This is a genomic window from Chryseobacterium sp. T20 (assembly GCF_047345655.1).
In the GTDB taxonomy this organism is placed as follows: Bacteria; Bacteroidota; Bacteroidia; order Flavobacteriales; family Weeksellaceae; genus Chryseobacterium.
In genome coordinates this window covers 173,014-403,699 of sequence record NZ_JBLFDU010000004.1, presented here as the reverse complement: position 1 = coordinate 403,699, position 230,686 = coordinate 173,014, and the positions used below count along the sequence as shown (strand labels likewise).

Genomic DNA, 230,686 nt, shown 5'->3' with positions numbered 1-230,686 from the left:
TAAAGTGTTATATTGTGGCCTCAACCAAAATTATAACATATGAAAAAAACTGTATTCCTACTGGCAATATTTTTTGCCTTAAACTCGTGCTCCAGAGAAGATCTTCAGAACGAAAATGTAAAAACCGAAATGTCCCAGAAAGATCCGTTGACTGCAAAACAAATCAACGAAAGGATCAATCAGGCTATTAAAACGGACGGTACTTTCAATTGGAAGAATGAATCCGATCATTTCGTATGGAGTGCTATTTTCCGTGGAAATAAAATGGTATCGATTGGTTTTGGAACTTCTAAAGATGATTTCGACAGAAGTAAATCTCCAAACAGCAACGATATTGAAAAGGAAGTTCTTTCTGTAATCAAAAAATATGAAGGAAAAGACGAAAGAAATTTCCTTCTTCTTTCAGATCAATATCTTAATCAGATGGATGTTGTGATAGAAAATGAGGAAACTGTTTCCGCTCTCCGACAAATGAAAAATATCCGATATGTAGAACCGGCGGACTATCATTATTTTGAATTTGAAGCTCAATATAATGCAGCGGCAAAATCTTCAGGAAGTGGTTCTTCAGGATGTGGGTTCTCATCATCTACTTTAAGTACTGCAGACTATACTTCAACGACACCAAGTGCAAAAATACCTTGGGCTTTTGCTAAGCACAATATTCCTGATGCATGGAGCTACAGTACTGGAGCAGGTGTTACCATAGGACTTATTGATACAGGAGTTTCACCAGAACAGACTTTACTGGGAGGAAGTTTTAACAATGGTGCTTCTTCAGGAAGAACGATCAGCAAATACGGCGTGTATAATTCAGACGGATCCGGAGATCAGTGTGGGCACGGAACCAAAATGGCTTCTGTAATGGCCGCTCCGAGAAATAATGCAGGATTACCTGTAGGAGTAGCTTATAATGCCAATCTTATTGCCTACAGAGCTGCAGAAAATGTTGTTCTTGAAACTTCCAGTGAACAGACAGCTGTAAAAACGGCTTTCACAGAATTGGGTAACAATACCAGTGTAAAAATCATTTCTATGTCGATGGGACATATCTTCTCAGTCGGAAAAATTGAAGATGGTGTCAAATATGCTTATTCTAAAGGAAAACTGATCTTCTGTGCCGGAGGTACTTCAACCAGTTTTACGAGTTTTGTCGGAGTAATTTTCCCTGCATCAATGTCAGAAACTCAGGCGATAACAGGAGTAAAAGAAAATACTTCCAATCAGAAATGTGATGTCTGCCACTCGGGAAGTCAGATTGATTTTACTTTCCAGATGGAGAGACCTTCAGGGAATACTGTTCCTGTATTGAGCTATTACAATGGTCAGGCAGATTATGTAGGTGGTTCTTCAGTGGCTACAGCGGCTACAGCAGGAATTGCAGCATTGGTTTGGGCTAAAAATCCATCATGGACAAGAGATCAGGTACTGAATAAAATGAGACAGTCTGCTACCTACTATCCCAATGTAAATTCAAGCTACGGCTATGGAAATATTAATGTTCTAAAAGCAGTACAATAATATAATGACCTTATAAAAATAAAAGGAAATATCTCAGCTGAGGTATTTCCTTTTTTATTTTAATATAGATTATCCTATCCTTACACTTGTCATACTCAATGACCCGCCAATAAGCTCGTCATTGAATAAATTAAGCTCTTCAGACTGATCTTTCAGACCCAAAGTATACAATAAAGGAAGATAATGATCAGGCGTAGGAACGGCATATTGTAAGAAAGTCCCTTGTTTCTGATAATCAATAATATTTTGAAAGTTACCGTCAAGAAGCCAATTGTTGGTTTTTTCACGGGCTTCCACTGCCCAGTCCCAGCCGGCTCCCACTGTATTTATATTTTTCCAGTCGATGAGGCGGAGGTTATGAACAATATTTCCACTTCCGATAATAAGAATACCTTTTTCACGAAGTTTGTTCAGTCTTTTGGCAAGATCATAGTGATACTGTGGAGGTTTTGTATGATCAATGCTCAGCTGAATCACCGGAATATCCGCATCAGGATACATATGTTTGATAACTGACCATGCACCATGATCCAGTCCCCAGCTGTGGTCTTCTTCCACATCTACGGGAAGAAGTAATTCAGCAGTTTCTCTGGCAAGTTCAGGACTTCCGGGAGCAGGATACTGCACATCAAAAAGTGCTTTTGGAAAACCATAAAAATCGTGGATGGTTTTCGGCATATCCAGGGCGGTTACAAAAGTTCCGTCTGTATACCAGTGAGCAGAAATACAAAGAATTGCATTAGGTTTTGGAATTTCTGTAGCTGCTTTCCGGAATCCCTGTACAAATTGATTCTCTTCAATGGCATTCATTGGTGAACCATGTCCAAGAAATAAAACAGGCATTCTCTGTGTGTTGTTAAAACCGTTGCTTATATTTTGAAGATCGTTGAGGTTCATAAATATTGAAGATTATAAAAAAATAAAAGGTTCAAGGCTTTTAGACAAATCCCCGAACCTTTTATCATATATATTAATTTACTATGCCTGTTTTACAAACTGTAATTCACCAGCTACTTTTACATCATCACTCACCATTACACCTCCTGCTTCAAGAGCGGCATTCCAGTTTAATCCGAAATCTTTTCTGCTGATCTTTCCTTCAAAAGAGAAACCTGCTTTTGTATTTCCCCATGGATCTACGTTGATTCCTCCGAAGTCTACATCAAGCGTTACAGGTTTTGTAATTCCATTGATGGTAAGATTTCCAACGATAGAGTTGTTTAATGCCTGAGATTCAAAAGTGATGGTAGGATGTACTTCAGCATTGAAGAATTCTGCAGACTTTAAGTGGTTATCTCTGTCTGTATTGTTTGTAAATACAGAATCCGTTTGGATAGTAGCTGTAGTTTTTGCATTTGCAAAGAATTCGTCTTCAGATTCAATTTCAGCAGTGAAAGTTCTGAAGCTTCCTTTTACGTTAGAGATCATCATGTGTTTTACTTTAAAAGTAATTTCACTATGCGTAGGGTCTAAAATCCATTTTGTTGCCATTGTATTTTGTATTTTTTGTTTGTTATTAATGATGCAAATTTAGGACAGCATACCTATACAAGTCATTGATATAGGATAAGAAATGAGATTTTTTTGTCAATCGTCAATTTTGCTTCGCAAGTGAATGGTGAATCTATTCTAAAATCAAATTGACAAGCGTAGCGGATTGACTGTTCACAATTCACCTATCCTAATTCCTTTTAAAAATTCTACTATTAAGTTAAGAAATAATTCCTTTGAATGCATGAATTCCATTTTATGAATGTTTTAATTTAACATTTCTTAACGAATGGTTTTTATTTCTTATTTTTGTAGGATTCAATTTTATACAATGAAATTACATAAATTTTCTTTATTGATGCTGGTTTTAGGCAGTTCAGCATTTGCCCAGAACCAGAAGTTTACCATGGCGGAGGCTGTAAATGGAATGAGAACCAACCTTGCTGTGAAAAATATCTCCCAGTTTTCATGGGCTGCAGACGGAAAATCTTATATCCAGGCCGTGAAAGGCGGTTATCTGATTACAGATTTGAAGACCAACAAACAGGATACTCTGATCTCATTGAGCCAACTGAACAGAAATCTTTCCAATGATAAGTTTAAAGCTGTTCCACCTATCAAATTTACAGGGAATTCCAATGGGTATTTTACGACTGGTGGTAAAATGTCATGGATTGAGAAATCAGGAAGCGACTGGAAAGTAAAAAGTACAGCTACCATTGACCAGGATGCTGCGAACGTGAAAATGTTTGGCGACGGTCAGACTTTTGCCTTCACAACAAAGAATAATTTATTTGTCAACAGAAACGGGAAAACCATTGCTGTAACCAACGAAACGAATGAGAATATCATCAGCGGACAGGCGGTTCACAGAAATGAATTCGGAATTGATACCGGAATTTTCCCGGCTCCAAACTCTGAGAGTGTAGCTTTCTATAAAATGGATCAGAGCATGATTGCAGATTACCCGATCATCGATTGGTCTGTAACTCCGGCTGTAAATCACAATATTAAATATCCAATGGCTGGTCAGACTTCTCACCAGGTGACATTAGGGGTGTTCAATATCAAAACTCAAGCTACTACTTTCTTAAAAGTGGAGGGCGAAAAAGACCAATATCTAACAGCTGTTACCTGGAGTCCGGATTCAAAATACATCTTTGTAGGTGTACTGAACAGAGGCCAGAATCATATGAAAATGAATCAATATGATGCTGCGACAGGAGAATTGGTGAAAACTTTATTTGAAGAAACAGACAGTAAATATGTTGAGCCACAGCATCCACTTACTTTCTTCCCGAACTCTAATACAGACTTCATCTGGCAGAGCCAGAGAACAGGATACAATCACCTGTTCCATTACAGCCTTGAAAAAGGACTGGTATCTCAAATCACAAAAGGTGACTGGCTGGTAACCGATATTTTAGGATTCAATGAAAAGAAAAAGGAAATCTATTTTACTTCAACAAAAGAGACTCCTTTAGAAAGACATTTGTATAAAATTAACTGGACTAATTTTAAGATGCAAAGGCTGGACAGTGGAGAAGGGATGCACATTGGAACTTTGAGCAGTGACGGAAACTATCTGTATGATGCTTACAGTAATGCCAATTCACCAAGAATTGCCAACATTATCAATACAGCGAATTTAAAAACTACCAATATCCTTACTTCTGAAAATCCATTAAAGAATTATCAGAGACCGGAAATTAAAAATGTAGAGTTAAAAGCAGATGACGGAACTCCTTTGTATGGAAAAATCATTCTTCCAACTAACTTTGATCCAAATAAAAAATACCCAACCATTGTTTATCTGTACAATGGACCACACCTACAGTTGATCACAAATACTTTCCCTGCTTCAGGAAATCTTTGGTATGAATATATGGCCCAGAACGGTTATATTATTTTTACGATGGACGGAAGAGGTTCTTCTAACCGAGGAATGAAGTTTGAGCAGGCTGTATTCAGAAACCTGGGAACTACAGAAATGAATGACCAGATGAAAGGAGTAGACTACTTAAAGTCGCTTCCTTATGTAGATGGAGAAAAAATGGGAATCCATGGATGGAGCTTCGGAGGATTTATGACAACTAGTTTTATGCTTCGTAAACCGGATGTATTCAAAGTGGGTGTAGCAGGAGGACCTGTAATCGACTGGAGCATGTACGAAATCATGTACGGAGAAAGATATATGGATACTCCGCAGGAAAATCCACAGGGGTATGCAACTGCTAATCTTCTGGATAAAGTTCAGAATCTGAAAGGAAAATTATTGATGATCCACGGAGCTCAGGATGATGTAGTCGTATGGCAGCATTCTATTAAATTCATCAAATCAGCTGTGGATAACGGAGTTCAGTTAGATTACTTTACGTATCCGGGACATCCGCATAATGTGATCGGGAAAGACAGAGTTCACCTGATGCAGAAGATCACAGATTATTTTGATCAAAACCTTAAAAAATAAAAAAGAAGATGTATCACAATTAAATGATGCGGGTTGGGAATCGTATATACGAAAACCTTTTATGTATTTATTAAGGTACATAAAATTCTATAAAAAAAAGGCCGTTCTCACGAGTTGTGAGACGGCCTCTTTTGTTATTAATTTTTCTTAGATTTTCTTATACGTCAGAGACATGTTGGCTCCGTTGTTAACAAATGAGATTGTTCTTTTAGTTCCATCAAAATAATCAACTTTAAAACGAGTTGTATCTTTTCCAATGGTAATGTTCAGGATCTGTCCATTATTGTCCTTCATTAATTCCCATTTACCTTTGCTGGTACTTTTTCCAACTGTAGCTTCAAAACCGAAATCTTGGCTGAAGGTTTGAAATATCTTGTCACTGCCAAAAATAGATTTTATGTCTTGTGGCTGGTTATTAACAACAGTTTCTACAAGTTGCCATTTTCCTACTAATTCTTTTGCTGTTTGAGCTTTAAATATGCCTGCTAAAGAAAGGCATACCATTACAATGTACTTTTTCATTATTTGAATTTTTAATTACATGACAAATGTACAAATAAATCCCATGTATTTTGTTGTTAAATTACTGATAATGAATAATTTAAATGATTAAAATTGATTAGTATGAATTAATTTTAAATGTTTTAAAAAAGATGAAATTATTTTTTAAAAAACATTATATTTTGTTGATTAATTATATTGTTGTCCAGAGTTTCTTTTACCTCACTTTATAGAATCTCATGGATGGATCTTAACAAACATCAATGTTTTTGATTTTTCATAGTGGTATTTTTGTACTACTAAAATCAACAATATGGAATTAGGAATAGGAATGTTTGGGGATTTGGCTTTAGACCAGTCTACCGGAAAATATAGAGATGCAGGAATTAAGATCCGTGAGATACTGGATCAGGTAAAATTAATGGATGAGGTAGGGATTGATGTCTTTGCGATGGGAGAGCATCACCGTCCGGATTATGCTGTTTCCTCCCCGGAGATCGTTTTGGCAGCAGCAGCAAGTATTACAAAAAATATAAAACTGGCCAGTGGAGTGACTGTTTTAAGTTCTTCAGAGCCGGTAAAAGTATATGAAGATTTTTCAACGCTGGATTTAATTTCAGACGGAAGAGCAGAAATATTTGTGGGACGCGGAAGTTTCATAGAATCATTTCCATTGTATGGTTATTCATTGAATGACTACGAACAGTTATTTGACGAAAAATTAGAATTATTACTGAAAATCAATTCTGAGGAAAACGTTAGCTGGTCAGGAAAACTTCGTGCTCCGATGCAGAATCAAACGGTGTATCCAAGAGCAAAAAATGACGGAAAGCTTTCAATCTGGAGAGCAGTTGGTGGAACTCCTCAATCTGTTGTGAGTGCAGCACAGCTTGGAATGCCTTTAGTGGTAGCCATCATTGGAGGAATGCCAATTCAGTTTAGAAATCTCATTGAATTCTATAAACAGGAATACCAAAAAGCAGGACATGATGTTTCGAAAATGCAGATTGCGGTTCACTCCCATACTTTTGTGAGTGATGACCAAAAAGTGGTAGATGGGTATTTCCATAATTATAAATCTCAGATGGATAGGATAGGAGCTTCCAGAGGATGGGCGCCTTACACAAAAGCACAGTATGATGGAGGAAGAAGCAAAGACGGTGCGTTATTCATCGGCAGTCCGGCTGAAGTAGCAGAAAAGATTGCTTATATGAAGGAGATTTTCGGAATTACAAGATTTATCGGGCACATGGATGTGGGAGATCCTGCCCATGATGTGATGATGAAGTCTATTGAATTATTTGGAAAAGAAGTAAAACCTGTCATTAAAGACTTATAAAATAAAAGAGACTGTCTCAGAAGTGTCATTCTGACGAAGGAAGAATCTCATAGATAACCAAATACATGAGATTCTTCACTACATTTCATTCGGAATGACAAAAGCCAAATTGTTTGACTTTTGAGATAGCCTCTTTCTATAGAAATCACAAAAATTATATTTTCTGATAATAGGCAATTGCTACCTGAGGATGAAAAGGAAGCATAAATGTTTCCCAGCCATTTTCCAGATCTGTTTCATTGCTCAGAAGGTATTTACCATCAATAATATCAATCAGTAGAAGCTCAGGTGAGAAAAAAGTAAGGCCTATTTTATGCTTGGAAGGATCTTCGAGATGAGAAGAAATCAGATCCAATTTAAAATTTTCAAATGGGAAGAATGTATTTCCTAAAACATCCGGAAGACTTCTGACTACTCCACCCAATTGTGCAACGTAGTTACTGGCCGCACCGCTTAACAAAAAAGGAATTTGTTTTGCATTCGGGTTTTTCTGAAGCAGTTCCCAATAATTCTTTACGGGATTTTCTTTCTCATCAAAAACCTGATGCTGAATTTTATATTCAAAATAAGTATCATCAAATACATAGCGATCCCAAATCATTTCAGAACTTTGATCGATAACAATACGGAAAGCGAGTTTTATTTTTTTCATCGTTTCATCATTTTACACTTCCATAAAAAGAATCAGGGCATTTTCACTTAAAGCTTCAAATTCCAGTTCTTCCAGTTCCCAAAGCAGAATAGCATCCCGGTTTTCCATCAGTCTGTTTTGAAATTCAAATGCACCGTTGATAACCATTCCGAAAATAGATTTCTCCGTATCTTTTAATGCATAATATCCTTCAGCGCGGCCATGATAAAGTCCGATAAAGTTAGGCTGCTGTAATACCTTAGAAATAGTAAAAGCATTGTTTTTTAGGGTGAAATCCAATACATTTTTGGTGTAGTTCTGAATGTTTTCTTGTTTTTTAAATTCAAAAATTAAAAGATCTGTCCGGTCATGATACACCATATTTTTGATAACAATATCTTTTCCTGCCTGAGTATTCAGCGTAAGAGACATTCCTGCTGAAATCGTTTCGTAAAAATCATTGATAATAATTTCCCCGTACAAAGGCAGTATGAGAAGAGTTCTTTCTTCTTCAAAACTGAGTCTTAATTCTCCTTCAATATCCAGAACCACCTCTTTGACATTATACAGAGTATAAGTTCTGTCTTTATCGTTAAGAATCTCAGTAACGGTATTTTTTTCATTTTCCTGCCAGATTCTGAAATCATTTTTGAAAATTTTTGAAGGGGCTTGAACTAACATAAGGAGAGAATTTAATATTCCCACGAGACACAGATCTATACATTGCTTTTGAGGATGAGAAACAAACAATTCATATTGAGATCAGACCTGTGCTTTGTGGAAATGGGATAATAACTAATATTTAAAGAACTTTTCAGAGTTTATGCCGATACTTTTATCGTATGAGTAAGGGCGAAACCACCACTTACACTTCCTGAAATAGCAGACATTTCATTAGAGGTTCCGTCACTGAACACATTATCATTGGCATTGTAGGTGTAGCCGCTCATTCCTTTGTATCCGGTACTTGCTGCTACCTGTACCACCGCATTGTCACTTCCCTCAGGAAATGCAATCTGAGTCACCAATAAAGACTGTCCTGCAGAATTATAGACATGAACGTGGATATGAGTAGCCCTTCCATTATACCAACCCGGAAAAATGGATGTGAATTTTACCTGACCATTCGCATCTGTAGTCTGTCTTCCTCTTAAAAAATGAACCGTAGTGTAGTTAGTAGGCTGCATTCCAGTTCCTCCATATTCAGAGTAGTTTCCATCTTTATCGCAATGCCAGATATCCACAAAAGCGCCCTGTAAAACTGCACAGCTGGTATTTACATTCTGTATCGTGATGGTAATGGAAAAAGGAACTCCGGTTCTGTCGCTCACAATATTACTCTGAACTAAGCTTGATGGAGATTTTGTAGGAAACGGCCCTTCGGTTTCAGTATTGGTAACCGAACATCCTGTAGAACCTGATCCTGCTGAGGTACCAGAAGATGAATCCGTAATATCATCATCATTTCCGCAATGGATTAAAAGAGGAGCGGCAACAGCTGTTACTCCGGCTAATCCAAGACTTTTCAGAAAGCCTTTTCTATTCATTGTTTTCATAATACAGGGGTTTTAAGATTATACTTTAGGCTGGAAGTATGAAGATGGGAGAGGGAAGTTTTGAATGCGTAATAATATCCGGAACTTCGCTCACAGCTTTCAGCCTTTTCTTATTCCAAAAGTATTTTCAAAAAACGGTGCAGGAAAATTTATGAGGTAAACGAATAAAATGTGTCGGTAAATCTGTGTTTTTTAAGAATTATTAAGAGTTTGGATGGAAGTTTGAAGAGGAAATTCGGAGGTATTATGCTATTAAAGACATTCAAAACTTCCATCCTCCCGCTTCCATCAGAATTTAACCAATCACTTATTCACAATCTTCATCACAAGATCTTTGTAGGTTTCTCCGATAGGAATGATGAAATCTCCAATGTGAATATTGCGGTTGACAATGGTTTTAATATTCTGTATGGGAACGATATAAGAACGATGGACTCTTACAAAATCCTTTTCGGAGAGTTTTTCCAGAATGTTCTTCATGGAAGAACGTGCGGTAATCGTTGAGTGATTGATTAAATGAATCTGGATATAATCATCAAGCCCTTCAATCAACAGAATATCATTGAAGTTGATCTTATGGAGTTTGTAATCGGCACGTATGGAAAGGTATTTTATATCATCAGTCTCTACATTGGTTTTAACTTTCTCAACGGCTGCTTTGAATCTTTCAAATGAAAATGGTTTTAAAAGATAATCAACTGCATTGATACTGAAAGCATCTACGGCATATTCCGAGTAAGCTGTGGTAAAGATAACTTTCGTGTTCTGGGAAATGTTTTTATAAAAATCCATTCCGTTTTTGGAAGGCATTTCTATGTCCAGAAAGATGAGGTCTACAGGAAATTTATTCAGATATTTCTGGGCATCACTTTGAGTATTGAAGACCTTTTCAAGAGAGAGGGTTTCAATTTTTCCGGCGTAATTCTCAATGATTTTCAAGGCGAGAATTTCATCGTCAAGAGCAATGGCTTTTATCATAAGCTTACAGTAAATTAATTTTTAAATCCACTTCAAAAATCTTTCCATCATTGGTCATATTCAATGAATGTTTTCCAGGGTATGCCTGTTGTAAATGTTCAAGAGTATTTTTTAATCCGATTTTCAAACTCTCTTCATCCGTAATATTCCGGTTCACAATATTATTAAAAACATGAAAATGAAATTGTTCTTCCTCAATCATGATGTTGATCGCTATTTTAGAGGTTTCTTCAGCATTAAAGCCATATTTAAAAGCATTTTCAATAAAATTGACCAAAATAAAAGGAGCTATTTGCAAATCCTTTGTCTCTCCGGTTTCTGTATAGGAAAAATCCAGGCTGTTGTCAGTCCGGATCAACTGAAGAGCTATATAATCTTTTACATATTCAATTTCTTTGCTGAGCTTTACCAGATCTTTACTGCTTTCCTGAACTACGTAGCGCATTACATTAGAGAGTTTCAGAATACTGTTGGGAGCATCATCAGACTTGAATAAAGTCAGTGAGTAAATTGAATTGAGAATATTGAACAGAAAATGGGGCTGTAACTGATATTTTAAGCTTAATAATTCTGCTTTGGCTTTAGAACGTTCCAGTTCCTTTTTCTCGATATTTTTAAAAATAAAAAGAGAAGATAAAAAAGAGAATAGAAAGGGAAGAAGTGATGAAAAAATCATCTGGACATAATAATTATTTCTGTTCTGGAAGTTGCCCTGTGGAAATCTTTCTCCCATTGGCGGTGGCATATCTCCATTGGGATTTAATGGAGGTGGCTGCATCTGCATAGGAAAATTCCGGGCCGAAATTCTGCTTTCTTCAGTAAGATAATTAGGAATAAAAATCATGAGTCCGAAACAGATCAAAAGGCAGATTATAAAAGGAATATATTTCTTTTTACTGTAGAATTTGGGAAGGAAAACATTCAGGTTTAAGTAGAAAAAGATGACAACCAATACAAAGCGGATAAACTCTCTCTGGAACGGGGAAACCTTAAATACGGATAATGTTCCGTCAAAATCAGGAGAAGAAACCACCGGAACTGTTAAGAGTAATAGAATAAGGATAATATGTTGCCCGATTTTTTTCACACAGTATAATTATTTAAGACTAAACATGCCTTGTAAAAAACATGAATTAAGATTCTTTTTCATTCAAATGTAATGAAATGAGGCATAAAAAAATACACTTAAGCAGAAAATCAAAAAATTTCATAGCTTAAGTGTACTTTCAAGGAAAGAAGTTTACAATTGAAAACTGCTTATACAATCTCGATCAGACTTCCTCTTTCTTCGTCTTTAATAATATTGAGTGCTGTAGGAATTTTCTCTTTCAGTTCTTCCACGTGCGAAATAATTCCCACGATTCTGTTTTCTTTCATCAGATTGGTGAGCGTTTCAAATACGATATTCACCGATTCCGTATCCTGAGTTCCGAAACCTTCATCAATAAAGAAGAAATTCTTATCTGCCTGTGCGTTGGCCTGAACACTTTCTGCCAGAGCCAGAGCGAGACTCAATGATACCTGAAAGGCCTGCCCTCCGGAAAGCGTTTTGACACTTCTGCTTTTTCCTTCGTTGAGGTAATCGATGATTTCAAAATCGTTATTTTCATTGAGTTGAAGGCTCAGTTGATTTCTGGTCATGCGGTGAAAACGTACATTGGCATGATCACAAAGCTGTCTCAGATAAATAGACGAAACATATTGTACAAAACCTGCTCCTTTGAACAGATTCATCATGATCTTCAGATTTTCGGAACGTTTCTGAAGCTTTGTGAGTTCTTTCAGAAGTTCCTCTTTTTTCACAAACTCTTTTTCCAGTCGGTCTATTTCAGCGGTTTTTGTGACTACAGAATCACTGATCTGTTTTTGTTCGGTTTGTGCTTCCTTAAATTGCTTTTCGGTCAGAGAAAACTGTTCATTGTCGAATGAAAATCCTTTCAGTTTTAATTCAAGCTCTCCAATGAATTTCTTTAAAGCTTCAAATTCAACTTTGAAATGCTGGACTTTAGCTCTCACCAGTTGAACATCAATTTCCTGAAGTAAAATATGCTCAACCTCTTTGAACTCTGTGAATTTTTGATCTGATAATGCCTTTACAATAGCCTCTTCATTCCCGGAAATTTCCTTTTCAAGTTCTGTAATCTGTTTTTCAGACTGGCTGACAATGGCTTTTTGCTCTGCCAGTTTTGGAGAAAGAATTTTTTCCTGTTCCAATGCCTTCTGGTAATTTTCTTCAGTTTCCTTGTTGGATTGTACCAGCTTTTGATAAATTTCTTCAATCTCAGATTTTTCCTTTTGGACATACAGATTCCAGTCCAGGATTTTAAGACCGGAACGGCTGATATTGATCTGTTCCTGTTTCGAAACTTCTTCTAAACGGAAGGCTTCCAGAGCGCTCTTGTATTTTTCCAGAGTTTTGGTTTCCCTGTCAAGATTGTCTCTTTCCAAAGCTATATTCCGTTCAGTTTCTTCAATCTTTTTTTCTAAAGTGAATGAATCTGAACGTTTTTTCTCAAACTCTTCTTCCTGATCAGGAGAGAATGTTTTCCATGTAAAATTCAGAATATGATTTTCAAGATCTTTTTGGATCTGAAGAACGATTTTCTGTTCCGAAAGAAGCTGTTCCTCAAAGATTTTTTTACGGTCCAGAATTTTGTCAATTTCTGATTCCTGCTTTTGAAGACCAATTGTTTCCTGTTCCACAGAAGTTATTTTCTCCTGAATTTCCTTCAACTCAGCATTCACATCATGAAATTCCACAATATGCGGATGCTCTTTAGATCCACAAAGAGGGCAGTTTTCACCGTCATGAAGCTCACTGGCAAAACGGGAAAGCTCTTTTTGTATTTTGAGATGATCCAGTTTCTGGGAAAGTTCTTTTTTTTGAGTTTCTAAGGTTTCTTTTCTGATTCTGAAATCTTCTTTATAATTTTCGTTGTAAGCAAAAGGCTTCAATTCTTCTGCAATTTCTCCGATCTGCTTTTGATGTTTCCCAATCTTTTCAGTTTGTTCCTGCAGTGATTTTTTTAGATTCTTGTGTTGAATAAACCAGTTGCCCACTTCAGAAAGCAGGGCAGAGTCAAGTTTCTGTTCCTTTAAGCTTTTAATCTGTACAGAAAGTTCATCAATGGTCTTTTGAATTTTCTCTTTATGAAAATCTACTTCTTTTACTTTTTCTGAACCTTTCTGAGTTCTTTCATTCAGAATTTTGATCTCCTGAGAAAACGTCAGAATCTGAATGATAAGATTCAAATCGTTTTCCTGAACTCTGGATTGCTCTAATGCTTTAAACTGCGGCTCAAGAGACGTAAGCTGTTCTTTTATGATGGTAAAAGCCTTTTCAGTTTCCTGTTGGCTTTTGATCTGCTGTTCTTTCTCATTCCGCTTGTCTGAAATCTCTTTTGAAAGCTTATTTTTCTCAATAATCAATGGGTTGAAGAGCCTGAAAATACGGTCGTATAATTCTGTCTGTGCTTCCAGAGCATCCATTTGAGGCTTTTCTTCTGAGAGTTTATTGAATTTTTCTTTATTCTGTTGTAAACTGTCAAAGTCACTTTTTAAGTTTTTCAACTGTTGATAGGATTGGGAAACCTTTTCCAGTTTTTCATTTGATTCTGAGAGCTTTTTCTGTTCCTCGGCAAGCTGCTCTTTTTGAATCTGGATTTTCTCTTCGTTGATTTCTTCAAAACCTTTCAATTGCCCTTCCAGCTGATCCAGTTCAGATCTGTTCCTTACATTAAGTGCAGAAACATTGTTCTGGAGGTCAAATTTTTGAAGATTGAAGATCTCCTTCATCATATTCGTTCTCTCTGCAGCGCCCAATTCAAGGAATTCTTTGAACTGTCCCTGCGGAATAATGATGGTTCTTTTGAAGTTGGAATAGCTCAACCCAATAATAGCTTCTGCATTCGAGTGATCTAAAGGAATCCATTTTCCATTGATGTTCTCATAAAAAGTAACAGCATTAGGTTTTACCTCTTCGAATTTTTTGGAATTTCGCTTAAAATCACGGGTAGCACGGAACAATTTATTCTCATAATTTACAAAATCAAATTCTATATAAGAGCTGTTTGATTTTAAGTTCATCATGTTATAAGCCCTTTTATCACGCATGTTCAAACGCTCCGTTTCTCCATATAAAGCAAAAGAAATAGCTTCTAAAACTGATGATTTTCCGGAACCTACCGCTCCGAAAATACCAAACAGTCCGGCTTCGGTAAGATTTCTGAAATCAATCGTCTGGCGCTCCTGGTATGAGTAAAGTCCTTCGATAGTTAATTGAACAGGGATCATGGCTTATGCATTTAAAATTTCGTTAAACAAATTCATCAGTTCTTCATTGGCTTCCTGCCCGCCATTTTTAGATTTAAAATAATCTTTAAATAAAACATCAATATCCTGACTCAAATTGATTTCATGGTTTTGATCTTCTGACAATTCCAGATTTTTTACTTTGGGGATAAGGTGAACAATACCGTTGTGGGACTGATAGATTAATCTTCTTTCATCTGCCGTTAAAAAAGTCTCACTTTCCAGCGTAAGTTCTATAAATGTATTGGGATTTTCACCCAGCCACTGAACAGCATCATCAATGGAGGTAAATGTTTTTCGGACTAAAGCTCTGCCACTTTTCAAGAGCTTCTTCTCGTAGGAAACGGCTTTTTCCGGCTCTGCATCAATAATGGAAACATATTTCGTCTGTCCCGCTTCACTGAAACTGTAGCAAAGGGGAGAGGATGAATAAATAACAGGTTTTTCTTTCGTTCCGATATTCTGAAAACCATGAAGGTGACCGAGTGCTGTATACTGAATCTGCTCAGGAATACTATCTGAAAAAATCAGATCTGCATTCCCTATCTTAATTGGTTTTTCTCCTTCAGGTTCTTCCAGAATTTCTGCACCTCTTTTATTCATATACAAATGAGCCGTCAGAAGATTCACTCCGGAATCATCACAAAACTGATCCGCAAGGTTTTTCCAGGTCTGAGAAAGGACTTTGTTGATTTCTTCCTCTTTATTTTCACCAAAATATTCCTTTAATCGGATCTCATTTGCGAAAGGCGTGTGAAGAATTCTTACAGGAAAATCTATTCCATCAATTTTCAGCTCGATAAAACCTTCTTTTGAGCGGGTAATGTTAAAATATTCTGTACCAAAAGGTGCTATCTCTGCTTTAGGATGGCCTATTAAAATAATCCCGCATTCCCTTGCCAGAGGATCGGGAGCATTAATTAAACTGGGAGAATCGTGATTGCCGGAAATAGCAATCACAGGGCGTTTACCATTTAATGATAAACGTTTTAATGTTTTATAAAAAAGTTCAGCAGCCTCTACACTTGGATTAAAATTATCGAATAAATCTCCGGCAATGAGAACTAAATCAACGTTTTGCTCGTCGGCCATCTGAACAATTTCATTCATAACCAAAACCTGTTCTTCCAGTCTAGAAAAACGGTCGAGACGTTTACCCAAATGCCAGTCGGCAGTGTGGAGGATTTTCATAATGTAAATTTGAGAATTAAAAAGGGTATATGCAGCGTAATTTTCAACTTGTTTCGCAGAGAATTATTTTGCAGATATTACAATGTAAAGATAGAGAATACTTAAATTTTAAAAATAAGGTTTCCCTTAATTTCAGATAAAAGCAATTTATAAGTTATCATCAGCTTCCCTTGCTTTGAAATCTTCCCGGATTTGTTTTAAACGTGCTTTCCTTTCCGCTTCAGCATTTTGGATTTTACGTTTTTTCTGATCAATTTTCTTTTTATTTTTTTTCCTGTTCGCTTCGTTGTTTTTGCTCATATTTTTTATGGGTAAGAAATAGCTTCTTCAAAAATAAGAAACAAAAAGGGAAGAAGAGGTGTAGATTTTCGTATAAACTTATAATCAATTAATTTTGCAAAAAAAAGATGGAACAGCAATCCAAAGATCCTCTGCACGGAAAAAGACTGGATGCTATCCTTGAAGAACTGGTAGAATACTATCAAGGTTTTGAAAGGCTGGGCGAACAGATCAATATAAAATGTTTTACAGATAACCCAAGCATCAACTCTTCCCTGAAGTTTCTGCGAAAAACACCGTGGGCCAGAACAAAGGTGGAGAGCCTGTACCTTTTTATGCTGAGACAGAAAAAGAGAGATGAAAGTAGAAAAAAATAAAGGCTGTAAAAAGAAGATCTCCTTTTCTTTATGCCTTTCATAGCTTCCTTCTTCCAACCTCCAATCTCCAGGCTCACTGAATCATTTCAAAAACATTATATTTGTATTATTAATCGTGAAACAAAATCACGAAAAAAAGAAAAAATATGACAATCGAAAACAATCACGTTGTAGCTGTAAAGTATATACTTCATACTATCGAACCAGATGGAAGTAAGATTCTTGTAGAAGAAACAACAACAGAAAATCCGCTTACATTTTTGTATGGTGTGGGAATGATGATTCCTAAATTTGAACAGAATATCCTAGGTTTGAAAGCTGGAGATACAGCTGCTTTTACAATTCAGCCTGAAGAAGCTTACGGTGAAAGACAACCGGATGCTATTGCACAATTACCAGTGGAAATGTTCAAAGAATCAGGACTTCCACCAGTAGGAGCTATTCTACCTTTATCTGATAATCAAGGGAATAACTTCCAGGCTTTTGTAGTAGAAATTACTCCGGAAGTTGTAGTGGCAGACCTTAACCACCCAATGGCGGGGAAAGTTTTAGATTTCCAGGTGGAAGTTTTAAACACTCGTCCAGCAACAGAAGAAGAGTTGGCACATGGTCACGCTCACGGAGTTGACGGAAACGAAGCTCACTAAAAAATAAAAAAATGTCCGGGTTATTCCGGATATTTTTTAGAGATAAAAAATGAGCCATAGAATTATCTGTGGCTCATTTTTATTTATAAGATTACAATAGGTATTGAATGCTTGGCATTCCCCTCCACCGGAGGGGTGGCGAAAATTCAAAGAATTTTTGACGGGGTGGTTCTATACGCAAAGCAGTACCCCACAATATATTTCTTCAACAGCTTTACTAATCCAAAAATTCCCCAGAAACATAATACCAGCGTTCATGCATTTTCTGAAAAACAGAAAACTCATGATGAACTTGTGGATGCCCATCCTGATCCGTATAATAAGCCTTAAATTCTACATGATTTAAAGTCGGAGTACGGATGATTTCCAGTTTTGTCCATTGATTGATTTCTCCCCATTCCTGAAGATCTTTCTTATTATGGTATTTTCTTTTTCCCGGAAGGGTAGTCTCCATCAGATATTCTCCATTCGGAATGGCGAAAGCAGAAAACCTTGAGCGCATCAGTGCTTCAGCGGTAGGAGCATGTTTTTCTCCGGTATGATAAGGTTTGCAGCACTCTTCGTAGGATTTTCCTGAACAGCATGGACAGTTCATATATCGTATTTTAAATTTTGAATGCAAAAATAATGAATCTCATTAGAAAGGACTTCTGCCTATTTGAATTTTATAATGGAATTAATATGTTGAATTATTATATATTCAATAGAAACGGGCTTTAGCCCGTTCAAAATAAATAAACAAAAATCCCCCGGCTTCAGCCAAAACATAGAGAATTTTATTTATCTCAAATATGTATAAAAAAAGAAGCACTCTAATTAAAGAATGCTTCCCTTGATTTATTTAATAAACCCTCTGTTTCTCAATAAAGGTTTGATATCCGGATCGTGTCCTGTGAAGTCTCTGAATGCTTGGTTCAGGTCTACAGAATTTCCTACGGAAAGAATATATTTTCTGAAACGGTCACCATTTTCTCTGGTTAAACCACCATTTTTACTGATCCATTCCCATGCATCGTTATCCAATGTTTCAGACCATAAATAAGCATAGTATCCTGCAGAATATCCACCTCCCCAGATGTGAGCAAAATAAGGAGTGTGATATCTTGGCGGAACTGTTGCCAAATTGAATCCATGGCTGGCTAAAGATTGCTTTTCAAAATCCAGAACAGGAATAAACTGGCTGTCATTGCTTACTGTATGCCAATCCATATCAAGTTCAGCAGCAGAAACCAATTCTGTAGTCATATAACCCTGATTGAATGTAGCTGCCTTTTTGATCTTATCTACCAAAGCCTGTGGAATAGGCTGTTTTGTTTCATAATGTACAGCGTAATTTTTCAGAACAACTGGATCTAAAGCCCAGTGCTCATTGATCTGAGATGGGAATTCTACGAAGTCTCTCGGTACATTCGTTCCTGAAAGTGAAGGATATTTCTGGCTGGCAAACATTCCGTGAATAGAGTGACCAAATTCATGGAAGATGGTTGAAACATCGTCATAGCTAATTAATGAAGGTTTCCCCGGGGCCGGTTTCTGATAATTGTAGCAGTTAACGATTACAGGTTTTGTTCCTAATAAATAAGATTGCTCAACGAAATTACTCATCCATGCTCCACCATTTTTAGAATCTCTGGTATAAAAATCCAGATAGTAGATGGCGATAGATTTTCCATCATGATCAAAAACTTCATAGGTTACTACATCAGGATGGTAAACCGGAAGATCTGTTCTTTTTTTGAAAGTCAGTCCGTAGAATTTTTCAGCAGCGAAGAAAACTCCTTTTTCAAGAACAGTTGTGATTTCAAAATAAGGTTTTATTTCACTTTCATCAAGGTCGAACTTAGCTTTTCTTACCTGTTCCGCATAGAAATTCCAGTCCCAAGGTTCTACTTTGAAACCTCCTTTCTGCTGATCAATAAGATCCTGAATATCTTTTGCTTCACGTCTTGCTGTTTCCACTGCCGGAGTAGCAATCTGGTTCATCAGTTTAGTAGCCGCTTCAGGCGTTTTTGCCATCTGATCCTGAAGTTTCCATTCTGCAAAATTTTTCTTACCTAAAATCTGTGCTTTCTTTAATCTTAGTTTAGCAAGTTGCTCGATGGTAGATCTCGTATCGTTGGCATCTCCTTTCTCAGCTCTGGTCCAAGAAGCTTTGAAAAGCTTCTCTCTGGTAGCTCTGTTTTTTAAATTCTGAAGAAGAGGCTGTTGGGTTGTATTTTGTAAAGCCAGAAGATATTTTCCTGGTTGTCCTGCCGTTTTGGCATCAGCTGCAGCTGCAGCAATTTCATCTGCAGAAAGTCCGTCAAGTTCTTTCGCGTCAGAGAAAAATACACCTCCCTGCTTTCTTGCTTCCAGTAATTTGTTGGCATATTGAGTAGAAAGAGAAGCCAGCTCCTGATTGAGCTGCTTTAATTTTTCTTTATCAGCTGCAGAAAGGTTAGCTCCTGCAATTTCAAAATTCTGCTTATAATATTGTAAAAGTCTTTTGCTTTCAGAATCCAGACCATCTTCTTTGATGGATTGTATTCTTTTAAAAAGATTTTCATTCAGGTACAGTTTGTCAGAATGTGCAGCAAAAATAGATGCATATTCTTCATCCAAAGCCTGCAAAGTAGGGTTCGTATTTGCGCTGGTAAGGTTTGAGAATACAATTTGTGCTCTTCTCAGTACTTCACCACTTTTTTCCAATGCAACGATGGTATTTTCAAAAGTAGGGGCAGCCGGATTGTTGGCAATTTTTATAATTTCAGCTTCATGTTGCTTTAAACCATAATTAAAAGCAGGTTTGAAGTGTTCATTTTTGATTTTGTCAAACTCCGGAGCTTCGTACTGAAGCTTGCTCTTCTTCATAAAAGGATTTGAAGATAAAGAGGGATCAGGTGCAGGTAGCTCCTGTTGAATATCGGTCTGTTTCATTGTAGTACAAGATTGATTGAACGCCAAGGCAGAAATTAATAATACCGATGAAATATTCTTCATAAATATAGTTGTTATTAAAGCATAAAGATATTAAAAACTTGCATCATAGAATGTATTTTGGCGAACGTATTTATGTAACCCATTTTGTAAGGGTTTTACAATGAACCAGTGCAGTCCCTTTGAATTTGGAAATACCTTTTCTGAAAAATCAGTATTGCATACAATTGCAGTATTTTCAAATGTAATGTAATATTTTTTATAAATTAGTTGTCATTTAATTAAAGAAACCAACAAAAATAATTAACAAAAGGAATAAGCATGAAAACAAGGACTTTATTTATTTTTTCAGCCTTAGCGGCATTAGCCTCATGTAATGATAAACATGAGAACCGAAACAGAGACCGAGAAGGAGACCGAAGTAATTGGGTAGAGAAAGTAGTGAGCAAAGAAAGTGGCCCGATGCAGCATAAAGAATTTAACGGAGATTTTGATGAAATTCAGGTTTCACAAGCCATTGAAGCAGAAGTTATAAAATCTGAAACCGAGAAAGTTGAAATCTCAGCCCCACAAAGTATCATTGATGAAATTCTGGTAGAAAATGATGGTGGAAAACTGCACATTCATTATAAGCCGGGGATCAGAGTAATGAACATCAGCAAAGTGACAGCTAAAATTTATACAAAAGATTTTAATAAGCTTGTTGCGGATTCAGCTGCGAGAATCATTGTAAAAGATAAATTTACTCAGGAAAAAACAGATATCGAAGCATCAAGTGCAGGAAGCATTTCCGGAGATCTTGAAGCTAATGATATGGATATCAATGTAAGCAGCAGCAGCAGTTTCGATGGGAAAATATGGGCCGTAAACCTTGATATTGAATCTTCATCAGGATCAACTCTGGACCTTTCCGGTAAAGCAAAAAAGGTAGACGTAAGTGCTTCTTCAGGCAGTAGCGTTTCTGCAAAAGGAGTTATTGCTGATGATGTAGAAGCAGACGCTTCCAGTGGAGCAAGTGTTCACATAAGTGCTGTTTCCAGTGTGAAAGCAGGTGCTTCATCCGGTGGAAGTGTGGATATCTCGAAAAAAGGAGAGCTTAAGAGTGTGATAAAAGACGAAAGCAGTGGTGGAAGCGTAAACATCCAATAAACTAATCCTGGGATTCTTCCTCATCCTCTTCATCGGTGGATGAGGAACCTTCCCAGTTTTTATTATCAAAATTAAGATTATCGTAAGCTAATAATTCCTCCTCACGCTGGAGGATTTCTTTTGTGGTAAACAGGGTAATATCATCATTTTCCTTCATTTTTGCCAGCTTCCGTACAGATGCTTTATCAATGGCCATAAACCTTTGACCAAGACGTCTTGCAGCATATTTCCTCATTCCGGTTTCATGAAGTACATCCACAGCCATATCCACGGCTGTTCCTAGTGTTTCACGGTAAATATGATTGACGCCATTGTTCAGATAATCATAGGCATCAATCCTGTTTTTTGCTCTTACGAAAATTTTGACGTTAGGATAATGTTCACGGACAAGCTCTGCTATAAACTTATTATCATCCGGATCATCAAGGCATAAAACCAGAATTTCAGCATCTTCAATTCCTGCCGCTCTTAAAATAGGAATCCTCGTTGCGTCACCATAATATACTTTAAAACCATAGCTTCTGAGCAGTTTTACACGGTCAGAATCACGATCCAAAACGGTAGCAGGTATTTTATTGGCTTTTAAAAGACGTCCCACAGTACTTCCAAAATGCCCAAAACCTACAATGATGATTTTCTTTTGAGTAACGTTGCTGTCAAGAATATTATAATCGTGTTCCTCTTCAGGAATTTCTTTAATAAATTTTGGCGTAATCAATTTGTCATTGATGATCAGAAGAATAGGGGTGATACACATGGTGATTGCCGTAACAGCCATCATCTGTGCATTCATTTCAGGACCTAAAAGATAAAGATCTGATGCATAATTGAGCAGTACAAATGCAAATTCTCCTACCTGAGAAAGGGCAAAGGCATAAAAAAGACTTTGGGGAGTATCTATCCTGAAAAATTTTCCAATAGTATATAAAACCACAAATTTTACAGCCAGTACCGCAAAAACAGTACTGAAGATAAATAAGGGATCCTTCTGAATAATATTAAAATTAATGGTAGAGCCTACACTTACGAAGAAAACAGCTAAAAGCAGCCCTTTAAAAGGATCGATCTGCGCTTCCAACTCATGACGGAATTCACTGTTGGCAAGCATGACTCCAGCCAGGAAAGCTCCTAATGCAGGAGAAAGGCCAATCACAACCATCAGCTCCGAAACTCCAATAACCAGAAATAGCGAAGAAGCTGTCAATAGTTCTGACATTCCCGATTTTGAAACATAGCGCAGGAAAGGAACAAAGACATATCGACCCAATAAAATAAGCAATGCTACTCCGAAAATAACCGTTCCGGCCTGAAGCCATTCCGGGAGTTTCTGGATCAGAATCTGAATTTCATTATCATGATGCTTGGCTTTATAATTGGCTAGAATAGGCAATATGGCCAGAATAGGAATCACTGAAATATCCTGAAACAGAAGAGTAGAAAATGAAGCCTCTCCGGCGGTGGTCTTAAGATTATTTTTTTCCTGTAAAGTCTGCAGAACAATGGCGGTAGAAGATAGGGCAAAACACATGGCAATAGCAATTGCTTTGTCTACTCTCCAGCCAACGGTTGTGAATACCAGAAAAAGCAGAAGAATGGTAAGAGCCATCTGAGATAATCCCAGCCCCATTATTTTCTTTCGCATTTCCCAGAACTTTCGGGGTTCGAGCTCCAGACCTACCAAAAACAAAAGCATGATGACTCCAAACTCACTGGCATGCATAATGTCATTGACATTGTTTCCTGTAAGTTTAAGGGCATAAGGACCTATGATAATTCCTCCTAAAATATAACCGATGACAGAACTCAATCCAAATTTCCTGGCCAATGGAACCATGATAATGGCTACACCGAGGAAAATTAATGTGTTCATCGCTAAGCTGGATTCCATATGCTATTGATTGAGTAGTTCTGTAAATTCTTTTTTATGTAAAATAATTTCTTTTTTAGAGAGCTTGTTGGCTTCGTATACGATTTTGATATGCTTAATATCTGCTTTAAAAACCTTTAATGAAACAATAAGCCCGCTGATGAGTTCATCTATGGTATATTGATAAGTGCCGGTTTTGCTGAAAGATCTTTCTTTTCCACCTGTGGTTACCAGAATATAGACTTCTTTTCCTTCCAGAGGATTATGTTCACCTTCTTTCAGCCAGTCTCTGTCGAAAACTTCATCAATCCATAATCTGAGAAGTGGTGGCATTCCGAACCATATCAGTGGGAACTGGAACACAAAACGTTCGTAATTTTTAAGACGCTTTCTTTCGCGGAAAGCAGCGATATGAAAGTCAGGATATTCTTCGTAAAGATCTCTTAGGGTATAATGCTGGTGGCGAACGTAGAAATTGATGAGCTCTACATTCGAATTGGAGTGCTCCAGATAAGGGTGTGCAAATACTACCAGCGTCTTCTTCATAATCCTGTTTTCAGTAAATATAAGAAAAAAATATTGAAAAAACGGTAGTTTTTATGAGGTTTTATTAATTTTTTAATATCTAAAAATCAATTTAACATTAAGAAAAGTTAAAGAATTGTGGTTATTTTAGGTTTTTAAATAAAAAAATCAGATCGTGATGATCTGATTTCTATATAAATTTTCAATTGAATTGTTAATTTACCAACCTCCGGATGCGCCACCGCCTCCAAAACTTCCACCACCGCCGAAGCCTCCGAATCCGCCGCCACCTCCGCCGGAACTTCCTCCACCAAAGCCACCTCCACCGAAGCTGCCAGGGAATGGGAAGAAACCGCCAGGATAATTTCTGCGCCCTCTTCTGGTGATGATCACATCATCATCGTCATCATTATTTCCACCACGTCCGCCACCTCTGTTTCCAAAAAGAATAGCAATGATGATGAAAATAATAAAAGCAATGATAAGAACTTTAAAGGCACTTCCATTACCGGAAGGAGCTGTTGTGGCTACAGGTTTGAATTTTCCTTCAACAGCCTCCATAATAGCTGAGGTTCCACCATTGATGCCTTCATACCAAAGTCCTTTCTTGAAATTTGGAGTGACGATGTAATCTAAGATCTGTCCTGCTACTGAAGCGGTAAGATATTGTTCTACAGCGCGCCCCTGCTGGATAGACATGGTCCTGTCTTCTGTGGCAATCAGGAAAACCACTCCGTTATCAACACCCTTTTTTCCAATTTTCCATTTCTCACCGAACATGGTTGCCAGAAAATTCACATCTTCTCCTTTGGTAGAGCGGATGATGACTACTTCAATTTCCGTTGAGGTAGAATCTGCAAACTTGATCAGTTTATTATTAAGCGCATCTTTTTCCTGTTGAGAAAGCAATCCTGCTTCATCAAAAACAGGATAGAGCACTGCAGGCTTTTCGGGAACAGTGTATTGTGCTGATACAAAAGTGTAAAAGCAGAGTAGTAAAAATGAAAATACTATTTTAAGAGAACGTAATTTCATTTGGGAGTTGGTTTGGGTTTTCTCCTTCTACAGGAAAATGTTTTTTGAGTTCAAGTCCTGTTTCCAGGATGGCACTTTTCAGCGCCTGATAATAATTTCCTTTGGCAAATTCAGCGGTAATATAATCGTGAAGATGATCCCAGTACGACTGTTTTACTTTTTCATGAATTCCGATATCTCCAATGATGGTAAGATATTTTTGTTCGAAATTGACATGGAAGAGCACTGCATTTCTGTCAGCCGTTTTATCCATGTCCAGTTTTTTGAAAACATCAAATGCAGTTCTGGCATCACGGTTTTCCGTGTTGGAATCAATATGCACTCTGATCTCTCCCGTAGAATGATCTTCCGCAGACTGAATCGCTTCCACAAGGGAAGCGATCTGTTGATTTGTTAGGAAGTTACCCATTATTATTTGAATACTTCAGGGGCTTTCTGAGCACCTGCATCAGCTTTGAAATAAGGTTTTTCTTTGAAGTTGGTGAAATTCGCCAGAATATTATTCGGGAAAGTCTTGATGGAAGTGTTGTAATCCTTCGCAGCATCGTTATAGTATACCGTTTCCGTTCTGATACTGTTTTCGATAGCAGTGTATTCTCTTTGGAAGTTGATATACTGCTGGTCTGCTTTTAAGTTAGGATAAGACTCTACTACAGCCATCAATCTGCTTAATGCACCCGATAATTCTCCTTGTGCTGCCTGGAATTTTGCCAGATCAGCTTCGGTCATATTCGTAGGATCAATATTGATGGAAGTTGCTTTGGAACGAGCTTCCACAACTTGTGTTAAAGTTTCCTGCTCAAATTTTGAATACGATTTTACGGTTCTTTCCAGGTTAGGAATAAGGTTCGCTCTTTTCTGATATACAGTCTCTACATTAGACCATTTTGCGTTCACGGTCTGTTCTTTGTTGACAAAGCTGTTATATCCGCTTTTTCCCCAGAAGAATAGAATAGCAACAATAATAAGAAGGGCAATACCAATGGTTCCTGCACCCAGACATCCTTTATTTTTCATAGTTTATTTTTTTAAATTTTTTGTGCTAACCAAATATACAAATTATGTGCTAATTTTGTAAAAAATTATTTGAATGACAACAATAGTGGTGGCAATGGGAGAGAAAAACGAAATTGGTTTTGAAAACCAGTTGCTTTGGCATCTTCCCAAAGATTTGAAACATTTTAAAGATATTACTTCCGGGCATCCGATTATTATGGGGAGAAAGACCTATGAAAGTATTGGAAAAGCTCTTCCGAACCGTACCAACATTGTTGTGTCAAGAAAAAAAGACTGGTTTGAGGAAGGAATTCTTATTGTAGGAAGCATCAAGGAAGCATTGAAATTTGCTAAAAAGATTGATGAAGAAGTTTTTGTTATCGGTGGCGGAAATATCTATGAGCAGACTATGGATGTTGTGGACAGATTGGAAGTTACTTTGGTGAAAGCAGACCTTCAGGCTGATACATACTTTCCGAAAATAGATCCTAAAATCTGGAAAATGACCAACGAAATCTGCCATGAGAAAGATGAAAAGAACGGCTATGATTTCTGTTTCCAGACGTTTGAAAAAATTAAAAAAGAAGATTAGATGTCAATAGTTAATTTTGCTTCGCAAAGTGAATCGTGAATTTTCTTACAGATATAAAAATTAACAAGCGCAGCGAATTGACCATTCACAATTGACTTTTTGAACTTTAAGCTCTAAATTTATTATCTTTGCACTTCTAAAATTTAATAATGAATAAATACATAAAAATTGCAGTAGCAGCAGTTCTTATCCTGTTAGGACTTTATATGATGATTTTCACAAGAAATCTTGGATGGGGTATTGTTGTTTTTCTTCTAGCTGCATTTCCTATCTTACTCTTCTTTAAAAACGAGTACATCCTATTGGCATTCTGGCAATTGAGAAAACAAAATATGGAAAAAGCCGGAGAATGGTTATCCAAAATAACAGATTATAAAGGACAGCTTCATAAAACTCAATATGGATATTTCCACTATTTATCAGGACTGACACAAGCTCAGGATCACCCTGCTAAAGTAGAACCATTCATGAAGAAAGCGTTGGAGTACGGTTTGAATATGAAACACGACAGAGCTATGGCTACTTTAAATCTTGCAGCAGCAGCTATTTCTAAAGGAAGAAAGCAGGAAGGTCAGAAGTTGCTGGAAGAAGCAAAAAGACTTGACAGCGCAGGAATGATGACGGATCAGATCAAAATGATGAAAGATCAGTTGAAAATGCCAACCATGCAGAAGCACATGCATAACCCGAATATGAGAAACAGAGGAAAATTCTTCTAGTTAAACTAATATATAATATAAAAGTCCTGAATTTTTCAGGACTTTTTTTATTCTTGGAATTAAAAGTTTCTTTTGAGCAAATAAATACTTTTAAATATTGTTGTCCGATTAAATTAAAGAATAATTAACAGGTCGCTCCTCCGGAGCTATGATTTTAAAACAAATACATTCTATTAACAGTTAGCTCCCATTGGAACTGGATTTGATCCCGTTGGAATCTACTGTTAGCAATTATTTAAACTTTTTATCGGGCAGTAATGACTTTTAAATTACATTTCCGAATTATTATGGTCATAGCCATAAAACTTGGGCATCTGCCAGTGGTATTTTACGGCAAGCGTCCGTATGGCAACAATAAGTAGAATGGTAAGAATCTGTACAAAAGTATAAGATAGTACAGAATATTTGGTCATCAACAGAAAAACCGCTCCGCCTACGATACATGCTGTGGCATAAATTTCCTTTCTGAAAATTAATGGAATTCTATTGAGTAATATATCCCGGATAATCCCTCCGAAACAGCCTGTAATAGTTCCCAATGCAATACAGATCATAGGATGAATACCTGCATTTAATCCTTTCTGAACTCCGATAATGGTAAATAATCCAAGCCCGAAGCTGTCGAAGATAAATAAAGTGACTTTAAAATTCTTTTCAAGAGATTTGAATATCATGGAAAAAATACTGGTCACCAGAATCAGCGTACACATCAGAATATCATGCATCCAGAATACAGGGATATCCAGCAACAGATCTCTCACAGTTCCTCCTCCTACAGAAGTTACAAATGCAATAATAAGCACTCCGAACGGATCAAGCCGTTTCTGCATCGCTGCAAAACTTCCGGACATGGAAAAGGCAATCGTCCCAAGGACTTCTATCGCAAAATTGAACTGTTCGTGCATATATTATGAATGATAAATGATAATTGATGAATGATTTTTTTTGCTTAAGCAAATTCTTGGCCATTGTATCAATTATCATTTATCGCTTATCAAATATTGTTTAGTTTATCTTTCCACTCTCACAGAGTCCGGAACCATCAGTTCATATTCGCCGCCGTGAGTGATAATTTCCCTTACAATGCTGCTACTGATGAATGATTTTCCTGAGGAAGTCAGTAAAAATACGGTTTCCAGTTTTTTGTGGGCTAACGTTCTGTTGGTATGGGCAATTGCTTTTTCGAATTCAAAATCTGCCGGGTTTCTCAATCCTCGGATAATGTACTGAGCATTTTTTTCAAAACAGTAATCTACCGTTAGGCCTTCGAATGAATCTACTTCCACATTGGGGAATTCTGCCACTGAATTTTGAATGAATTCCATTCTTTTTTCAAGAGGGAACATATATTTCTTTTGAGAATTCTGTCCGATTGCAATAATTAATTTATCAAATAGCGGAGCCGCTCTTTCTATAATGTCGTAATGTCCCAAGGTAATAGGATCAAATGATCCTGGGAAAACAGCAATTTTCATATTCTAGTTGTTTTCGTTTGATTTTTCGTAAAACAGCCTTAGATTTTCAAGATTGAGGCTGCAGTTGTTATTTAGAACCTGATTGGAAGATAGATTTAGAATCAAATCATTTCTTCCTATAATTTTTGAATTTTTGTAAACTTTGTCAATGGGATGAAACTTAATCTTACTTTCAAAAACTCCATTTTCATTTTTCTTTATAATTCCTGAAAACAAGATTTTGTTGTCAGGAGAGCTGATTTCGAAATAATTGGGAACTGTTTCATTATCAATGATAACATCATGTTTTTTAATGTAATTGAAACACTTCTGATCATCAAGGTAAACAGCATCACCACCAAATTTGACGCTTTTGGGTTCAAGCGAATTCTTAGGCAGTTGTAATTCAAGAGTTTTGTAGTTCTGTGCCAATGCTAAAGAAGAAACAAATAATGAAATAGTAAGAAGCTTCATCATTAGATTACTTATTAAGTGCTTTTTCTACTTCATTTCCACAAAGATCCATAATGGAGATTCCATAATGTCTTGCCTGCTGTGGGAGAATACTTGCAGGAGAGAATCCTGGGTTGGTATTCATTTCAAGCATATAAGGAATCCCGTCCATCAAAATAAATTCACTTCTTGAAAAACCACTCATGCCTAATGAATTGTAAGCTCTTTTGGCGATTTCCTCCACTCTTTTAGTGGTTTCTTTGTCAATTCTTGCAGGGGTAATTTCTTCAGAAGCTCCTTCATATTTTGCTTCATAATCAAAGAACTCATTGGTAGGAACAATTTCTGTAATTCCTAGAACAATAGTTTCTCCTTTAAAATCAATAACTCCCACAGAAACTTCCATACCGTCCAGGAAACTTTCAATCAGGATTTCATTATCTTCTTTGAAGGCAATTTCAGTAGCAGCAATCAGTTCAGACTTTTCTTTTACTTTGGAAATTCCCAGCGAAGATCCGGATTGGTTAGGTTTTACAAATAATGGAAGATTAAGTTCTGATACAATTTCATCCACATTGATGTCTTCCCCTTTTCTTAAATAAATACTTTTAGCAGACGGAATTCCGTATTTTGATAATACGGCAAGAGTATCTTTTTTATTGAAAGTAAGAGCACTCTGGTAAAAATCACATCCTGTATATTTTTGGCCAATGGCATCCCAGTATGCCTGAAGAATTCCATTTTCTCCCGGAGTTCCGTGGATGATATTGAAACAAGCATCAAATTTTAAAGTTTCCCCATTATCTAAAGTCACAGAAAAATCTCCTCTGTTGATGGCATATTTTTTATCATTTTCACCTAAAAAATACCATTCATCTTTAAGGACTACTACTTTATATACGTCATAGAGATTTCTGTCTAAAGAATCATAAATCAATTGTCCGCTTTTTAAAGAAACGACGTATTCATCAGAATAGCCTCCCATCACTACGGCAACACTTTTTTTATTCATAACCATATAGTATCAATTAAGGCAAATTTAATCATTTTATGCAATGCAATATGGGAAATCCTCAAATTTTAAAATCAAAAATGAAATGTGTTAAATAAAAAGTCCATTCTAAAATTATTAGCTATATTTGCGGTTATAATTAAAGTATTTTTAAGTATGCTTAAATCACTTTTCAATTGGAAAGTTTTACTGAATTTAGTAGTAGCCATCGGTGTTTTCGTAGGGCTTGTATGGCTTACATTTCGCTGGTTGGAATACCATACTAACCACGGTCAGGAAATTCCTGTTCCCAATATTGTAAATAAATCGGTGCATGATGCCGTAAAAATATTAGATGATACAGGACTGGAATATGAAGTAGACAGTGCCAATTACGACCCGAAATACAGACCATTCCAGGTATTGCAGGTATATCCTGCGCCAGGTTCCCGTGTAAAAGACGGAAGAACCGTAACGCTTAAAGTAAATCCGAGAACATGGGCTCCTATTGCGGTTCCGAATGTGATCAATAAATATTCAGGGCTAGCATTCCAGAGATTGGATCAGGTAGGTCTTAAAATCGGTGATACAATTTATGAGCCTAGTATTCAGAAAGATGCCCTTTTAAGAATATTATATAAAGGAAATGCAGTGAACCCAGGTACCCGTTTACCAAGATTCTCTACAATTGATGTTGTGGTAGGATCGGGACCCATGAGAAATATTTCTATTCCTAATGTTGTAGGACTTACGGTAAAAGAAGCAAGAGTTGTAATTGCCAAGAGTATGTTTGAAGTAGGATTGGTAGAGCATGAAGATGGAAGTAAAGATGAATCCGATATTATCTATTATCAGGATCCTGCTTCCGGAGATGTTCGTGACCAGGGAATGCAGATTGACCTTTGGGCAAGTAAGAAAACTCCGGCAGAATTAAGAGCAAAAGTTGATCAGCTGAATTCTATCTATCGTATGAAAGTGGATACTTCACTTCCTCCGGTACGATATGAAGAAGTGCATAGCGAGCCAAGCTATGATGCTCCGGTAGTACCAGCTCCTGCTCCAAAAAGAGAAACTCCAAAGCCGGAAGTTCCGAAGACAGAGACTCCTAAAACTCAGACTACAGCAGCTAAACCAGCTGCTGCAACTGTTGAAAAACCTAAAACATCTGCAGGAAACGGTACTCATACAGCTGGAAGTACAACCAAACCTGCAGCAGCAACAACACAACAGCCTGCTCAAAAGCCAAAAGCTAAGAAGGTTGTCGTAGAATAAGATCAGATTAATATCAAAAATACAGGCTTCAACTATAAAATGTTGAAGCCTTTTGTGTAAAAAATATAAAACAATGTCAGAAGATAACGACGATTTTTTAGATGAAGAATTATTAGATTCCAACAGTATCGAAAACATCGATATTGACGAGGAAAATAAAGGTTTGTATGAACATCTTAATATCACTGTTGACAGCAAGCAGGAACCGTTAAGAATTGATAAGTTCCTTTTAATATACAGACAGAATTCTTCAAGGAATAAAATTTCACAGACCTGCAGAGCCGGAAATGTTATAGTAAACGGAATAGCAGTGAAACAGAATTACCGTGTAAAACCGGGAGATCAGATCTCTGTACTGCTTACCCATCCTCCAAGAGAGAATGTTATTATTCCGCAGGATATTCCTGTGAATATCATTTATGAAGATGATGATCTTGTAGTAGTGGATAAGGAAGCAGGAATGGTGGTACACCCAGGATTTGGAAACTGGGACGGAACATTGGTGAATGCACTGGCTTTCCATTTTGAAAAGAACGGTGAGAAATCTGATCTTGACAGAGTAGGGCTTGTTCACAGAATTGATAAAGATACCTCCGGACTATTGGTGATTGCCAAGAATGAATATGCATTAAGCTTCCTGGCAAAACAATTCTTTAACCGAACTACGAAAAGGCTGTATTGGGCTTTTGTGTGGGGAAATATGCAGGATGAAGAGGGTACAATCAGAGGTCATATCGGAAGACATCCTAAAAACAGAATGCAGATGTCTGTTTATGAAGATGGCAGCCAGGGGAAACACGCAGTGACCCATTATAAAGTGCTGGAAAGATTCAAATATATGACCTGGGTGGAATGTAAGCTTGAAACGGGAAGAACGCATCAGATCAGGGCGCATTTCAGACATATCGGGCATACTTTGTTTAATGATGAAAGATATGAAGGACATACGCCTTTAAGAGGGGTAAATCTTCCAAAATACAAGCAATTTATTAAAAATGTTTTTGAAATTTTGCCAAGACATGCCCTTCATGCACATACCCTTGGATTTATACACCCAACAACAAAAAAGGAATTATATTTTGAGAGCCCAATGCCCAAAGATATGGCGGATGCTGTAAAAAAATGGAGAAATTATTTGGAAAACTAAAAATATATTGAGATTTTTTTTATATTTGTTGAATTGAAATCAAGATTTGTTATGAGAAAACTATATGCTATCGTATGTTTAGCTCTTTTGTCAAATGCATACAAAGCACAAGAATCACTACCATACTATCAGCAATATCTTTTGGATGGTGAGTTCCTGTTCAACCCAGCTCAATACGGAAAAACAGATTACGTACAGCTCAACGCCAATTATCAACAACAATTTTCAAAATTCAGTAATTCTCCCAATGTTCAGTCAATCGGGATGAATGCGAATATCTTTGATAGAGTAGGTGCTGGTATTTCCGTGTTCAGAGATAGTAACGGACCGATCTCTGCGGGTGGTATCACGGCTGGTGCTTCATATTTTATTCCGCTAAGTAGTGAAGGAGACAGAAAAGACCAATTCTCTTTCGGTACAAGTGTTAACTTCTATAACATGAATTTTGATTATTCAAAAATCAATACTGAAGAAGGAGGTGACCCATTATTAAGAGGTGAAGAAAGTAACATCTTTATGGTGTATGCCAACTTCGGTTTAGCTGCTACCTATAGAGGTTTATTCGGGGGTGTTTCCGTGAATGATATCGCATTAAGTAATGATGCTTCTATCGTAAACAACTACGAACCTTCTCCAATTAAATTCTTCTTAAACTTAGGATACAACTGGAACATTGCTGACAACATTACATTAGCACCTTCAGCATTGATCAACCTTAACACGAACTCAACAAGAATGATCGACTGGAACTTGATGGCGACATTCTCTAATGATATCAACGCATTCTCTTTCGGGGTAAGCTACAGAACGGTTCAGAACAGATTTGACAATCAGAACCTGAGTATCTCTCCAATTGTAAAAGTAAGATTCAACAAATTCATGATCGGAGCTACTTATAACCTTGGATTGTCTGACATCCAGAGCTATGGAGGAAACAGCTTCATGATTGGTCTGGGGTATAACTTCGACAACTTCATTAATGCTAGAGGATTTAGATACTAATTAATTTAATTTAAATAAATTTGAGCTCTGAAATTTTTCAGAGCTTTTTTTATGATATATATTCACATTCCGTTCTGTAAACAAAAATGCAGTTATTGTAACTTTCATTTTTCAACATCCCTGAATTTTAAGGATGAAATGCTTTGCGCCATGAAAACTGAAATACTATTGAGAAAAGATGAGTTACAGAATAAAAATCTGAAATCCCTGTATTTTGGAGGCGGAACTCCTTCTATTCTCTCGGTGGATGAGATCAATTCTTTAATAGATGATGTTCTGAAATATTTCAGTTTTGAAAAAGATATAGAAGTCACTCTGGAGGCCAATCCCGATGATCTGGATAAAAATTTTTTAAAACAGCTGGCGGGAACATCGGTGAACAGACTGTCCATTGGTACCCAAAGTTTTTTTGAAGAAGATCTGAAACTGATGAACAGAGCTCACAGTGCTTCTGAAGCAGAAAGTTCCATCAAACGGGCGCAGGACTTCGGTTTTGAAAACCTGAGTATTGACCTGATCTACGGTTCGCCCACTTCCAATCTTGAAATCTGGAAAGAAAACCTGAATAAGACAATTGCTTTAGAAGTTCCTCATATTTCATCTTATGCATTGACTGTTGAGCCCAAAACAGCGTTGGAAAACTGGATTTCAAAAGGGAAAATAAAAAGTCCCAAAGAAGAAGAGCAAAACAAAGAATTCTATTATCTGTCCGACTTTTTAAAAGATAATGGTTTTGAACATTATGAAGTGTCTAATTTTGCAAAACCTGGTTTCTACTCACGACACAATTCTGCTTACTGGAAATACAATGAATATCTTGGAATAGGACCATCAGCACATTCCTATAACGGATTTGATGTCCGAAGCTGGAACGTAGCCAATAATCAGCAGTACATCAAAAAACTGAATGATAAACTTCTTGCCAAAGAGGAAGAAATTCTTTCCCAGGAAGATCAGTTTAATGAAATGATTATGATTGGTTTACGTACCATTTGGGGTGTTGATCTGGAAAGTTTAAAAAGTAAATTTTCAGAGAGAATGCTGGAGCATTTTCAGAGAGAGAGCAAGTCCAAAATAGAGGAAGGTATTTTAATCATTGAGAACGACCATTTAAAAATTCCTGAAAAACATTGGTTTATGGCAGACGGAATTGCTTCGGATTTGTTTATTGTATAATAGCCGGATGTATACAGTATGCCATAAAATTCACTATTTTTGTATAAAATTTCAACTCATTTGAAAACGAAAAAACAAGATTATTCACATCTTTCACCAAGCCAGCCTATCGGAATTTTCGACAGCGGGGTAGGAGGTCTTACCGTTGCCAAAGAAATCAAAAGACTTCTTCCTAACGAAGATCTGATCTATTTTGGAGATACAAAGCATCTTCCATACGGAGAAAAATCCAAAGATGCTATTATTGAATACTCTACAAAGATTACCAATTTTCTGTTGGAGCAGAATTGTAAAGCGATTGTTATTGCCTGTAATACAGCAACGGCAAATGCTTTGAATGAGGTTATGCAGTCGGTTGCAGGAAAAGTTCCTGTCATAGATGTCATTAATCCTGTTGCCGAAAAAGTTTCTTACGAAATCCATAATAATGTAGGAGTAATTGCTACCAAAGCAACTGTTAATTCAGGGCTTTATAAAAAGAGCATCCGAAAACATAATAAATGGATCAAAGTAGACGAATTGGCAACCCCATTATTGGTTCCTGCCATTGAAGAAGGGTTTAAAAATCATCCGATTACTCATGCTATTATTTATAATTATTTAAGTAATAATAAATTAAAGAACATCGAAACGTTGATTCTTGGCTGTACTCATTATCCTCTTTTAATTGATGAAATCAAGCAGTACTACGGAAACAGAGTGCGTGTAATAGACTCTCCGAATATTGTAGCCAATCATCTGAAGATTATTCTGGATAAGTATAACCTTTTAAATGAACACAATTCAAAACCGAATTATCATTTCTATCTTTCGGATATTACCAAAAATTTTGAGAAAATCTCAAAGAAGTTCTTCGGAAAAACTATCGACTTAGAATTGAAAGTACTATAAATAAAAAGTCTGCCTCTCTATTGAAGCAGACTTTTTTATTTATTAAATTTTGTCATTACGAAATCAAGTTTTTAAAGCACAAAAATTTATTTTCGATAAGGTTATATGCTTTATTTAGTTCCCACAGATTTCACAAATTCCACGGATAATAATGCTTTTAAAATTAAAAGGTGACTAAAAATCTGTGTTCTCTGTGGGGAAATAATGTTCAATTTCATTCGTGTTTGTTGTGAAAGAGATCGTGAATTTGTGTTTAAATTTACGCCTCCACAATTACTTTTTCAGCATCCAGTCTTTTCTTAGGATTAAATTTAGGCTGGTTTGCATCTGTTTCATCTCTTTCCCCGATGGCTACAGCAAATAAAGTTTCATATTTTTCATTATTCAGAACTGCATCATATCCTTCAGGTTCAATTCCTTCCATTGGGGTAGAATCTATTCCCATTGCTGCACAAGCAGATAAAAGAACTCCTAATGATAAATATACCTGATGGCCAAGCCATGATTTTATAGCATCTTCTCCTTTGGGTTTTACCATAGTTCGGTAATAATTAACAGCACCTTCAGGAAGGTTTTCTTCAATTTGCTTTTCAAAGTTTTCTATGTTTTTGATCACTTGAAAAATAATTACATGACTACTATCGAGTACTTTTTCTTTATTAAAATAAGATTTGTCACCCAATTGCTTTTTCAGTTCCGGATCATTCACGAAAATAAAATTCCATGGCTGGCTGTTAATGGAGGAAGGACTTAAATTTAAAATCTCCTGAAGCGTTGCAATTTGTTCTTCACTGATTTTTCCCTGTGGGTTATACTTTTTTACAGTATACCTGTTTTTCATTTGGTCTAAAAAGTTCATAATTTTATACTATCATTTTTATAGTTACAAAAGTAATTTAAGTTTCTTAACTTTGCAATAACGGTAAAAAATGATAGTATAAAAATGTATACAATAGATAATAAATCGTATCCCTGCTGTACCAGTGTGACAATGAAATTTATAGGAGGGAAGTGGAAAGCAGTAATTTTACACCATCTTATTGGTGGAGCTAAGCGTTATAACGAGATAAGAAAATCCATTCCTACCATTACGGAAAGAACGTTGAGTTTACAGCTAAAACAATTGGAAGAAGACGGAATTGTGGACAGAAAAGTTTTTACGGAAAAACCTCCTTTAGTGGTAGAATACGAATTGACAGACTTTGGAAAGACCCTTTTACCCGTGTTAGAAGCGATAACAAAATGGGGAGAAGAATCTCCCGTAATATCAAAAAAAATAATCAGGAATTAAAGTTCCTGATTATCTTCTTTATTGGGCTCAAAAAAACTGAAACTTACGTTTCCGTATTTTCGGGTATCTATTAAATTGGGATGGTCGAGTTTCATACGACTTTGGTGCTCCACAATAAGAACTCCGTTTTCCTTCAGGTATTTATTGTTTAAAACAAGAGAAATCAACTCGTGGTATTTTTTCTCTTCCATTTCAAAAGGAGCATCAGAGAAGACAATCTCGAAAGATTTTTTATTTCTGAATTTTTTTAGCCAGTCAAAAACATCTCCTCTCTGTACATTGATCTGAAGGGCCATGTCAAGCTCAGATGCCGTGGTGTTTATAAATGCGGTATGCTTTGGATTCAATTCCACAGACGTTACATTCTGACATCCTCTGGAAGCAAATTCAAAGGTGATAGAGCCAATTCCTGCAAAAAGATCAAGCACAGAAATCGACTGCATATCGTATTTGTTTTCCAGAATGCTGAATAAAGCCTCTTTCGCAAAATCGGTGGTAGGTCTTACTTCAAAGTTTTTAGGAGCTGCAATTTTTTTGGCTTTCCATTTGCCTGATATTATTCTGAACATATTTTTGTTAGGGTTTGGATAATAGATTTTAGGTGCTGGGTAATATGTTTGGGTTCTGATCCCTATTACCTGCGGCCTGCAACCTAGTTAAGTATAAAATTCTTGTTGGGAATATTGTCAAAAACAATTTTCAGGTTTTTAACAAATTTCTGAAGTTCGGAAATAAACGTTTCATTTTCCGTAGTTTCTCCATAAGCATAAAAGCTGGTTTCATTGATTCCGAAACCGATTTTGCTCAATGTAAACATAATGAAGTAAAGGAAATCTACTTCAGAATTGACATCAAGATTATTATAAAGAATGATTTTTTTATTATCAATCGCAAAAAACTCACATTGATTGTGATACAGATTGATGTGAATTTCCTTACTCGTTTTATTATTGATTGAACTTAGAAACTTTTCCCCGGAGAAATTAAAATGAACCGGTATGGCCAGCTCTTTTATTTTCTTATAGTAGTTTTTCGGGAAAGTATAATAAAACTGAATATTGAATTTTTTGTTGATAGAAAGCATCAGCTCTTCCTTCTCTCTGTCGGTAGGAGCGTTGAAAGCAATCAAGTCAAATCCTGCATCATGCTCGGAAAAACCTTCCGGCATCAGGGTAAAATGATTCAATGCTGAAATCACGTGGATTTCGTCATAGCGCTGCTTTATAAGAACTTCATCCAGCTTTTGGTCAATAAGATTGGCCGGTGTCTCTTCAGTAACGAAATAAGACTTTTCCTCCAGAATGTTTTTGTTTTTAACAATCTGGCAGATCAATCCGTCTTTGGTAAAAAGTAAATTAAGTACGTTCATATTTCAATTCCTGCAAATTTAGTGAAATTCTACCATTACCGCACCCGATTGATGGTGAAGTATTTCCTTATTATAAAAATCAATATTGACCTGGCTTTCCAATACATCCCGAACCATCCTCTGTAAAGTCCCGTCACCAATGCCGTGAACAATTTCCAGTCTCTTCAGGTTGTTCTTTCGGCAAAACTCAATCACTTCAATCAGTTTTTCCTTTTGAATAAACAATCTTTCAAAACTGTCATAATCATTGGGATTCTTTACCAAATTATGAAAATGCAGGTCTAAAACCAAATGATTTTTCTGATGTTTTTTAGAAATGATTTTTTTAGGTTCCGCTTTTCTTACGACTCTGATATTTTCATAAAGATCAGCATCTTTAGGAACCAGTTTTTCTTTTGGGTATTGATGAGTAAAACCATATTCATCTTTAAAAACGACAATATTTCCTTTCACGGAAGTAATTACTCCGCTTAAATCTTCATCTACTACCGAAACCTTATCGCCGATCTTCATAATTTAAAAAACTGTCTGAATCCAATATTTCTGCAAAGGTAGAAAGTAAAAGGTATAGAAAACAAACTCCTTTACGCTCAAACTCTCCAACACTCAAACCCTCTCACTCATTAAGCTCTTAGTCCCAGTTCAATGACCTCCAGATCTTTGATTTCCTCACCGTCTACCACAAAGCGCATTATAGTTCTTACTTTATGCCAGCCCTGTTTACCACAAGCTCCAGGATTCAGATGAAGAAGGCTGTTTTTCTCATCATACATCGCTTTTAAAATATGGGAATGACCTGAAATAAATAATTTCGGAGCTTTTTCTGCAATTTCTTTTTTCGTAAGTGGAGTATATTTTCCCGGATAACCTCCGATATGAATCATGAGAACTTCCAGTTTTTCACAAAAAAAACGGTTCACTTCCGGAAACTCAGCCTGAATTTTAGCATCATCAATGTTTCCGTAAACACCCTTCAATGGTTTTATTTTTTCCAGCTGTTCAATCACATCCAGACTTCCGAAATCTCCACAATGCCATACTTCATCAGCCTGAGAAGCATATTCCAGAATTCTGTCATCAATATAAGAATGAGAGTCGGAGAGAAGAAGAACTTTTGTCATTATCTAAGGGTTCTTTCAGTAATATTTTCGTTGTATTTATCTTTGAAAATGGCTACACGATCAGGATTAAGTTCTCCTTCCTGATTGATTACTCTTTCTTTCAATAACCATTTCACCAGCTTTTCCATTCCTTTTTTAGAATTCATAAAATTGGCAATTTTACCGATATCAGTAGATTCTACCTTTACTTTCTCTGTCAGAAAATTCAGGATAAAATAATCATCACTTACATAGCTTGGCGTTTCATTATCCATATATCGGTAAAGAAGAACTTCATCATCATTTTTCATAGAGAAAAAAGAATATTGTGCCACATTGATTTTTTCAGCCTTCAGGATCTGCTTCCCATCCAGTAAAACTTTATCATCTTTGATAGTTACATCCTGAGAAAAATATAAATTACAGCTTATCATCAATAAGAAGAAAGCCAATATTTTGTTTACTGCCATTTTAATTTTTTTAAGACTGCAAATATAAAGAAGCTTTTATCAATTCACAGGAGAACCTAATCAGTAATATTTTTTGTTTTCCTGATAGAATCCAGTTTCTTTTCAATATCTGCACTGAAAACCTTTTTCAGTTTCAGTTGATTCTCTGTAAGCTTTGAAATAACAAAAGTACCGGTCATATTGGTATTAGAAGGGAAAACTAAAGTTACTGTAGAATCTGAAGCTTTTTTCCAGTTCCCGATATAACGGTCCGGTTTTTCACTTTTTTTAGTGACAGGTTCTTCCAGAGCATCATATCTTAAGGTAGATTTAATCAGATTTCCTGTGATTTTTCCATTTTTCTGAAATCTGATGCCTTCTCTTCTTGCCTCAAAACCATCCTGTTTTTCATAGGTATAAATATAGGTATCCATTTTACTGAGATTCCAGGTCTGTAAAAGTAAAGGGTTTGAAGTTCTGTCCTGGGCTTTGATACCACTGATAGCGAAAAGAGAGAAAATACAGATACAAATAGGCTTTTTCATGAATACTGCTGATTTATCGTAAAGTTTTAGCACTGCTAAAATTAGCATGCGTAATATTTAGTAAATTTGGGAAAATTAAAATAAACAATGAAACAGAAACTTTCTTTTTTCATTTTTCTTTTGACCGTAGGATTGGCGAATGCGCAGGTGGAAGAAAAAAAACTGGATGAACTGATCCAAAATACCCTGAAAACCTTTGATGTACCGGGAATGTCGGTAGGAATTGTGAAAGATGGTAAAATGATCTATTCCAAAGGGTTTGGAGTACGTTCTCTTACAACAAAGCAGCCGATGGATGACAATACGCTGGTAGGGATTGCTTCCAACTCAAAAGGCTTTACCTGTACGGCATTAGCCATCTTAGCAGATGAAGGAAAACTGAACTGGGATGATAAAGTTTCAAAATATATTCCTGAATTTCAAATGTATGATCCCTACGTTTCCCAAAATGTAACAATCAAGGATCTTATTACCCACAGAGCAGGATTAGGACTTGGACAGGGAGATCTGATGTTTTTTCCGGAAGGAGGAAGCCTAACTGTTAATGATATTGTACATAATGTGAGATATCTGAAACCTGAAAATCCTTTCAGAACAAAATTAGATTATAACAACATCATGTTTATCGTTGCCGGCGAAGTCATTCACAGAGTTTCCGGATTAAGCTGGGCAGAATTTATTGAGCAAAGAATTATGAAACCTGTAGGCATGACTTCAAGTTTCGGAAGCTACAACAGAGCAAAAGCTACAACAAACAAAATTGACGCACACGCTCCGGTAGACGGAAAAGCAATTGCTGTTCCTCACGATTGGAACGAGACAGGTAATGCAGCTGGAGGAATCATGAGTAATATCAAAGATATGACAACCTGGGCAGAATGCCTATTGAATAATTTCACCACAAAAGATGGTAAAAAACTGGTTTCGGATAAGAATGTACAACAGCTATGGAGTCTGCAGATTCCAGATAGAGTGGCCGCAAAAAATCCATATGATACAAGTTTTTACGGATATGGTTTAGGATGGTTTCTAAGTGATGTTAAAGGACACAAACAAGTACAGCACACCGGAGGATTGATTGGAACGGTTACCCAATTTACTTTAATTCCTGATATGAAGTTGGGAATTGTAGTTTTGACCAACCAACAGTCTGGAGCCGCTTTCAATACTATTACGAATACCGTGAAAGATTCTTATCTTGGGGTAGCAGACAGAAACTGGCTGAAAACCTATGGCGAAAGAATGTCTAAAATGGAAGCAGAATTCAATAAACAGAAGAAAGATGCTTTTGCAAAATCTGAAGCCTTCAAAAAAGAAAAATCTCTTCAGCCTAAAGCAGAACAGTTTACAGGAACATATAACGATGTTTGGTTTGGTGATGTAGACATTGCCCAGCAAGGAAATACCTACAGAATTTCATGTAAAAACTCTCCAAGATTAAAAGGAGAATTACTTCCCTATTCTAACAATTCTTTCATCATTAAATGGGATGACAGAAGTTATGATGCGGATGCCTACATTATTTTCAGCTATGACGAAAACGGTAAAGCAGAATCTGCAAAATTGAAAGCGATCTCTGATGTGACGGATTTCAGTTTTGATTTTGATGATCTGGATTTGAAGAAGAAATAAAATCGAAATCACATAAGATATTTCATAGAGAACGGGCTTTGGTCCGTTCTTTTTTGTTTGTTAACTACGAATGCCACTAATTTATTCACAGATACCACTCATTTTAATGATCATTGAAAATTAGAACTGATATAATTCAATAGGAACGGGCTAAAGGTCGTTTTTTCATGTTTACAACGATAATGGCTTTAGCCAAAACTAACCACCCCGTCAAAAATTCTTTGAATTTTCGCCACCCCTCCGGTGGAGGGGAATAGGCAGTCGGTAAAAGAAATATTGGTTTATTGTACAAGATTCAGATCCTGATTTGCTAAAGTAAGCTCTGTGTTAAGATGTTGCTTTTCAAAGAAATTTTTTAACTCAAGAAGTCTTTTCTTATGGTCGTAATGGATGCTTGAATTCAGTTTTCTTTGGCATAACGAACAGGCTCTGGCAAAATGATAATCAGTTTCAGTTAAGGAATTGGTTCCATTCATCACGCAATTAGCATTCAGACAATGGCTGATTCCAAACATGTGACCGATTTCATGTGAACTGATTTTTACTAGTCTTAAAAGGCTTTCATTGAAATTTGACTCGGTTAAATGACCACCTGCAAATCTATACATCGAAGTTACTCCTACACCATCCTGATAAGAAGCAAGTCCGAAAACAAAGTTCCATTCCGGTTTTGGGAAAAGATCTTTTTCGGTAATTCCCATCAGTACGACAGCGTCTTTTGGTTTTCTTTTGATCAGAATGCTGTCCAGCACATATCCTGCAAGAATCTGTTCATTCCCTTCTTTTGAAATTCTTTTGACATTGCTGGGAAAAATACTGTTTGATAAAACAGGAAGTACCTTTGTCTCCAGCTGATAATAGTTTTTCAAATATTGTTGAGTAAGTGCTATTTCTTTTTTCTGAAGTTCATCAAATTTCCCGATGGGTTGAAGATAAATGGTATTTTTCCCAGGTTCTGGTTTTATCTTTTTTAATTTCTGAAAATCTTCAAATGTCTGGAAATGTTCATCGTGATTGTACCGCCAGCTTCCGGGTTTTGGAGAAGAGGAAAGTTTGATGTCATTCAGTGCAATAGATTCATAGTAATTTTTCTTCTGTTTCTGGCAAGAGAAAAGAAGCGTAATTATTGTGACATAAAAAAATAGAAAAGTGAAATTATATTTTCCCTGGTTCATAAAAGAAAAGAAGTTTCTTTTTAGCACCGTCGAATTCTGCCCAGGATTCACAGTCTACTTCAAAACCGGCAACTCCGCAAGTGGGAAAATGGAAAATATCCTCAGAAATGGAATTGGCAAAATTGGAAATTCCATTATTGTGAGAGAAGAAAGCAACTGAATTCAGGTTGTCATCCAGATCATAAATTACAGATTCAAAGCTTCTTTCCGAAGGGTTATATAGTTTTTCATCAGTAGAACAGTTCAGCTGATAGGCCTGATTAAAGATTTTACAGGTATTCAGTGCACGAACCGCAGGGCTCGATACAAAATGGTCTATAGAAATATTATTGCTTTTCAGGAATCTGGACATGTGCATAGCATCCTCCAAACCTTTGTCTGCCAAAGGTCTGTCAAAGTCCTCCGTTTCCTCCGGCCAGTCGCTTTTTGCATGTCTAACGAGGATGAGTTTCTTCATATAATTGTTTTTTGGAAGATTAAAATTATAAAAAAAATAATGGAATAAAACATGATTTATATAAAAAAACTGCGTTATGAATAAAATCAGTAAATTTTACTAAATTTGCAAACTTATGGGACAAATCCTTGCAATAGACTACGGAAAGGCTCGTTGTGGTATCGCTGCAACCGATGATATGCAGATTATAGCCAGTGGGCTGGAGACTGTAGAGAACCGTTCTTTAATGGAATTTTTGAAAAAATATTTCAATGAAAACAAGGTAGATGAAGTGGTAGTTGGGCTTCCCATAGATTTGAAAGGAAATGTTTCAGAAGTGGAAACCGATATTTTAAAATTCATAGAAGAATTTAAAAAAGAATTTTCGGATATTGCAGTTCACCGTTTTGATGAAAGGTTTACCTCCAAAATGGCTTCATTTTTTATTTCCCAAAGTGGAAAAAACAAGAAAAAGAGGCAGGAAAAAGGATTAATAGATAAAGTAAGTGCAACAATCATATTGCAGAATTTTTTAGAACAAAGATTAAGATGATATTACCGATAAGAGCTTTTGGGGATCCTGTTTTGAGAAAAGTAGGAAAAGATATAGACAAAGATTATCCCGAATTACAGGAACTGATAGATAACATGTTCGAAACCATGTACAGCGCAAATGGCATAGGTCTTGCAGCGCCACAGATTGGTTTGGATATCCGTCTGTTTGTAATAGATGTGACGCCTCTTGCAGAAGATGAGGATTATGAAGATATTAAAGATGAGTTGGCAGAGTTCAAAAAAGTTTTCATCAATGCCCAAATTCTTGAAGAATCAGGGGAAGAATGGAAGTTCAATGAGGGTTGTCTTTCCATCCCGGATGTAAGAGAAGATGTGAAAAGAAAAGGAACAATCGTTATTGAATATTATGACGAAAATTTTGTAAAACATACAGAAACTTTTTCCGATATTAGAGCCCGCGTAATTCAGCATGAATATGACCACATTGAAGGAGTTCTGTTTACCGACCACCTGAGCGCTCTGAAGAAGAAACTCGTAAAAGGTAAGCTGACTAAAATCTCTCAGGGTGACGTGAGTATCGGTTACAAAATGAGATTTCCAAAATAATTAAATAAGGATTAAAACGAATAATAAAAAGCAAAAAGCTAGTGCTGATTGCAGAATTTACAAAAAATAAAATTATGCTGTTAGAAAAAATAATTTCAATTTCTGGAAAACCAGGACTTTTCAAATTAGTTTCTCAATTAAGAAACGGATTCATCATTGAAGATGTTACCAACAGGAAAAAAGTAAGCATTGGAAACTCAAGCCAGGTAAGTTTATTGGACAATATTGCCATGTTTACATTTGAGAAAGAAGTTCCTTTGTTTGAAGTATTTGAAAATATTGCTAAAAACAACGACTATAAGGAAACAATTTCTCACAAATCTTCTGATGCAGATTTGAAAGATTTTATGCTTGAATCACTTCCTAACTATGATACAGAAAGAGTATATTCTTCTGACATCAAGAAATTGGCTCAGTGGTACAACATCCTTCATAAAGCAGGATATATCACTCCGGATAGCTTTGTAAAAGCAGAGCCTGAAACTTTGGAAGGTGAACCAGCTGAAGAAGTAAGCATTGAAAAAGAAGCTAAAAAAGCTCCAAAAGCAGAAAAACCAGCTGCTCCAAAAGTAAAAGCTACTTCCGCTGCAAAATCAGCTCCTAAGAGTACACACAGAAAACAAGGATAATTCATTTTTGAATTAAAAATACAAAACCTTGTCTGGAATTTCCGGACAAGGTTTTTTGTTTTTTCAGACAAAAGATAATTGCGTGCTAATATTCCAAACCTAACAGGTTTCGAAAACCTCTTAGGTTTACATATCGAATCTATCCGAATTCTGCACTCCGCAACTTTTACTTCCAACGTTTGTAATGATGTCCGAATATCCCTTACATTTGTATGAGATTGAATTTTCAAACTATGAATACGAAACAAGAGAAACTGGAGGCCTTTGGAAGATTACTGGATATTATGGATGATTTACGTGAAAAATGTCCGTGGGATCAGAAACAGACATTACAATCACTTCGCCATCTTACCCTTGAAGAAACCTACGAGCTTTCAGATGCTATTTTACAGGAAGATTTACAGGAAGTAAAAAAAGAATTAGGTGATGTTCTGCTTCATCTGGTTTTTTATGCTAAAATAGGTTCTGAAAAAGAAAGTTTTGATATTGCAGATGTTATCAATTCCTTGAATGAAAAGTTGATTTTCCGTCATCCTCATATCTATGGAGATGTTGAAGTGAAAGATGAAGAAGAAGTGAAACAGAACTGGGAAAAATTAAAATTAAAAGAAGGAAACAAATCTATTTTGGGTGGAGTTCCGAAAAGCCTGCCAAGTTTGGTAAAAGCTTATAGAATCCAGGATAAGGTGAAAGGAATAGGTTTTGAGTTTCATGATGCAGAAGATGCATGGAAAAAAGTAGATGAAGAGATTCAGGAGTTCCATGCGGAGACTGATTTGGATAAAAAAGAACAGGAGTTGGGGGATGTTTTCTTCTCACTTATCAATTATGCAAGAATTTCAGGAATCAATCCGGATTCTGCGTTGGAAAGAACCAATCTTAAGTTTATTTCAAGATTTCAAAAGATGGAAGGACTTGCTGAAGATCAGGATTTAAAACTGGCAGATATGTCTCTGGAAGAAATGGATGTTCTTTGGGAAAAGGCAAAAAAACTTTCATAGTTGCCGATTGGAACAATTAATGCTTCTTATATTCAGTTAAAAAAATAAAAAATAAATATGTTACGCTTTCTTATTTTACCCGCCTTGCTTTTATTGAGCTGCAATCCAAAAGCTCAGAATTCTCCCACTAACGAAGATGAATTGAAAGTTCAGTTTACCTTACCTAAAAAGTTGAAGGAAGTTTCCGGAATTACTTTATCAAAGGATAAGAAAACAATCTGGGCAATAGAAGACAGAGGAAATAAAAATGCAATATACGGGCTGAGTGATAAAGGCGATATGCTGGCAAAAATACCGGTAGAAAATGCTGAAAATACAGACTGGGAAGATATTATATCTGATCCTCAGGGAAATATTTATATCGGAGATTTTGGAAATAATGACAATAACAGGCAGGATCTGGCGATTTTAAAGACAGATTTAAAAGATACCAAACAAATTGTTACAAAGGTTGTTCAGACTACAAAATTTCATTATCAGGGACAGACAGAGTTTCCTCCTAAAAAATCAAATCTACTGTATGACTGTGAAGGTTTTGTGGAAATGGACGGAAATTTTTACTTATTCACCAAAAACAGAAGCAAAGGTTTTGACGGAACTTTCCTTGTATTCCAGGTACCCAATAAAGAAGGTGATTTTGAAGCAAAGTTAATAGGGACCTTAAAACTTGATGGAGGGTATAATGATGCAGCTATTACTTCTGCCAGCATCAACAGTACAAAAGATAAAATTGTATTGCTTACCCATAAAAATGTTCACGTTCTTACCGGATTTACATCAGACAATTTCAGTACTGCAAAAATCCAGAAAATCCCTTTGAATCATAATTCCCAAAAAGAAGCTCTGGTATTCTTTGATGATAAAACATTAATGATAGCTGATGAGAAAGGGAAAAATGAAGGGGGAAATGTATATACTTTTTCTTTAAATTAAATTGTATATTTTTATAAAAAATAAACTAACCAACCATGAAAAAATTACTTTACCTTTCACTTGGATTAAGTCTGTTTTCGTGCAGCAGCAGTGATGATACTATAGAAGATACTCCATCTCCTATTGAACATATGGAAAAAGCTTATGTATATTGTACAGATGGGATTGGAGCAGGACCTTCTCCTCAAGACTATTATGAATTTACTTACGAAAACGGAAATTTGACAAAAGTTAAAGGGAGGTTCTATCCAGTTTTTATGCAAATGTTTGACAGGTTTTTTTCTGAACCAATTACTAAATTAATTTATAGTGATAATACTGTGAGAGTAAGGGAGTTTGAGCTAGGGGGTATTCCGGGATATGATGAATATCGTTATACGATGAATAATAACAGGCCTGTAAAACAAGAAAGTTATCATGTGAAAAATGGAACTGCCCGTTCTGCTGTAACTGATACCAAAACTTACACTTATGAGCAGGATAAATTAAAAAATGTTCATTGGAAATTAGCGGGATCCGGAGACTATGAATATATTACAACATATTATTATGATAACAATAATAACCTTACTAAGTCTGAATACTTAGAAAGAATAAAAGGGGTAGATAATAAGATGACGACTTCTATATATTCAGATTTTGATACGGCTTCAAATCCATTTAAAAAACTTTTTCTGATCAATAATACTTTTTTTGAAAAAAGCTTATCCGTTAATAATTTCAGGAAAAAAGAAACTACTGTTGTAAACTTAATTGATAATATTCCTCCCAAAACATCAACAAAAATATGGAACTATAAATATGATGTTAACGGGCAAGTGCTATTATACTTCCCAGTACCATAAATGAATAAATAAAACCCCACAGAGAAATCTGTGGGGTTTTGAATATATGAATGTTAATGAAGTGATTGACGTTTGTATTGTTTACGGAGTCAGATACGAAATATGAATATTTCCGCTGGATAATCTGAAATTCTGAGTATAGCGGCAGCGTATCCTAAAGGTTTCTCCTGTATTGAAAAAGTTAATGGAGGAAAGGTTATGATTCAATCCCGTTGTACGTTCTCCATGGCCCGTAGATATGCCTGCTAGCGTTGTGAGTGTAGGGGAAACTTTTTGTATGTATGAATTAGCTGTTCCTGCAGTTTGTCCTGATGGATTTAAATTAAGATCATAGGTAGCATAAGGAACTATATTGTAAAATCCGGGTTTTACTACGGTGAAAAGCCCCGTTGTAGAATTATACGTTAAATAAGCAGTATCGATCTTATTACTCACATTAAAAACATAGGTTTGTGAATAACTTTCATGAGTGTTAACTGGTGTAGAATGCGTACCTGTATAACTTCCACTGGCCGGGCTGATGTCTGTTTTGTTTCCCACATAAACCACCTTTAGAAAGTTTTCTGACTCAATTGTTTTCCAAACCGGCGCATTACCTGCTCCGTTGGACATTAAAACTTCACCTTTATTTCCTGAATTTCCCTTTGTTCTATCATCTCCCCCCACATTAAGATCTTTAACTACCTGAAGTGAACCGTTGACATGCAATGTATGTTGGGGAGTTGGTGTTTTAATCCCTATCTGTGCATTTAACTGAATGAACATGACAAATAATGCCATATACAATAGTTTTTTTTTCATCATTTGTTGATTTTTTGTTGCCACAAATATAAAATGTTTTTAAAATGTCTATTTTTTAAGGAATTGATAATCATATTGAACTATGTCTGGTTTTGACTTATATAGCTGAAAATATGGCCTTTATTTAAAAGCCATATTTATTTTATCAGTAAAAAATGTGAGTTGAAAATTTGAATTATTAAATTTTATTAAAATTGAAATTTTTTCAAATTTTTAATTTTAAATAGTTTAATATGTTGTTAAACAGTATTTTATATTGGATTGTAGTACTCATTTTAAAAATGAGAATTAATTTTTTTTAATGGACAGATTAAAATTTCATTCCTACTCCGGCAGAAATTCTTCCTCCGTCTGAGCCATAGAAATAATTCAATCTTGCAGACATCATTTCCACAATACTCAGCCATACCCCGGCACCGGCAGACTGATGCCATTTTCTGGAGTTTTCATTGTCATTCCATACACGGCCGATATCATATCCGATAAGAATTCCCATGTTCGCAGGAACAATATTATTTCTTACCCGTCCGAAATCCCATCGGATTTCCGAGTTATTGGTAAAATATGATCTTCCTGAGAATCTTTCATTTCTGAAGGCCCTCATGCCATTATTGCCTCCAATAGCTGCAGCCTGGTAGAATTCAAAATTATTATTATTGATCCACATCACATTGCTGGAATTGGCGAATACAAATGTTCCTTTTTTATCAATTCTATGGTCAATGGCAAGCTTTCCTTTTACGGTTACGAAATTCTTATTAAAATCAGAAAGCGTTGCTTTCCAGTCTGCATTCAACATAAATTCCAGTCCAAGAGTAGGAAAGGCTGCATTATCTGCATTTTTATAGCCAAAAGTATAATTGGCTCCCACAAACTGTTGGCTGTTAAATACTCCAGGTCTGACATCCGGTGACTGATTGATGAAACGGTCAGCTTTTCTCTGTACTTTATTATCTTCAAAAGTCAGTTGAAACTGGTGGCTGAGGTTCATCCAGCTCTTTTGAGAGATGGAGGGAGCAAAGTTGAATTTAGATATTCTGGCTCTGTTGTACTCTCTTTCCGTATCCTCTCTGTCATATTCACTTTCATTGGAAAGTCCAAAAAAGTTTTGAGAGAACCTCGGAGTCGTATAAAATGCATCAAGGTTGATATCCCAACCTGAGATTGCCTTTTTAAATACTCCTTTGTACGTAAGGCTAAATCCTGCAGTTGCCGTATAAAAATTAGCTTTTAAGCTATGTCTTTGAGTAAATGGATCGCGGATAAAATTATTCACCGTATAATTAGCTAAAACTCCTACAATGACACCGTCATCCGGGTTATAATCCAGGTTTGGATATCCTGCTACAGAATTGTATTTAGGGTGCTTATAATTATAACTGTTGATATCATAATCATCCGTAATATTCTTCGTTGCATTGCCATCATTATAAGTGTTTTTCTGAGATTTAAAATCATAAATCTTCACTTTTCTTCCATCTGCAACGTTATACGTATCATGATTATAGCCGCCAATCAGTCTGATATTCATTTTAGGGCTTCCGCTTCCTGTTACTACATAAGTATCATCATCTTCCAGCCCATAGATCCATAATTCTTTTGTTTTTGAATCATGATAGGTTTTTTCAAAAACCAGTTCATTCTGATCCTTATTCTTACCCAGATAATATTGCTGTACCATTACGGAATGTCCGTTTTTGGTGATAACAAACTTATCAGGATTTACTGTTCCTGCCAAAGGAACTTTTTTCAATAGTACATCATAGTACTGTGCGGCATAGCTTTGCAGCTTTGTTTTTCTTATTTTCAGTTTTCTCTGGATTTCAGCAATCGTTTCATCCTGCACCTCTTTTGGGAGATTATGGAAAGCATCATCAATATCCGCATCCGTAAGATGTTCCTGAATATATTTTGCCTGGGTTTCCCACTCATTCTGGTCTGAGCCTTTTAAGAACACAAGATCCATTGGGTAAGGTTCCATGGCAAGCCATTTTACACTGCTGATATCTTCTGTAAAGGTTTTCATGTGGCGGATGGCCGGAACATTCATAATAATTCTGAAAGCTGCTCCATCATATTTACTGAAAGCCTGATCTCTGTCTTTTGGAATGGGTTTATAGATCACTTTATCACCCTCTTCATATTGCGCCCATTTCCATTGATCTGAGTGTCTGTCCCAGTCACCGATAAGCATATCAAATAACCTTGCTCTGATATAAGATTCTCTGTCAACAGAATATTTATTACTCTTGCTGAGGTTTTTTAATACATCATCGGTAGAAACAATATCTTTTGCATTATCGAGATATGCCAGTGTTTTCGGATCTGAAGAAAAACGTTCTTCAATCATATACATTTCATCTCCATAATTCTCATTATACGTTCCCAAAGCTTTTTGTTTAGGAATATAATACAGTTTTGGATTACTGTGGAAAATGCCCAGTTTTTCAGACATATTTCCAATCGTAAATGGAGTAAATGGATGATTGGTGGTATAAAAATCAAGTAAGAATTTTTCAGGATAAGTATCCGCAAGTTCTTCTCCCAATGTACTTTTCTGGAAAGCCATATTATTTAAGAAACGGATTGCACTTTTTTTCACGCCCCGCATCACGAATTCCTGTCCGTCTGCAGACTTCAATCGCAAACTGTTGGACTGGTTTCCTCCACCTTCTCTGAAAGGAATATATCCACCATTCAATTCAGAAAGATTAGCTGTTGGAGCTTCAATGGGAATTCCGTAATATCTTCTGTAATGATCTCCCCAAAGCCAACGGTAAAACTTTCTTTTTTCGGTAAGCGGTACCGGATAAATGGTTGAAGAGAATGTTGCAGGAAAAGAATTGGGGAAGTTATTGACAAACACATCCGGTTTGGAAATCACGGAAATATGAGTCAGTTTTTGAAGCTGAGCATCTTTAGTTGAAAAATACTCCACATCTGTACTTTCATCTTTTCTGAAATTTAAAACCGCAAAACCACTGCCTCCGTAGGAAAAGTCTGTTTTTTCTACAATGGTAGAAGGATCTGTTTTAGAACCTGCACCACTGATGATCTGTCTTAAGTTTCCATCTTCGTGATATTGCAGATTATGGTCATGGCCGGATACGAAAATAATATTTTCCTTATCCTGAACAATACTTTTCAGTCGGTTGGCCAGATCTGCATAATGTTGATTATTGATATCTTCAGGACTGGCTCCTGAGGAACTTCTTAATATATTGATTACACTTGCCACCACAGGTACAGGAACTTTACTCTTTAAAGGAAAGAGATGAGATTTTGCAGAATTAAAACCTGCATGTGTTCCACTACTGATGATGGGATGGTGTAGGGCAACAATTATTTTTTTACCCTGATTTTTAATGATAAGATCTTTAAACTCTGTGAAAAAATCTTCACGGGTTTTGATATTACAGTTTTTGTTGATTCCAGGATAATTGTCCCAGTTGGCGATCACCCATTCCGAATCGATAGCAATAAGTTTGATATCTTTAGAAATGTTGATGTCATCAATAGGGCAGCCGTTCTTAGGAAGGAAAGCTTTTTTATCATCAAGATATTTTTTAACGAGTCCTTCCTGGGTATTCAATCCTTCCAGTCCACTGTACCAGTCATGATTTCCCGGAATTACAAGGGTTTTCCCTTTGAAATTTTTGGTAATGGAGAGTTGGTTTTCCAGTTTCTGCTTTGCTGTGACATAATCTTTATCTGTTTCTTTGGGCATCCCATTGGGGTAGATGTTATCGCCCAGAAAGATCAGCATAGAGTTACTGTCGGCAGAATCCAACTTACTTTTCAGTAAATTCAGTGTTTTTTGTGCCTGAGGTTCATCTGAGTTTCCAGCATCTCCAATCAGAAAGAGTTTAAAATCATTTTCAGATTTTATTTCGGAATCTTTTACTTCAAATAAGTTTTTGCCCTTTTGCACGTTATAGGTAGCACAGGAATAAAGGACTCCTGCGGACATTACCGTTCGAAGAACAATAGAAGTATTTTTTAGATGAGTTTTAAAGGATAAATTCATAAATTTACATTAACAAAATTTCAGGGATGAGCATTTTACAAAAAGCTAAAAATTATGTTGAAATCTTATTCAAAGATAAGTTATCTTCGGTATATTTTTATCATAATTTTATCCATACTGCCTATACAGTTAATAAGGCTGAGGAAATCATGAAAAACACTCCTGTTTCTGAAGAGGATCAGGAGAAGGTACTCGTTGCATTATGGTTTCATGATACAGGGTATATAGAATGTGCGCTGAACCATGAGGAAAGGAGTGTAGAGGTGATGAAAGCCTTTCTACACCAGGAAAACTATCCGGAAGAATATATTGCAGCCGTTGAAAAACTAATTCTGGCAACGAAAATACAGTACGAACCTCAGAATTTACTGGAAAAAATTGTAAAGGATGCAGACTTCAGCCATTTTGCGGGACATGATTACAGTGATATTTCCGATGCTTTGAGAAAAGAATGGGAACTTACCAATGTTCGATGTTTCTCCAACGAAGAATGGAATGCCGGAAATCTGGACATGCTGAAAAATAAGCACACTTTTTATACAGATTACGCCAAAGAAAACTGGGAACCGTTGAAAAAGAAAAATATTAAAAAAATCGAGAAGAAGCTGGAAAAAGAAGAAGAGAAAAAAGAAAGTAAAAAGGAGGTTTCAGAAGGCAAAAAAGAAAAAGAAAAATCAGATCGAAGTGTGGATACTTTATTCAGAGTAACGCTGAATAATCATACAAGATTAAGTGATATTGCAGACAGTAAAGCCAATATTCTTTTATCTGTAAATGCTATTATTATTTCGGTTTGTCTTTCTGTGTTGGTTCCAAAGCTGGATGCTCCAAAAAATTCACATTTAATTCTTCCAAGTTTCATATTATTGTTATCAAGCGTATTGACGATCATATTTGCGATTCTGTCCACAAAACCGAATGTCACAAAATCAACTTTTACTTCTGAGGATATTGCCAACAGAAAAGTAAACTTGTTATTCTTTGGGAACTTTCAGCAGATGTTGTTTGATGATTATAACAATGCCATGAAAGACCTTATTAAAGACAGAGATTATATCTACGATTCTATGGTGAAAGATCTGTATTACCTGGGAAAAGTTCTTAACAGGAAATATAAGCTTTTATCCATTACCTATAAGATCTTTATGGCTGGAATTATTATTTCCGTTTTATCTTTCGGAGTGGCTTTTCTTAGTCTTTAATTAAAAATATAGACACAAATGATTGTCAGACAGCGTACCAATTGGCTGAAAATGTTATTTATATGGAGAGGATCCGTATTAAAGAAAATTGTTGTTCAGCTTTCCATTATCACGCTGTTTTCCCTGGCTATCTATTTTTTCAAAGGGAGAATTTTTGATTATAAAGTGCATCTTAATCCTACCATTTTTACATTGATAGGACTGGCACTTGCCATATTTATGGGTTTTTGTAACTCTGCAAGCTATGACCGTTTTTGGGAAGGAAGGAAACTTTGGGGATTACTTGTCATTGAGACCAGATCTCTCACAAGACAGATCTTATCCTTAGTAAATGATTCTTCTTCTGAAGCTAAAGAGGAAAAAGAGAGAATTATCAAACTGATCTCTGCATTTTCCTGGTCACTGAACTTTCAGTTGAGAGATAAATCCGGGACAGAGCATCTTGAAAGACTGCTTTCGCCCGAACAACTGGAACAGGTGAAGAATAAGAAATTCATTCCCAATATTATTTTAGGTTTTATTGCAGATTGGCTCAACGAACAGAATAAAAAAGGAAATATAGATACCATTGTTATGACTTCCATGGATCATCAGCTGAGCCAGTTTTCTAATATTTCCGGTGGGTGTGAGAGAATTTACAATACACCATTACCCTTTGCTTATAGTGTTTTGCTGCATCGCACCGTTTATCTATATTGTTTCTGGCTTCCATTTGGATTGGTAGATTCTTTGGGATGGATGATGCCTTTGATCGTTTTGTTGATCAGCTATACTTTTATTGCTCTTGATGCTATAATTCAGGAGATTGGAGAACCTTTTGGTGAAGAGGAAAATGACCTTGCCCTGAACAGCATCTGCCGTACGATTGAGTTTTCTATTTTTGAGCAGGCAGGAATTCCGCAAGGGGAGTTGAAGAAGCCGGATACGTATTTTGTGGATTAAAATAGACCATCAATTGGTTGATTGCTGATGAAGAAAATTATTTTGATGCTGATGTTATTATCTTTCCTTTTTGGTTGTGGATCAAGGAAGGTTTCATTAGTTCATTATATATCGACACTAGAGCATATAAAAATACTTCCACCTACACCAGAAGAAAGAAAAGCAATTGATTCATTAAAATCTGTGGCTTTGACAGCATTGGAAAAATGTCAGAAAGAAAATGGTAATTGTATTGATGATATAGAAAAATTTGGACCTACTGGAGCCACTTTTAAAGGAGGAGTAAATAATTTCCGTAAAATTTTATTTGAGAATTTTAAGATTCATTCGAATACCAAAAAAGGAGAAAACAGAATTTGTATCACCATAGGAAAACAGAATACGATTGAAAAAGTTGATTTTCTAAGCTATACAGATGATGCTTCCAGGAAAGAAATTGAACGTTTATTTCAATTAAAAGAACTCAATAACTGGTATTCTGCTAAAGTAAATAGATATACAGTAAAGCAAGAGTTTGAAATCAGTATTTTTATTGAAGAGAAACGATAAGTAATCATCCGGGATGTATATTCCGGATTTTTCTATTCCTCAGGAAGTGTAAAGGAAACTCTCAATGCCAGTAATCCCGTAATCCCCTGAAGATCCTCTACTCTTAAGAATTCGATATCATTTTGTAAAACGCCTTTTTTCTGGAGTTTTGAAATATAGTCAAGGTATTCTTTCTGGTTTTCCATTCCAAAATAGACGATGGTGATCTTTCCGGGAGCAGTGATGCGTTCTGAAGAATCTTTTACGTGGGCTTTATCCAGACGTTTTTTGATAATCTCGTAATAAGAATTGTAGGCTCCGTCTACATCAAAGCGTTTCTCATCCATTCTGAAACGGATGTCTATTTTTTCATTGTATACAAAGATCAGTGAAGCTATATCAAGTGGTACCGGAAGATACTTTTTGAACGACTGAAATTCAAGTTCCATTTTACAGATGGTTTTCAACTGCCAGTATCTCAGTTTGTGAACTACTTTCGAAGTATAGTGCAGCTCAGGAGCGATGGTAGAACCACTGTACAGATTGTGTTCCACACCGTCTGACTTAAATCTTTCATAATAATGTGGGAAAATTTCCTGAGCTTTTACCTGACTTTCATCCAGCATATCTGCCAGTTTTCGGTTGACCAGAGTGATAGAATCATCAAGGTTCTTTCTGTGATGATAGAACAGATCTGTAGAAGTAAAGATGTGTGAAAAATAGTCTTTGATTTTCGTTTTTATTTCTCTCGAAGTTCTTACTTCCAGTTTTCCTTGTAAAAAAGGATGAATTTCTTCCCTTAATAACCTCTGGAAACGCTGTTCCGTATCCGCTTTGATTTCATTGTTGATCTCATTTTCAAAAACATCCAGCGCCAGTACAAATTTTTCTGAATCGGAATTGGTGAGTACCAAAACCTCATTCAGCCATTCAATTTGTTGGTTAAGATCCTGCAGCATCAGATTAAAACGTTTTTCAGAAGAAGAACGGATATCTGAAACCCCAAACAAAGGAGTCAGATTTTTAAATGCAATCTGCTTTAAAGTATATATTTTCCTTCCAAGTGATGCTGTAAAATATTTCTCAGCTTCATTTCTGAATTTCCAGACCACACTGTCGTGGATGGTCGTATATTCACGCTGAATAATGGCTTCAATCTGATAGTTTTTCTCAAAGTAGAATCTGTTCAGAGAGAAAAGAACCATATCGGTAAAAAACTCCAGTTTTTTAAGCTTTAAACCATTGAAGCTTCCGGCAATAGGAGAGGTGAATTCCATGATAGCAAGGAGCTCACCATCTTTCATGATAGGAATTACCATGAAGCTGTTCACATTATTATCCTTTAAAATACTGAAGGAAGGAAGCAGCTTGACATTTTCTTCCAGGTTATTTACATTGGAAACAACTACAGGCTTTGAATTATGATTTAAATTATTAAAAGTACTCTTACGGGTTTCTTCATCAAAGGCATTGATCCAGAAATCCAGGATATGGTTGGTAAGAAGACTCTCATAAATAGGGAGCTTATCCAGCTTCTGTTCCTTTTTGTTGAATGTCATCAGCCCGAAACTCAATTCTGGAACATCAAAGTAAGATTTGAAAATTTCCGTAAGATTTTCGTTGGGATTCATATTTTCCGGATCAATTTCAATCATGCTTGATTTCAAATCGGAAAGGGCTACCTCAGAGGTACAGTCTACCAGGGAAATAATGGTAAATCCTTTCAATATCCAGGATTGAGATGGGAAATATTTCTTCCAAAGCTTAAAGTCATCAAGATTTTCCAGCAGCATATCCAGAACGTCATCAGATGGAATTTTGGCATCTTCTGTAGGCGTAATTTCTGTAAAATCTGAATTGACCGTAATTTTATAATGTTTCATAATTCCCTGCTTATTGGGAATATCATAATAAAACGGAATGGTACTTTTAATATCTTTTTTGAAGTAGCTCTGAAGAATCAGACAGCAACAGAATACATAAAATTCATTATCTGAAATATTCCTGAGTTCTATTTCGAAGTCTTTTCCTGCGTCTTTCAGAATATCTTTAAACCTTTCGGTATAGTTGAAAGTAATATTGGAAAGCGGAATACTTGCCGCCTTTATTTCGTTTTTGGTAAGACCCGTTGGGAAAAGATCAGCAAGAAGTAGTCTGATGAGGTCTTCATGTTTTTCAAGAAGGGTCGTGTCCTGAAATCCTTCTCTAAGATCTTTAAAATTTCTGGTGCTCTCTAGTAAAGACTCAGCATAATTGACCCTGTATTCCAGTCTGTCATTATATCGGATATGCTCCAGAACATCCAAATATTTTTTGAATGATATATAAACCTGAAAGGGAGAGTCTTTTTTATAGAGATTAGCCAAGAGCTGAATAATTTAAAGTAAAGTTATGAAAAAAGGAGAATATTGATAGTGTGGAATTTTATTTTATTGTACATAATTTGCAGGTGCTTTGGGAAACTCTGCAAGGTATTTTATAATTCCTTACTATTTTTTATATAGAAAGATTATAGATTTGCTGATAAACAAAAATTGTAACTTTTTGGGTAAGATATTAATTATTTAAATAGGATAATAAAAAAGCACAACTGAGAAGTTGTGCTTTTTATATTGTAGAGTTCTGATTTTACAATCCGAACATTCTTGCAAACATATCCGGGAATATACCAAGGATAACGATCAGGACAATAACAACTACTCCAATGATGTTGTAAGTAAGAGTTACTTTCTCTGATGATTTGAATGTTGATTCTTTAAAGAAGAACATCGCAATGATCAGTCTTAAATAGTAAGCAATAGACAGGGCAGAACCTAATACCGCTACCAATACTAAGAAAGCTGCACCGTTCATAGCCTGGGAGAATAAAGCAAATTTCCCCATGAAACCAGCTGTTAACGGAACTCCTGCCATTGAAAGCATAGAGATCGTTGCTGCTGTTGCCAATAAAGGTTCAGTTTTTGCCAATCCTTTGAAGGCTCCGAAAGAAGTTTCTCTCTTTAATTTCTCTACCCAGATCAGACACATGAAAACTCCTACTGTAGATAAAGAATAAGCAAACAGATAGAAGGCAAGGTTATACGTAGAAAGGCTTGTCATTCCGAAGAATACCAATCCGATATATCCTGCGTGAGATACTGAAGAGTATGCCAACATTCTTTTTGCATTCGTCTGAGCAAGACCCATAACGTTTGCCAAAAGTAATGTAATGATTAAGAATACGCCTAAAACATTAATCCACTCGTGAGTTACCCCAGCGAAACCAAGCGTCATCAATCTGAATAGAGCAAAGAATCCAGAGATCTTTACTACACTCGCCATGAAAGCTGTGATCAATGAAGGAGAACCTGCATATACATCAGGACTCCACATGTGGAAAGGTGCTAAAGCTACTTTGAACGCCAATGCACAAAGAATCAGTAATACTCCTAAGATGAACATTACATTCCCTGAATTAGCTACTCCAAAATCATGAATCTTGTAAAGATCAAAACTTCCTGCACTTCCGTAGATGAACGCAATCCCGAACAGTAAGAAACCTGTTGCGAATGCACCCATAAGGAAATATTTAATAGAAGCTTCGTTGGATCTAAGATCAGTTTTGTTAGCTCCAGCCATTACATATAATGGAATAGAAAGGATCTCAACTCCTAAGAACATCGTCACCAGGTTCTGGTATCCGAAAAGGATGATCCCTCCACATAATGCGAATAGCATCAATGCATATAATTCTGACTGGTGGCTTCTGTGGTTACTGAAAGCAAAACCGCCCAGGAAGAATAACAATAAAGTTGTTACGATTGATATTTTAGTGAATAATGCGGTATTGTCACTGTACTCATACATATGCTTGTAATGGTCGAAAAACGAACATTCCGGCATAAAACTTACGTACAATGCGATGATTAATCCCAAAATCCCAATGTATCTTGCGAATTTTCCTTGTTCAAAAACTCCTGAAAATAACGCAATAACTGCCGTTAGGAAAACAATAATTAAAACACTCATTTCTTAAAATATCAAATTAACTTACCATTGATTGGTAGATAAACTTCACCGAACTACTCACCATGTCGATTACCGGTTGTGGGAAAATACCTAGTAAAATCACAAAAACCGCTAAACTTGCCAATACAGAAAATTCTACCCCTGATAAATCTTTTGCTGTACTTAAAACGGCTTCATCTCCTTCTCCAAACATTGCTTTTCCGTAGAATCTCAATAAATACACTGCACAAAGAATTACCGTAAGACCAGCAATTACTGCTGCTGTTCCGTTAAAATCATAAACCGATTTCAACAAAATAAATTCCCCGATGAATCCATTGGTTAATGGAACTCCCATTGAACCTAATATAATGATCAAGAATAATACAGCAAACTTAGGTGCTACTTTAGCTAAACCACCCATTTGTCTGATGTCTCTTGATTTAAATCTTTTATATAAAATATCACAACAGTAGAATAATCCTACTACGTTGATACCGTGAGCAAATGTCTGTACCAAAGCTCCTTCAGCTCCTTCTACATTGAAAGTTCCTCTTAAAGTAACTACTGCAGAAGCAAAGATCCCCGCTACCATCAACCCTACGTGAGAGAAAGAAGAATACGCAATGATTCTCTTCATATCCGTTTGGATAATAGCGATCAACGCACCGTGAACAATTCCTACAATAGCAAGAATAATTACGATTTGTCCTGAAATTCCGGCAATCGGAAGTGGAGTGATTGGAAGTAAATAACGCATTACACCGTATACTGCCATCTTCAGCATGATCCCTGATAATAACATGGATCCCTGAGTAGGAGAGTAGGTATAGGTGTCAGGCTGCCAGGTATGGAAAGGGAATACCGGTAATTTTACTGCAAAAGCAAAGAAAATAAACCAGAATACCACAGTCTGCTGTACTTCATTCAGCTGAGCATTATATAAATCTGTTAAAGCGAATGATGCAGAGTGGTTGTACACATAGATCAATCCGGCTAACATAAATAATGATCCAACGAATGTATATACGAAGAATTTCGTAGTGAACTCGAACCTTTTATTCTCTTGTCCCCAAAGTCCGGCAATGAACCAAATTGGAATCAAAGTTACTTCCCAGAAAATGTAGAATAACAATCCGTCTAAAGAAGTGAACACTCCTACAAGACCAAACTGCATCAACAGAATCAGTCCGTAGAATGTATTTCTGTAGTTTACATTTTCATTGAAAGATGATAAAATAATGATTGGAGCCAGAATGTTGGTCAATAATAAAAGAAGCATGCTCATCCCATCGATACCGAAGTGAAGAGAACTCTTCATAAATTGTGACCATGGATAATTGATCTCGTGCTGCAATACGCTGTCTACTGTCGGAGTAAAATCAAAATCCGATAGTATATAGAACGTAAGAAGCATTTGTACCAATGCAATTCCAAGCGCCAAATATTTGCTGGAATTATTCTTCCAGGCAAAAACTAATCCCGAACCTACTAGAGGTAATAGTAATAATGTTAATAACAAACAAGACATTATTATTGTAATAAAAAGTTAACAATTAATATAATTCCCACAGCTAAAGACATGATAAGGATATATGTCTCTACATTTCCGTTCTGTACACGCTTCATAGCTTTTCCGCTGTCTTCAGCACCATCACCTACAAAGTTTACAAAACGGTCTAAGATACCCTTATCAAACATTTTTCCTCCGCGTCCTAATCCTTCAACAGTTTTTACAATCAATGCATTGTAAAGTTCGTCAACGTATAATTTCTTAGCAGAAAGCTTTTCCCATCCGGTATAGTTTTCCTCTGCAACAGCCATCTTTTTCTTACTTACATAAGTATTTCTAACGATGAACCATACAGTGAAGAACATTAATACTGTAGCTGCTAATAAGATCATTTCAGTATTGAAAGGTACTCCTGAAAGAGTAGCTTCCATCTGGCTGTAGCTTTGTTCTGTAAGAACTGGCTTTAACCATTCCATCAGTTTAGCATAGTGGCCGTGACCGATGAAGTGTGGCAGGTTGATAAAACCTCCGATTACAGAAAGAATAGCCAATACGATCAATGGTAATGTCATATTAGACGGGCTTTCATGTAAGTGGTGTTTTTGTTCTTCTGTACCTCTGAATTCTCCGTGGAATGTCAGGTAGTATAGTCTGAACATATAAGTTGCAGTCATTGGCGCTAAAACAAATAAGATTACCCAGTAGATAGGGTTTTTAGCGAAAGCTGCTACTAAAATTTCGTCTTTAGAGATCATCCCTGATAATAAAGGGAAACCTGAGATGGCTAATGTTCCGATAAGGAATGTAGCGTGCGTAAGAGGAATATATTTTTTAAGACCTCCCATGAAACGCATATCCTGCTCGTTGCTCATCGCGTGGATTACAGAACCAGCACCTAAGAATAATAAAGCTTTGAAGAAAGCGTGTGTCATTACGTGGAACATTGCTGTTGTATAGGCACCAAGACCTAAAGCGATGAACATAAATCCAAGCTGTGAAACTGTAGAGTATGCCAATACTTTTTTGATGTCGTTCTGACGAAGTGCATAGAATCCTGCCAAAGCAGCCGTTAAGAATCCGATGAATAAAATTCCTCCCTGTACTGTAGGTGCTAAAGTAAATAAGAAGTTAGATCTTACTACTAAGTAAATACCTGCAGTTACCATCGTTGCCGCGTGGATCAACGCTGATACAGGAGTTGGTCCCGCCATCGCATCCGGTAACCATGTATATAATGGAACCTGAGCAGATTTACCGGTAGCACCGATGAATAAACTCGCTGTGATAAAGATAATCACTGTTCCGTCTAATTCAAATTTTGAAGCGTTTTCTGCTACAGAAAGATAATCTACAGCATTAGTCTGAGAAGCGATCATGAAAATACCGATCAATAACGCAAGGTCACCAATTCTGTTCATGATGAAAGCTTTTCTTGCTGCTTTACCGTATTCTTCGTTAGTATACCAGAATCCGATTAACAGGTAAGAACAAAGACCTACACCTTCCCATCCGATAAACAGGATAAGGTAGTTGCTTCCCATTACTAAAAGTAACATCGAGAAGATGAAAAGATTCAGGTAAGTAAAAAACTTATAGAATCCTTTATCATGACTCATATATCCGATAGAGTATAAGTGGATCAGTGAACCGATACCCGTAATGATCATTACCATCATTAAAGAAAGCTGATCAATCTGGAATCCAAAATTGATTTGAACTCCGTTTACTCTAAACCATTCAAAAGCTTTTACAATAACAGGCTGGCTTTCAGAATTGAAATTCATGAAAATACTTACCGCAATACAGAATGATCCGAAAACCATAGCTGTAGCCAAAGATCCTACCAATATTTTTGGAAGGTTTTTTCCGAATAGCCCGTTAATAAGAAACCCTAAAAGTGGTAAAAGTACTATTGCATATACTAGATTCTCCATTCTTATCCTCTTAATTTATTAAATATACTCACATCTACAGAACGGGTGTTTCTATATAGCATCGCAATAATTGCCAGACCTACTGCTACTTCAGCAGCAGCTACCACCATAATGAAGAAAACTAAAAGTTGTCCGTCGCCGTTGCCTTTATACGCTGAAAAAGCTGCCAATAAAAGGTTTACAGAATTCAGCATAAGCTCTACACAGCCCAGAATCACAATAGCATTTTTTCTAAGCAATACTCCCATTACTCCCAAACAGAACAATACTGATGAAAGAATGATGAAGTAGTCCAAAGGGATGCTTTGTATAAATGTATTTACTTCTCCCATAATTTTATAAATCTTTTTTACCGATTAATACCGCGCCTACAATACCTGCCAGAATTAGGATGGAAGCAAGCTCAAACGGTAAAACATATTCATTAAACAAAAGTCTACCCAGATTTTTGGTAAGACCCACACCTCTGTCTACATTTTCAACAACAATGTGATTGTCTTTTACTCCTCTGAAAACTCCTAATACACCTACCAAAAGAAGACCTGCTGTAAAAACTCCAACAAATTTTAAAGTATTGTTCTTCTTACTTTCGTCTTGCTTATTAAGGTTAAGCATCATTAAGATATAAAGGAAAAGTACCATGATAGCACCTGCGTACACTATAATCTGGATGATTGCCAGGAACTGTGCATTGAGAAGAATGTACATTCCGGCAATTGAAAACATCGTAACAATTAATGACAAAATAGCATAAAGAGGATTTCTTGCAAATACAAAGTAAACAGCACTTGCCACTGCTAAAAACGCCACCAAGAAAAATAAAAACTGATCCATTATTTTACCGCATTTTTTTGTTTCTCGGATTGTCTTGTCGTGATATCAATCCTTTCATTTATTTTTTCAACTAATTTATCTTTTCCGTAAATGAAAGAACCTCTATTGGTTTCTACGTCTACCAATCTGTCTGTAAGATAGATGGCAGATTTAGGACAAGCTTCTTCACACATACCACAGAAAATACATCTTAGCATATTGATTTCATATACTGAAGCGTATTTCTCTTCTCTGTAAAGACCTCTTTCCTCTTTAGTTCTTTCAGCAGCAGTCATCGTAATGGCTTCTGCAGGACAAGCTACCGCACAAAGTCCACAAGCTGTACATCTTTCTCTGCCTTCTTCGTCTCTTTTCAAAACGTGCTGACCTCTCCAGATGGTGGTTCTTGGTTTCTGTACTTCCGGATACGAATATACTGCGGGAGCACCCTTTATCACGGTTCTTACAGCATGCTTAAATGTAATCCCCATCCCTGTAAAGATGGCAGGAAGGTAGATTTTTTCAGCAAGGGTCATTTCTTTATTGGAAACAACTTTTGATCTGTTTGTAAGTTTCATTTAATTATAGATATTAGATGTTAGACATTAGATTTTAGACTAATCTTGTCTGTTATCTTAATTATTTAATATTGATGATTGAATATGATACGCTAAAGATAAAACTTTGATTTCATTATCAAATTTTCAAATCAGCTCATTTTCAAATTTCTTAGTTTGCAAATGCTAAAATTACAGCTCCTGTAATTAATAGGTTTACCAATGCCATTGGAATTAATGTTTTCCATCCTAAGTGCATTAACTGGTCATATCTGAATCTTGGAAGTGTCCATCTGATCCACATGAAGATCAGAATTCCGATTACTGTTTTTGTAAGGAATGCTACAACGCTCAAGATTCCTGCAGCATTTTCACCCCAGTTCTGAGTTACCCATTCAATACCAGGATAGTTATACCCTCCGAAGAAAAGAACGACCATGAAAGCATTGGAAATAAACATGTTCACATATTCTCCGAACATATATAACCCTAACTTCATGGAAGAGTATTCTGTAGAGTATCCTGTTACCAATTCAGATTCACACTCAGGTAAATCGAACGGGTGTCTGTTGGTTTCTGCCAAAGCAGCTACAAAGAAAACAAGGAATGCAATAGGCTGGTAGAAAATGTTCCAGTTCAATCCTGAAACCCAAGGAATAACTCCCCATAATTTTCCGGTAGTCTGACTTTCAGTGATTTCTTTTAAATCCAAACTTCCTGACATCATAATGATAGAAAGAAGTGCTAATCCCATCGCCAATTCATAAGAAATCATCTGAGAAGAAGCACGGATAGCACCTAATAATGAATATTTGTTGTTCGAAGCCCAACCTCCGATCATAATTCCGTAAACCCCGATAGAAGCCATACCGATGATGAAAAGTACACCAACATCGATGTTTGCTACCTGAAGATCAAAAGAAGTACCTGCAATATTTAAACTTTTACCCCAAGGAATCACAGCTCCTGTAATCAATGAAATAAACATTACCAAAGCTGGACCCAATACGAAAAGAAATCTTTCTGCATTGGCAGGCGTAAAGTCTTCTTTAAAGAAGAATTTTCCACCGTCAGCAAGAGGCTGCAGCAATCCGAAAGGTCCGGCTCTGTTAGGACCAATTCTATCCTGCATGATAGAGGCTACTTTTCTTTCTGCCCAGGTAGAGTAGGCTGCAATCGTAAGTGATAGCAGGAAAAGTGCTAGTACAAGTATAAGTTTAAATGTAAGTAAATCCATTTTTATTTTTATAGATGTTAAAGGTTAGAAGATGGGAGCTGGAAGATGGAAGTTATAGCAATCACATCAACAGAGACTCTCATTTTCAAATTACCTCATTTTCAAATTTTATTTTTCGTCTTTTTCACTGATTTCTTTAGCCATCGGATTGTCTAAAACTCTTAGCTCATCTTTAGGCTTTTCGTAGTGGTTCAATGAAATTACAGAATGTCTGTCGATATGTCTAGGACCTTCGATGTTCCAGTCTGATAAAGCTTTTCTTTCGAAACGGCATGTATCGCAGATGAATTCTTCTACTTCACCCCACTGGTCTTTTCTTGCAGTTACTCTTACAATTTCGTCTCCTTTAAACCATACAACAGCTTTTCCGGAACACTTATCACATTTACAAGTTGCGTTCATCGGTTTTGTAAACCAAACTCTGCTTGCAAAACGAGCTGTTCTGTCTGTTAATGCTCCTACAGGACAAACGTCGATAACGTTTCCGATGAAGTCATTGTCTAAAGCTTTATTTAAATACGTTGAAATTTCAGCGTGATCTCCTCTGAAAAGGATCCCGTGTTCTCTTGTTTCTGTAAGCTGGTTAGCTGTCAGTACGCATCTTGCGCAAAGAATACAACGGTTCATATTTAATTTGATGTTCGGTCCAAGATCATCAGCTTCGTAAGTATTTCTTTCGAATTCTGTTCTTGTGTTTTCCACACCATGCTCATATCCTAAGTCCTGAAGATGACATTCTCCTGCCTGGTCGCAGATAGGGCAGTCCAGCGGGTGGTTTACCAATAGGAATTCGGTAACCGCTTTTCTTCCTTCCTGAGCTTTCTCAGAAGTAAGATTTTTTACTTCCATCCCGTCCATTACATTAGTTCTGCAGCTTGCTACTAATTTTGGCATAGGACGTGGGTCTGCTTCAGATCCTTTAGAAACTTCTACCAGACAAGTTCTACATCTTCCTCCACTGGTTTCCAACTTGCTGTAGTAGCACATTGCAGGAGGTACAGATTTACCACCGATTTGTCTTGCAGCTTCCAGAATAGAAGTACCAGGCAAAACTTCAGTAGTCTGTCCGTCTATAGTTATTTTGAATTTTTTAACTTCTTCGCTCATATGATATGCTTTAAGCTTTATGCGTTAAGCAATAGGCTTTGTTATTTATATTTCTTTGTATTAAATGTATATCCAATTCCTCCCAGAATCTGTCCGAAAACAAAATCCTGACGTGCTTTGTCCGGCTTATTATTCAACGTGGTTTTAATGTCCCACATATTGATATATCCTGCTTTTCCTTCTAATCTCAGCATCCAGTTTTTCCAGAATACTAAGTTAAGACTGGATCTGATATCGGTTCCCATACCTGCAACGTGAAAACGGTCACTTCTTTCATTACCAAAAAGTTTTACATTACTTTTCGGAAACATAAATCCGATTCCGGCTCCATAAGACCATACTAAATCTATATTTTTCTTATGAACAAGATTTTTGTATTTCTCAAGACCTAAGTTTTCATAATTAAGTCCGTCTGTATGTTCGAAAGTAAGGAACTTCTCATCTGCAAGGTTAACCTGCCCGTTTTGAACCATTGCTGCATATTCAGGATCTGAAATATGTCCTTTGAAACCAACAGTCTGGTTCTGATCCATTACATATTTCATATGGTCTATCCCTAATACCAAAGCTAAATTGTCTTTAATGAAATATCCTATTCTGAAATTATACTGTGTTACAGTAAACCAGCTTGGATCAAAATAGACAATTCCGAATTTTGTAGGTCTGTCCTGTGCAGTTACGTTATTCAATTGAAAATCGTATCCGTTTCCGGTAAAATGAATGTCAGAATTACTATAAGCGGCTCTGTTCCATCCATAAAATACGAAAACCTGACCCTTTTTGCTTAGTGGTAAAGGCTTTTCCTTTTTCTCAGCTTTAATCTGCTCTTTCTCACTCACTAAATATGACAAATCCTCTTCAACGGATCTGTTATAATTTACAGTATCACTCTTCTTGTTCTGTGCAAATACAAGATTCGACATCATTAAGCCGACAACCAATAATTTTTTCATCTTACCTACGCATTCTTTTCAACAGCCGGGATAGGATCTGCATAATGTGCCAATCCATAGTTTTGTGTCTGAGACAATTCAGGGTTTTTCACGTGCCACTCAAATTCATCTCTGAAGTGACGGATCGCTGCTGCAACCGGCCAAGCTGCTGCATCACCCAACGGACAAATCGTATTTCCTTCGATTTTTCTCTGGATATCCCAAAGTAGGTCGATATCTTCCATTTTTCCTTCTCCTTTCTCGATTTTCTTTAAAATCTTGTACATCCATCCCGTTCCTTCACGGCAAGGAGTACATTGTCCGCAACTTTCGTGGTTGTAGAATCTTGCCAATGTCATGGTGTGATCTACAATACACTGGTCTTCATCCAAAACGATGAAACCTCCTGAACCCATCATCGTTCCGGTAGCAAAACCACCGTCTGCCAATGATTCATAGTTCATATATCTTGGCTCTCCGTTCACGGTTCTCAACAATAAGTTAGCCGGAACAATCGGAACAGAACTTCCTCCAGGAATACAAGCCTTTAATTTTTTACCATCTTTAATACCACCACAATATTCATCAGAGTAGATGAATTCTTCCACAGTGATCGTCATATCGATTTCGTATACCCCTGGTTTGTTGATGTTTCCACAAGCCGAAATCAATTTCGTTCCTGTAGATCTTCCAACTCCGATTTTAGCATACTCAGCACCTGTAATATCAATGATTGGAACTACTGCTGCAATAGATTCAACGTTGTTTACCACCGTTGGTCTTTCCCAAAGACCTTTTACAGCCGGGAATGGTGGTTTTAATCTTGGGTTACCTCTTTTTCCTTCAAGGGATTCAAGCAATGCAGTTTCTTCACCGCAGATGTATGCTCCACCACCTCTCTGTACATAGATTTCAAGATCGAAACCAGTTCCTAAAATATTTTTACCTAAAAATCCTGCTGCTTTAGCTTCTTCAATAGCTTCTTCAAGGATATCAGGAATCCACGAATATTCTCCACGGATGTAGATATAAGAAGTATTGGAACCTAAACAGTAAGAAGAAATTAGCATTCCCTCGATCAATAAATGAGGAAGGAACTCCATCAGATATCTGTCCTTGAATGTTCCAGGTTCAGATTCATCCGCATTCACAACAAGGTGTCTTGGAACACCTTCAGGCTTGGCCAGAAAGCTCCATTTCATTCCTGTTGGGAATCCAGCTCCACCACGACCTCTTAATCCTGAAGCTTTTACTTCTTCAAGAATTTCGTCAGGAGTCATTTTCAAGGCTTTTTCAGCGGCTGTGTAACCTCCCTGTTTACGGTAAGTTTCAAAGTAGCGAATACCTTCTATATGTGCGTCTTTAAGTAAAAGTTTTTTACTCATTGTTTATTATGCTTTTCGCTATTGGCTTTTGGCTTCTAGCTTTTTATAATTATTAAAAAAAATAACTGAATAATTTAAAATCTAAAATGTAGAATTTAAAATTTCTATTAGTCTAAAGCAACTTGTCCCTGTCTGCAAAGATCAAGGATTTCATCTACTTTTTCTATCGTTAAATTTTCATGAAAGAATTTTCCTAGCTGCATCATAGGTGCATATCCGCATGCTCCAAGACATTCAGCAGGCTTTAAAGTGAACATACCGTCTTCAGTAGTTTCCCCATCCTTAATGTTCAGTTTGGTTCTGATATGATCCAGAATTTTTTCGCTTCCACAAACCATACAAGGCCCTGTTCTGCAAACTTCCAATACATATTTACCTACCGGCTTCATATTAAACATGGTATAGAAAGTAGCCACTTCATATACTTCGATCGGTTGGATACTTAGTAGTCCGGCAACATAATCCATCACAGGAACATCTAACCATCCTCCGAATTCTTTCTGTGCCAAGTGAAGTACAGGAAGAAGAGCAGATTTCTGTCTTCCTTCAGGATATCTTGCGATAATTTTGTGTACCTGTGCTAAACTTTCCGGTTTAAAAGCTATTGTTTCGCTCATTTTTTTAAATGTATTATTGTACAGTGTACAATGTACTAATGACTTATTTATTTGATCATTGTAAAATCATGAATACATTTTACAATGGTACTTTTTACAATGTTATGCGTCTAATTCTCCCGCAATAATATTCATACTACACATCGTTACAATGGCATCTGAAATTACAGAACCTGTAATCATTTCAGGGTAGGCCTGATAGTAGATGAAGCATGGTCTTCTGAAGTGAAGTCTGTAAGGGCTTCTTCCTCCGTCACTCACAAGATAGAAACCTAATTCTCCGTTTCCACCTTCTACAGCATGATAAACTTCTCCTTTCGGTACATCAGTTTCTCCCATTACAATTTTGAAATGGTAGATCAATGCTTCCATTTTCTGATATACATCTGCCTTTTCAGGAAGATAGAAATCAGGAACATCCGCATGGAATGGTCCTTCCGGAAGATTTTCGTATGCTTGTTTGATAATTTTGATTGATTCCCAGATTTCCTGTTGACGAACCATGAAACGGTCGTAAGTATCTCCTGAAGTTCCTACAGGAATAATGAAGTCGAAATCTTCGTATGAGGAATAAGGTTGTGCAACTCTTACATCATAATCTACACCTGCTGCACGTAAGTTTGGACCTGTGAAACCGTAGCTTAATGCTCTTTCAGCAGAAATAGCTCCTGTACCGATGGTTCTGTCCATGAAAATTCTGTTTCTTTCTAATAGAGTACAGAATTCTTTGAATCTTGGTGGGAAAGTTTTTAAGAAGTCTTTCAACAACTCATGAAACTTAGGAGTGAAATCTCTTTCAAAACCTCCGATTCTTCCCATATTGGTTGTCATTCTGGCTCCGCAGATTTGCTCATACATATCATAAATACGTTCTCTTTCGATGAACATGTAAGTAAGACCTGTAATGGCTCCTGAATCCATTCCGGTTACCCCGTTACAGATCAGGTGGTCACCGATTCTGGCTAGCTCCATCAAGATAACACGCATATAGTCTACACGTTTTGGAACTTCCACGCCAATCAGCTTCTCTACTGTCATGTGCCAACCTAAGTTATTGATGGGTGCAGAACAGTAATTCATACGGTCTGTAAGGGTAGTGATCTGAGAATAGTTTCTTCTTTCAGAAATTTTCTCAAATGCTCTGTGGATATATCCTACTGTTTGCTCTGCGTGAAGGATTCTTTCTCCGTCCATCGTTAAGATATTCTGGAAAATCCCGTGCGTAGCAGGGTGGGTAGGTCCTAGATTCAGGGTATATAATTGTCCGTCAATCTGTTCCTTACTCTCGTACTGGTTTAGTATATTAGATAATGAGTTATCTTTCATAATTTAAATGCTTTAGGCGATAGGCTATAGGCTTTAAGCTAAATGCTTACTGCTTACTGCTTATTGCATTATATTTTTATCTTCCGAACATGCTATCGTTCTTGTCGGTTCTTGTACCGTCTTCAAGGCGATATTCCTTCAACATTGGGTGGTATCCAAGATCTTCCATATTTAAAATAGGTCTAAGATCCGGGTGTCCTTTAAATTTAATCCCATAGAAATCATACGTTTCTCTTTCCATCCAGTTGGCTCCTGCATAGAGCTCTACAAGAGAGTCTACTTCAATATTTTCTCTGGACATAAAGATTTTCAGACGTAATCTGAAATTGGCCATCATATTATGCAAGTGGTAAACAACACCAATTTCCTTTTCAGGGAATTCAGGATAATGAATACCACAGATATCCGTAAGGAAATTAAATTCCAGTGATGAATCTTTCAGATAGTGAATGATTTTCTTAATATCTTCTTTCTTCACTTCAATCGTCAGCATTCCATAAGGTTCTGAGCTTGAAATGACAGATTCCGGAAATTCTCTTGTGATGGCTTCTAATACAAATTCGTTTGTCATTTCCGTTTAGTTGCTTATGTTGTAAGAATCTAATAATTTCTGATATTCAGGCATATCTCTTCTTCTGATGCTTTCGCTTTCTGCAAGAGCCTGTACCTGCATTACGCCTTCAATGATCTGTTCAGGTCTTGGAGGACATCCAGGAACGTAAACGTCTACCGGAATAATTTTATCAATTCCCTGAAGTACAGAATACGTATCAAAAATACCACCGCTGGAAGCACAAGCTCCAACTGCTACCACCCATTTCGGCTCAGCCATCTGAGTGTAAACTTCTTTCAGGACTGGTCCTAATTTCTTTGATATAGTTCCGCAAACCATCAGCATATCTGCTTGTCTTGGAGAGAAAGAGTTTCTTTCCATACCAAATCTTGAAGCATCATAAGTCGGGTTCAGGGTAGCCATAAACTCGATACCACAACAAGAGGTTGCAAAGGGTAACGGCCAAAGTGAAAACTTTCTTGCCATCCCGATTACACTGCTCAGTTTTGTTGCGAAAAACCCTTCTCCTTCATAGCCTTCGGGAGCAGGTGCATCTGTTCTTATTACTGGTTTTTTATCTGACATTTTCTTTTGTTGATATTTAAAGATTAAAACGTTTATAAAATTTAATCATCTCTGTTTTTCAATGATTAAATTATTCAATCTTTTAATGTTAAAATTTATTTATCCCAATCCAGTGCGCCTCGCTTCCAGACATAGAAAAACGCTACGAAGAAGATCGCAACGAATGTAAGCACGGCAAGGAAACCTTCCATACCGAATTCTCTGAAGTTGACAGCGTAAGGATAAAAGAATACGATTTCAATATCGAATAGTACGAACAATACCGCAGTCAGGAAGTACTTGATAGAAAACGGTGTTCTTGCGTTTCCTTCAACAGGAACCCCACATTCCCAGCTTTGGTTTTTTACAGAGTTTCCTTTTTTCTGCTGTGGACCTAAGAAATGTGCTCCAAGCAAAGAAACAGCTACAAATCCTACTGCTACACCAGCCTGGATAAGGATTGGAATATAACTTTCAGGTAAATTCATTTTTGCATTATTATCTCAATTTGCAAATTTAGCGAATAAACAAGAAAGCATGAAATTTATCAGCTTAAAAGTCGGATTAAAATGAGCTAAATCGGTAATTTAGAATCAATAAAAATTAGCTTTTTATGATTATTTTTTTGTGGTGTTTTTCCCCTTTTTTTGTAGTAACTCTGGGAAAATGATATCCCATCATGTACATTGCAGATATTTTGAATTTATTTATTTGGGAATAAAAACAAGCGATTAAAGCCCTTGTTGGGCTATGTTTATCACTTATTTTTTCATTTTTTTCAAAAGAGTGTAAGCCATAAAGGAAATATATCCAAAAAGAATACTGGCAAAAAGAATATTAATTATCGTATTGGTTTTGTCATCGGGTGACTGAAAAAAGATGTTATAACCGATAAATCCGGCAATTAAAATGGCAAATATAATCAGCTGTGGTTTCATAAAGTTTAAAGTTTGGGTGGTGAGTTTACGTTATACGAAATGCAGTATCAATTATTTGAGTTCCATTGAATACGTTCTTCTTCTTTTGTGATTCACCGGATTGTAATCCTGCCACAATAGCTGAATACTTTTGTTTTCTTCCAGTTCCGGGTTGGTTTCAAGGTATTTAACACCTTTCTTTCTGAATATGTCCCAGATTTCTTTGAAAATAATAGAAGTTACTCCTCTTCTCTGATAATCCGGATGAATTCCGATCAGGTAGAAGTTCGCTCTGTCATTTTTCTTTCCTGCCTGTAAGAAATGCCACCAGCCAAAAGGAAGCAGTTTTCCACCGGACTTCTGCAGGGCTTTGGAATAAGAAGGCATTGTAATAGCGAAAGAGACCAGATTATTGTGCTCATCAGCAATACAAACAATGAAATCTTTATCAATAAGTTTGAAATATTTCTCTTTGTAGGTTTTACGCTGTTCGTCCGAAATTGGAGTATAAGTAGAAAGATGTTTGTAAGTCTCATCCAAAAGATCAAACATAGGATCTACATACTGAATAATCTCTTCTTTGTTTTTGAATTTTAAAACTTTCAGCTTGTACTTTTCAGAAATAAGCTGATTGAATTTATGAATTTTGTCCGGTAACGTTTCAGGGAAGATGATTTCAAACTCTACCCATTCCTTTTCCTTAGTCAATCCCAGGTTCTCAAGATGTCTTGGATAGTACTCGTTATTGTAAATTCCAATCATAGTTGCCAGCTGGTCAAAACCTTTGATCAGCATTCCTGCTTTGTCAAGATTGGTAAAGCCCATTGGGCCTTCAATTTTGTCAATATTTTTTTCTTTGGCATAATCAACCGCTTTTTGAATTAATGCCTTTGAAACTTCAGCATCATCAATAAAGTCGATCCATCCAAAACGTACTTTTTTAATGCCTAACTCTCTCTCTTCTTTGTGATTGATTAAAACTGCAATTCTTCCTACAATCTTATCATTCTTATAAGCCAGATACTGTTTGGCTTCTGAATATTGAAGCGCAGGATTTTCATCAGCATTCCAAATGTTGATTTCGTCATTGATAAAGGACGGAACATAGTAGGGATTGTTTTTATACAAATCCATTGGAAACCTTACGAATTGCTTGAGCTGACCCGCTGTTTTTACTTCAATAATTGAAACTGTAGACATGTTTTTTGAGAGGAATTAAAGGACAAATATAAATAATAATATCTTATACTTTGGCACAGTTTTTATATGATTATGGGTAAAATTAAACACAAAATTTATATAAAATGGTGGGTTATTATATCATTATTGGTATTTCGATGTTGGTGAGCTGGTGGGTTTCGTCCAGATTGAAATCGAAATTTGAATATTATTCCAATGTACACCTTCGAAATGGCCTTTCAGGGAAAGAAGTAGCGGAAAAGATGTTGAGAGACAACGGGATAAATGATGTTCAGGTCATATCAGTACCCGGACAGTTGACGGACCACTATAATCCGGCAGATAAAACAGTCAACCTTTCTGAAGGTGTTTATATGCAGAGAAACGCAGCGGCAGCGGCAGTAGCAGCTCACGAATGCGGACATGCAGTACAGCATGCGGTAGGATATTCTATGTTGAATTTACGTTCAAAACTGGTTCCTATTGTGAATATAAGTTCCAATCTGATGCAGTTTGTCCTTATTGCGGGTATCGCGGTAATGGCTGCGTCCAGAACAATTGAGAATCCAAATGGAAACACTACAGTGCTGGCAATTGGAGTAGCAATGTTTGCGATGACAACACTTTTTGCTTTTGTAACGCTCCCAGTGGAATACGATGCGAGTAACAGAGCGATGAAGTGGCTTAAAGATACAGGAACGGTAACTGCAGAAGAATTTGTTGGAGTACAGGATAGTTTGAAATGGGCTGCAAGAACTTATGTGGTAGCCGCATTAGGTTCTCTGGCACAACTTCTTTACTGGGGATCTTTGCTTCTTGGTGGAAGAAGGGATTAATTATTAAATTCAAATGAAACATATTGCATCTCAGAAAGCTTTTCTGAGATGCTTTCTTTTTGTGCCAGTTTCAGGGATGCAGTGAGAATACAGTTTTCATTCGCATCGAAGTTCAAAACTTTAGCATCAAATTTAGAAAGTAGGGTGAAAATAGTATTCTGCTGATTGAAGTTAAATTGAATCTCTACTTCTGTTTCTAATTCTCTGGTGATAATACTGGCTTCCTCCAATGTTATCTTTGCTGATTCTTTATAAGTTTTTACAAGTCCGGAAACTCCAAGTTTGGTTCCTCCGTAATAACGGACAACAATGACAAGAACATTCGTGATTTCATTAGCCAAAAGCTGGTTGTAAATAGGCAATCCTGCGCTTCCCGACGGTTCACCATCATCATTGGCGCGATAGTTTTCACCATTCAATCCCATTCTGAAAGCATAGCAGTGATGAGTAGCTTTCGGATGTTCTTCTCTTATCTTTTCCAGCGCACTCTTTAATTCTTTTTCATTGGTTACCGGGTAAGCAAATCCGATAAACTTGCTTCCTTTTTCCTTTAAAAGTGTATTTTCTATGGGCTTTTCTATGGTTTTGTATTCAAACGTCATCAGAGTTGCTGCTTTGTTCTGCAAAAATATTAAATAAATCCTAGTAGTTAATGAAAGAAGCCGCCAGATTTCTGACAGCTTCCCAATTTTATGTATTGCAACTTTTATTATTTCTATCCGCAATAATCCAGCGGAAGTAAGCAAATGTAGTTTGTAGGGCCACAAAAGTCTGTAGGACAGAAATCTCTACATCTTGTAAGGTCTCCATTAGGCAAAGTACAGTTTACAAAAGCTCCGCCTTGAATTGATTTTAAACCGATTCTTGATACTTTTTTCAAATTTTTCATGATATAGTTTTTTGTTTTACATTCAAATTTAACAAGGGAACGTTCCATCCGCCCAAGGTGGTGGACAACTCATACTGGAAGGTGTTGCACAGCAATGCTGTAATGAAGGAGGATAGAATGAACAGCACTCAGGAGCAATTCCTCCGTTTACTTTTTTTAAACTCTGTCTCGAAACTTTCTTTAAATTTTTCATAGTAATTTTAATTTTGTAAGACTAATGTAAATAAATTATTTCATTTGACGGTGATAAAAAAGTGTTATTTTGCTTTAAAAAATGAAACGGTATTATCTCTGAAATTTTCAATTGTAGAAGGGATTTGATCGAATTCCGGGGCTTTTGTTCCATTTTCTAATATCAAATTCTCATTTTTAATTACCATGGCTTCGTCCCAAAGATTAGCATTGATAAACTGCTGCAGGGTAAAACGGCCACCTTCAATAATAACAGATTGTATTTGTTCTTTATACAATGCCTCCATGAGTTCTGGCAGGAAATTATCTTTATTGATTTTAATAAATTGAATATGTCCTTCAGTACCTTCTTTTACGGAATTTAAAACTAATGTTCTTGCTTCATTGTTATAAATATTGAAGCTGGCAGGAACTTTTAAGTCAAAATCAATCAGAATTCTGACAGGATTTACGCCTTCAGCATTTCTTACGGTAAGACTTGGGTTGTCATTCAAAGCAGTTTGAGTTCCTACTAAAATGGCATGCTCGTCAGCTCTTAACTGATGAACAAACTGGTTCACTAATGTATTGGAAACGGCTGTCGGTTTAAAATCCTTATCCAGGAATCCATCACCGGATTCTGCCCATTTTAAAATGATATATGGTCTTTTCTTTTCGTGATAAGTGAAAAATCTTTTGTTCAGTTCAATACATTCTTTTTCAAGAATTCCTGATACGGCTTCAATTCCAGCATCCTGAATGATTTTCTTTCCTTTGCCATTCACTTTATCATGAGAATCCATAGCACCAATCACCACTTTTTTAAATCCTAGCTCTTTAATCTTTAAAGCACATGGCGGAGTTTTTCCATAATGTGCACAGGGTTCCAGAGATACATAGATTGTAGATTGCGGAATAAGATCTTTATTCTTAACGGAATTAATGGCATTGATCTCCGCATGGGGTTCTCCTGCTTTGTGATGATATCCTTCACCAATGATCTCTCCGTTGTGTACGATCACACTTCCAACAAGAGGGTTAGGGTAGGTGTTGCCAAGAGCTTTTTGAGCCAGCTCGATACATCTTTTAATATAAAATTCGTTGTTGTTCATATTTATAAAAAGAAAAAGCGAAGACAAATTGCTTTGCTCCGCCTTTATTTATTTTGTTATGTATTAATCTCCGCTGATAATGCTGTGAAGATTTTGTTTTAACGTTTCAAGATGAGCTTTTTTCTCATCAATCGTGTTATAAGTGTCTTTTAAAAGAGGGTTTTCTCTGGACGGTTTGTTGAAGAAAGAAAGGTTGTTTTCCAGTTTAACGATTTCTGCCTCAAGATCAGAGATTTGATTTTTGATCTTTCTTGCTTTGTCGGTAAGCTGGTTTTCAGATAAACCTTCTTCTTTCAGTTCAAGTTCGTTGATCTTATTTATTTTCAATTTCTCTCTCAATGTTTTGTTGAATTCAGAGTTGATTGAAATTTTATCTCTCGGAACTTTACCAATATTATTCCATGAAGTTTTGATCTGCTCGATTCTTTCAATGCTTCCTTCTTCATTGGAAACCTCTTTCAGTTCATCAAGAAGTGCTTTCTTGTTCTTGTAGTTTTCTTTCCAGTTGTCTGTAGAGGTGTTACTCTTCTCTCTGTAATTGTTGAAGAATGCATTACAGGCGTCACGGAATTCATCCCAGATTTTATTGGTCATGCTCTTTGGAACGTGGCCGATTTTTTTCCAGTCTTCCTGAAGTTTTTTGAATAACGGAACAGCAATATCCCATTCCTCATTATTCATATTGTCCTGTGCAGTCTGGATCAGTTTTAATTTTTCTTCAAGATTCGCCTGTTGAGAACCTTTCAACGATTTATAATAGTTATTTTTCGTTGTATTGAAACCTCTTAGAGTTGTTTTGAAATCATTCCAGTTTTGGTTGGAAAGTTTTCTTGGAACACTTCCTGTCTTTAAAAATTCAGAACGTAGATCTTCCACTCTTTTAATGGCATTCTGCCAGTAGTTATGGTTAGGAGTTTCTGAAGGCTCAGACAGTTTCTTGATTTCCGCAATAATCTGATTCTTCTTTTCAAGATTTTCACTCTGTTCTTTTTCAATAGAAGCAGAGAGTTCAGATTTTCTTTCGTGAATTTTGTTCGAAATCTCTTTGAATTCTTCCCACGTTTTCTCACGGAACTCTTCAGCGACAGGCTCGGCTTCTTCCTTCCATAGTTTATGAAGATACTGAAGTTCATTTAGAGCTTTCTGGATAACGGGTTCATTTTCCAGCTCTTTAGCACGGGCAATGATATGTTCTCTCTTTTCCAGGTTGTGGCTGTATTCCTGCTCCAAAAATTCTTTATTAAGATCCAGCATCTGATAAAACTGATTCAGGTGGTGGAAATAATTATTGTTAAGAATTTTGAATTCAGACTTTGCAACCTGTCCTGCTTTTGACCAGTCTTCTTTAATCTCACGGATAGATTTGAAAAGATTAATTCCCGGTTCAGAGCTGGTGTATAGATTTTTAAGTCTTTCGATAATGCTTTGACGGTGATCAAGGTTTTTCTTTTGCTCTTCTTCCTGTCCTTTCTGGAAGGTATCATGTTTTTCCTTGAAAATATTAACCAACGCAGAATACTTAGCCTGAGAAGGGTGTTCGTAGCTGAAATTTTCAGCTGCATTTCCGGCTTCTATATATTCATGCTTTTTATCCTCCACTTCATCATGGATGTAATGACTTGCTTTCTCTTTCAGCTGGTTGAATCTTTTGAAGTTCTCACCGGCGTTGGGAGTGTTGATGATTTTTTCCATTTCCTTTAAAGCATCAGCAAGAGAAATTTCTTCTTCATGTTCATCCAGGTGCTCTGCATCATCTTCATGTTGGTTTGCATCATGAGAAACTGTGTTTTCTGATGGGTCCTGAGATACTTCGTTAGGATTTTTCTTTTCTTCGTTTTCAGAAAGATTGTTTTCTGTAGTCATAGCAAATCTTTTATGTGAGTGGCGTTAATATCCTTTAAATATAGCTTTAAGGCCAATTAAAGTACTAATTTATGTTATTTTTTTTGAAAATTCCAAATTTCCCAAGCTTTTTCTGCTTGCTGTTCAAGCATATAGTACCCATTCACTGTTTTTGCTCCTTTTTCTGAGGCATTGATGATGAATTGGGTGTAGTTGGGGTTGTAAATCAGATCAATAACCAGATGATCTGAAGAAAGCCCGTCAAAAGGAAAGTTCAGACAATCTTTCACATTCGGGAAAGTGCCTACTGGTGTACATTGAATGATGATTTTATGTTCGGCAACAGTTTCCTGATCAAGATTTTCATAATTGATTTCTGTACTCCTTGAAATCGTTACAGAAGGAATATTATGTTTGTCCAATGCATATTTGACTGCTTTTGCTGCCCCTCCGTTTCCTAAGATCAATGCTTTATCCTGTGAAGGTTTTTTGTGTAAAAGAAGCGTCTTTTCAAAACCGAACGCATCTGTATTGTAGCCGGTTTTTTTGCCATCCTGAATAAGAACGCAATTGACAGCACCTATTTTCTCAGCTTCATCACTTAGTTCATCGAGATAATCGATTATTTTTTCTTTATAAGGGATGGTCACATTGAATCCTAACAGGTCCGGGGAAGCAAAAAGGTTTTCTACTTCATTGATTTCATTCAGATCAAAAATATCGTAGGAGAAATTCTTCAGCATGAGCTTTTGGAACTTGTTTTCGAAGAATTTTTTAGAAAAAGAATAAGAAATATTTCGTCCTATCAATCCTAATTTTTTATTGGAATCCATACATCAAAAATAAAAAAAAGACCGGATAAATCCGGCCTTGGTTTGAAATATTTTTTAATAATTAATCTACGATAAATTTAGTAGAGAAATTATCTGTTTTAAGGATATAAGTTCCTTTTACCATACCTTTAAGGTTAATTTTGTTTGAATGTCTGAAAGGATTTGCAATCGTTTCAATTAATTTACCTGAAAGATCATAGATCTCAGCTTTTGAAATTTTGCTAAGGTTTTCTCCTTTTACAAATAATTCATTATTTCTTACCGGATTAGGGTAGATGGTAATCACTGATTTATCTTTTTGGTTTTCAGCAGTAGCTAACGTAGTTCCGAAACAGGTCCAGCTAAGATCATCCAGAGCCACTCTGTTGGAAGTAGAAGAATTTGTCAGTTTAATCACTGCACTTCCGCTTACATTTATATTGCTGATGGTAGTGGTAGTAACAACATTACTGTAAGGAATAGTTCCTACATTAACATCGTTTACAAAAACATTGAAATATCCTGCGCTTCCGGAGAATTTCAATTGAGTTGTTAAAGTTAAGCTTTGAACTCCCCCTGAAAATGAAGAACTTGTTAAAGTACCATTTCTAATGGTGATCGCTTTATTATTGATGGTTTGGTCAACTCTTGCATCTGTTGCAGTCCAGGAAATTCCGTTGTTGGTCCAGGTTGCTGTCAGATAAGTATTGGCAGCACCGCTGATCATTTCGAAATTTTCAGTTCCACAGCTTCCTCCTCCGGCAGGTACATCAAGAGTTGTTTCTGTAGCTGTTGTACTTTGTGGAGAAGAGTTTGCGAAAGCATCTTTAGCGATGATGTAGAATGTATATTGAGTCAAAGGTGATAATCCGGAAACTATAGTAGATGTTGTTGTACCTGAAACAGTAGCTTTTAAGGTTCCGTTGGCATAAATCTCATACGAAGTTACTCCCACATTATCCGTAGCAGCTGTCCAGCTTAAAGCAATAGAGTTTGAAGTTGGGTTGCTGGCAACAAGGTTAGTTGCTGCTGTAGGGGCTTGGTTATCAATAACCGGCGCTCCCCATATCTGAGTAACATATTCAGGGTGATCAATGAAAGGGTTTCTGTTTCCCTGGTAGGTATAAGAAGTATTGTTTCTTGCAATTTCTTCAGCAGACACAGGGTCCATTGCATTCCATGCTAGATATTGATTAAGTGCCCAAGGCTGTAGTCCCGGGAATGCTGTGTTACCAAGCATGTCTCCAGTAGTGAAATTAGGAAGTTTATCCTCATATCTTGTCACAAAATAAAGAATCATTCTGGCAATGTCTCCTTTGAAAGCATCAATGGGTTCAAATACCGTACCTGCATATCCTGCTGATACAGAATTTCCTAATTTTGATCCGTTTTTAGAAGTAAAAGAAGAATTTCCTACGATTCCATAAGGGTAGTTGGATCTCATTCCGTTCACTTTTCCATCGGTAGCTCGGATAAAATGAATATCAGCAACCATAGGAGAAGCGCTGTTGAACAGACTCTGAGGAATCACGTGCTCTCTGTTGTAGCAGTCACCTTCATTAGAATATCCGGCAGATCCGCACTGACTGGTTCCTAGGGTGAAATTATACTGATCCGGTCCATTTGGATTTTCAGAATAAATATCCAGAATAGTTCCATCATTTTCATAGAAATAATCACGGTCTGTGGTAGCATACCCTGTCCATAGGCCACCATAACCATTGTCTATGTGTCCATTACTGATAATGGTTTTAAGAGCTGTTTTAAGAGCTGCACCAGTTAAGGTCGGCGATTGGTTATAATATCCTGCCGGAGCCTGTGCCAAAGCGCTTATAAATGTCACGCTTAAAAGAAAAAAAGATAAAAGTTGTTTCATTTTTTAAAATTGGGGCGTAAAGGTACGAAAAAATGAAACCGAAGTATATTAATTGTATGTAATATATAAACTTGAAATGTTAGCCTTTAGTAATATATTCTTTACTGATTTTTGAAAAGAACCATGAAATAGTAATTCCAAATAAGGAAGCTGTAAGGGCTACAATAAGATAATTTTTTCCTACAATTTTTACCGGGAATGGCAGAACCTCATTGGCTCTGAAGAATTCTGTATAAAGCTGGAAGTAGCAAAGTGCTGTTCCAAGAATTAATCCGGTAATCACTCCGGAAACAACGATCAGGAGTCCGGTGTAGAAATAGGTCATTCTTAAATGGCTTAAAGGGAAGCCGAGTGATATCAATGATTTTGCCTGTTCTTTTTTATCAAGCTGAAGGATGATAATCGCTCCCGCAAGATTAAAGGTCGTAATAAAGATAACCAATGCAAAGATCAGATAAATAAAAAGCTTTTCAGTGTTGATCATTTTCCAGAAAGCGGCATTTTCCTCTTCCTTGGTTTTGATCTCAATATTTTTTCCGAGAGAAGAAAGCAGGCTTTGTTTTACAGCATCTGCATTTTCCGGATTTTTCAGTTTAATAACAATCTGATAAGCGGACTTTTTAGGAAGAGTAAGTAATTCTTCTGTAAGCTCAATAGGAGAAACAATATAATTGTCCAGCTGGTCTTTTCCCGGGAAAACACCTGTTACCAGAATATCTCTTTTATTATAGATGTCTTCTTCCTTACTGATAATCCCCGTTCCCGGTTTGGGCATAAAGACGGTTGCATAATGATTGGAAGAATCCACAGGAATTGAAAGCCTGTTATCCAGACTGTTTTCCATCAATACCTCATTCGAGTATTTGAAGCTTGGATAAGTTCCGTAGAACACTTCTTTATTAATAGGATTTACCTTAACATAAGCAGAATCTACCCCTCTTAAGTAAGCAATATCACCCTTTCCGTTGAAACTGATGTATACTTTTTCTTCAATAACGCGGGAAAAACTGCTGATTTCCTTATTGTTGCTCAAAACTTTACTGACGTTATCCAGATTTTTGATGGTTTTTCCGGAGGTGCTTTTTAACGTAAGATCAGCGTGAAGATTGGAAATAAGATCTTTGTTCAGGTCTTCAAGTCCTGAAAAAACAGAAATAATGACGAACATTGCAGCCACAGCAACCGTCATGGCACCTACAGCCAGCCACGTAATGAACGTAACGGCAGTACTTCCCTTTTTGGCCAAAAGGTATCTGGATGCTATGTAAAATGCAATATTCTTCAAGATCTATAAAACAGGATTGTCGCCTTCGCCTCTTAATTCTCTTTCCAGTCTTTCAACATCATCAAGAGCGGTATCCAGGTAAAAGTTAAGTTGTGGAATAATACGCACCTGTTTTGCCATTTTCTGGCCAATGAAGTTTCTGTATTGAGGTTTGTTTTCTTCAATCTCCTTCATCACAGCGGTACGGAATTCCTGTGGGAAAATGCTTAAATAAATCTTAGCAATTCCTAAGTCAGCAGTTACTTTTACATCTGAAACAGATACCAATATGCTCTGTTTGCTTTCTGAAGCCTGTTTGCGGAAAAGCTCTGCGAAGTCTTCCTGAATGATCTGTGCTACTTTTCTTTGTCTGTTACTTTCCATAATTTCTGCAAATTTAGTACTTTTGTTTGAATTGATACTTTGAAATTCAACTACAGTATCAAATTTACGATTTAATTATATTGATTAGTATTTATGAAACTAGAACATATTGGTATTGCTGTAAAGTCTTTAGGAGGTTCTGATGAACTTTTTGCCAAATTATTAGGAAAAGAATCCTATAAAAAAGAAACAGTGGAAAGAGAAGGAGTAGTAACTTCTTTCTATGAAACGGGAGAAAGTAAAATTGAGCTTTTAGAAGCCAGTAATCCTGAAAGTCCGATCTCAAAATTTATTGATAAAAAGGGAGAAGGCATCCATCATCTGGCATTTGGCGTTGAAAATATCGTGGAAGAAGTGAAAAGACTGAAAAAAGAAGGATTTCAGTTTATCTCCGAAGAACCGAAAGAAGGTGCTGATAACAAATTAGTTGTATTCCTTCATCCCAAGTCTACAAACGGTGTGCTGGTAGAACTTTGCCAAGAAAAGCAATAAAAAATTTTGTAGTGAAAGAAATTTTACTATTTTTGCAAACACAAAATTTAACCAAGTTTTGAGGTCCTATAGCTCAGTTGGTTAGAGCACCTGACTCATAATCAGGTGGTCCCTGGTTCGAGCCCAGGTGGGACCACAATAAAAATCAAGCACTTACAAAAATGTAGGTGCTTTTTTATTTCCAGAAACTATATACTGAAATACAGGCTCAGGTTTAAATGATAATGCCATTGTATTAATACAAGGCTATAAAAAAGCAGGACAATACTGCCCTGCATATAGATTTTTATTAAATGGCTTTATTATTCTTTTTCAATAGGATTATTGTTAAGCTTGTAAGATTCTTTTATTTCCTTCCCTTGTTTCTCAATAAAGTCTTTTACCTTCATATCAGTTCCAGGCATTGTCATACTTAATAATTGAGGAGTTAGCTCATTTCTCATGGCAGCTAAAGGATCCTGTTTGTAATTTTCAAATGTCTTTGTAAATTTTACTTTTTCTACTATTTTCACATTACCATTGGTGAACTTTTTAACAAGTGAATCTTCACTGTTATCTTTCGCTTTTTTATTTCCTTTTAAGGTAAATGAATAATTGTGTTGATCATCTTCTATTTTTACAATTAATCCAGGTAAACCATTAAATTTATACGGGCCATCATTAAAAGGAAGATCAGGACAAAACCAGGCAACCCATTTTCTTCCCGCAAAATTTACTATAGCTTTTTGGGCATTATATTCGCCGATTTTTTGCTTTTCTTTCTGAATTTTCCAGTCAAAATTTATTTTTTCCTGATAACCAAAGGTAAGAGGAGTCAATCCATTCATAATATCTTCAGTATATTGAACTTCCATGTCAGGATATTTTTTTGTTACAGAATAGGTAAATCTGACATTCGGAGGTGCTGACTGATTTTCGTAAATGCCTGTTTTTTGCATTTTTTTAAATACTTCATTGGAGATTGAATCTGAGACAATTAATTGATAGTCTTTAAAGATCGATTGATCTTTTTTAATATCTAAAACCATCATTGCAGTTTCATTTCTTGTAGAATCTTTTTTAGGTTTATATTGTACTTCATAGAAAAAACGATTGATCTCCTGAGCTTTGGTTTTGATAGTAATTAAAAAGAATAATGGTAGTATCAATAAGTATTTCATAGGTTGATTTTTAAAAGTTGTATCTGTATTTTGCAAAAATTTTATACCAAAAATCCGTGAAGTGAGTAGGTAAAAAAGAGAAAAAAGAAATAATTCTCCAGGGAGAAGTAAAGTGGGCAAATATTTCAAATATTGCCTTTGACCGTACCCAGACTTCATTATCATTCACAAAATAGATGGTCTGAAGATCTATAAACTTAATTCCTTTATCACGAAGAATTTTTCTTGCTTCTTTGCTTCTTACGGAAATGATTTCCAGTGTTTTAACATTAGATTGGCTCCATTTGGAAAACCTTGTACAAAACTTACATTCAGAATCATAAATAATAACTTTCATTTTGTGAATTTTTAAATAGATTGCAAGTCTGGCTGCTTTTTGATGTTTTTATATTGTGATAAAATGAATAACGAAGAAAATGACCCTGCCAACAGCCCTGTAAATATCATAACTCCACTTTGAAGAATAAATGGAATTTTTTTCATGTAATCAATATTTTTTGAGGTTACCGCATATTGTCTGGATATCATCTGCAATGTTTCAGCATATTTTAAAGACAATGTTTTATCAATTAAAGCATACACGAAAACATCGATCAAAAAAATCATGATAGCACTAAGAATGAACGTACAAATCACATAATAAAAATTGGCGATATGATTTACCTGTTTTACCTTCTTATATTTCTTTAATGACAGAAACAGAATAATTGCAGCGATCATAAAAGCAATAAACAATGAAAGAATAGGGAAAAAAGCAACTGCAGTCATACTAAAATTATCATAAGAAAGAGAGTATGCAATGCCATAAATACATCCTGTAAAGGATAAAGCGATCACTATTGAAGTAATAAAAATATACTCCAATGAAATAAGGTTATTGTCCATAGAAATTAGTTTTTAAATGCTAAATGTTGATGTAAGAGACCCAATCTTTCTGAATATCTTCTGTAAGATGTGTCCGTATTAAATGGTATTCTTCTGAAAGGTAAATTTTAGCGAATTTCCCATTTTGTAAATGTCCGATATAATCACAACAATTTGTAAGAGTTTCCATAATATGAGAGCTTATCAAAACGATCTTATTTCTTTTTTTGAGCTCATCAATGATAAAATAAAACTTTTCGACACTTTCAAAATCGAGTCCGTTAAATGGTTCATCAAATAAGTATATGGGTCTGTCAATTAAAATATTACAAAGGATTGCAAGTTTCTTCTTGGTTCCTAATGAAAGTTTTTCAACAATAGCGTCTGTTGGAATATTAAAGAAATTTGTCAACCTTGTTATCTTTTCATCCTCGTTATCATGAATAAACAGGTTTAAAATATCGTTAACCGACAGATAAGGATAAAAGTAATTTTCAGATTCCAAATACGAAATATCTCTTTTATCTATAGGTTGGTCTTGTAATACTATTTTTCCATGGTATTTTGTATTTTGAAAAATAGATTCAAATAAAGTTGTTTTTCCCGCACCATTCCTTCCAAGAACACCGAATATGCTTCCTTCATTTATATTTAAACTTAGGTTATCCAAAATTTTTTTGGAGTTATAATTCAAGGTGATATTTTGTATACTAAACATACTTTGCAATTTTCTTTAAGGCTGATTTTCTATTGTTTATAATGTAAATTATTGCTGGAATTAGTAGCCCAATTATAAGTGTAAATTTGAAAAATTCTGCGTCATTGATATGAGTTACCTTTATTTTTTCATTATAATTTACATACTTATTAATAATAATAACATAATTTGAAAGAAAAAGATAAAGAGTGAAATAAATTATATAATCTTTTTGTAGGGGATTTAAAAATGCAAAGTTGATTATAGCAGGAATTGAGATCATCAAGCAAATCAGAAAAGAGTATATGATTTTTTTTTCTAATCTGAATTTTGAGAATTGCAGAATGAGAATTTCTTTATTTTCCTGGAGTGAATAGACATGCAAAAGAATATGTAACCAACATAACCCTAATATTATTAAAGTTGCGGGATGATATCCTAAGAAAACTGAAAGTAATACAAAGGAAAAGAAAATTATAATATTCTTTCGTATATAGGCTTTCCACTCTAATAATGCATTAGGAATTTTATTGATAAACCCTGGGTTTGCAACATATTTTTTAAGCTTTAATAAAGGTAAAATGAAGCATATAAAAACATTTCCCAAAAAGACAAAGTTATTTTCTTTGAAAACGAAAAATAAATTTATAAATATCCAAATTATCAAATATTCTAATGCAAGGCTTATATAGAATTGCTTTCCTAAAATATTTTTTAAAAAATTAATATCCTTTCGCGTAAAATGAATGATAAATAAAACAGTTGATGAAATTAATGTATAATAGCCATTATGATTCGTTTTAAAAAAAAGTAAAAATAAAAGCATTATACTTACTAAAACACCAATATCCATACTTTGGTTTGACGCTTTAAGTAATAATTTTAATCTCAGTTTCAGATATCTCTTAAGCATATTCTTTACTAAATATTTTTTTTTTGAATAGCGATACAATTTTTTGAAAATATACTCCAGCCTTTTTCCATTCTTCATCACTTATGAAAAAGCCATAACACATCATAAATAGGATTTCAAAATCATGGATCATCATAAAAATGTATATTCCCAGATGGATCATTATTCCAAGAGCAAAGACAACGTATTTGCCGGTTTTATGCCATGCAAGAAAAGGAAATGCTAACTCCCACATTAAAGTAACATAGGTAGAAAGTGTCACAAAAATCCCATTTTTTGCTAGTATATTATTCATTTCTGTTCCCTTAAATCTTTCTAATTGTAATGTATAATAAGTGGCAACACCACTGAACCATACTTTAGCATTAAGTTTGAATATGGCAGAAACGAAATAAATCAAAGATAAATGAATTTTTATAGATAAAACGGATATTTGATTGACAAAATAGCTGATACTGTCTTTTTTCTGCCCGGTACTGTTATTTAATGTGAAATATCGGTAACAATCTGTAAAAATCATGTACAGTAAAAGAAATTTCAATAAATTATCACCACCATTTAATATAAAAGGATATGCTCTTTGAACAATTTCTACGGAAATATATAACAATAAGGGAGTGAAATACCTGAAAATTCCAAAGGCAAATAAAATACTTAGCAACATTATAACACTAAGAATAATATTAATATTTTGAAAAATAGAGGATTGCTGAATTCCAAATAACTGAAATATTGGATTGACAGGTGCTGCTTTCAAAAATGTAGCATCAGTGATGAGATCTTTATTAAAAAATAATTGTAAATATTTTTTAAACACGTGTATTGATATCAATATCCTGAAAACCGAAAGATATATATAGTGATTTGAATGGAATAGTTTTTTCATTTTAAAAAGGATAAGGATTGAAAGCAATTACTTTAGATTCTACATTGGGCTTTTTACTTTCTCTATTAGCAAACTTTTTAATTTCCTCAGAATTTATGTTTATTGTTACATATTTTACTGACTTTAACTTCTCTGCAGACATTTTATCTTTTCCAACAATCTTCGCATAGTCTTTTAACAGAAGAAAACCTTGAACTTGTTCAGGAACTTCATTGAGTCTCTGTACTGCCAGAAGATTGGCATTGTGAAGATTTAGCTCGGGTTGTGTGGTGTTTATTTCAGTTCTTTCTTTCACTATTGTATTAACGATACCTTCGATAGATCCATAAATTGTATAGTCTACCATTTCGGCTCTACCATTAAATGGTCTTGTATTTCGTTTTGATTCTATAATGGAAGAATAGACTTCGAAAGCAGCAATTTCATTTTTATTCTCATCCAGATAGGTAAAATAAAGTTTGTAGTTAAATTGCGGCGGAGGGGCAAAAAAACTCCATTTTTGAGCAAAAAAAGTAGAAAATAGTTTCATTTCTTTTTGATACTCAATCTTTATAAAATTATTGGGTGAATTGTATAAAAATGTAAAAAGCCAATAAATTGATACACAAGTAACGATAAATATTTTAATTGCTTTTTTCATAACTGTCAGGAAAAAAAATGGCTCATTAATACAATGAGCCATTAAATCATTATTAGTCTAAGTTCTGGATGTTTGCTGAAACATCATCTGTTGCGTGAAGACCATCTACTAGAGCTGAAACAACCATTACAGCAAGAAGAACGGTTCCGGCAACAGCAGATACACTTGAACCTGGAGGAAGCGCCTGGCGTGAAGTGTTAGAAGACTGTACTTGATCCCCATATGCGATACCTTGTGCTTTAACTACATTAGGTACTAAAAAATTTAATGCAAATACGAATGCCATTCCTCCTGCGAAAACTGAGTTTCTGATTTTTTTGTTCATGATAATTTTGTTTTTTTTATGATAATTAATTTTGTCATATAATCCCTGACATGGGTTTTTTGCTGATCAGGCTTATTTCATTTTTATATTGCGCAGATATAAAAAGGTTAAGATTATTTGTGTTTCTAACCAAGGCAAAGATGCGTGTGCTTTTTCGATGATACAAGAAAAGTATAGTGGGATTTATAAATTTTGGGTGAAGATCCTTATGGATTTATAAATTTAAACAAGAATTGTATGTTGTGTAAATTATTGTTTTTTAGCTTGTTGTGTTTTCAATAGTATCCTGTATAAGAATTTATAGGATACTATTGGAAAGTGTTTTTTTATTGGGAATAATATCAGGAAACTGAGGGGAAAGAATAGGGTATTTTGAAAAATTCTTTATAAGAATGATTCATAAGCAAGCGTTTTATAATATCTCAAGAGATAATCATAAATAACCATTTCAAATAATCTTTGTTGAGAAACAAAGATTCTGTTGATATTCATATGGAAAATACTCTGAAATAAGAATTGCAGAGGCATTTCTAAAGATTGATTTTCATGTTTACGAAGAATGTTTTGTAGTGCAGTGTTCTTTTCTTCAATAGTATGAATAATAAAGTTCCTTTCTTCCAAAAACTCTTTAGAATTAATAAAGTCTACAAATTTAGGTTTAAACTCTCGGTATTTTTTGTCAAGCTGGCTATTGAGTTTTTTATCTGCATTAAATTCCTGTTTAAAAGTATGATTAAAATATTTGATCCACTCCAGCTTTTCTTGGATGGAAAGATTAAGTTTATTCAATATCTCATCTATATAAAACAAGCTAACTATGATCTTTTCCTCATCATCATAATGTAAACACTCCAACGTGAACTCACTATTTTTGTGAAATAGGGTTTCTACTTCTTCCATGGTATTCTTTCCGTACCTTTCAATTTCCCGGTTATAGGTGTCGACCATAATGGTAAAGATCTCTCCACTATCTATATATGGCTGAAAAATATTTTGAGCAGTGTTAAGAATTTCATGGTAATAATGAGGATCATTTAATTTTAATCTTATTCTCAAATGGGATTTAGGATCATAATACCGTATAAAAAACCATTCGGAAATATAGCCGTTCTTCTGAAATAGCTCTATTAAAGGATGTATGGCTTCTTCAAGGATAATATCAGAAGTTTTTATACCTGTATATATTTTCAAGTATAACCAATTACTTCCGGGGATAAAAGTTCGTTGCATTATTAAATATCTTACTTATTTTTCTCTTCTACGGCTTTATACACTGGAAAAATAAACTCCCGTCTGAAATGATCGTTTTCATTGTATAAAAATTCTTCTATAATGATTGATTTTTGACTTTTAACAGTTTCAATAAAAAGTTTTGCCATGTCATAATTTTCAAGAGCCATGGTTAAAGTATTGTCAAATTTGGACCATTGAATCCAAGTCGGAATCTTTCTTTTGTTTCTCCAGTTTTTTAGTTCCTGTAAAAAATCTTTTTTGTTCAATTTTAATTGATCTAACAAAAAAATATCTTTTTCTGTAATCTTCCACCGCGCTTTGGAAAGAATGATATTACGATATTCTACCCTTGGCAAAAATGTATAAATATATTCTAAATCGCCCCAGTTAAAATAAAGTCCGGATCTGATATTCTGTGTATGTAAATCTGATAAGAAATGATAGACCGGTAATGTATTGGTATAATAATTATGAGCGTTTGTGAGATAAGGAATAACCCTCTTATTTAGTTTTTTTGAACGTAAAATAATCTCATCATTTTTTAAAGAAATATATAGATCATCTGTAGATATCTGATTTTCTTGAGGCAATAAAGATTGAGCTAAATAAGGAATTTCATACGCTCTCAAAGTAGGTCTTCTTATTATATTTCCTATTCTTGCTTCAGGTAAGTGAATGATTTCAGCTAAGATCACGTCAGAGTTGAGTTCTTTTTCCTTTTCAGTAATGTTTTTGATAAGATTCTGTACTTTTGATTTTTCAGAACAGAATCGCCCCAAAAGAGTACCGGCACTAGTTCCTGTGCTTGCATTTAAGAATATTTTTTCCTGATTATTTTCAGAAATGATTTCTGCCATGATAGACGTGGTATCAGGCATATTATCCCAATTTTCCTGGAAATCTTCAAAATCCGTATCTGTTAGTTCTATACTATATTGATTATCTAACAGAGCTTCCTGTAACTTTTCATTAAGTATTATCTGGATCGGAGTAAACTCAATATTTTTATTTTGTTTTTCCTGTGAAATAGGAAGTATTAAATCTTCTATATAAGGATGAATGCCTTTTGAAGATGTATTTTGCTTATATCCTATGCCTATTTCAGTATCTAAGACATACAGCAGAGGCATTTCCTGAGTGTCAAACTTTTCGACAAAAGCTTTTTTAAATCTGGAAAATTGATTTTCCTTTTGTGTTAAAGTGACTTTATTCAGAAAACTTATTCCGGTTTTTAATTCTTTTTTCCAACTTGGGGATAAGTAAAAATGAGAGCTATTATAGAGATCCGTCTGAAAGAGATATTTTTGTTCATACTCCATTGTGAACGATTGTATCAGATCTCTGATTTCATCGTATAATATAGTAGGATTACCAATATTTAAATCCAGTTTCTCCAAGTTATTCTTTAAAGAAACTAAAATATCAGTTTCATTTTTTATTTCTAATCTGTTTAGAACAGTAATAATAGTATTTAAAAAATCAGTTCCTGATACATTCGGTTCAAGCTCGCTTACCAGTACCTGATTATCAATCAATTCTTCTACAAATTCTCTTGCATCATCTTCTGTTATCTCTTCATTAAGCAGGATATGAGAAATTTCACTAATGGTTTTACCTTGTTTTGAAAAATTTATTATTTGCTGTAACTCTGCAGATATTGGAGCCGAGGAAATAATGTATTCTCTTTTTCCTCCTGTATATTGATATTCTATATATCGAATTCTATTGCCTATTTTATAGATGCTGTTATTAGTAAAAAATAAAAGCTTATTCTTTACTATGGGTAGTTGTGTAAAGTATTGTGCAAGAGAAACAAGAAAATGCATATCCAATCTGGTATCCCGTACTAATTGATCAGTAGGTAGTTGGTATCCTGTTGTGTTGTCGGAAAATTTTGATGCTTCTAAAGAAAATTCTCCTAACCCTATACCAGAAAATAAGCCGAATGGAGTACAACGGGTACTCATTCGGCTATAATATTTTAGAAGGGTATTTTTGAGTTTATGAAACTCTTTGGATGATAATGGTTTTTCTGAGCTGAGCCATTTGTCAAACTCTTCATATAAATGAGATGAGGCAAGATAGATAGCCTCCCTAAAAACAGGATTGTTAAAAATCTCTTTTAATTTTCCATCTGAAATTTCATCTTGACTAAGTTGTTCCTGAAAGCTCTTTAGTGAGAATAAAGGGGTTCGTACTATATACTCATTAAAAAAATGATAAGGGAAGCGTGACATCTACTTTTTTATTTGTTCTTTTGGTTGGTAGTCGGGATGGCCTAATTGCCAAAATGCAAAAGTAAATATATCATCAATATTAGTATATCTTTGATCTACTGCAACATTATTTCCATGACCTCCTTCAAAATCTATTTTTAATAACTGAGGATTGGAAGAAGCATCATTAAACATTAGTTTAGCAGCATATTTTACGGGTTCCCAGACTATAACCCGCTGGTCGTTTATTCCTCCGGTTATAAACGTAGCAGGATACTTTTCTCCTTTTTTAATATGCTGATAGGCATCCATTTCCAGCAAACTTTTGAATTCTTTTGGATCGTTAACCGTTCCGAATTCTTTAGGCTGGCCATTAGGGGTTATTTCATCTCTTAACGGATTCATTACTCCTACTTCAGCAATAACTACTTTAAAGAGGTCAGGTCTCTCCGTCATGGCTCTCCCTACAGTAATTCCTCCGGCACTGGCGCCCCAAATCGCTACTTTTTCCTGAGAGGTATATTTTTCTTTTATCAGATATTCTGTACAATCTATTAGATCCCTCCAGGTATTGGGTTTAGTTTCTTTATATCCTCCTAAGCGCCATTCTTCTCCTTTTTCTCCTCCTCCTCTTACATGAGCTATTGCAACTATACCACCTTGTTGAACCCATAATAAATAAGTGGGTGAAAAATAGGGATTATTAGAAATACCATAAGAACCATAGCTGTTAATAAGAGTCATATTCTTACCATCTTTTTTGATGTTTTTATTATATAGTAAGGATACCGGGATTTCTTGTCCATCTCTTGATTTTACGATGATTTCATTAACAATAATATCCTGAAATTCGGGATATTTAGTAATAGGGGTAAGATTTTCTGGCTTGAAAGAATTGGTCTTTAGGTCATATTTAAATCTTTGCTCATCATTGGCCCAACCGGAGCAAGTTATCCAGATATCAGAATGATTTTCTCCTTTTCTCCTTAAATTAATATCTCCGGATGGATAGGGAAGTTCAATAGAATGATTTTGTCCGTTTTTATATAAGTACAGCTTAGCTTCTACTCCGTTTTTTGTAGTGGTATAATAAATACCATCTTTTGTGATTGTGTAGCTTTTAATGATTTCGTCCTTTTTTTCAGGAATTAAAACTTCACCATTCTTAAAGTCAGGATTGAGAATATTAGTTTTACATAGCTTATTGAGAGAAGTATTGTAACCTGATATAAAGAATATTTTATCTTTTTGAAAAGTTAAACTTTTAGCTTTATCGTCCGAATTGGAAAATAATCTCCAATTTTTTTTACCTGATAATAAATCCTGCTTACGAATGATAAATGTTTTTCTATAAGACTGGAAATCAACCAACATACCAATATAGTATTGATCATCAGCGCTAAAGTCTAAAATGATTGGAAATTGATCTTCGGTAATATGTAAATCAGGATTGTTTTTAGCAGAAAAAACGTCAACCGATTTATTAGGATCAGTTCCAATTTTATAGAATACAGTTTTTGTATTTTTATAAAAGTTTTGAGATGTGGGGTCAGTTGTAGAAAACTCTACATAGATAAACCCTGTATTATCATCTGTCCATTTTATTCCATCGAAAGTAGCGGGTGCAGAGTTGGTAATAATCTCCGGATGTACATATTTCGTTTTTACATCCAGGATAATTATTTCTGATAATTCTTTTCCTTTTTCAGACATGGAAACAGCTATTTTACTGCCATCCGAAGATGGACTTATATAATTGATAACAAAAGAATGACTTCCGTTATTCTCTTTATACATAGCAGGATCATATAGCAATACTTCTTTGCCTAAAAAGCCTTCCTTATAATATAATTTGGCAATCTTTTCATCACCATTTTTCTTTAAATAGAAATATTTGTCATTATCGGTAATTTCAAAATCTGATATAGAGTACCCCTGCCTTCTGTCAAATTCTAACCTTTTTTCAACATAATAGTTTTTTTTAGGAATTTGATTTAATATAGAATTGGTATAATTGGTTTGAGACTGCATCCAATTTATAGTTCCAGCATTTTGAAGATCCTCAAGGTTTCTATATTCATCTATTATTTTAGTTCCAAAATAATTTTCTGTAACAGGTTTTGAAGGTGCTAAATTGTTTTTTTGAGCCTTTACGGGAAGTACATATAAAATAGCAATAATGACAAATATTAATTTTTTCATATTTATTTAAGGCTTTATTGTATGTTTAATGGGAGTGTTTGGATCCACTTCGCCATTTTCATCAAAAGACGCCTGATTACCATTCCCTCCATATCCTCCATGAATTCTCTTTAAATCATTAATCTTCATAATCTGTACTTTTTTTAAAGACAATTTCTTTTGCGCGTTGTTTTCTTTTTTCATGATTGTTATTGTTTTGTTTTATAAAAATTAATGGTACAAAGAAAGCAATATTTCTTTGACCTGCTGAAAATATATCTATAGATTTATAAATACACGTTTGTAAAATCTCAATAAAATAATAATGATCAATTAGTTAAAATCAAAATACAGATTATGCATTTTCTTGAAAAAATGAATATTTTTGTACGGTATAGAAAAATTAATGAAAAAGATATTCCTGCTTTTATTTGCATTCTTTTGTAGTCTTTTTTTTGCTCAAAACAAAATTGATAGTTTAAAATTATTGAATTATGAGGAGTTAAAAAATAAATTTAATGTTTATGATGAATCTAATAAAAAGTTAGAAGCAAAAGTTATTTCTCAATATTACTTAGCAAAAGCGAAAAAAGAAAAAAATATCCTTGAAATTGCAGAAGGGTATAATCTTATGCACTCAACTGAGGACTTCCCCGGGGCTTTAAAGTATATTGATAGTCTGGCTATGATTACAAAAAATGTGAAAGGAGATATATATCCAGCCAGAACATTTATTATAAAAGGAAATTTATACTATAAATATGACAATTTAAAAGCTGCTCTTGATAACTATATTTTAGGCTTAGAATATTCTAAAAAGCAAAAGAATTTGAAGCAAATAGCTTATGCCAATATGAATATTGCCTATTTAAATAGCTATATGGGGAAAAATAAAGAGGCAGCAAAAACATTTAGATATTATTTATTGAATTCCCACGATATAACAGATGAATATCAGCATGATCAGATGCGGGTAAGTCTTGCGTACTGCTATATTAAAATAAACAAAATTGATTCTGCCAGGTTTTTTATTCAGGAAGGATTGAATTCTCCCTTTGTACAAAAGAATAAATATAATAGGAATCAGTATTTATATTTATCCGGACAGCTGAATCTTAAAACCAAAAATTATCAAGTTGCTATTGCTGAGCTAACAAAGGCCTATACTTATTTTTCAAGTATTAATGATAATAATCAAAATTTTGTATTATACAGTCTGGGAAAATGTTATGAAGAATTGAATAACAAACAAGAGACGATAAAATATTTTACTCAGATAGATTCCAATGTAAAAAAAACGGAGATTACTTTTCCAGAGTTAGGAGATGTATATACTTTTCTAATAGATTATTATAGGGAAAGCGGTGATAAAGAAAAGCAACTCTATTATATTGACCGTTTTCTAAAAGTTGATAAAAAGCTTGATGAACAATTTCGATACTTATCAACGGAGCTGCACCAGAAATATGATACACCCAATCTTTTACAAGAAAAAGAAGTTATAATAAATGAATTAAAAAATAAAAAAACATTTTTGTATGCTTCTGTTAGTATTTTAACCTTAATATTACTCTTGCTTACCTATTTTTATTACAAAACTAAGAAAGCTGAGAAAGAACATCGAAAAATTGCTCAGGACTTAATTCATTTGATTGAAAAAAGAAATCTTGAAGCAGCTCAAAATAAAAATGATAGACCAGTAGAAATATATGAACCGGTAAAAGTGGAAAGTGAGACCAAAACAATTAAAACTGTTCCCGAAGATGTTGCTCAATCTATTTTAAAGGATCTGGACAATTTCGAAAACAAACTTCATTTTTTGAAAAACGGGATTACATTAACAAGTCTTGCGAAAAATATAAAAACCAATACTGCTTATTTGTCGGAAATCATTAATAACCATAAAGATAAAAATTTCACAACTTATCTTAATGATTTGCGTATTGATTATGCTTTAGATCAGCTTGTAAAAGATAAAAAATTTCGTTCTTATAAATTACCGGCTATTGCTGAAGAAATAGGTTATAATAACGTTCAGGCATTTTCGATTGCTTTTAAGAAAAAGACAGGAACTACTCCGTCTATTTATATTAAAGAGATAGAAAAATCAATTTTGAATTAAAACAAAACAAATAGTGTTTTAGTATAGAATATATTTTCTGCGTAATTCGAATAATTTCATATTTATCAAATACTTACTTAAGAATTAAAACCGGTAATTTATACCTGTCAAACTGACTTATAATGGTAAGCAAACGATTATGATCCACTGGAGTTGCCCAGCCGGTCAATCTATTTTGAAGCCCCAGATCATTTTGATCTAACGAAATTTCGCTTTCAAAGACTAATGTATTATTTGAATAGATAAATATTTTACTTTGTATTGTTGAAACATCTGCATTATTATAGTTGAAATCACATTCAAGCAGATCATGTATCAAAGCTGTATTGTCAGACTTTAGAACTTTCCAGTTCGGAATTGTGGGGCTTACATTTTTTCGGTCTTCCGGGGTTAAAATTATATATGCAACCATATTCTGAGAACTTTTCAGTTCCGGAATATCTTTTAATTTAAATATCTGATCAGGTTTAAAGTTAATGGGTTTAGGATCTTCTATATCACTCAATGAGATGATCAGCGGGCTATAGAAAAAATATCCTGTCATTAAGAGGAATATTGAAAGAATGATTTTTTTAGTCATATAGTTTAATCATCATTATTAGTGTAGTGAATGTAATAAAAAGCAGCACAACTTTTTAAAAATATTTATACCAATTTTCATTCTTATTTTCTTAAAAAGAGACATTTTGCAAAGGTTGAATTTCTTATGCATAACATTAAACATTTGTTTAAAAAATCATAAAATACATTTAAAATTCAGTTAACAACCTTCTTCCTCAGATACTGTTGCTTTGCAAAAAAAGTAATGATGGAAAACAACCACCAATTCAACAGAAGAAGATTTCTTAAAAATTCACTATTGGCAGCCGGAGGAATTTTTCTTGCTCCTCTCATTGAAAGCTGCAGTGATGATTTTACTGAAAATGGAAATGCTCCCGATAATCTCCAAAACGGAGGTTTCGAATCCGGGGTAGCAAGTTTTGATCCCAGCGCAACAGGAATTATTATCTGGACCCGATATTCAAAAGGGACTGATGCCGAGATTACATGGGAAATCAGTAAAAACAGCAACTTTTCAGAAGTGGTAAGAAGAGGGCAGGCGAATGCCACAGTTGTCAATGATTTTACTATAGCAGTAGATGTTCAGAATATCTCTTCCAACACAAAATATTACTATAGATTCTATAACGGTAAAACTAAGGAGGTCAGCGTGACAGGAGAAACCCTTACTTTACCTTCAAAATTAGATGCTGTAAGTGAAGTGAAAATGGCAGTGGTATCTTGTTCCAACTTTCCTGCCGGACTTTTCAATGTATACGGTGCGATTGCAAAATCTGAAGCTGATGTTGTGGTACACCTTGGGGACTATATTTATGAATATGCTCCGGGAGAATATGGGACAAATCCTTACACCAACCAGTTGGGAAGAGCACACCAGCCAGCGAAGGAAATTCTTAACCTCAGCGATTACAGAGAACGATACAGGCAGTACAGAGGAGATAAGAATCTTCAGCTTCTTCATCAGAAAAAACCGTTCATCTGTGTTTGGGATGACCATGAATTTGCTAATGATACCTATAAATCCGGAGCAGAAAACCATCAGCCTAACGAAGGAGATTTTCAGGCAAGAAAAATGGCGGCTTTTCAAGCTTACAGCGAATATATCCCTCTTAAAACGGGGAAAGATATGAGAATTTACAGAAGTTTCAACTTCGGAAATATCGTTTCCCTTTATATGATGGATACAAGGGTAATCGCAAGAGATAAGCAAATGGAATATTCCGATTATCTTGATAGCACCGGGAATTTTAATCAGATACAGTTTAAAACAGATTTTTTAAGTACAAACAGAAAACTGATCGGTAATGAGCAGATGGCATGGCTGGGCTCTCAGATCAATAGCGATACAGCAAAATGGAAAGTGCTTGGACAGCAGATTTTAATGACCAAAATGATGGTCCCTGCAGAACTTCTTATGCTGTTGAATCAAATTCTGGCAGAAATTAAACAACATGGAAGCGCACAGCCAGCAACGATGCAGGCCCTTCAGAATACCATCACACAACTGATTATTCTTAAAACAAGACACCAGCAGCAGGATCCTACTTTGACACCTCAGGAAATTGCAAGAATCACAACTACTTTACCCTACAATCTGGACGCATGGGATGGATATTTCATGGAAAGAGAGCAGCTGTATTCCCTTCTTGCAGGGAAAAATGTAGTGGTGTTAGCGGGAGATACCCACAATGCATGGTTAGGAAAACTGAACGATGCACAAGGGAAGTTTATCGGAACAGAATTGGCTTGCAGCTCCGTTTCTTCTCCTGGCTTGGAAGGATATCTGGGAATTACTTCAGATCCTGCAAAAGCGATAGAGCTGGCCCAGGCATTTTCATTACTTATTGACGATCTGGATTATGCCAATCTTTATAAAAGAGGATATCTGCATGTGAAATTTACCACTGGAAGTTCAGTCGCAGAATGGAGATTTGTAGATAACGTCATCTCTGACACTTATAATGTAAGTACAGAAAAAACCTATACCATTTTATAGTTTCAATAATCATATCTTATTTTCAATTAAGTCAAAAGAGTCACGGTGTACTACGGTGGCTCTTTTGTATTATAGTTTGGAAGTTGGAAGCAGGAGGAGGGAAGTTATTGAGATCATAACAAAGGCTACTCTCAAAAACCTATCATCTTTTTAAGGGAAAATTTCATTGAGTTTGTGGTAACTACAGAAATTATCAGACTAACAGTAGCCTCCAGCCTCCCTCTTTCATCCTCCATCTTTACCAGAGGTTATTTACTTTTTTCGTATCTTGAACAGATGCAAGAGGATGTAAGAAAAGATTTTTTGCCATTAGTTTCTAAAACATGGTGGTTCATGACCTGGCTGACCAGGACTTTTGGGATACTTTTATTGTTGGTGGCGTTTCTGATCATAGTAGGATTGCCTGTTGTGATGAGTGATAAACTGGTCATATTTGTTATTGTAGCCATACTATACTATCCGGCACTTGCTTTCGGTTTATACCGTTTTTTTCTTTACCAGAGGAGAATCAGAAAAAGAATCGTCAGAAAGATAGAGGTTGATGATAAGGGAATTCACTACGAGAGAGCAGATGGAACAATAGATAAAATTTTGTACAATAACCTTGAAAAATATTCCTTTTCTGATGAATATGATGTGAGTATCAGCCCAAGGCACAAAACTTATATATTGAAAGTAAATGACAATGGCTCGGTAGTAGAAGTTGATTTTAATGGAATGGATGCAGGCTACCGTACTTATATTGGAAATTTGAGAGCTTTACGAAGAAGATATATCCAGGGAATTGTGCATTTTCGACCAGATTTGCGCATAAATCCTTTGGTGTATGATGTCTATTATATTAATCCTGTTGATTTTACTTTCGATCATAAAAAATTTTGGTCAGAATTTGGGAAGGTTTTTGCAATAATGATCCTATTCTGTTTAGTATTAGGAACCATCATGATCGGATTGGTTAAATGGCTTTTTTAAGAATCTCTCATGGATTAATGAAGAATGTAAATTTCATATCCTTTTCAATTTATTTTTACATCTCAAAATCTTATGCTTATATTTATTTTATATTAAGGTTTGCTGGTCAATGAAATAGAGTGTATTTCGCTAGAAACGATGGCTGAATTTAAAATTAAATGAATGAAAAGTTTAAAAAAACAGCTCGGGCAGTTTCCCGACGAAAAAAGAAAAGAATACTTCAGTACACTTCCCAATTATCTCAACGGAAGATTTCAGAATATATTAACAACCCCAGCACTGTTAGAAGGAGAAAGCATGACTAAATTACTTCTTCAAAGCTTGTGCAAAGTAGAAAATACATCACCAAAAACGGCACTCCCGTTTGTAGTGACGGATCTTAAGAATCTTCAGCCGGATGAAAATGTATTGGTATGGTTCGGGCACAGCTCCTATTTCATACAGGTGGATGGAAAGAAATTTCTTATAGATCCCGTTTTCAGTGGAAATGCTTCCCCAATGCCAGGTTCTATAAAAGCTTTTCAGGGAGCAGATTATTACAAACCGGAACATATGCCGGATATAGATTTCCTGCTTATTTCCCATGACCATTGGGATCATCTTGATTATAAAACCGTTCAGGAATTAAAAGATAAGGTCGGTAAAGTTATCTGTGGCCTGGGAACCGGACAACACTTCGAATATTGGGGCTGGAACTTTGATACCATTATTGAAAAAAACTGGTGGGAAAGTATAGACATTGCAGAAGGCTTCAGAGTTACACTCACGCCAGCAAGACATTTTTCCGGCAGATTGCTGAACCGTAATATCTCACTCTGGACTTCCTTTGTTTTAAAAACACCTACGAAAAATCTGTTTTTAGGCGGTGATAGCGGTTATGGAAATCATTTTACAGAAATTGGAGAAAAATATGGACCATTTGATTTAGCTGTAATGGAAACCGGGCAGTATAATGAAAAGTGGCCTTACATTCATACATTGCCGGACCAACTGATAACAGAAATAAAAGAACTGAAGGCCAAAAGCTTTATCCCGGTACACAATTCTAAATTTAAACTGGCTCAGCATACCTGGTACGAACCTTTAGAACTGGCTTCAAAACATGCAGAAGAAAATAATATTCCAATAACTCTTCCGATGATGGGAGAAAAAGTAAATCTGGATCAGCTGGGATCCGTAAACTGGACAAAATGGTGGGAAGAATACAGGTAAATCAATTACAAATAATACATTCCTTTTAATTTTAAAATATAAAAAAACCTGCCTATCACTGAGCAGGTTTTTCCTTCTTATCAAAAAAATAATCACTACAAAGGCTCTTTATGGCTGACCTTGGAATGAATAATATCGTAAAATACAGTTGGGTTAGCTGCATCAGGGGTAATTCTGTAAGTAAAAGTAGTTTCATTCAGAACCAGAATATCCACAACACGGGTAAAGGTAGGAGTAGTAAGCGTTCTCTTTTTCCCATCCGGAGAAATAGACCATGTTCCTTCAGATCTTAATACATCGTTCAAACCGAAAATTTTAAAAGTTCCGTTGGCTTTGAAGTAAGAATATCCTACAAATCCGGCTACACTGGCATCATTTAATGCAACATTATTTCCGCTTTTATCCTTAGCGCCAGTCGTTTCCCATGGAGTAGAAGCCAGAGTAAGCTGCCCGTTCGTTGGCTCAGCATGAGATGTTTTGGTATGGATGATATCATAGTAAACTGACTGATCACTGGAGTTTGGGCGAATTCTGTAAGTGAATTCATTTTTGTTCAAAACAAGAATTTCAACATCACGGGTGAAAATAGTTGTTCCATCCGGGTTTAATGCAGCAATAGTTCTTGTCTTTCCCTGAGCATCTACAGACCATGTTCCCATAGATCTTAAAACGTCAGTCAGATTATAAATCGCAAACTTTCCATCTGCTTTGAAATAAGCAAAACCTACATATCCTGACACGCTGGCATCAGTAAGGGCTACATTATTTCCACTTTTATCTTTGGCTCCTGTAGTTTCCCATGGAGTAGAAGACAATACCTGTGAGGGAGTCTGCTGTTCAATACTTATTTCATTGTCATCACTTGAGCATGAAACAAAAGATGCTGATAACAGTATAGCAGCAGACAGAAAACATAATTTTTTCAGTGTATTCATAAGGGTATTTTTTAAGTCTTTGCAAACTTATTTCTAATAAATATCAATGTGTTGTACGAAATATCTCTTTTGTTGTAGAAAACATAACAGATCCCCATTCAGAATGAGAAAAATGATATCATTGACAAATTTAACAATCAAAGGTGTGAAATTCCCCTCCCTTGGAGGGGTGTCAAAAATTCAAAGAATTTTTGACGGGGTGGTTTCTAACATCCACCAAAAACTCTATTTTTGAGTATGATTAACAGAAACCGTGGAAAAAATACAGGTGATGATACCTTATTTGGCTCAGAAAAACAGATCTCCAAACTGAGACTAGCTGTTGAAGACATGCAGTATCTGTTGAGCAGAGGGTATCCGGAAAAAGCGGCTTCAGATCTGGTAGGCAACAGGTATAGGCTGAAAACCCGTCAGATACAAGCTCTTCGGGGAGCATCAGCATCCATTCAACAGCTTCATAACAGGCAGTTAAAGCATGTTGATGCTTCAGATTTAAAAGATAAAACGGTATATCTTGATGGTTTTAATGTTTTGATTCTGTTGGAAAGTCTGCTTTCCGAAGCTTATATTTTTGAAGGATTGGATGACTGTATCCGTGATCTTTCAGGAGTCCATGGAACTTATAAAAGAGTGAATCAAACCTTAAGAGCAGTAGAACTGGTAGCTTCTTTTTACCGGAAAAATCAGATTCATCAATTGATATGGATCTTTGATCAGCCGGTTTCCAATAGTGGAAGAATCAAACAGATTATTCTGGAATTTGCCAAAGAACATCATCTCAACTGGGAGGCAGATCTGCAATACAATCCCGATAAATTCCTGGCTGAAAGTTCAGCCATCGTTATTTCCTCAGATGCCTGGATTCTGGATCACTGTAAAGAATGGTTTAATCTGATCGGATATTTGATTACAGAAGAAAATCTTCCTGTTAATCTGATCAAAATGAAGTAAAATATGAATCTGTTCGAACCCTATATTGCCCTGTTTTCTGAAACATGGAAAGATCAATACAGAACGCTTTTAGTAAAAGAACATCTGGAAGATCTGGAGAAAAATATTGACCGATTTAAAGAAGAAATTTTAGATTGGGAATTTCCCTATTTTAATGAAGAAATAAAGATCAACAGACGAGAAAGCTTTGAAAAATTCATGAAGATTCTTGATAATAATGATTCAGATGAGGTAAAAGTTCAACTTCTGGAAGAAATTCCTTTTGAACATTGGCTGAATGTTTTGGGACAAAGACTCACCTCTGCCAGCATCCGTGATGAAAATGCTATTCCACCTTTGAAAGCAACGTTGATCAATGCCTGTAAAGAACCATTCAACAATGAAATTACCATTGCACAAAGAGCCTGGGAAAAACATATTGGAAGAATGGATGATGATTTCTGGGGAGAAATAAAAGGAAATAACCAACAGAAGCAGGAAAAAGTAATGGCAAAAATCAATGACATCCTTGATCATAAAACCTGGTGGAATGTTTTCTTCCATTACAAACATGAACTTGTTTTTGAAGTTCGGGAAAAAGAAGGCCATGGAATCCGCTGGAGCCACGGAGGTACAAAGCTGATCGGTTTTCTCGAAAAATTTATCAACGAATAAGTTATCCACAAACATCTGCGCCATCTGTGAAATCCGTGGGAAAATAAAAACGCTCGCAGATTTTTTAAGACTTGAAGCTATTTTGTCTTTTTACTTTTCTTTTTTTTTACTTTCTTTTTTACTGCGTAAAAACATTGCGCACCATGCTTCTAGTTTTGCAGACATAAAACAGAAGCTATGAATCAATCAGAACAAAAATTTTCAAACAGAATTTTGCTAGCTTCCATTTTATATTTAGAAATGAACATCGAATAAAAAGTAAAAAACAAATGAACACTTACATTGATATTGGCATTAATCTGACCAATAAACAGTTCTACAATGAACACGAAGAAATTATCAACCGCGCTTTGGATGAGGGCGTTGAACATATGATTCTCACCGGAACCAGCATACGTGGAAGCAAAGAATCTGCGGAAATTGCAGAAGAATATCCCGAAATTTTATTTTCAACAGCGGGAATTCATCCCCATGATGCCAAATCTTTTAATGGACAAAGCATTAGTGAACTCAGGAAATTGTTAAAGCAGGATCATGTGATTTCAGTAGGAGAGTGCGGCCTTGACTTTGACCGTGATTTTTCTCCCAGACCTATTCAGGAAAAATGTTATCGGGCACAACTTGAGCTCGCCATAGAAGTGAATAAACCCCTTTTTCTTCATGAAAGATCCGCATTTAAAAGATTTAATGACATTACAGATGACTATCTTTCAAAGTTACCTGAAGCCGTTGTACACTGCTTTACCGGAACATTGAATGAAGCAAAAACTTATCTGGATAAAGGATTTTATTTAGGATTTACAGGCGCTATCAGTGATGAAAAAAGATTTAAACATCTCGAAGACGTTATAAAATATACACCTCTTGACCGGATGATGATTGAAACAGACGCCCCTTTTATGCTTCCGAAAAATATGCCGAGAATACAGAACAGACGAAATGAACCTTCATTCTTACCTTATGTAGCACAGACCATTGCCCATCTGAAGAAGATCAGTATTTCTGAAGTGGCAGACGAGACCACAGAAACCGCCAGAAATTTTTTCAGACTATAAAAAAGAGCTCTACTAATAAAGTAAAGCTCTTTTTTTATAATGAATTTAGTTCTTACAAACTCTTTATAGCCGATTCTAGAGCCAGTTCCATCATTGGATTCAAAGCTGTTTCTCTTTCATCAGCAGAGATTTTTTCGTGGGTAGGAATAATATCCGTTACCGTAAGAATAGTCGCTGCATTTTTTCCTAAATGCTGAGCATTGGCAAATAAACCAAAAGCTTCCATTTCTACTGCAGGACAGTTGTATTTGGTAGCAATTTCCGGAGTGTTAGGATCTTTTCTGTAGAAAATATCACTACTGTGGATATTGATGGCTTTAGCATTTAATGATAGATCTTTTGCCGTTTCATTAATGGTGTTAAAGATATTTCCCTGGTGAGAAAGGATTTCTTCTTCAATTCCCCATGCATATTTAGCGTAAGTACTTTCGCTGGCAGCTTTGTCAATATTTAAAATATCAAAAAGTTGAAGATCTGTATTGTAAGCACCACAAGTCCCGATTCTGATGATTGTATCTACTTCATATTCTGTAAACAACTCAAAAGAATAGATTCCAATACTTGGGAAACCCATTCCACTAGCTCCTACCGTGATTTCTTTACCCTTATAAAGTCCTGTATAATAAAAAATACCTCTGGTTTTGCTTACCAGTTTAGCATTTTCTAAATAATTTTCAGCAATATACTGTGCACGAAGCGGATCCCCCGGCTGCAATACTACTTTAGCAATTTCTCCTTTTTTTGCACTGATGTGAATACTCATAATGTTTTTTTGAATGGGACAAAGATAGCAAATATGTAAATAGTGAACAGATACTCCGGTAGCTTATCATTTTTATCTACTGCATTTCGGAGGTATTGATGAGCCCTGCATTCTTCCTGAACTGTGTGGGAGGAACGTTTTTAATTTTCTTAAAAACCCGGTTGTAATAAGGAATATCACTGAACCCTGAAGCAATACAGATTTCAGCAACAGATAATTTTGTCTTCAATAACATTTGACACGAAGATTCTATTTTAAATTCTGTGAGATAGGTAAAAAAAGATTTTCCTGTCATTTTTTTGAAAAAAACACAGAAGGATGATTTTTGCATTCCTACAGACCTTGAAATTTCTTCCAGAGTAATGTTCCGCTGAAAATTATTTAAGATAAATAGATATATTTCCTGCAGTTTCTTTTCTTTTTTGTTTTCAGAAACGGGCCTTCCAACCACTTGCATTTCTTTACAGTAAGAAACTAGCTCTAATAGTTTGATAAAAGACGAAAGCCTCTCAATACCGTTCTGATGAATCATAGAAGCCATTAAAGTCTGGAGCTTTTCCAACAGTTCATTTTTAAAAGAAACTGCATTTTCATTACTTTGAAGTTCGGAAATACTATGCAACAGTTCGGGGAAAATATTTTTACAGCTTTCTAAAAAATCGTTTTCAAAAACAATCGTGATATTTTCAATGTTACCTTCACTGTCATGCACAGATTCATCAAAAGACCAGCAATGTGGAATGTTGGGAGGAATAAGAATGATTTCACCCTTTGAAAAGTTTTCCACAATATCACCAATAATTCTTACTCCGCTTCCGGTAATAATATAAGACAATTCCCAGGTTTCCTGCTGATGGAGCGGAACCTGCTGATTCCATTTGATATGAATATGATCAAAATGAAACGTATGGGTTCTTGCTTTTGGATAATATTTTAAATTTTGCTTCATTTAAAGAATAAAAATCATAATAATGTAAATATAAGACAATGATTGGAAAATATAGAACAAACTTTTTGATGGCAGACCCTCTATTTTTGCATCAAATCTTATTTAAAATATGAATCAGACCTTATCCGTTTCTCAATCGAAACCCCATTATGAAATTCTTGACGGCCTCCGTGGAGTAGCTGCTATCATGGTTGTATTTTTCCATGTTTTTGAAACATTTTCCAATGGAGATCATACAAAGCAGATTATTAATCATGGCTATCTGGCAGTAGATTTTTTCTTTATGCTTTCCGGATATGTGATCAGTTACGCATATGATAACCGGTGGGGTAAGATGACTCTGAAAGATTTTTTTATCCGCCGTCTTGTGAGATTGCAGCCGATGATCATCATAGGCTCTTTGGTAGGAGCGGTTTTATTCTATTTCCAACACTCGGCGGGATTGGGCTGGGGTGGAATTTCCACAACTCCGGTTTGGAAAGTCGTACTGGTGATGTTGATCGGGATGACGGTTATTCCCGTGGGTAAAAGTCTTGATATCAGAGGTTGGAATGAAATGCATCCTTTGAACGGTCCCTCGTGGTCGCTGTTTTTTGAATATATTGCCAATATTGCATATGCTTTGGTTTTAAGAAAAGTTTCCAAAATCGTATTGGGAATTCTGGTATTGATTTCTGCAGGGTTTACCATTCATTACGCATTTACCAATCCCAATGGTGATATCATCGGAGGTTGGTCTATAGACGATGTCACACAATTGAAAATAGGATTTACAAGGCTGGCTTTCCCTTTTCTGATGGGAATATTTTTAGCGAGAGCCGTATCATTAAAATTTACAAAAAATGCCTTTTTTACAACAAGTATTTTACTGGTCATTTTATTTGCATTTCCACGTCTGGGAGGAACTTCCGCACATTGGCAGAATGCTTTCTATGAATGCTTCGTCCTGATGATCATGTTTCCGGTGGTTATTCTACTGGGAGCAGGAGGAAAAGTTACAAATGAAAAAGCGAACCGTTTCTGCAAGTTTTTAGGAGATATTTCATATCCGATATATATTACCCATTTCCCATTGGTGTATGTTTACATGGCCTGGATTGTAAATGGAAAACATACCTTAGAAGAACTACTATCATGGATTTTAGGATTGATAACCGTATTGGCTTCGGTAGTTTTAGCATACTGTTCTATGAAATTCTACGATATTCCTGTAAGAGAATGGCTGAACAAAAAATTAAATTCAAATAAATAAAAAAGAAATGAAAATCGAACATATTGCCATCTGGGTGAAAGATCTTGAAAAATCCAGAGCATTTTATCAGAAATATTTCGGAGCGGTTTCCAATGAAAAATACCATAATCCTGTTAAAAATTTTCAATCTTATTTTTTAAGTTTTGAAAATGGCTGCCGTCTTGAAATCATGACCAGACCGGATATCAAAGAAAGCGAAAACTCTTATGAATCCCAGCAGTATGGAATTATTCATCTTGCATTTTCTGTAGACAATAAACAAAAAGTAGACGAACTTACAGAAATACTGAGAAAAGATGGATATAAAGTGGCTGGAGAACCACGTACAACTGGAGACGGATATTATGAAAGCGTGATCCTTGATCCTGAAAATAATATCATTGAAATTGTATCACAGTAAGTCATTGCGAGGAGCTTTAGTGACGAAGCAATCTTTTAGTATAGTAATGAATACGTAATTTCAAACCTTATAGGTTTTTAAAACCTATAAGGTTTAGATGGTAAGATCTACCTTGCTGAAAATCTTTGATTTTCTTGCGCCTTAAAAACAGCATAATAGATTTCAGCTTAGCGCCTTTGCGCTTTCCAACCATATAATTCCCTTAAAGAATCCATATTTAACAACAATCTTCCCCACAAAAATTTTATTCTCAACGAAATAATTTTATTTTTGTTAGATCATGGAAACCAAGTCACCGTTTTTAGACACGATCTTTTTGCTTCGTAAAGAAGAATGTATTACTCTTTTTTCAAGCCTGCAGAAAATTTCCCCTCAGGAAGAGGCGGATGCAGGAGATTATTTTGAAACAGAATTCGAAAAAGAACGACTTGAGTTTTTGTCAGATCAATGGATCTGTAACAAAGAAGCAGCTGTTTGGGCCGCCAAAATTCTCTACCATAGCGCACAGCTTTATCTGATCAGAGAAAATACAGAAAAAAATATTGACAATCTTATTCCCCAATTCAAAGGAACACGGGATATTCCTTCTATCTTATCCGCAGATTTATCACTGAGATTTTTACCACAGGTTGTGGTTGCTTTAAATACAGTTGATCCTGAAGATCCACTGATTGTCCTACTTGAAAATATTCTGATACAGTTTCACTATTCCGGAATAGGGTATGATCTTGATCTGAGGAACGTGAACTGGACAGAAGAACTGAAAGACAATACATACAGAAAACTCTATCTGGAAAGAATTGTTGAAAAAAGAGATTATAAACTAGCGGAAATTCCGTTTATTAATAAACTACTAATAGCCGAATTCGGAATGCACAAAGATGCATTCTGGCGAGAACTAAAAACTATAACCGAAGACCATAATGAAAACGTATGAGAAAGTATTTGAATTTTTAACTGACCCTACAAAAGAAACATTCCTGAAATGTCGTGAACTGGTGATCAATAATCCGGAATATGATCCCTATTCCGAAGATATTGAAAACATGCAGGATTTACTGAATGAAGGGAAATTTGAGGAAGTTATACAATACGTCAATGTCAATATTTTGCTGAGTCCCAGAGCGCATATCTGTAAATATTTTGCTTACAAAGAGCTGGGTGATGAAAAAGGAAAGAATATTGAAATGACCATAGCACAGCTTATCTTTGAATGCCTTGAAAAAACAGGAGACGGAACCCAAGATTTTCCTTATATGATCACAAGAATTTCTGACGAAAGAGATCTTATTAGACATCACCTCAATAAACAGGATGTTTCACAAAGTCTGGTCAAGGATGGAGATAAAATCATGGATGCCCTTACACTGGATGACGGAACGCAGCTGTATTTCGATATCAAAGTGCCTTATCAGAGACTGGCTTTTTCATTCAATAAAAGAAATGAACAGGCAGAAAATAAAGAAGAAGAGAAAAACCCGAAGAAAAAGTGGTGGAAATTTTAATTTTTAAAATCAATGAACCAGAATATAAATCAGCTTAATACAGTCCTTAACTACGTAAAAGATACTTTTGTAGGTAAAAATGATGTCGTAGATCTGTTGGGAATATGCCTGTTGGCAAGAGAAAATGCATTTTTATACGGACCTCCGGGTACAGCAAAATCTGCTATTGTCAGAACATTGGCCAAAACAGTGAAAGACGGAAAGAATTTCGAATATTTGTTAACCCGTTTTACAGAACCGAACGAAATTTTTGGACCTTTTGATATCAGAAAACTGAAAGAAGGTGAACTTTTGACCAATACAGAAGGAATGATGCCCGAAGCTTCCTTGGTTTTCCTGGATGAGATTTTCAATGCGAACTCAGCTATTTTGAATTCCCTTCTGACGGCACTCAACGAAAAAATATTTAAAAGGGGAAAAGAAACCAAACACCTTCCTGCACTGATGTTTGTAGGAGCAAGTAACGTTCTTCCGGAAGATGAAGCATTGAATGCATTATTTGACCGTTTTCTGGTAAGAATTAATGTAGACTACGTCAACCCCGAACTCTTACAACAGGTACTTTTGGCCGGAAGAAAACTGGAAAACGAAGAAGAAACGGAAGTTCCGGAAATTCATGCTGATGAGATCAGAGAATTACAAAAACTGTGTAGAACCATAGATCTTAAACCCATTTATGAAGTCTATCTGAACACAATCATGAGCCTCAGAAATACAGGAATTGCCATTTCAGACCGTAGAGCGGTGAAACTTCAGAATCTGATTGCTGCAAGTGCTCTGATCTGCGGAAGAAAAGAAGCCGTACTTTCTGATCTGTGGGTGTTGAAACATATCTGGGATACCGAAGAACAGATTGAAATTCTGGAAGGAATTATCAACAGGACGATTGAGAAAGATGATCATCCGGATTCCCATCCACAGGCCATGCAGAACAAAACTCCCAATCCTGAAGAAGTCATGAAAGACGTAAAAATTCTTGTGGAAAAATGGAATGAAGGAACATTGAGTTTTGAAGAACAGAATGTAATAAAAGATAAACTGAGATATCTGCAGACCCGTTGTGACTGGATCAGAAATCCGGAACAGAAGCAGTATATCCAGCAAGAAATTGAAAGCTTATGGCAGAAGATTCTTCAAAGCGTTTAAAAGAATTCTGGGCGGAAATTCCCCGTACTGATGAAGATTTTCTGGGCTCAATCAGAGACTGGAAGAATGTTCAGATTGCTGTAGATGATGATACTGTCTGGCTGAAAGGTTTTACCGATGAACAAGCAGAAGCTTCAGAAATACAACAATTGCCCGATTTTATTTTATATGAACTTCGTGATGGACTTTTATTCAGAAAAGAGGCTTTGGTTCCCAGTAAAAAAATGAGAACAGCTTTGCTTTGGATTCCCATAGACAAAGCATTACAGCTTAGTCTTCCACCTTCAAACCAAAACTATTTTGGGATTCATGAACAGGTTCAGATCCATCTAAAAGAAAGCAATGAAGAGCACCCGGTAACTGCTTTACTGTGTAATATTGCTGATATTAAAGACCGTATTGTAGCATTGCCCAGATTTAAACTTGAAAAAATACAATGGACTTTACTGGGAGATCAAGCACTGTTTGTAGGAGTTCCTTTACTCAGCTTTCCCGGAAAAACCTATTGGATCAAAGACAGACATTTACTGCCAGCCGGTCTGGATTTTGAATTTAAAAATGTAAGTCCACTGTTGCAGCAGAAATATAATAAAGAGCAGGAAGGATGGCTGTTATGGGATGAAAATGGAAATAATCTTTTGATTAAAGAGACCGATTTCCGCGCTTTGTCCGTAAGCTCATTCCGCCTTACCGAAAAATCAAGAGAATGGAATTAAAAACGTATTTCCAGTCCTACGAAAATTACTTTTGGGAATGGAAAACAGATGAAGATGTTCCCGGAGATTCCGGTTATCATGATCATAATCTCCTCTCGGTCCCGGGAGTGGGAGCCATTGCTTACAGACCTTATGTAATGGAGATTTTGAATTATCTTCAGCCCGTGGGATGGCCTCCGTTCGGGGCATTGCTTATGGTTTTATATGCAATGCAGGATGGCTATACAGATTTTGCCGGTCCATTAAGACGTACAGCAGAGTTTTATAGCGGAGAGGATTTTGAATTCAGAGTGGAAAAACAAATTGAATTTCTTGAAAAAATAAAATCACTTCCCAAAGCTTATAAACAAAGGCAGAACAGAATTGTACTGCTGCAGACTCTTTTTGAAAACGGACACAACAGATTGTCTCCAAGCCTTTCTGATGGTTTCCTAAGATTCTATTATAAAAGACCGCATGAACTTGCTTCCAGTGCAGAAAAACATGACGAAGGTTCATCAGCTTTAAACAAAGATTTAAGTGCTTTGAACCTGAACGAAAAATTTCCTACGGTACAATCCATCATTGATTCCATGAAAGGATTGGTTCATGAGCCGGAACTGGATGATGAGGTGGTAGAAGAAGAAACAACTGCAGATTCCAATAAAAATTTTATCAAAGAATTAATTGAAGAACCAAAGACTTTTCAGATAGGAAGCCTGATCAAAAGAATCTGGAGTGGCCTTAAAATTCCAATGCGTCATCTTTCTCCAGGTGAACAGCCTATTGGAGGCATTTCTGATATGACGAATAAAGGCGATTTTCACAGAATGCTTCTTTCCGAATTTGCCAATGAAGATGATATCTTTATAAATCGTGTGGCCAATAATGAGGTACTTTATATTCAAAGAGAGATTCCACCGGAAGAAAATATTTTTGAAAGAATTATACTGATTGATACTTCCCTTAGAAACTGGGGAACACCGAAAGTATTGGCTTATGCCTCTGCAATAGCCGTTATTAAACATCCCAAAGCCCATTCTGAATGTAAAGTTCTTGCTTTAGGGCAGGCGGCAATTCCGATTTCGCTTAATAAAGTAGAAGAAGTGGTGGAAAACCTTAACCAGGTAAGTCCGGTTCTGGAAGTTTCGGAAGCCCTGGAGAAGTTTTTTAATGAACACCATTCAGAAAAAGATATTGAAGTTTTCTTCATTACCCATCAGGATAATATGGCTGATGAGGAAATTCAGCGGGTTGTCCATCAGAATAGGGATAAATTAAAGTTCTTGGTAACAACGGCTTCAGATGGTGAAATCAATTTCTACAAACATCATAAAGGAGCAAGAAAGCATATTCAGAAAATAAAACTTCCACTGCAGGAGCTGTGGGCCAATCCGCCGCAACAAAAACAATCTGCTCAAAACTTCAACGGAAAGAAAACTGATCTTCCGAAAAACTATCCGATTCTATTTCCAACACCTGTTAATAAGATCGCTAAGTTCTTATATGAAGGGGAATTTTTCATTTTGAGTTCAAAAAAGGAATTACTGAAAACTTACCTTTCCGATAATTATTATGACAGACATTCTTACGATTATTATAAAACATATCATGGCTGTGAAGTTTTGTTTGATAAAATTTCCATAAAACCTAAAGGACAGTTTGCCTTAGCAAAAAACAGACAGCAGCACTTTATTCTGTGTCAGTATCATCCTGAACAGAAACTCATTTTAAAACTTAATCTTAATACCGGAGAATATTCTGACCAGAATCTTACAGGGATGAACATTCCGGAGTCTTACAGATTGATTTATTTTGGACGGAATTTCTATCTCCATCATCCGGATCATGCTACCCATTACAAAATCAATATTGATGGGAATATTGCTGTAGAGCCTATTACCGGAAAGGATAAAGAGTTTGAAAAAAATAATATAAAAGCCGAAGCCGAAGTCGCCAAGTTGAAAGGAAGTGGATTGAAGGTGATCAATAATTTCAATAAAATAGGAATCAACAAGTATGAAAACCTCGTTGTTTCCGGAAATGAATTATACAGTGCCTCCGAGAACACCCTTGATTTTTCCAAAAACAAATTTGATATCAAAATTTTTGCAGAACAGAATAAAAATAAATTTACATTCCCTGACGGAAGTGAAATTATTACCGATTCTAGGGGAATGCTAACCTTCCGAAGCAGTAATAAGAGTATAGAAGAATTTTTTATTCCATCTACATTGGGTGGTTTTCTCTCGTTGGCTACCTATACGGAATTCGGAGGATCAGAATATTATCTTCCGGAACACGCCTTGTTGAAAGTAAAAACAATGGATGATATGTGTGACAGGTTTTTAAAACCGTTTATAGAACAGATTTTGGATTATGGAGCTTAGAATAAAACCTTTCCCGAAAAATAATTATCCCAAAAAAGGACTTCTAATCAAAGGTTCTTCCCCTGTGGTATGGCTTCAGGAAATGGAAATGCTTGGGATCAATTTAAGTCAGGTACAATCTTTTGCAATTCCGGCAGACAGTCCCAATGTGCTGTACGGTTGTTTTCTCATTTTTAATGATCATGCTCCGCATGAAATAGGCAGGAATGCTTATTTTCAAAGTGTGGATGAAAGGCTTTTCATCCCTGAAAATACAACCTTTTATCCCAAAATAAATCCTGAAGACTGGGCACAGCTTGATTCTCGTTTTCTGATTATACATCCCGAATTCGGATTGGTAAAGCTCGCTGAAGAAATCGACTGGATTTCATTAATTCAACAGCCGGAAACCATAAATGAAACCATCAGAAAGCCTCTGAATGGGGTTTCAATTCCGCAGAAAATAGAAAGCTACACGGTGGAAATGGATGATGAAAAAGTAATGGAAGCATTACAGCCCAAACAAACCGAAGAAGAATGGATGAACGACCTGCCGTTTGATCTTAAAAAAGTAATGGCCGGAAATAAAAAAGAGATAGAAAAATACTTAAAATATATTGAAAAATACCCCGAAAGAGCAGTAGATTTAGGTGTTTCCCTGGATGTAATGGGAACTTCAAGAGGTGATGGATTTGGTAAATTTACCTGGCTGGAAGGATTATTTGGTGGTGCCGGAGGCAAAAAGGAGAGTGCAGGAACCAGAAATTTTCGCAGAGTATTTTGGGCGGTTATTATTGCAGCGATTGTTTTAAAGATTGCATTACCTTCAGATAAAAATAGGTCGGAGCAGGAAGAAAATACTCCTTCTTCAGGAAAGATAGAAAAAAATGCAGTAAAAGCACCTTCTGATATGATTGCTTTCCAGTCCGGAACATCGGAAATTGATCTTAAGATAGATTCAATATATCACCAGCAGAGAAAAGGATTATCCAAAGAACTTATTCATGCAGGAATCATTGAATCCAAAACAAAAGAAGACAAAGAAAATTATAAAAAAGGTGGCGGAAGAGACGTAAGCGAAATAGGAAGAGATATCGAAAAGCTCGTTCATAATGAAAAACAGAGCAGAGATTCCCTCAAAACCATTTACACCCAAAAAATTACAAAACATCTAGAACAAAAAACTGAAAAACTGAAACGTAAAATTTCAGATTCTCTAAAGCAATACACCAAAGGAAAACCGGTGAATGGAGATGTCGTTAAATATCTTCTGAAAAAAAGAAAAGCTTTAATGGCAGATTCCTTGGGGAAACTTTATGGGACGTTGGATATCGTAGACCCTGCTTCTGCTTCCATAGATAAATCGAAAGTAAAAGGAGTGGGTTCAGAAGGAACCCCTTTAGAAAAAGAAGCTCCTGTTTCAGATATCCTGTATATGGTAATCCTGATGATTGCCGGAGTAGGATTATACTCATTCCTGTTTAAAAATAAATCTTTGAATCTTGGAGGAGATTATGTGCCTGCCTGGGTAAAGTTTGTTTTAATTGCCATTCTTGTAGCCATGCTTGTATATTTATTTTATCCGTTGGTCAAAATGTTTGGATACAACTGGTTTGTATGGGTTCTGGTAATTTGCGTGCTGTTACTCCTTTACCGTCTGTTTAGAGAAGATAAAACCATTTTAAACTCCGATGATGATGAATAGACAGAAATTTATAGACAAATTTATGGCAGCATTTGTGCTGCTGGCCATGTTCAAGGTTGTCGGAATTGTAGCCCAATTATTCCATGAAAGTTTCTGGAGTGTACTGGGAACATTGGGTATTTTCTTAATTGTAGCTTTCATTATTCTTCTTGTGATCACTTCTTTAAAAGATAAGGAGCAAAACAACAGGAATTCATCAGGAAGAAAAGGTAGCGGAAGTAGCAGTTTCTATCTGGAAAACTCACTCTTTGACAGAATCAGGAGCAAATATGAAGAACTTGCCGAAAAATACATCGCTGAAAAAGACTATAAAAAAGCAGCAAGAGTTTATATGAATCTTCTGCAGGATAACTACAGGGGAGCAAAAACCCTGGAAAATGGAGGATTCTACAATGAAGCAGCTGTTGTATACCTTAAAAAACTCAACAATAAATCCGATGCTGCAGCCTGCTATGAAAAAGCGAAACAACATAAGAAAGCCATTGATCTTTACAAAGAAATGGAGCAGAAAGAAAAAGTAGGAGATCTTTATAAAGAAATCAACGATCTTAGAAACGCCCATTATTATTATCAGATAGTAGCAGATGATTATGTGAAAAACAGCCAGATGGTAAAAGCTTCTTTAGTGTACCGCAAAAAGATGGAAAAAACAGAAGATGCTCAGGAAGTATTGTTAAAAGGATGGGAAGAAGATAAAGACGCTTTCAATTGTTTGAATAATTACTTTGCCAATATCTTTGACATCAAAAAACTGGAATCGGAAATTCTGAATTTATACGAAAAAACTCCAGCCCATAAAAAGATTACTTATCTGGATGCTATGAAATATGAATTTAAAAAATCTCAGGAGCTGCATGCTGTAACAAGAAATATAGCCTATGAAATCATTGCTGAAAAAGTAACTACCCGTTCTGAAATTGTTAATGAACTGAAATTTTTCAATCCCAGTGATGAAGTGATTCTGAAAGATATTTCAAGATTCAAAACAGGAAGAAATAAAATGTTTAGAAATTAAATATTTAAAGATTGAATAATTTAAAAATTAAATAAAACGTTTGCTTCATCAAATCAATTTTTAATTGATTCTTCTTAGCTCCCTAAAATAAGAAACTCCTGAAATAAAACTTTGCGTTGAAGATAGCATGGCAATTCTGTTTTGTTGGAAAATCGCAAAGGCGCTAAAATTAATGTTAATGACGTTTTTAAAACGCAAGAAAATAGTAGGAGATCTGCAATACATTTTCTCGCAGATTGTTCAGATTATGCAGATTTTTATCATTAAGATCTGCTTGATTTGCAAAATCAGCGAGAGTTTAAAAATAAATAAAATCCTTACACCTTATAACAATTTTCTTGAGCCTTTGCGTGCTGAAAACCTTCCCCAAATTGTGAATATTATAAAATAATACCAAAAAAGATTTATCTTTGCACCAGAAAATTATGACAATACAAAGAGCACATATCAATGCAGAACTATGCGAAAGTCCTTCTAACAAAGGATTATTCGGACGTGATGAGGTGATATGGAATGAGGCGAAATGTGCTGACTTTGGAAATTATTTACTATAAACTTGTAAAAAATTAATCAAAATACAACAGAAACGCCTCGGAAAACCGAGGCGTTTTTTGTTTTTTAGGTCAGAAATTATTTAGAATGAAAAAAAATAACCATAAACATGAAAAATTTTTAATAAACAATGAAACTTTAATACGATAAAATAGAGTGATAAGCAACCCGGTGAGAGACAGTCATTTAGGTAATTAAGATATCTGCAAAATATTGCGGACAGAAATTCTCTACTCTAAAAACAACATGTAATTAATTGATTATCAATATTTTAATTTGAAAATTTATTTGCAGGTTTAAAAAAATCATATTTACTTTGCAACCGAAAATTGAAAGCAACAGGTTTTCAGGATTCAATTAAAAATAATTTAGAAACAAACAAAAATAAAATGAAACAGTTACACAACATATTCAATCGATATTCAAGACTATTCGGACAGGAGCCGACAGGTGTGGCGTGTATTCTTGAAAGTGGAATTGTGGATAAAAGGTGCTTATATACGTGGGTCATTTAATGATCTCTTACGTTAAAATATATGAAGCGCCTCCCGAAAAGAGGCGCTTTTTTTTATGGTTTCTTTAGCTTATTTGGTAAAGCGCCGGTCTGTGGAACCGGAGAACAGGGTTCGATCCCCGGAGATACCCAAAGCAGAAAATCTCATGGCTCAATTGGATAGAGCATCGGTTTACGACACCGAAGGTTGAAGGTTCGAGTCCTTCTGAGATTACAAAAAACGTGAATTGTAAAATTGATAAGCAAATTGATTATTGATGATTCACAAAACCAAAACAATCTCATAGCTCAAATGGTTAGAGCACCGGTCTTTTAAACCGGGGGTTGAAAGTTCAAATCTTTCTGGGATTACAAAAAGCGGTTCCGTAGCTCAACTGGATAGAGCATGGGTTTTCTAAACCCAGGGTTAGAGGTTCGAGTCCTCTCGGAATCACAAAAAAGGTTCATGGAAACTTTCCCATCCGGCTGTCTCCCGGAAAAGAAACAGAAGTGAACCCCAAAGCTGGAAAGATAACGGTGGTTGTTTACCCGTCTTGGACGCGGGAGGTCGCAAGTTCGAATCTTGCTTTCCAGACAATTGGTTCCATTAGCATAGAGGTAAGTGCATTCGGCTTTCTACCGAACGACAAGGGTTCGATTCCCTTATGGAATACAAATGATTTCGTAGCTCAAGTGGTTAGAGTGTCGGTCTGATACACCGAAGGTTGAAGGTTCGAGTCCTTCCGGAATTACAATGATTTTGTAGCTCAATGGTAGAGCACCGGTCTGTTAAACCGGAAGTTGAAAGTTCGAGTCTTTCCAGAATCGCAGGTAACTAATTGTTAATTGTTTCAGGAGAAAAAGAAAAAGTTTGTCGAGAGCAGAAGATCTTTACGCCAAACACGAAAAATACAGACAGGCTTTTCTTCTCTCCGGATAAATTAGAAATTAAAAGATATCATTTATAAATTTTTAGGTAAAATAAAGTTTGTCAAGCGCAGAAGTTCTTATATCAAACAAATGAAGACAGACTTTATTTTTTAATCTGATGGTTCGCCGAAGTGGAAGAGTCGGGGCGGTCTGCAAAACCGTTGTGTAAACTGAGTGGGTTTGAATCCCATAACCATCTCAATGTAAAAGCTATAGGAGATATAAGAATCTTTTATCACCTATAGCAAAGAATATCCTTTATTAATAAAAGAAAAAGGCTGTCGAGCGCAGAAGATCTTTACTCAAACATTCAATATAAAGACAGACCTTTTCTTTTTAAAAGGAAAAATGAGGAATTACTTATTACTCATAAAAATCCGGAAGTACGCCGAAGTTGGAGAGTCGGGGCAGACTGTAAATCTGTTGCTTCATTGCTGAGTAGGTTCGAATCCTACTACTTCCACCAACCGCTGATAATGTAATGGCAGCATGCAGGAAATGTACTCTTGTTGTTTAGGTTCGATTCCTGGTCAGTGGCTCAATGCTCTATTCGTCTAACGGTGAGGACGCCTGCCTTTCGAGCAGAAAACAAGGGTTCGATTCCCTTATAGAGTACTGGATGTGAATAGCTGGTCAATATTGAATTGATAATAATACCATGAAAGTTCAGATTTTTTTAAAAAATTGGCCAGTTACCATTCACACAAAAAATGAAGAAAAGAGAAAAAAGGACTGTCGAGAGCAGAAGATCTTTAGTCAATAAAAACAGACAGCCTTTTACTTTTTTAAACCAAAATACAATTAGGAAAAGAGAAAGGTTTGTCAAGCGCAGAAGATCTTTACAAACACTAACAGGCATAGTTTATCAACAGACAGAGCTTTCTCAAACCTAGCATGACATAAGTAATAAGCAATGAGCAATGAGCAATGAGTAATAATAAAAGAAAAAATATTACTCATTACCGATTACTCATTACTTATAAATTACGCCTCTCTATTCCAATTGGCAGAGAAAACGGCTTTAAACCCCGTAAAGTCCCAGTTCGAATCTGGGGAGAGGTACAGAATATGAGTAATAAGTAATGAGCAATGAGCAATGAGTAATAATGAAAAAAGAAAATATTACTAATTACCAATTACTCATTACTTATAAAAAACCTGCGGGAATGGTGGAATGGTAGACACTCTTGATTTAGGATCAAGCTTTTGGGGGTTCGAATCCCTCTTCCCGTACCAAAATATAAGCAATAAATAATGAGCAATGAGTAATAATGCCAGTCATAGATTTTCATATTACTCATTACTTATAAAATCCGGAAGAGTGGTGTAGAAGGTCTGCACGTTAGTCTGAAAAACTAAAGGTACAGGTTCAATTCCTGTCTGTTCCGCAAAAACATGAATGATAAGTAATGAGCAATCATTGATACCTGACTGATTTCTGATATTGCTCATTACCAATTACTTATTACTCATGAAATTGATTCATAGTGTAATTGGCAGCACACAAGATTTTGATTCTTGGAGTTTAGGTTCGAGTCCTAATGAATCAACAGCATTTACTCTGATAGTGTAATGGCAGCATCTCAGTCTCCAAAACTGATGGTATCGGTTCGAGTCCGGTTCGGAGTGCAAAAAATGAATAGTCAATTTTACTTGGCAAATGAATCTTTAAAAATTGACCGTAAAACGAATTGACAGTTCACAATTCACAAATTAATTTAAAACAAAATTTAAAACATGTAGAAAAAATGGAAACGCAACAACAAACATGGCAGAATATGAATGGAAAAATTTTCCAACACTCTATCACACAGCTGGTAGAAGAAGCCATCCTCCGCGAACAGGCCAATGGACACCGTCTGAAAGTATGTGTGGGATCAGACTCTCATGTATACGGAGATGCCATCAACTATGCTACAGCAGTAGTATTTATTCGTGAGGGAAAAGGAGCGTTTACCTTTATCAGAAAAGAAAGAGAAATACAGAGTATCAGTATCAAGGAGCGAATGCTGAATGAGGTCAACAAATCCGTTGAAATTGCATACGCGATCTGCTCTGTGTTGGATGCTTATGGTGTGGAAATGGAGGTACACGCAGACATTAATACCGATCCGGATTTTAAATCCAATGTAGCATTAAAAGATGCCATGGGATATATTCTCGGAATGGGATATGTGTTTAAAGCAAAACCTTTTGCTTTCGCCAGTTCCAACTGTGCTGATATGATGGTGTAATAAAGCTGGAAGCAGGATGACAGAAGCAGGAAGTTGTTTAATGATATGAAAATGAACTTCTTTCATCCGGTTTCCAACTTCCATTCAAAAATTAATAAAAGAAACTTAAAAAACAAGTAACCATGTATTTTCTAATTCAGGCTAATGTGTATTTAGATCCGGATCATTATAAAATTTTTGATGCATTGGAAGAATTGAATATTGATTATGAAGTCATTAATATTCCTCCTACCGCAGAAAAAATAGATTTTAAAACAGATAGGAAAGATGTTTTTGTATATGGTTCGGTGACGATTGCAAGATTGGCAAAACAAAATATAAACTGGTTTCCGGGTTCTTTTTACGGAGGAAATCATCTGTATGAAGTTTATTCAAAATATTATGGTGAAAACCTTCTCAATTACAATGTTTCTGTTCATACAATTTCCGGACAGTTGAATTGGAAAAAAGATGAAATAAAATTCATTAAACCATACAGTGAAGCAAAAATTTTTACAGGAAAAGTTTTCACGGAAACAGAATGGGAAGATTTTGTATTTGAAGCTTTGGAATCTCAAAATAATAGAATTAATGAAGATTCATTGGTACAAGTTTCTGAAGCGAAACGAACAATAAAAGAAGCAAGACTCTGGATTGTTGGAGGACAGATTATTGATGGAGGTTATTATAAGTTTAATGATAATGCTCCTTTTGAAGAAAAGGTTTCAGAAGATGGATTAAGTTTCGCTAATGAAATGATCAAACTTTTTAATCTTGAAGAAGCTTTTGTAATGGATATTTGTTTGACAAATAAAGGTTGGAAAATTGTTGAAATAAATTGTATCAACAGTTCCGGATTTTATCCAAACACCAATGTGAAAAGCGTGATTAAAGCATTGAACATTTATTTTTCCCATTAAATAATTAACTCATGGAAAAAACAAAAAGATTACTATTTCTGGATGATATAAGATACCCGATTGAGGCTTATCATTATACAAAACAGGACATTTTCCTCAGAAGCGATTGGCATATTGTTCGGAATTACAAGCAGTTTGTCAACAGGATTTTGGAAAAAGGACTTCCGGAAATGATCTCTTTTGACCATGATCTGGCAGATGAGCATTATTTGAAACAGGATTCTCAGGAATTTGTTGAAAAAACAGGATACGACTGTGCCAAATGGCTGATAGAATATTGCATGGATAATTATCTGGACCTTCCAGAATTCTATTGTCACTCTATGAATCCGGTAGGAAAGGAAAATATTCTAAGCCTTTTAAAAAATTTTAGAAACGATTAAAAACTAAAACAAAATGATTTTCAAAACATATAACGCTATAGAAAATGCTTACCAGGCCCGCGTGATCGAACAGATCAGGATGCAGGGTTTTGGGGATGAGGTTTTCATCGTACAGGAAAAAGTTCACGGAGCTAATTTCTCTTTCTTTACCGACGGAAAGGAAATTAAAATCGCGAAGAGAACTGCTTTCATCGAAAAAGATGAGAAATTTTTCAATGCCCATCAGATGTTGGAACGCTACAGAAAAAATGTAATAGAAGTGTTTCAAAAAGTGAAAACCATTTACCCGGATGTAGAAACTGTAGTGATCTATGGTGAATTGTTCGGTGGTGGATACAAACATAAAGAAGTAGAACCCGTAAAAGATGCAGTGAAAGTACAGAAAGGTATTGAATATGCACCTTACAACGAATTTTACGCTTTTGATATTAAACTGAATGGGATTACCTATTTGGATACAGAAGTGGTCAATCAGATTTTTGAAGAGACAGGATTTTTCTATGCAAAAATTTTGTTTCAGGGAAGTCTTGAGGAAGCTTTGAAATTCCCTAATGTTTTCAATTCAAAAATTCCGACTTGGCTGGGATTACCCGAATTGGAAGACAATAGGTGTGAAGGAACCATCGTAAAAACTTTGAAAACCAAATACTTTGGAAATGGTGCCCGAATTATTCTGAAAAATAAGAATGAAAAATGGGTAGAAAAGTCCAAAATGGTTAAAAAAGAGGGTAAAACTGTTCAAAAACAGATTCACTTCAGCGAAAAAGCTCAGGAGATCTGGGAAGAAATCCAAAAATATGCTACAGCCAACAGATTGAATAATGTGGTAAGCAAAATCGGCGAATTCGAACCTAAAATGATAGGTAAGGTAATTGGTCTTTTTTCACAGGATATTTTAGAGGATTTCCAGAAAGACTTCCCGGCAGCTTTTGCCACTATTGAAAAAGAAGAGCAGAAAAGGATCAACAAAAAGTTGAATTCTTTAGTCATTGATTTTATAAAAGAAGAGTTGATGACTCTTAAAGTATAGTTTCGGTAAAAAATTACCGAAACTTTTTTATGTATAATAAGTAACCATAAAAGTCAGAAGAACGAAAACACTTCATTGTATTTAAGAGAAATAGAACTCATGAATGTGTGACAATTCCCATCCTTTGGAGGGGTGGCGAAAATTCAAAGAATTTTTGACGGGGTGGTTTTAAAAAGAAAAAACAATTAAAAAATGAAACTCAATATATTTTTTACAGCAGACCATCATTTTGGTCACGAGAATATTATAAAGTTTTCAGAGAGACCCTTTGAATCACTGGACCATATGAATGAAGAACTCATTAAAAGATGGAACGAAAAAATTGAGCCCGGTGATACGGTCTACCATTTAGGAGACATGAGTTTAGGAAAACCGGATTTTACAAAAGAAATTTTAGATCGCTTACATGGCAATATTCATCTGATCAAGGGCAATCATGAAGGAGCTGCTTTAACGTATCCCAAACGATTTGCTTCCATCAGAGATTACCACGAACTGAGAATTGACGAACCGGATCAAAGTAATGGCAAACAGAAAATCATTCTTTTCCATTACGCCATGCGTACCTGGAATGGTTCACATCGCGGAGTCTGGCAATTATACGGTCATTCACACGGAACCTTACCGGATGATGAAATGGCACTCAGTTTTGACGTTGGGGTAGACTGCCACAATTTTTATCCGGTTTCCTACGAGGAAGTCAAAGAAATAATGAAGAGGAAAAAATGGACGCCTCCATTTGCTCCCAGAAATTAACAATTAACGATGAAAATGAAGCTTGAGGATATGAGAAGTATAAACCTAACTAACTTCTAACCTCTGGCTTCTAATTTCTAAAAAAATCATGAAAACAACCAATGAGATGATAATCATCGATCTGGAAGCTACATGTTGGGAAAACGACAGAATTCCCATTGGGCAACAGGTCGATATTATAGAAATAGGAATTTGCAAATTAAACTTAACATCAAAAGCAATTTCCCAAAAACAAAGCATTTATGTAATTCCGGAACGTTCAGAAATCAACAGATTCTGTACACAATTGACCGGAATTACCCCGCAACTGATAGAAGAAAAAGGAATTTATTTTGAAGAAGCCTGTGAATTAATCAGGGATCAATACCATTCTGCACCGCTTACCTGGGCAGGATATGGAAACTTCGACGGAGAGCAGATCATAGAACAATGTGACTGGCTCGGGATAACCAATCCTTTTTCAGAAAACTATATGAATGTGATGCATGAATTTAAAAGACATTTTAAACTACACAAACAAATAGGACTTAAAAGAGCCCTGAACTATCTGAATATGGATTTTGAAGGAACCCATCACAGCGGAGCAGACGATGCTTACAACACAGCCAGAATTTTAAGTAAGATTCTGTAAATAATCAATAGGCTGGAAGACTGATGATGGAGGCTGGAAGTAAATGAGACACTGTTCAAATTTCCCTCTTCCCGCATCCCTCTTCCAATCTTTAACAATTAAATTTTAAACAAGTGAAAACAACAGATAATATATTAATAGTAGACCTCGAAGCAACGTGTTGGGAAAACCGACCGCCAAGAGGTCAGGAAAGTGAGATCATCGAAATCGGTGTATGTATTATGAATGCAAAAACGGGTAAGATCTCTAAAAATGAAGGGATTTTAGTAAAACCCCAGTATTCAAAAGTAAGTCCGTTCTGTACGGAGTTGACTACTATTACCCAAAATATGCTGGATCATGAAGGAATCATGCTGGATGATGCTTTCGATATCCTGAGAGCAGAATATGATTCGGAAGAACTGACATGGGCGAGCTACGGAAACTACGATCTGAATATGCTTCAAAACCAGGCAAGAAGATTCTACACAGATTATCCAATGAGTGATGACCACATCAATGTGAAGACATTATTTGGTGAAATTCATCCTACGATCAGGAAAAGTGTCGGAATGAACAGAGCTTTAGGTGAATTGGGTATGACTTTAGAAGGTACTCACCACAGAGGAGTAGATGACGCCAAAAACATTGCAAAGATTCTGCATTGGTGCCTGAATAATTATTAAATCTTCTATAATATAATAGGAACAGATATAATGAAGACTGTCTCAAATGTTGAGGCAGCCTTTTTTTTATTTTGTTAAATCAGATATCTTGTTACTAATAAAACTGTAAAGCTCAATAGGAATAGAATGTCCCATCCCTTCAATAAGAAGCCATTCAGCACGCGGAATAGAATCTGCAATATCTTTTCCGCAATCAGGATGAAAGATCAGATCGTCTGTTCCATGAATGATCAGAGTAGGGGCCGTTATTTTTTTCAGAACTTCAGGGTTAAATTGAAAGGAACCCATCGCTAAAAGCTGCCGGATGATTCCGTTTTTGGTTCTGGAACGTATAAGTTCCTCTTCAAGCAAAGCTTTTTCCTGATTTGAATCAAAAACATATCCCGAACCTGAAATTTTTTTTGCAAAATGGATCTTTTCCCTCAAATACTCTTCTTTCTGAAGAACAGGATCAGCAGACACCTGTGTCATCATAGCCATCACTTCCGGATCAGGTTTAGGAAGAGACGGATTCATAGAGGTTGACATGATGATCGTCAATGATGAAACTCTTTCTGGATAATAGGAACCTAAAAGCTGTGCAATAATTCCTCCCATGGAACGTCCTGCAATATGAACTTTTTCAATATTTAAATGATTAAGAAGACCAATAACATCATTTGCCATATCCATTAAAGAATAAGGAATCCCTTCTTTACTGAGATTCCCGAAAATCTCTTCAATGCTTTTACCAGCAGGAATTTCTCTTTTTGCATTAAAAACAGAACCTCCCGAATCTCTGTTATCAAACCGAATCACCCTGAATCCTTTTTCAACCAGAAGATTACAAAATGTAATATCCCAACGGATCATCTGACTTCCTAATCCGGGAATTAATACAATGGTATCAGAATTTTTTTCGCCAAATACCTCATAGCATAATTCCACATCATTCATTTTGACTGTTTTCATTTAATCCTTTGTGTATTTAATAATACTTCTTCCAATGGTAAAAGCCTTGAGTCTTCTACTGCAGCCATTCTATGTCCCATAATTTTCATATAAGCTTCATTTTTTTCGAAACCGAAAAAATCATTAACACTTTTTTGTCTGATTAAGAGACACATATCCCAATATTCACTTTCAGGACCTATCAGAAACTGGTCTCCTTTCCCAATAAATAAAATTTCTCCGCCGCTTTCCTTTAAATAAGGTTCAGTTTCCCTGATGTATGTAAGATAGGCATCCCAGCTGCTTGTTTTCTCGTTAGGTTTCAAATCCGGATACTCTGAATAATCTGGTTCCTTCTTTAATCTGATGAGATTAAGATTAATAATGGCTCCTTGTATATTTTTAGTAAATAGATGTTTTCCAGCCTCAAAAGTAGGAAACAGATATTTTTTTGACATCACTTTAATATAATTCTGTAGTTAGTTGGGAAATATAAGACTGTTCAGCCTTTTGAATCTCTTTACGATAGTTGATAAATTCGTTGTTCTGATCCGGAACAACGACGACAAACTCAAAAGTAAAAGAATCATTTCCCAATTCAGTCCATTCTTTCTGTAATTGTGGATGGGTAAATAATCCTCCGTTTAAAAGAAATTTCATCTTATTCACCAGTGCTTCCAGATGTAAAGAAGCCTGAACATATTTTTTCCCGTTTGAAATGTTAGTAACAGCAAGTACTCCCATTGTTGTTGTATAGTCTTTTGCCTTTTCTCTTAGCTGTTTCTTTAATGCATTTTTCATATTTTCATTATTGTATATTTCCTCCTAAATCAAATAAAAGCTCATTGACCATGCGTAGAGATTTACCTTTTTTGGATGAAAGAATTTCTTTAGTACTATTTTCTGCGCTTAGTTTAGCTTCTTCAAATATCTTTTTACCGTTAGGAGTGATGACCACGTAACTTACGCGGGCATCTCTTTCGTTGCTTTCTCTGGCTACCAGTCCGATTTTTTCCAATGGATTCAATAAGCGGGTAACTCCTGATGCGGTAAGTCCTATTTTTTCGGCAAGATCTATTCTTCTCATTTTGCTCTCAGAGGAAGAATAGAGCACATAAAGAATAACAAAGTCATTGAATCCCAGACCATGAACGCTCAGAGAATCAAATTTTCTGGCAATTACAGACTGTAGTTTATTGATGTTTATTAAGAATAATAATTCTGTGCTTATCATTGAAAAGTATTTGAGTTGTCAAGTATTTTATTTTGCAAATATATAAAATTTAGAGAATTACAATCCTGTTTTTATTATTTTAAAAAAAATTAACGTATTGGTAAGCTAACATGATTTGTTATATAGTATCTTAAATTCTGGAATTAAGACACCAAATGTTGTGTAAATATCATGATATAATGCTTTTAACCACTTTTTTATTAATATATCTTTAAACAGGGAATTGTTTTTGTGTTACCAAAGGCTTTGATAGCGATTGTTTTAATTAACTTAATATTTGTTAAAAAAATCACTTTTATGGGATAATTTACTGTCTGTCAGTCATTTTTTTTTATTTTAGCCGATAAGAATGAGTTTATGCTTATTGATAAAGGTTTTCAGGTGAAAAATTTAAACTATTGACGTATTGTAAAACAGGAAACGAGTACAAATAACAGAATTCCGGATATGATAAGACACCTGTTGACATGGTCTGTGAATTCTTTGATGGTTACATTCCTGATAATACTTCTTTTTTAAATACTTCATTCAATTTTATCAAAGTGTTTATGATAATAATCTGATGAGAATTTTATATATGGTATTCTGTTTTTCAGACTCTGATTTTACAGGAAGAAAATAGTAAAACTCATTAAGTGTTGTATATCAGTGTTTTATTTAAATAGATATTGTGTTTCCGAATGTTGGGATGAAACAGAATGCGCTTCCCGGAGGAGGCTTTGTTTATTCCTGTTTTTGGGACTGTTTAATACTGTCAAACGCTCTGTGGTACGGCTTTTGAAGCCTTATAAACAGGATGTTTTTGAATAATTTTAAAGAAATGAAGTGGGGACAATAATCGGTAAAAAGTCAAGTTTTGAATGGAATCAGATAAAAGGATTTATCCACAAAATTCCAAAACTTATCAGTCTGATTACCAGTTGTAATGTTGCTTCCGGAAAACTGCTGATGCCCATTCTTTCAACAGTTGAAAAAGACAGTTTTGAATGCTGAAAAGTTCTTTGGGCTTTATCATGAACTGTTAAAACGAAATCAGTCTGGGATGAGAAAAAATCTTGTCAGACAACCTGAAGAATGGAAAAAAATGAATAACCTGAAACAAATTTATACATCAAATTAAAGCACCATGAAAGAAAGACTTTATGAGATCCTTAATGAGGAAAAAATACATGAGATTATTCCCTTTCTAAAAGAGCTTAGTATTGAAGAAAGGAAAACACTGGTACCGTCTATCAAGAAAATGGACCGTGAGATCAGTAAAATTGTAATGACTAAAAACTCCTACCATACGGCAGGATCTGTGAATCAGCACTCCATTATAGATATTGCTTCATTTGTCTGCATGGACAAAAAGAATTTCGGTAAAAACTATTGGAGTCTTTTCCGCAATGTAGAACAGACTGATCAGATACTGGAATGGGGATGCCCGGATTGGTTTTCAGACTTTATCAACGAATCAGTTGAAGCTGAATTTACAGCATTTAATTATAAAGATATTTTAGGATGGACAGAAAAAGGATATGTACAGCCCAAACCAGAATTGTTGGGACATCATCTGAGCAATTATCCGGCTGATCTTGACCGCCATCCTGAAACACTCAATACTCATTTTTGGTATTTGTGTGAATTCCCTTCCAAATCTTTGCCTTTCCGCAAAGAATGGTTTCCTATTGTTCAAAAACTTATTACAGATAAGAAAATTGAAAGAAAAAGATTTCTGAAAGAGTGCCTTCTGGCTGCCAACAGGAATTTTAATAAAAATGTCACGGGTTGGTTTATGGATGCGTTTACCTCATTAAAACCAACGGAAGAAGAATTATCTGATCTACAGGATGAACTACTTGCAGGGCTCGTTTCTTCACAGTCAAAAGCTGTGAATACAATATTATCCCACTTGAAAAAGATTGTAGGAACTTCAGAATTTAAGAATGAAGAATTTTCACATTATCTTCCGAATCTATTAAGCTCTGAGGTAAAAACAGTAGTGGTTTCCAGTCTGGGACTTACTGAAAAAATATTCCAGAGAAAGAAAATGGATCCGGATATGCTTGGAATGGCTTTAAGTACAGCATTTGTCAGTAAAGATGATGAGATACAATCAAAAGCTGCCAAGATCATCCTTAAATACATTCCGGCTTCAGAAAATATGATAGTGGCGCTTTCTCATTATTCAGATAATATATTAACCAATGTACGTCCTCTTTTGGTAAAATATATTGAAGAGAAACAGCCTGAACTGGAAGCAATAGCTTCAGAAAAACTATTGCTGACTTCAGATGAAAATGCGGTGCAGGTACTTCAGAACTTTGAAGATCTTATGTTCTATCTGCCTTTAGCAATGGACGATCCGTATAGCTACCATTGTGATATTGCTTTGACTGGATTTATAAGGTTTGCAGGAGATGTAGATGAAGAATCTGTAAAACTGATGGAACCTGTGTTTTTGAAAGCCTGTAAGACCATTGCAAAATGGGAAGTTCCTTATCTGAATGTTTTACTATGCAATGCAATCATCAATTATGGGCTAGCTTTAATGGAAAAATATCCGATTCAGCTAAAGAATCTGGAAAAAATATACCAGAAAACCAAAGAAGAGGAAGCTACGAGAGAGTCTTACTCCAATTATCAGAAAAAATTGGGACCTATAGAAGATGTAGGAGCAGATTGTCCGGCAAGACAGGCATTTAAGGAAATTGCCATCTATGCCATTGAAAAAATAAAATCCGGAGACAAACTCCCTTTGTTGTTTCCTATCACCCATGCACCATGCTGGATTTCTCCTGTAACGCTGGTTGAGAGATTGGAGAATTACCAGAATAATAATGCAGAGCCTCATTATCTGGATATTCAGCTAGCCCTGCAACGTTGTGCTTTAGATGATACTTCAAAAGCTATTGCAGAAGTAGAGAAAAGATTAAAAGGTGAATATAAAGAATTACTGCTTTTCTTCTTTGGAAAAAATGCAAAGCCGGAAGGTAAGTTTATACACCCTTCGTGGTGGATGACAGCTGGAATTACCCGTTCACCGGAAACTGTTTTTGAGGAATTTAAAAATTTCGGATATGATAATATTCCTGCAGAATTCTTTTCAGGGGATTATCAATGGAAAACCATTGACAATAAGAAAAACTCATATTATCCGGTAGAGCTGAACATTACGATTCCAAAATATCATCTTGAAAAAAGAAAAGAACCTTTGTTCATGGAATATTTTGTTGCTGAGCAGAAAGAGCTTAACGAAATTCCTGCACTGATGCTTTGCTTCCCCAATACACCTGCAAACGCGCTGGCGAAGGTAATTAAATACTGCCTTTTCTATTCAGGAATTGCAGAAGTTTTTGAAAGAAGTCTTGTTCTGAATACTGCAAATACGCTGTATCAGATTAAAAAACCTCTCGATGAAATTGGATATCTTTTTCTGGGGACTATTTTCCTGGACAGTGATAAAACCATTCGCGGAACAGCTGCTGAAATCTGGCTTGAACATGTTTCTGGTCAGATGATGGATAATGCAAGACTTGGAAGAGTGATTGGTCTGCACGAAAAATTAGAATGGGCACCGGTGAAAAGATTTACTGATCTGATGCAACACCATATGCTCAATGTAAGTAAAAATCATAATGCGGCTCTTGAAGAGTTGATTTTCAATATTTTACTTCAAATGGAAGAGCCAGTTACCAATCTGAAAAGAATTCTGGAAATCTATCATGAAGTATTGGCTTTGAACCATTCATCAGTACATCAGGAAGTCGTTGAAAAATTAAACAGCTGGAAAGAAAACTCGAGTCTTAAAAAAATATGTAATCTTCTTCTGAAAAAATAGAACATGGAAGATACGCTTATTTATAACTATTCAGGAGCATCCTCTTTAGTCAGGAGAGGTGCACTTGAAGAGTTATTTCTTGCTAAATACAGTGAGATTGACAAAAATACCAATGTTCCCTGCTTTTTCTGGGGAAATGTAGGACAGCCCTTTATTTTAGCCCGATGTCTGATTGCACTTTCCAACATTGTGAAATCCAGTTTTAACCTGTCGCCTTTTCAGATGGCACTTCTTAAAGATCCTATAGTGACAGCAGGAAATGAAAGATTAAGGTTTGAAGGTTTTTCTCATTGCGCAGGAGTGTATGCAAGAGTAGATGTGTTGCCTGAGGGATTGGATGGAGAGTTTCTTGAAAACGGAACAACGAATGTGGATTTCAATCAGCCTATGATAACAGCTTTGGGAAGCATCCGTCCGAATGAAAAAATTATGCTTTCTGTAGGACAAAAAGAAGTAGGACTATACAAGGGGGAAAGCAAAATAATAGAAAGAAAAGTACCATTGCCAGCTAAATGGATCAAAGGACTGGGAACTGTTCAGGTGTATTTATCAGAATCCGAAAAGCGTCATACTTTCAATAAAATCCAGACACAGCAATTGTTCAGAGGAATGCCAAAAGGAGTGGTGAAGTCAGATTATTATTTAATTGTGAGAGGAAATAAACCCATTTTTTCTCCGGTAAAATCTGCAGATTCTGTTTGTATAGGAGGACTTCACAGACTGCGCCTATTAGAACCTCTTCTTCCTTATATTGATGGTTTGCAGGTTTTCGCACATACTAATATGCAGTCTACCACATGGCAACTCAATATGGGAAATATCCGGTTCAGTTTTTCTTTATCGAGAGAATGCTGGAGAGGCTTTTCAGGTGAAGGTGCAGTGTTGGATAGCCTGATTTCAGATGTTCCTGATGAGTGGATTGATGCGTTGGATAAATATGCCTATGCCAATCAGACTTTTAATCCTGGCAGAATTGCCTCGGAAGAGAATATCAGTTTTGAAAAAGTTGAAAAGAGTACTGGCAGACTCGCTGCAATGGGATTGCTTGGTTACGATCTTAATGACAGAGAGTTTTTCTATCGTAGACTTCCTTTTAAATTAAGCCGTATTATCGGGCTTAATCCCCGCATAAAAAACGCGGAAAAATTGATTGAAGACGGAAAAGTAGAAATCTTAAATAGTAATAAAGAAAGAACAGAAGCCAGAGTAAAAGGAACTGGTATATATCATACAGTAATTATTCAGGAAGAAAAAGAACGCTGTACTTGTGAGTGGTTCAGTAAATATCAGGGGGAAAGAGGTCCCTGTAAACATGTATTAGCAGTGAAAAAACTGGTTAATGTTTAAATACTGCCAATGCTCATCTTATCATTTTGTTGATCAATACAGAGGTGCAACATCTTGCGCCTCTGTATTGTATGAGTGTCTTATTAATGATCAGTCTGCTTCATCCATTCCTCATAGCTCAGCACTCCCAGTTCCGGTCTGCCTTCACCCTCCAGAATAGAAATAAACTCAAGCTGGTTTCCATCTGGGTCATTAAAATAAATAGCCAATGCAGGCATCCATGCAAATACCATAGGCTCTACAGTTCCGTTTTTCAGAAAATTGTAAGGTTTTAAATTCTTTTTTTTAAGAAACTCCACAGAATAATTCAAAATATCCTCCTTACTGCTGGAAAAAGCAAAATGTCTGGTCTGAAGATTCTCCTTCTGCTCCCAAAGCCCCAGCATAAACTCTTTTCCTTCTCCCGCCCATAAAAAAGCAATAGGTCTGGTTTCATCTCTATGAGCGAGCTTCAGTCCTAATATATCTGTGTAAAATTGTATTGCATTTTCCAGATTGCTCACCTGAACATGAGTCTCATATATTCCTTTAATCATAGCTTAATTTTAATAAGAACAAAGCTAGAAAACTCTCATCTGGAAACGCTCTATATGCGATTTCTTTAATGAAAATGAATGATAGAAGGATTTTATAATGATGAATTATAAATTATAAATGATGAATTTGATTGTATTGCCACAGAATCTGTGCTAATCTGTGTATTCTGTGGTTAAAATAAATTCTATAAATCAATATTATTCAATAGAGGTGGGCTTTAGCCCGCCTTCTCAATATAACACCTTTCATTCGGCTTCAGCCAAAACTTAAAATCAGTGTAATCCTGTATAATCTGCGAGAATCATTTAAAAAAAAATCGAAGAAAAATTTTCTACGCAAAAAGGTTGCGTAATTCTGTTTTTACTTTGCATCAGAAATCAGAGAGGAAGTATCAATCCTTCCCATGTTTAACAAGAAAAACAGTAACCATGAAATTTAATTTTTTAAAAAAAGAAAATAAAGTAGTACAGAACTACGAAGGTGCAAAAGCATATGCCATGACGCCTGCAGAAGAATTGTATAGTGCTGTTGTTACAACAGGGCTGTCAGATGCCAACTATGAAAAAGGAAATGACAGATTGGCGAGAATCCAGTCTCTGATCAAAAAAAATGATCCTGAATTTGTGGCAAAGCTGGCCGTATATGCAAGAAAAGATATGTATCTGAGATCTATCCCATTGGTTTTGACAACTGAATTGGCAAAGCAGACTTCGGGTACAGACCTTGTAAGTAAAACAGTAGATGGAATCGTTCAGAGAGCAGATGAAATCACAGAATTGCTGGCATACTACCAGCTTGCCAATCAAAGAACAGATACCAAGAAACTGAATAAACTGTCCAAACAGATTCAGAAAGGTCTGGTAAAATCATTCAATAAGTTTGATGAATACCAGTTTGCAAAATACAACAGAAAAGCAGAAGTGACGCTGAAAGATGCATTATTCCTGGTTCATCCGAAAGCTAAAGATGAAAATCAGCAGGCAGTTTTCAACAAAATTGCGAACAATACGCTGGAAACGCCTTATACATGGGAAGTAGAGCTTTCCGTTTTGGGTCAGACAAAATTTGCAAATGATGCAGAAAGAAAACTGGCTGTCAAAAATAAATGGGAAGAACTGATCTTCAGCAGCAAACTGGGCTATATGGCCACTATGAGAAACCTGAGGAATATCCTGGAAGCTAAAGTATCGTCTGATGCGATGAACAAAGTGTGCAGATATCTTTCCGATGAAAGAGCCGTAACCAATTCAAAGCAGCTCCCATTCCGATTCCTGGCGGCTTACAGAGAATTAAAAAACTTTGATTCTCCTTATCTGTCCTCAGTATTGGAAGCATTGGAAAATGCTGTTGTGGTGAGTGCCAGAAACATCAAAGGTTTTGGTTTTGAGACATCAGTGGTGATCGCTGCCGACGTGTCAGGTTCTATGCAGAAAGCAGTTTCCAGCAAAAGTAAAATTTTACTGTATGATATCGGTTTGCTGATGTCTATGATCCTCCAGTCACAGTGTAAAAATGTGGTGACAGGTATCTTCGGTGACCGTTGGCTGAGAGTTCCCATGCCGAAAAACGGTATTTTAAGGAATGTAGATGCATTCTACAAACGTGAAGGTGAGGTAGGATATTCCACCAATGGTTACCTGGTAATTGAAGATCTCATCAAAAGAAGAGAGCAGGTAGATAAAGTAATGCTGTTCACCGATACTCAGATGTGGGATAGCACAGGAAACAGAAACTCCTTTGAAGACGTGTGGAAAAAATACAGAGCCATCGCACCTCATGCAAAGCTGTATATTTTTGACCTTGCAGGTTATGGTACGCAGCCGCTTGATATCAGGAAGGATGATGTACACCTTATTGCAGGTTGGTCAGACAAAATTTTCGATGTATTGAATGCTTTGGAAGACAAAAAATCTGCAGTGAAAATGATTCAAAAAGTAGTGCTGTAACAGGCACTGCTTTTAAAATATAGAAAAAACAATCAATATATTCAGGAGCTTAATCCCGCTTTCCACTTTATCTTTTTCGCCAAAGCTTTCATCAAGCCCTTCAGAAAAAGGATGCCGTTGTAATCGGGGCTATAAATTAAACAATATACTATGAAACTCATTAATACCATTGAAATTAGTCCTTTACGATATTCCAAAGAAGAATTCGAATTGCCGGAAATTTCAGATTATCCCGATCCCGAAGAATGGTTTGCCAAATGGGAAGAAGTAGTTTCTCAGCTGAATTTTAATTTTGAGGCTATTGAGAAAGGATCTTGCCTGGTGGATATTGAAACCATCGATGATGAAAATCTTAAGATGATTGTAGAAGCCAAAATAGAAGATATGGAATCAGACGAATCTGAAGAAGATATTGGTATCATGGCCTTTGACGGCGGAATTGTATTAAAAATAGAAGATAAAATACTGATACAACCTAGCTGTTGTAGTGATATAAGTAATATTGAAGATTGGGAAAATATTTTTAAGACACCAACTTCAGAATGGAGAATGCTTTGGATAGGACATCCGTGGGTGTTTTACAAAAGAGAAAATGGAAAAGTCTTTTTCTCAGAATATACAGAATCCAATGTTGAAGATGTTGAAAATATAAAAATTGTTGCAGAAGTAGAAGAATCCGAACTTAAAACTGAGTTGGAAAAAGTAATCATGCAACAAGTCAATTTAAAAAGCAGAATATTATCTGTTTTAAAAACGATGAATTATAAATATTCCGAGAAAATTTCAAAACAATTGGCTGGAATTAAATAATGACATAGGAAACGGAGGCGTTAAGAAAATAAGCTATACGAACGTTAAGAAAATTCTACTGTTTGAAGCGCGAGACAGAAAGTGAAATGAAAAAGTAACATTAGATTCGCGCAAGTTTTAGAATTTTTAGAGAGTTTAGGTTATTTTTAGCCGGAGTTTCCAGGTCTTGAACTTTTGGTTCTTTTGCTTCAAGGTAAAACGAACGAATATGTAAATGAAAAATAAAACTGCTTAAAAAACAATGGGAAATCTATTTTACAGAATTGAAAAGGATCTTAAAGAAGGCAGAAAGAAAAAAGCATGCGACAGATTAAGAAATATGATCAATCAGTTTCCTAATGATCTTTCCCTAAGAAAAAAATTAGGACAGATTTATTTTGAAGCAGGATTTCTTGATGAAGCAGGTAAGTTCTGGATTTTGTCCACACCGGAGAATAATGAAATGGAAAATGCTGTAGAGATTTATAGAAAGTCTTTAAGCAATTCAGGAAATGCTATTTTAAAAGATATTATTTTCAGGGGAGATAAAAATCTGCTTGATGAATATGCATTGAAAGTAATCACTGAACTTGAACAACATAGTCTTAAAATCACAAAACATATTCCAGTTTTCAAAGCCAAAACAAGAGAGAAAGAAAACTATTCAGAAAACAAAACAGGCTTTTTAAGTAAAATCGGAATTTGTTTAATCGTAGGATTTATTATATCACTTCCTCTGTTAGGTATTTTTAAACTTTTTGAAATGATTTCATCATTATTTTCTTAATAAATTTAAACTACGTAAAAAGATTGCGTACATACAATATAATTTTGCAGTGTTAATAATACTGGTGCCGTTAGAAAGACCTCCTTCGTTATCATATTGGTTCGACTCCATAACAGATCATGAAAATGATCTTGTATAAGTCTTTTCGAATCTAGCCTCTTTTATTTAAATCACATCAATGAAAAAATAATAATAAAAGGTTGAAATTTCCATCAATGACAACTATGGAAATATGACATAGGAAATGGAGGTGTTAAGAAAATAAGCTATACGAACGTTAAGAAAATTCTACTGTTTGAAGCGCGACACAAAAAGTGAAACGAAAAAGTAACATTAGATTCGCGCAAGTTTTAGAATTTTTAGAGAGTGTAGGTTATTTTTAGCCGGAGTTTCCAGGTCTTGAACTTTTGGTTCTTTTGCTTCAAGGCAAAACGAACGAATATGTAAATAAAAAATTATACTACGTAAAAAGATTGCGTACCTACAATATAATTTTGCAGTGTTAATAATATTGGTGCCGTTAGAAAGACCTCCTTCGATTCCAAACTGACAGAGTCTTTCGCCAGATTGCCCGGTAGCTAACCAATGCCGTTAATAAGAGTTTCATCGTCAACTTTCAATTGAATATCAATTACTCTTATGATTCATTGCTTGGTTTTTAATAAAAAAACAACTGCATAAAAAGAATGCGCAATAACAATATAATTTTGTAAAAAGAAAACTAATAACCGTGAATAATTATAAACCAGATCTAAAAGAAGCATTGTATTGAGGTTAATACTCAATACTTATGAAAAAAGCTAAAACGTTAAGGCAAAAATTCGGATTCAATGAATATGGATTAATCGACTTTCCAAAGAAAATTTCAGGCGTACGGATCTCAAGATTGATGTACGGAAATGATATGGGTTGTTCATATTGTTTTCCACACGGTTTTGAAGTGGTGAATGCAAGGTATACAAAGTTCCAGCGAAACTGGAAGAAATACAGAAAGAAACAATGGAAAAATTAAAATCAGGTGTCGTTTTGGAATCATACTTCGAGTTCCCCGTCAGATGTAGGTTCAATTCCTGCCATTCCTGTTGTAAACGGAATGTAGCTCAAATGGCAGAGTAGATGGTATAGAAAAGATTCCGCCGCTTTTACCCTGATACTATAAAAGAGTGCCGTAGAGAAGGCTTACTTCGGTATAATATTGGTTCGACTCCATAACAGATCATGAAAATGATCTTGTAAAAGTCTTTTCGAATCTAGCCTCTTTTATTTAAATCACATCAATGATAACTATGGAAATATGACATAAGAAATGGAGGCGTTAAGAAAATAAGCTATACGAACGTTAAGAAAATTCTACTGTTTGAAGCGCGAGACAGAAAGTGAAACGAAAAAGTAACATTAGATTCGCGCAAGTTTTAGAATTTTTAGAGAATGTAGGTTATTTTTAGCCGTAGTTTCCAGGTCTTGAATTTTTGGTTCTTTTGCTTCAAGGCAAAACGAACAAATAGGTAAATAAAAAATAATCTACGTAAAAAGATTGCGTACCTACAATATAATTTTGCAGTGTTAATATTACTGGTGCCGTTAGAAAGACCTCCTTCGATTCCAAACTGACAGAGTCTTTCACCAGATTGCCCGGTAGCTAACCAATGCCGTTGATAAGAGTTTCATCGTCAACTTTCAATTGAACATCAATTACTCTTATGATTCATTGCTTGGTTTTTAATAAAAAAACAACTGCGTAAAAAGAATGCGCAATAAGAATATAATTTTGTAAAAAGAAAACTAATAACTATGAATAATTAAAATCAAGTGTCGTCTTAGAATCATACTTCGAGATTGAGTAAACATTGGGTCGCAGGTTCGAATCCTGCCTTCTCCCTCGAAAAGGAGAGGTAGCTCAGCAGGTAGAGCAAATGCACGGAAGATTCTGAAAAATATTACCTTGATTTGTAAAAGAGTGCCATAGAAAAGGCCTACTTCGGTTTAATTTGGTTCGACTCCAGAAGGTCATGAAAGTGATCTTGTACAAGTCTTTTCGAATCTAGCCTCTTTTTTATTTTAAAAACAAACAAGTGCCGTAGAAAAATGTTACTTCGCTCATCACGACGGGGTCACGGGTTCGAATCCCGTCTCTTCCACAACAAAAAAACACGGTCAATATAGGAAGAGTAGCTCAGTTGGTTAGAGCACGACTACATTATTCATTTTTTGCCTTGTCTTATCATAAAAGAAACCGCAAGTTCGACATTGAAAGATCTTTGTGTCATTATTTAGACTAAAGCACCTTATTTCAAGGTGCTTTAGTCTAAATAATTATTTGACATTCCAGCGTTATTCCTTACTAGGTCCATTTCCTGTTTTGTCATTTCTCTATGAAGAAGTCCACCTACATTACTTACAGCATTATCCTTAGCATTTTGTCTTGCATTTGAAAATTTTTCGTAGGTTGTGGGAGCATCATTTTTAAGAGGTATAATTTCCCGCTTTTCTTTTTTCAAATAAAATAATTCAAAAGAATAGGTTTGTTTTTGATCTTCTAAGTAAATAACAAGTCCTGGAAGACCTTTGAAAGTATAAGGACCTTCTGATATTGGAATATCCAGGGTATACCATACAGTAAGTTTCCTCATTCCATATTTACCAATAGCTTTTTTACAATTATACCCATTTATTTTTTTTGTTTCATTTAATAAATTCCATTCAACTTTATTAGTTGGTTCAAATGAAAACAAATTTTTAAATACTTTATCATAAACCTTTAGCTTGCCATTTCTTAATAATACTTCTTGAGGTATATTTACTCGTGGAACTTTTGAAAAATCAATACTAAGATTCCCTGAAGTAATATTGTTCATACTATTTTTTACAATGGCTTCTTTTAGTGAATCACTTTTTGCCTTTTGATCACTTTTAAAAAGAGAAACATTGTCCCCAATGAAAAGTGTCATTATTTCTTCTCTCTCACTCGATTTATTTGTTGAATCTTTGAGAAATTTAACATGATATTTACAAATCAAGTTAGAATAAAGAACAGTATTCTTGTCTTGTGAAAAAACAAAAATACTGTTCATTAAAATTATTATTGAAAATATTTTTAACATTAAAGCTTAAATTTTAACCACAAAAATATTCATCCAATAAGGCCATATTATCCATTAAGCACTGTTCTCCCCAACTTGTACAATAAGAGTCTTGAATAGGAAGTCCGCAAGATGTATGGTATGTAACGGTTCCACACCATTCAACTGCTTTTTGATCATTTTTTTCTTTAGCATTCAAAACGCTTTCTTTAGCACTTACAAGACCAGCAGCTCCAAAGGCTGCTAATAAAATTAATTTTTTCATCATTGTATAATTTTTTAAATTGTTTTTTGTGATTGCAATCTTATGACAAGTATACCAATTAATTTTTATTCACAATTATGGATGTCTGTATTTGCTAAAACTTTGTTATTGTGTAGAATACGAGCTAAGTAAAACAGAGATTTAGCTTCATAATATTCTTTAATTTGCTTTAAGCGCTTTTTCAATTGAGGAATAAATATTCCGAAATTAGTTCGGGAATAGATAAAAAAGCTCCTTTTTTAGAATTTAAAAATTATTTTGATACTCTGTTTTAGCATCAAACGAAACATATGTTTTTTCTGAGTAGAATCTCCCTAATAATTTCCCCGCATTTCCATTGACGAATTTAATAGGTAGTTTTTCTTGTTGATTTTCAGAAACGATTCCAATCTTATTTAAAATCATCATCATATAAATGGATTATAAAAATGAAGGAATAGCGAAGCCGGTCACTCCGGCAAACGTTTAGCCCGGTTTTTTCCTTACTATTACCTTTAAAAAAATGCCGGTAGATTACTTACCGGCATTTTTTGTTGTATTTTCAAGCTCTTCTTCAAACATTCCTTTCCATTTTGAAAGCGTTGTTCTGCTTATTTTATATTTTCGTGACATATAGCTCGTAGAATGACCATGTTTTTTTTGATACTGAAGCAGTTTTAACATAGTCTGCCTGTCATAGGTTTTGAGCTTTTGATTTTCTCTGGATTGCTTGAACAGTTTTTCATTGAACTTAAGAACATCTTCACTCGTATGAAGCTTTTCAAGAAGGTCTTTAACTTTTGGATCTTTAAGCTTTTCGGGATATTCCATCCTCAGCATATCCTGGTAAATTTTTTTGTAATTAGGGCGCATTTTTATCTGTTTATCCGTTTGCGTTATCACTCTTCTGAAGCCATCTGTGGAGAGTGCTTTTCGGAATAGAATATTCTTTAATGACTTCACTTTGAGTCATTTCACCGGAAAGAATTCTTTTCATAATAAAATCTTTGATTTCCTGTGTATAAATATTTTTTCTGAAATAAGGTGTTTTTTCGGACTTCTGTTGGTTTTTGTTAACGGCCGATGGAGGTGCATATAAAATCAAATGTGAACTGTAAAGTCTGAAAAAATCATATTCCAGCAATTTGCTCCATCTTAAAAGAAGATCCGTATCCATTGATCTGCTGTCATACATCATTTCGACAGCCTCTTCATCTTTACTTAAAAATTTACATATCCTCTCTACTGTAATTTCATTTTCATCAACTCTTTCTTTAATAAATTTCTCAATATGGATTTCTTTATATAACATTTTTACTAAATATTGTTCTTTTGTTTAAACTTATATATAAAAAAACGAGAATAGGTGATATATATTATCTTACTTGGTAGGAAATAATTCACAGAAATTTGAAATTGATAAAGAATAGAAATTATGATTAAGAATATTAAAATAGTTTTCATAAGACGATTTATCTTATAAAATAGATTTGAATTTTGCCAAATATCTTAAAAACAGGTGGGTAGGGATCACCTTAATGTACTTGGATTATATTCTTTATTTTCAATGGTTTTCTCTTCTTCTCTTTCAAACTTCTTTTCCTGCCATTTGTGTGAAATAATATATAACCTATTAAGGTTTTATACAATTCTAAGAGTTGAAGCTGTGGATAGGTTGATAAACAGCTTTTTACTCGTTGAATTTTTAATTAGTACCAAATAATTGCTTATTCGCTTTCAAATGTAGACAAAAATAAGAAGTAAAAACAATCATAAATATAAAAATTACACCTTATGTATTTATTTTAATTAAAATTAACATATTATAAGAACTGATGTGTGAATTATTCAAATTAACAGACTTGTTCATGGGAAAATCATAAAAAGAAAAAATTGTATACCATCGTGACAGTCCATACCTTTGTCAATGAATGAAAAATACTATAAGCTTATTCGACTTTTCGAAAAAAATCAATTATAAAAATGAACTGCTGGCTGGCTTTACGGTAGCGATGACAATGATTCCCGAATCTCTTTCATTTGCTATTCTGGCCGGTCTTTCTCCGCTTACCGGTCTTTATGCAGCTTTTATGATGGGACTTGTAACAGCTGTTTTGGGAGGCCGTCCGGGAATGGTTTCTGGTGGAGCAGGAGCAACCATCGTTGTGTTGATCGCTCTTATACAATCTCATGGGATAGAATATCTTTTTGCCACTGTAACACTTGCCGGAATTCTTCAGATGATGGTAGGTATTTTTAAACTGGGGAAATTTGTAAGACTGATTCCGCAACCCGTTATGTACGGATTTCTGAACGGATTGGCTATTATTATTTTCATGGCCCAGGTAGAGCAGTTCAAAATAACAGATAGTAGTGGTGTGGTAAATTGGCTGCAGGGAATGCCTTTGTACATCATGGCCGGCTTAACGGCTCTTACAATTGCCATAGTTTATTTTTTTCCAAAAATCACAAAAGTTGTTCCTGCCTCTCTTGTGGCCATTATCATTGTCTTTGTAGTAGTTCTTGGATTTAATATTCCAACAAAAACAGTGGTAGATATTGCTCATATCAGTGGAAATCTTCCTAGTTTCCATATTCCACAGATTCCTTTTTCTCTGGAAACGTTACAGATTATTTTTCCGTATGCCTTAATTATGGCTGGAGTAGGTCTTATTGAGTCTCTTCTGACATTATCTATGGTGGATGAAATTACGAATACGAAAGGAAGTGCCAATAAAGAATCCGTAGCTCAGGGGTTGGCTAATATTACCAATGGTTTCTTTGGCGGAATGGGAGGTTGTGCAATGGTAGCACAAACACTGGTGAATCTCAACGCTGGTTCCAGAGCCAGATTATCTGGGATAATAGCATCATTGTTAATTTTAATAATAATTCTGTGTGGAGCACCTGTCATAGAGAAAATTCCTATGGCGGCTCTGGTAGGAGTGATGATGATGGTGGCGATCAGTACCTTCCAGTGGGTATCCATCAGGATTGTGAATAAAATGCCGAAATCCGATATTTTTGTTGGAGTAACTGTAGCTCTGATCACTGTCGTTTTACATAATCTGGCTTTGGCGGTTTTGATTGGAGTGATCATTTCGGCATTGGTTTTTGCCTGGGATAATGCTAAAAGAATCAGAGCAAGAAAACATGTGGATGAAAATGGGGTGAAGTGCTACGAAATATATGGACCTTTGTTTTTTGGTTCAGTAACAGCATTTACAGATAAATTTGATCCTATGAATGATCCCGATCAGGTGGTTGTTGATTTTAAAGAAAGCCGTATTGTAGATATGAGTGCCATAGATGCTCTGGACAAATTATCCAAACGCTATAAGCTATATCATAAAACCTTGCACCTGCGTCATCTCAGCGAGGACTGCAGGAAAATACTTAAAAATGCAGAAGCTGTAGTGGAAATTGACATTCAGGAAGACCCTACGTATAAGGTGATGCCGGAAAAATAGAATGGTTAATAATTAAAAGAACTGTAAGATGATTCCTACAGCTCTTAATTGTATTTAATTAAAAATCTTATTTTTTTATAAATTTAAGTTTTTTAACACCTTCAATTTCTATAAGATATTCTCCTTTCAGAAGGCTGGAAATAGTAATAGTTTTTTCATCAGAAATATTTCCTTGTAAAACCATTCTTCCGTTCATATCAGTAATTTTATATGTTTTTGTACTTTTTAGTGGTAAGTTGATTTTGATAAAATCGCTTGCAGGATTGGGAGCAATATTACCAGTTGTTACAGTTTGAACTTCATTTGTGGATAAAGTACCAGTATATAGCTGGGTGATTTCAGCGGGAGTAAGAACTCTGCTCCAGATTCCAACATCATCTATGCTTCCATTAATATATCCTGATGAACTAATCCCCTTACCTATAAATAAAGGTAAAGCAGCGCTTAAAGTACCGGTGTAGGTATTGGAAGTTGTGCCAACGGAAATACCATTTTTATAAAGCTGCATGCTTTGATTATTGTAAACTACTACGTAATGCTCCCATCCTGTAGAATAGACCGGACCATTCAGCCATGTCCATGCCTGGCCTTGTTTATTAGTTCCATATATAGCTTTTGTAGTATCATATTGCAGTAGCCAGATAAAGTTATTATTAGTACTGGAACCACTCATCATAGCAATTCCTGAAGTGTTATCTGTTTTTTTTATCCACATTGAAATTGAATATGAGCCGCTTTGTGAAAAGTTGTAAGATAGTGAGCTTTTGGTCAGGTAATTACTGGTTCCGTTGAATGAATATGCTGCATTGGCATTTCCGTTTCTGTCGGCGGTTAGAGTGGCTCCATTAACAGTAAGATTGTTGTTGTTTCCACTTGTGTCATTTGCATTTCCTTTAAATTCCCACCATGCCACTAGTCCTGAAGTAGGAATGTAATTGGGAGTTTGTGCAAGAGTAAATACTGAAAACAGTAAAGAAGGTAATAGAATTGTCTTTTTCATGTGTTGTGTTTTATTGGATAAAATTAACAAATAAATTATAATTAAAAGTTAAAATATGTTAAATATTATGTTTTATGATGATTGAATTTAATATTTTGTATTTTTAATTTAATTTTTATTAAATATTGTTATGTTGTGTGTAATTCATTTCATTTAAATTAAAGTATTTATTAATTTTTTTTTCGACGGATTGAAATATTAAAGTTCAGATGTTGTAAACGTTCAAATCGAGGTAATAAATCATAAAATATCTTAAAACAGATAACGAACGTAATGCTTTTATGATAAATATTTTATCTTTGGGAAGAATAGTATTGTAAACACTTTTTGATGATTAAAAAATTTTAAATCTTTTTCAAGAAGCTAAATAAAAACTTTTAACTTAAAACCTATTGAAAACAGATATCGACATCCATAACCACTGTCATTTTTCCTTTGACCTGTGGCTCACTTTAATCAAATCTCATCCTGAATTTAAAGCAAAAAGAGTTGAGCTGTTCTCCTCATTTTTCAACGTAGATAAACCTATGGAAGAGGTTGCGAAAACCGTAAAATATTATGATGATCTTTGCAATACCATCAATGAGGTGACAGGAGGGAATATCGATACTTTTGAAATTTATCTGATGATTTTGGGTGCTTTGGATGTGGATGTAAAGCTTTTGAATAAGGAAAAGCTCAATGAGTTTTACAACAAAAGTGAAGAATTGTTTCTGGAATATAAACCAGTTGTAATTTTTGAGAATATTCATGATTTTTTTGAGGATATCAAAAATCAGGGGAAGACCATTAATATTCTGAGCAACACCGGATTTATCAAAGGGAAAACAATGAGGAAATTCCTGATTCATGAAAACCTGGATCAGTACATAGATTTCCATATTTATTCTGATGAAATCAACTGTTCCAAACCTAATCCGCTTATTTTTCAGGAAGTGAAGAATAAGATCAAAGATCAGGATTTGCCAATGCACCAGATTTTGCATATTGGAGACAATCCGGTAGCAGATTATCAGGGAGCAAAAGACTTCGGTTTCAGTGCCCATTTACTTAAACACTAAAAATAAACATGAATACAAGATACAGCTTACACCACATTCATTCGGCAGATGAGTTTACTTTCTCACCTGCGGAATACAGCTATTTCAAATATGGCGATAAGTCGTATGCTGAAAAATTTGCAAGAGAATTATTCGACGGATTTATTTCCGAAAATGAAGAGCTTTTAAATACAGATACAGAAATCGTGGTGCTTCCAAGCCCTTATATGGCGATTCCTACGGCATCCAACTTTTTATGTTTCTACTTTAAAAAACACCTGGATTTTTATCTGTTTCAGAAAGGAAAGAAGTCAAGTATTTTATCTAAAATCAACAGAAACCATACTTACATCACAGATTATGGGAATCTTAATTTTGAAGACCGCAAAAATCTGATCGCCAATGATACTTATTATATTGATAAGGATTTTTTGAGAGGAAAACTTTGTATTTTTATAGACGATATAAAAATCACGGGAAGTCATGAATATACAGTCAACAGAATCCTGAATGAATATAACGTGGAGGCTGACTTTATGTTCCTGTATTATGCAGAACTGATGAATTTTGACCTCGACCCGAAAATTGAAAACTTTTTTAATTACTATGCCGTGAAAAATGTAAAACATGTTGCAGAAGTGATGAATAAAGAAAGTTTTCAGTTCAATACAAGGATTGTAAAATATATTTTAGGCCTGGATTCAAGTAATTTTGATTATCTTACGTCTAAAGTAAAAAAGGAACAGATGGACCTGCTTTTGGAGCTGGCAATCAGTAACAATTATCATTTAATAAAAGAATACGAAAATAACATCAATACTTTAACACAAACGGAATTATATTATGGCTATTAACTTACAAAAAGGACAAAGAGAAAACATTAACGCACCTAAATTTACTGTAGGTTTAGGATGGGATATCAATAATACTTCTACAGGAACGGCTTTCGACCTTGATGCTTCTTTATTTTTGCTTGGGGACGACAAAAAATTAGTTTCAGATAATCACTTTATTTTTTATAACAACCTTGAGTCTCCGGACAAATCTGTCATCCACACTGGAGATAATCTTACGGGAGAAGGTGCGGGAGATGATGAGCAGATCAAAATTGATCTTACAAAAATTGATGATTCTATCAAAGAAATTACAGTAGTGGTAACGATTCACGAGGCTGATTCAAGAAAACAAAACTTTGGACAGGTAAGAAATTCTTTCATCAGAATTTTCAATACAGATACGAATGAAGAGATCTTAAAATATGAATTAGACGAAGATTTCTCAATCGAAACCGCTGTAGAATTCGGAAGAATCTACAACAGAAACGGAGAATGGAAATTTGAGGCTGTAGGCGCTGGACAGAGAGACGGCCTTGAGAAATTTGTATCAATTTATCAGAAGTAATCATGGACAATCAGGAAAATCAACCCATAGATCCACTAGGATCAATAGAACCTCTTAAAACCTTTGAACCAACTCCAATGGTTCCTCCAACTCCGGCTCAGCCTGTTCAGAATGCAGCACCGGCGGTTCTTGTGGATAGAGAAGGAAATGTAAACCTGACTCAGTTGCAGTCAGAAGAACGTCAGAAATATGAAGTTCTTGCGAACTCTATTGATGAAGCGAACCCAGGTTCCATCGTGAATTTCGGAGCAGAACTTCAGAAAACTTTAACTAATCAGAGTGACAGCTTCTTAGGAAATGTAAGAAGATCAAACTCTGGAGAAGTAGGAGGGCTTATCAATGATCTTTTGGTAGAGCTTAACTATGTAGATGTAGAAGAGCTTAATGGAAATAAAGTAAAAAGCTTCCTGAGCAAATTGCCATTCATGAAGAAGGTAATGACTCAGGTAGAAAACTTATTTGCAAAATATGACAAGATCATCAATAACATTGAGCAGATCTCGTATAAAGTAAATGCAGGAATCATCACTTCTACAAAAGATAATGCTGTACTTCAGACTATTTTTGAGAGCAATGTGAATTCTATCAAACAGATAGAAGATCTTGTAATTGCAGGAAATATAAGAATGGAAAGAGCTGCAGTAGAGCTTGCTCAAATGGAAACTGCTCCTCAGAATTTTCAGGATTATCAGATTGCAGATAAGAGAGATTTCATTGCAAGGCTAGACAGAAGAATGGCAGATCTGAAAGTGGTACGTGTGATCATGATGCAGTCGCTTCCGCAGATCAGACTCGTACAGAACAACAACGTTTCTATTGCTGAAAAAGCACAGACGATTCTTACCACTACACTTCCTGTATGGAAAAACCAGCTTTCATTGGCTGTAGCAATGTACAGACAACAGCAGAATATTGAAATCCAGCAGAAAGTATCTTCCACTACAGAAGAGATATTAAGAAAGAATGCAGAACGCCTTGGACAGAATTCTGTGAATGTTGCCAGAGCAAACGAGCAGACTATCGTATCTGTGGAAACATTAAGAGAAACAACGTCAATGTTGATCAATACATTGAATGAAGTGAAACAAATCCAGAAACAGGGAGCAGATAACAGAAGAAAACTGGATCAGGATCTTCAGACATTGGAACATGAACTTAAAGCAAATGTCAGAGGTTAATTTATAGGATACTAAGGTGGGGGATGATGCAGCAACCATATTGTCGCAAAGCAAAAGAAGATTAACAAAGCTTAAGCTTCTCGCTAATTTTTTTGAACATATTGATATTATATCTATTTACATCAAAACGGATATTATTCACAATCTGTTCCAGGAAAATACGGCTTTAGATTACAATAAACTGGAACTTTTCCACCTGCAGTATACGGATAGCCTCATAGAGCTTCTGACTAAAATTAAAAAGCAGAAGGAAAATGATATGCTGGCAGTCATCAATGAAATTAACATCAACGGTAAATATATTTCAGGTTTTGAAGAAAGACAGTCAGACAACTTTCAGACTGACAGGAAAATGTACAGCGGTGTATTTTCACAACATCTGAAAACGCTGTACAAAGATCTTACAGAAGATAGTTTTACAGCTAATTGGGAGAATATACTGTACTTTCATAAAAAATATGCTCAGGAATTTTACAGAACGGATGCAGATGAAACGCTGCTGAAATCTGATTCTTTCCCGGCCTATCAGTATAAAGACTATTCCATTGAAAGAAAGCTGTTGGGAAGACTTAATATACAGGGATTTAAAGTCCGCTTTGTCTGCGGTTACCTTATCGGAACCCATGATTATGAGCTTTTTAAGATCTTTCAGTCTGATGATCATTTTATTTTCAGTGTAGACGAAAAGAAATTGTATCTTTTTGACAAAGAATTAGATAAGCTGGATACTTCTGAAAATCAATCGAATCAGAGTTCCATTATTGATCAGTTGAAAAGTAAAAATGAACAGCTGGAACACAGTATGAACGAAAGGAAACGTACGTTACCGGCAGAAGTAGAAGGTGTTTTGAAAGATTATATCAAAAACCTGGAAAATATGGACATTATGAGCAAAATATTTGACTTCGATGAAGAAACAAATATTCTGCGGGCAATGCTTAATTTGAATTTGAATAATAACTAGAACGAAATTTGAAAAGCAAAGAAGATTACCTTTTTTGCAAAAGATTAAATAATAACTAAACATAAAAAGATGGCTATCAACTTACAAAAAGGTCAGAGAATAAACCTTAAAAAAGAAAATGGAGCTGAACTTTCCCAGGCTTGTGTAGGAATCAACTGGGGAGCAATTGAAAAGAAAGGATTTTTTGGAACTAAAAAAGAAGCAGTAGACTTAGATGGAAGCTGTATTTTATATGATTCAAACAAAAACGTTACAGAAGTAATCTATTTCGGAAACCTTAAATCAAGAAACGGATCTGTAAGACACAGCGGAGATGACCTTACCGGTGACGTAAACGGAGATGACGGATTGGATAACGAAGTAATCACAGTAGACTTCAGTCAGCTTGAACCGAATGTGGAGCATGTAGCAATGGTTTTGAACAGCTATAGAGGTCAGGATTTTGGAACTATTCCTTTTGCTTCTATCCGTATTTATGAAGGATCACCTACCAATGTGAGAGAAGTTTTTGCAAAGTATGATATTGCGAATGATGCTTCTTTCAGTGGACACGTTGCCATGGTAATGGGGGTTTTCTATAAGAGAAACGGAGAATGGAAATTCAATGCTATCGGAGATCCTACAGCAGATAAAAAGCTGGAGCAGACAATCCAGACGGTACAGATGAATTACCTATAATTAATTGACAATCAAAAGATAAATAAAATAGCAATATTTGTACTCTGTGCATCTATTGCTTTTATCATATAATAACATAACTCAAGTGGAACATCAAAGTATTTTAGAACTACACCCTGGTCTGGTGTGGGGATTTGCAGTAACAGTTGTTATCATGCTGCTCCTGGACTTAGGGGTATTTAATAAAAAAAGTCATGAAGTCTCTTCCAAAGAAGCTACCATATGGTCTATCGTGTGGATTTCGCTTTCTATGGTTTTTTCAGGAGTGGTATATTGGGTATTCAATACCGATGGAAGTCCTGAAAGTCATGCTTTGGCAATAGAGAAATTTACCCAGTATCAAGCCGCCTATTGGATTGAAAAAGCTTTGTCTGTGGATAACTTATTTGTATTTATCCTTGTTTTCGGATTTTTTAAAGTTCCGAAATACCTTCATCACAAAGTGCTTTTCTGGGGGATTATCGGAGCCCTGATCTTCAGAGCGATCTTCATCTTTGCAGGAGTAGGATTAATTAATCTGACTTACCTTCCTGAAATGAATATCTTCGGAGAAGCAGTAAAAATCAACGTTGTAATGACCTTATTCGGATTATTCCTTGTGTATGCGGGGATCAAATCATGGGGTGATGGTGACGATGACGATGATGAAGATTACAGCAATACGGCAGGAGCAAGATTAATCAAGAGTTTCTGGAAAGTTTCAGACAATTATGATGGAGATAAATTCTTCACGATCCAGAACGGGATTAAAATGGCAACTCCTCTTTTAGTAGTAGTTGGGGTTATTGAATTTACGGACGTTCTTTTTGCGGTAGATTCCATTCCGGCAATCTTTGCGATTTCAAATGATCCGTTTATCCTTTATACATCTAATATCTTTGCAATTTTAGGATTAAGATCATTATACTTCCTGTTAGCGAACTTTATTCATATGTTCAGCAAACTTCCATACGGATTGGCGATTATCCTATCCTTCATTGGAGTTAAAATGCTTATTGCACCATGGATCCATATTCCGTCTCCGGTTTCATTGGGAATCGTAGGAGGAGTATTGGTAATCTCTGTTCTTTTATCTGTCATCTTCCCTGAAAAAGAAGAAGAGAAGAAGGAAGAATTGGACGAAAAATAATCACTTTTAAAATAAATTGAAAGCCTCTGGAATTTATTTCTGGAGGCTTTTTTGTTTATGTTTTTTTGTTGGAAAAACGCAAGTTGTTCTCAAATTATATGTTTTTAAGACGCAAGGATTTTATCTCTGATAAAATGTATTATGATTGTATGATATCTAGAAAATTGTAAGGCTGGATTCTTTCAGAATGACAAATACCACGCTTAGTTTATCCATACCGTTTGTCATTCCGGTAGGAATCTCTGTATAGAATGGTTGAAAACGCAAAGACGCAAAGAGGGTAAGTATTGTGCTTTTTTAAGGCGTGAGAACATTTCGACTTCGCTCAATGTGAGATTTTAAGCAACGTTGAATTTTAAGATGTAAACCTTATAGGTTTCAAAAACCTATAAGGTTTGAGATAAAGAGAATCAGATTATCAAAATATTTTCCTCAAGGATACCTACTAATTATTTGCATAATTCAGAACCATATTATTAGCGATATTCAATTTTATCGGAGATAAAATCCTTGCGTCCTTACTATGCTTTACCAATTAAAAATTTAGCGCCTTTGCGCTTTCCAAAATTCTCAAAAAAATATTCTCAAAAATAAAACAGACAGACTGGTCTGTTCTTTGTTTTTTTTCATACCTTTGTTTTATAAAAGAAAAGCAATGAAGTCTCCAAAAGAAAGAATCATAGAAACTACATTTCAATTGTTTGCCAGACAGGGTTATAACTCAACCGGAATTAACCAGATTATTTCTGAAGCAGAAGTAGCCAGAGCCAGCTTCTATCAATATTTTAAATCCAAAGAAGATCTGTGTGTAGAATTTCTGAACGTAAGACATGAATATTGGTTTGGTGAACTCAATACCTTTTTAGCCAAAGAAAAAGATTCAAAATCTAAGATCATCAACGCTTTCGATTTCTTGGTTTATATGAACGGTAAGGAAAATTTCAGAGGATGTAGTTTTTTGAATATTTTATCTGAGATACCAATGGATAATACTAAAATTCTGAGTGTCATTCAGTCTCATAAAGCCGATCTCAGAAACTTCTTTTCAGAATTGCTGAATGATGAAGAACTTTCCGATCATATTTACATGCTTTTTGAAAGCAGCATCATAGAAAGCCAGCTTTTCAAATCCAATGAATTAATTGAAAAATCAAAAAAGATAGTCACCAATTTAATGCAATAAATTATGGAACAGAAACATCCGCTTCCGCCTTTTACTCTTGAAACGGCACTGGAAAAAATTCAACTGGCAGAAGATGCCTGGAACAGTCAGGACCCTGAAAAGGTTTCCAAAGCATATACCATCGATAGCGAATGGAGAAACAGAGATACCTTTGTGAATGGGAGAGAAGAGATTGTAGTATTTCTTCAGAAGAAATGGGAAAGAGAACTTGATTATAAGCTTAAAAAGGAATATTGGTCCCATACAGATAATCGTATTGCCGTTCGTTTTGAATATGAATATCAGACGAAGGATGGAAACTGGTTCAGGGCATACGGAAACGAAAACTGGGAGTTTGATGAGAACGGACTGATGGCGAAAAGATATGCAAGTATCAATGATCTGGCTATCAGGGAAGAAGACCGAAAGTTTAGATAAAATGTAAAGACTGTTATGAGAACAGTCTTTTTTGTTTTTAAAGGCTTTTTAAAAGAAACTGAAACATGAAGTCAATAAATTATAATTCATAACTCATAATTCATCATTATCCTACCCGTTTTTCCCATGCAGCAACTTATTAATTTTCCTTCTCGTCTGCACGGAAATTTTATAAGCTTCATCGCGCAGCTTTTGTATTTTTCCTACAGGCTGAAAAAATATTTTACTCTCAAAAGGATTGAATGAAAGAAGTTCAGTCGTACAATTATGTGAATCCAGGAATGAATTTTTATTGATTCTGACTTCGCCGATTTTAATAAAAGGAGCATTTTTCCATTCAACATTCAACCTGTTGATGGGTTGGTCTTTCAAATCATTACAAATCTGTATTAAAACATCTGCTGCAAAATCATTCGTTTGCAGATAATTTTTTAAAGAATCTTTGACCTTTTGTTTTCTTCCAAAATTTTTATCCACAGATTGAGGACATAGTTTTATTTTGATCATCTGGTCTCCCAAACGGTAGGCTCCTACAGAATAATAATCAAACGACAGTATAAAATCATTTCTCTTACCAATAAGTTTTATAATATTGCGGAGCATATCGCCAGTGAATAAAGAAGGAATCATTTTAACCATCTGAATACACATAGGGAATACTTTTCTCCATTGCTTCATATAAAGCTGGTTAATTGCTGTAAACAACTTCAAAAACGTAGAAAGAGATTGAATAGGAAACAAAGGAAAATTAACCAACGGATAATTGGCAAGCAATACTCCGTTTTCATCCTTGATCTGCACGGCAAAGCCATAAGCCGGAATATCTTTTTTTGAATTTTTGATTTTCAGCTGAGCATTAGAGAAACGTATGGTAAGGTCGAACTTTTCCTTATCGAAAAAAGGTTGCAGTGATTCCGGAATATCGGGTTCTATCCAGAATATACCCTTTGCTACTGCATACGTTTTAGCATGAGCATTCCTGGTCGCATAATTGACATCACTGATGGAAGAGGATTGTTCAACAAAATCCGCTATTGTTTTTTTATTGAGTTCCAGAAGCTTTTTTTCCTCCTCATTCAGTTCATCAAACTTCTTATTATATTTTAATGGATTTGGCATTTAGTTTTTAAAATTCAATTATAACGCCAAGTTTTGAAATCTGTGTTAAGCAAGTATTACAATTGTTTGAACTTTGTGGAAAAGATGTTTGAAAATAAGGAAATGTAAGATAATATGATTAATGAATATTAAAAAATAACCTGTTTAACTTGTTGATTAATAGTGTTTATTTATTTTTAATGAGAATGAATTAAAGACATGTTGTTTGAGAGAAAAATACTTCAGGCTTTTAAACTTCCCTCATCGTGCTCCCATCTTCCAAACCCAAAAAGCCTTATCTTTGTAAAAAATTATAATATGGGAGTAGCAGATATGTTATTTAAACGTAAAAAAGAATTAGCAGAAAAGAACCTGAAAGATGGTAAAGAATATATGGAAGAGTATGGTAAAAGAGAAAGCGTTGTGCAGTTACCAAGCGGCTTGCAATATGAAATCATTACAGAAGGTGACGGTGCAAAACCAGGTCCTAAATCTACTGTAAAGTGCCACTACCACGGAACTACTATTTCCGGGAAAGTATTTGACAGCTCTGTGAAAAGAGGTACACCTGCATCTTTCCCTTTGAACAGAGTGATTTCCGGATGGACGGAAGCTCTTCAGTTGATGTCTGTTGGTAGCAAATGGAGACTGATCATTCCTCCACACTTAGCATATGGAGATCAGGAGATCAGCAAAGAAATCGGACCAAACAGTACCCTTGTTTTCGAGGTTGAATTACTGGATATTAAATAATCCTTCTTAAAAATAGATTAAAAATTTACCTGATTTCAGGTAAATTTTTTTATTTGTACTATATTCGTATTGATGAATTGTAGTATGAAGAAGAAAAAGGGGATGATTTTACAATACGTCCGGGCAACACAAAATATGACTGTATGAAAAAACTTTTTTACCTTTTGATTGTTTTCGGGCTTCTTACTTCCTGTGTTTCCAGGAAGAATCAGGCTATTCAGCAGAATATTCTCACGCTGAAAGACAGCTATTGTAAAGCGCCGTTCAAATATAACTACAGCAATAAACTTCCGTCCTATAATTCTGACTCTATCTTAGCAGCCAATAAAGAATTAAAAGAGATCTTTTCTGATCAGAGTATTCTCATCTTAAACGCACTGGATAATTTAGATGAGGTTCATGAAATTATTGATCTTAAAAAAGATTCATCCCTTGCTTCTCAGGTTAAAGTTTTACAGCTGAAGACAAAAATAAACAGTAAAATAACGATTGCCCTTACAGAATTGGATGCTGTAGCTGCAGAATTTGACTGTGAAGGGGAAAGAGTAGCACAGATTGGAAATTATGTAGACAATCTCAACTCGTCAAGAAACAACAAGCTTATCTTATATTCAATCATTGCAGGAGCTGCAGCCTCCATCGCAGGAGGAATTGTACATGATGAAGGCTGGAGTAATGCCATTGATATAGGAGGAGGGGTTCTGGGAGCAGGTTTCGGACTGGCAACCCTTAATCCAAAAGGAAAAAAGGTAGAGTTTATTCACCAGAGAAACCTTTTGAGAGATATCTGGAGAGAAAAACTGGAATCACCCAATTTTCCTCCTTTTATCTGGTATATGTACACAGAGAAAAAGTTTTCCAACAGAGAAGAACATTCCATTATCGGAAACATGAAACTGAGATGGCTTCACTATCAGTTTGATGATAATAAAGAAGTAGCAGATAAGTCTGTGATTTTCAGTGATGGAGGGCTTTACAGAGCAGATGATCTCCACAACCGTGCAGCCATGCTGAATCAGATGCAGTCGGCCACCCGTACCATCAATCAAAACATCAATTATCTGTTGCTTGATCTGGATAAATTAATTCTTTAAGAAAAATTTAACTGTAATAAATTTTGTTACATTTAAAAAATGTATATCTTTGCAACGTAATTACAATGAACAATACAAGATTTGCTACGGCAGTACATATAATGACACTATTGACAAAAAGCCCTCAGGAGTGGCTCACTTCTGACTGGATGGCCGGTAGTATCAATGTGAATCCGGTGATTATCCGAAAGGAGATCAGCGTATTGAGAGAAGCAGGTCTGATTATCAGCAGACAGGGAAAAGAAGGAGGAAGTCAGCTTGCAAAGAGTGCTGAAATGATCACTATTTCCGAGATCTATAAAGCAGTTAAAAATACAGAAGTATTAGGCAAAAAAAATCAGAATCCCAATCCCGCATGCAGTGTTGGAAGGGAGATTAACAATCATTTAAATACATTATTTGAAGAAACAGATCAATTGGTAGTAAAATTTTTAGGAGACAAGTCATTACAGGAATTCACTGACCAGTTCGAATAAAAAAATTTGATCTTAAATGTAACAAAATTTATTACAATTTAATTAAAATAAAATATTATGAAAAAAGTAGCAGTAATCGGTGCAACAGGATTTGTAGGAGCACATGTAGTATCAGAATTAAAAGATAGAGGATACGCGGTAGAAGCATTGGTAAGAGATGCATCAAAAGTAAAAACACAGGAGAATGTGACAGCAAAAAGTGTTGATGTAAACAATGTAAATGAGCTGGCTGAAGCATTGAAAGGAAGTGATGCTGTAATCAGTACATTCAATGCAGGATGGACGAATCCTAATCTTTACAACGATTTTTTAAATGGTTCTGAAAACATTGAAAAAGCCGTAGAGCAGTCAGGGGTAAAAAGATTAATCGTAGTAGGTGGAGCAGGAAGCCTTTACACTCCTGATAACACTCAAATCGTAGATAGCCCGGATTTCCCTGAAGCTTACAAACCTGGAGCAACAGCAGCAAGAGATTATTTAAACAAAATCAAAGAAAATAATACGTTGGATTGGACATTCTTCAGCCCTGCAGTAGAAATGAACCAGGCCAATGTAGGAGAAAGAACAGGAAAATACAGAACTTCATTGGAAACTCCGGTATTTGATGAAAACGGAAGAAGCCGTCTCTCTGTAGAAGATGTAGCTGTAGTTTTAGTAGACGAATTAGAACAGAACAATCACATCCGTGAACGTTTTACAGCAGCTTACTAATCGATAAAAGAACAGAAATGATACAAAAAAAATTATGGTCGTTATTAGCACTGTTGGGATTCATCTGCATATTTGCAGGGAATCTCAAAGTGAAAGTTTATAATCCTGGAACCAAAGCTATTTTTCCCATTACATCTACCATTATTTATGGAGATAAAGAGGCTATACTTGTAGATGCTCAGTTTCAGAAGCAATATGCAGAACAGCTGGTAAAAGAAATAAAAGCAACAGGAAAGAACCTGAAAACCGTTTTTATTTCTCACAGTGATCCGGATTTCTATTTTGGATTGGATGTGATCAAAAAAGCTTTTCCTAATGCTAAAATTATCTCAACGGCACAGACTGCTTACCTGATATCAGCTTCAAAAGATGATAAAATGGGAGTGTGGAAACCACAGTTGAAGGCAGATGCTCCATCGGAAATTATAGTTCCTGAAGCAGTTACTTCAATTCCTGATCTTGAAGGAAACAAAATTGAAATCAGACAAAATCCTGAAGATCCTGCCCATAGCTTTCTTTGGATTCCTTCCATCAAAACCGTTGCAGGCGGGATTTCAGTTTCTGTTGGCTCACATCTCTGGATGGCAGATACTCAGAATGTAAAAGCAATCGATCAATGGATAGCACAGATTGATGCTATGAAAGGTTTGAAACCGGAGAAAGTTATTCCTTCTCATTTTGGAGAACTTTCCACATCACCACAATCTCTTGATTTTGTGAAAAACTATCTGGAAAATTATAAACAGGCAGTTACTGAAAACAAAACTACATCTGCAATTGTAGATTTCATGGTAAAAAAATACCCTAATTTACCAGGAAAAGAAGAACTGGAAATGGGAGTAAAGGTTTATCTTAAAGAAATGGACTGGGATCTGAAATCTCCATATCCGGCAATCGGACATAAAGTGGAAGTGGACTTTGGAGAAGTAAAATTCGTTCTCGACTTTAAAGATAATAAAACCATGACATTCACAGGAACAGCCGGAAGTTCAAAAAACAGTACAGATACCGTAGAATATACTGCTGTAGAGGTAGCAAAGAATGTTTTTATGGTCTACTGGCATGAGCCGCACCTTGGTTTCAATGTAACCCATATTCAGGATTATAATAAAAATATCATCTATTCGAATATTGCTGGTCCGGACGGTACATTTACCCACCCGAAAGGAACGCTTACAATTTTGAAATAAAAAGACAGCTGCATTGGCAGCTGTTTTTTTTGTATCATAATAGTTAATAATAAAATATCACCAAAGCTCATCAAATCAGCTTGCTTATTCCAACTATGCCTCCTTAGCCTCAAAAGAAAGCAAATTAAAAACTTTGTGTTAAAATAGCCTCTCACAGATTTTCAGATTATGCAGATCTATGATCATGAAAATTATATTCGTGATATTAGTGAAACTATTCGTGTTCTTCGTGTTTAAAAAAGGCCTTTAAATGAACACTCTATTTTTTAAAACCAAAAAACTGCCTCTCATGAGACAGTTTTCTTTTTATAAATTCATAAACAATTTCGGGTTAATCGGAGTATTGTTTTTGTGTACTTCATAATGAAGATGAGGTCCTGTAGAACGCCCGGAATTTCCGGATTTTGCAATGACCTGACCTACTTTTACTTTATCATTTACTTTAGCAACAAGCTGGGATAAATGTCCATATAGCGTAGCCAGTCCGTTTCCATGCGAAACAATCACACAGTTTCCATAGCCTCCTTTTTGTCCGGAAAAAATGATTGTTCCGGCAGCAGCAGCTCTTACATCAGAGCCATAGGCAACAGCAATGTCCAGCCCTTTATGGAACTGCATCTGATCAGCTTCAGCAGGTGGATTGTTTTTTTCAGCCACAGCAGTTTTAGTTGATGGAGCTCCGGAAGCAGCTTTTGTTGTCGTTGCAGGAGCAGAAGTTGCAGCTACAGGAGCCGCTTTTGGGGTAACCATAACTTTTACTTCTCTTTTATTTCCATAGCTGTCCGTAAGTTCAATGACTTTTTCCACAGGTTCAGCTTTTACTTCAGGCTTGGCAGCTGCCACTACTGTTGGTTTTGCCTCTGTAGCTGCACTTGATCTTACCGAAGCAAAAACAGTTTTGAATGGAATAGGATTTTTTCTTATCCCGAAATTAGAGGAAATATAACCATCAGTAGGCATTCCTAATGGAACCTGCATCAGTTTTTTCTGAAGATCCATTAAATACTGGCTGTATCGGTTGGCCTGTTTGGAAAGATAAATAGAATTGGAGATACTGTCCTGGTTGAGCATCATTAGTTTTTCATTAGTGATGTCTTTGGACTTCAGGAAGGAGTTGAGTTGAGCAACGGTCTGATCGACAAGAGTAAGATCAGTTTTCATTTTTAAATAATCTACACTGTCTTTTTCAGTGTTTATTTTTACAAGGTTTACTTCGTAGGTTTTGTCATCTCTTTCAGAAAAGAGCTTCGCAATGAATACACCTTGTGCAAAAACTACTAGTAAAAGTCCTCCCAGGAGAATGTTTACGTTCTTCTTGCTGTTTAGAAATTTTTTCATATTTCTTCTCTTAGTAAGTTAAAACGGTTTTGAAGCTGCAAATTTAATTAAAAATAAGCTTTGTGAGTTATTTTTAATTAAAATTCAGTTTTTTCTGTATTTAACGGCTAATTAGCTATTTAATTGTGTCGTAGTGTTAATTTTTTCAGAAAATGGCTTTTATCATAGTTTCAAAGCCTGCGTTACGTCTTTGTTTTAATATCTTTGCAGTTCACATTCCAATTATGGCTAAAAAGAAAATTATTTCAGAATCTTCGAATCCAAAAAAGAATAAAAAGGATATTTCTGTAGGAGTTGTAGGAAGCGGAAGTTTTGCAACCGCTATCGTAAAAATGCTTGTTGAAAACTGCAAAGTAGTACACTGGTGTGTAAGAAGTGAATTTGTAAAAGGAGCTATCGAGCTTCGTGGACATAACCCAACTTATCTTACGGCCGCTCATTTTAATCTTAAAAGTTTAAAACTGACAACAGATATTAACGAACTGGTTACTGCCTGTGATGTTATTGTTCTGGCGACACCGTCCATCTACCTGTCTGATACGTTGGATAAAATGACCTGTGAATATTCAGATAAAATCTTTATTTCAGCAATTAAAGGAATTATTCCTAAAGTAAATGATGTAGTAGCGCATTATCTGCGTGATGAATTTAAAATTGGTTTCAGAAACCAGGCCGTTATTGCAGGACCTTGTCATGCCGAAGAGGTAGCTATGGAAAGACTTTCTTATCTTACTATTGCGACTGTAGAAGATGAGACTGCTGAAAAACTTGAAGGAATCTTCAGTTCAGATTTCATCAAAGTTCATACAAGCAAAGATATTTTAGGAAATGAATACAGTGCTATTCTTAAGAACATTTTTGCCATCGGAGCAGGAATAGCAAGTGGATTGGGCTATGGTGATAACTTTACTGCAGTATTTGTTTCCAATGCGATCCGTGAAATGGAAACATTCCTGGAAGCGATCTATGAAGCACCAAGAGATGTGAATGAAAGTGCCTATCTGGGTGACCTTTTGGTAACGGCATATTCCCTTTTCTCAAGAAACAGAAACCTTGGAAACCTTATTGGGAAAGGATATACAGTGAAATCGGCTATTCAGTCTATGAACATGGTCGCAGAAGGATATTACGCTGCAGATTCTATTTATAAGACAGCGAAACAGAAAAACCTTAAACTCCCGATTATCGATACCGTATATGCTATTTTGTATGAAGGGAAAAATGCTGAAAAGCAGTTTAAAAAACTGACTGCAAAATTGAATTAAAAAAACAGGACTTTAAAAATTAAAGTCCTGTTAAACATAAATAATGAAACTTAAGCATTTTTCATGCTTAAGTTTTTTTTATAGACTCATCTTGGTAATGACAAGTGATAATGATGATCTTACATTAAGATTACTGGCGGTAAAACCGTTTCCTGTATCAAATTCAAACTTTTGACGGATCGTTGTTGGAGCTGCCAATGTTAAAAAGTAACTTCCCTGGAAAAATGTAAAAGAGCTTGATAGCTGGCACATTCTGTTGGTTTCTGTAATCGTTGCACTGGTAGCAGAGTTAATCAGATAAGAACGGGTACAGGTGAAATTCTGGGAAAGATATTGTGTGTTAGCTGTCCCGTTATTATTATTCGCATTGCTGGAATCCACAGAATACCGTACAATATAAGTTCCGGCCGGCAGGGTAATCGTTGAATTATCCGCTCCTAGTGAAGCTCCTGTAATTTTATTTGAAGTTACCGTAAAACTTCCTAATGTATTATTCGTACTTCCGGTAGGAATAAGTACTCCGGAACTGATAAGCAAAGACATGATCTGAGGTTCAGCACCGGAAACGACAATACGCTGCCATTGATTTCTTACCCAAACATAATATCCTTTCGGAAAAGTAGATACTCCTCCGCTATTGTAGATAACAAGCCCGTCTGCAGGATTCGCAATGGGAGTGGAGGTACTGTTCAGAACTAGCAGATCATATTGAGGAAAAAGAACCCCTTTATTGGAAGAACTAATGTCCAGAACACTGCTCGAATTGGGCGCGTTTGTATTAATACCAACTTGTGCATTTGAGAAAATGCTTAACAGTATCATACAGATTATGTAAATAGATGTTTTCATTGTGCAATTGATTATTGATTAAGCGCTGATCTTTGAATATCAACTTTAGCATTCGTGATGATGATTTCTCCGTTATTAGGAGTTGTTCCTCCGGATCCGTTCTGGTAAGTTCCACCGGCATCATGAGCAACAGCAGGAACTAAAAGAATAGGAGCTGCTGAAGTAGTCACAAAAGAGAAACTCATATTCAGCGTATGGGTCTTATTACTCGCAATGGATTGTGCATTGATACTGATTGTTTTACCATATTGATTTCCGCTGGACGGATCAATAAGTTTTACAAGGTATTGATGCAGATGAACAGAAGTTCCTCCGATTCCGGCAGTAGTACTTTCAAGAGCTGTTCTGATGTTCAGGCAAACATTCACCAGATAACCGCTGTTTCCGGGAAGAGTAATTACTCCTGTAGAAGTGTTGTATAACGCTCCGATATCATTGGATACAACAGTAAATGCAGCATCGTTGAAATTTTTGTAGGTACCGTTGGCAAGACCTCCAAGTATCGAATAATCAGAGGTGCGTTGAAGCATCATATAACTTACCAGATTATACGTGTCAGAAAGCTGAGTCCACATATTGTTTTTCCAGATATAAAGACCGGGACTGATGGAGTTCCCTTTATTGTAAACAACCAGTCCTTCTGCCGGATTATTTACCGGAGAGGTATTACTCAAAACATCTACAATATCCACTCTCGGAAGAAGTACTCCTTTATTGGTGGTCTGTGAAACTTCCAGCACAGCTGAGCTGTTTACTGAAGTCTTCCCAATAGCAACCTGTGCATATATGGTATGAGCTATAATCAATAATAGCAGGATATAACTTTTTTTCATATGTTGATTGTTTTTTATAGCTGAGATATTTTAATATAAGATCCGGTAGGAATTACATTCACAAGATCGTAGAATGTACTGTTCTGCATTCTTCCAAGATTTAATCTTAATCCTCCTATAATATTGGCGTTCGCATTAGCAGGAACGGTGTAATAATAGGACCAGGTGGCAAGATGGTTGGTGTTGACTTTAGAAACAATAGGAACCTCTTTCCTTGTAGCGCCTCCTCCCGTAAAAGTGTTCGTCGTATTGTTATAGGTATCGTTGATGAAATCTATAAAATATCCCATCAGATAATAAGTACTCCCGGAAAGTGGAGCAGTTCCTCCCTGTCCGGATGGACTTTCCTGAGGTGAATTTAAATTCAGGTTAACTTCTACCAGATATTTTCCTTGTGGAAGAATCAGGGAATATCCTCCGGAAGTGTTCGGAAGAACTTTAAATCCACTGATGTTTGATACCCCTGAAACTGCAGGATTATTAACCATAAGCTGAGTGCTGGCACCTGCTATCGCATTGTCAAGAGCTGATAGTGATCCGGTAAAATCAAGATAGGCAACCTTTGGCGTGTTTTGGGCATCAATTGTGCTTTGCCATGAATTGGTCGTGCTATTAAAAAAATGAAGAGCTTTATTGTTACTGTTAGTTCCTCCATTGAATCCAATAAGTCCATTGGCAGGAGAGGCAACAGGGCTCGTTGTGCTGGTTAGGTTAGCAATATTCAGGTTGGGGAATAATACTCCTTTATTACCTCCGGAAACGGTTACCGTAGGAGCTGTAGTATAGCCGCTACCTCCGTTGTTAATCGTTATGCCTGTTAGCTGACCATTGGAAATGACTGCTGTAGCGCGGGCTTTTGAACCTCCGTTCACCACAGATCCTCCTCCATAAAAATTAATTGTTGGTACCGAAGTATAACCGCTTCCTCCGTTGTTGATGGTAATCCCGGTAACAGCACCTCCTGAAATGGTGGCTGTAGCTGTAGCTGGGGTTCCACTGAAGTTCTCAATGTGCAGAATAGCACTGGGGTCCGGTGTGGACGTGTTGATTCCTACACTTCCGCTCTGGGCAAATCCCATTGTCGCGAACAATGTACTCACGAAGTTAATAATTCTCATCTTTAGTATGTTTATGAAATAATTTTAATTAAATACTTGTTGGAATAGGTATTAAATCAATTGAAAGGTACGTAAAAAAAACAGTTATCCAATGTGGTATGTGTAGAATTGTATCTATAAAATTATGTATTTGTCAATAAAAAGTGATATTTTATGTTTTTGTTATAATTGTTTATCACTTATTGTTGATAAAATATAATAGCGTAAATAGTTATGGTTGCAGTATTTAATATGGTGAACTTAAATAAACTTAAGTTTTTATAAAATTTTATCCCGGAATTATTCATTAATTAGTTACCATTCAGTGAAATAAAAAAATAAAAAATTAATATTTTTATAAAGAAATATTTTACATTATCAATCATTTCAATGGTACTTTATTGAAATTTTCCATGGTTTTTTGTTGTGTACTCAATAAGTGTTTTGAACAAAAAAATAACGTGTTAAAATCGTTCCGGTTTTTAAAACTTTTCCCGAAATTTGAAGTAAAATTTTAAAATTATGTCACAATCGCTTACAAGCAGAACACCGAAACCTAAATACGACGTTGTACTGATAGGCGGCGGAATCATGAGCGCCACTTTAGCAACGCTGCTTCATGAATTTGATCCAAATCTCGAAATCGCTATCTTCGAAAGACTCGGAAGATTTGCCAAAGAAAGTACAGCAGCATGGAACAACGCCGGAACAGGGCATTCCGCTTTTTGTGAGCTAAATTATACCCCTGAAAAACCAGACGGATCTATTGATATTTCCAAGGCAGAAAGCATTGCAGAGCAGTTTGAAATTTCCAAACAATTCTGGTCTTATCTGATTACCAAAGGATATATTCATGAGCCGAAAGAATTTATCAATTCCTGTGCACACATGAGTCTGGTATTCGGAGAAAAGGATGCTGAATATCTTAGAAAACGTCATGATAAAATGGCAGAATCTGTCCTTTTTTCAGGAATGGAGTTTTCTACTGATCATGAAAAGCTGAAAGAATGGATTCCTTTGGTGATGAGCAAAAGAAATCAGTCTGAAGTAATGGCTGCAACGAAGATGGATATGGGAACAGATGTGAACTTCGGAACACTGACAAGAAAAATGGGAAGACATCTTCTGGAAGATTCCAATGTTGAGGTTTTCTTATACCATGAAGTGAAAGATATCAGCCCGAGAGAAAGCGGTAAATGGGAAATGAAAGTGAAAGACAGAATCCATAGCCACAAACAGGAAGTGGTAGCAGATTTTGTATTCATTGGGGCAGGAGGTTATGCGCTTCCACTACTGGACAGTTCAGATATTAAAGAAAGTGAAGGATATGGAGGTTTCCCGGTTTCCGGTCAGTGGCTGGTAAGTCATAATCAGGAGTTGGTAGAAAAACACCATGCTAAAGTATATACTCAGGCTACGGTAGATGCTCCGCCAATGTCTGTTCCGCACCTTGATCTTAGAATCATTGATGGTAAAAAAGCCCTTCTTTTCGGACCTTTTGCAGGATTCTCAACTAAATTCTTAAGAGAAGGAAGCTATCTGGATCTTCCTGAAAGTGTAAATACCAAAAACTTAAAATCACTTTTCGGAGCATGGTGGCATAATATTCCATTAACGAAATATCTGATTCAGCAGGTTGCTATGACGAAGTCTCAGAGAATGCAGCATTTGAGAGAATTTATCAAGGATGCTAAAGAAGAAGACTGGGAACTGAAAGTAGCCGGTCAGAGAGTTCAGATCATCAAAAAAGATGAAAAAGAAGGAGGTAAGCTGGAATTCGGAACTGAGGTGGTCGTAAACAAGAGCGGAACGATTGCTTCTCTATTGGGTGCTTCACCGGGTGCTTCCACAGCAGTATATGCCATGCTGAACGTACTGGAAAAATGTTTCCCTGAAAAACTACATGGAGAATGGAAAGGAAAGCTGCTTGAAATGGTTCCTTCTTATGGGCAAAAACTGGCTGAAAACCCTGAGCTGACCCATGAAGTAAGAAATTATACGAAAGAAAAATTAGAATTAGAATATTAACATCAATAATGAGCAATAAGTAATAATCGCTATTACTTATTGCTCATTACTTATTACTCATAAAAAGGTGGAAGAAGTAATTGTAAAACCAGTTATTGCAAAGGAAATCCTGGAATCTCTTCAGGCTAAAACAGAAGAGGAGAGGCAGGTTATTGTACACTGTTGTTTTCCGGCATCACCATTCTTGGGAAACCTGATCAGGATCTGGCATTCGACCTATCTTTTTGACAACCAGTCTGAACATAGAAGCAAAATGATTCATGCGGAAAATATTTCAATTTCCCCATACTGGACACCGGTTCCCTTTATGAAAGACTTTTGGTTTACTCTGATATTTTCAGGTCTTCCGAAAGACTGCAAAAGTTTTGATCTGAAAGAAGTGATTCCTGAGGAAGGAGGCTTTTTTGTAGAATCAATCAAGAGAAATTCTTCTGACGTATATCGTGTGAAAATATCAGAATCTTATTAATATGAAAGTAAGGGAAGAAAAGCTGGAACAGATTATTCACTGGGCTGAAAACAATCCTGATATCCGTGCTGTTCTCCTGACCAGTTCATTGGTAAATCCTTATGCTCCGGTAGATGATTTCAGTGATCTTGATGTAGAACTTGTTTTTGAAAACAGAACATCTTATGAATCCGGAAATGAATGGATCAGACTCTTTGGTGAGCCCATTTCCATGATTGAAGAAGACGATCGTGTTTTTGACGGAAAGCATGCCATGAAAATGGTATTGTACAAAGACCATGTGAAAGTTGACTTTAAGCTGTATCAGGTAGCAGAGTTTATTGAAGAAATTAAAGAAGAAAACCTTCCTGAAGACTGGGACGTAGGATACAAAGTTTTAATAGATAAAGATAACTTGACTGAAAACCTGAAACCATCAACGTATCAGTCAATCATGATTCAGAAGCCAACGGAAAAAGAATTTCAGCAGCTGATGAATGACTTCTGGTGGGATACAACCTATGTGGCAAAGTGCTTGAAGCGTGGAGATATTTTTTATGCCAAATTTATGTCTGAAAATATTCTCCGTACAGATTATCTTGTCCCTTTGATTGAATGGTATATTGCCGGAAATCATGACTGGAACAATATCACAACCAATAAACACGGAAGGCTTTTCAAAAAATACCTGTCCGCTGATCTATGGAATAAAGTGGAAAAAACTTTCTCCGGAAGCGATATTGAAGAAAACTGGAACGCATTGTTTGCCTTTGCAGATCTTGTTCATGAGTTGGGAACTTCACTGGCTGAAAAGCTTCATTTTATTTATCCGGCAAAGCTGGAGGATGATATTCGGAACTATCTTAAAGAAGTACAGACAATGTCTTAATTTCAGGCAAATTCATTCTGCTTAATAAGATTTTCAATACAATATTCTGCAACGGCCGTAATAGTTACAAACGGGTTCACACCAATGGTTCCCGGGATTAAAGATCCGTCCAGAACATAGAGATTTTCATGATCTTTGAGTTTTCCATATTCGTTGGTAGCTTCTCCTAAAACACACCCGCCAAGCGGATGATAACAAATATCTGCCCCAAAACCATTATCGAAAAGAAGGTGACTTCTGGTACCGCCATTGGCTTTATTCATTTTCCGGATAAAATATTGGGCATTTTCTTTCATTTTAATAGTGTTGCTTTCATTCCAGTTTAATGTCAGTGATTTGCTGGCTTTGTGGTAAGCAACTTCTCCTTTTTTATCCACCTTGTTGATGAGCAGGTATAAAGCTGTTGCCACATCCATTCCCATAGGCAAAGGAGCTATTTCTGTGAAAAATGGATGTTCAGGATCATCCCAGTTATCAATTCCTCCTACCGGAATAGTAGATTGCTTAGCTCCGGTGCCGCCGGACAAAGGTTTCACCCAGTTTCTTCCTGTCATAAAATTTCCATTATTTCCCCAGTTTTTACCAATCTTTTCATGGATAGGAAATCCGTTCTCTGCATGAGATTGTAACAGAAGCTGTAAAGTGCCCATTGTTCCTGCAGAAAGAATCAATTTTTTACAGGTAAAGACTTTGTCAGTAAGCAAAGTTCCGGAAGTATCAATTTGCTGGACATTCAATGTATAACTTTTGTCATCATTCAGTTGGATAGTCTGGACACGATGAAGATCAAGAATTTCTAAATTTCCGGTTTCCATAGCTTTTCTGAGATAGGTTTTATCTAAACTGTTTTTCCCGTGATTGTTTCCATAGATTACTTCAGTATTAAGAGCCGAGCGGGGAACTTTATTCCGGAATTCTTTTTCCATGTATGTAAAATCATACACATTGGGAACCCTTATTGTTTTAAATCCTGCTTTATGAGCTTCTTCTTCACCTACCCGAGTGAATTTATAATAAGGACAGTCTTTCAGAAATTGCTCGTCAATCACATTTACTTTAAGTTCTTCCCGTACCAGAGGAAAATAATGATTATAAAACTTTTCAGCATCAAGATCAGGGAAAACCTCTTTGAAATAGCTTTCTTTAGGAGTCACAGCCATTCCGCCATTCACCAGAGAACCTCCGCCAACCCCTCTTCCTACCCAGATTTTAATATGATCAAAATCCAGACGGTCCAATGTTCCGGTGAAAGGAGTTAGCGAAAAAATATTCATAAAAGGAGCAATGCTTTTGTTTTTCAGCCATGCAGAACTTTTCCCGGGTTTCAAAAGATTGGAAAACGGAATTCCTGCCTTTTCCCAGTTAAGACCCATCTCCAGTAGTACCACTTTTTTTCCGGCTTCACACAGACGAAGGGCAGATACAGCACCTCCATATCCGCTGCCAATAATAACAATCGGAACATCATGATATTCCTTTATCTGATTGTTTCTTCTTTCCGCAGCATGAAATAACTCAGATTGAAGAAAATAAAATCCCGATATTGCCAAGACACTGGTCTTAATGAAGCTTTTTCTGTCCATGAGCTTTGTTTTTCAAAAAGTATGCTAGATTATCAGAGGTTAATTTTATTTAAAACAGATTATATTTTTTATTACAATTTTAACTTTTGTTGGAATGAAAATTCATAGCTTTACTTATAATTTTAGATTCATGAAAAAATATATCATACTCTTTCTACTGCTTCCACTATGGATTTTTTCTCAAAAAAAGATGTCAAAGGAAGAGAAAGAAGTACAGAAATTTCAAAAAGAACTGAATGCGGAATACCTTAACCCAAAAGAGACTCCGTTAAGAGGTGATAATTTTAAAAATTTTAAAAAACATCCTTTCTTTCCTTTTGATGCTAAATACAGGGTTACTGCGCAATTTGTGAAATCAGAAGATACAAAACCCTTTGATCTTCCTACGTCTTCAGGAAAAACAAAATCTTATCAGGAATACGGAAAAGCAACATTCACACTGGATGGAAAACCTTATACCGTTACTTTATACCAGAGTCTTGATCTGATTAAGCAGGAAAAATACAAAGACTATCTCTTTCTTCCGTTCCGTGATGCTACCAATGAAAAAGAAACCTACGGAGGAGGAAAATATATGGATCTTAAAATCCCGAAAGGAAATACCATTGTGCTTGATTTTAATCAATCCTATCATCCCTTCTGTGCTTACAATGCTTATGATTACAATTGCCCTATTGTTCCTGAGGAAAATAAACTTCCTGTGGAAATCCGTGCTGGGGTAATGTATGAAGATATTTACCATCACTAATATTATGATATATTTAGAATTCTTTAAACCAGAAGATCTTTCCGGAGTCAGTTATGCTTTGGATGAAAATCAGATGAGGTTTACAGCAACTGCTCAGCAGGCTTTACAAAGCATCAGCGAACGGGATGATGATGACGCATTTCCCGTGACAATCTTTCAAAATGATCTGCCTGTAGGTTTCTTTGTCCTTGATTTTGGAAAAGATAAATTAGATCTTACAGATAATGAGAATTCAGTTTTAGTGCGTTCATTGTCTGTGAATCCTCAGTTGCAGGGAAAAGGAATTGGAAAAGCTGCTATGCAGGAAGTAGGTACTTTTGTCCAAAATCATTTCAAGACCTGTGATGAGATTGTACTGGCTGTCAACCAGAAAAATGAATCTGCTTACCATATTTATCTTCAGGCAGGATATATTTATGACGGTAAAACCAGAATCGGAAGAAGTGGACCTCAATACCTGATGTACAAAAAACTTTAATAAAATTTTAAAATCATAATTTTTTATCTGCTGATATCTTTCCCTAACTTTGAGTAACATCAAATTACAAAACATGGAAATATTACTTCAGAATCAGGTGGCTGTAGTCACAGGAGCTTCCAGTGGAATCGGTTCAGGAATTGCAAAATCATTGGCAGCAGCAGGAGCAATAGTCATTGTTAATCATTCTTCAGAGCGATCTACAGAAGAAGCTAAAGCTGTTTTAAAAGAAATAACGGATGCAGGAGGTAAAGGAATAACTTACCAATGTGATGTTTCCAAAGAAGATCAGGTAGTGAAGATGTTTCAGGATGTTGTTTCTGAATTCCAAACGGTAGATATTCTGATCAATAATGCAGGCATTCAAAAGGATGCAAAATTCACTGAAATGACTTTGGATCAATGGAATGCTGTGATAGGAGTCAATCTGACAGGGCAATTTCTATGTGCCAGAGAGGCTATTAAAGAATTTCTAAGAAGGGGAATAGATCCTTCAAGATCTGTTGCCTGTGGAAAAATCATTCACATCAGTTCAGTACATGAGATTATTCCGTGGGCAGGACATGCCAATTATGCTTCCAGTAAAGGAGCTGTCAGAATGCTGATGCAGACATTGGCGCAGGAATATGGGGCAGACAAAATCCGTGTCAATTCCATTTGTCCGGGAGCTATTCAGACACCGATTAATCAGAATGCATGGAGCACTCCGGAAGCCCTCAACTCTCTTCTTACTCTCATTCCTTATAACAGAATCGGACAACCGCAGGATATCGGAAATTTAGCTGCATTTCTTGCGAGTGACCTTGCAGATTATATTACAGGAACCAGCATCTTCGTGGATGGTGGAATGACTACGTTTGAGAGTTTTTCTACGGGAGGATAGGGGAATTCAAAGTTCAAAGTTTGAGGTTTAAAGTTTTTGAGGTTGTTCTTAGGGCTTGAAACGGAATTAAATATTACTCATTGCTTATTATTCATTACTCATAATTATCGCTTATGTCGGAAAAACAGAGAATTTCAGATGTTTCATGGAAAAAATGGGGACCTTATGTCAGTAACCGTGAATGGGGACTTGTTCGTGAAGATTACAGTGAAAACGGAGATGCATGGAATTACACCAATCATGACACTGCTGAAGCCAAAACTTACCGTTGGGGAGAAGAAGGAATATGTGGAATCTGTGATGATCTCCAGAAGCTTGTATTTTCTGTAGGATTCTGGAATAAGAAAGATAAAATGGTGAAAGAAAGGTTCTTTGGGTTGACCAACGGACAGGGAAATCACGGGGAAGATGTAAAAGAATATTTTTACTATCTGGATTCAACCCCTACGCATTCTTATATGAAGATGCTGTATAAGTATCCTCAAAATGCTTTTCCTGATGAAGATCTCATAAAAACAAATGCAGCAAGAGGGAAAGAGGAATCTGAATATGAGCTGTTTGATACAGGGATTTTTGATCACAATGAATACTTTGATATTTTTATTGAATATGCAAAAGAAAGTCAGAATGATATTCTCGTAAGACTAACAATAGTCAATAAATCTGAAAAGGAAGCGCCTCTGGTAATTCTTCCGACTGTCTGGTTCAGGAATACCTGGAATTGGGGATATGATGATTATAAACCTCAATTGTCTGCTGAAGATGCAGATCATATTAAAATCAATCATCAGGATATCGAGGTTAAAAATGTCTATGCAAAACAATCTTTAAAAACATTATTCTGTAACAACGAAACCAATAATGAAAGGCTCTACCAGTCTTCCAATGAATCAAAATACTGTAAAGACGGGATCAATAATTTTGTGATGACGGGAAATTCTCAGTCTGTGAATCCCCAAAATACAGGAACCAAAGCTTCTTTCTTTATTGATGAGGATTTTCAGGGTGGAGAATCAAAAATATTTGAATTCAGGCTTTCAGATAAAGATATAAGAGGACCTTTTAAAGATTTCAATATTCTTTTTGAACAAAGGCGGAAAGAGGCAGACGAGTTTTATGCAGAAATTCAGAAAGGAATTGCTTCGGAAGATGAAAAACTGGTTCAGAGACAGGCTTTTGCAGGAATGCTTTGGAATAAAATGTTTTATCACTACAATGTAGAAAAATGGCTGAAAGGTGATCCCGCAGAAATGCCTCCGCCAAAGTCCCGTGAAACTATAAGAAACTACGACTGGAAGCATCTTAACAATGAACATATCATTTCAATGCCCGATAAATGGGAATATCCATGGTATGCAACATGGGATCTGGCATTTCATACCATCAGTTTTTCGCTGATAGATCCGGATTTTGCAAAACATCAGCTGAAACTTTTTCTGTTTGAATGGTATATGCATCCCAACGGACAGCTTCCTGCCTACGAATGGAACTTAAGTGATGTGAATCCTCCCGTGCATGCATGGGCAGTTTTCCGAGTATTTAAAATTGATGAATATTTAAAAGATAAGCCCGACCTGGAATTTTTGGAAAGTGCTTTCCAGAAGTTATTGATGAATTTTACCTGGTGGGTTAATAAAAAAGACCTTAATGGGAATAATATCTTTGAAGGAGGATTCCTGGGACTTGATAATATTGGGGTTTTTGACAGGAATTCTGTTTTGCCTAACGGGGAACAGCTGGAACAGTCCGATGGAACAAGCTGGATGGCTATGTTTGCCCTGAATATGATGAGAATTGCCCTGGAACTGGCTCTTTACAATAAGGTGTATGAAGAGATGGCGATGAAGTTCTTTGAACATTTTCTGTCTATTGCCCATTCATTGGATAATATGGGCGATGAGAATTTCAGTCTTTGGGATGAGCAAGATGAATTTTTCTATGACGCCATAGCTTCCAGTGACGGAACTCACATGTATCTGAAGTTGAGAACAATTGTTGGGTTAATTCCGATGTTTGCCGTTGAGGTTATCGATGATGAAATGATTGAAAACCTTCCCAATTTCAAAAAAAGAATGAAATGGGTGTTGGATAACAAACCTGAATTGGCTTCTCTGGTTTCAAGATGGGAAGTGAAAGGACAGGATTCCAAACACCTTTTATCTCTGCTTCGGGGACATCGTTTGAAAAGACTGTTAAACCGAATGTTGAATCCGGATGAATTTCTAAGTGATTACGGAGTAAGAGCCTTATCCAAAGAATATGAAAACAATCCTTACACTTTAACGTTGAATGATACGAATTACAGCGTAAAATATACCCCTGCGGAAAGTGATAGTGGACTTTTTGGTGGAAACAGCAACTGGCGCGGTCCGGTGTGGTTTCCTATCAACTTCCTTATTATTGACAGTCTTCAGCGTTTTTTCTTCTATTACAGCCCGGATTTTTTAGTGGAATATCCTACCGGAAGTGGTAATTATTCCAGCCTGGACCAGATTGCAGATGCTTTAAACAAGAGACTTGCCAAGATATTTTTAAAGGATGAAAATGGTAAACGCCCGGTTCATGGACAGTATGAAAGGTTTCAGACCGATCCTGATTTTAAAGATTATATTTTGTTCTATGAATATTTTCACGGAGACAACGGCCGTGGAGTAGGAGCTTCTCATCAGACGGGCTGGACGGGACTTATTGCTAAGATTCTTCAACCTAGATTTTCAAAAAAAGAAATGGCAGAATCTGAAACAGAAATGCCGGAGGATATTGGAAAAACACCAGAGAAGTCAAAGGAATAATATTATCTATTCAAATATCTGCTGTATAATTTCCAGTGAGGCGGGAGTTTTGAAATCCGTGATATGATAATGATAGTATACTAAAAGGCTGTCAAGGAAATCTTTTCTCAAAGAAGAATGGATTTTTGTGGCATAAAAATCTTCTGCACAAAGTGCTTCTTTCCACAGCATGGAAATTTCTTCATTGAAAAGCTGGTGACTTATTCCCAATGAAAAAGTTCCGGTTTCCGGATCTAAAAACCTGCCTTCGCTCAATAAAGGTGCAACGCCCTGAATTTTTAAAAAAGCCAGCAAAAACAGAAGATGTGCCTGATAATTTTTATTGGTCAGCTCACTGATAAGATGATCAATACCGGAATAAATCGGAATATTTTTATTCTCATGTTTAAGAATATGACTCAGAAAATCTGAGATAAAGAAAATGACGGTATTGACCTTGATGTCTGTATAAATATCATTGTTTTTTACCAGTTCAAACTTTGAAACAGACGGAATACCGTTGCCACGGGATGGATTTACAGAAAAATTGAGCTGGCTCAACGGTTGAAGTAAGGCTTTCTTTTTATTCTTTTTGGAATAAATTCCCTTCAGAAAATAGCTCTGAAAACCTTCTTCTTCTGTAAAACAATGCAATACAGCATCATTTTCTCCATATTTTATAAATGAAAGTAAAAAACCGTTTTGTGAATTCATTAATTAGTTGACTACTCCTATTTTAGCGGTAGCTTTATCAGATCCGTCTTCATTCGTCATCAGGACAAAATAAATCCCTGAGGCTACTCTTGTTCCTTTCTGATTATTCAGATCCCATTCATAATATCCTCCTCGGGCTACGGCTGAGTGAACTACATTTCCTGCAGCGTCTACAATTCTTATATTGGTTTTTTCTGCAAGACCTTTAATGGTTACTTTTCCTTTGAAATTAGAATAAACAACAGGATTAGGATACACTACCACATCACCGAAATTGGAAGTCACATCTGCAACATCTCCCTGATAGGTTACAATACCATTATACGTTACAAAATATACCTTACCTGTTTTCTTATCAACTTTTATATCGGTAACACTATTCGTAGGAAGAGGTGAATTTTCCTTTGTAAAATGCTTTATAGTTCTCTGACCGTCGGCGGAAAGGTAATAAACACCACCACCATCAACAGATACCCATTTATAATCACCTGCATCTACTGCAACCTGAAGAATTGCGGATTCTCTGAAAAGTTCTTCCCCCAAACCATTCTGCTCTATAACTATAGGCTCCACTTTAGGCTGGGCGCTTTTTATTTCTGTTGCTGCATTGGACATGATCCTTAGCCCTCCATCTGTACCTATCCATGCATCACCAGCCTTATCAAATGCTACCGATAAAATACCTCCTGAACTGTTAAATCCATTAGACGTTCCCAGGATATAATCATTGTCATCAGAAAGATTAGTGGCATTTTTATAGTCGTATACCCAGAAATTATTAGATCTTGGCAGAGGTGTCCAAAGCATGTTTTCATGATAAATAGTCTTTTGTATCCCATCACTGGCAAGAACTATTTTCTTGATAAGAAAATCATCAGCTGCTTTATCGTAGATTCCTATAGAAGGGTTTCCATCATTGAATCCAAAAGAAACAAACAGATTATTTTGTGGGTCTACAGCAAAACCTACCGGACGTCTGAGGTAAGGCTGTGCTCCCAGATTATAATATTTTACCAGTTCAAAATCTTTGCTTGTCGCATTATATTTCATTTTATACACGCCATTATCCAACATTGTATAATTGGTAAAGAGTACTTCATTGCTGTTATAAGGACTTATAATAGCATCCAATACGTTGATAAAGATGGGACGATTGGGATTACTTTTATTGAAAAATGAAGGATAAATCCACTCTGTACCATTGAAATAATAAAATCCTGGTTCCTGTGGCTGAATAAATGGATGGTTGTAGTTATTGGCTCTGGCACCAGTGGAAACCAGAAGCTGATTATTATCAAAAAGATTGATATTATAAGCAAAATTGAAGTAAGGTCCGGAAGGTTTAAAAGTATTATTACCTTCATCCTTAATTCCCGATAATACCGTTCCGCCTAAAATCTTTCCACCAGCTGTTAAAGCAGTATTACATTCTTCACCAAGGCTTACCGCATTTTGCGATACTCCATTGATTCCATAGGTGTATACTCTGTTATCTGTAACCACAATACTATTGGAAGTCATAACAACATCCCTGATCTTTTCAAATGTAGTAGGAAGTTGTGTTGGAGTACCGTTGTTATAAATATAAGCTGCTGTAGCCGTTGAGTAAACCAATTCTGATTCTGAATCTATGTGTTTAAAAGCTCCCGGAGCTTCCGTTGTCCAGGTAGAATATACGGGAAATGTAGTATTCATTTGATGGCTTTTCAATCCTGTATCTGTTACAGAATATACTTTATTCCCGAATATCGTAGCTTCATTACTTGCCTGATAAACACCACCTGAAAGGAAAAATGCAGAATCACCAAACTCTTTATTCTGAAGGTTAAATATGGAAACTCCATATCCAACAGAAATGACAGCCTGATTTCCGGTTATGGAAATGTGGTTAATCTTTTTATCCCCATTATATCCTGTAGCAATAGGAATATCAACAATATATTTGATCTCCTGTGGCGTAATAACATCCATAGATCCGTTTTCATAACCGATAAGCCCTGTTTTAGTCTGCGGATTATAATCGAAAGCGGTAATTCCGATGTTGTGCAGGCCATTGGCTTTGGATAACTTCGTAATTTCTCCTGTTGATATTGTATAATAGAATATTCCGTTTTGAGTGGCTGCAATGATTTTTCCATTGTCTTCTTTCATTGCTAAGACATTATTGTAGGAAAACAGATCTGCCCACTTTTTGGATGAAATAACCTGTGCTTTTGTCAGCTGCAGGGATGCTAAAATACCAAGAGAAATTATAGAGAGTTTTTTCATATTATGCGGTTATGCTGCTATCTATCACCTGATTGTTCCAGGAAATATGCTGTACGTTTTTGTTTGTATCAAAATAAAAATCTATCCTACCTAAAAGAAGGCCTGCCCATCCCACCTGGTTAACAAGGACATTTTTGCCCTGTCTGTTGGTAAAGGTCTGAGGTTCCGGTAAGAATGTATGAGTATGGCCTCCTAAGATAATATCAATATTTTCTGTATTGGCCGCTAAAATTTTATCACTTATTTTACTTGGTTCGTCTCTGTAGTCGTAGCCGATGTGTGAGAGACAAATTACAAGATCACATTTCTTCTCTTTTTTCAGGAAGTTTGAATAATGCTGTGCTACATCAATCGGGTTGGAATAAACGGTTTCTCCGTACTGTTTTTTGCCTACAAGGCCATCCAGCTGAATTCCCACTCCGAAAATTCCTACTTTGATTCCATTTTTGTTGAATATCTGGTGGGGAGAAGTTTTCCCGTCAAGAACAGTGTTTTTAAAATCATAATTGGAACAGATAAAAGGAAACTTCGCATTAGGAAGCACTTTTAAAAATCCGTCAAGTCCATTATCGAAATCATGATTTCCCATGGTAGAGGCGTCATATTTCATCATGGACATTAATTTGAACTCCAGTTCTCCTCCGAAGAAATTAAAATAAGGAGTTCCCTGGAAAATATCTCCGGAATCAAGAAGAAGAACATTGCTTTCCTGACTTCTGATCTGTTGGATTAAGTTTGCCCTTCTTGCAAAACCTCCCTGATTAGGATTTTTGGTATAGCTTGCATCAAAAGGCTCTATTCTGCTATGTTGGTCATTGGTATGAAGAATAGTCAGTTTATTTGCAGATTTTAAATTAAGAATTTTTAATTCCTCTGCCATCATCATATTGGGAGCTAAAGCCATTGCTAAAGATCCTCCACCTATTGCTTTTAAAAAACTTTTTCTATCCATTATTACTTCCCAATAAAATTTAAACGAACATCCGAATTGGCTACCACTTCAGGTGATTTTTTAAAATAATCGATAAATAAATCTCTCATTTTAATTCCTGTAGCAATAGATTCTCCTTTAGCAAAGAATTTCATATTGTCTCCTCCCAGTGCAAGATAGTCTGAAGTCGCAATATAATAATCTTTAGCAGGATCTACTGCATTACCGTTGATTAAGGATTTGATTACCTGTCCGTTTTTTGTTTCAATGTATAAATGAGAAACAGGATTGTTGACCTGCGTTTTTGCATAATACTCAAAAAGCCCCTGTAAATCTGCTCCTTTCATTTTTACAATTACCACTTCATTTTCGAAAGGCATTACTTCAAATACATTTTTAAGTAAAATATCTCCTTTTCCAATAGTGGTTCGGATTCCTCCGATATTGATCAGTGCAGCGTCTACGTTTTGCTTAAGATGAGTTTTGATCCATTCATTACCTCCTTCAAACGTATAGTCAGCTAAAAGATTACCCAGATTGCTGTTATCGCCCTGCTTGGTAAGATCTACATTGGTGTGGGAGATCTTCTGGTTCATTTCTTTGTCCAGTTTCTGCTTATAAGGTTCGATAAATTTTACAAACTCCTCATCATTCTTTAGCTCATTATTAATAGAAATATTTTTCTGAGTCTTTACATTCACAAGCTGCGGCACAGAAGCCGTTTTGCATGCAGTAAGCGACACCAGAGCAATTCCTAGTAATAAGAATTTATTTTTCATAATCTCTTTTAGTATATGCAAATATAACTATATGTATAATAAAACATTATTATTTATTATAAATTCTTACTGTAAATTATTAAATTTGACAAAAATAATTCTAACAGATGAGCATTTTAAAAGGAGTAGGTGTTGCATTGGTAACGCCCTTTAATGAAGATTTATCCGTTGACTTCGACAGTTTAACAAAACTGGTGGAGTACAATATCGAAAACGGAACCAATTATTTAGTTGTATTGGGAACAACGGCAGAAGCCGCAACGCTTTCTGCAGAGGAGAAGAAACAGGTAATTGAGCATATCATTAAGGTAAATAATAAACGTCTTCCTTTAGTTTTGGGAATTGGCGGTAACGATACTCTTGACGTCAAAAAACAGATTGAAGAAGCAGACCTTTCTGCATTTGAAGCCGTACTTTCAGTATCTCCATATTATAATAAACCTAACCAGGAAGGTCTTTATCAACATTATAAAGCTTTAGCTTCCACTGGAAAAAATATTATTATTTATAATGTACCTTCAAGAACAGGACAAAATGTAGAAGCGGATACCACGCTTCGTCTTGCAAAGGAATTTCCTAATCTATTCCTGATTAAGGAAGCTTCTCCTAATATTCTTCAGTATTTTGATATTCTGAGAAAGAAACCTGAAGGATTTTCTTTAGTTTCCGGAGATGATGAATATACATTACCTGTTACTCTTGCAGGAGGTGATGGTGTGATTTCCGTAATCGGACAGGCGTACCCTAAAGAATTTTCTACAATGGTGCAGCTGGCTTTTGAAGGCAAAGTAAAAGAAGCTTACGAAATTCATAACAAACTGGTAGATATTACCCGTTTGATTTTTGCTGAAGGTAACCCTTGTGGTATTAAAGTAATACTGACGGAAAAAGGAATCATCAAAAATTATCTGAGACTTCCTTTGGTAAAGGCTTCTGAGGGGCTTCATGCAAAAATTAAAGCTGAAATGGCTAAGATTTAATAATGAATCGGCAAAATGAATTTTAATTATGTTAAAACTCATCAGTCATCATTGAACAATATAAAGAGTGGAAAGTTTAGGCTTTTCACTTTTTTTAATCATCATAATATAACCAATCATGAAATTACAACAGGCAACAGCAGCAGATATACCGTTGATTCAGGATCTTGCAAGACGATCATGGGAAAATGCTTATGCAGACATTCTTTCGAAAGAACAAATGGAGTTTATGCTCTCAGAAATGTATTCCGAAAAGGAAATTTTACATCATTTTCAAAATCCGAATTATCATTATTATCTTATTCAGGATGAAAATAATAATACCTGTGAAGGCTTTATCGGATATGAGCACAACTATGAAGAGGAAACCACAAAGTTACACAGGATTTATCTGGTTCCTGAGAGTAAAGGAAAAGGATTTGGGAAAGGAGCACTTCAATTTCTGAATGAGAAAGTTTCTGAAAACGGCAACAACAGAATTATCCTGAATGTCAATAAATATAATTCAGCCAGAAACTTCTACGAATCCCAGGGATATAGAGTGTATGATGAAGGTGTTTTTGATATTGGTAACGGTTTTGTGATGGATGATTTTCTTATGGAATATCTAATTCACAGATAAATGACTTAAAATTTTGTAACTTTATCCTGTAATTCTATAACAAGTGATTTCTTTTTTTGATTCATCTTTGCTTCAGAACCAAATCACTTATACAATACATTCATATGCTTGGTTTTGAGCTGAAAAGCTTTTTATCAGTATATTTTTTTCATCCTTAGTGTTTAAATTCCTGTATTCTAAAATACAGGAGTTTTTTCGTATATATGGTAAAATATTAAAAATATACACCTATTTCACATTTACTTGAAATAAATTATTATATTTACTAAATAATATTGGCTTATATATACTAGGATGAAAATGTATGTTAAATTTGATTTCAATGCTCTTTGTAAAAAGGTATTGGACGAGAAACTTAAAGAACACGGGCTGAAGTACAGATTACTGAACTTCGGTGAAGTGGAATTCTATGAGCCCCTTACACAAGAACAGCACAATCTTTTTAAGAAAAATCTTGAAGATTATGGGATCGAGATCATAGAAAGCCAAAAAAGTGCACTGGTACAGAAAATAAAAGATGCTATTGTAGAGCTTGTCTTTTCTGATGAAATTATACCGGTAAAAGCCTCCATTTATATTTCTGAGAAGCTGAATCACAGCTATGGGTATCTTTCCAATCTTTTTTCAGAAGTTGCTTATACCTCTATTGAGAATTTTATTATTCTGCAAAAAATTGAGCATGCCAAAGCTCTGATCATAAGAAACAAACAAAGTCTTACAGAAATTGCCCATAAGCTGAACTATTCCAGCGTGGCGCATTTAAGTACCCAGTTCAAAAATACTACAGGAATAACACCATCCCAGTTTCAAAAAATTATTGGCAAACGAAGAAGAGCACAAAGCACTGTAATAAACCATAAAATGCAGTATGAATAAAGAATTTCTGAACGTAATAGTAGCAGATAAAGATGAAAACACTTTGATTTTTTTTAAAAATATTCTGAAAGAGTTGAAAATCTCTATAAAAGTTCAATGTTTCAGTAACGGCAACAGCCTGATGGAATACCTGAATAATGATGATGCCGTAGTTCCGGAACTTGTTTTTATCAATTATATGATTCCCGGAAAAGAGAGCATGGAATGTCTGGAAGATATTGGTTCGAATTCAAAATTCAACAATATGGTGACGGCTATTTTTTCTGACCCAATTCCGGAAAATGAAATAGAAGATATTTTTGTAAAAGGAGCTCATATTTTTATGAAAAAACCGGAGTGTTTTGAGAAGCTTAAAAAGGTACTTACGGAAGTTATTACCATCAATTGGCAGTATCATACTTCTGGATTGAATAAAGATAATTTCATCTTGAAAATATGATGAATAAAGGATTTGTTAATTAAATATTAATAAATTTTAAATCATATTTATAGCATACTATTCACAAATAGGTGAAAATTTTATAACTAATAATTAAAATAATATAAAAGGCAACTGAATTAATATACAGACATTTGTAAAAGTAAACTCAGACACAAATTTCATTATATAGTAGAAGATACAGATGAATGAAAGTAATTGTTTCTAAAGAACAAAATTATATAAATCACGATGTTAGTTAAACAAAATGGATTATACTAATTTTCCAATTATAAAGCACAGAAGATCTTTAAACAAAACGGTACAATCATGAAAACTCAATAAGTAGTTGGAGATATTTTTATTCGTTTCATTCCCTCATCTCCACCGAAACACAGTTAGTTTTTATAATAAGCAAGTTGGAAAAAATAATTCATTTTGTTTTTTATAATTTATTTTAATAGTTATGGTTTTAGCTCATTATTATATTGTTATATAAATATTTTCACACCACATCACAAAATATTAAGCCTGAACTATTAAAATAAATTTTTTTTGGACATACCAAAAAGTAATTTCTTCTAAATAACAGTTTTATAAGGGGGCCGCAGGAAGTTTTTTTCTGCGGTTTTTTTATGATATTTTACTCCACTTATTTTTTCCTTTGTAGTATCTGATATAATAATTTTTGATGATCAGATTGTCAGGTCTTGAAAGCATAGGATCTGCTTCAAGTATTCTTTCTACCGTATTTTTTGTTGTTTTGATGATCGCAGAATCATTAATAAGATCCAGTCTTTTAAAATCTACCACACCACTTTGCTGAGTGCCCAATATATCTCCGGGTCCGCGAAGTTGCATATCCACCTCAGAAATTTTAAAACCATCATTGGTTTCAGTCATTGTTTTAATACGTGTTCTGCTTTCTTTTGACAATTTATCAGAAGTCATCAGGATACAGTAACTCTGTTCAGCACCTCTTCCCACACGACCTCTGAGCTGGTGAAGCTGCGATAGTCCGAACCTTTCTGAACTTTCAATCACCATTACCGAAGCATTCGGAACATTTACCCCAACTTCAATTACCGTTGTTGCAACCATTATTTCAGCTTTCCCCGAAGCAAAATAAGCCATGGCAGCATCTTTTTCATCCGGCTTCATTTTCCCGTGAAGCATTGTTACATTGTATTCGGAGAAAAAATCCATCACATGCTCCAAACCTTCCATCAGGTTTTTATAATCCAGCGTTTCTGATTCTTCAATGAGAGGATATACGAAATAAATCTGCCTGCCTTTTTTGATTTCATCTTTACAGAAGTTATACACATACAATCTGTCTTTTTCCCGGCGGTGAGCGGTAATAATAGGTTTTCTTCCCACTGGCATCTCATCTATCACGGAAACATCCAGATCAGAATAAAAACTCATGGCCAGAGTTCTTGGGATAGGAGTGGCGGTCATCACCAGAATATGGGGTGGAATCTTATTTTTAGCCCACAGTTTGGCCCTTTGAGCAACCCCGAATCTATGCTGTTCATCAATAATGGCTAATCCCAGATTTTTGAATTTAACCTTGTCTTCTAGAACGGCATGAGTTCCTACCAAAATGGAAAGTGTGCCATTTTCCAGTTCTTCATGGATAATTCTTCTTTCTGCTGCTTTGGTAGAACCTGTGAGAAGGCGGATATTGATTCCTGTTTTTTCCAACAGCTCTTTGATGCCATTGTAATGCTGTTGAGCAAGAATTTCAGTAGGAGCCATCAAACAGCTCTGAAAACCATTATCCATGGCGATAAGCATGGTAAGAAGGGCAACCATTGTTTTCCCTGATCCTACATCTCCCTGTAAAAGCCTGTTCATCTGAATCGGCCTTTTCATGTCTATTCTTATTTCCTTCAGAACCCTTTTTTGTGCATTGGTAAGCTCAAAAGGAAGATGTTTTTCATAAAAATCATTGAAGTGATCTCCAATAATCGGGAAAGGATTACCATGAGACTGTGTTTTATGATGGAGTTTCTTTAAGCCATATCCCAACTGAAAGAAAAATGATTCTTCAAATTTCAATCTGTAATCTGCTTTATCAAAATGTTCCTGATCTTTTGGAAAGTGAACATTCAGAAAAGCATGTTGTCTTGACATGAACTTGAATGTTTTCATCAGATATTCCGGGAAATTTTCTTCAATAAGACCCGGAATCTCTTTGCAGATATTCCTTAAAGCATTCTGGAAAAATCTTTGATTTAATCCTCTTTTGGTTAGTTTTTCAGAACTCGGATAAATGGGTTTAAGACGAGTGTCTCCTTCTTTTTTCTCTTCTGCTTCAATTTCCGGATGCGGCATAGAAAACTGGCGGTTGAAAACATTGATCTTTCCAAAAATATAAACTTCCTTGTTGATCGGAAGCTGCTCTTTCAACCACTTGGAATATTGAAACCAAACCAGATCTATACTACCTGTTTCATCATTGAACTTTGCAGATAAGCGCTTGGTTTTACCGGTCTGAATTTCCTGTACCTGAGTAATTCTTCCCCTCAATTGTATTTCCTGGCTGGTTTCTTCTTTGAGTTGAGAAACAGTATAAATTTTACTTTTGTCCAGATAACGGATAGGGTAGAAATTCAACATATCTTCTACAGTAGATAAACCCAACACACTTTTGATGAGTTTGGCTCTTTCCGGACCTATTCCTTTTACATATTCTATAGAGGTTTCGAGATTCATTTTCAGGTTTCAGGATACTAATTGTCGAATTTTTTTGATCCTTATTTCGGATAATAGAAATAAAGGTTCGAATTTCGGTAAAATAAAAAAGACTTCCAAAAAATTGGAAGCCTCTATAGTGAATTTTTAGAATTGAGACAGAAAATCCGGTTTCAAAGTTCTAATTAATCTTTTATTTTAGATTTGAATTTTTTCTGGTAATCCTCCCATTGTTCTCTGGTCTTAATCTTTTTAAACAAATCTTTTGAGATCAGTTCCAGGTAAGGTTCCAGTTCTTTGGCAGACAGTTCTCCCTGAAGAATGGTGATGGGATCACCATGTTCATCCAGAAATACGGTACTTGGAACAGCTCCTACATTCATATACTGTGTAAACTCATGCAGAGAATTCTTTCCCTTTTTATGTTCAGAATTAGGATTTGAAAATGTTCTTCCAAAGATTTCAATGCTCTTTTTTTCTTCAGCATTAAACTTTACTGGATAATAATTCTCATTTAAAATCTGAGCAATTACAGGGTGACCATATGTTTTTTTATCCATGATCTTACATGGACCACACCAGTCTGCGTAGAAATCAATTAATATTTTTTTTGGACTTTCCTTTTGGGCTTTTAAAGCTTCTTCAATGGTCATCCACTTTACCTGGGCAAAACTAAAATTTAATAAAAATAAGAGTAGTATGCTTAAAATTTTCTTCATATTGTGATATTTAGATAAAAATAAGCATAATTACTTATTTTTTATTTTACATCTTGCATTAATTTTTTCACGTACGGAGATATCAAAATTAATACCACTCCGGCAATTACCGCGTATAAACCCAATTGTTTATATCCATCAGTATAAGTGATCAATTCATCATAGTTGGTAGAACCTTCTTTTGCTGTGGCAAGACTTGCTCCGATAATCCCGGCAACATACTGTCCATAAGCAGAAGCAAGGAACCACATTCCCATCATCATTCCCTGAAGATTCTTGGTAGAAAGTTTAGTCATGATGGATAATCCGATAGGAGAGAGGCATAATTCCCCAAGGGTAATGATAAGCAGTGCCAGCGTGAAGAAATTCAGTGAAGTGATTCCCTGAAGGTCTGCAAACAGACGGGTTGCAAACAAAACATAATAACCTAATCCTAAGAAAATGAATCCTAATCCGAATTTGATAATCGTGTTGGGTTCAATTTTTCGTTTATTCAACCAGATCCAAAGAAGTCCGATCAATGGAGCAAGGAAAATAATGAAGAATGCTCCTCCTGAGTTATTTACACCATTTGGGTCTAATCCCAGAAGGTCTTTATTCAGGTTCTTAGCGGCGAAAATACTTAAAGAACCTCCACTTTGCTCATAAATTCCCCAGAATATGATTGAAAATATAATGAATACTAAAGCTGCCCATAGTTTTTTGCGCTCAGAAGCGGTTACTTTAGACATTTCATAGAATAAATAGATTAAGGTTAATGGTCCGATGGTCCACATGAAATAATCTGTATATTCTGTCTTGGCTACCATGGTCATGATGATAGGAACGAAAATCAAAGACAAAACATATACTCCGTATTCTTTCCATTTTGGTATTGGAGCGGTTTTTTCTTCTGCTAAAGGATGTCCCGGCTGTAAACCAATAGTACCCAATGTTCTTTGTGTGAATACAAAATTAATTAAGCTCACGACCATTACTATTGAAGCAAGTCCGAAAGCAATATGCCATCTCATCTCTTCTGCAATGATATTGCCCAGGAATTCTCCTTTACCGATTGCGATACACAAATAACCTCCTAATAATGCTCCAAGGTTAATTCCGGCATAGAAAAGTGAGAATCCTGCATCTGCTCTTGAATCATTTGGTTTATAAAGCTGTCCCACCATAGATGAAATATTAGGTTTGAAGAAACCTGTCCCTACTACGGTGAATGCAATTCCTAAGAAAAAGAATTTGTGAGGATCTGTTGCAAGAATTAAACTTCCTACGATCATCAGCAGACCGCCCCAAAACAAGGATTTTCGGAATCCTAAAATTTTATCGGCAAAAAGACCTCCTACAAAAGTAAAGGCATACACGAAAGCCTGGGTGGCACCATATTGGAGGTTGGCTTCTTTTTCATGGAAATTAAGCTGGGAGATCATAAAGAAAACCAGCATTCCACGCATTCCGTAGAAACAGAAACGTTCCCACATTTCAGAGAAAAACAGGCTCCAGATTTGTCTGGGATACTTTCCTTTGAAATTTTGTATTTCATCTAAAGTTAAGCTCATAATGATATATGATTAAGTTCTAATTAAGGGTTTTTATCTTTCTGATCCAGTTCAAAACGGATTCTGTCCTGGTCAATAATTTGTTTTAATTCTTCTTCTTTTGGGAGGTATAGCAGGTATTTGCTTGCAAATAAATTGTTTTTATCATTTTGAGTGGGAAAAGTTTGTAATGAATTTAGTTTAATTCATGATGAAATACTTTACATATTTCCATCATACGAAAATAAAAAAAACCTCTGACTTGGCAGAGGTTTTATTATATTTTGTTGATACAATTAGTTTACACCATGCATCATTTTCTTTAAGATAGGTGAAATTAAACCTAAAATTACAGAAGCAATACCACAAAGTACTACGAATACCATGAAGAATTCGAATAGATTATGAATTTCAAATCCTACAAAAGTAGGGTTGTGTAATGGTAATTGAGCTTTATCAAAAGCGGCAACCTGATCAGCTGTCAGGGTTACTTTTTTATCTAAAACATCCTGTAGATTAACTCCCATTTCTTGAGCTTTTTTGAATTTATCACCTGTTGCAGGGATAAGTGCTCCTAATGAACCTGCTAATGCATAACCAGCAGCGTTAGAAATGAAGAAAACACCATATAATAATGAAGCAAATCTTTTCGGAGCCAGTTTACCAACCAATGATAAACCAATTGGAGAAAGACAAAGCTCACCACAAGTCTGGATGAAATAAAGTAACATTAACCATTTGATGGCTAGCAGACCTGAGTTTCCAAGATCTTTTACATTGTGTGCTATGATGAAATAAGAAAGTGCGATCAATGCTAACCCCATTGCTTGCTTGAACGGAGATACCGGCTCTTTTCCTTTAGCTCTTAACTTGTCCCAACATAAACTGAAAGGAACCGCTAAAAGAACTACGAAAATACCGTTGAAGATCTGTACCATTGAAGGTGGCATATTCCATCCGAAAATGTTTCTGTCAGTCTGGTTATCCGCAATAAATGTTAATGAAGATCCAGCCTGCTCAAATGCTGCCCAGAAGAAAATAATAAAGAACGATACAATATAGATTACCCAGATTCTCTGTCTTTCCACCTTATTTTCAGCAGAAGACATAATTAAGAATGCAAGAGCAATACCTGCCGAATAGATGAATGGATAAATGATCCCTTTAATCAACTGTCCCATTTCTACGGAGTTGAATCCAAACTCTCCTACAAGAAGGTATCTGAAAACGAAGAATAAAACAACAAATATTCCTCCGGTGATTCCTAAAGCCTGACCAGAGAATTTAGCAGTTTGTGTTTCTCCTTCTTCGAAGTCAGCACTTGTATTATGTTTTGGTAACCCTCCGATAGGTCTTCCTTCCGGAGTTACTACGTATTTGTTTTTAAGGATAAAGAATGTTACAGTTCCGATTACCATTGCGATAGAAGCCGCTAAGAATCCCCATTTGAAAGCGAAGATATCTCTTACTCCAGTTGCAGCATCTTTTACGTCTCCTACGTATGGACAGATAAACTGACCTAAGAATGCCCCAATATTGATCCCCATATAGAAAATGGTGAAAGCAGAATCCAGTTTAGATTTTTCCTGCTTTGGATAAAGGCTTCCTACCATTGAGGAAATATTCGGTTTGAAGAATCCATTACCGAAAATGATCACGAATAAAGCGAGCCACATGATAAGTTTAGCACTTCCAATATCCGCTGAGAAAGTAGAGGCACTGATGAATAATAAGAACTGGCCAATAGCCATTAACGATCCTCCGATGATGATCGCATATCTGTTTCCGATATATTTATCAGCAATAAATCCTCCCAAAAGAGGAGTTAAATAACATAAAGCTAGAAATCCACCATAGATGATCGCTGCATCAGCTTCTTTTATCAATAAGGAATTTACCATGAAGAGCGTCAAAAGAGCTCTCATTCCATAAAAGTTGAAACGCTCCCACATTTCTGTTCCGAAAAGAACCCATAATCCTTTAGGATGCCTGGAATTCTTATTCTCTACAAATTCATCCGGTTTCGGACTCAATGCTTCAATATTATCCATTTCTATTGTTAATTTTTGTTAAGACTGACAAATATAGTTTATTTTGGGTTTTTGGCAAGGTTTTAATTTTATTTTTAAATAAAAAAGCTGCGGAACTCTTCCGCAGCTTACTTATCTTTATAATATTAAGGATTTTAGTGCCCTTTTTCTGTCATAATTTTATTTAACCTTTTTAACATAGAAAGGCCTAAAAGTGTAGCAAATATTAACAAAGCGAAGTTCACAAGGAAATAATTCGTCTTGTTTTCATAGTTATACCATGTACTTGCCAGGATTCCTGAAAGCTTATTTCCTACAGAGTTGGCCAGGAAAAATCCTCCCATCATCAATGCTGTAATCCTTGCAGGAGAAAGTTTGGATACAAAAGAAAGTCCCATTGGAGACAGACATAGTTCCCCGATCGTAATTACTCCGTAGCTGGCAACAAGCCATAACGGAGATACTTTTACTGATCCGTTGTCTCCGGCCATCACTGCCAGAACCATTACCAGACAAGAAAGTCCGGAAATAAATAATCCTAAAACAATCTTGGTAGGCGTTAAAGGTTCTTTTCCTTTTCTTCTTAATAATGCCCAGAATCCTACAATAACCGGGGTTAAAGCAATAACCCAGAATGGATTGATAGACTGGAATAATTCTGTATTGTATAAATAGACTTTGTTTTCAGGATTTTTTTCAAGAGCAGCACGTTGTTCAGGAGATATGTTTTTAAAATAAACATCTTTACCCATTTCCTTTTTAGTTTCACCATTATCATCTTTTTGAGAACGGAACTGGTTGTCATAAACCGGAACTTCTTTATCTTCATAGTTTTTCCCTTCCACCATATAAATTCCTTCCAATGGCTTTTCAAGAGAAGCAGGAACACTTCTGTCCGTATAATAATTGGCCCATCTTGTCAAAGCCGTACCATTCTGTTTGAAAACAGCCCAGAAGAACATACTGATCAGGAATACGGAAAGTAATGCTCCGATAGAGGCTTTTTCATCCGGTTTAGCTTTAAAGTAAAGAGATGCATAGAAATAAATAACAGGTATACAGGCAAAAATAAAGGCATCAGTACTGTCACTTCCAAAAATATTTCCAGGAATAAACCAACCTATTGCCCCGGCAACGATAGCAGGAACGAATACTTTGATCAGAATTTCTGAAAGTTTTGTATCTCCTTCCTGTACAGGTTTCATCTGTGCAGCGTGGATATAATGCTTTCTTCCGATGGTAAAAATAACCATCCCGATAAGCATTCCTACACCAGCAGTGATGAAAGCTTCACCCCAACCGAATTTATTACGCATGAAAGCCGCAATAATATTACAGATAAATGCTCCGATATTGATTCCCATGTAGAAAATATTATATCCGGAGTCTTTATTCGCTTTATAAGGTTCTTCAGAATAAAGGTTTCCTAATAATGTTGAAATGGTAGGTTTAAAGAAACCGTTTCCGATAATAATTAAAGCCAGAGAGGAATAAAACAGAGGTAAATCTTTAAAAACTCCCATTCCTATATATCCTGCAGCCATTAAAAAGCCTCCAAGATAAATAGACTTAATATACCCTAAAACCCTGTCAGCAAGGAATCCTCCAATGAATGGAGTCAGATAAGTTAAGGCAATATAAGTTCCGAAAATGTCATCAGCAGTTTTATCCGGAAGTCCAAGTCCGCCCTTCATGCCCGTAGGCTCAATAACATAGAGAACAAAGATTCCAAGAATCAGGTAATACCCGAAACGCTCCCACATTTCTGTAAAGAATAGATAGGGTAGCCCTTTAGGATGTTTAGTCTTCATATAATCAATTTTCAAATTTCCCAAAAATAAGTTTTTAATTTCAATTGATAAAATAAATAATACATGCCTAAATGATTAATGAAATAAATATAAAATTTTAAGTGTAAAGAGTGATTTGAGTTGTTGAAATTAATTTGTACAAGGAATGAAAATAGTGCAAATAGGGGCTTGTACACAGAATATGCAACTTGATTTCTCTTAAAAATGATATTTGTTTTCTAGCTTCGAGATGTCAATATTGACATAATTAAAAAAACATTTATTATGAAAAAATTAAAAAAGATTTCGAGAGAAAAGTTAAAAAGTGTCCAAGGAGGTGTAAAAGATTTTTGCCAGCCGGGAGCAGGTGACATCTGTGCGCAATGGGGTCTGGAATGTGGTTTTCATTATACGGTCCAAAACGGACAAGTAGTTGACTCACTAACGCATAACGCTTGTATGTAAACTTAAAAAGTATTTATATGAGATGTAGCAATGCATCTCATATAATTCCAGTGTTTTAATATTTTCATTGAGTTTGTTGAACAAGATCTTAATATTTACTATGAAAAGACTATTTTTTATTATGCTTTTTCTTTCAAATATTTTATCAGCGCAACTTGTTACGTTTGTTTATGAAATTAAGCATAAACCCAATCCAGATAAAGAAATTTTTGAAACAGGTAATTATTATCTTGATGTAATTGGGGGGCAGTCTGCTTTCCGGTCAGAAAAAGAAAGATATGCAGATTCATTAATGTTGAAAAATGGATATTGGGAAGGGGGACCAAAAACTTCACTTAATCAGCTTTATATTATCAAGAATCTAATAAATAAGAGTATCACCAAAAGCATAACAACTCTATCAATGCATGATTTGTATAACATTCCCATCAATGATAAGCTGAATTGGGAGATTCTGCCCGAAAGGATGAAAATTGGAGATATGGAATGTCAGAAAGCCACAGTAAAGTATGGTGAAAGAAATTGGATAGCATGGTTTAGTCAAAGCATACCCTTACTGGAAGGACCTTATATATTTCATGGATTACCAGGATTAATCATAAAGATTTCTGATGATAAAAATGATTATGATTTTAGTTTGATAAAGACTATAAATGTTGATAAAAATAAAACATTTTATTTGAGAAAGGGAAAAGAAATAAGCTGGGAGACCTATGAAAAGATACAAAGTGATTATTATTCGGATCCGTTTGCAGAAATCAAGGCGAGAAATATAAAGTATAAAGTAACGGATGAAAAAGGAAATCCGGTAGAAATGAATTTAAAACAGATGACAGAAAGTATTCAAAAACAAATAAAAGAAAACAATAATCCCATAGAACTCAATCATAAAGTCAATTATAATTAAACAGGCTTTTAAATGTTTTAAAAACTACTTAAAAATAGAAAATGCACTCAATGGAGTGCATTTTCTATTTCATTACTTGATTTTATTATAAATTATTAAGGATAAAATCCGTCATTTTCTGATACAATTGTGGTCTCGTCTGCCCACCATAAATTCCGTGGTTTTTATCTGGATAAGCCATGAAGTCAAACTGTTTTTTATTTTGAATCAAAGCTTCCGAGAATTCCATAGAGTTCTGGAAATGAACATTGTCATCAGCAGTTCCGTGAATCAATAGGAATTTACCTTTCAACAGATTAGCATATTCAGTAGGAGAATTTTTATCATATCCATCAGGGTTTTCCTGAGGAGTTCTCATAAATCTTTCTGTATACACAGAATCATAATATCTCCAGTTGGTTACCGGCGCTACAGCAATTCCCACTTTGAAAACATCAGCTCCTTTAGTCATAGCTAAGCTGGTCATATAACCACCGAAGCTCCATCCAAACATTCCGATTCTGCTTTTGTCAATATAAGATTGATTTCCGAACCACTTCGCTGCAGTGATCTGATCTTCGATCTCATATTTTCCTAAATTCATATAGGTTACTTTCTTATATTTTGCTCCTTTATAGCCTGTTCCACGTCCATCTACACAAGCCACAATATATCCTTTTTGTACAAGATGATTGAACCACATGGCGTTTCCGTTGTCCCATGAATTGGCAACCTGTTGAGATCCCGGCCCGGAATACTGGAACATAAATAAAGGATATTTCTTATTCGGATCAAAGTTTTTAGGCTTCATGATCCATGCATTCATCTGATCGCCTACAGCATTGGGAATCGTAATGAATTCTTTTTCAACAAAATTATCAGTCTTCAACTTCTGAAGCTGATCATTGTTGTTTTGAAGTTCTTTTACTGCTTTTCCGTTACCGTCTTTTAAAACATAGGTGTAAGGTTTTGCTGCTGTAGAGGAAGTTTCAATGAAATAATTATAGTTTTTGCTGAAGTTAGCAGAATTGTTTCCTTCTGCATTAGAGATCAGCTGAGTTTTTCCGTTTTCAATATTTACTTTGGAAATCACCTTATTGATGCTTCCTTTTTCAGTAGTCTGAACGTAAATTTCTTTAGATTTTGGATTAAATCCATAATAATCGGTTACTTCCCAATTTCCTTTTGTGATTTGCTTTTTAAGTTTACCATCTTTGTCATACCAGTACAGGTGACGGTTTCCGTCTCTTTCAGAAGCCCAAAGGAAGGAATCATCTTCAAGGAATTCAAGAGTAGGGCTATCTGTATCAATCCATTTATCATCCGTTTCGGTAAATAATTTCTGAACTGCTCCTGTTTTGGTATTTACTTTCAAAATATCCGAAGCATTCTGAATTCTCTCAGAAGTAATTAAAACAATTTCGTCCGGTTTTGCGGTCTGGAATACATTCGGAATATAATAGTTTTTGAAAGAACCTAAGTTCAGCTGCATCGTTTTCCCGTTATCAAGACGGTATAACTGTGCTGAAACTACAGAGTTTTTCTCCCCTGCTTTAGGATATTTATAACGCATTTCAGCCGGATAAAGATTTTTCCCATAAATCGGAATATAGATTTCCGGAACCTGGCTTTCATCAGACTTCACAAATACGATGGCATCAGAATTTTTTGTCCATTCATATTGTCTTGCATGCCCGAATTCTTCTTCATATACCCAATCTGCCAAACCATTCAGGATAGAGTTTTTTTTACCATCCGTAGTAATTTGTGTGATTTTTCCTGAGCTAAGATCCTGATAGAAAAGATTATTGTCAGCAATAAAGGCCACTTTTGTAGCATCTGGTGAAAATGTAGGCTCCTGAACCGGTTTTCCTTCATTCAGACTGATAGTTTTCCCGGATTTTAAATCTTTTACATCAAATTTTCCCAGAAAAGAATGTCTGTAAATAGGCTGGCTTCCTGTCTGTAAAAGGATTTTAGATTCATCATCAGAAAAAATATAGCTTTCAAACCTTCCGTCAACAAGATTTCCTTCCTTCTGTGAAGTTTTGTAAGAATATTTTGCAATTCCTGAAGGTTCAATGACAAGATAGTTTTCTCCGTTTTTCATGGAAGAGATTCCTGCAATCCCTTTTCCACGGTAATATCCTGAATATATTTTATCTAAAGTAATTTCCTGTGCTGAGACATTTTGAAATACGGCAGCAACAGTAAGAGTTAAAAGGAGTTTTTTCATTTTCAATTTTAATGATTCCAAATTTAATAATTCTTACTTACATAACCATATAAAATAAAAATCAGGACCGGATGTCATTTTTTCTTACTCTTTCAGGAAAATGTTTTTTAGTTTTCGAATCTGGAGTAATTGAAAATATTCATTAATGAAATTTCTTTAAAAAGGTAATTTGGCAAAAAAATTGAATATATAATAAGTATAAATCAAATGAAATAATAATTATGGAAACGAATGCATACAACCAGAAACTGAACCGTTATGTATTAAACGACCAGATTGTTTATACAGGTTTTTCCAGCTTTAGTGATGCCGAAGAATGTGCTCATAAAAAAGGAGGAACATTGGTAGAAGTGGTGTTTAGAGACGGAAATGATAATCCCGAAATTACTGATGAAGCGGGTTTGATAGAGAAAAAAATTCATTACTATGTGTATGCAGGCGATGAGTATAAATTTATCCATTCTTCAGATCCGGGATTCAGAAAATATGCGGATGAGCTGCAAAAAATAAAAGCAAGAAACGATAAAACCAGTCCGGACGAACGATATTTTGCCAATTTTGAAATTGAAAATACAGAAGACCCGATTATTGTAATTAAAAATGATCAGTTTGAATCGGTAACATCAAGAGAGCGTTCAAAATATTTGAAACATGCCTGCGTCTATGAATTAGGGGTTTCCCTGCCAAAATCTTAAAAAATCAGATCATGAGCAAAACGAAATATTCAGACAAAGCTCAGGACAAAGTAGGAGAAGTAATGCACGAATTCAAGGAAGGAAAGCTGAAATCTTCCTCCGGAAAGAAAGTGACGAACAGAAAGCAAGCCATAGCTATTGGTATTTCTGAAGCGAGAGAAAAAGGTATGAAAGTGCCACCGAAAAAGAAAGATCAATAACTTAGAAAATCCAGAAAGAAAACTTTCTGGATTTTTTTTTATTTAATCTTCTATATTTCATTTATTCTGAACAATGAGGAGGGAGAAAGGGAAAAGAAGTACTGGGAAAATTAACTTATTTATCTTTTTTATATGTAATTTTTTCTTTGTTTTGATATTGAGGTCTTTTTTAAGTGTTTGTAAATGTGTGTTTTAATTCGTTGCTGTACATATGATGTAGTTTACTTTGTGTGAGTTTATTCTTTTTTGTTGCAAATTCACATTATTCATAACTCATTTTATATCTTATTTCAAATTAAAACACAAATGATGAAAATGTTTTATGATGGTTAAAGTTTTTCTTTATCCAGTGTTAATTGATATACAAACAGCCTTGGGAGTCTTTTCTTTTATACCATGATATAGTGCAAATTCTTGCAAGGCTGATTATTAAAAACTAATTGATATGTTCGGAGTTTCAACTTTGAAATCAATAGCTATTCTTCTGTTGATTTTACCATTTTCTATAATTGCGGGACAATCACAAAAAAGATCCAAACCTAATGTAATTTTTATTGTAGTTGATGACCTGAGGCCGGAATTAGGAGTTTATGGTAATTCAATCATTAAAACACCCAATATCGATAAGCTGGCAAGAAGAAGTACAACTTTTACAAATGCATATTGTCAGGTAGCAGTTTGTGCTCCTTCCAGAGCAAGTGCCTTAACGGGCTTGCGGCCAGATTCCACTAAGGTATGGGTGCTGGGAGAAGAATTTCGTAAAATACATCCTGATGTGGTAACAATTCCTCAGCAATTTGAAAAATTTAATTATCATACAGTGTCTATCGGAAAGATTTTTCATAATCATATGCCTGATTCTATCTCTTTTCGTGAACCTGATCTCCGTCCTGACGGATATGCCGTTAAAAATATGATAGACAGAGATCCTGAATCTTTTTATTTCAGCGGGGAACTTAAAGCGGAACTTGCTGCCAAAAGATTGAAAAGATTAGCTAAAGACCCTAAAAGATATGGTAACGGCTGGGCATATGGACGTTCTGTAGAAGTTGCAAACTGTCCCGATGATTCGCTGTATGACGGAGCTCAGACATCACTTGCTATTCAGACCATCAACCGTATTAAAAATAAAAAGAACCCCTTCTTTCTGGCATTGGGGTATTTCAGACCACATTTACCATTTGTAGCTCCCAAAAAGTACTGGGATCTTTATAACCCTATGGAAATACCTATGGCGGATAACAGCTTTATTCCGTTCAATGCACCAAGTATGGCAATGTATAATCAGAGAGAGATGACCGCTTGTTATGATCTGGAATATGTTAAACATCCTGCGTATTTCCGGATGCCGGAAAAGGAAGCGAGAATGCTCAAACATGGCTATTATGCTTCTGTAAGCTATGTTGATGCCTGTATTGGGCGGCTTGTAGATGAGCTGGAAAAACAAAAATTAATGGATAATACCATTATTGTATTATGGGGAGACCATGGCTGGAAGTTAGGTGAGCATAATGCCTGGGGTAAACAGACTAATTATTTAAATGATACTCGTGTTCCACTTATTGTATATGTGCCTGGAATGAAAAATCCGGGGAGTAAAAACAATGAACTGGTGGAGGTGGTAGATCTTTATCCTACCCTTTGTGATCTTGCAGGAATAGAAACACCTGCTTATCTGCAAGGGATAAGCTTTAAAAAACTTCTGAATGAACATAGTGTTGAATGGAAAGGGGCTGTATTCAGCCAGTTTTTACGCCCTGCCGGAGAAGGAATAGATCTTAATAAAAAAAGCTACATGGGATATTCAATGGTGACCAAAAGTCATCACCTTATAGAGTGGTACTATTGGGATAAGGCAACCCAAAAGCCGGGGGAACTTGTTGCACAGGAACTTTATAATCTCACCTCGGATCCAAAAGAGAATTTCAATATTGCCATGTATCCGGAATATAAAGAGATCCTTGAAAAGCTTTCTGAACAACGTAAAAAAGGGTGGAAAGATGTGAAAAATAAGCTGATAACAACTAAATCTTATCAATAAAAAAGAAAATGTATATCTGATGAAGAATTTCAATTTTTTAAAAATAGTATTCATTATATCTATTTGTAATTGCATAGCGGTAAGAGGTGAAAGTTTTCATAAAGAAAATCCTAAACCTAGAAAAAACATGAGATCCGGTATAAAGCAGACAAGACCTAATATTTTATTTATTCCTATTGATGATTTAAGACCTGAAATGGGCTCTTATGGAAATACGGTTATAAAAACTCCTAATATGGATAAACTTGCGGCTAGAGGAGTTGTCTTTAAAAGGGCATATTGTCAGCAGGCAGTATGTAATCCTTCAAGAGCCAGCCTTCTAACTGGTTTGAGACCTGATTCTGTTCGTGTATGGGATCTTCAGACAGATTTCAGGAAAAATCTGCCGGATGTAGTAACGCTTCCGCAGATCTTTAAAAATAATGGCTATTATACAGTGGGAATTGGAAAAACCTTTCATAACACTTTACCTGATGGTAAATCCTGGAATGAAGAACTTCATGTGAACGGATATCCCTTTGATCCGGATGCCGTGTATCAGCTGGAGAAAAACAAGATGATTCAGAAGGAAAAGGAAATTAATCTTCAGAAGATGGGAAAGGCAAAACCAGATGTTTATGGATTTATCTATACAAAGGCTAATTCTGTGGAAATGGCAGATGTTGATGATGATGCCTATTATGATGGAGCACAAACAACTATGGCCATTCAAAAGCTGAAAGAATTAAAAGGAAAAGATAAACCTTTCTTTTTTTCAGTAGGCTATTATCGTCCGCATTTACCATTTAACGCTCCTAAAAAATACTGGGATTTGTATAACAGAAATGATATACCTCTTGCTAAAAATCAATTTATACCTGAAAATGCTCCGGAATTTGCTGTACATGGTGATGCTGAACTGAGAGGGTATACAGACAGATCAGACCTGCCTCTACCATGGGAAAAACCTTATGATGTGGAAAAGCAAAAGGAAATTCTCCATGCGTACTATGCCTCTGTCTCTTATACAGATGCTCAGATAGGCAGACTTTTAAAAGCACTGGATGAATTAGGACTGAGTGAAAATACCATCATTGTATTATGGGGAGACCATGGCTGGAAACTGGGTGAACATAACAGCTGGTGTAAGCAGAGTAACTATGAGATTGATACCAGAGTGCCACTTATCATCAGCGGAGTAGGTGTAAAAGCAAAAGGAAAATCAAGCAATGCCCTTACGGAGTTTGTTGATATTTATCCTACTTTATGTGATATGAGCGGAATAAAAATTCCCGATTATCTTCAGGGAACCAGTATGAAACCTCTGCTTGCTGATCCTGCCCATACATGGAAGACAGCAGCCTACAGCCAGTTTTTATTGGGAAGATATGGGGTGAAATCCAAAGAAGCAAAAAATGTAGAAAGAATGGGGTATGCTATCCGGACAGACAGATATCGGTATGTGGAGTGGTTTGAATGGAATAAGGAAATAGAAAAGCCCGGAGATTATTTGGCCAGAGAACTTTACGACCATAAAAATGATCCTGATGAAAATATAAATATTGCTGAAGAAATATCTTCCAAAAAATTAGTAAGTCAACTTTCACTACAGTTGAAAAAAGGATGGAGATACAGTAAACCGAAATCATAAAAACTGTAAATATTCAGATAAAGATGATGTTTTCCATAAAGATGATAATTTGTACAGGAGTATTAAGTTTGGTATATTCCTGTAATAAAAATAAAACTGTAGAACCTGTGGGAAATAAACCAGGACACACCTGCATGAATGTACCGAAACGATTGAGTACATCAGATTCTTCTCATGTCAGTTTTAATGGAAAAACTTCTCTGGAAGCAATGGTGCTGATCCCTGGCGGAGAATTTGATATGGGAGGTGATAACAGTCAGGCTGATCCAGACGAATACCCTAAACATAGAGTAAAGGTTTCTTCGTTTTATATGGATATAACAGAAGTGACGAATGCACAGTTCAGTAAATTTGTAAATGCTACAGGCTATATCACAACGGCAGAGCGTAAACCCGATTGGAATGAATTAAAGAAAAACCTTCCTAAGGGTACTCCGAAACCTCCGGATAGTCTGTTGGTAGCTGCTTCATTAGTATTTAAACCCACAAGCAAACCTGTGGATCTGAATGATTACAGCCAATGGTGGAAATGGGTAAAAGGTGCTAGCTGGAAACACCCTCAGGGACCGGGAAGCAATATTGAAGGAAAAGACAATTATCCTGTAGTACATATAAGCTGGGATGATGCACAGGCTTATTGTAAATGGTCCGGTAAACGTTTGCCCACAGAAGCAGAATGGGAATTTGCAGCACGGGGTGGCTTAAAAAATAACATTTATCCATGGGGAAATCAACCTATAAATACAGGACTTCCTAAAGCGAATAGCTGGGAAGGAAAATTTCCCTACCTTAATGAAAAGAAGGATGGCTATATGACTCTTGCCCCGGTACAATCATTTAAAGCTAACGGATATGGTCTGTATGATATGGCGGGAAATGTTTGGGAATGGTGCAGTGATTTATACAATTCTGATTACTATAAAAAACTGGAAGGCACTCTGGTTCTAAACCCGCATGGTGCTGACAAGTCTTATGATCCTCAGGAACCATATAGTATAAAACGCAGCTTGCGTGGGGGAAGTTTTTTATGCAATGATAGCTATTGCAGTGGATACAGGGTAGCCAGACGTATGAAAAGCAGCCCTGATACAAGTCTTGAACATACCGGATTCAGGTGTGTTCAAGACATTGTTAATTAATTCTATTTCTGATTATTATAAAGTATCCTGTAATATTCATCCGCCATCCTGTCGCTGTTGAAATGGTCTTTCACATCATTCATTGCATTATGCTGAATTTTTCTCCATTCATCAGGGCGATCATAGTAGGTGGGAAGAATTTCGTTTTCAAGGATTTCATATAATGTATTTAAATCATAATTATCCTGTTCATAAATGCTCATATTCTGATAATCTGCTTTAGGAACAACGAAAGAGTTTTCTCCATGTTTGGCAAATTCCGGGATCCAGCCGTCATCTGTGGATAAATTGACTGAGCCGTTCATAGCAGCCGTCATACCGGAAGTTCCTGAAGCTTCCCTTGGAACTCTTGGGTTATTAAGCCATACATCAGAACCTTGTTTTAAAGATTTACTTAAAGAAAGCTCATAACCTGTAAGAACAGCAATGTTTTTATGGTATTTACTTTCTTCCACCAGCGTATTGAAGGTGGAAATAGCAGAGTAGTCCATTGGGTAAGGTTTCCCTGCCCAGATGATCTGTACAGGATATTTTGGATGATTCAGAAGTCTGTAGAATCTCTCCTTGTCATGTAAAAGAAGTTCTGCTCTTTTGTAGCCTGCGAATCTTCTTGCCCATACAATCGTAAAGACATTAGGATTAAATAAATTTCCTGTTTGATCGGCAACAATACTGAACAGCTTTTTCTTTAAATATTTCTTGCGGAAATCGAAAGCAGTGGCATCATTTTCATCTTTTGCATTGTATAAAGGTTTATCAGACCAATATTTAAATTCCTGAGCATTAGTAATAGAAGTGATTTCACAGATTTCCGGATATTTATTCCACATGGCTCTGGAAACGACTCCATGAAGCTGTGAAACGCCATTGGCCATTCTTGCCATTCTTAAGGCACAGAGAGAGTGATTGAAACGGTCATCATCAGATCCTTCAATCTTTTTTACTTCTTCCATGCTGTATCCCGAAAAATAGGACATATCATAGCATAATCTGAAACTATGCTTTTCATTACCTGCTTCTTCCGGAGTATGAGTGGTAAAAACGAGTTTTTCTTTCACTTTATTAAGATCACCATTATATTTTCTCAGAAGATGAAAGGCTGCCGGAAGTCCATGGGCCTCATTAAGATGGTAAACCTCTCTTTCAATATTCATTTCATCCAGTAACTTGGCTCCTCCTTTTCCCAATAAAATATATTGGGCCAGTTTTGTAGATTCATTCGCGTCATACAATTTGTGACAGATTGTTTTAGAAACATGATCATTTTCCGGAACATCTGTGGAAAGGAAAAACATAGGTGCCGTATTGAAGATTTCAGGATCAAGATACCATACTTTTACCCAAACCGGAGCACTATGGATTTCGATTTGGAATTTTATTCCGGTATCTTCAAGAAAACTGTACATTTTTCTCGTCCATACAGGTTGTAAAGTCTGATCGTGATTTCTTGCCTGGTCATAATAACCGAACTTCCACAGAATCCCAATTCCGATAAGATCCTGCTTAAGGTTATAAGCGCTTCTCATGTGAGATCCTGCCAGAAAGCCAAGTCCTCCCGAATATATTTTCAGTACCTGCTCAAGAGCAAATTCCATTGAGAAATAGACAGTCTTTTTTGAATATTGAGGATTGATAGTGTAGGGTATTCTGAAATTCCTAAAATCCATAAATGTGGGTTTGTGTTTAAAAAGACAAAGGTATTAATTATGAAAATAAACTTTACATTAATTAATCGATAAATTAATTAAAAAACTAAGTATTGAATTGTTTTTTTACTTACCTTTAAGAGTGTAAATTTTTGATTATCAAAAACTTTTAATAATGAAAGCCATTGGCTGCATGTGTTCTTTAATTAAATAAAAAAATCACACATGAAAAAGACGTTTTCTGAAGAAGATCTGATAAAGAATCTGAGTTTATATTACCTGAACCGGCATTTGAAAAAAAAGCCCATAGAGAAGTATCACCGTACCATAGACGAATCTCCGCTGCATGACCGTGAAAAGTACAGAAAGAAATCCGAGATTCTGCTTCTCAATTCTTTTATGCATCATTTCCCCGAAGTGAAATTTGAAAACCTTACCTGTGAGAGTCCAGACTTTATCGCCAAGTTAAACGACAAAAAAATCGGAATAGAACTGACCGAAGTGATCAATCATCTGGAAATGAAAAAAGTAGAAAGTACTTTGAATAAAATGTTCCGTCAGGCAGAAATATTATTAGAACAAGAAGACACTACGAAATATCGTGGTGTTTATTTTTTAGAATTCCACCCGGAAACCAAATTTGATAATCTGGAAGTACAACAGGAAAACATCATCAGCATTTATAAGAGTATTAAAAAAAATAAAGGAGTGGGCTGTGTAAAAAGTGTAAGAAAATCTTTCCATCGTAGAAATGTCTTTATCACCCATGAATATAGTATGAATCTGTTTGATGAACTATGTTCCGAAAAGATTCTGGAACTTATTGAAAAGAAGAACGAAAAATTTCCTTACTACGACACCTCTGTAGATGAATGCTGGCTGGTGATTGTTTCAGATATGAATTCTATTGCTTCACGCTATACTTTTATTCAGGATAAAGAACATTTGAGAGAAGTAAAAAGTCCTTTCCATAAAATATTTCACCTGGAAAATCTCTGTGGAAATATTACAAGTATAAAATAAAGCTGATGTTTTATTTTGTTTGGTTATTTTGTTCTTTAATTTGAGATAATATGAATAATTTTAAATTATTTGATGTTTTAATTTGTAATAGTTTAAAATTATATAGATTTTATTGTTTTTAATCAAAATAAGGTTATATTTGATGTGCGTTGATTATCAATGCGATGTATAACTGCTATAACCATAAAAACATTCAATCTATGAGAAAACTTTTACTTTTTATACTTATATGTCTCTCTCATACTTTCTATGCTCAGGCCGATTGTGCTACAGCTCTTTCCGTTTGCGGAAATTCAAATATAACGTATAGCCCTACTGGGTATGGTAATATAAAAGAACTGGTGAACTCAGGAAGTTGTATAGATTTTACTGGTGAGCACAACTCAATTTGGTATAAAATTACAATTGCTACAGGAGGAACTCTTACTTTTGATCTGGTTCCTAATAATCCGGATGCTGATTACGACTGGGCAATTTTTGGCCCCAATGTAAACTGCGGAAGTTTAGGCTCACCAATACGTTGTAATGCTGCAACAGTTATTGGTCCAGGTCCTGCTACAGGATTAAATATGACAAGTACGCTTTTAAGTGCTGCAGGAGGTTCTCTGACTCCTTATTGTAAATATCTTGATGTTTTACCGGGACAGACCTATTATTTGTTTATTGACAACTGGGTGAGTAGTACCAGTTCTACAACAGCTCCGTTTTCGTTGACATGGGGAGGAACTGCCACACTGGCTTCACCATTTACCGATCCAAATATTCAGACCCAGCCATTTAATCCTCCTGGAATTCCTGCGGCAAATCCTGCTGATCCAAGAGAAGTGGTAATATGCTCTACTACAGCTTTATTTGATTTTTCTACATTATCTTCTGGAATTCTCAACGGAAATCAAAACTTTGGGGTAAGCTATCATCTGAGCCAGAATGATGCTTTAACAGGGAATAACCCTATTACAGTTCCTATCACTGTAAATACAACGACTGTCTATTATTACAGCATCAATTATACCGATCCGGCCAATGCATCTAATCCGCTTAATAAATGTAAACAGGTCGGAACATTTAAATTTAAAGATGGTTCTATTACGGCAAAAAATGCAACTTTGACCCAATGTAACAATAATAATGCAGGGACTGCTTTATTTGACTTAACCACAGCGGACGTTATTGGAAACGCAAATGTTACTAAAAAATACTATCCCACAATGGCGGATCTCAATGCAGGGACCAATGAGATTACCACCCCAATGGCATTTGTGTCTGCAGAAGGAATTATTTATGTAAAGGTGATCTCAGAATTTGGCTGTACCGCAGTGGCACAGATTACTTTGAAATTCTATCCTGTAGTGGTGGTGAATGAAACAACCCTGAGATCATGCTTCATTGAAGCCAGTCCATCCACAGCTTCTTTCAATCTTGTCAATGCTTCGGTAACTGGTCAAACTAATCCTACAAAAAAATATTATCCTTCATTAACGGATGCTCTTAATCAGACCAATGAGATTCTGAATGCCAATAATTACATTGCACCTAATGGATTTGTATATATAAGAGTTTCTAATGCTCAGGGATGTTATAATGTGGCGAAGGTTACTTTAGTTGTTATTCCACCTGTCTATTCTGATAAACTTAAAGATGTGACTATTTGTGCAGAAGATCAGACCACGCTGGATGCAGGACCTGGATTCAAAAGCTATGAATGGAGTACAGGAGCTACTACACAAACGATCAAAGCCGGAATAGGTGTATACTGGGTAAAACTTAAAACGGGAGAATGTGTTACAACACAAACTGTAAAAGTGCTTCCTTCTGAACAGCCGGTTGTTTCCGGTATTGATATCTCGAATAACACCATCACGGTATCTGTAATAGGAGGTACTCCGGCATATAAATACTCAATAGATAATATCATCTGGCAGGATTCCAATGTTTTCAATAATCTTTCAAGGGGAGATCATAAAGTCTATGTAAAAGATGCTTATGATTGTGATCCGATAGAAATAGGAATTGTTGTCCCTAATTTAATTAACGTGATTACCCCTAATGCAGATGGAATAAATGATGTGATTGATTATTCAGCCCTAGCCAACAAACAAAACCTGATCATGAATGTCTTTGACCGTTATGGAAATAAAATCTTCCAGGCAGACAAATCCAATGGCTATAAATGGGATGGTACCCAGAGTGGAAGAAGGGTCCCTACAGGAACATACTGGTATTCTATCACATGGAATGAAAATGATAAAAAGAATACAGCCATTAAATTCACAGGTTGGGTATTGGTGAAAAACAGAGAATAGTATATAAAACAGATAGAAAAAACCACTTCAATCGAAGTGGTTTTTATTTTTAAAAGTTGTTAAATTAGATATCAAAATAGAAAGAATGAAAGACCTGTTTGTAAAACGTTTTGAATACTATAAATCTCTTGGTGATAAAACCTTTGAACAGTTAACAGATGAGCAGATGTTCTGGCAGTATAATGAAGAAAGTAATTCTATTGCCATTATTGTGAAACATCTTGCAGGAAATATGCTTTCAAGATGGACCAATTTTCTGACTGAAGACGGTGAGAAATCCTGGCGTAACCGTGATGGAGAATTTGTCAATACTTTTACCAGTAAACAACAGGTTCTTGATTTTTGGGAACAGGGCTGGAAATGCCTTTTTGATGCTTTAGATAAAATAAACGAGGAGAATCTCTATTCCACAACGTATATCAGAGGAGAAGCACATCCGGTTATTGATGCAGTTCTTCGTCAATTAGCGCATTATCCTTACCACATCGGGCAAATTGTTTATATCGCTAAAATGATAAAGAATGAAGATTGGAATACGCTTTCAATTGCTAGAAACCGATCTCAACAGTTTAATACAGAAATGAAAACCAAATTTTCAAATCAGGATCCGGATACCAATTCATCACCCGTCTGCTTTCAAAACAGCCCCGAAGTAAGAGACGAATATAAACAATAGATTGAATCAATCTTGGATTCTTATTAAAATTACTATCTTTGCACCCATAAAATTCAGGAGTAACAAATGTCTACTTTTCACAGAACTGCCGCGTTTCATACACTTGGCTGCAAATTAAACTTTGCAGAAACATCTACTATTGCCCGTCAATTAACAGATGCAGGTTATGATAAGGTAAGCTTTGATGAAAAAGCGAATGTGTATGTTATTAATACATGTTCTGTGACAGAAAATGCTGACCGTGAATGTAAACTTCATGTGAAAAGAGCAATGAAAGCCAATCCAGAAGGACTGGTGGTAATTGTTGGGTGCTATGCACAGCTAAAGCCTGAAGAAATTTCACAGATTGAAGGAGTTGACCTGGTTTTAGGAGCAAAAGAAAAATTCAATATTCTGAGCTACCTTGACGATTTGGAGAAATCTGAAAGTGAAGGAGTTGTTCATTCATGTGAAATTGAAGAAACCGATTTCTTTATCGGAAGTTATTCTATAGGAGACAGAACCAGAGCTTTCCTGAAAGTACAGGATGGCTGTGACTACAAATGTACCTACTGTACCATTCCATTAGCCAGAGGAATTTCACGTTCCGATACCATCGAAAACGTTCTCAGAAATGCCACTGAAATTGCTGCAAAAGACATCAAAGAAATTGTTCTTACAGGGGTGAATATCGGTGATTATGGTAAAGGAGAATTCGGAAATAAAAGACACGAGCATACCTTCCTTGATCTTATTTCAGAACTGGATAAGGTAGAAGGAATTGAAAGAATCCGTATCTCTTCTATTGAACCCAATCTTTTGAAAGATGAAAGTATTGAGCTGGTTTCTAAAAGCAAAAGCTTTGTTCCGCATTTTCATATCCCGTTACAATCCGGAAGCGATGATCTTTTGAAAAAAATGAAACGTCGTTACCTGACCAAGCTTTATAATGACAGAGTCAACAAGATCCGCGAGGTTATGCCTGATGCGGCTATTGGTGTAGACGTTATTGTAGGATTCCCGGGAGAAACAGAGGAAATATTTATGGAAACCTATAATTTCCTTAATGAACTTCCTATTACTTACCTTCACGTATTTACTTATTCAGAAAGAGAAAATACGGAAGCTGCTGCTATGGACGGTGTAGTTCCTGTAGCGGAAAGAAAAAAACGTAATAAAATGTTGAGAATTCTTTCTGAAAAGAAGAAAATGGCATTTTATCAGACACAACTTGGAAAAACGCTGCCTGTTCTTTGGGAGCATGAAAATAAAGACGGGAAAATGTTCGGCTTCACAGAAAACTATGTGAGAGTCCAGAAAGACTTTGATCCTGCATCCATCAATCAAATTGAATTTCTAAATTTAGAAAAAATCCTGTCAGATGGCACGGTTTCTGTGCAATCTTCTTACCAAAATTTTTTAGCAAAAGCATAGGCTCTTTGCAAAAATTCTACTAAATTTATTTTTAAACTTTTAAATACTACATTCATGAGAGATAAGTTTTTATCTTGGGGAATTGTATTAGTAGTTGCTACGTGGATTGTAGCAATACTGATCAGAGCGCATTATTGGATACCAACACTGTTATCCGCCATTTATGCATTGGGTGTTTACAATGCTTACCAATCGAAACATGCTATTTTGAGGAACTTTCCTGTATTGGGATACTTCAGGTATTTTTTCGAAAGTATTTCACCCGAAATGCAGCAATACTTCATTGAAAGGGAAACAGACGGGAAACCGTTTCCCAGAAACCAGCGCTCTGCAGTATACAGACGTGCAAAAAACTTAAGTGATACTGTAGCTTTTGGTACACAGCTGGAAGTGAATCACAGAAAATACGAAGGGATCAAGCATTCTATTTATGCAAAATCACCATCAGAAGAACTTCCGAGAGTGTGGGTAGGAGGAGAGCATTGTACACAGCCTTACCATGCGTCATTATTCAATATTTCTGCAATGAGTTTCGGAGCTTTGAGTGACAGGGCACAGATCTCACTGAACAGAGGAGCTAAAAAAGGGAACTTTTATCATAATACAGGAGAAGGAGGAATTTCGCCTTATCACATGGAAGGAGGAGATTTATGCTGGCAGATTGGGACAGGGTATTTTGGATGCCGAGACGCAGAAGGAAAATTCAATCCTGAATTATTTACAAAATATTCCACCCTTCCTAATGTGAAAATGGTTGAAATCAAATTATCACAAGGAGCAAAACCGGGACACGGAGGAGTTCTTCCGGGAGTAAAAAACACACCGGAAATTGCAGCAATTCGTCACGTAACACCGGGAATGACTGTTATTTCACCACCATCTCATAGTGCCTTTTCTGATGCAGCCGGATTGCTGAGGTTTGTACAGCAATTAAGAGACCTTTCCGGAGGAAAACCGGTGGGTTTTAAACTTTGTATTGGCGATACCAAAGAATTTGAAGATATCTGTGTACAGATGAATGTTCTGAAGATTTATCCTGATTTTATCACTATAGACGGAGCAGAAGGAGGAACAGGAGCTGCACCACCAGAATTCTCTGATGGAGTAGGGATGCCTTTGGAACCAGCTTTGATCTTTGTAAACAGAACGCTTAATAACTATAATCTGAGAAGTAAATTAAGAGTGATCGCCAGCGGTAAAGTTCTTACCAGCCTTGATATCCTGAGAGCAGTTGCAATGGGTGCAGACATGTGTAACAATGCCAGAGGATTTATGTTCTCTTTAGGATGTATTCAGGCGTTGAGATGTAACTCAAATAACTGTCCTACGGGAGTAGCAACCCAGGATAAAATGCTGATTAAAGGACTTGATGTGACAGATAAAGCAGAAAGAGTATATCACTTTCACAAAAATACACTTCATACATGCAATGAACTGATTGCTGCTGCAGGAAGAAGCTCTTATGAAGAAGTAGATGCTACCATGTTTATGAGAGGAGATGAGTTTGACCACCTTGCAGATCTTTATTTCCCTGATATTTTAGGAAATGTAAAACAGAAAGCAAGATCGTAATTCTAATTGATACCAATAAATAAACATCCCCCAAATAACAATTTGGGGGATGTTTATATTTTATTTTTTAATTATTATTGTTTTTCACCACTTGGTCTGTCCGATCTTCCATAAATCTGAAAGTTGAACACAAACGATTTATTTCTGTAAGAAGTATTTAAATACGGATAATGAGGGTTTCTTGCAAAAGCAGCTCTGGAAGGAACAATAATTACTCCCTGTAAATTATAAGGGGCTTCACTGGAAAGATCTTTGAATGATTTGAATTTCAATAAAGCTTCTCTGAAACCAGGAATTTGATAATAACTTGCTTTTTTTGAAGCATCTGTTGTACCAGCCTCTAATATTGATTTCTTTACGTAATAAAACATTGGGTCAATAACAGGAACACCTGTTCCGTCAATGGTATTTAAAAAGGCAGCTTTTGCTTGAAATGAAGTGTTCCCGTCAGAATTAACAGCCAGATAGGAGTACACTCTTCCCATGATTTTAATAACATCATCATCTTTGATCGTTTGATCATCGGCAGGATTAACAGGCTGAGCACCACTTCTCATTATATAGATTGTTCCTGAAGGAAGAGTTATAGGTGACAATTCAGATAATTTCTTTTCATTATCATCTGCAGTATCTGTAGAGCTGAAAGCTTTTATATTACCCTGAGCATCGAGATAATTCTCATCCATGAATTTCTTAATGGCTTGATCATCATAGGTGTTTTGTGTAGTAATGTCTTCCGGTTCTACATAGGTTGATGTATCATCATCTTTCTTACAAGCAGAAAAACACAAAGATCCTGCAAGGATATATAAAAATATTTTTTTCATTTCAAAAAACTTTAATTACTTTACAAATAATATAACGGCAAAAGTATAAAAAATTATGAGAATAGATAAATTTTTATGGAGCATTCGTTTTTATAAGACGAGAAGTATTGCAGCAGAGGAGATTAAAAAGAATAGAGTTTCTATAGGAACGTCTGCCGTAAAGTCTTCTAAAGAGGTAAAAGAAGGAGATACCATTAAGATCCGTAAGAATCAAATTGATTATAAAATAAAGGTAATTCAGATTCCTAAAAGCAGAATTGGAGCCAAGTTGGTGCCTCTTCATATTCAGGATGTGACAGATAAAGAGCAGTACGAACTGTTGAAACTCCGTAAAATGTCACAAGACTATTACAGAAATAAAGGAGAGGGAAGGCCTACCAAAAAAGATAGAAGAGAGATGGATGACTATGTAGGAAACGATATCGACTCCGATTTTACAGACTGGGATGATTTCTTTGGAGAAACAGGTAGTGAAGCTGATGATGAGGATTAATAATAAAATAAAAAAGCTCTAGAGATAGAGCTTTTCTATTATTTCGTTGACAATGTCTTCCGGTTCTCTAGAATCTGTCCCTACAGTGAATTGTGCTTTGCTGTAAAATTGATTTCTTTCAAATAAATGTTTGGCAATGAATTCTGGCAGGTCTTCATCAGATATATTGGCAATTAATGGCCTTTTTTCTTTCTGTTTTGAAAGTCTTTCCACCAATGTTCCAACTCCTGTTCTTAAAAAAACACTCTTGGAGTTATGATTAATGATCTCCATATTATTATAATATACAGGAGTTCCTCCACCAAGGCTTAAGACCACATTTTCTTCAGAAGCCAATATCTCTTCAAGTGCCTCTCTTTCCAGTTTTCTAAAGTAAATTTCTCCCTTTTTCTCAAAAATTTCTGGGATGGTTAATTTATTTCTTCTGGAAATCTCTTTATCGAGATCAATTAATTTAAAATCTATTTTTTCGCTTAATATTTTGGAAATGTGAGATTTGCCACTTCCCATGTATCCGATCAATGAAATTACCATGAAATTTTTTTTAACAAATTTGCGAAAAAGTTTTGAGATAAAGAAAAAAGTCATATCTTTGCACCACTTAAAACAAGGGACATTACTTAAATGAAAACTTGTTATACAAGTGGCCGACTCGGTAGCTCAGCTGGTAGAGCAATACACTTTTAATGTATGGGTCCTGGGTTCGAATCCCAGCCGGGTCACTAGCAATAATGATTACTTAATTTGTAATTTTATTGCCTGCGTGGTGAAATTGGTAGACACGCCATCTTGAGGGGGTGGTTTCCTAAGGATGTGCTGGTTCGAGTCCAGTCGCAGGCACTGCAAAGAAAATTTTATAATTAATATTGAAATTTATTTCATTTTAATTGTGGCCGACTCGGTAGCTCAGCTGGTAGAGCAATACACTTTTAATGTATGGGTCCTGGGTTCGAATCCCAGCCGGGTCACAAGTTTACTGAAAAGTAAATTTTTTTCATATTAATATTTTGTGATTTGGTGTTTCAAAGGCTTCCTTCAGGAGGCCTTTGATTTTTGTATGAACTCAAGAAACTAACCTTTCTTGTTTGGGTATTCAATAAAAAATCCCCAACTGGAATAGCCGGGGATATTATATTGTAAGAGATAAAGATTAATCCAGGTGCATGTTGTCAATTAATCTTACTCCATCTACTACAACTACGATGAAGGCTCTGAAATTTCTGTCTTTATAGAAAAAATCAGTTTCCTGTAAGGTGTTTTCATCAGCAATCAGAAAGTATTCAAGCTTCATACCCTGTTGGTCATCAAAAATATCAGCTACTCTTTCCTTAATTTCCGGAATACTTACTGTTCTGAACCAGTCGTTTACTTTCTTTAGAGTCTCATAAATAATTTTAGAAACTTCTTTTCGGTCTTCGTGAAGTCTTTGGTTTCTTGAGCTCAGTGCCAGTCCGTTTTCTGCCCTGTAAATAGGAACTCCGGATATCTTAACGGGAAGGTGTTTTTTCTCCACCATTTTTTTAATAATAGCAAGTTGCTGAAAATCTTTTTCACCAAAATAAGCATTATCAGGCTGTACCTGTCTGAAAAGTTCTTCTACAACAGTTCCGACTCCGTTGAAATGTCCCGGCCTGGATTTACCTTCCATTTCATTTTCCAATCCGTCAAAATCATACGGTTGGCTTTCTGCTTTTTCAGGGTAAATATCTGCTACTTCTGGGATGTAAACAGCATCTACAAGGCCTGAATTCTGAAGAATAAGGATATCTCTGTTAACATCTCTTGGGTATTTTTCAAGATCCTCAGGATTGTTGAACTGAGTTGGATTTACAAAAATTGAAGAGATAACAAGGTCATTTTCTTTTCTTGCCTCTTCATACAGAGAAAGATGGCCATTGTGCAGGGCGCCCATAGTAGGGGCAAAGCCAATTCTTTTTCCCATTTCTTTCTGTCTTTCAATGAAATCCTGAAGGACTTTTCTGTTTTTTAGAACTTCCATAGTTTATTTTAATACTATTTCAAAAATACTAAAAATATCGCATAATAATATGTACTTTTAATAATTTGAAAAAGGGAATTTTCGTAAAAAAATGTTAATTAAAATAATGTTGGATGTTTTTTTGTAATTTTGCACATTAAAGCATTTTTACAAAAATTAGATAGAAAGTTTATGCCGAATCAAAAAATACTGTACATTACTACAGAGATGTATCCATATCAGGAAGATACAAATATGGCTGCAGTGGTAAACAAAATGGCACTTAAGATGCACCAAGAAGGCAATGATGTAAGAGTTTTTATGCCAAGATTTGGACAAATAAGTGAGAGAAAGTTCCAACTTCATGAAGTAATCCGTCTTTCAGGGATGAATATTATTATCAATGATTTGGACCAGCCTCTAATCATTAAAGTAGCGTCTCTTCCGGGGGAAAGACTTCAGGTTTACTTTATTGACAATGAAGAATACTTCAAAAGAAAACAATATTATTTCGACGATGAAGGAAACCCTTTCGAAGACAATGATGAAAGAGCTATTTTCTTTGCCAGAGGAGTTATTGAAACCATTAAGAAACTAAACTGGGTGCCGGACGTTATCCATTTAAATGGATGGATGTCTTCTTTTGTTCCAATTTATCTTAAAACTTACTACGAATCAGATACTTATTTCAAAGATGCAAAAATTGTACTTTCTCTTTACAATGAGAAAGATGCTGACTTGGACAAAAAGATCGATGAAAAGCTACAGTTTGATAATATTTCGGGATTAAAAGCGTTAGATAACCCAACTATTAAAAGTTTTGTTATCGAGAGTATGAACTATGTAGATGCCGTTGTAAAGGGTGACGAGTTTTTGGATGAAGACCTGGATAAGGCTTTCAATGAAACAGCAACCCAGAAATCGGAATATCTGGACGTAGATTCTATAAATCAACTTTATTAAAAACACATTTTTAATGACTCATAATCTTAAAAAGACCTTCGCCATGCTTCTATTGGCGATTTTTGGAAGTGCATTCCTTTATAACTGTGAACCGGATCCGGATTCTCTTGGTGAGCAGCTGTTTAATGGTGATGCAGCACAAGGCAATGAAATTGCATATCCTGTTATAGCTTACAATTATGATAACAATGATTCAATCAGAAGTGATGCTTCAAGATTGATCAGCGGATTGAACGAATCCGGTGCTACTACAAATGTTGCTGTTCTTGGAGCCTTTACTGAATCCCAGTTTGGAATGCAAAGAGCATCTTATGTTACGCAGCTAAGAATGCCGGTAGATAATTTCGACTTCAACGGCGCGAATCCAAAAGTAGATTCTGTAGTCCTTGTAGTGAGACCACCTGTAAATACAGCTTCGAATACTTACTTCTTTGAAGGCAGCGATTCATTAAAGACAAATACATACGCAAAAACTGATTTCCCGGTAGACGGGGTTGCTACAGAAGTTTCCATTGAGAAAAAAACTTACCCTGTTCGTAAATACGGTAAAATAGGAGGGGCTTCAAAATCAATGAAAATTAATGTACACGAAGTGACTACGTTCTTAGATGCAAATAATGATGCTCTAAAACGTTCCAATGCGTCAATTAGTACTGGTGAATTGTTAGGTTCAGGAGTATTTGACGGCAGTATGAATTCCTTATCTATTACTAAAAAATCTGATAACTCAGTGGTATTTACCGGAAACCTAGGGTTCAGAATGAAATTAAGCAATACGAACTTTTTCCAGACTCATATTCTTGATAAAAAAGGAAAACCTGAACTTCAGGATGCTGCGAACTTTATCAGATATTTTAAAGGAATAAAAATTTCTGTGGATGAAACGGATAGATATCTTTACCAGTTCTCTCCTAATGATTTGCAGCTTATCATGTATTACAAATATGATAAAACGGAGAATGGAGCAACTACAAGACCACAAACAACCCTTAGTTTCAATCTAGGAAGTGCAAATGCTCATATCGGATTGTATGAGTACAACAGATCTGGATCACCTGCTGCAGCTGCACTGGCTGCAAGTAATCCTAATGAAGGAGATGAAAGACTTTTTGTTCAGGGAATGGGAGGTCCTTCTGTGGTAGTGAAAATTCAAGATGAGACCATCGCCAAACTTAAGGAGATCTATAATAAAGACAAAGCTGGTATTGTAAGTGCAAAGGTCAGAGTATATCTGGATCCTTTAACATGGAAAAACACCGGTTCTACTGAAGATCGTAAGTTTACCGTTTTAAACAATACATTAAATGCGGGTAAAATTGATTACTCAAAATTAACGTTCACTTCAGATCTTACAAACGGACTTGGCTTATATTATTATAAAGATAATCCTGGTTATTATGATTTTGTAGTCACAAAAACAATCAAGGATATTGTTGAAGGAAAAACAGAAACAGTTGGAGATGTTACACAGCCGATTGTTAATAAACCATTAATTATCAGTGCAGGAGCATTTGCAGCAAGTACTACAGGAACCCTTTTAGGTGTTCGTAATACGACAAGAGCATTTGATATGAACAGAATTATTCTGACAGGAATTGATAAAACGAATACCAACCCTAAGAGAATCCAGCTAATGGTGACTTATGGTACGAAAAAATAGAACACGATAAACAAACAACACTAGACAAAATAAAATATGTGCGGAATAGTAGGATATACAGGTTTTCAAGACGCTTATGAAATTGTAATTAATGGTCTTAGAAGATTGGAATATAGAGGGTATGACAGTGCCGGAATTGTTTTAGAAGGACCAGAGAATAAGCTGGAAGTAGAAAAAACAAAGGGTAAAGTGGAGGATTTGGTGAATATTTCAAAAGGACTAAAAGGAACGTCTAAAATTGGAATGGGACACACCCGTTGGGCTACCCACGGAGTTCCAAGTGATAGAAATTCCCACCCGCACTTGTCAAACAACGGAAAAATTGCAATTGTACATAATGGTATTATTGAAAACTATGATACCATTAAAACAATGCTTACTGAGAAAGGTTTTACTTTTAAATCAGAAACAGATACTGAAGTACTGGTGAACCTTATCCAATATTTTATGGATCTTAATCCGGATATCGATTTCCCAACTGCAGTGAGATATGCATTGAATGAAGTATATGGTGCCTATGCAATCACTGTACTTCATGAAGATTATCCTGGAGTATTGGTTGTAGGAAGATTAGGATCTCCTTTAGCAATCGGAATCGGAGATAAAGAATATTTTATTGCATCTGATGCTTCTCCTTTCGTAGAATTTACAAAAGAAGCTATATATCTTGAAGAAGGACATATGGCAACAATCTCTCTGGAAAATGGAGTAGATATCAGAACCATCAATGAAAACTCTAAGATTGAGCCTGAAATCCAGGAACTTAAGTTGAGTCTTGAGCAAATCGAGAAAGGTGGATATGAGCACTTTATGCTTAAAGAAATCTTTGAACAGCCTAAATCTGTACATGATACTATGAGAGGTAGGCTTCTTGTAGATGAAGGCGTAATTAAAATGGCTGGAATCTGGGATCACGTTGAACGATTCAAAAATGCTAACAGAATTATTATCATCGCTTGTGGTACTTCATGGCATGCCGGTCTTATCGGAGAATATCTGATAGAAGAATATGCAAGAATTCCTGTGGAAGTAGAATATGCATCAGAGTTCAGATACAGAAACCCAATCATTACAGATAAAGATGTGGTGATTGCCATTTCTCAATCTGGAGAAACAGCTGATACTATGGCTGCTTTAAAGTTAGCAAAAGAAAAAGGTGCATTTATATATGGTATATGTAATGTGGTGGATTCTTCTATTGCAAGAATTACAGATGCTGGTTCATATACCCATGCTGGTCCTGAAATTGGAGTTGCTTCTACCAAAGCATTTACGGCACAGCTTACCATTCTTACTTTAATTGCATTTAAATTAGGAAAACACAACGGAAACTTAGGAAACGCTGAATTTATGAGCTTAATCGCTGAGCTTGATGCTATTCCTAAGAAAATTGAAGAAGTGTTGAATACCACTCATGAGCTTACGCAGAATATTGCAAAAGATTTTGTGAAAGCTACCAATTTCCTTTACTTAGGAAGAGGATACAATTATCCTGCAGCCTTAGAAGGAGCCTTAAAATTAAAAGAAATTTCTTATATCCATGCAGAAGGATACCCGGCTGCAGAAATGAAGCACGGTCCAATTGCCCTGATCGACGAAAATATGCCAATTGTAATTATAGCACCTAGAAAAGGCCACTATGATAAAATTGTAAGTAACGTTCAGGAAATTAAAGCGAGAAAAGGAAAAATTATCGCTGTAGTTAATAAAGGAGACCGTCAGGTGAGTGAAATGGCAGATTATGTTATCGAAATCCCTGAAACTTCAGAATGTTTCTCTCCAATCGTTGCTTCCGTACCTCTGCAACTGCTTGCTTATTATATAGCAGTATATAGAGGAGCCAACGTAGATCAACCGAGAAACCTTGCAAAATCTGTTACCGTGGAATAAAAAGTTGTTGTAAATAAAATAAATTTAGATTTCTTCCGTTATTTCAAAAAAAATCTTAAAAGTTTCTTAAAAAAATTATATATTTACGGCTTAATTATAAAAATTAACATGAAAAGGATATTTCTTTTATTATTGTCTGCGTCGGTAGCATCGGTATCTTGTTCAGGTGGTGGCAGCTCTTCTGTAGGGAAGCCAGGAACAAAAGGAGAATTGATACCAAGAGAAAAAACTAAATCATTTGTTGCGGAAAGACCATACGGAATGGTTGCAATTCCTGCAGGTTCATTTGTTGCTGGTTTAGCAGACCAGGATCCAACAAATACTCCTGAAAAAGCAGCATTGAAGACAGTTACTGTTTCTTCTTTCTTCATGGATGAAGCAGAAACTACCAACTCGGAGTACAGAGTATTTATCAATTATGTAAGAGACTCTATCGCGAGAACTTTACTTGCTGAAGCTGCCGGAGAAGGTGGTGATGAAGGCGGACGTAAAGGAGCAGCAATAGGAGATTATGCATACCTTGCTAAAAAAGAAGAAAATTTAACACCTTATCAAGAATATATGGAAGGCCAGGGTGGCCGAGAAGACGGAAGCTATGATGCCAGCAAAAGATTAGATTGGAAAATTCCTTTACACTGGAGCACATCAAAATATCCGGATGTAGAATACGCAGAAGTTCTAGAATCTCTGTATCTACCTTCTTCTTCAAGAATCGGAAACGAAAGAATTTTAGATGTCAGCAAGCTGAAATATACTTACCGTTGGGGAGATATGGACGCTGCAGTTGCAGATAACGAAAGAGGAGCTAACTACCTGAAAAGCGAAAGTATCGCGATCTATCCTGATACTACAGTTTGGGTAAAAGATTTCCACTTTGCTTACAATGAGCCATTGTTTGAACAGTATTTCTGGCACAAGGCTTACAAAGACTATCCTGTTGTTGGGGTTACCTGGGATCAGGCAAGGGCTTATTGTAACTTCAGATCTAAATTGAAAACAGATTACAACGAAAGTTTAAAAAGAAAAAAACAAAGACCATTAGAGTTCCGTCTTCCAACAGAAACTGAATGGGAATATGCTGCAAGAGGAGGTATGCAAAATGCTACTTACCCTTGGGGTGGTCCATATTTAATGGACGACAGAGGTTGCTACCTGGCTAACTTTAAGCCGAAAAGAGGTAACTATATGGAAGACGAGAAAAAAGGTACTTATACATATACAGCTCCAGTTAAGAAATTTAAGAAAAATGGGTTTGGGTTATTTGATATGGCTGGAAACGTTTCTGAATGGACACTATCTTCATTTAACAATTCTTCTTCAGGATTCTCTTCTACATTAAATCCTTCTACTAAAGATAAGTTGGATACGAAGAAATCTGTAAGAGGTGGATCTTGGAAAGATATAGGATATGCACTAATGACAGGTGCTAGAGATTGGGAAAGAAAAGATTCCGCAAGAAGCTATATCGGATTCAGAACTGTTCAGGACATTCCTGAAGCAGCTGTTAAACCAAGAAGAGTTAACAGAAATTAATCAGACAATTTTTCAATAACAATTTTATTTAACATTAAAAAAACTAACTCAATATGTTTAAGACTAAAGATGCTTGGATGAATTTCTTTTATTCATTCGGTGCTGCAATTGTAATTCTTGGAGCTTGGCTTAAAATTACTCACATTACCTTGGGACCTATTAACGGTAACATCGCTCTTACCGTAGGACTTATTACCGAGGCGATTATCTTTATCATCTTTGCATTTGACCCTCCAAAAACTGAAGAGTCTTATGCTTGGGAAAATGTTTATCCTGAGTTATTAGATAAACATGCTAATCCAAATCCTTTACACTCTAATGTAACAACTAAAAATACAAGTGCTCAATTTGCTGAATTAGAAAACTCTCTTTCTAACAAATTGGATAAAATGCTTGAAGATGCTAGATTAGACGTTCAATTATTTGAAAGATTAAGAACAGGAATTGATAAATTCTCAAACTCTGTTGATCAGATCAATCAAACTGTAGACGTATCTGCTTCTACTCATAAATATAACGACCAATTAAATAAAGCAGCTCAACACATGGAAAGCATGAATGCTCTTTATGCAATGCAACTTGAAAGCGGTAAGAGACAATCTGAATTTGCTAACAAGTATGTTGCAGATATGCAGAAATCTGCAGAGCAATCTGAGAAATTCAACCAAGAGCTACAAGGTTTAACATCTAATCTTAATAACTTAAATAGAGTTTATGGTGGTATGCTAACTGCTATGAAGTCTTAATTCCTAACCATTTCTAAATTTAACTACTTAATCAAAAAACAAAGAAAAGAGAATGGCACAAGGAAAACAGACCCCTCGTCAGAAGATGATCAACCTAATGTATTTGGTGTTCATCGCGATGATGGCCCTAAATATTGATGCAGAAATCATCAGATCATACTATGACTCTACCAGAGCATTGAATGAAACCAGAACTTTAACAGAAAAAAAGAACGAGAAGATTTTTGAAAGAACGTTGGAAGCTAAGGCCCAGCAAGTTCCGGATACCTATGCGCAGCCTTGGTCTCAGTACAAAGTATTGAAAACCAAAATTGATGCATTGGTGAAATCTGCTCAGGATATTAAAGATTTGTTGAAAAAACAATCTGAGTTTCACGACAAAGATCCTCAAACAGGAAAAGATATTGATGTAAGTGAAAACTTTGCTGCATTGAACAATAATGAAGCTACTACTGAATATTTCTTTAAAGAAGGAGATGAAAATACTCCATCTAAGAATGCATTAGACCTGAAAGCTAAAATTGATGACGTAAGAAACTACATCAATGCTACTTTTGGAAACAATGCTCAGTTACAGGATTTAGTTGCAAGAGCTAACAAGTCTCTTATTGCAGAATATCCGAAAGGAACGTCTCCAAATGAAAAGACTTGGTTCCAGAATAAATTTTATCATCAGCCGCTAATTGCTGCAATATCTAACTTGGAGATTATCCAAAATGATGCCAGAAACGTTCAGTCTGATGCATTGGCACTATTACTTCAGGAAAAAGTAGATGCGAGTATTAAGTTCTCAAGCTACGAGCCTATCGTTTCAGGTCCGATTGATATCCAGGCAGGAAAACAGGCTGAAGTAAAAGTAATGTTAGGTACTTATTCTAACAGCAATAAGATCAGTATTTCTGGAGTAAGTAAAGTAGAAAATGGTAAAGGTTCTATCGCTATTTCTGGTTCTGGAATAGGTGAACATAAATTGGGAGGTACTATTACGTTAACGGATGCTTCTGGTAAGCCACAATCTTTCCCTTGGACTCATACTTATAATGTAATTGCAGGACCAAGAGAAGTAAAACTTGAAAAAGGTTTATTACTTGCTGCAGACAAAATGAATGTAATGTACAGAGGACTTGAGAACCCTGTTTCAGGATCAATCTTAGGTGCTGATAATTCTAAACTTTCATTATCTGCTCCGGGTGCATCTGTAAGAAGTACAGGTCCAGGTAAATGGAGTGTGAAACCAACTTCAGGTAATGTTGTTAAATTAACACTATCAGGAATTGATCCTTATGGAAAATCAGTATCTCAGGTATTTGAATACAGAATTAAGAACGTTCCGCCTCCAAGAGGAGAAATGAGAGGACAGAATGTATTGTCTATGCCGGCAACTTCTATTCCTAACCAGTCTGTTCAGGCAGCAATTCCTGACTTTGACTTCCCTGTTTCGTTTACTGTAACTCAGTTTATGGTAAGAGTACCAGGTAGAGCAGCGCTTCTTGTTCATGGTAATTCTCTGGATGAAGCAGCAGGTTTAGTGAAGAATCTGAGAACGGGAGATGTGGTTTCTATCTTTGATATTAAAGCGACAGCTCAGGGTCTTGACGGTCAGATTATTAAAAACATTACTCCTATAATCATTAATGTTCAATAGGACTAAAATTGTAATTTATTATGAAAAAATATATTAGCACCCTTTTAGTATTAGTTTCGGGATTTGCTTTTTCCCAGACTATTCTGAACGCAGCTTCTCCGGAAGAGTTCAGACAGATGAGAGCAGAAAACAAACAGAAAGTTGGTGATACTATTGTAGATAAAACAGTAAAACCTCTTGAATATGGTTTTGTTGAAGACAAAGATATCCTTAAGAGTATGTTTGTATGGGAGATCATTGATATGAATGATAAGATCAACCAGCCATTCTACTATGATAATCCGGATGGTCTTCTTGCTACACCTACAAGATCTCTGTACCAATTATTATTGGATGCTGCTTTGAGCGGTAAGATTGAGCAGGTATATGACGATGAAAACTTTACTGTAAAACTTTCTCCGGAAGGAATTCAGAAGAGATTGGAAAAAGTAATAATCAATGATGCTGCTATTGATATCTTAAACTCTGGAAGACAGCTTACAGAAGCAGAAAAGAAGCAATATACTGACGTATTTAAGACAACTACTGATAAAGTAAAAGTTCTTAAAATCATGGGTATGTGGTTTATTGATAAGAGAGATGGACAAATGAAATACAGACCTCTTGGTATTGCTGCAATGGGACCAGATCCTGCAGTACAGGGAGTTATTGGTCCGGATGGTAAGCCTATTGCAAGTAATGATGAGCTTATTGACCTATTCTGGATCTATTATCCAAGTGCTCGTGATATCTTAGCAAACAATTTTGTTTTCAATAGAAAAAATTCATCTGCTGACTTATCTTTCGATGATGTTATCAATGCAAGAAGATTCTCTTCTATCATTTATAAATCTTCAGCTGGTTTAGGAGACGGTACTATTAAGGATTACATTCCTAAAAATGCCGATGAACAACTGGAAGAAAGCGATAGAATCAAAGCGCAGATTCTTGAAATGGAAAATGATATGTGGAATTACTAGATTTCACTTGATATTTATAGAAAACCTGAGTATTTTTACTCAGGTTTTTTTATTATGAGAAATGTAGATTATATTATTGTAGGAGACGGATATGCAGGGCTTTTCTTGGCTCATCAGCTGATTAAAAATAACAAGTCTTTTGTGATCTTTACGGAAGGAAGAAAAAGCGCTTCTCAGGTTTCAGCAGGAATTATCAATCCTGTTGTTCTAAAGAAGTTTACCACATTCTGGAAAGCACAGGAGCAAATAGATTTTCTTAAAGACAGTCTTAAAGAAATAGAATCATATACCGGAGAAAATTATTTGATCAACGCTCCCATTCACAGAATTTTCCATGATGAAAATGAACAGAATTTATGGTTGAAAAAATCGGCAAATGAAGAATTATCACATTTTCTTGATCAAAATTTCGATCGTTTAAATGTAGTAAATAACGACTTTCTTACCGGAAAGGTGAATCAATCTGCAAGACTTAATGTTAATGGGTTTTTCAGTGGTTTATTCAATTATTTTGAAAAAAATGATCATCTGGTAAAAGAAAAATTCGATTATTCAAAATTGAATCCATCTGAATCGGTATATAAAGATTTTACTTTCAAAAATATAATCTTCTGTGAAGGAATGGGCGTGAAGGATAATCCGTATTTTTCAGAGATTACAGTAAACCCGAACAAAGGTCACCACATAAAAGTGAAGCTTTCTCAACCGATTCCGGAAAACATAACTATTAAAAAGAAACACTTTTTATTTCCAACCGGAAACGGATTATATTTTTATGGAGGAACTTATGACAGAGAGCAGCTTCACCATCATATTGATGAATCAGCAGTTGCCCAACTGGTGAAAGGACTTTCAGAGTTTTATCCTTATGATTTTGAAGTAGAGGAAGTACATTTTGGATTCCGTCCGACTGTAAAAGACAGAAGACCTATCATCGGCAGACATGATACCTTCAGTAATCTTTATGTCTTTAATGGACTTGGTGCCCGTGGAATTCTTAATGGGTGCTATTTTTCAAGAGATCTGTTCCGTTTTATGGAAGAAGATACTCCATTGCATGAAGAAGTTTCATGGAAGAGATTTCAATAGTGTATCTTAGGATTGATATTCAAGGTGAAAATTTATGAATGAAAATATATTAGGTATAGTAGCCGGAGTTCTTACTTCCGTTTCAATGATTCCACAACTTATAAAGGTAATCAGAGAAAAGAATGTAGAAGATATTTCTTTACTCATGCTCCTGGTTCTGATTTCAGGACTCTCTTTATGGGTATGGTATGGTTTTGAAAAAGACGAACTCCCTATTATTATATCAAATGCATTTGCGGTTCTTGTGAATATCAGCCTTTTGATCTGCTATATAAAGTACAACAACAAAAAATAGAAATGTCAATATAAAAAATACGCCTCATCATGATGAGGCGTATTCTATTTTTATTTAAGTGAGATTCAATTACTGAAGAACAAATTTAGCTAAAGGAGCCATTCTTGCTTTATTTAAAGTAAGCGTATTTCCGTTTACAGAGTAATTGTCTGCTGCAAGAATTGCTTTGGTAAATTGATTTTCAATATCAAGATCCTCGCAAGCCATCATCGTAGACATTCCCTGATTGAATTTGATTCTCATCATTTCAGGTTTGATCTCAAAAGTTCCTCCCAAACCATTACATCCAGCATGTCCCTGATATCTCATACCATCCATTTCAAGTTTAAAATAAGGATTGTTTTTAGGATTCTTCAGTTCAATCGGCTTCCCGTTAAGCTCTGTAAGTTTCCATGTTTTTCCTGTAATATCAGTCGTTGCTTTTTGAGCATTTTGTGTTTTACAAGAAACAACTAAAAATGTTGCGATAACAAGTGCCGATAAATAATAATATAAACTTTTCATAATGTTTATTTTTTTAATTTGAATTGCTAATCCCTATGCTAATACGATGCCATTTTTGCAGGACCAGACTCTTTTTTTGCCTGTTTAAGATGGAACAGGACCATATCAACATTCTTTTTCAGGAAAGTGATATTACCTTTAATATCAGAATATTGATATTCTTCATTGGAGGCAGTATATTCAGGTAAAGCATCACTTTTTTTAAGGTCAAAAGTTTTACCGTTTAAATGTATCGTTGCTGTATTTTTGGTGTTGTTGATAGTAACTTCTATTTTTTCTCCATAGCTGTCAACATACACATTTTTTGAAATGTCATCTGTATTTTCTGGAGTAACAGCAGTAATGGTTTCAGCTTCTTTTCCGGGATGTTTACACGCTGTTAGGGAAATAATGGTCAATCCGAAAAGGACTGGTAATAATAATTTTTTCATAGTGATAAGTGATTTTAAAGTGTTTCATGAATTATGATGTTAATGCTATATAAATTTACAAATATTTTTAATAAATATATGTTAATTTTTCATAAACTAACAGAAAATTAAAGTTTTATACAATTTAACTCACTGTTTTTGGAAACAAAATTCACAAAACAGAAAGTAATAATTATTGTCGAAAATTAAGGATAACCGTTGTTAATTCAGGGTTTTTAACAAACTTGTTTTCAGAAGTATAATGTTGTTTTTTTTCATTTTTCATTTGTTGTGTTAATTTTCGGCAAAAATAATTCAAAAAGAAGAGAGTAACAATAAGTTAATGTTAATAATTATAATTCATGATAAAGTTTAGGTTTGACGAATGAAATTTTCAAAATAGAGCACTAAGCCACCTAAAATGTTCAAAAATGCAACAACTTTAAAATTAAAATTTCCTTAAATCAAAAAAAATGGCTTGATATTTGAAAATTGAAACCTGCACAGATGAGATGTCAGGATTGCTCGAATTATGCTTGAATAAACGAAATATTTAATATTTATCATTTTTTTATATTCAGCTAATTTAAAGAAGAGTTAAATTTTGTTAATCCATGATGATAATATCATAATCTGGGTGTACATTTGCAACTTCAAAATGAGAAACTTCGTAGTATATTTTTTAACCGGTCTTTTTCTGCTCTTTGTAGTAGAAAGCAGACTTGATGTTAAAACGCTCCGAAACGACTATAACGGTCATGTTTCTCATCATATGCCAAAAAGAGCCAACCGCCTGAATCAGACTTTCGAAAAACTCTCTGTTCAGCAGATGGCCGATAATGTAGACAATTCCACTTTAGAACTTACCGAAGATGATTTTCAGCTGTCAGATGTATGGCAGGCTGTTATTGTTTTTGCCGGAGTTTTCTCTTTAGTCTATATTTTTGGATTAAAAAGCTACAAACGGTCCAAACCGGATATTCATGGCTTTGTTCTTGGTTTAGCTACCAAAAGATTTATTCTTATCCGCTCCATTAGAATCTAAAATTTCTCCGTTCTATTTATTTTCTGCCTGATGACAGGTGGAAATCCCTCGCGTTGTGTATGCCGGTAATCATCACACCGTACCTCTTTTATTGCCGTTTTTTATTTCTATCAAAACATTAACGATTATATAAACTCTAGAATTATGATAAAAAGAGTTGCTTCGGGAATTGCGCTAAGTGCCCTTTTGTTGGCGGTTGGCTGCAATAAGAAAAAAGAAGAAAAAGAAGAAGTTACCGTCTATCCGGTGACGTCCCCTGTGGTAATGGATACCGTAATCAACAAAGAATACGTAGCCCAGATTCAATCTGTAAAAAACATTGAAGTGAGAGCTCAGGAAAAAGGTTTCCTGGAAAAAATCTTTGTAGATGAAGGACAATACGTACAGGCAGGACAAACATTGTTCCGCATTATGCCTAAATTGTATCAGGCAGAGTTATTAAAAGCAAAAGCAGAAGTAGAACAGGCTTCTATTGAACTGAAAAATGCTAGCACATTGGCAGGAAACAACATCGTTTCTAAAAATGAAAGAGCGATGGCAAAAGCCAAACTGGATGCTGCCAATGCAGAAATGAAACTGGCTCAGATCCACCTTTCATTTACTGATATCAAAGCACCGTTTTCAGGTATTATTAACAGAATTCCCCTGAAATTGGGAAGTCTGGTAGATGAAGGCGATTTGTTGACTTCGTTATCAGATAATACAAGTATCTACACCTATTTCAACGTTTCTGAACCTGAATATTTGAGCTATCAGACTCATGCTGCAGACAGAGGAAGTAATCAGGTTTCTCTGATTACAGCAAACGGAGAAATGTATACACAAAAAGGAGAAATCCAGACGATTGAAGGAGAATTTGATAACGAAACAGGAAATATTGCTTTCCGTGCAAAATTCCCTAATCCGGACAAACTTCTGAGAAACGGAGAAACCGGAAAAGTGCAGATGTCAATGCCTGTTCATAATGCATTGATCATTCCACAGAAAGCAACCTATGAAATTCAGGATCAGAAATATGTATTTGTAATTGATAAAAATGGAGTGGCTAAATCCAGAAATATCAAAGTTGCCTATGAACTTCAGGATTTGTATGTAGTAGGATCAGGAATTTCAAAAGGAGATCAGATTCTTCTGGAAGGAGTTCAGAAAGTAAAGGATGATCAAAAAGTGAAAACAAAATTCCAGGATCCTAAGAAAGTTCTTCAATCATTGAAATTAAAAGCAGAGTAGTGGTCTCTAAAATGAAGCAGTATGTTTAAGAAATTCATTCGCAGACCAGTTCTGTCTATAGTAATCTCATTGATTATTGTATTTATGGGAATACTGTCATTGGTAAAACTTCCGGTGACCCAGTTCCCATCCATCTCTCCGCCTAAAGTAAATATCACCGCAGAATATCCCGGAGCTAACAACGAATTGTTGATTAAATCCGTAGTAATCCCCTTAGAAAGAGGATTAAATGGAGTTCCAGGTATGAAATATATGACTTCGGATGCCGGAAATGACGGGGAAGCTTCCATTCAGATTGTATTTGATCTGGGAACCGATCCCAATGTAGCTGCAGTAAACGTGCAGAACCGTGTATCTTCAGTGGTAAATAAACTTCCGCCTTTGGTAGTGCGTGAAGGGGTAAAGATCACGCGTGAAGAACCCAACATGTTGATGTATATTAACCTGTACAGTGATGATCCTAAAGCTGACCAGAAATTCCTTTTCAACTATGCCGATATCAACGTAATGTCTGAATTGAGAAGGGTAAGCGGTGTAGGTTTTGCCGATATCCTGGGAACCCGTGAATATGCCATGCGTATCTGGCTTAAACCGGATAGATTAACAGCTTATAATATTTCAGCAGATGAAGTAATGGAATCTCTGAATGAGCAGAGTTTGGAAGCTTCCCCTGGGAAAACAGGTGAAAGTTCAGGAAAACGCTCTCAGTCTTTCGAGTATGTATTAAAATATCCAGGACGTTTCAATAATGAAAAAGATTACGGAAACATTATTTTAAAAGCAAAACCGAACGGAGAATCTGTAAGACTGAAAGATGTTGCCGATATAGAGTTTGGAAGTTCCATGTATGATATTTATTCTACATTGAACGGAAAACCTTCAGCAGCAATCACGGTAAAACAATCCTATGGATCCAATGCAAGTGACGTTATCAAAAATGTGAAAGCATTGATGAAAGATCTTGAAAAAAATAATTTCCCTAAGGGAATGCATTACGATATCAGTTATGACGTTTCAAGATTCCTGGATGCATCCATGGAAAAAGTAATCCACACTTTATTTGAAGCTTTCGTTTTAGTTGCCATCGTGGTATTCTTATTCCTTGGAGACTGGCGCTCAACATTGATTCCTGCATTAGCCGTTCCGGTTTCATTGGTAGGAACATTTGCAGTAATGTCTGCTTTCGGAATTACCCTGAATATGATTTCCCTCTTTGCCTTAGTAATGGCGATCGGGGTTGTGGTAGATGACGCGATTGTAGTTATTGAAGCTGTTCACGCCAAGATGGAAGAAAAACACCTTTCTCCATTAAAGGCTACCGAAGAAGCAATGCATGAGATCAGTGGAGCAATTATCGCAATTACGCTGGTAATGGCATCGGTATTCATTCCGATTGCATTTATGTCCGGACCGGTTGGGGTATTCTACCGTCAGTTCTCTATTACAATGGCTTCATCCATTATTTTATCAGGGGTAGTGGCGCTTACTTTGACGCCGGCTTTATGTGCTTTGATCTTAAGAAATAATCATGGAAAGGCTAAAAAGAAAACTCCTATTACTATTTTCCTTGATAAATTCAACAACCTGTTCACAAAAGGAGCTGGTAGATATGAGAAGATGCTGAATAAAACAGTGACGAAAAAGACAATAACACTGCCGTTACTATTAGCATTCTGTGCCTGTACATTCTTCCTGAGTAACTCTTTACCTTCAGGATTTATCCCGGCTGAAGATCAGGGGATGATCTATGCGATTATTCAAACCCCTCCGGGATCTACATTGGAAAGAACCAATCAGATTGCCAGAGAACTTTTGAGAGAATCTGAAGATATTGATGGCGTACAATCCGTTTCTTCTCTTGCAGGTTATGAAATTTTGACGGAAGGTACCGGGTCCAACTCCGGAACCTGTCTGATCAACCTTAAAAGTTGGGAAGAACGTAAAGAATCCGCTGCAGAAATCATTGAAAAACTGGAAGAAAAAGCCAAGAATATTCCGGGAGCTAATATAGAATTCTTCCAACCGCCTTCCGTTCCCGGATATGGAGCAGCAGGAGGTTTCGAACTTCGTTTGCTGGATAAAGCGGGAAGTGGAGATTATCATAAAATGGAGCAGGTAAGTAATGACTTTGTGAAGGAGCTTAAGAAGCGTCCGGAATTGGGATCAGCGTTTACATTCTATTCTGCGAGTTTCCCACAATATATGCTGAAGATTGATAATGATCTTGCAGAACAAAAAGGAGTCACGATTGAAAAAGCGATGGATAACCTTTCTACATTGATCGGGTCCAACTATGAAACGAGTTTCATCCGCTTTGATAGACCCTATAAGGTAATTGTTCAGGCTGGTCCTCAATACCGTGCCTTACCAACTGACCTGTTGAAGCTGTATGTTAAAAATGATAAAGATCAGATGGTTCCATACTCAGACTTTATGAGATTGGAAAAAGTATATGGACTATCCGAAATTACCAGACATAATATGTATAACTCTGCAGAGGTGAGCGGAACTCCGGCACCTGGATATAGTAGTGGACAGGCGATCAAGGCCATTCAGGAAGTTGCGGATAAAACACTTCCAAGAGGTTTTGGTATCGACTGGGCGGGTATTTCTAAAGATGAAGTAAGCCGTGGAAATGAAGCTGTATTTATCTTCCTGGTATGTTTAGGATTTGTTTACCTGATCCTTTCTGCACAGTATGAAAGTTTCATCCTTCCGCTACCAGTTATTTTATCCCTTCCGGTAGGTATTTTCGGAGCATTTTTATGCTTAAAATTATTAGGATTGGAAAACAATATCTATGCACAGGTGGCCATGGTCATGCTTATTGGACTTCTGGGTAAAAATGCCGTGTTGATTGTAGAATTTGCCGTTCAGAAAAAGGCAGAAGAAGGAATCCCTGTGGCAAAAGCTGCAATTGAAGGAGCTGCTATCCGTTTCCGTCCGATTTTGATGACATCATTTGCTTTTATTGCCGGATTGATTCCATTGGTGATTGCAACTGGTCCTGGAGCGATTGGTAACCGAACGATTGGTACTGCAGCAGCAGGAGGAATGTTAATCGGGACTATTTTCGGATTGATGATTATCCCTGGACTGTATTATATCTTCGGAACAATTGCAGATAAGTCACGATTGGCCAGATATGAAGAAGAAAATCCTTTAACAGAACAAACTGAACCTTATGAACATGATGGAAAATTCGAAGACTAAAAATATAATCGCAGCCATTGCCTTATCACTTGTCCTTGCAAGTTGTAAGGCACCGATGGCGACTGTTATAAAAGATGAGGTAAAAGAAAATATTCCTCAGAACTTTAATCAGGAAGAACAGCAGGATGCTAACAACAATAGCGGAACAACGCCATGGAGACAGTTTTTTACTGATCCAAACCTGGTAACGCTTATTGAAACTGCTTTGAAAAATAATCAGGAGCTTCTGATCACACTTCAGGAGATTGAAATTGCTAAAAGTGGTGTTTTGGCTAAAAAAGGAAGATTAACTCCAACGGTTTCTGCAGGAATAGGAGCAGGATTGAAAAAATCCGGCCGTTATACCAGTGAAGGAGCAGGGGATGCTACTACAGAAATAGAACCCGGAAAAGAAATGCCGGATCCGCTAGGTAATTTTGAAGCAGGATTAAACGCTAGCTGGGAGATTGACATCTGGAAAAAACTCAGAACAGAAAAAGAGTCTGCAGTAGCTCATTATCTTTCTACAGTGGAAGGGAAAAATTTCGTTTTGTCTAATCTTATTGAAGAAGTTGCGGATAATTATTATGAGTTATTGGCTCTTGATAATCAATTGGATATTATACAGCAGTATATCAAGCTTCAGCAGAGAGCATTGGAAATTTCCAAAATTCAGAAAGAAGCTGCCGCTGCAACGGAACTTGCTGTGAAGAAATTTGAAGCAGAACTGGCGAAATCCAAAGCAGCCGAATATACAATCCGCCAGCAGATCACAGAGAAGGAAAACGAAATTAATGCTTTACTGGGAAGATATCCACAGCCAATTGTGAGAACAAAGGAAAACTTTATGTCTACCATTCCTCCCACAGTGTATACCGGAATCCCATCTCAGTTATTAGCCAACCGTCCTGATATCAAACAGGCAGAGCTGGAATTGAAGGCATCAAAACTGGATGTGGAAGCTGCAAGAAAAGAATTTTATCCTTCTTTGGAAATTTCTGCAACCTTAGGGCTGGAGGCTTTCAAACCTTCATATCTTGTTAAATTACCTGAATCGATTGCTTATAATCTTGTAGGCGAGCTGGCTGGACCACTCATTAACAAAAGTGCAATAAAAGCTAATTTTCAGACAGCAGATGCAAAACAGGTTCAGGCATTATACGAATATGACAAAACCATTTTGAATGCTTATCTGGATGTTGCCAATCTGATGTCAAAAGTTAAAAATATTGACCAGTATTATCAATTAAAATCACAGGAAACCAAAGCTCTGGATCAGTCTATTGATATTGCCAATCAGTTGTTCCGTAATTCAAGAGCAGATTATCTTGAAGTTCTTTTGAATCAGAGAGATGCTTTAGATGCTAAAATGGAGCTTATCGAAGCAAAGCAAAAACAGCTCAGCACGGTAGTCGACATCTATAAAAGTTTAGGTGGAGGCTGGAAATAAAACATCATAATTCTATCAATAAACAGTTAATGTTTTTTGGAAGGGTCAATTCTTTTGAGTTGGCCCTTTTTATTTTTAATACGACAGGTTCTGTCGCCGTGAGTAGATATTTTTGCATCATAATGATACAAATTGTAATACAATATAAAGAAAATCTAACTATTAATAGCATGATTTATAGTAGGTTGGAGTATATCAATTTTTGTGTCTTAAAAAGTACTAAATTCGCTGCGTTTTTAATAAACTAATTACTAACTCAAAAAACGACAACACGGGAATGAGAAAACTTTATCTCGGTGCATTTACTTTATGCACAATCTTGGGCGTATCTGCTCAGGAAGTAGTGTGGCAAAAAGACATCCAATCCTCTACCCAGGATTTTCTAAGCCAGGTCACGACAACCATTGATCAACAATACCTTATCACAGGAAGTTCTATTCAAAGCAATAAGCAACAAGCTTCAGGCAGTAAGCAAAATAATGGTTATGATTTTCATTTAGTAAAACTCAATCAACAGGGTCAAGAAGTTTGGGAGAAATATTTCTCAGGACAAAATCATGATTATCTGTCGGCTACCGTTACTACTCAGGATGGAGGATTTCTGTTAGCAGGAACATCTTATTCCGGAAAAGGATTAGACAAAAAAGACGATTCCAAAGGAGGCTCAGATATCTGGCTGATCAGAATCGATGAATTCGGTGATGAATTGTGGCAGAAAACGTTGGGAAATTCTTCCGATGAAGAAGCGAGAGCTGTTATTCAAACTACGGACTTAGGATTTTTTGTTGCCGGAAATGTACAGAATTCAGCAAAGGGCTATGGTTCTAAAGATGTCTGGATCACCAGACTCGATAAAAATGGAAAAGAACTCTCTCAATTAATTTTAGGAGGAAAAGGTTTAGATGAAGTGGAAAAGATGATTCCAACGAGAGATGGAGGAGCGTTACTGGGGATTTATTCGAGAAGTTCCGAGGTTCGTGTTTCGGGTTCTGCATCAAACGTTCAAAACCCGAATCCCATATCCCGAAACTCGAAA

At 35.8% G+C, this 230,686-nt stretch carries 219 protein-coding genes and 20 tRNA genes (1 of these 239 cut by a window edge); 131 read left to right on the top strand and 108 right to left on the bottom strand.

Annotated elements, in window-relative coordinates; all coding sequences use genetic code 11:
• The first annotated feature begins 39 nt into the window (after positions 1 to 39).
• Complete coding sequence (locus ACMA47_RS13090; protein WP_413930109.1) at positions 40 to 1,521, top strand: S8 family peptidase; 1,482 nt, start codon at positions 40 to 42, stop codon at positions 1,519 to 1,521.
• Between the two features lie 69 nt (positions 1,522 to 1,590).
• On the opposite strand, the gene ygiD is transcribed toward ACMA47_RS13090, so the two are convergent.
• Together ygiD and ACMA47_RS13080 are read right to left on the bottom strand one after the other, a co-directional pair.
• Positions 1,591 to 2,418, bottom strand: a complete 828-nt coding sequence (ygiD, locus tag ACMA47_RS13085) for a 4,5-DOPA dioxygenase extradiol (RefSeq protein WP_413930108.1) — start codon at positions 2,416 to 2,418, stop codon at positions 1,591 to 1,593.
• Between the two features lie 81 nt (positions 2,419 to 2,499).
• Complete coding sequence (locus tag ACMA47_RS13080; RefSeq protein ID WP_034693303.1) at positions 2,500 to 3,012, bottom strand: YceI family protein; 513 nt, start codon at positions 3,010 to 3,012, stop codon at positions 2,500 to 2,502.
• Positions 3,013 to 3,343: 331 nt separating this feature from the next.
• Between ACMA47_RS13080 and ACMA47_RS13075 the strand changes: the two genes are divergently transcribed.
• Positions 3,344 to 5,482 carry a DPP IV N-terminal domain-containing protein gene (locus ACMA47_RS13075; RefSeq protein ID WP_413930107.1) on the top strand — a complete coding sequence of 713 codons (2,139 nt, stop codon included), beginning with the start codon at positions 3,344 to 3,346 and terminating at the stop codon, positions 5,480 to 5,482.
• 147 nt (positions 5,483 to 5,629) lie between these two features.
• Here the strand turns inward: ACMA47_RS13075 and ACMA47_RS13070 are convergent, their stop codons facing one another.
• On the bottom strand, positions 5,630 to 6,004 hold the full coding sequence (locus ACMA47_RS13070; RefSeq protein ID WP_413930106.1) for a hypothetical protein: 375 nt from the start codon (positions 6,002 to 6,004) through the stop codon (positions 5,630 to 5,632).
• A 292-nt stretch (positions 6,005 to 6,296) separates the two neighbouring features.
• On the opposite strand from ACMA47_RS13070, the gene ACMA47_RS13065 reads away from it, so the two are divergent.
• Complete coding sequence (locus ACMA47_RS13065) at positions 6,297 to 7,322, top strand: LLM class flavin-dependent oxidoreductase (RefSeq protein WP_413930105.1); 1,026 nt, start codon at positions 6,297 to 6,299, stop codon at positions 7,320 to 7,322.
• Between the two features lie 154 nt (positions 7,323 to 7,476).
• On the opposite strand, the gene ACMA47_RS13060 is transcribed toward ACMA47_RS13065, so the two are convergent.
• The 8 genes from ACMA47_RS13060 to ACMA47_RS13025 all read right to left on the bottom strand — a co-directional run bounded on the left by ACMA47_RS13060 (position 7,477) and on the right by ACMA47_RS13025 (position 16,289).
• Positions 7,477 to 7,974: a hypothetical protein gene (locus ACMA47_RS13060; RefSeq protein ID WP_413930104.1), complete on the bottom strand. Its 498-nt coding sequence runs from the start codon at positions 7,972 to 7,974 to the stop codon at positions 7,477 to 7,479.
• Positions 7,975 to 7,986: 12 nt separating this feature from the next.
• Entirely contained in the window at positions 7,987 to 8,634 is a 648-nt protein-coding gene (locus ACMA47_RS13055; protein WP_413930103.1) for a hypothetical protein, read from the bottom strand.
• A gap of 140 nt (positions 8,635 to 8,774) precedes the next feature.
• Complete coding sequence (locus ACMA47_RS13050) at positions 8,775 to 9,509, bottom strand: intradiol ring-cleavage dioxygenase (protein ID WP_413930102.1); 735 nt, start codon at positions 9,507 to 9,509, stop codon at positions 8,775 to 8,777.
• A 303-nt stretch (positions 9,510 to 9,812) separates the two neighbouring features.
• Positions 9,813 to 10,487, bottom strand: a complete 675-nt coding sequence (locus ACMA47_RS13045) for a LytR/AlgR family response regulator transcription factor (RefSeq protein ID WP_413930101.1) — start codon at positions 10,485 to 10,487, stop codon at positions 9,813 to 9,815.
• 4 nt (positions 10,488 to 10,491) lie between these two features.
• Positions 10,492 to 11,574, bottom strand: coding sequence for a sensor histidine kinase (locus tag ACMA47_RS13040; protein WP_413930100.1), 1,083 nt, complete (start codon positions 11,572 to 11,574; stop codon positions 10,492 to 10,494).
• Between the two features lie 170 nt (positions 11,575 to 11,744).
• Positions 11,745 to 14,780 (bottom strand): AAA family ATPase, encoded by a 3,036-nt coding sequence (locus tag ACMA47_RS13035; RefSeq protein ID WP_413930099.1) that lies wholly within the window; start codon positions 14,778 to 14,780, stop codon positions 11,745 to 11,747.
• A 3-nt stretch (positions 14,781 to 14,783) separates the two neighbouring features.
• Positions 14,784 to 15,989 (bottom strand): metallophosphoesterase family protein, encoded by a 1,206-nt coding sequence (locus ACMA47_RS13030; RefSeq protein ID WP_413930098.1) that lies wholly within the window; start codon positions 15,987 to 15,989, stop codon positions 14,784 to 14,786.
• A gap of 147 nt (positions 15,990 to 16,136) precedes the next feature.
• The gene (locus ACMA47_RS13025; RefSeq protein WP_413930097.1) at positions 16,137 to 16,289 is read right to left on the bottom strand and encodes a hypothetical protein; all 153 of its coding nucleotides are present in this window, start codon (positions 16,287 to 16,289) and stop codon (positions 16,137 to 16,139) included.
• 107 nt (positions 16,290 to 16,396) lie between these two features.
• Here ACMA47_RS13025 and ACMA47_RS13020 point away from each other — a divergent pair, with 107 nt between their 5' ends.
• Both ACMA47_RS13020 and ACMA47_RS13015 read left to right on the top strand, forming a co-directional pair.
• A complete protein-coding gene (locus ACMA47_RS13020; RefSeq protein ID WP_034693317.1) occupies positions 16,397 to 16,645 on the top strand; it encodes a VF530 family DNA-binding protein in 249 nt (82 codons plus the stop codon).
• Between the two features lie 146 nt (positions 16,646 to 16,791).
• Positions 16,792 to 17,292, top strand: coding sequence for an FKBP-type peptidyl-prolyl cis-trans isomerase (locus tag ACMA47_RS13015; RefSeq protein ID WP_034693319.1), 501 nt, complete (start codon positions 16,792 to 16,794; stop codon positions 17,290 to 17,292).
• A 217-nt stretch (positions 17,293 to 17,509) separates the two neighbouring features.
• Here ACMA47_RS13015 and ACMA47_RS13010 read toward each other — a convergent pair whose 3' ends face one another.
• Both ACMA47_RS13010 and ACMA47_RS13005 read right to left on the bottom strand, forming a co-directional pair.
• Entirely contained in the window at positions 17,510 to 17,887 is a 378-nt protein-coding gene (locus ACMA47_RS13010; protein WP_413930096.1) for a YchJ family protein, read from the bottom strand.
• 242 nt (positions 17,888 to 18,129) lie between these two features.
• Positions 18,130 to 20,271, bottom strand: coding sequence for a M3 family metallopeptidase (locus tag ACMA47_RS13005; RefSeq protein ID WP_413930095.1), 2,142 nt, complete (start codon positions 20,269 to 20,271; stop codon positions 18,130 to 18,132).
• A 258-nt stretch (positions 20,272 to 20,529) separates the two neighbouring features.
• Between ACMA47_RS13005 and ACMA47_RS13000 the strand changes: the two genes are divergently transcribed.
• Entirely contained in the window at positions 20,530 to 21,357 is an 828-nt protein-coding gene (locus ACMA47_RS13000) for a GIN domain-containing protein (protein ID WP_413930094.1), read from the top strand.
• A gap of 1 nt (position 21,358) precedes the next feature.
• Here the strand turns inward: ACMA47_RS13000 and ACMA47_RS12995 are convergent, their stop codons facing one another.
• The 5 genes from ACMA47_RS12995 to ACMA47_RS12975 all read right to left on the bottom strand — a co-directional run bounded on the left by ACMA47_RS12995 (position 21,359) and on the right by ACMA47_RS12975 (position 25,801).
• Positions 21,359 to 23,245, bottom strand: a complete 1,887-nt coding sequence (locus ACMA47_RS12995; RefSeq protein WP_413930093.1) for a monovalent cation:proton antiporter-2 (CPA2) family protein — start codon at positions 23,243 to 23,245, stop codon at positions 21,359 to 21,361.
• 3 nt (positions 23,246 to 23,248) lie between these two features.
• Positions 23,249 to 23,770, bottom strand: coding sequence for an NAD(P)H-dependent oxidoreductase (locus tag ACMA47_RS12990; RefSeq protein WP_034693331.1), 522 nt, complete (start codon positions 23,768 to 23,770; stop codon positions 23,249 to 23,251).
• A gap of 198 nt (positions 23,771 to 23,968) precedes the next feature.
• Complete coding sequence (locus ACMA47_RS12985) at positions 23,969 to 24,784, bottom strand: TPM domain-containing protein (protein ID WP_413930092.1); 816 nt, start codon at positions 24,782 to 24,784, stop codon at positions 23,969 to 23,971.
• Positions 24,765 to 25,193, bottom strand: coding sequence for a TPM domain-containing protein (locus tag ACMA47_RS12980; RefSeq protein ID WP_185103643.1), 429 nt, complete (start codon positions 25,191 to 25,193; stop codon positions 24,765 to 24,767). The genes ACMA47_RS12985 and ACMA47_RS12980 overlap by 20 nt, the downstream gene beginning before the upstream one ends.
• A gap of 2 nt (positions 25,194 to 25,195) precedes the next feature.
• On the bottom strand, positions 25,196 to 25,801 hold the full coding sequence (locus ACMA47_RS12975; protein WP_034693337.1) for a LemA family protein: 606 nt from the start codon (positions 25,799 to 25,801) through the stop codon (positions 25,196 to 25,198).
• 73 nt (positions 25,802 to 25,874) lie between these two features.
• On the opposite strand from ACMA47_RS12975, the gene ACMA47_RS12970 reads away from it, so the two are divergent.
• The gene (locus ACMA47_RS12970) at positions 25,875 to 26,372 is read left to right on the top strand and encodes a dihydrofolate reductase (RefSeq protein WP_413930091.1); all 498 of its coding nucleotides are present in this window, start codon (positions 25,875 to 25,877) and stop codon (positions 26,370 to 26,372) included.
• 149 nt (positions 26,373 to 26,521) lie between these two features.
• On the top strand, positions 26,522 to 27,091 hold the full coding sequence (locus tag ACMA47_RS12965) for a membrane protein (protein WP_034693340.1): 570 nt from the start codon (positions 26,522 to 26,524) through the stop codon (positions 27,089 to 27,091).
• A gap of 269 nt (positions 27,092 to 27,360) precedes the next feature.
• On the opposite strand, the gene ACMA47_RS12960 is transcribed toward ACMA47_RS12965, so the two are convergent.
• The 4 genes from ACMA47_RS12960 to ACMA47_RS12945 all read right to left on the bottom strand — a co-directional run bounded on the left by ACMA47_RS12960 (position 27,361) and on the right by ACMA47_RS12945 (position 30,010).
• Positions 27,361 to 27,996 carry a trimeric intracellular cation channel family protein gene (locus ACMA47_RS12960; RefSeq protein ID WP_047428487.1) on the bottom strand — a complete coding sequence of 212 codons (636 nt, stop codon included), beginning with the start codon at positions 27,994 to 27,996 and terminating at the stop codon, positions 27,361 to 27,363.
• 105 nt (positions 27,997 to 28,101) lie between these two features.
• The gene (gene coaD, locus ACMA47_RS12955; protein WP_047098871.1) at positions 28,102 to 28,566 is read right to left on the bottom strand and encodes a pantetheine-phosphate adenylyltransferase; all 465 of its coding nucleotides are present in this window, start codon (positions 28,564 to 28,566) and stop codon (positions 28,102 to 28,104) included.
• Between the two features lie 3 nt (positions 28,567 to 28,569).
• The gene (locus tag ACMA47_RS12950; RefSeq protein WP_413930090.1) at positions 28,570 to 29,022 is read right to left on the bottom strand and encodes a hypothetical protein; all 453 of its coding nucleotides are present in this window, start codon (positions 29,020 to 29,022) and stop codon (positions 28,570 to 28,572) included.
• Positions 29,023 to 29,026: 4 nt separating this feature from the next.
• Positions 29,027 to 30,010, bottom strand: coding sequence for a D-alanine--D-alanine ligase (locus tag ACMA47_RS12945; RefSeq protein WP_413930089.1), 984 nt, complete (start codon positions 30,008 to 30,010; stop codon positions 29,027 to 29,029).
• Between the two features lie 156 nt (positions 30,011 to 30,166).
• Here ACMA47_RS12945 and ACMA47_RS12940 point away from each other — a divergent pair, with 156 nt between their 5' ends.
• The 5 genes from ACMA47_RS12940 to murI all read left to right on the top strand — a co-directional run bounded on the left by ACMA47_RS12940 (position 30,167) and on the right by murI (position 35,477).
• On the top strand, positions 30,167 to 31,261 hold the full coding sequence (locus tag ACMA47_RS12940) for a PASTA domain-containing protein (protein ID WP_413930088.1): 1,095 nt from the start codon (positions 30,167 to 30,169) through the stop codon (positions 31,259 to 31,261).
• Between the two features lie 73 nt (positions 31,262 to 31,334).
• Positions 31,335 to 32,408, top strand: a complete 1,074-nt coding sequence (locus tag ACMA47_RS12935) for an RluA family pseudouridine synthase (protein ID WP_413930087.1) — start codon at positions 31,335 to 31,337, stop codon at positions 32,406 to 32,408.
• 51 nt (positions 32,409 to 32,459) lie between these two features.
• Positions 32,460 to 33,410 (top strand): PorP/SprF family type IX secretion system membrane protein, encoded by a 951-nt coding sequence (locus ACMA47_RS12930; protein WP_105684369.1) that lies wholly within the window; start codon positions 32,460 to 32,462, stop codon positions 33,408 to 33,410.
• 51 nt (positions 33,411 to 33,461) lie between these two features.
• A complete protein-coding gene (hemW, locus tag ACMA47_RS12925) occupies positions 33,462 to 34,586 on the top strand; it encodes a radical SAM family heme chaperone HemW (protein ID WP_413930086.1) in 1,125 nt (374 codons plus the stop codon).
• A 60-nt stretch (positions 34,587 to 34,646) separates the two neighbouring features.
• Complete coding sequence (gene murI, locus ACMA47_RS12920; RefSeq protein ID WP_413930085.1) at positions 34,647 to 35,477, top strand: glutamate racemase; 831 nt, start codon at positions 34,647 to 34,649, stop codon at positions 35,475 to 35,477.
• A 259-nt stretch (positions 35,478 to 35,736) separates the two neighbouring features.
• On the opposite strand, the gene ACMA47_RS12915 is transcribed toward murI, so the two are convergent.
• On the bottom strand, positions 35,737 to 36,336 hold the full coding sequence (locus tag ACMA47_RS12915) for a nitroreductase family protein (protein WP_413930084.1): 600 nt from the start codon (positions 36,334 to 36,336) through the stop codon (positions 35,737 to 35,739).
• A gap of 84 nt (positions 36,337 to 36,420) precedes the next feature.
• On the opposite strand from ACMA47_RS12915, the gene ACMA47_RS12910 reads away from it, so the two are divergent.
• Positions 36,421 to 36,768: a winged helix-turn-helix transcriptional regulator gene (locus ACMA47_RS12910; RefSeq protein ID WP_034693356.1), complete on the top strand. Its 348-nt coding sequence runs from the start codon at positions 36,421 to 36,423 to the stop codon at positions 36,766 to 36,768.
• Here the strand turns inward: ACMA47_RS12910 and ACMA47_RS12905 are convergent.
• From ACMA47_RS12905 to ACMA47_RS12880, 6 genes are all read right to left on the bottom strand, one after another.
• Positions 36,765 to 37,337 (bottom strand): RsmD family RNA methyltransferase, encoded by a 573-nt coding sequence (locus ACMA47_RS12905; protein WP_062675611.1) that lies wholly within the window; start codon positions 37,335 to 37,337, stop codon positions 36,765 to 36,767. The two genes, ACMA47_RS12910 and ACMA47_RS12905, sit on opposite strands and share 4 nt — an antisense overlap.
• A gap of 83 nt (positions 37,338 to 37,420) precedes the next feature.
• Positions 37,421 to 38,137: a DUF3822 family protein gene (locus ACMA47_RS12900; protein WP_413930083.1), complete on the bottom strand. Its 717-nt coding sequence runs from the start codon at positions 38,135 to 38,137 to the stop codon at positions 37,421 to 37,423.
• Positions 38,138 to 38,155: 18 nt separating this feature from the next.
• Positions 38,156 to 38,650 (bottom strand): Smr/MutS family protein, encoded by a 495-nt coding sequence (locus tag ACMA47_RS12895; RefSeq protein WP_114820933.1) that lies wholly within the window; start codon positions 38,648 to 38,650, stop codon positions 38,156 to 38,158.
• 110 nt (positions 38,651 to 38,760) lie between these two features.
• Positions 38,761 to 39,258, bottom strand: a complete 498-nt coding sequence (locus ACMA47_RS12890; RefSeq protein ID WP_413930082.1) for a metallophosphoesterase family protein — start codon at positions 39,256 to 39,258, stop codon at positions 38,761 to 38,763.
• Positions 39,258 to 39,707 (bottom strand): hypothetical protein, encoded by a 450-nt coding sequence (locus ACMA47_RS12885; RefSeq protein ID WP_413930081.1) that lies wholly within the window; start codon positions 39,705 to 39,707, stop codon positions 39,258 to 39,260. The genes ACMA47_RS12890 and ACMA47_RS12885 overlap by 1 nt, the downstream gene beginning before the upstream one ends.
• Before the next feature lie 56 nt (positions 39,708 to 39,763).
• Positions 39,764 to 40,231 carry a hypothetical protein gene (locus ACMA47_RS12880; RefSeq protein WP_413930080.1) on the bottom strand — a complete coding sequence of 156 codons (468 nt, stop codon included), beginning with the start codon at positions 40,229 to 40,231 and terminating at the stop codon, positions 39,764 to 39,766.
• Positions 40,232 to 40,318: 87 nt separating this feature from the next.
• Here ACMA47_RS12880 and ACMA47_RS12875 point away from each other — a divergent pair, with 87 nt between their 5' ends.
• Entirely contained in the window at positions 40,319 to 41,863 is a 1,545-nt protein-coding gene (locus ACMA47_RS12875; RefSeq protein WP_413930079.1) for a serine hydrolase, read from the top strand.
• A 281-nt stretch (positions 41,864 to 42,144) separates the two neighbouring features.
• On the opposite strand, the gene ACMA47_RS12870 is transcribed toward ACMA47_RS12875, so the two are convergent.
• Together ACMA47_RS12870 and ACMA47_RS12865 are read right to left on the bottom strand one after the other, a co-directional pair.
• On the bottom strand, positions 42,145 to 43,038 hold the full coding sequence (locus ACMA47_RS12870) for a Zn-dependent protease (protein WP_413930078.1): 894 nt from the start codon (positions 43,036 to 43,038) through the stop codon (positions 42,145 to 42,147).
• Positions 43,019 to 43,495 (bottom strand): SixA phosphatase family protein, encoded by a 477-nt coding sequence (locus tag ACMA47_RS12865; protein ID WP_079240431.1) that lies wholly within the window; start codon positions 43,493 to 43,495, stop codon positions 43,019 to 43,021. Before ACMA47_RS12865 ends, ACMA47_RS12870 begins: the two co-directional genes overlap by 20 nt.
• A gap of 115 nt (positions 43,496 to 43,610) precedes the next feature.
• On the opposite strand from ACMA47_RS12865, the gene ruvX reads away from it, so the two are divergent.
• The 6 genes from ruvX to ACMA47_RS12835 all read left to right on the top strand — a co-directional run bounded on the left by ruvX (position 43,611) and on the right by ACMA47_RS12835 (position 48,004).
• Entirely contained in the window at positions 43,611 to 44,027 is a 417-nt protein-coding gene (gene ruvX / locus ACMA47_RS12860) for a Holliday junction resolvase RuvX (RefSeq protein ID WP_149388524.1), read from the top strand.
• The gene (gene def, locus ACMA47_RS12855; protein ID WP_089696951.1) at positions 44,024 to 44,596 is read left to right on the top strand and encodes a peptide deformylase; all 573 of its coding nucleotides are present in this window, start codon (positions 44,024 to 44,026) and stop codon (positions 44,594 to 44,596) included. Before ruvX ends, def begins: the two co-directional genes overlap by 4 nt.
• Before the next feature lie 74 nt (positions 44,597 to 44,670).
• Positions 44,671 to 45,225: a DUF5606 domain-containing protein gene (locus tag ACMA47_RS12850; protein ID WP_413930077.1), complete on the top strand. Its 555-nt coding sequence runs from the start codon at positions 44,671 to 44,673 to the stop codon at positions 45,223 to 45,225.
• Between the two features lie 233 nt (positions 45,226 to 45,458).
• Complete coding sequence (gene mazG / locus ACMA47_RS12845; protein WP_413930076.1) at positions 45,459 to 46,226, top strand: nucleoside triphosphate pyrophosphohydrolase; 768 nt, start codon at positions 45,459 to 45,461, stop codon at positions 46,224 to 46,226.
• A gap of 57 nt (positions 46,227 to 46,283) precedes the next feature.
• On the top strand, positions 46,284 to 47,159 hold the full coding sequence (locus tag ACMA47_RS12840) for an SdiA-regulated domain-containing protein (RefSeq protein WP_413930075.1): 876 nt from the start codon (positions 46,284 to 46,286) through the stop codon (positions 47,157 to 47,159).
• Positions 47,160 to 47,194: 35 nt separating this feature from the next.
• Positions 47,195 to 48,004, top strand: a complete 810-nt coding sequence (locus ACMA47_RS12835; protein WP_413930074.1) for a hypothetical protein — start codon at positions 47,195 to 47,197, stop codon at positions 48,002 to 48,004.
• 81 nt (positions 48,005 to 48,085) lie between these two features.
• Here ACMA47_RS12835 and ACMA47_RS12830 read toward each other — a convergent pair whose 3' ends face one another.
• Both ACMA47_RS12830 and ACMA47_RS12825 read right to left on the bottom strand, forming a co-directional pair.
• The gene (locus ACMA47_RS12830) at positions 48,086 to 48,808 is read right to left on the bottom strand and encodes a hypothetical protein (RefSeq protein ID WP_413930073.1); all 723 of its coding nucleotides are present in this window, start codon (positions 48,806 to 48,808) and stop codon (positions 48,086 to 48,088) included.
• A gap of 307 nt (positions 48,809 to 49,115) precedes the next feature.
• A complete protein-coding gene (locus ACMA47_RS12825; protein WP_413930072.1) occupies positions 49,116 to 52,832 on the bottom strand; it encodes a metallophosphoesterase in 3,717 nt (1,238 codons plus the stop codon).
• 26 nt (positions 52,833 to 52,858) lie between these two features.
• Here ACMA47_RS12825 and ACMA47_RS12820 point away from each other — a divergent pair, with 26 nt between their 5' ends.
• From ACMA47_RS12820 to ACMA47_RS12810, 3 genes are read left to right on the top strand one after another with little or no spacing between them, the layout of a single operon-like run.
• On the top strand, positions 52,859 to 54,034 hold the full coding sequence (locus ACMA47_RS12820; protein WP_413930071.1) for a Pycsar system effector family protein: 1,176 nt from the start codon (positions 52,859 to 52,861) through the stop codon (positions 54,032 to 54,034).
• Between the two features lie 18 nt (positions 54,035 to 54,052).
• On the top strand, positions 54,053 to 54,976 hold the full coding sequence (locus ACMA47_RS12815; protein ID WP_413930070.1) for a bestrophin family protein: 924 nt from the start codon (positions 54,053 to 54,055) through the stop codon (positions 54,974 to 54,976).
• 27 nt (positions 54,977 to 55,003) lie between these two features.
• Positions 55,004 to 55,525, top strand: a complete 522-nt coding sequence (locus tag ACMA47_RS12810) for a hypothetical protein (protein WP_413930069.1) — start codon at positions 55,004 to 55,006, stop codon at positions 55,523 to 55,525.
• Positions 55,526 to 55,557: 32 nt separating this feature from the next.
• On the opposite strand, the gene ACMA47_RS12805 is transcribed toward ACMA47_RS12810, so the two are convergent.
• The 18 genes from ACMA47_RS12805 to ACMA47_RS12720 all read right to left on the bottom strand — a co-directional run bounded on the left by ACMA47_RS12805 (position 55,558) and on the right by ACMA47_RS12720 (position 74,146).
• The gene (locus ACMA47_RS12805) at positions 55,558 to 57,870 is read right to left on the bottom strand and encodes a GAF domain-containing protein (RefSeq protein ID WP_413930068.1); all 2,313 of its coding nucleotides are present in this window, start codon (positions 57,868 to 57,870) and stop codon (positions 55,558 to 55,560) included.
• 262 nt (positions 57,871 to 58,132) lie between these two features.
• Complete coding sequence (locus tag ACMA47_RS12800; RefSeq protein ID WP_079240445.1) at positions 58,133 to 59,512, bottom strand: NADH-quinone oxidoreductase subunit N; 1,380 nt, start codon at positions 59,510 to 59,512, stop codon at positions 58,133 to 58,135.
• A 16-nt stretch (positions 59,513 to 59,528) separates the two neighbouring features.
• A complete protein-coding gene (locus tag ACMA47_RS12795; protein ID WP_142018570.1) occupies positions 59,529 to 61,022 on the bottom strand; it encodes a complex I subunit 4 family protein in 1,494 nt (497 codons plus the stop codon).
• A 2-nt stretch (positions 61,023 to 61,024) separates the two neighbouring features.
• Positions 61,025 to 62,938 (bottom strand): NADH-quinone oxidoreductase subunit L, encoded by a 1,914-nt coding sequence (nuoL, locus tag ACMA47_RS12790; RefSeq protein ID WP_413930067.1) that lies wholly within the window; start codon positions 62,936 to 62,938, stop codon positions 61,025 to 61,027.
• Between the two features lie 2 nt (positions 62,939 to 62,940).
• Positions 62,941 to 63,270 (bottom strand): NADH-quinone oxidoreductase subunit NuoK, encoded by a 330-nt coding sequence (gene nuoK, locus ACMA47_RS12785; protein WP_002983557.1) that lies wholly within the window; start codon positions 63,268 to 63,270, stop codon positions 62,941 to 62,943.
• 4 nt (positions 63,271 to 63,274) lie between these two features.
• On the bottom strand, positions 63,275 to 63,772 hold the full coding sequence (locus ACMA47_RS12780) for an NADH-quinone oxidoreductase subunit J (RefSeq protein ID WP_034693417.1): 498 nt from the start codon (positions 63,770 to 63,772) through the stop codon (positions 63,275 to 63,277).
• A complete protein-coding gene (locus tag ACMA47_RS12775; protein WP_034693420.1) occupies positions 63,772 to 64,329 on the bottom strand; it encodes a NuoI/complex I 23 kDa subunit family protein in 558 nt (185 codons plus the stop codon). The genes ACMA47_RS12780 and ACMA47_RS12775 overlap by 1 nt, the downstream gene beginning before the upstream one ends.
• 151 nt (positions 64,330 to 64,480) lie before the next feature.
• A complete protein-coding gene (gene nuoH / locus ACMA47_RS12770) occupies positions 64,481 to 65,545 on the bottom strand; it encodes an NADH-quinone oxidoreductase subunit NuoH (RefSeq protein ID WP_034693422.1) in 1,065 nt (354 codons plus the stop codon).
• Positions 65,546 to 65,653: 108 nt separating this feature from the next.
• On the bottom strand, positions 65,654 to 66,652 hold the full coding sequence (locus ACMA47_RS12765; RefSeq protein WP_034693425.1) for a 2Fe-2S iron-sulfur cluster-binding protein: 999 nt from the start codon (positions 66,650 to 66,652) through the stop codon (positions 65,654 to 65,656).
• Positions 66,653 to 66,693: 41 nt separating this feature from the next.
• On the bottom strand, positions 66,694 to 67,605 hold the full coding sequence (locus tag ACMA47_RS12760; RefSeq protein ID WP_185144341.1) for a hypothetical protein: 912 nt from the start codon (positions 67,603 to 67,605) through the stop codon (positions 66,694 to 66,696).
• Positions 67,606 to 67,610: 5 nt separating this feature from the next.
• The gene (gene nuoF, locus ACMA47_RS12755) at positions 67,611 to 68,969 is read right to left on the bottom strand and encodes an NADH-quinone oxidoreductase subunit NuoF (protein ID WP_413930066.1); all 1,359 of its coding nucleotides are present in this window, start codon (positions 68,967 to 68,969) and stop codon (positions 67,611 to 67,613) included.
• A 107-nt stretch (positions 68,970 to 69,076) separates the two neighbouring features.
• Complete coding sequence (nuoE, locus tag ACMA47_RS12750) at positions 69,077 to 69,586, bottom strand: complex I 24 kDa subunit family protein (RefSeq protein WP_062675585.1); 510 nt, start codon at positions 69,584 to 69,586, stop codon at positions 69,077 to 69,079.
• Positions 69,587 to 69,688: 102 nt separating this feature from the next.
• On the bottom strand, positions 69,689 to 70,912 hold the full coding sequence (nuoD, locus tag ACMA47_RS12745) for an NADH dehydrogenase (quinone) subunit D (protein ID WP_034693431.1): 1,224 nt from the start codon (positions 70,910 to 70,912) through the stop codon (positions 69,689 to 69,691).
• Positions 70,913 to 70,988: 76 nt separating this feature from the next.
• Positions 70,989 to 71,483, bottom strand: coding sequence for an NADH-quinone oxidoreductase subunit C (locus ACMA47_RS12740; RefSeq protein WP_034693433.1), 495 nt, complete (start codon positions 71,481 to 71,483; stop codon positions 70,989 to 70,991).
• 6 nt (positions 71,484 to 71,489) lie between these two features.
• Positions 71,490 to 72,050, bottom strand: a complete 561-nt coding sequence (locus ACMA47_RS12735; protein WP_002983540.1) for an NADH-quinone oxidoreductase subunit B — start codon at positions 72,048 to 72,050, stop codon at positions 71,490 to 71,492.
• A gap of 95 nt (positions 72,051 to 72,145) precedes the next feature.
• A complete protein-coding gene (locus tag ACMA47_RS12730) occupies positions 72,146 to 72,517 on the bottom strand; it encodes an NADH-quinone oxidoreductase subunit A (RefSeq protein WP_034693436.1) in 372 nt (123 codons plus the stop codon).
• A gap of 273 nt (positions 72,518 to 72,790) precedes the next feature.
• Positions 72,791 to 72,967 carry a hypothetical protein gene (locus ACMA47_RS12725; RefSeq protein ID WP_413930065.1) on the bottom strand — a complete coding sequence of 59 codons (177 nt, stop codon included), beginning with the start codon at positions 72,965 to 72,967 and terminating at the stop codon, positions 72,791 to 72,793.
• Between the two features lie 51 nt (positions 72,968 to 73,018).
• The gene (locus ACMA47_RS12720) at positions 73,019 to 74,146 is read right to left on the bottom strand and encodes a GNAT family N-acetyltransferase (protein ID WP_413930064.1); all 1,128 of its coding nucleotides are present in this window, start codon (positions 74,144 to 74,146) and stop codon (positions 73,019 to 73,021) included.
• Positions 74,147 to 74,250: 104 nt separating this feature from the next.
• Between ACMA47_RS12720 and ACMA47_RS12715 the strand changes: the two genes are divergently transcribed.
• On the top strand, positions 74,251 to 74,961 hold the full coding sequence (locus tag ACMA47_RS12715) for a zinc metallopeptidase (protein ID WP_174525207.1): 711 nt from the start codon (positions 74,251 to 74,253) through the stop codon (positions 74,959 to 74,961).
• On the opposite strand, the gene ACMA47_RS12710 is transcribed toward ACMA47_RS12715, so the two are convergent.
• The 9 genes from ACMA47_RS12710 to rbfA form a co-directional block, all read right to left on the bottom strand.
• Complete coding sequence (locus tag ACMA47_RS12710) at positions 74,958 to 75,563, bottom strand: IMPACT family protein (protein WP_413930125.1); 606 nt, start codon at positions 75,561 to 75,563, stop codon at positions 74,958 to 74,960. The two genes, ACMA47_RS12715 and ACMA47_RS12710, sit on opposite strands and share 4 nt — an antisense overlap.
• Positions 75,564 to 75,676: 113 nt before the next feature.
• Entirely contained in the window at positions 75,677 to 75,850 is a 174-nt protein-coding gene (locus tag ACMA47_RS12705) for a bacteriocin-like protein (protein WP_157885786.1), read from the bottom strand.
• Positions 75,851 to 75,878: 28 nt separating this feature from the next.
• Positions 75,879 to 76,043: a bacteriocin-like protein gene (locus ACMA47_RS12700; protein ID WP_167348784.1), complete on the bottom strand. Its 165-nt coding sequence runs from the start codon at positions 76,041 to 76,043 to the stop codon at positions 75,879 to 75,881.
• A 64-nt stretch (positions 76,044 to 76,107) separates the two neighbouring features.
• The gene (ribD, locus tag ACMA47_RS12695) at positions 76,108 to 77,133 is read right to left on the bottom strand and encodes a bifunctional diaminohydroxyphosphoribosylaminopyrimidine deaminase/5-amino-6-(5-phosphoribosylamino)uracil reductase RibD (RefSeq protein WP_413930063.1); all 1,026 of its coding nucleotides are present in this window, start codon (positions 77,131 to 77,133) and stop codon (positions 76,108 to 76,110) included.
• A gap of 63 nt (positions 77,134 to 77,196) precedes the next feature.
• Positions 77,197 to 78,996, bottom strand: coding sequence for a DUF349 domain-containing protein (locus ACMA47_RS12690; protein WP_413930062.1), 1,800 nt, complete (start codon positions 78,994 to 78,996; stop codon positions 77,197 to 77,199).
• Positions 78,997 to 79,070: 74 nt separating this feature from the next.
• Positions 79,071 to 79,808: a shikimate dehydrogenase family protein gene (locus tag ACMA47_RS12685; RefSeq protein WP_123278971.1), complete on the bottom strand. Its 738-nt coding sequence runs from the start codon at positions 79,806 to 79,808 to the stop codon at positions 79,071 to 79,073.
• A gap of 61 nt (positions 79,809 to 79,869) precedes the next feature.
• Positions 79,870 to 81,663, bottom strand: coding sequence for an endonuclease (locus ACMA47_RS12680; RefSeq protein ID WP_413930061.1), 1,794 nt, complete (start codon positions 81,661 to 81,663; stop codon positions 79,870 to 79,872).
• A 79-nt stretch (positions 81,664 to 81,742) separates the two neighbouring features.
• On the bottom strand, positions 81,743 to 82,948 hold the full coding sequence (locus ACMA47_RS12675; protein ID WP_413930060.1) for an ABC transporter permease: 1,206 nt from the start codon (positions 82,946 to 82,948) through the stop codon (positions 81,743 to 81,745).
• A gap of 3 nt (positions 82,949 to 82,951) precedes the next feature.
• Positions 82,952 to 83,311: a 30S ribosome-binding factor RbfA gene (rbfA, locus tag ACMA47_RS12670; RefSeq protein ID WP_034693455.1), complete on the bottom strand. Its 360-nt coding sequence runs from the start codon at positions 83,309 to 83,311 to the stop codon at positions 82,952 to 82,954.
• 93 nt (positions 83,312 to 83,404) lie between these two features.
• On the opposite strand from rbfA, the gene mce reads away from it, so the two are divergent.
• Positions 83,405 to 83,803 (top strand): methylmalonyl-CoA epimerase, encoded by a 399-nt coding sequence (mce, locus tag ACMA47_RS12665; protein ID WP_413930059.1) that lies wholly within the window; start codon positions 83,405 to 83,407, stop codon positions 83,801 to 83,803.
• 62 nt (positions 83,804 to 83,865) lie between these two features.
• Positions 83,866 to 83,939 (top strand) — tRNA-Ile (locus ACMA47_RS12660).
• Positions 83,940 to 84,105: 166 nt separating this feature from the next.
• Here ACMA47_RS12660 and ACMA47_RS12655 read toward each other — a convergent pair.
• The 12 genes from ACMA47_RS12655 to ACMA47_RS12600 all read right to left on the bottom strand — a co-directional run bounded on the left by ACMA47_RS12655 (position 84,106) and on the right by ACMA47_RS12600 (position 95,122).
• A complete protein-coding gene (locus ACMA47_RS12655; RefSeq protein ID WP_413930058.1) occupies positions 84,106 to 84,963 on the bottom strand; it encodes a GLPGLI family protein in 858 nt (285 codons plus the stop codon).
• A 10-nt stretch (positions 84,964 to 84,973) separates the two neighbouring features.
• The gene (locus ACMA47_RS12650) at positions 84,974 to 85,300 is read right to left on the bottom strand and encodes a thiol-disulfide oxidoreductase DCC family protein (RefSeq protein ID WP_413930057.1); all 327 of its coding nucleotides are present in this window, start codon (positions 85,298 to 85,300) and stop codon (positions 84,974 to 84,976) included.
• Between the two features lie 11 nt (positions 85,301 to 85,311).
• Positions 85,312 to 85,848: a hypothetical protein gene (locus tag ACMA47_RS12645; protein ID WP_413930056.1), complete on the bottom strand. Its 537-nt coding sequence runs from the start codon at positions 85,846 to 85,848 to the stop codon at positions 85,312 to 85,314.
• A gap of 19 nt (positions 85,849 to 85,867) precedes the next feature.
• On the bottom strand, positions 85,868 to 86,545 hold the full coding sequence (locus tag ACMA47_RS12640; RefSeq protein ID WP_413930055.1) for an ATP-binding cassette domain-containing protein: 678 nt from the start codon (positions 86,543 to 86,545) through the stop codon (positions 85,868 to 85,870).
• A complete protein-coding gene (locus ACMA47_RS12635; RefSeq protein WP_413930053.1) occupies positions 86,538 to 87,377 on the bottom strand; it encodes a hypothetical protein in 840 nt (279 codons plus the stop codon). Before ACMA47_RS12635 ends, ACMA47_RS12640 begins: the two co-directional genes overlap by 8 nt.
• Before the next feature lie 52 nt (positions 87,378 to 87,429).
• Positions 87,430 to 88,323 carry a hypothetical protein gene (locus tag ACMA47_RS12630; RefSeq protein ID WP_413930052.1) on the bottom strand — a complete coding sequence of 298 codons (894 nt, stop codon included), beginning with the start codon at positions 88,321 to 88,323 and terminating at the stop codon, positions 87,430 to 87,432.
• A 1-nt stretch (position 88,324) separates the two neighbouring features.
• Positions 88,325 to 88,852, bottom strand: a complete 528-nt coding sequence (locus ACMA47_RS12625; protein ID WP_413930051.1) for a hypothetical protein — start codon at positions 88,850 to 88,852, stop codon at positions 88,325 to 88,327.
• Between the two features lie 163 nt (positions 88,853 to 89,015).
• Positions 89,016 to 89,288 (bottom strand): hypothetical protein, encoded by a 273-nt coding sequence (locus tag ACMA47_RS12620; protein ID WP_062675569.1) that lies wholly within the window; start codon positions 89,286 to 89,288, stop codon positions 89,016 to 89,018.
• Positions 89,289 to 89,672: 384 nt separating this feature from the next.
• Positions 89,673 to 90,479, bottom strand: a complete 807-nt coding sequence (locus tag ACMA47_RS12615; protein WP_413930050.1) for a thiopeptide-type bacteriocin biosynthesis protein — start codon at positions 90,477 to 90,479, stop codon at positions 89,673 to 89,675.
• A 50-nt stretch (positions 90,480 to 90,529) separates the two neighbouring features.
• Positions 90,530 to 92,758 (bottom strand): lantibiotic dehydratase family protein, encoded by a 2,229-nt coding sequence (locus ACMA47_RS12610; protein ID WP_413930049.1) that lies wholly within the window; start codon positions 92,756 to 92,758, stop codon positions 90,530 to 90,532.
• A complete protein-coding gene (locus tag ACMA47_RS12605) occupies positions 92,759 to 94,939 on the bottom strand; it encodes a prolyl oligopeptidase family serine peptidase (protein WP_413930048.1) in 2,181 nt (726 codons plus the stop codon).
• Positions 94,940 to 94,945: 6 nt separating this feature from the next.
• Complete coding sequence (locus ACMA47_RS12600) at positions 94,946 to 95,122, bottom strand: hypothetical protein (RefSeq protein ID WP_413930047.1); 177 nt, start codon at positions 95,120 to 95,122, stop codon at positions 94,946 to 94,948.
• A gap of 202 nt (positions 95,123 to 95,324) precedes the next feature.
• Here ACMA47_RS12600 and ACMA47_RS12595 point away from each other — a divergent pair, with 202 nt between their 5' ends.
• Positions 95,325 to 97,040: a helix-turn-helix domain-containing protein gene (locus tag ACMA47_RS12595; protein WP_413930046.1), complete on the top strand. Its 1,716-nt coding sequence runs from the start codon at positions 95,325 to 95,327 to the stop codon at positions 97,038 to 97,040.
• Positions 97,041 to 97,113: 73 nt separating this feature from the next.
• Here ACMA47_RS12595 and ACMA47_RS12590 read toward each other — a convergent pair whose 3' ends face one another.
• Positions 97,114 to 97,620, bottom strand: coding sequence for a hypothetical protein (locus ACMA47_RS12590; RefSeq protein WP_413930045.1), 507 nt, complete (start codon positions 97,618 to 97,620; stop codon positions 97,114 to 97,116).
• Between the two features lie 225 nt (positions 97,621 to 97,845).
• Between ACMA47_RS12590 and ACMA47_RS12585 the strand changes: the two genes are divergently transcribed.
• From ACMA47_RS12585 to ACMA47_RS12575, 3 genes are all read left to right on the top strand, one after another.
• Complete coding sequence (locus ACMA47_RS12585) at positions 97,846 to 99,597, top strand: alkaline phosphatase D family protein (protein WP_413930044.1); 1,752 nt, start codon at positions 97,846 to 97,848, stop codon at positions 99,595 to 99,597.
• 174 nt (positions 99,598 to 99,771) lie between these two features.
• On the top strand, positions 99,772 to 100,569 hold the full coding sequence (locus ACMA47_RS12580; RefSeq protein WP_413930043.1) for a hypothetical protein: 798 nt from the start codon (positions 99,772 to 99,774) through the stop codon (positions 100,567 to 100,569).
• Between the two features lie 162 nt (positions 100,570 to 100,731).
• Positions 100,732 to 101,781: an MBL fold metallo-hydrolase gene (locus ACMA47_RS12575; protein ID WP_413930042.1), complete on the top strand. Its 1,050-nt coding sequence runs from the start codon at positions 100,732 to 100,734 to the stop codon at positions 101,779 to 101,781.
• A 95-nt stretch (positions 101,782 to 101,876) separates the two neighbouring features.
• Here ACMA47_RS12575 and ACMA47_RS12570 read toward each other — a convergent pair whose 3' ends face one another.
• Positions 101,877 to 102,716 (bottom strand): DUF4822 domain-containing protein, encoded by an 840-nt coding sequence (locus tag ACMA47_RS12570; RefSeq protein ID WP_413930041.1) that lies wholly within the window; start codon positions 102,714 to 102,716, stop codon positions 101,877 to 101,879.
• Between the two features lie 237 nt (positions 102,717 to 102,953).
• Between ACMA47_RS12570 and ACMA47_RS12565 the strand changes: the two genes are divergently transcribed.
• From ACMA47_RS12565 to ACMA47_RS12555, 3 genes are all read left to right on the top strand, one after another.
• A complete protein-coding gene (locus ACMA47_RS12565) occupies positions 102,954 to 103,667 on the top strand; it encodes a DUF434 domain-containing protein (protein WP_413930040.1) in 714 nt (237 codons plus the stop codon).
• Between the two features lie 3 nt (positions 103,668 to 103,670).
• A complete protein-coding gene (locus ACMA47_RS12560; protein ID WP_413930039.1) occupies positions 103,671 to 104,321 on the top strand; it encodes a hypothetical protein in 651 nt (216 codons plus the stop codon).
• 269 nt (positions 104,322 to 104,590) lie between these two features.
• Complete coding sequence (locus tag ACMA47_RS12555; protein WP_413930038.1) at positions 104,591 to 105,376, top strand: TatD family hydrolase; 786 nt, start codon at positions 104,591 to 104,593, stop codon at positions 105,374 to 105,376.
• Between the two features lie 52 nt (positions 105,377 to 105,428).
• Here the strand turns inward: ACMA47_RS12555 and deoD are convergent, their stop codons facing one another.
• On the bottom strand, positions 105,429 to 106,139 hold the full coding sequence (gene deoD / locus ACMA47_RS12550) for a purine-nucleoside phosphorylase (protein ID WP_306596928.1): 711 nt from the start codon (positions 106,137 to 106,139) through the stop codon (positions 105,429 to 105,431).
• Positions 106,140 to 106,215: 76 nt separating this feature from the next.
• Positions 106,216 to 107,088: an AraC family transcriptional regulator gene (locus ACMA47_RS12545; protein ID WP_413930037.1), complete on the bottom strand. Its 873-nt coding sequence runs from the start codon at positions 107,086 to 107,088 to the stop codon at positions 106,216 to 106,218.
• Positions 107,089 to 107,197: 109 nt separating this feature from the next.
• On the opposite strand from ACMA47_RS12545, the gene ACMA47_RS12540 reads away from it, so the two are divergent.
• From ACMA47_RS12540 to ACMA47_RS12380, 33 genes are all read left to right on the top strand, one after another.
• Positions 107,198 to 108,340, top strand: a complete 1,143-nt coding sequence (locus tag ACMA47_RS12540; protein WP_413930036.1) for an acyltransferase family protein — start codon at positions 107,198 to 107,200, stop codon at positions 108,338 to 108,340.
• Between the two features lie 7 nt (positions 108,341 to 108,347).
• On the top strand, positions 108,348 to 108,740 hold the full coding sequence (locus tag ACMA47_RS12535; RefSeq protein ID WP_114820883.1) for a VOC family protein: 393 nt from the start codon (positions 108,348 to 108,350) through the stop codon (positions 108,738 to 108,740).
• 280 nt (positions 108,741 to 109,020) lie between these two features.
• A complete protein-coding gene (locus ACMA47_RS12530; protein ID WP_413930035.1) occupies positions 109,021 to 109,677 on the top strand; it encodes a hypothetical protein in 657 nt (218 codons plus the stop codon).
• Positions 109,664 to 110,245 (top strand): DUF4919 domain-containing protein, encoded by a 582-nt coding sequence (locus tag ACMA47_RS12525; protein WP_413930034.1) that lies wholly within the window; start codon positions 109,664 to 109,666, stop codon positions 110,243 to 110,245. The genes ACMA47_RS12530 and ACMA47_RS12525 overlap by 14 nt, the downstream gene beginning before the upstream one ends.
• Positions 110,246 to 110,257: 12 nt before the next feature.
• Complete coding sequence (locus tag ACMA47_RS12520) at positions 110,258 to 111,391, top strand: AAA family ATPase (protein WP_413930033.1); 1,134 nt, start codon at positions 110,258 to 110,260, stop codon at positions 111,389 to 111,391.
• Complete coding sequence (locus tag ACMA47_RS12515; RefSeq protein ID WP_413930032.1) at positions 111,364 to 112,107, top strand: hypothetical protein; 744 nt, start codon at positions 111,364 to 111,366, stop codon at positions 112,105 to 112,107. The genes ACMA47_RS12520 and ACMA47_RS12515 overlap by 28 nt, the downstream gene beginning before the upstream one ends.
• On the top strand, positions 112,098 to 114,476 hold the full coding sequence (locus ACMA47_RS12510; protein WP_413930031.1) for a hypothetical protein: 2,379 nt from the start codon (positions 112,098 to 112,100) through the stop codon (positions 114,474 to 114,476). Before ACMA47_RS12515 ends, ACMA47_RS12510 begins: the two co-directional genes overlap by 10 nt.
• On the top strand, positions 114,466 to 116,160 hold the full coding sequence (locus ACMA47_RS12505; protein WP_413930030.1) for an APC family permease: 1,695 nt from the start codon (positions 114,466 to 114,468) through the stop codon (positions 116,158 to 116,160). The genes ACMA47_RS12510 and ACMA47_RS12505 overlap by 11 nt, the downstream gene beginning before the upstream one ends.
• Positions 116,147 to 117,175 (top strand): hypothetical protein, encoded by a 1,029-nt coding sequence (locus tag ACMA47_RS12500; protein WP_413930029.1) that lies wholly within the window; start codon positions 116,147 to 116,149, stop codon positions 117,173 to 117,175. The genes ACMA47_RS12505 and ACMA47_RS12500 overlap by 14 nt, the downstream gene beginning before the upstream one ends.
• A gap of 425 nt (positions 117,176 to 117,600) precedes the next feature.
• Positions 117,601 to 117,729, top strand: a complete 129-nt coding sequence (locus ACMA47_RS12495; protein ID WP_413930028.1) for a penicillin-binding protein — start codon at positions 117,601 to 117,603, stop codon at positions 117,727 to 117,729.
• A gap of 576 nt (positions 117,730 to 118,305) precedes the next feature.
• Positions 118,306 to 118,373 (top strand) — tRNA-His (locus tag ACMA47_RS12490).
• 8 nt (positions 118,374 to 118,381) lie between these two features.
• Positions 118,382 to 118,455 (top strand) — tRNA-Arg (locus ACMA47_RS12485).
• Positions 118,456 to 118,518: 63 nt separating this feature from the next.
• A tRNA-Lys gene (locus tag ACMA47_RS12480) sits at positions 118,519 to 118,592 on the top strand.
• A gap of 8 nt (positions 118,593 to 118,600) precedes the next feature.
• Positions 118,601 to 118,674, top strand: a tRNA-Arg gene (locus ACMA47_RS12475).
• A gap of 69 nt (positions 118,675 to 118,743) precedes the next feature.
• Positions 118,744 to 118,815, top strand: a tRNA-Pro gene (locus ACMA47_RS12470).
• Between the two features lie 6 nt (positions 118,816 to 118,821).
• Positions 118,822 to 118,893, top strand: a tRNA-Glu gene (locus ACMA47_RS12465).
• Between the two features lie 5 nt (positions 118,894 to 118,898).
• Positions 118,899 to 118,972, top strand: a tRNA-Ile gene (locus ACMA47_RS12460).
• A gap of 4 nt (positions 118,973 to 118,976) precedes the next feature.
• A tRNA-Asn gene (locus ACMA47_RS12455) sits at positions 118,977 to 119,048 on the top strand.
• 219 nt (positions 119,049 to 119,267) lie between these two features.
• Positions 119,268 to 119,349: transfer RNA gene (locus ACMA47_RS12450), tRNA-Cys, on the top strand.
• 180 nt (positions 119,350 to 119,529) lie between these two features.
• Positions 119,530 to 119,616, top strand: a tRNA-Tyr gene (locus ACMA47_RS12445).
• 77 nt (positions 119,617 to 119,693) lie between these two features.
• Positions 119,694 to 119,765, top strand: a tRNA-Glu gene (locus tag ACMA47_RS12440).
• 373 nt (positions 119,766 to 120,138) lie between these two features.
• A tRNA-Leu gene (locus tag ACMA47_RS12435) sits at positions 120,139 to 120,212 on the top strand.
• 98 nt (positions 120,213 to 120,310) lie between these two features.
• Positions 120,311 to 120,386, top strand: a tRNA-Leu gene (locus tag ACMA47_RS12430).
• 79 nt (positions 120,387 to 120,465) lie between these two features.
• Positions 120,466 to 120,538: transfer RNA gene (locus tag ACMA47_RS12425), tRNA-Phe, on the top strand.
• A gap of 90 nt (positions 120,539 to 120,628) precedes the next feature.
• Positions 120,629 to 120,700, top strand: a tRNA-Gln gene (locus tag ACMA47_RS12420).
• An 8-nt stretch (positions 120,701 to 120,708) separates the two neighbouring features.
• Positions 120,709 to 120,779: transfer RNA gene (locus ACMA47_RS12415), tRNA-Trp, on the top strand.
• A gap of 119 nt (positions 120,780 to 120,898) precedes the next feature.
• Positions 120,899 to 121,384 carry a ribonuclease H-like YkuK family protein gene (locus tag ACMA47_RS12410; protein ID WP_034693776.1) on the top strand — a complete coding sequence of 162 codons (486 nt, stop codon included), beginning with the start codon at positions 120,899 to 120,901 and terminating at the stop codon, positions 121,382 to 121,384.
• Between the two features lie 122 nt (positions 121,385 to 121,506).
• Complete coding sequence (locus ACMA47_RS12405; protein ID WP_413930027.1) at positions 121,507 to 122,283, top strand: ATP-grasp domain-containing protein; 777 nt, start codon at positions 121,507 to 121,509, stop codon at positions 122,281 to 122,283.
• An 11-nt stretch (positions 122,284 to 122,294) separates the two neighbouring features.
• On the top strand, positions 122,295 to 122,666 hold the full coding sequence (locus ACMA47_RS12400) for a cyclic-phosphate processing receiver domain-containing protein (protein ID WP_413930026.1): 372 nt from the start codon (positions 122,295 to 122,297) through the stop codon (positions 122,664 to 122,666).
• A gap of 13 nt (positions 122,667 to 122,679) precedes the next feature.
• A complete protein-coding gene (locus ACMA47_RS12395; protein ID WP_413930025.1) occupies positions 122,680 to 123,696 on the top strand; it encodes an RNA ligase, Rnl2 family in 1,017 nt (338 codons plus the stop codon).
• A 192-nt stretch (positions 123,697 to 123,888) separates the two neighbouring features.
• Positions 123,889 to 124,452, top strand: a complete 564-nt coding sequence (locus tag ACMA47_RS12390) for a metallophosphoesterase family protein (protein ID WP_413930024.1) — start codon at positions 123,889 to 123,891, stop codon at positions 124,450 to 124,452.
• Between the two features lie 88 nt (positions 124,453 to 124,540).
• A complete protein-coding gene (locus ACMA47_RS12385) occupies positions 124,541 to 125,083 on the top strand; it encodes an exonuclease domain-containing protein (RefSeq protein ID WP_413930023.1) in 543 nt (180 codons plus the stop codon).
• A 113-nt stretch (positions 125,084 to 125,196) separates the two neighbouring features.
• Positions 125,197 to 125,748, top strand: a complete 552-nt coding sequence (locus ACMA47_RS12380; RefSeq protein WP_413930022.1) for an exonuclease domain-containing protein — start codon at positions 125,197 to 125,199, stop codon at positions 125,746 to 125,748.
• 66 nt (positions 125,749 to 125,814) lie between these two features.
• Here the strand turns inward: ACMA47_RS12380 and ACMA47_RS12375 are convergent, their stop codons facing one another.
• Genes ACMA47_RS12375 through ACMA47_RS12360 form a run of 4 tightly spaced genes read right to left on the bottom strand, consistent with a single transcriptional unit; the run spans position 125,815 to position 127,912 of the window.
• Positions 125,815 to 126,699 (bottom strand): alpha/beta fold hydrolase, encoded by an 885-nt coding sequence (locus tag ACMA47_RS12375; RefSeq protein WP_413930021.1) that lies wholly within the window; start codon positions 126,697 to 126,699, stop codon positions 125,815 to 125,817.
• Positions 126,696 to 127,136, bottom strand: a complete 441-nt coding sequence (locus ACMA47_RS12370; RefSeq protein WP_413930020.1) for a DUF1330 domain-containing protein — start codon at positions 127,134 to 127,136, stop codon at positions 126,696 to 126,698. Before ACMA47_RS12370 ends, ACMA47_RS12375 begins: the two co-directional genes overlap by 4 nt.
• A 4-nt stretch (positions 127,137 to 127,140) precedes the next feature.
• Positions 127,141 to 127,479, bottom strand: coding sequence for a GIY-YIG nuclease family protein (locus ACMA47_RS12365; protein ID WP_413930019.1), 339 nt, complete (start codon positions 127,477 to 127,479; stop codon positions 127,141 to 127,143).
• 7 nt (positions 127,480 to 127,486) lie between these two features.
• Complete coding sequence (locus tag ACMA47_RS12360) at positions 127,487 to 127,912, bottom strand: MarR family winged helix-turn-helix transcriptional regulator (protein WP_413930018.1); 426 nt, start codon at positions 127,910 to 127,912, stop codon at positions 127,487 to 127,489.
• 825 nt (positions 127,913 to 128,737) lie between these two features.
• Between ACMA47_RS12360 and ACMA47_RS12355 the strand changes: the two genes are divergently transcribed.
• From ACMA47_RS12355 to ACMA47_RS12345, 3 genes are all read left to right on the top strand, one after another.
• Positions 128,738 to 128,905: a hypothetical protein gene (locus ACMA47_RS12355; RefSeq protein ID WP_413930017.1), complete on the top strand. Its 168-nt coding sequence runs from the start codon at positions 128,738 to 128,740 to the stop codon at positions 128,903 to 128,905.
• Between the two features lie 133 nt (positions 128,906 to 129,038).
• The gene (locus tag ACMA47_RS12350; RefSeq protein ID WP_413930016.1) at positions 129,039 to 131,735 is read left to right on the top strand and encodes a DUF6493 family protein; all 2,697 of its coding nucleotides are present in this window, start codon (positions 129,039 to 129,041) and stop codon (positions 131,733 to 131,735) included.
• Between the two features lie 3 nt (positions 131,736 to 131,738).
• Complete coding sequence (locus ACMA47_RS12345; protein WP_413930015.1) at positions 131,739 to 133,082, top strand: SWIM zinc finger family protein; 1,344 nt, start codon at positions 131,739 to 131,741, stop codon at positions 133,080 to 133,082.
• Positions 133,083 to 133,165: 83 nt separating this feature from the next.
• Here the strand turns inward: ACMA47_RS12345 and ACMA47_RS12340 are convergent, their stop codons facing one another.
• The gene (locus tag ACMA47_RS12340) at positions 133,166 to 133,618 is read right to left on the bottom strand and encodes a VOC family protein (protein WP_413930014.1); all 453 of its coding nucleotides are present in this window, start codon (positions 133,616 to 133,618) and stop codon (positions 133,166 to 133,168) included.
• A 429-nt stretch (positions 133,619 to 134,047) separates the two neighbouring features.
• Here ACMA47_RS12340 and ACMA47_RS12335 point away from each other — a divergent pair, with 429 nt between their 5' ends.
• The 4 genes from ACMA47_RS12335 to ACMA47_RS12320 all read left to right on the top strand — a co-directional run bounded on the left by ACMA47_RS12335 (position 134,048) and on the right by ACMA47_RS12320 (position 138,153).
• Positions 134,048 to 135,565 (top strand): TROVE domain-containing protein, encoded by a 1,518-nt coding sequence (locus ACMA47_RS12335; protein ID WP_413930013.1) that lies wholly within the window; start codon positions 134,048 to 134,050, stop codon positions 135,563 to 135,565.
• A 150-nt stretch (positions 135,566 to 135,715) separates the two neighbouring features.
• The gene (locus tag ACMA47_RS12330) at positions 135,716 to 136,375 is read left to right on the top strand and encodes a hypothetical protein (RefSeq protein WP_413930012.1); all 660 of its coding nucleotides are present in this window, start codon (positions 135,716 to 135,718) and stop codon (positions 136,373 to 136,375) included.
• A 241-nt stretch (positions 136,376 to 136,616) separates the two neighbouring features.
• Positions 136,617 to 137,141, top strand: coding sequence for a DUF6584 family protein (locus tag ACMA47_RS12325; RefSeq protein WP_413930011.1), 525 nt, complete (start codon positions 136,617 to 136,619; stop codon positions 137,139 to 137,141).
• A gap of 790 nt (positions 137,142 to 137,931) precedes the next feature.
• The gene (locus tag ACMA47_RS12320) at positions 137,932 to 138,153 is read left to right on the top strand and encodes a phosphate ABC transporter substrate-binding protein (protein WP_413930010.1); all 222 of its coding nucleotides are present in this window, start codon (positions 137,932 to 137,934) and stop codon (positions 138,151 to 138,153) included.
• Positions 138,154 to 139,441: 1,288 nt separating this feature from the next.
• On the opposite strand, the gene ACMA47_RS12315 is transcribed toward ACMA47_RS12320, so the two are convergent.
• The 4 genes from ACMA47_RS12315 to ACMA47_RS12300 all read right to left on the bottom strand — a co-directional run bounded on the left by ACMA47_RS12315 (position 139,442) and on the right by ACMA47_RS12300 (position 141,777).
• Positions 139,442 to 140,242, bottom strand: coding sequence for a GLPGLI family protein (locus ACMA47_RS12315; protein WP_413930009.1), 801 nt, complete (start codon positions 140,240 to 140,242; stop codon positions 139,442 to 139,444).
• Positions 140,243 to 140,255: 13 nt separating this feature from the next.
• Complete coding sequence (locus tag ACMA47_RS12310) at positions 140,256 to 140,489, bottom strand: hypothetical protein (protein WP_413930008.1); 234 nt, start codon at positions 140,487 to 140,489, stop codon at positions 140,256 to 140,258.
• A gap of 510 nt (positions 140,490 to 140,999) precedes the next feature.
• A complete protein-coding gene (locus ACMA47_RS12305; protein WP_413930007.1) occupies positions 141,000 to 141,338 on the bottom strand; it encodes a helix-turn-helix domain-containing protein in 339 nt (112 codons plus the stop codon).
• 10 nt (positions 141,339 to 141,348) lie between these two features.
• Complete coding sequence (locus tag ACMA47_RS12300; protein WP_413930006.1) at positions 141,349 to 141,777, bottom strand: transposase; 429 nt, start codon at positions 141,775 to 141,777, stop codon at positions 141,349 to 141,351.
• Between the two features lie 619 nt (positions 141,778 to 142,396).
• Here ACMA47_RS12300 and ACMA47_RS12295 point away from each other — a divergent pair.
• Complete coding sequence (locus tag ACMA47_RS12295) at positions 142,397 to 143,935, top strand: SulP family inorganic anion transporter (RefSeq protein WP_413930005.1); 1,539 nt, start codon at positions 142,397 to 142,399, stop codon at positions 143,933 to 143,935.
• A gap of 67 nt (positions 143,936 to 144,002) precedes the next feature.
• On the opposite strand, the gene ACMA47_RS12290 is transcribed toward ACMA47_RS12295, so the two are convergent.
• The gene (locus tag ACMA47_RS12290; RefSeq protein ID WP_413930004.1) at positions 144,003 to 144,935 is read right to left on the bottom strand and encodes a LamG-like jellyroll fold domain-containing protein; all 933 of its coding nucleotides are present in this window, start codon (positions 144,933 to 144,935) and stop codon (positions 144,003 to 144,005) included.
• A 392-nt stretch (positions 144,936 to 145,327) separates the two neighbouring features.
• Here ACMA47_RS12290 and ACMA47_RS12285 point away from each other — a divergent pair, with 392 nt between their 5' ends.
• The 9 genes from ACMA47_RS12285 to ACMA47_RS12245 all read left to right on the top strand — a co-directional run bounded on the left by ACMA47_RS12285 (position 145,328) and on the right by ACMA47_RS12245 (position 152,925).
• On the top strand, positions 145,328 to 145,996 hold the full coding sequence (locus ACMA47_RS12285) for an HAD family hydrolase (protein ID WP_413930003.1): 669 nt from the start codon (positions 145,328 to 145,330) through the stop codon (positions 145,994 to 145,996).
• An 8-nt stretch (positions 145,997 to 146,004) separates the two neighbouring features.
• A complete protein-coding gene (locus tag ACMA47_RS12280; RefSeq protein WP_413930002.1) occupies positions 146,005 to 146,829 on the top strand; it encodes a phosphoribosyltransferase family protein in 825 nt (274 codons plus the stop codon).
• Complete coding sequence (locus ACMA47_RS12275; protein WP_413930001.1) at positions 146,819 to 147,376, top strand: TerD family protein; 558 nt, start codon at positions 146,819 to 146,821, stop codon at positions 147,374 to 147,376. The genes ACMA47_RS12280 and ACMA47_RS12275 overlap by 11 nt, the downstream gene beginning before the upstream one ends.
• Before the next feature lie 2 nt (positions 147,377 to 147,378).
• Positions 147,379 to 148,554: a toxic anion resistance protein gene (locus ACMA47_RS12270; RefSeq protein WP_253316924.1), complete on the top strand. Its 1,176-nt coding sequence runs from the start codon at positions 147,379 to 147,381 to the stop codon at positions 148,552 to 148,554.
• A gap of 16 nt (positions 148,555 to 148,570) precedes the next feature.
• Entirely contained in the window at positions 148,571 to 149,518 is a 948-nt protein-coding gene (locus tag ACMA47_RS12265; RefSeq protein ID WP_413930000.1) for a hypothetical protein, read from the top strand.
• Between the two features lie 69 nt (positions 149,519 to 149,587).
• The gene (locus tag ACMA47_RS12260; protein ID WP_047428248.1) at positions 149,588 to 150,196 is read left to right on the top strand and encodes a TerD family protein; all 609 of its coding nucleotides are present in this window, start codon (positions 149,588 to 149,590) and stop codon (positions 150,194 to 150,196) included.
• 85 nt (positions 150,197 to 150,281) lie between these two features.
• Positions 150,282 to 151,325: a TerC/Alx family metal homeostasis membrane protein gene (locus ACMA47_RS12255; RefSeq protein WP_034693591.1), complete on the top strand. Its 1,044-nt coding sequence runs from the start codon at positions 150,282 to 150,284 to the stop codon at positions 151,323 to 151,325.
• Positions 151,326 to 151,980: 655 nt separating this feature from the next.
• On the top strand, positions 151,981 to 152,508 hold the full coding sequence (locus ACMA47_RS12250) for a TetR/AcrR family transcriptional regulator (protein WP_413929999.1): 528 nt from the start codon (positions 151,981 to 151,983) through the stop codon (positions 152,506 to 152,508).
• A 3-nt stretch (positions 152,509 to 152,511) separates the two neighbouring features.
• Positions 152,512 to 152,925 (top strand): DUF1348 family protein, encoded by a 414-nt coding sequence (locus ACMA47_RS12245; RefSeq protein WP_413929998.1) that lies wholly within the window; start codon positions 152,512 to 152,514, stop codon positions 152,923 to 152,925.
• Positions 152,926 to 153,036: 111 nt separating this feature from the next.
• Here the strand turns inward: ACMA47_RS12245 and ACMA47_RS12240 are convergent, their stop codons facing one another.
• Entirely contained in the window at positions 153,037 to 154,044 is a 1,008-nt protein-coding gene (locus tag ACMA47_RS12240) for a catalase (RefSeq protein WP_413929997.1), read from the bottom strand.
• A gap of 297 nt (positions 154,045 to 154,341) precedes the next feature.
• Here ACMA47_RS12240 and ACMA47_RS12235 point away from each other — a divergent pair, with 297 nt between their 5' ends.
• The 5 genes from ACMA47_RS12235 (at position 154,342) to ACMA47_RS12215 (ending at position 158,247) form a co-directional block, all read left to right on the top strand.
• Entirely contained in the window at positions 154,342 to 154,776 is a 435-nt protein-coding gene (locus ACMA47_RS12235) for an FKBP-type peptidyl-prolyl cis-trans isomerase (RefSeq protein ID WP_229047129.1), read from the top strand.
• A gap of 143 nt (positions 154,777 to 154,919) precedes the next feature.
• The gene (locus ACMA47_RS12230) at positions 154,920 to 155,870 is read left to right on the top strand and encodes a hypothetical protein (RefSeq protein ID WP_413929996.1); all 951 of its coding nucleotides are present in this window, start codon (positions 154,920 to 154,922) and stop codon (positions 155,868 to 155,870) included.
• Between the two features lie 65 nt (positions 155,871 to 155,935).
• Positions 155,936 to 156,346 (top strand): Rrf2 family transcriptional regulator, encoded by a 411-nt coding sequence (locus ACMA47_RS12225; RefSeq protein ID WP_413929995.1) that lies wholly within the window; start codon positions 155,936 to 155,938, stop codon positions 156,344 to 156,346.
• A gap of 57 nt (positions 156,347 to 156,403) precedes the next feature.
• Positions 156,404 to 157,057: an NAD(P)-dependent oxidoreductase gene (locus tag ACMA47_RS12220; RefSeq protein WP_413929994.1), complete on the top strand. Its 654-nt coding sequence runs from the start codon at positions 156,404 to 156,406 to the stop codon at positions 157,055 to 157,057.
• A gap of 17 nt (positions 157,058 to 157,074) precedes the next feature.
• Entirely contained in the window at positions 157,075 to 158,247 is a 1,173-nt protein-coding gene (locus ACMA47_RS12215; RefSeq protein ID WP_413929993.1) for a MoaF-related domain-containing protein, read from the top strand.
• A 306-nt stretch (positions 158,248 to 158,553) separates the two neighbouring features.
• Here ACMA47_RS12215 and ACMA47_RS12210 read toward each other — a convergent pair whose 3' ends face one another.
• Entirely contained in the window at positions 158,554 to 159,585 is a 1,032-nt protein-coding gene (locus ACMA47_RS12210) for a M23 family metallopeptidase (RefSeq protein ID WP_413929992.1), read from the bottom strand.
• 224 nt (positions 159,586 to 159,809) lie between these two features.
• On the opposite strand from ACMA47_RS12210, the gene ACMA47_RS12205 reads away from it, so the two are divergent.
• Positions 159,810 to 160,850, top strand: coding sequence for an NAD(P)H-dependent glycerol-3-phosphate dehydrogenase (locus ACMA47_RS12205; RefSeq protein WP_079240525.1), 1,041 nt, complete (start codon positions 159,810 to 159,812; stop codon positions 160,848 to 160,850).
• Between the two features lie 78 nt (positions 160,851 to 160,928).
• Here ACMA47_RS12205 and ACMA47_RS12200 read toward each other — a convergent pair whose 3' ends face one another.
• The 3 genes from ACMA47_RS12200 to ACMA47_RS12190 are packed head-to-tail and all read right to left on the bottom strand — an operon-like array spanning position 160,929 to position 163,650.
• Positions 160,929 to 161,672: a hypothetical protein gene (locus tag ACMA47_RS12200; protein ID WP_413929991.1), complete on the bottom strand. Its 744-nt coding sequence runs from the start codon at positions 161,670 to 161,672 to the stop codon at positions 160,929 to 160,931.
• 38 nt (positions 161,673 to 161,710) lie between these two features.
• The gene (locus ACMA47_RS12195) at positions 161,711 to 162,532 is read right to left on the bottom strand and encodes a hypothetical protein (RefSeq protein WP_413929990.1); all 822 of its coding nucleotides are present in this window, start codon (positions 162,530 to 162,532) and stop codon (positions 161,711 to 161,713) included.
• Between the two features lie 14 nt (positions 162,533 to 162,546).
• Positions 162,547 to 163,650, bottom strand: a complete 1,104-nt coding sequence (locus tag ACMA47_RS12190) for a hypothetical protein (RefSeq protein ID WP_413929989.1) — start codon at positions 163,648 to 163,650, stop codon at positions 162,547 to 162,549.
• Between the two features lie 501 nt (positions 163,651 to 164,151).
• Here ACMA47_RS12190 and mqo point away from each other — a divergent pair.
• The 3 genes from mqo to ACMA47_RS12175 all read left to right on the top strand — a co-directional run bounded on the left by mqo (position 164,152) and on the right by ACMA47_RS12175 (position 166,994).
• Positions 164,152 to 165,657, top strand: coding sequence for a malate dehydrogenase (quinone) (gene mqo / locus ACMA47_RS12185; protein WP_079240529.1), 1,506 nt, complete (start codon positions 164,152 to 164,154; stop codon positions 165,655 to 165,657).
• Positions 165,658 to 165,724: 67 nt separating this feature from the next.
• Positions 165,725 to 166,126, top strand: coding sequence for a hypothetical protein (locus tag ACMA47_RS12180; RefSeq protein ID WP_034693615.1), 402 nt, complete (start codon positions 165,725 to 165,727; stop codon positions 166,124 to 166,126).
• Between the two features lies 1 nt (position 166,127).
• Entirely contained in the window at positions 166,128 to 166,994 is an 867-nt protein-coding gene (locus tag ACMA47_RS12175) for an AadS family aminoglycoside 6-adenylyltransferase (protein WP_413929988.1), read from the top strand.
• Between the two features lie 2 nt (positions 166,995 to 166,996).
• On the opposite strand, the gene ACMA47_RS12170 is transcribed toward ACMA47_RS12175, so the two are convergent.
• Positions 166,997 to 168,577, bottom strand: coding sequence for a GMC family oxidoreductase N-terminal domain-containing protein (locus tag ACMA47_RS12170; RefSeq protein WP_413929987.1), 1,581 nt, complete (start codon positions 168,575 to 168,577; stop codon positions 166,997 to 166,999).
• A 190-nt stretch (positions 168,578 to 168,767) separates the two neighbouring features.
• On the opposite strand from ACMA47_RS12170, the gene ACMA47_RS12165 reads away from it, so the two are divergent.
• From ACMA47_RS12165 to ACMA47_RS12150, 4 genes are all read left to right on the top strand, one after another.
• The gene (locus tag ACMA47_RS12165; RefSeq protein ID WP_413929986.1) at positions 168,768 to 169,325 is read left to right on the top strand and encodes a DUF1684 domain-containing protein; all 558 of its coding nucleotides are present in this window, start codon (positions 168,768 to 168,770) and stop codon (positions 169,323 to 169,325) included.
• A gap of 4 nt (positions 169,326 to 169,329) precedes the next feature.
• The gene (locus tag ACMA47_RS12160; RefSeq protein WP_413929985.1) at positions 169,330 to 169,803 is read left to right on the top strand and encodes a GNAT family N-acetyltransferase; all 474 of its coding nucleotides are present in this window, start codon (positions 169,330 to 169,332) and stop codon (positions 169,801 to 169,803) included.
• Between the two features lie 73 nt (positions 169,804 to 169,876).
• The gene (locus tag ACMA47_RS12155; protein WP_413929984.1) at positions 169,877 to 170,686 is read left to right on the top strand and encodes a glucose 1-dehydrogenase; all 810 of its coding nucleotides are present in this window, start codon (positions 169,877 to 169,879) and stop codon (positions 170,684 to 170,686) included.
• A 113-nt stretch (positions 170,687 to 170,799) separates the two neighbouring features.
• Entirely contained in the window at positions 170,800 to 173,478 is a 2,679-nt protein-coding gene (locus ACMA47_RS12150; protein WP_413929983.1) for an MGH1-like glycoside hydrolase domain-containing protein, read from the top strand.
• Positions 173,479 to 173,484: 6 nt separating this feature from the next.
• On the opposite strand, the gene recO is transcribed toward ACMA47_RS12150, so the two are convergent.
• From recO to ACMA47_RS12130, 4 genes are read right to left on the bottom strand one after another with little or no spacing between them, the layout of a single operon-like run.
• Complete coding sequence (recO, locus tag ACMA47_RS12145) at positions 173,485 to 174,171, bottom strand: DNA repair protein RecO (protein WP_413929982.1); 687 nt, start codon at positions 174,169 to 174,171, stop codon at positions 173,485 to 173,487.
• 3 nt (positions 174,172 to 174,174) lie between these two features.
• The gene (locus ACMA47_RS12140; protein ID WP_413929981.1) at positions 174,175 to 176,439 is read right to left on the bottom strand and encodes a hypothetical protein; all 2,265 of its coding nucleotides are present in this window, start codon (positions 176,437 to 176,439) and stop codon (positions 174,175 to 174,177) included.
• Position 176,440: 1 nt separating this feature from the next.
• Positions 176,441 to 177,391: a bifunctional metallophosphatase/5'-nucleotidase gene (locus ACMA47_RS12135; RefSeq protein ID WP_413929980.1), complete on the bottom strand. Its 951-nt coding sequence runs from the start codon at positions 177,389 to 177,391 to the stop codon at positions 176,441 to 176,443.
• Between the two features lie 2 nt (positions 177,392 to 177,393).
• On the bottom strand, positions 177,394 to 178,149 hold the full coding sequence (locus tag ACMA47_RS12130; RefSeq protein WP_413929979.1) for a 5'-nucleotidase C-terminal domain-containing protein: 756 nt from the start codon (positions 178,147 to 178,149) through the stop codon (positions 177,394 to 177,396).
• Positions 178,150 to 178,256: 107 nt separating this feature from the next.
• Between ACMA47_RS12130 and dapA the strand changes: the two genes are divergently transcribed.
• The 4 genes from dapA to ACMA47_RS12110 all read left to right on the top strand — a co-directional run bounded on the left by dapA (position 178,257) and on the right by ACMA47_RS12110 (position 181,066).
• Positions 178,257 to 179,129, top strand: coding sequence for a 4-hydroxy-tetrahydrodipicolinate synthase (dapA, locus tag ACMA47_RS12125; RefSeq protein ID WP_079240539.1), 873 nt, complete (start codon positions 178,257 to 178,259; stop codon positions 179,127 to 179,129).
• A gap of 118 nt (positions 179,130 to 179,247) precedes the next feature.
• Complete coding sequence (locus ACMA47_RS12120) at positions 179,248 to 179,751, top strand: GNAT family N-acetyltransferase (protein ID WP_413929978.1); 504 nt, start codon at positions 179,248 to 179,250, stop codon at positions 179,749 to 179,751.
• A 294-nt stretch (positions 179,752 to 180,045) separates the two neighbouring features.
• Positions 180,046 to 180,627 (top strand): helix-turn-helix domain-containing protein, encoded by a 582-nt coding sequence (locus ACMA47_RS12115; RefSeq protein ID WP_034693638.1) that lies wholly within the window; start codon positions 180,046 to 180,048, stop codon positions 180,625 to 180,627.
• Positions 180,620 to 181,066 carry a response regulator gene (locus tag ACMA47_RS12110; RefSeq protein WP_413929977.1) on the top strand — a complete coding sequence of 149 codons (447 nt, stop codon included), beginning with the start codon at positions 180,620 to 180,622 and terminating at the stop codon, positions 181,064 to 181,066. The genes ACMA47_RS12115 and ACMA47_RS12110 overlap by 8 nt, the downstream gene beginning before the upstream one ends.
• Before the next feature lie 612 nt (positions 181,067 to 181,678).
• Here ACMA47_RS12110 and recG read toward each other — a convergent pair.
• The 5 genes from recG to ACMA47_RS12085 all read right to left on the bottom strand — a co-directional run bounded on the left by recG (position 181,679) and on the right by ACMA47_RS12085 (position 189,837).
• Complete coding sequence (recG, locus tag ACMA47_RS12105) at positions 181,679 to 183,766, bottom strand: ATP-dependent DNA helicase RecG (protein ID WP_413929976.1); 2,088 nt, start codon at positions 183,764 to 183,766, stop codon at positions 181,679 to 181,681.
• Positions 183,767 to 183,930: 164 nt separating this feature from the next.
• Positions 183,931 to 184,464, bottom strand: coding sequence for a thioredoxin family protein (locus ACMA47_RS12100; protein ID WP_034693649.1), 534 nt, complete (start codon positions 184,462 to 184,464; stop codon positions 183,931 to 183,933).
• A gap of 41 nt (positions 184,465 to 184,505) precedes the next feature.
• Positions 184,506 to 186,017 (bottom strand): peptide MFS transporter, encoded by a 1,512-nt coding sequence (locus ACMA47_RS12095; protein WP_034693651.1) that lies wholly within the window; start codon positions 186,015 to 186,017, stop codon positions 184,506 to 184,508.
• A gap of 275 nt (positions 186,018 to 186,292) precedes the next feature.
• Positions 186,293 to 188,047 (bottom strand): peptide MFS transporter, encoded by a 1,755-nt coding sequence (locus ACMA47_RS12090; RefSeq protein ID WP_413929975.1) that lies wholly within the window; start codon positions 188,045 to 188,047, stop codon positions 186,293 to 186,295.
• A 134-nt stretch (positions 188,048 to 188,181) separates the two neighbouring features.
• Positions 188,182 to 189,837 carry a peptide MFS transporter gene (locus ACMA47_RS12085; RefSeq protein WP_413929974.1) on the bottom strand — a complete coding sequence of 552 codons (1,656 nt, stop codon included), beginning with the start codon at positions 189,835 to 189,837 and terminating at the stop codon, positions 188,182 to 188,184.
• A gap of 264 nt (positions 189,838 to 190,101) precedes the next feature.
• Here ACMA47_RS12085 and ACMA47_RS12080 point away from each other — a divergent pair, with 264 nt between their 5' ends.
• Together ACMA47_RS12080 and ACMA47_RS12075 are read left to right on the top strand one after the other, a co-directional pair.
• Complete coding sequence (locus tag ACMA47_RS12080; RefSeq protein ID WP_062675490.1) at positions 190,102 to 190,281, top strand: bacteriocin-like protein; 180 nt, start codon at positions 190,102 to 190,104, stop codon at positions 190,279 to 190,281.
• Positions 190,282 to 190,381: 100 nt separating this feature from the next.
• Positions 190,382 to 191,188 carry a GLPGLI family protein gene (locus ACMA47_RS12075; protein WP_413929973.1) on the top strand — a complete coding sequence of 269 codons (807 nt, stop codon included), beginning with the start codon at positions 190,382 to 190,384 and terminating at the stop codon, positions 191,186 to 191,188.
• 85 nt (positions 191,189 to 191,273) lie between these two features.
• Here the strand turns inward: ACMA47_RS12075 and ACMA47_RS12070 are convergent, their stop codons facing one another.
• Positions 191,274 to 193,403, bottom strand: coding sequence for a S9 family peptidase (locus tag ACMA47_RS12070; protein ID WP_413929972.1), 2,130 nt, complete (start codon positions 193,401 to 193,403; stop codon positions 191,274 to 191,276).
• Positions 193,404 to 193,624: 221 nt separating this feature from the next.
• On the opposite strand from ACMA47_RS12070, the gene ACMA47_RS12065 reads away from it, so the two are divergent.
• From ACMA47_RS12065 to ACMA47_RS12045, 5 genes are all read left to right on the top strand, one after another.
• Positions 193,625 to 194,098, top strand: coding sequence for a hypothetical protein (locus ACMA47_RS12065; RefSeq protein ID WP_413929971.1), 474 nt, complete (start codon positions 193,625 to 193,627; stop codon positions 194,096 to 194,098).
• Between the two features lie 11 nt (positions 194,099 to 194,109).
• The gene (locus tag ACMA47_RS12060; protein ID WP_413929970.1) at positions 194,110 to 194,298 is read left to right on the top strand and encodes a DUF6496 domain-containing protein; all 189 of its coding nucleotides are present in this window, start codon (positions 194,110 to 194,112) and stop codon (positions 194,296 to 194,298) included.
• Positions 194,299 to 194,743: 445 nt separating this feature from the next.
• Complete coding sequence (locus ACMA47_RS12055) at positions 194,744 to 196,339, top strand: sulfatase (protein WP_413929969.1); 1,596 nt, start codon at positions 194,744 to 194,746, stop codon at positions 196,337 to 196,339.
• A 127-nt stretch (positions 196,340 to 196,466) separates the two neighbouring features.
• The gene (locus ACMA47_RS12050) at positions 196,467 to 197,969 is read left to right on the top strand and encodes a sulfatase (protein ID WP_413929968.1); all 1,503 of its coding nucleotides are present in this window, start codon (positions 196,467 to 196,469) and stop codon (positions 197,967 to 197,969) included.
• Positions 197,970 to 198,010: 41 nt separating this feature from the next.
• Positions 198,011 to 199,108, top strand: a complete 1,098-nt coding sequence (locus ACMA47_RS12045; protein WP_413929967.1) for a formylglycine-generating enzyme family protein — start codon at positions 198,011 to 198,013, stop codon at positions 199,106 to 199,108.
• Positions 199,109 to 199,110: 2 nt separating this feature from the next.
• Here the strand turns inward: ACMA47_RS12045 and glgP are convergent, their stop codons facing one another.
• The gene (gene glgP, locus ACMA47_RS12040) at positions 199,111 to 200,775 is read right to left on the bottom strand and encodes an alpha-glucan family phosphorylase (RefSeq protein WP_413929966.1); all 1,665 of its coding nucleotides are present in this window, start codon (positions 200,773 to 200,775) and stop codon (positions 199,111 to 199,113) included.
• Between the two features lie 204 nt (positions 200,776 to 200,979).
• On the opposite strand from glgP, the gene ACMA47_RS12035 reads away from it, so the two are divergent.
• The 5 genes from ACMA47_RS12035 to ACMA47_RS12015 all read left to right on the top strand — a co-directional run bounded on the left by ACMA47_RS12035 (position 200,980) and on the right by ACMA47_RS12015 (position 207,741).
• The gene (locus tag ACMA47_RS12035; RefSeq protein ID WP_034693680.1) at positions 200,980 to 201,777 is read left to right on the top strand and encodes a hypothetical protein; all 798 of its coding nucleotides are present in this window, start codon (positions 200,980 to 200,982) and stop codon (positions 201,775 to 201,777) included.
• A gap of 200 nt (positions 201,778 to 201,977) precedes the next feature.
• Entirely contained in the window at positions 201,978 to 204,080 is a 2,103-nt protein-coding gene (locus ACMA47_RS12030; protein ID WP_413929965.1) for a T9SS type B sorting domain-containing protein, read from the top strand.
• 85 nt (positions 204,081 to 204,165) lie between these two features.
• Positions 204,166 to 204,756, top strand: coding sequence for a DUF1572 family protein (locus ACMA47_RS12025; RefSeq protein ID WP_413929964.1), 591 nt, complete (start codon positions 204,166 to 204,168; stop codon positions 204,754 to 204,756).
• A gap of 66 nt (positions 204,757 to 204,822) precedes the next feature.
• Positions 204,823 to 206,169, top strand: coding sequence for a tRNA (N(6)-L-threonylcarbamoyladenosine(37)-C(2))-methylthiotransferase MtaB (gene mtaB / locus ACMA47_RS12020; protein ID WP_413929963.1), 1,347 nt, complete (start codon positions 204,823 to 204,825; stop codon positions 206,167 to 206,169).
• Between the two features lie 54 nt (positions 206,170 to 206,223).
• A complete protein-coding gene (locus ACMA47_RS12015) occupies positions 206,224 to 207,741 on the top strand; it encodes an FMN-binding glutamate synthase family protein (protein ID WP_413929962.1) in 1,518 nt (505 codons plus the stop codon).
• Between the two features lie 74 nt (positions 207,742 to 207,815).
• Here the strand turns inward: ACMA47_RS12015 and ACMA47_RS12010 are convergent, their stop codons facing one another.
• The gene (locus tag ACMA47_RS12010) at positions 207,816 to 208,568 is read right to left on the bottom strand and encodes a hypothetical protein (RefSeq protein ID WP_413929961.1); all 753 of its coding nucleotides are present in this window, start codon (positions 208,566 to 208,568) and stop codon (positions 207,816 to 207,818) included.
• Between the two features lie 55 nt (positions 208,569 to 208,623).
• On the opposite strand from ACMA47_RS12010, the gene ACMA47_RS12005 reads away from it, so the two are divergent.
• Entirely contained in the window at positions 208,624 to 209,061 is a 438-nt protein-coding gene (locus ACMA47_RS12005; RefSeq protein WP_034693697.1) for an RNA-binding S4 domain-containing protein, read from the top strand.
• An 18-nt stretch (positions 209,062 to 209,079) separates the two neighbouring features.
• On the opposite strand, the gene ACMA47_RS12000 is transcribed toward ACMA47_RS12005, so the two are convergent.
• Complete coding sequence (locus tag ACMA47_RS12000; protein ID WP_047428102.1) at positions 209,080 to 209,595, bottom strand: shikimate kinase; 516 nt, start codon at positions 209,593 to 209,595, stop codon at positions 209,080 to 209,082.
• Positions 209,596 to 209,710: 115 nt separating this feature from the next.
• On the opposite strand from ACMA47_RS12000, the gene ACMA47_RS11995 reads away from it, so the two are divergent.
• The 3 genes from ACMA47_RS11995 to ACMA47_RS11985 all read left to right on the top strand — a co-directional run bounded on the left by ACMA47_RS11995 (position 209,711) and on the right by ACMA47_RS11985 (position 210,029).
• A tRNA-Lys gene (locus ACMA47_RS11995) sits at positions 209,711 to 209,783 on the top strand.
• A 35-nt stretch (positions 209,784 to 209,818) separates the two neighbouring features.
• A tRNA-Leu gene (locus ACMA47_RS11990) sits at positions 209,819 to 209,901 on the top strand.
• Positions 209,902 to 209,956: 55 nt separating this feature from the next.
• Positions 209,957 to 210,029: transfer RNA gene (locus ACMA47_RS11985), tRNA-Lys, on the top strand.
• 182 nt (positions 210,030 to 210,211) lie between these two features.
• Here ACMA47_RS11985 and panC read toward each other — a convergent pair.
• Positions 210,212 to 211,060 carry a pantoate--beta-alanine ligase gene (gene panC, locus ACMA47_RS11980; protein ID WP_413929960.1) on the bottom strand — a complete coding sequence of 283 codons (849 nt, stop codon included), beginning with the start codon at positions 211,058 to 211,060 and terminating at the stop codon, positions 210,212 to 210,214.
• Between the two features lie 171 nt (positions 211,061 to 211,231).
• On the opposite strand from panC, the gene ACMA47_RS11975 reads away from it, so the two are divergent.
• From ACMA47_RS11975 to ACMA47_RS11935, 9 genes are all read left to right on the top strand, one after another.
• On the top strand, positions 211,232 to 212,002 hold the full coding sequence (locus ACMA47_RS11975; RefSeq protein WP_034693703.1) for a glycogen/starch synthase: 771 nt from the start codon (positions 211,232 to 211,234) through the stop codon (positions 212,000 to 212,002).
• A gap of 13 nt (positions 212,003 to 212,015) precedes the next feature.
• Positions 212,016 to 213,662 carry a DUF4270 family protein gene (locus tag ACMA47_RS11970; RefSeq protein ID WP_413929959.1) on the top strand — a complete coding sequence of 549 codons (1,647 nt, stop codon included), beginning with the start codon at positions 212,016 to 212,018 and terminating at the stop codon, positions 213,660 to 213,662.
• A gap of 36 nt (positions 213,663 to 213,698) precedes the next feature.
• Positions 213,699 to 215,552 carry a glutamine--fructose-6-phosphate transaminase (isomerizing) gene (gene glmS / locus ACMA47_RS11965; RefSeq protein WP_034693705.1) on the top strand — a complete coding sequence of 618 codons (1,854 nt, stop codon included), beginning with the start codon at positions 213,699 to 213,701 and terminating at the stop codon, positions 215,550 to 215,552.
• A 108-nt stretch (positions 215,553 to 215,660) separates the two neighbouring features.
• Positions 215,661 to 217,085, top strand: coding sequence for a gliding motility lipoprotein GldK (gene gldK, locus ACMA47_RS11960; RefSeq protein WP_413929958.1), 1,425 nt, complete (start codon positions 215,661 to 215,663; stop codon positions 217,083 to 217,085).
• A 53-nt stretch (positions 217,086 to 217,138) separates the two neighbouring features.
• On the top strand, positions 217,139 to 217,831 hold the full coding sequence (gene gldL, locus ACMA47_RS11955; RefSeq protein ID WP_079240564.1) for a gliding motility protein GldL: 693 nt from the start codon (positions 217,139 to 217,141) through the stop codon (positions 217,829 to 217,831).
• A gap of 52 nt (positions 217,832 to 217,883) precedes the next feature.
• Positions 217,884 to 219,476, top strand: a complete 1,593-nt coding sequence (locus ACMA47_RS11950) for a GldM family protein (protein ID WP_413929957.1) — start codon at positions 217,884 to 217,886, stop codon at positions 219,474 to 219,476.
• Between the two features lie 20 nt (positions 219,477 to 219,496).
• Positions 219,497 to 220,435, top strand: a complete 939-nt coding sequence (gene gldN / locus ACMA47_RS11945) for a gliding motility protein GldN (RefSeq protein WP_413929956.1) — start codon at positions 219,497 to 219,499, stop codon at positions 220,433 to 220,435.
• A gap of 54 nt (positions 220,436 to 220,489) precedes the next feature.
• A complete protein-coding gene (locus ACMA47_RS11940) occupies positions 220,490 to 221,524 on the top strand; it encodes an NAD(P)/FAD-dependent oxidoreductase (RefSeq protein ID WP_413929955.1) in 1,035 nt (344 codons plus the stop codon).
• Between the two features lie 34 nt (positions 221,525 to 221,558).
• Positions 221,559 to 221,819 (top strand): SemiSWEET transporter, encoded by a 261-nt coding sequence (locus ACMA47_RS11935; RefSeq protein ID WP_079240567.1) that lies wholly within the window; start codon positions 221,559 to 221,561, stop codon positions 221,817 to 221,819.
• A gap of 69 nt (positions 221,820 to 221,888) precedes the next feature.
• Here the strand turns inward: ACMA47_RS11935 and ACMA47_RS11930 are convergent, their stop codons facing one another.
• Positions 221,889 to 222,323: an META domain-containing protein gene (locus ACMA47_RS11930; RefSeq protein ID WP_034693726.1), complete on the bottom strand. Its 435-nt coding sequence runs from the start codon at positions 222,321 to 222,323 to the stop codon at positions 221,889 to 221,891.
• A 38-nt stretch (positions 222,324 to 222,361) separates the two neighbouring features.
• Complete coding sequence (locus ACMA47_RS11925; RefSeq protein ID WP_034693729.1) at positions 222,362 to 222,754, bottom strand: multicopper oxidase domain-containing protein; 393 nt, start codon at positions 222,752 to 222,754, stop codon at positions 222,362 to 222,364.
• A gap of 637 nt (positions 222,755 to 223,391) precedes the next feature.
• On the opposite strand from ACMA47_RS11925, the gene ACMA47_RS11920 reads away from it, so the two are divergent.
• The 5 genes from ACMA47_RS11920 to ACMA47_RS11900 form a co-directional block, all read left to right on the top strand.
• On the top strand, positions 223,392 to 223,778 hold the full coding sequence (locus ACMA47_RS11920) for a hypothetical protein (RefSeq protein ID WP_079240570.1): 387 nt from the start codon (positions 223,392 to 223,394) through the stop codon (positions 223,776 to 223,778).
• Between the two features lie 147 nt (positions 223,779 to 223,925).
• Complete coding sequence (locus ACMA47_RS11915; protein WP_047428612.1) at positions 223,926 to 225,008, top strand: efflux RND transporter periplasmic adaptor subunit; 1,083 nt, start codon at positions 223,926 to 223,928, stop codon at positions 225,006 to 225,008.
• Between the two features lie 21 nt (positions 225,009 to 225,029).
• A complete protein-coding gene (locus ACMA47_RS11910) occupies positions 225,030 to 228,221 on the top strand; it encodes an efflux RND transporter permease subunit (RefSeq protein WP_413929954.1) in 3,192 nt (1,063 codons plus the stop codon).
• On the top strand, positions 228,193 to 229,650 hold the full coding sequence (locus ACMA47_RS11905; protein ID WP_253316906.1) for a TolC family protein: 1,458 nt from the start codon (positions 228,193 to 228,195) through the stop codon (positions 229,648 to 229,650). Before ACMA47_RS11910 ends, ACMA47_RS11905 begins: the two co-directional genes overlap by 29 nt.
• 277 nt (positions 229,651 to 229,927) lie before the next feature.
• On the top strand, positions 229,928 to 230,686 hold the 5' portion of the coding sequence (locus ACMA47_RS11900) for a T9SS type A sorting domain-containing protein (protein WP_413929953.1). The gene runs 846 nt beyond the window's last position; 759 of the gene's 1,605 nt are visible here — the first part of the coding sequence; the start codon lies at positions 229,928 to 229,930; its stop codon lies off the right edge, out of view.

Bases quoted from the DNA above. Each gene is read 5' to 3' on its own strand.
- ACMA47_RS13090 (WP_413930109.1), top strand. From the start codon at position 40: ATGAAAAAAACTGTATTCCTACTGGCAATATTTTTTGCCTTAAACTCG.
- ygiD (WP_413930108.1), bottom strand. From the start codon at position 2,418: ATGAACCTCAACGATCTTCAAAATATAAGCAACGGTTTTAACAACACA.
- ACMA47_RS13080 (WP_034693303.1), bottom strand. From the start codon at position 3,012: ATGGCAACAAAATGGATTTTAGACCCTACGCATAGTGAAATTACTTTT.
- ACMA47_RS13075 (WP_413930107.1), top strand. From the start codon at position 3,344: ATGAAATTACATAAATTTTCTTTATTGATGCTGGTTTTAGGCAGTTCA.
- ACMA47_RS13070 (WP_413930106.1), bottom strand. From the start codon at position 6,004: ATGAAAAAGTACATTGTAATGGTATGCCTTTCTTTAGCAGGCATATTT.
- ACMA47_RS13065 (WP_413930105.1), top strand. From the start codon at position 6,297: ATGGAATTAGGAATAGGAATGTTTGGGGATTTGGCTTTAGACCAGTCT.
- ACMA47_RS13060 (WP_413930104.1), bottom strand. From the start codon at position 7,974: ATGAAAAAAATAAAACTCGCTTTCCGTATTGTTATCGATCAAAGTTCT.
- ACMA47_RS13055 (WP_413930103.1), bottom strand. From the start codon at position 8,634: ATGTTAGTTCAAGCCCCTTCAAAAATTTTCAAAAATGATTTCAGAATC.
- ACMA47_RS13050 (WP_413930102.1), bottom strand. From the start codon at position 9,509: ATGAAAACAATGAATAGAAAAGGCTTTCTGAAAAGTCTTGGATTAGCC.
- ACMA47_RS13045 (WP_413930101.1), bottom strand. From the start codon at position 10,487: ATGATAAAAGCCATTGCTCTTGACGATGAAATTCTCGCCTTGAAAATC.
- ACMA47_RS13035 (WP_413930099.1), bottom strand. From the start codon at position 14,780: ATGATCCCTGTTCAATTAACTATCGAAGGACTTTACTCATACCAGGAG.
- ACMA47_RS13030 (WP_413930098.1), bottom strand. From the start codon at position 15,989: ATGAAAATCCTCCACACTGCCGACTGGCATTTGGGTAAACGTCTCGAC.
- ACMA47_RS13025 (WP_413930097.1), bottom strand. From the start codon at position 16,289: ATGAGCAAAAACAACGAAGCGAACAGGAAAAAAAATAAAAAGAAAATT.
- ACMA47_RS13020 (WP_034693317.1), top strand. From the start codon at position 16,397: ATGGAACAGCAATCCAAAGATCCTCTGCACGGAAAAAGACTGGATGCT.
- ACMA47_RS13015 (WP_034693319.1), top strand. From the start codon at position 16,792: ATGACAATCGAAAACAATCACGTTGTAGCTGTAAAGTATATACTTCAT.
- ACMA47_RS13010 (WP_413930096.1), bottom strand. From the start codon at position 17,887: ATGAACTGTCCATGCTGTTCAGGAAAATCCTACGAAGAGTGCTGCAAA.
- ACMA47_RS13005 (WP_413930095.1), bottom strand. From the start codon at position 20,271: ATGAAGAATATTTCATCGGTATTATTAATTTCTGCCTTGGCGTTCAAT.
- ACMA47_RS13000 (WP_413930094.1), top strand. From the start codon at position 20,530: ATGAAAACAAGGACTTTATTTATTTTTTCAGCCTTAGCGGCATTAGCC.
- ACMA47_RS12995 (WP_413930093.1), bottom strand. From the start codon at position 23,245: ATGGAATCCAGCTTAGCGATGAACACATTAATTTTCCTCGGTGTAGCC.
- ACMA47_RS12990 (WP_034693331.1), bottom strand. From the start codon at position 23,770: ATGAAGAAGACGCTGGTAGTATTTGCACACCCTTATCTGGAGCACTCC.
- ACMA47_RS12985 (WP_413930092.1), bottom strand. From the start codon at position 24,784: ATGAAATTACGTTCTCTTAAAATAGTATTTTCATTTTTACTACTCTGC.
- ACMA47_RS12980 (WP_185103643.1), bottom strand. From the start codon at position 25,193: ATGGGTAACTTCCTAACAAATCAACAGATCGCTTCCCTTGTGGAAGCG.
- ACMA47_RS12975 (WP_034693337.1), bottom strand. From the start codon at position 25,801: ATGAAAAATAAAGGATGTCTGGGTGCAGGAACCATTGGTATTGCCCTT.
- ACMA47_RS12970 (WP_413930091.1), top strand. From the start codon at position 25,875: ATGACAACAATAGTGGTGGCAATGGGAGAGAAAAACGAAATTGGTTTT.
- ACMA47_RS12965 (WP_034693340.1), top strand. From the start codon at position 26,522: ATGAATAAATACATAAAAATTGCAGTAGCAGCAGTTCTTATCCTGTTA.
- ACMA47_RS12960 (WP_047428487.1), bottom strand. From the start codon at position 27,996: ATGCACGAACAGTTCAATTTTGCGATAGAAGTCCTTGGGACGATTGCC.
- coaD (WP_047098871.1), bottom strand. From the start codon at position 28,566: ATGAAAATTGCTGTTTTCCCAGGATCATTTGATCCTATTACCTTGGGA.
- ACMA47_RS12950 (WP_413930090.1), bottom strand. From the start codon at position 29,022: ATGATGAAGCTTCTTACTATTTCATTATTTGTTTCTTCTTTAGCATTG.
- ACMA47_RS12945 (WP_413930089.1), bottom strand. From the start codon at position 30,010: ATGAATAAAAAAAGTGTTGCCGTAGTGATGGGAGGCTATTCTGATGAA.
- ACMA47_RS12940 (WP_413930088.1), top strand. From the start codon at position 30,167: ATGCTTAAATCACTTTTCAATTGGAAAGTTTTACTGAATTTAGTAGTA.
- ACMA47_RS12935 (WP_413930087.1), top strand. From the start codon at position 31,335: ATGTCAGAAGATAACGACGATTTTTTAGATGAAGAATTATTAGATTCC.
- ACMA47_RS12930 (WP_105684369.1), top strand. From the start codon at position 32,460: ATGAGAAAACTATATGCTATCGTATGTTTAGCTCTTTTGTCAAATGCA.
- hemW (WP_413930086.1), top strand. From the start codon at position 33,462: ATGATATATATTCACATTCCGTTCTGTAAACAAAAATGCAGTTATTGT.
- ACMA47_RS12915 (WP_413930084.1), bottom strand. From the start codon at position 36,336: ATGAACTTTTTAGACCAAATGAAAAACAGGTATACTGTAAAAAAGTAT.
- ACMA47_RS12910 (WP_034693356.1), top strand. From the start codon at position 36,421: ATGTATACAATAGATAATAAATCGTATCCCTGCTGTACCAGTGTGACA.
- ACMA47_RS12905 (WP_062675611.1), bottom strand. From the start codon at position 37,337: ATGTTCAGAATAATATCAGGCAAATGGAAAGCCAAAAAAATTGCAGCT.
- ACMA47_RS12900 (WP_413930083.1), bottom strand. From the start codon at position 38,137: ATGAACGTACTTAATTTACTTTTTACCAAAGACGGATTGATCTGCCAG.
- ACMA47_RS12895 (WP_114820933.1), bottom strand. From the start codon at position 38,650: ATGAAGATCGGCGATAAGGTTTCGGTAGTAGATGAAGATTTAAGCGGA.
- ACMA47_RS12890 (WP_413930082.1), bottom strand. From the start codon at position 39,258: ATGACAAAAGTTCTTCTTCTCTCCGACTCTCATTCTTATATTGATGAC.
- ACMA47_RS12885 (WP_413930081.1), bottom strand. From the start codon at position 39,707: ATGGCAGTAAACAAAATATTGGCTTTCTTCTTATTGATGATAAGCTGT.
- ACMA47_RS12880 (WP_413930080.1), bottom strand. From the start codon at position 40,231: ATGAAAAAGCCTATTTGTATCTGTATTTTCTCTCTTTTCGCTATCAGT.
- ACMA47_RS12875 (WP_413930079.1), top strand. From the start codon at position 40,319: ATGAAACAGAAACTTTCTTTTTTCATTTTTCTTTTGACCGTAGGATTG.
- ACMA47_RS12870 (WP_413930078.1), bottom strand. From the start codon at position 43,038: ATGAACCAGGGAAAATATAATTTCACTTTTCTATTTTTTTATGTCACA.
- ACMA47_RS12865 (WP_079240431.1), bottom strand. From the start codon at position 43,495: ATGAAGAAACTCATCCTCGTTAGACATGCAAAAAGCGACTGGCCGGAG.
- ruvX (WP_149388524.1), top strand. From the start codon at position 43,611: ATGGGACAAATCCTTGCAATAGACTACGGAAAGGCTCGTTGTGGTATC.
- def (WP_089696951.1), top strand. From the start codon at position 44,024: ATGATATTACCGATAAGAGCTTTTGGGGATCCTGTTTTGAGAAAAGTA.
- ACMA47_RS12850 (WP_413930077.1), top strand. From the start codon at position 44,671: ATGCTGTTAGAAAAAATAATTTCAATTTCTGGAAAACCAGGACTTTTC.
- mazG (WP_413930076.1), top strand. From the start codon at position 45,459: ATGAATACGAAACAAGAGAAACTGGAGGCCTTTGGAAGATTACTGGAT.
- ACMA47_RS12840 (WP_413930075.1), top strand. From the start codon at position 46,284: ATGTTACGCTTTCTTATTTTACCCGCCTTGCTTTTATTGAGCTGCAAT.
- ACMA47_RS12835 (WP_413930074.1), top strand. From the start codon at position 47,195: ATGAAAAAATTACTTTACCTTTCACTTGGATTAAGTCTGTTTTCGTGC.
- ACMA47_RS12830 (WP_413930073.1), bottom strand. From the start codon at position 48,808: ATGATGAAAAAAAAACTATTGTATATGGCATTATTTGTCATGTTCATT.
- ACMA47_RS12825 (WP_413930072.1), bottom strand. From the start codon at position 52,832: ATGAATTTATCCTTTAAAACTCATCTAAAAAATACTTCTATTGTTCTT.
- ACMA47_RS12820 (WP_413930071.1), top strand. From the start codon at position 52,859: ATGAGCATTTTACAAAAAGCTAAAAATTATGTTGAAATCTTATTCAAA.
- ACMA47_RS12815 (WP_413930070.1), top strand. From the start codon at position 54,053: ATGATTGTCAGACAGCGTACCAATTGGCTGAAAATGTTATTTATATGG.
- ACMA47_RS12810 (WP_413930069.1), top strand. From the start codon at position 55,004: ATGAAGAAAATTATTTTGATGCTGATGTTATTATCTTTCCTTTTTGGT.
- ACMA47_RS12800 (WP_079240445.1), bottom strand. From the start codon at position 59,512: ATGAGTGTTTTAATTATTGTTTTCCTAACGGCAGTTATTGCGTTATTT.
- ACMA47_RS12795 (WP_142018570.1), bottom strand. From the start codon at position 61,022: ATGTCTTGTTTGTTATTAACATTATTACTATTACCTCTAGTAGGTTCG.
- nuoL (WP_413930067.1), bottom strand. From the start codon at position 62,938: ATGGAGAATCTAGTATATGCAATAGTACTTTTACCACTTTTAGGGTTT.
- nuoK (WP_002983557.1), bottom strand. From the start codon at position 63,270: ATGGGAGAAGTAAATACATTTATACAAAGCATCCCTTTGGACTACTTC.
- ACMA47_RS12780 (WP_034693417.1), bottom strand. From the start codon at position 63,772: ATGGATCAGTTTTTATTTTTCTTGGTGGCGTTTTTAGCAGTGGCAAGT.
- ACMA47_RS12775 (WP_034693420.1), bottom strand. From the start codon at position 64,329: ATGAAACTTACAAACAGATCAAAAGTTGTTTCCAATAAAGAAATGACC.
- nuoH (WP_034693422.1), bottom strand. From the start codon at position 65,545: ATGGATTTACTTACATTTAAACTTATACTTGTACTAGCACTTTTCCTG.
- ACMA47_RS12765 (WP_034693425.1), bottom strand. From the start codon at position 66,652: ATGAGCGAAGAAGTTAAAAAATTCAAAATAACTATAGACGGACAGACT.
- ACMA47_RS12760 (WP_185144341.1), bottom strand. From the start codon at position 67,605: ATGAAAAAATTATTGGTTGTCGGCTTAATGATGTCGAATCTTGTATTT.
- nuoF (WP_413930066.1), bottom strand. From the start codon at position 68,969: ATGAGTAAAAAACTTTTACTTAAAGACGCACATATAGAAGGTATTCGC.
- nuoE (WP_062675585.1), bottom strand. From the start codon at position 69,586: ATGAGCGAAACAATAGCTTTTAAACCGGAAAGTTTAGCACAGGTACAC.
- nuoD (WP_034693431.1), bottom strand. From the start codon at position 70,912: ATGAAAGATAACTCATTATCTAATATACTAAACCAGTACGAGAGTAAG.
- ACMA47_RS12740 (WP_034693433.1), bottom strand. From the start codon at position 71,483: ATGACAAACGAATTTGTATTAGAAGCCATCACAAGAGAATTTCCGGAA.
- ACMA47_RS12735 (WP_002983540.1), bottom strand. From the start codon at position 72,050: ATGTCAGATAAAAAACCAGTAATAAGAACAGATGCACCTGCTCCCGAA.
- ACMA47_RS12730 (WP_034693436.1), bottom strand. From the start codon at position 72,517: ATGAATTTACCTGAAAGTTATATTCCAATCCTTATCCAGGCTGGTGTA.
- ACMA47_RS12725 (WP_413930065.1), bottom strand. From the start codon at position 72,967: ATGAAACCACAGCTGATTATATTTGCCATTTTAATTGCCGGATTTATC.
- ACMA47_RS12720 (WP_413930064.1), bottom strand. From the start codon at position 74,146: ATGTCTACAGTTTCAATTATTGAAGTAAAAACAGCGGGTCAGCTCAAG.
- ACMA47_RS12715 (WP_174525207.1), top strand. From the start codon at position 74,251: ATGGTGGGTTATTATATCATTATTGGTATTTCGATGTTGGTGAGCTGG.
- ACMA47_RS12710 (WP_413930125.1), bottom strand. From the start codon at position 75,563: ATGACGTTTGAATACAAAACCATAGAAAAGCCCATAGAAAATACACTT.
- ACMA47_RS12705 (WP_157885786.1), bottom strand. From the start codon at position 75,850: ATGAAAAATTTGAAAAAAGTATCAAGAATCGGTTTAAAATCAATTCAA.
- ACMA47_RS12700 (WP_167348784.1), bottom strand. From the start codon at position 76,043: ATGAAAAATTTAAAGAAAGTTTCGAGACAGAGTTTAAAAAAAGTAAAC.
- ribD (WP_413930063.1), bottom strand. From the start codon at position 77,133: ATGAACAACAACGAATTTTATATTAAAAGATGTATCGAGCTGGCTCAA.
- ACMA47_RS12690 (WP_413930062.1), bottom strand. From the start codon at position 78,996: ATGACTACAGAAAACAATCTTTCTGAAAACGAAGAAAAGAAAAATCCT.
- ACMA47_RS12685 (WP_123278971.1), bottom strand. From the start codon at position 79,808: ATGGATTCCAATAAAAAATTAGGATTGATAGGACGAAATATTTCTTAT.
- ACMA47_RS12680 (WP_413930061.1), bottom strand. From the start codon at position 81,663: ATGAAACAACTTTTATCTTTTTTTCTTTTAAGCGTGACATTTATAAGC.
- rbfA (WP_034693455.1), bottom strand. From the start codon at position 83,311: ATGGAAAGTAACAGACAAAGAAAAGTAGCACAGATCATTCAGGAAGAC.
- mce (WP_413930059.1), top strand. From the start codon at position 83,405: ATGAAACTAGAACATATTGGTATTGCTGTAAAGTCTTTAGGAGGTTCT.
- ACMA47_RS12655 (WP_413930058.1), bottom strand. From the start codon at position 84,963: ATGAAATACTTATTGATACTACCATTATTCTTTTTAATTACTATCAAA.
- ACMA47_RS12650 (WP_413930057.1), bottom strand. From the start codon at position 85,300: ATGAAAGTTATTATTTATGATTCTGAATGTAAGTTTTGTACAAGGTTT.
- ACMA47_RS12645 (WP_413930056.1), bottom strand. From the start codon at position 85,848: ATGGACAATAACCTTATTTCATTGGAGTATATTTTTATTACTTCAATA.
- ACMA47_RS12640 (WP_413930055.1), bottom strand. From the start codon at position 86,545: ATGTTTAGTATACAAAATATCACCTTGAATTATAACTCCAAAAAAATT.
- ACMA47_RS12635 (WP_413930053.1), bottom strand. From the start codon at position 87,377: ATGGATATTGGTGTTTTAGTAAGTATAATGCTTTTATTTTTACTTTTT.
- ACMA47_RS12630 (WP_413930052.1), bottom strand. From the start codon at position 88,323: ATGAAAAAACTATTCCATTCAAATCACTATATATATCTTTCGGTTTTC.
- ACMA47_RS12625 (WP_413930051.1), bottom strand. From the start codon at position 88,852: ATGAAACTATTTTCTACTTTTTTTGCTCAAAAATGGAGTTTTTTTGCC.
- ACMA47_RS12620 (WP_062675569.1), bottom strand. From the start codon at position 89,288: ATGAACAAAAAAATCAGAAACTCAGTTTTCGCAGGAGGAATGGCATTC.
- ACMA47_RS12610 (WP_413930049.1), bottom strand. From the start codon at position 92,758: ATGTCACGCTTCCCTTATCATTTTTTTAATGAGTATATAGTACGAACC.
- ACMA47_RS12605 (WP_413930048.1), bottom strand. From the start codon at position 94,939: ATGAAAAAATTAATATTTGTCATTATTGCTATTTTATATGTACTTCCC.
- ACMA47_RS12600 (WP_413930047.1), bottom strand. From the start codon at position 95,122: ATGAAAAAAGAAAACAACGCGCAAAAGAAATTGTCTTTAAAAAAAGTA.
- ACMA47_RS12595 (WP_413930046.1), top strand. From the start codon at position 95,325: ATGAAAAAGATATTCCTGCTTTTATTTGCATTCTTTTGTAGTCTTTTT.
- ACMA47_RS12590 (WP_413930045.1), bottom strand. From the start codon at position 97,620: ATGACTAAAAAAATCATTCTTTCAATATTCCTCTTAATGACAGGATAT.
- ACMA47_RS12585 (WP_413930044.1), top strand. From the start codon at position 97,846: ATGATGGAAAACAACCACCAATTCAACAGAAGAAGATTTCTTAAAAAT.
- ACMA47_RS12575 (WP_413930042.1), top strand. From the start codon at position 100,732: ATGAAAAGTTTAAAAAAACAGCTCGGGCAGTTTCCCGACGAAAAAAGA.
- ACMA47_RS12570 (WP_413930041.1), bottom strand. From the start codon at position 102,716: ATGAATACACTGAAAAAATTATGTTTTCTGTCTGCTGCTATACTGTTA.
- ACMA47_RS12565 (WP_413930040.1), top strand. From the start codon at position 102,954: ATGATTAACAGAAACCGTGGAAAAAATACAGGTGATGATACCTTATTT.
- ACMA47_RS12560 (WP_413930039.1), top strand. From the start codon at position 103,671: ATGAATCTGTTCGAACCCTATATTGCCCTGTTTTCTGAAACATGGAAA.
- ACMA47_RS12555 (WP_413930038.1), top strand. From the start codon at position 104,591: ATGAACACTTACATTGATATTGGCATTAATCTGACCAATAAACAGTTC.
- deoD (WP_306596928.1), bottom strand. From the start codon at position 106,139: ATGAGTATTCACATCAGTGCAAAAAAAGGAGAAATTGCTAAAGTAGTA.
- ACMA47_RS12545 (WP_413930037.1), bottom strand. From the start codon at position 107,088: ATGAAGCAAAATTTAAAATATTATCCAAAAGCAAGAACCCATACGTTT.
- ACMA47_RS12540 (WP_413930036.1), top strand. From the start codon at position 107,198: ATGAATCAGACCTTATCCGTTTCTCAATCGAAACCCCATTATGAAATT.
- ACMA47_RS12535 (WP_114820883.1), top strand. From the start codon at position 108,348: ATGAAAATCGAACATATTGCCATCTGGGTGAAAGATCTTGAAAAATCC.
- ACMA47_RS12530 (WP_413930035.1), top strand. From the start codon at position 109,021: ATGGAAACCAAGTCACCGTTTTTAGACACGATCTTTTTGCTTCGTAAA.
- ACMA47_RS12525 (WP_413930034.1), top strand. From the start codon at position 109,664: ATGAAAACGTATGAGAAAGTATTTGAATTTTTAACTGACCCTACAAAA.
- ACMA47_RS12520 (WP_413930033.1), top strand. From the start codon at position 110,258: ATGAACCAGAATATAAATCAGCTTAATACAGTCCTTAACTACGTAAAA.
- ACMA47_RS12515 (WP_413930032.1), top strand. From the start codon at position 111,364: ATGGCAGAAGATTCTTCAAAGCGTTTAAAAGAATTCTGGGCGGAAATT.
- ACMA47_RS12510 (WP_413930031.1), top strand. From the start codon at position 112,098: ATGGAATTAAAAACGTATTTCCAGTCCTACGAAAATTACTTTTGGGAA.
- ACMA47_RS12505 (WP_413930030.1), top strand. From the start codon at position 114,466: ATGGAGCTTAGAATAAAACCTTTCCCGAAAAATAATTATCCCAAAAAA.
- ACMA47_RS12500 (WP_413930029.1), top strand. From the start codon at position 116,147: ATGATGATGAATAGACAGAAATTTATAGACAAATTTATGGCAGCATTT.
- ACMA47_RS12495 (WP_413930028.1), top strand. From the start codon at position 117,601: ATGACAATACAAAGAGCACATATCAATGCAGAACTATGCGAAAGTCCT.
- ACMA47_RS12410 (WP_034693776.1), top strand. From the start codon at position 120,899: ATGGAAACGCAACAACAAACATGGCAGAATATGAATGGAAAAATTTTC.
- ACMA47_RS12405 (WP_413930027.1), top strand. From the start codon at position 121,507: ATGTATTTTCTAATTCAGGCTAATGTGTATTTAGATCCGGATCATTAT.
- ACMA47_RS12400 (WP_413930026.1), top strand. From the start codon at position 122,295: ATGGAAAAAACAAAAAGATTACTATTTCTGGATGATATAAGATACCCG.
- ACMA47_RS12395 (WP_413930025.1), top strand. From the start codon at position 122,680: ATGATTTTCAAAACATATAACGCTATAGAAAATGCTTACCAGGCCCGC.
- ACMA47_RS12390 (WP_413930024.1), top strand. From the start codon at position 123,889: ATGAAACTCAATATATTTTTTACAGCAGACCATCATTTTGGTCACGAG.
- ACMA47_RS12385 (WP_413930023.1), top strand. From the start codon at position 124,541: ATGAAAACAACCAATGAGATGATAATCATCGATCTGGAAGCTACATGT.
- ACMA47_RS12375 (WP_413930021.1), bottom strand. From the start codon at position 126,699: ATGAAAACAGTCAAAATGAATGATGTGGAATTATGCTATGAGGTATTT.
- ACMA47_RS12370 (WP_413930020.1), bottom strand. From the start codon at position 127,136: ATGTCAAAAAAATATCTGTTTCCTACTTTTGAGGCTGGAAAACATCTA.
- ACMA47_RS12365 (WP_413930019.1), bottom strand. From the start codon at position 127,479: ATGAAAAATGCATTAAAGAAACAGCTAAGAGAAAAGGCAAAAGACTAT.
- ACMA47_RS12360 (WP_413930018.1), bottom strand. From the start codon at position 127,912: ATGATAAGCACAGAATTATTATTCTTAATAAACATCAATAAACTACAG.
- ACMA47_RS12350 (WP_413930016.1), top strand. From the start codon at position 129,039: ATGAAAGAAAGACTTTATGAGATCCTTAATGAGGAAAAAATACATGAG.
- ACMA47_RS12345 (WP_413930015.1), top strand. From the start codon at position 131,739: ATGGAAGATACGCTTATTTATAACTATTCAGGAGCATCCTCTTTAGTC.
- ACMA47_RS12340 (WP_413930014.1), bottom strand. From the start codon at position 133,618: ATGATTAAAGGAATATATGAGACTCATGTTCAGGTGAGCAATCTGGAA.
- ACMA47_RS12335 (WP_413930013.1), top strand. From the start codon at position 134,048: ATGAAATTTAATTTTTTAAAAAAAGAAAATAAAGTAGTACAGAACTAC.
- ACMA47_RS12330 (WP_413930012.1), top strand. From the start codon at position 135,716: ATGAAACTCATTAATACCATTGAAATTAGTCCTTTACGATATTCCAAA.
- ACMA47_RS12325 (WP_413930011.1), top strand. From the start codon at position 136,617: ATGGGAAATCTATTTTACAGAATTGAAAAGGATCTTAAAGAAGGCAGA.
- ACMA47_RS12320 (WP_413930010.1), top strand. From the start codon at position 137,932: ATGAAAAAAGCTAAAACGTTAAGGCAAAAATTCGGATTCAATGAATAT.
- ACMA47_RS12315 (WP_413930009.1), bottom strand. From the start codon at position 140,242: ATGTTAAAAATATTTTCAATAATAATTTTAATGAACAGTATTTTTGTT.
- ACMA47_RS12310 (WP_413930008.1), bottom strand. From the start codon at position 140,489: ATGATGAAAAAATTAATTTTATTAGCAGCCTTTGGAGCTGCTGGTCTT.
- ACMA47_RS12305 (WP_413930007.1), bottom strand. From the start codon at position 141,338: ATGCGCCCTAATTACAAAAAAATTTACCAGGATATGCTGAGGATGGAA.
- ACMA47_RS12300 (WP_413930006.1), bottom strand. From the start codon at position 141,777: ATGTTATATAAAGAAATCCATATTGAGAAATTTATTAAAGAAAGAGTT.
- ACMA47_RS12295 (WP_413930005.1), top strand. From the start codon at position 142,397: ATGAAAAATACTATAAGCTTATTCGACTTTTCGAAAAAAATCAATTAT.
- ACMA47_RS12290 (WP_413930004.1), bottom strand. From the start codon at position 144,935: ATGAAAAAGACAATTCTATTACCTTCTTTACTGTTTTCAGTATTTACT.
- ACMA47_RS12280 (WP_413930002.1), top strand. From the start codon at position 146,005: ATGAATACAAGATACAGCTTACACCACATTCATTCGGCAGATGAGTTT.
- ACMA47_RS12275 (WP_413930001.1), top strand. From the start codon at position 146,819: ATGGCTATTAACTTACAAAAAGGACAAAGAGAAAACATTAACGCACCT.
- ACMA47_RS12270 (WP_253316924.1), top strand. From the start codon at position 147,379: ATGGACAATCAGGAAAATCAACCCATAGATCCACTAGGATCAATAGAA.
- ACMA47_RS12260 (WP_047428248.1), top strand. From the start codon at position 149,588: ATGGCTATCAACTTACAAAAAGGTCAGAGAATAAACCTTAAAAAAGAA.
- ACMA47_RS12250 (WP_413929999.1), top strand. From the start codon at position 151,981: ATGAAGTCTCCAAAAGAAAGAATCATAGAAACTACATTTCAATTGTTT.
- ACMA47_RS12245 (WP_413929998.1), top strand. From the start codon at position 152,512: ATGGAACAGAAACATCCGCTTCCGCCTTTTACTCTTGAAACGGCACTG.
- ACMA47_RS12240 (WP_413929997.1), bottom strand. From the start codon at position 154,044: ATGCCAAATCCATTAAAATATAATAAGAAGTTTGATGAACTGAATGAG.
- ACMA47_RS12235 (WP_229047129.1), top strand. From the start codon at position 154,342: ATGGGAGTAGCAGATATGTTATTTAAACGTAAAAAAGAATTAGCAGAA.
- ACMA47_RS12230 (WP_413929996.1), top strand. From the start codon at position 154,920: ATGAAAAAACTTTTTTACCTTTTGATTGTTTTCGGGCTTCTTACTTCC.
- ACMA47_RS12225 (WP_413929995.1), top strand. From the start codon at position 155,936: ATGAACAATACAAGATTTGCTACGGCAGTACATATAATGACACTATTG.
- ACMA47_RS12220 (WP_413929994.1), top strand. From the start codon at position 156,404: ATGAAAAAAGTAGCAGTAATCGGTGCAACAGGATTTGTAGGAGCACAT.
- ACMA47_RS12215 (WP_413929993.1), top strand. From the start codon at position 157,075: ATGATACAAAAAAAATTATGGTCGTTATTAGCACTGTTGGGATTCATC.
- ACMA47_RS12210 (WP_413929992.1), bottom strand. From the start codon at position 159,585: ATGAAAAAATTTCTAAACAGCAAGAAGAACGTAAACATTCTCCTGGGA.
- ACMA47_RS12205 (WP_079240525.1), top strand. From the start codon at position 159,810: ATGGCTAAAAAGAAAATTATTTCAGAATCTTCGAATCCAAAAAAGAAT.
- ACMA47_RS12200 (WP_413929991.1), bottom strand. From the start codon at position 161,672: ATGATACTGTTAAGCATTTTCTCAAATGCACAAGTTGGTATTAATACA.
- ACMA47_RS12195 (WP_413929990.1), bottom strand. From the start codon at position 162,532: ATGAAAAAAAGTTATATCCTGCTATTATTGATTATAGCTCATACCATA.
- ACMA47_RS12190 (WP_413929989.1), bottom strand. From the start codon at position 163,650: ATGAGAATTATTAACTTCGTGAGTACATTGTTCGCGACAATGGGATTT.
- mqo (WP_079240529.1), top strand. From the start codon at position 164,152: ATGTCACAATCGCTTACAAGCAGAACACCGAAACCTAAATACGACGTT.
- ACMA47_RS12175 (WP_413929988.1), top strand. From the start codon at position 166,128: ATGAAAGTAAGGGAAGAAAAGCTGGAACAGATTATTCACTGGGCTGAA.
- ACMA47_RS12170 (WP_413929987.1), bottom strand. From the start codon at position 168,577: ATGGACAGAAAAAGCTTCATTAAGACCAGTGTCTTGGCAATATCGGGA.
- ACMA47_RS12165 (WP_413929986.1), top strand. From the start codon at position 168,768: ATGTCAAAGGAAGAGAAAGAAGTACAGAAATTTCAAAAAGAACTGAAT.
- ACMA47_RS12160 (WP_413929985.1), top strand. From the start codon at position 169,330: ATGATATATTTAGAATTCTTTAAACCAGAAGATCTTTCCGGAGTCAGT.
- ACMA47_RS12155 (WP_413929984.1), top strand. From the start codon at position 169,877: ATGGAAATATTACTTCAGAATCAGGTGGCTGTAGTCACAGGAGCTTCC.
- ACMA47_RS12150 (WP_413929983.1), top strand. From the start codon at position 170,800: ATGTCGGAAAAACAGAGAATTTCAGATGTTTCATGGAAAAAATGGGGA.
- recO (WP_413929982.1), bottom strand. From the start codon at position 174,171: ATGAATTCACAAAACGGTTTTTTACTTTCATTTATAAAATATGGAGAA.
- ACMA47_RS12140 (WP_413929981.1), bottom strand. From the start codon at position 176,439: ATGAAAAAACTCTCTATAATTTCTCTTGGTATTTTAGCATCCCTGCAG.
- ACMA47_RS12135 (WP_413929980.1), bottom strand. From the start codon at position 177,391: ATGGATAGAAAAAGTTTTTTAAAAGCAATAGGTGGAGGATCTTTAGCA.
- ACMA47_RS12130 (WP_413929979.1), bottom strand. From the start codon at position 178,149: ATGAAAAATAAATTCTTATTACTAGGAATTGCTCTGGTGTCGCTTACT.
- dapA (WP_079240539.1), top strand. From the start codon at position 178,257: ATGAGCATTTTAAAAGGAGTAGGTGTTGCATTGGTAACGCCCTTTAAT.
- ACMA47_RS12120 (WP_413929978.1), top strand. From the start codon at position 179,248: ATGAAATTACAACAGGCAACAGCAGCAGATATACCGTTGATTCAGGAT.
- ACMA47_RS12115 (WP_034693638.1), top strand. From the start codon at position 180,046: ATGAAAATGTATGTTAAATTTGATTTCAATGCTCTTTGTAAAAAGGTA.
- ACMA47_RS12110 (WP_413929977.1), top strand. From the start codon at position 180,620: ATGAATAAAGAATTTCTGAACGTAATAGTAGCAGATAAAGATGAAAAC.
- recG (WP_413929976.1), bottom strand. From the start codon at position 183,766: ATGAATCTCGAAACCTCTATAGAATATGTAAAAGGAATAGGTCCGGAA.
- ACMA47_RS12100 (WP_034693649.1), bottom strand. From the start codon at position 184,464: ATGAAGAAAATTTTAAGCATACTACTCTTATTTTTATTAAATTTTAGT.
- ACMA47_RS12095 (WP_034693651.1), bottom strand. From the start codon at position 186,017: ATGAGCTTAACTTTAGATGAAATACAAAATTTCAAAGGAAAGTATCCC.
- ACMA47_RS12090 (WP_413929975.1), bottom strand. From the start codon at position 188,047: ATGGATAATATTGAAGCATTGAGTCCGAAACCGGATGAATTTGTAGAG.
- ACMA47_RS12085 (WP_413929974.1), bottom strand. From the start codon at position 189,837: ATGAAGACTAAACATCCTAAAGGGCTACCCTATCTATTCTTTACAGAA.
- ACMA47_RS12080 (WP_062675490.1), top strand. From the start codon at position 190,102: ATGAAAAAATTAAAAAAGATTTCGAGAGAAAAGTTAAAAAGTGTCCAA.
- ACMA47_RS12075 (WP_413929973.1), top strand. From the start codon at position 190,382: ATGAAAAGACTATTTTTTATTATGCTTTTTCTTTCAAATATTTTATCA.
- ACMA47_RS12070 (WP_413929972.1), bottom strand. From the start codon at position 193,403: ATGAAAAAACTCCTTTTAACTCTTACTGTTGCTGCCGTATTTCAAAAT.
- ACMA47_RS12065 (WP_413929971.1), top strand. From the start codon at position 193,625: ATGGAAACGAATGCATACAACCAGAAACTGAACCGTTATGTATTAAAC.
- ACMA47_RS12060 (WP_413929970.1), top strand. From the start codon at position 194,110: ATGAGCAAAACGAAATATTCAGACAAAGCTCAGGACAAAGTAGGAGAA.
- ACMA47_RS12055 (WP_413929969.1), top strand. From the start codon at position 194,744: ATGTTCGGAGTTTCAACTTTGAAATCAATAGCTATTCTTCTGTTGATT.
- ACMA47_RS12050 (WP_413929968.1), top strand. From the start codon at position 196,467: ATGAGATCCGGTATAAAGCAGACAAGACCTAATATTTTATTTATTCCT.
- ACMA47_RS12045 (WP_413929967.1), top strand. From the start codon at position 198,011: ATGATAATTTGTACAGGAGTATTAAGTTTGGTATATTCCTGTAATAAA.
- glgP (WP_413929966.1), bottom strand. From the start codon at position 200,775: ATGGATTTTAGGAATTTCAGAATACCCTACACTATCAATCCTCAATAT.
- ACMA47_RS12035 (WP_034693680.1), top strand. From the start codon at position 200,980: ATGAAAAAGACGTTTTCTGAAGAAGATCTGATAAAGAATCTGAGTTTA.
- ACMA47_RS12030 (WP_413929965.1), top strand. From the start codon at position 201,978: ATGAGAAAACTTTTACTTTTTATACTTATATGTCTCTCTCATACTTTC.
- ACMA47_RS12025 (WP_413929964.1), top strand. From the start codon at position 204,166: ATGAAAGACCTGTTTGTAAAACGTTTTGAATACTATAAATCTCTTGGT.
- mtaB (WP_413929963.1), top strand. From the start codon at position 204,823: ATGTCTACTTTTCACAGAACTGCCGCGTTTCATACACTTGGCTGCAAA.
- ACMA47_RS12015 (WP_413929962.1), top strand. From the start codon at position 206,224: ATGAGAGATAAGTTTTTATCTTGGGGAATTGTATTAGTAGTTGCTACG.
- ACMA47_RS12010 (WP_413929961.1), bottom strand. From the start codon at position 208,568: ATGAAAAAAATATTTTTATATATCCTTGCAGGATCTTTGTGTTTTTCT.
- ACMA47_RS12005 (WP_034693697.1), top strand. From the start codon at position 208,624: ATGAGAATAGATAAATTTTTATGGAGCATTCGTTTTTATAAGACGAGA.
- ACMA47_RS12000 (WP_047428102.1), bottom strand. From the start codon at position 209,595: ATGGTAATTTCATTGATCGGATACATGGGAAGTGGCAAATCTCACATT.
- panC (WP_413929960.1), bottom strand. From the start codon at position 211,060: ATGGAAGTTCTAAAAAACAGAAAAGTCCTTCAGGATTTCATTGAAAGA.
- ACMA47_RS11975 (WP_034693703.1), top strand. From the start codon at position 211,232: ATGCCGAATCAAAAAATACTGTACATTACTACAGAGATGTATCCATAT.
- ACMA47_RS11970 (WP_413929959.1), top strand. From the start codon at position 212,016: ATGACTCATAATCTTAAAAAGACCTTCGCCATGCTTCTATTGGCGATT.
- glmS (WP_034693705.1), top strand. From the start codon at position 213,699: ATGTGCGGAATAGTAGGATATACAGGTTTTCAAGACGCTTATGAAATT.
- gldK (WP_413929958.1), top strand. From the start codon at position 215,661: ATGAAAAGGATATTTCTTTTATTATTGTCTGCGTCGGTAGCATCGGTA.
- gldL (WP_079240564.1), top strand. From the start codon at position 217,139: ATGTTTAAGACTAAAGATGCTTGGATGAATTTCTTTTATTCATTCGGT.
- ACMA47_RS11950 (WP_413929957.1), top strand. From the start codon at position 217,884: ATGGCACAAGGAAAACAGACCCCTCGTCAGAAGATGATCAACCTAATG.
- gldN (WP_413929956.1), top strand. From the start codon at position 219,497: ATGAAAAAATATATTAGCACCCTTTTAGTATTAGTTTCGGGATTTGCT.
- ACMA47_RS11940 (WP_413929955.1), top strand. From the start codon at position 220,490: ATGAGAAATGTAGATTATATTATTGTAGGAGACGGATATGCAGGGCTT.
- ACMA47_RS11935 (WP_079240567.1), top strand. From the start codon at position 221,559: ATGAATGAAAATATATTAGGTATAGTAGCCGGAGTTCTTACTTCCGTT.
- ACMA47_RS11930 (WP_034693726.1), bottom strand. From the start codon at position 222,323: ATGAAAAGTTTATATTATTATTTATCGGCACTTGTTATCGCAACATTT.
- ACMA47_RS11925 (WP_034693729.1), bottom strand. From the start codon at position 222,754: ATGAAAAAATTATTATTACCAGTCCTTTTCGGATTGACCATTATTTCC.
- ACMA47_RS11920 (WP_079240570.1), top strand. From the start codon at position 223,392: ATGAGAAACTTCGTAGTATATTTTTTAACCGGTCTTTTTCTGCTCTTT.
- ACMA47_RS11910 (WP_413929954.1), top strand. From the start codon at position 225,030: ATGTTTAAGAAATTCATTCGCAGACCAGTTCTGTCTATAGTAATCTCA.
- ACMA47_RS11905 (WP_253316906.1), top strand. From the start codon at position 228,193: ATGAACATGATGGAAAATTCGAAGACTAAAAATATAATCGCAGCCATT.